The following is a 225,283-nucleotide window of genomic DNA, read 5'->3' on the forward strand; positions in this document are numbered from 1 at the left end:
TGGGCCAGCCCCAGCAAGCCGTCGCACCGGTCGATGCGGCCGCCGCCAAGCAGGCCGAATTCGAACGCCTGCTGCACGCCCAGGTGCTGCTCGACCGCGCGCGCTTCTCGCCGGGCGAGATCGACGGCGCCTACGGTTCCAACATGCGCCAGGCCCTGAACACCTTCCAGGCCGCGCGCAACCTGCCGGTGACCGGCGTCCTCGACGAGGCCACCTGGAATGCACTGAACACCGACCGTACGCCTCCCCTCGCGACCCATACCCTGACCGACGCCGACGTGGCCGGACCGTTCCGCCCGATCCCCGAAGACATGATGGAAAAGGCCAAGCTGCCGGCGCTGGGCTACGCAAGCGTGCTGGAAGGCCTGGGCGAGCGCTTCCATGCCAGCCCGGCCCTGCTCGAACGCCTCAATCCGGGCAAGAACTTCGGCCGCGCCGGCGAACAGATCGTGGTGCCGAACGTCGGCGGCCTGCCGCCCTTGCCGCGCGCCGCGAAGGTGGTGGTCAGGGACAAGGCCAAGGTGCTGCAGCTGTACGACGCCAATGGCACCCTGCTGGCCCAATACCCTGCTTCGACCGGCAGCGACAAGGACCCGCTCCCGCTGGGCACGTGGAAGATCACGGGCGTGCACGCGAACCCGGTCTACCACTACAACCCCAAGCTGTTCTGGGATTCCGAGCCGGGCGACAAGAAGGCCAAGGTCCAGCCGGGCCCGAACAACCCGGTCGGCGTGGTCTGGATCGGCCTGTCCAAGCCACATTACGGGATCCACGGCACCCCGGTGCCGGGGCACGTCGGCAAGACCGAGTCGCATGGCTGCATCCGCCTGACCAACTGGAGCGCCGCCGACGTCGCGGCAGCCGTGGCGGCGGATGTCGAGGTCGTGCTGCAGGAATAAGCGCGCCCGGCAGGCATCCCGGTGCAAGGCGCGGCGCCGGGATCAGCTCGCTTGTACGGCGCCCCTACCTTACCGGAGGATGAGATGAGATTCTTGATGACCTTCGTTCTGGGCGTGCTGGTCGGCGCCGGTGGACTGTTCGTGCTGTTGCGCCAGATACCCGGCGATCCCGCGCCGGCCGTCGCCGCCGCGCAGCCGGCGCAGGCCGGGATACCCGCCGCGCAGATCGAGGGCCAGCTGCCCGGCGCGCCGGTGGTCCCGCTCGACCTCACCGAAGCCGACCTGCCGCTGCGCCCGCCGTCGAGCCTGACGCCGGCCACCACGCCGCCCGCCCCGGCCGATGCCGCTGCGGCGGCGGCGGGCCCGGGCAAGCTCCTGGTGCCGGTCCAGGGCGTCAAGCGCGCCGATCTCACCGACACCTTCGACCAGCCGCGCGGCACCCAGCGCCACCACGAAGCGCTCGACATCAACGCCCCGAAAGGCACGCCGGTCGTCGCCGTCGCCGACGGCAGGGTGGTCAAGCTGTTCCAGAGCAAGCCCGGCGGAACCACCCTGTACCAGTTCGACCCGACCGGACGCTACGCCTACTACTACGCCCACCTGGACCGCTATGCGGACGGCATCCAGGAAGGCATGGAGCTCAAGCGCGGCGACGTGCTCGGCTACGTCGGCGTGACCGGCAACTCGGACCCGAACGCCCCGCACCTGCATTTCGCCGTGATCGAGCTGACGCCGGACCAGCAGTGGTGGAAAGGCACGCCGCTCAATCCGTATCCGCTGATGTCGGACTAGGCACCTGCACCGCGCCCGGCTCGTCGATGTCCTCGCCAACATTGATGGCGGCATAGGCGCGCTGGACGGCAACCGCCTCGCGGCTGTCCTTGCCGTACAGTTCCTGGGCTGCCTCGATCATCTTGGCGCGCGCTTCGGCGTAGCCGGTCGAGGCCGTGAACTTGGTGGTGTTCGCGTGGAACCAGATCCGGAACGCCTTGTCCATGCCGATGCCGGTCATCGCCTGCGGCTGCTTCACCAGGTACTTGCTGTGGTAGTCGCCGGCGCTGTCGAGGCGTGAGCCCTGCGACAGGAAGTAGAACATGCGGTTGTTCGGCCCGCTGCTGTAGTGCACGTCGAGGCGGCGCAGCGAGGTGCTCCAGGCATCCGGGCTGTTGCCGTCCTTGCTCGGGCGGTACATCCAGCGCAACGGCGTCGCGTTACGGCTGATCTCGGTACCCAGCTGCCAGTCGTTGCCTTCGGCGGGAAACTTGTCGCCCTTGCCGCCGGCGCGCGCATAGGCTTCGACCACTTCGCCGGCGATGTCCGACGCCGACTCGTTCAGGCCGCCCGATTCACCCGAATACACCAGGTTCGAGGTGGCCGCGGTGATACCGTGGCCCATCTCGTGGCCGATCACGTCGATCGATCCCAGGCTCGTGAAGTAGCTGCCGTCGCCGATGAACATGCACTTGCAGGTATCGCTGTAGTAGGCGTTGTCGTAGGCGCGGTTGACGTGGGCGGCGATGTAGGTCGCGGTGTCGCGTCCGTCGAGCGAGCGCCAGCCGAGCACGTTCTTGAGCGCGTCGTAGGTGTTCATCAGGCCCCACATCGCGTTCACGGCGGCGGTCTGGCCGTTCGGCCCCGTGGTGCTGCCGCCTTCGACGAACTGCTTGCCGTCGCCCCAGATGTTGGTGGCGTTCGTGTACACCTTGCCGGCGGTGCTGCCGTTGTTAGCGTTGGTGATCGCCATCGCCCCGAAGGTGCCGCCCTTGCCGCGCTCCGGGTCGAGCATCTGGTAGACGCCGTTGGACAGCGTGGTGCTGATTGGTACTTCCCCGTTGTACTGGCTCTTGCCCACGCCGACGACCGTCTGCAGCATGCTCCACTGGTCCAGCACCGTGGCGTCGCGCGCGCTGATGACGGTGTCGTGGTAGACCGGCTGGTCACCCAGGCGCATGCGGGTGCTGACCAGGTAAGCCAGTTCGTAGCGGTCGACCACGTCCTGCACCTCCAGTGCGTTGAGCTCGGACTCCTCCTTGGCGCCGGCGCCGATCACGCGCTGCATGCGCATCACCGGATAGATCATGAGCTCGGCCCGCGGCGGCACCACGTGCACGCCGCGGGCCGCCTGCGGCAGGCTCGCCATGGCGGCCGCGATCGCAGCCTTGTTCGCCACCTGGGGCTGTACGCTGAAGCTGGCGGTCAGCGCGCCGAGCCGGTTGCCATTGCCCTTGCCGAGGTGCTGGCGGCGTTCGGAGGCCGATTCCGACACCACCTTGCCAAGCCGGTCGAGCACGATCACGGATTCGGACGCGAACACGCGCACACCCTTGTAGGTGTGGGCGGCGCGCAGCACCTGGGTGCCATTCGCGCCCGGGTGCTGCGCCGTGATGCGGTAGTAATGGTCCTGGTCGAGTCCCTTGGCCTCGCGCCCTGCCGCCAGCTGGGCCAGCACCGCCGCCCTGGCCTTGGCGCTGAGCGTCGTGGGCGGACTCATCATGGGCGCCGCCGCCAGCGGCAGCTGCGCGAACAGCAGGGCGGCGCCGAGCAGCGCTGCCGGGAAGGGGGTGTGCAGGGTCATCTCGTCTCCGTCCATGAAAGCGCGCCCCGGGGATGGGACGCGCATCGGACAGTTTGGACGAGCCCGGCAGAAAGAATTTGCTTGGGCGCAATATTTAGACGGGCTGCAGGCGCGCCAACGCTCAGAAGCCGCGGGTCCAGCTCAGCGCGAAGGTCCGGCCGCGGCCGGCATAGGTGTTGGCCGCATCCACCGCCGCTGCCGACTGCGAGTAGTAGCCGACGTACTGGCGGTCGAACAGGTTCTCCACGCTCAGGCCGAAGCGGCCGTAGCGGCTGTCCCAGGTGACGGCGGCATCGACCAGCGTGTAGCCCTTGAAGTGCTCCTCCAGGTTGCTGGTGCCGACGCGGCGGCCGATGTTGATGTCGCGGTCGCGCAGGTGGGTGGCCTGCAGGCGCAGCTGGGCCTGCGGCTTGACGCGCCAGTTCGCGCCCAGCACGGCCTTGTCCGGGCCCTGCGAGCGGGCGCCGAGGTCGATGTCCATCGGCGCTCCCTGGGCGGCGGCGGTCTTGCCGTCGGTGGTGGCCCAGGTGCCGAACACGCTCAAGTCCTTGATGGGGCGCCACTCGGCATTCGCTTCCCAGCCCTTGACGGTGGTCGGCACCCGCTCCACCAGGCCGATGCCGGCCGAGTTGATGCGGATGACGCTGCCGAGCTTGGAGCGCGAATCGTAGCGCGAGATGCCGAACTGGCCGCCGGCGCCGCGCCAGTTGATGCCGATCTCGTTATTGCGGGTCACGATCGGCTGCAGGCTGATCAGGCTCGAGACCGACTGGTTCGCCAGGGTCACGCCGCGCAGCACCAGGCCGGCGTCCGGCAGCCCGAAGCCTTCCGAGCTCGATGCGAAGGCCGACCATTGCGGCGCGAACCGCCATACGGCGCCGATGTTCTTCACCGACTTCGAGAACTCGGCCGAGCCGCCCTGCACGACCCTGCCGCCATAGGCAGCCAGCGTGGTATAGGTGTCGACCTCCAGTTTCGCGTCCTCGTGGCGCACGCCGCCGCGCAGCGTTACCGGACCGAATTCGTACTCGAGCTGGGCGAACGGCGCCAGCGAGCGGAATTTCAGCTCGGGCACCCAGACCCGGTTGGTCCCGGCCAGGCGCTGCTGGGTGTGGTCGCGCAGCCAGTCCAGGCCGGTGGTCAGCTCCAGGCCCTGCACGAACAGGTCCGGGCGCGACCAGGTGATGCGCGAACCTATCTTGTCGGCCACGACCTGCGACTGGTCGTACAGGGTGCCGACCGGCGCGATGGCGCGGTCCTGGAAGGTCGAGGTGTTGGTGGCGCCGTACAGCGACTCGAAATCGTGGCTGAAGAACTGCGCAGTCAGTTGGCCGCCCGCCAGTTCCGCATGGCGGTAATCGATGCTGGCGCTGCGCACCTTGTTACGCGGCGTCATGCCGATCGGGGTGCCGGGCTCGGAGCTGGTCGGCACGCCCTCGGCCACCACGCCGGGCGCATTGCGGTAGTCGCCGTCGCCGCTCAGGTCGAAGCGGTTGACGCTCAGCTGCAGGCGCTGGGCGCCGAAGCTCCTGCCGATCTTGACGAACAGGTCGTTGCCATGCGAATCGAGGGTGTCGCCCTGCACGTTGTCGATGCCCAGGCGGCGGCCGTTGCCGTCGTAGCCCATGCCGCGCCGTTGCACGCCGGCGTAGGCCAGCATGTCGAAGGCCTCCGATTTGTGGCTGACCGTCAGGCCGGTCTTCCAGTCCAGGCTGTCCGACTCGAACTGGCTGGCGAAGCGGGTGTTGACCGTATAGGTCGTGCCCGGCGTGCGCGGGGTCTTGGTGATGTAGTTGATGATGCCGCCGGTCGCGCCCATGCCCTGCATGGCCGAGGCGCCATTGATCACCTCGATGCGCTCGATGATGGCGCTGTCGGCAAAATAGCCTTCGCGCATGCCGGCGCGCAGCGGATTCGACTGCGGGATGCCGTCGAACAGGATCAGCGGCTGGCGCCCGCGCAGCGACTCGCCGGTGGAGGTCATCTTCTGGCGGCTCGGCGCATAACCCGGCACGTAGGTCGACAGCGCCTGCGACGGGTCGTCCGCGATCAGGTACTGGGTCGACAGCTCCTGCTGGGTGATCACGGAAACCGCGCCCGGGATCTTGTCCACGGCCTTGGCGTTACGGGTGGCGGTGACCACGACCGACGCGACGTCGCCCTCTTCCCTTGCACTTTCCTCTTGCTCCCAGGCGGCGGCGTAGGGCGCGGCCATCAGCATGCAAACGCCCGCAGCGGCGGCGGCGGCGGGTTTCATCGACATCTTCTTGTGCATCATGGGCGTTTCATTCTTATTGTAGAGATGCGCGAATGATAACGATTCTCATGTAATTACACAATAGGAATCATTCTCATTTCGGTTATCATCTCGTCCATGAAACCATTCATCCGTACCGTACATCTCTGGGCCGGCCTCGTCTTCGGCATCATCCTGGTCCTGCAGGGCCTGACCGGCACCGTGATCGGCTGGCGCCACGAGCTCGACGCCTGGCTCAACCCGGGACTGCTGCGCGTGGCCCCGCCAGCAGGCACGGTTGCGGGGTCGGAGGCACGCCCCTCTCCCGCACAGGTGGCCGCGGTGGCCGCGCGACTGGCCGGCGATCCGGCCTACGGGCGCCCCGATACCCTGTTCCTGCCGGAGCTGCATGGCGACGTGTACGTGGCCTGGTATCGCCCCGACAAGCCTGCCTCCGGCTGGACACAGGGGGTGACGCGCCAGGTAATGGTCGACCCGGCCAGCCTGGCGGTGCTGGGGGAACGGAACTGGGGCGAGGCGGGCCTGTCGCGGCCGCTGTTGATGCCGACGCTGTTCCACCTGCACCGCTACCTGATGGCCGGGGATGCGGGCAAGGTCGTGATCGCCGTGCAGGGCGTGGCGCTGATGCTGCTGACTTTGACCGGCATCGTGGTCTGGTGGCCGAAGATGACGCTGTCGGCGTTCTGGCATGCGATCACGGTGCGCCGGGGCGGCAACTGGCCGAAATTCAGCTTCCAGTTGCACCGTGCCGCCGGCTTCTATACGGCGCCGCTGCTGCTGGTGCTGGCTTTCTCGGGGGTATACTTCAACATGCCGGATTGGGTCACGCCGGCGATCCGCGCGGCCGCGCCGCTCACCAAGAACGCCAAGGCGGTGAACGCCAGCCCGGCCGACGCGCCGCGCATCGACGCCGGTGCGGCGGTGGCGGCGGCGCAGGCGCGCTACCCCGACGCGCGCGTCTCGCGCGTGGGCATCCCGGCCAGGCCAGAGCAGCCCTATGAAGTGCGGGTGCGCCAGCCGGGGGAATTACGCCATGGGCCGGGCGCCACCCGCGTGAGCGTGGACGCCGGCAGCGGCGCGGTGCTGCGTACGGTCGATCCGCTGGCCGCGCGCGGCGGCGACTGGTTCGTGAGCACCCTGTACCCGCTGCACACGGGCGAAGCCTTCGGCACCGCCGGCCGTATCGTGATCAGCGTGGTCGGCTTGACCCCGCTGCTCTTCTTCGTCACCGGCCTGGTGGTCTGGATCAAGTTCCGCCGCAAGCCGGCAGGGCGCAAGGCGCCTGCCGGGCAAGCGTCGCCACGCCGGGCGCCGGCGATGGCGGCCGATACCGGACAGGCAAAGGCTTTACGCAGCTGAGCGAACAGCCGGGCTGAGCGACCGGGCGCGCGCAACGCCCCAACGTTAGTCATTTGATGAGTTCGTAGGGTGGGCGGCTCCACCCGACAGCATGAACGCCAAGCGCTGCGGATGCCGCCCACCCTACTTATCCTCGCGGTGGCGCTCGCCCGGCCGCATCTCGCTCAGCGGTAATACCGCTTGCCGTAGCGGTCGCCCTCGTAGCGGCTGCCTTCGTAGCGGCTGTCCTCGCGATCGCGCCGGTTCATCAGGTAGACCGCGGTGCCGACCACGGCCGCGGCGATCGCCACCTTCTTCGCCAGCCCGGCCGGGTTGTGCTTCATCTCGGACTTGATGCCCATCTCGCCCAGGATGTTCGGGACATGCCCGCGCGCCAGGTCGTCCACGACGCCTTCGACCACGTTGACGCGGTCGGCCAGCAGCAGGAGCATCCAGTGACGCAGGTCGTTCTCCGTGGACTTGAAGGCCAGGCGCCGAATCATGCCCGACAGCCCGGACGGCGGCTGGGCGGTGCCGAAGATCGGCGTGATGCCCGGACGCTCCGGCGAGACCAGGATCTCGACCCTTTCCTGCTGCTGCGGCGGATCGCCCGGCTTGGCGTCGATGAAGCGCGGCGGGGTGCGTTCCATCGGCACGGCCGGCCGGTTCTTGCGGTCGAGGTCGGCGCCCCAGCCCTGGATATGGCTCAGTTCCTCGCGCGACGGCCGGCGTGGCGCCAGGTGGCCCTGGCCGGGATGCTGCTGCACGTGGCCGTGCTCATGATCATGATCATGGTCGTGGCCATGGTGATGGTGGTGGTGTTGCGTGACATCGCTGCGTGATTCCATGTTCGCTCCTTAATGCTGTGCAGTGGCCGATACCGCGCGCACCTGGTTCGCGCTCGGCGGGATCAGGATGGGCTTGATGCAGTTGTCGAGCTTGCTCGAGAAGATGTGGTAGGCGTCGGCGACCTCTTCGAGCGGGATGCGGTGCGTGATGATCTGCTTCGGATCGATGTGCCCGGCGCGGATGTGCTCGATCAGGCGCGGCAGGTGGCGCTTGACGCTGGCCTGGTTCATGCGCAGGGTCAGGCCCTTGTTCAGCGCATTGCCGATCGGGACCGCATTCGTGGTCGGGCCGTAGACGCCGACGATCGACACGTTGCCGCCCTTGCGCACCGAGTTGATGCACCAGTGCAGCACCGTCGACGCGCCGCCCTGCACCTTCATCAGGCGCCCGGTGATGGTCTGGGTGATGTTGCCCGAGGCGTCGCCGCCGACCGCGTCGATGCACACGTCCGCGCCCATCCAGTCGGTCATCTTCTTGATGTGCAGCGCCATGTCGTTCACCTCGAGGAAGTTCACGACTTCGCACTGGGCGTAGCGCTTGACGAATTCCAGCCGGTAGTCGACGCAGTCGACCACGATCACGCGGCCGGCGCCCATCAGCCAGGCCGACTTGGCGGCGAAGATGCCGACCGGGCCGGCGCCGAACACGACGACCGTGTCGCCTTCCTGGATGTCGCCCATCTCGGCGGCCTGGTAGCCGGTCGGCAGCGCGTCGGTCAGCAGCACGGCGTCGTCGTCGTGGATGTCGTCGGGGATCTTGAACGGACCGACGTCGGCCATCGGCACGCGCACGTATTCGGCCTGGCCGCCGTCGTAGCCGCCCGCCGTGTGCGAGTAGCCGTAGATGGCGCCGACGGCGGTCGCCTGCGGGTTCGTGTTGTGGCAGTTGCCGAACAGTTCGCGCTGGCAGAAGAAGCAGGAACCGCAGAACAGGTTGAACGGCACCAGCACGCGGTCGCCCACCTTCAGGTTCTGCACGCCGGTGCCGACGTCCTCGACCACGCCGATGAACTCATGGCCGAAGGTGTGGCCGACGCGGGTGTCGGGCACCATGCCATGGTACAGGTGCAGGTCCGAGCCGCAGATGCACGAGCGGGTGACGCGCACGATGGCGTCGCCCGGATGCTCGATGACGGGGTCGGGCTTGTGATCGGCGCGGACGCGGTACGGGCCGCGGTAGTTCATTGCCAGCATAACTCCTCCTCGATGTTGGGTTCACGGCGCCCGGCCTGCCTGTCCGGCAGAGCGGGTCGATGTGCAAACACGTTATGTCAAAACGCAAAGGATTGCGATACGCGCACGGAAACGAATTGCTGAATTGACGGACTTTTTCGTGCGTACGGCAGCCAATTCTTCACGCTAGGAAATTGTCGGCGTGCAGTCCTACATCCTCGCGCCTGCTACAGCTGGCGCGCCTGGAAGGTATTGCATTGCTCGACCGAACCGCTCTCCAGTCCGCGCGTGAACCAGCGCACCCGCTGCGCCGAGCTGCCGTGCGTGAACGAATCCGGCACCACGGTGCCCTGCGACCGGCGCTGCAGCGCGTCGTCGCCGATCGCGGTGGCGGCGGCGATGGCGGCCTCGACGTCGCCCGGTTCGATGACGTGCCTGCGCTGGTTGGCCCAGATGCCGGCGAAGCAGTCGGCCTGCAGCTCGAGCCGCACCGACAGCCGGTTGCCCTCGGTTGCGGACATGCTACGCTGGGCCTGGCGCACCTGGTCCGAGATGCCGAGCAGGTTCTGGACGTGATGGCCGACCTCGTGCGCGATGACGTAGGCCTGGGCGAACTCCCCGGCTACCTGGAAGCGCTGCTCCATCAGGCGGAAGAAACCCAGGTCGATGTAGATCTGGCGGTCGGCCGGACAGTAGAAGGGGCCGGTGGCGCTGCGCCCGGTGCCGCAGGCGGTGCCGGTCGCGTTCTCGAACAGCACCAGGGTGGCGGGCTGGTATTGCGCGCCCTGGGAGGCGAACAGCTGGGTCCAGGCGTCCTCGGTCGAGCCCAGCGTGGCGCGCACGAAGCGGGTCTGCGGGTCGTTGGCCGGCTCCGTACGCGGCGCCTGCTGCACCGGAACCGGACCGCCGCCGCCCGACAGCAGGCTCAGGATGGTGCCCGGGTCGACGCCGAAGATCGCGCCGCCGACGAGGGCGATGACCAGGGTGCCGATGCCGACCGAGCGGCCGCCGAAGCCGCCGAATCCACCGCCACCGCCGCCGCGGCGGTCCTCCACGTTCTGGCTCTGGCGTTCGCCTTCCCACTTCATCGCCTGTCCTCCTCGCTCGTTGCCGGATCAGCGGCCGAATCAGCGGCCAGGACCCCGCCTCAGGTTGCTGGTATCGTCGCGCTCGCGCGCATCCTTGGTACGGGAATCGTCCGACAGGGAAAGGTGCGCCCGGACCTCGTCATGCAGTGCGCGCTCGTGGCGCTCGCGCGCGATCTCGCGCGCCAGCCGGCCCGGTGCTCCCGTTCCAGTCCCGTCGATACCGTCCCTGTCCGCCATGTCGTTCTCCCCGGTCGTGAATGCACTGTCGAACTGCTTGTCAAGCAGGTACTGCCGTGCGTTCGAGTATGGGTACGGAGCACCGTTCGGACTGTTCGAATGTTCACATAGCGAAGGAAATATCGATGGATAAAGCTGAGCGGCACAAGGTTAGTTGGCGCACGGTCCGGCCCCGCCGTCCGTGCGACGCTGTGTCCATGACGAATTCCCATGCCAATGCCCTGCTCGCGGTGGGCCGTTATCTGCGCGAGAACGGTTACCGCTTCATCACGGTCACCCCTTCGACACACCGGCGCATCAACCGCCGTCCTGGCAACGAACGTGCCACCGACCTGCGCGGCATCTTCGGCTGGAGCCGGCCTTTCGCCGAAGCCGACGTGGCGCCGGAACTGCTGGCCCTGATGCGCGAGGCCGGCGTGCTCGAACACGATGGTGCGCTGCTGCGCTCGACGGTGCGCGCCTCGACGCTGGGCGAGCACCTGGTCTTCCATTCCGCCTGGCCCACCGAGGACGACGACGCGGTCTTCTTCGGCCCCGACACCTACCGCTTCGTGGGCACCATGGCGCGCGCCTTCCCCTGGCTCGGCTCGGGGCCGGTACGCGCGATCGACATCGGCTGCGGCGGCGGGGCCGGCGCGCTGGCCATCGCCAGCAAGTTCCCCCATGCCGAGGTGATCGGCGCGGACATCAACACCCGCGCGCTGGCCCTGACCGTGATCAACGCCCGCCTGGCCGGGCTCGACAACCTCGCAGCCTGCTACAGCAACCTGTTCGACGGCGTGCGCGGCGACTTCGACCTGATCGTCTCGAACCCGCCCTACGTACTGGACCCGGCCGAACTGCCCTACCGCCATGGCGGCGGCATGCGCGGCGCCGAGCTGTCGGTACGGATTGTCGAGGAAAGCCTGGACCGGCTGCGTCCCGGCGGCAGCCTGATGCTGTACACCGGCGTGGCCATCACGGGCCCGCAGGACGAGTTCCTGGAAGCGGTCCGGCCACGGCTCGACAAGATGTGCGGCCACTGGAGCTACGACGAGCTCGATCCCGACGTCTTCGGCGGCCAGCTCGGCGAGCCGGGCTACGAGGATGCCGAGCGCATCGCGGCGGTCTGGCTGCACGCAATCCGGCAGTAAGGCCGCGCCACGCCGGGCGGCGGTGCTATCCGGCAGCCGATGTTATCCTGCAGCTTTTGTCCTGCACCTTTCATCGCCCGCCGACGACCCATGCGCGCCTTGCTCTCCTTCTTCGCTCCCTTCTTCTTCGCCGTCCTGTGCACCGGCGCAAGGGCACAGGTTTCCGGCGCAGCGCATGAGCGGGAATGCGCCCGCCTCGCGCCCCTGGCTTACCCGGCCGCCCACCAGCCCGGCCCCGCGCAGCAGGCCGGGCTTGCGCAATGCAGCGCGACGGACGCCTACTACGGCAACGGGAGCCCGGCGGACTACCGGCGCGCCCGGCATTGCGCTTTCCTGGCAAAGCCGGACGACCAGCCGTTCCGGATGGACCGGGGCATTTTGATGATGCTCTACGCGAACGGCCAGGGTGTCGCGCGCGACTATCCCCTGGCGCGCAAGGCGGCCTGCGAGGCCGGCGGTGCGCCGGCGGAAATCGAGGCCCGCCTGGCGCACCTGGGGCGCATGGCTTCGGGAGAAGCCGGCGCCCGGCCGAAGATCGACATCTGCGACGACATCACCAGCGGCTACATGGGCGGCCTGTGCGCCGCGATCGCGTCGGATCTGCGCGCACGGGAAACCGGCGCGATGTTCGCGCGACTGACTGCGTCGTGGACTGCGCCGGAAAAAGCGGCGCTGGCCCGGCTCGAACGCGCGGCGAAAAGCTTCATCGAAGAGCGCAGCGGCCTGGAGGTCGACATGACCGGAACGGCGCGCACGGCCTTCTACATCGAGGAGCGCGACAGCCAGTGGGAAGCCTTCCGTGCATCGCTCGCGGCATTCGAAGGCGGCGCCCTGCCCCGCCATACGGCGGCCGAGCATGCGCTGGCGGACGCCAGGCTGAACACCGTCTATCGGGCACTCATGGCCATGCCGGAGCCGGTCTTGCACGACGGCACGATCCGCAACGAAGGCATCCGCCATGTGCAGCGCCGCTGGCTGGCCTACCGCGACGCCTGGGTGGCATTCGGCCGGGTCAAGTACCCGCAGGTGCCGGCGCTGGCCTGGAACACGTACTTCACCCTGCAGCGGACCAGGATGCTCGAAGAGCTGGCCGCGTGGCGCAACTGAGTGCAACCGAGCGCAACCGAGTGCTACTAGGCCAGGCCTTGGGCCATTGCATCGAAGAAATTCAAAGAGGATTTGATACGCATCATCCGCCCGGCTGACACAGCATGCGGTCCGGGGCACAATCGGCCGTACCGGGACGGGCAATGGCCGGCATCGTCGCGCCCCGGTCAGGAAAGGACCCTCCATGCCTGTCTGCCGCCACCATGGCCGCCCGCCGTCTCCGTCTCCCGGAACTACGACCCGGGACCGTGCACGCGCGTGGGTTGGCGCGCTCCTCCCGGGGACCCTGCTGGCGAGCGTCCTGGCGAGCCTGCTGGCGGCCTTGCTGGCCGCATCGTGGCCGCTCCCCGGTTCCGCCGCTCCGGCGGCGTCAAGCACTGCCGCGGTCGGGCTGCTGACGATAGACGGCGCGATCGGGCCGGCCAGCGCGGACCACGTCGTGCGCGGCATCGCGCGCTCGGCACAGCAAGGGCACCAGCTCGTCATCCTGCAGATGGATACGCCGGGCGGGCTCGACACGTCGATGCGCACCGTGATCAAGGCCATCCTGGCCTCGCCGGTGCCGGTGGCCGCCTACGTGGCGCCCAGCGGGGCGCGCGCCGCCAGCGCCGGTACCTACCTGCTGTACGCCAGCCATATCGCGGCCATGGCGCCGGGCACCAACCTGGGCGCGGCCACGCCGGTCGAGGTGGGCCTGGCGCCGCCCCAACCCGAGTCGCGGCCCGGCCCGGGGCCGGCCCCAGGCGGACAGGCGCCGCGCCGCGAACCGGACGGCGCCGGCAAGGACAAGCCCGGCGCCGGGACGGGTGGACAAGAGCCGGGCTCGGCGATGGCGCGCAAGGGCATCAACGACGCCGCGGCCTACCTGCGCGGGCTGGCGCAGCTGCGCGGCAGGAACGCCGACTGGGCCGAACGCGCGGTGCGCGAATCCGTCAGCCTGACGGCCGAGGAAGCCTTGCAGCAGGACGTGATCGAATTCGTGGCCGCCGATGTGCCGGCCCTGCTGGCCCAGCTGGACGGCCGCACGGTCAAGGTGCTGGGGCAGGAGCGGCACCTGGCGACCAGGGGCGCACACCTGGTCGAGACCATGCCGGACTGGCGCACCAACGTCCTGGGAGCCATCACCAATCCCAGCGTGGCCCTGTTGTTGATGACCATCGGCATCTACGGCCTGGTGTTCGAGTTCATGAACCCGGGCGCGGTGGCGCCGGGGGTGATCGGCGGCATCTGCCTGCTGCTGGGCCTGTACGCGCTGCAGCTGCTGCCGGTGAGCTACGCGGGCCTGGCCCTGATCGTCCTCGGCCTGGCCTTCATGGGCATGGAAGCCTTCCTGCCCAGCTTCGGGATGCTCGGCCTGGGCGGCATCGTCGCCTTCGTCGCCGGGGCGCTCATGCTGATCGATACCGAGGTGCCCGGCTACGGCATCCCGCCCGGCCTGGTTGGCACGCTTGCCGTCGCCAGCGCGCTGCTGCTGTTCGGTACCGTGCGCCTGGCGATGAAGACGCGCAAGCGCCCGGTGACGAGCGGCGCGGCGGGACTCGTGGGCGCGACCTGCACCGTGCAGGCGGTCGCGGACAAGGATGGCCATGCGGGATGGGTCCAGGTCGAAGGCGAACTCTGGCGGGTGACCAGCCGCCTGCCCCTGCGCCCGTTGCAAACCGTGAGGGTGGTCGGCCGGAACGGCCTGACCCTGGAGGTGGTTCCGGTCGATCAACCAGAAGGAGCGTGACGATGACAGGTATCGGTATCGGCCTTGGCGGCCTTGTTTTCCTGCTGCTGGTACTGCTGGCTGCGGCAATCCGGGTGCTGCGCGAATACGAGCGCGGCGTGGTGTTCCAGCTCGGCCGCTTCTGGGGCGTGAAGGGACCGGGGCTGATCATCATCATTCCGGTGCTGCAGCAGATGGTGCGGGTCGACCTGCGCACCATCGTCCTGGACGTGCCGACCCAGGATGTGATTTCGCGCGACAACGTCTCGGTCAAGGTCAACGCCGTGCTGTACTTCCGGGTGGTCGATCCCGAGCGCGCGATCATCCAGGTGGCGAACTTCATGGAGGCGACCAGCCAGCTGGCGCAGACCACCCTGCGCGCCGTGCTCGGCAAGCACGAACTCGACGAGATGCTGGCCGAGCGCGAGCGCCTGAACCTCGACATCCAGCAGGTGCTCGACGCCCAGACCGACGCCTGGGGGATCAAGGTCGCCAATGTCGAGATCAAGCACGTCGACCTGGACGAATCGATGGTGCGGGCGATCGCGCGCCAGGCCGAGGCCGAGCGCGAACGGCGCGCCAAGGTCATCCACGCCGAAGGAGAACTGCAGGCATCCGAAAAGCTGCAGCAGGCTGCGTTCGTTCTATCGCAACAGCCCGGCGCCATGCAGCTGCGCTACATGCAGACGCTCAGTACGATTGCCGGAGACAAGTCGTCGACCATCGTCTTCCCGCTGCCGATGGACGTGCTGGCGAGCGTCATGGGGGACGGCAACCGCCGCTAGAAGTAAAAACCCGCCTGCACGTTGATCCGGCGCGCGTACCCGCGGTGCTCGCCCGGAGTGGCGGCCAGCCCGCCGAAGTCCGGCGAGATATACGGGTGATGCTTGCCCAGCATGAAATCGGCCTGGAACGCCCACTTCCCCGACGAGAAGCTGATTCCCGTGACGTTCTGGACCGAACGCCCGTAGTTGCCGACGCGCTTGTGCAGCGAGCTGTAGTCGTTGTACACCTTGAAGTCGCTGAACGGCCCGAGCCTGCCTTCGAGGTCGTAGCTCAGGTTGGCGATATAGATGTTTCCCTTGGTCGCCAACGGGAACGGGTAGCCGAAGCCGCCCACCATCACGAAGCTGTTCGGGTCGAGGCCGCCGTAGGTCTGGTCGGGACGGTGACTGGTGCGGTAATCGTAGCGCAGCGCCTGGAGCATCGTGCCGACACGGCCGAATTGCCCCCGGTAGTGGACGGCCAATGCCCTGCGCCGGGTATCCTCGCCGCTGCCGTTGCGGATCGTCCCTGCCAGCGCGGAGACGCCGAGCTCGTGCTTCGCCTCCGGGTTCGCCGCCATGACGGGATGCCAGGCCACGCGTGCCACCAGGGTATTGCGCTCGCGGTCGCTCTGTCCCGTCCCGAAACCCTGTTCGTCGTCGTCCGGGACGATGTTGTAGGTATAGCGGTTCGACGCCGGCGCCGTGTTGTCGCTGCCCCCGTAGTAGCCGCCGTCACGCGGGAAGAAGCCGAGCTGCCACTCGACCGGGCCGGGCCGGCTGGCATAGGTCACCCCCAGGTCGTACTTGTCCTCGAAGCCGCTGTAGAAGGCGATCGATTGGTAAAAATTATTCGACGCAAAAGGCAGCAAGCCGAAGGGCACCTTGTCCACGCCGATGTGGACCGTGCTCCGGTCCTCGAAGCGCAGCCCCACCCAGCCGTGATGCAGGAAGTGCTGCGAATAGCCGCCCTGCCCTTTCGGGAACTTGTTGTAGCGGTACTGGGCCGAGCCGATGTGCCGGCCGTCGTCGTAGTCGACGTCGAGGCGGATGGTGTCGAGGCCGACGAAGCCGTTCGGATATTCGTCCTGCCAGCTCTTGTACACGTAGTTGAAGCGGACCGCGCCGCCGACGGACAGCGCGGAGGCGGGCGGCTCGGCCGCGGCCGGGCAACAGGCGAGCGCGCATACGCTCGCGGCGACGAGCCGGCACAGGCGTGCCGGGTGCGTGAATGACATAGGAATTCCCCCTGGCGCATGCGCGCGCCCATGTTCAGCAATGGCGGGGGCGGCGGTAGTCGCGTTCTGGAGGACGGCATACGGCGGCCCATGGCGACCAACCGCGCCCGGACCGCCTTCAAGCCGACATTGTCGCCGATCGCGCGCAAAAGGGGCGACACGAACCGCGCACGGGCGCGCGACTAGACGCGCTCGATCGCCAGGGCGATTCCCTGTCCCACGCCGATGCACATGGTGCACAGGGCGTAGCGCCCGCCGGTGCGCTGCAGCTGGTAGGCCGCCGTCGTGACGAGGCGCGCACCGCTCATGCCCAGCGGATGGCCGAGAGCGATTGCACCGCCGTGCGGATTCACGCGCGGGTCGTCGTCGTCCAGCCCGAGCAGGCGCAGCACCGCCAGGCCCTGCGAAGCGAATGCCTCGTTCAGTTCGATCAGGTCGAACTGGTCCAGGCGCATGTCGAGCTGGCGCAGCAGCTTCTGCACGGCCGGCGCCGGGCCGATGCCCATCACGCGCGGCGCCACGCCGGCGCTCGCCATGCCGAGGATGCGTGCGCGCGGCGTCAAGCCGTACTGCCGGGCCGCCTCGCCATTTGCCAGCAGCAGCGCGCAGGCGCCGTCGTTCACGCCGGAGGCATTGCCGGCGGTGACGGTGCCGTCCGCGCGCACCACCGGTTTCAATCGGGCGAGCGCCTCCATGCTGGTGGCGCGCGGGTGCTCGTCGACCGCCACGCGCAACGGCTCGCCTTTCTTCTGTTGCACCAGCACCGGCACGATCTCCTGCTCGAAGATGCCGGCCTGCTGTGCGCGCGCGGCCTTGTCCTGGCTGGCCAGCGCGAAGGCGTCCTGGTCGGCGCGGCTGACCTGGTAGTCGTCTGCCACGTTCTCGGCCGTCTCCGGCATGGCGTCCGTCCCGTACAGCTGCTTCATCAACGGGTTGGGGAAGCGCCAGCCGATCGTGGTGTCGTAGATGTTCGCATTGCGCGAGAATGCGGAGTCGGCCTTGCCCATCACGAAGGGCGCGCGGGTCATCGACTCGACCCCGCCAGCGATCACGAGCCGTGCCTCGCCGCTGCGGATCGCGCGCGCGGCAACGCCCACGGCGTCCATGCCGGAGCCGCACAGGCGGTTGACGGTCGTCCCCGGCACCTCCTCGGGCAGGCCGGCCAGCAAGGCCGACATGCGCGCCACGTTGCGGTTGTCCTCGCCGGCCTGGTTGGCGCAGCCGTAGACGACTTCGTCGACGGCGCGCCAGTCCACGTCCGGGTTGCGGCGCATCAGTTCGCGGATCGGGACGGCGCCGAGGTCGTCGGCGCGCACGTCCTTCAAGGCGCCGCCGTAGCGGCCGATGGGGGTGCGGATGGCGTCGCAGATGTAGGCGTCAAGCATGGGAGTTCTCCTTGTCGGTGGCGGCCGGCAGCAGCGGCGCGGCGGTGGCCGCCTGCAGGTCCTTGAAAGTCAGGCCGGGCGCCATCTCGCGCACGCGCAGGCCCTCGGCCGTCACGTCCAGCACGGCCAGATCAGTGTAGATGCGGCTCACGCAAGCGATGCCGGTCAGCGGATAGGTGCAGCGCTCGACGATCTTCGGTTCCCCGGTCTTGGTCTGGTGCTCCATCATCACGAACACCTGCTTGGCGCCGATCGCCAGGTCCATCGCGCCGCCCACCGCCGGAATCGCATCCGGCGCGCCGGTGTGCCAGTTGGCCAGGTCGCCGCTGCCCGACACCTGGAAGGCGCCCAGCACGCAGATGTCGAGGTGGCCGCCGCGCATCATGGCGAACGAGTCGGCATGGTGGAAGTAGGCGCCGCCCGTGAGCAGGGTGACGGGCTGCTTGCCCGCGTTGATCAGGTCTTCGTCCTCTTCGCCGGGCGCGGGCGCGGGCCCCATGCCGAGCAGCCCGTTCTCGCTATGCAGGAAGACTTCGCGCTCGGGCGGCAGGAAATTGGCCACCTTGGTCGGCAGCCCGATGCCGAGGTTGACGTAGGCGCCTTCGGGGATATCCTGCGCCACGCGCGCGGCCATCTGGTCGCGACTGTATTTGGCCGATACCTGGCTCATGCTGCCTCCTTGACGACACGTTGAACGAAGATGCCCGGGGTGACGACGGTCTCCGGATCGATCGCGCCGAGCTCCACCACGTCCGCCACCTGGGCGATCGTGACCTTGGCCGCCATCGCCATGATCGGGCCGAAGTTGCGCGCCGTCTTGCGGTACACGAGGTTGCCCCAGCGGTCGCCGCGCAGGGCCTTGATCAGTGCGAAGTCGGCATGGATCGGCGACTCCAGCACATAGCGACGGCCGTCGATCACGCGGGTTTCCTTCCCTTCGGCCAGCAGCGTGCCATAGCCGGTGGGAGTGAAGAAGCCGCCGATACCGGCGCCGGCGGCGCGGATGCGCTCGGCCAGGTTGCCCTGCGGGGTCAGTTCCAGCTCGATGTCGCCGGCACGGTACAGGGCGTCGAAATGGTGCGAGTCGGCCTGGCGCGGAAACGAGCAGACCATCTTGCGGACCCGCTTCTCACGGATCAGGGCGGCCAGGCCGGTCTCGCCGTTGCCCGCATTGTTGTTGACGATCGTGAGCTCGCGCGCGCCCTGGGCCAGCAGCGCGTCGATCAGTGCGGAAGGCATGCCGGCATTGCCGAAGCCGCCGATCATGATGGTCGCGCCATCCGGGATGTCGGCGACCGCGCGTTCGAGCGAATCGCATGTTTTGTCGATCATGGGTGTCCCCTGGAATGTTGCCGGCTCCGGACGTGCTGCCGGACACGGACTGGGTGTCAAGTGTGCGATAATCGAACACATGAACGATCACCGCACAAACAGGATAGACCCGTTCCGGTTCCGAGGTCAAGCGGCATGACGGCAACATCGGCGCCGAGCCTGCCGCGTGCAGTAGAATTGCGCCATGGCCCAGAGCACCCGAACCAAAGACGCCGCCGACGGCGCACCCACCATCGCAGACGAGATCGATGCGCTGACCGACCCCGATTTCATGACCTCGCTGGCACGCGGACTGGCCGTGATCCGGGCCTTCTCGGATTCGCGCAAGCCACAGACCATCGCCCAGATCAGCCAGCAGACCGGCATCCCGCGCGCGGCGGTGCGGCGCTGCCTGCACACGCTCAGGCAGCTCGGTTACGTCGACGTGGAGCTGAACAACTACACGCTGCGCCCCAAGATCCTCTCCCTCGGCTACTCCTACCTGTCCTCGACGCCGCTGACCGTGTCGTCCCAGTCCTGCCTGGACGGCATCAGCCGCAGCCTGAACGAGTCGTGCTCGCTGGCGGTGCTGGAAGAAGACGAGGTGCTGTACGTGGCGCGCGCCGCCACGTCGCGGGTGATGTCGGTATCGCTCGGAGCGGGCAGCCGCCTGCCGGCGTACTGTTCCTCGCTGGGCCGGGTGCTGCTCGCGCACCTGCCGCAGGACGCGCTGGACGCCTACCTGGCGCGGGTGTCCCTGGCGCCCCGCACCGAACACACCGTCACCGACGCCGGCGCGCTGCGCGAGGTGCTGGCGCAGGTGCGCCGAGACGGCTACGCCATCAACAACGAGGAACTGGAACTGGGACTGCGCTCGATCGCGGTGCCGGTGCGCGGCGCCTCGGGCCGCGTGCTGGCGGCCCTGAACGTCGGCGCGCACGCGGCGCGCGTGACGCCGCAGCGCATGGTGGAGGAATTCCTGCCGGTGCTGCGCCGGGGGGCGCAGGAACTGGCGGTGCTGCTGCCCTGAGCGCGGTGGGCGCGCCCGCTACAGGCGCTCCTTGGTGTGCGGCAGCCCGTAGTCGTCGTAGATCCCGTAGATCACCGCCAGCATCTGCGCCAGTTCCGGCGAGCGGTCCATGTGCCGCACGCTGAAGAAGATCGGCGAGAACGCATGCTTGTCCTCGATCGGCCGGTACACCACGTTCCGATGGTGCATGCCCTGCACGCTGGCCGGCACGATCGACATGCCCTGCCCTGCCGCCACCAGCCCCATGGCGATCTGCAGCTCGCGCACCTCCACCACGTGCTCGGGGGTGAGGTTCACTTCGCTGAACAGGGCCAGCACCTGGTCGGCAAAGCTCGGGCGCGGCGAGTACGGGTAGACCAGCAGCGGCTCCTGCACCAGGTCCACCAGCCGCACCGGCGCTTCCGCCCGCGCCAGCCGGTGGCCGGGAAACAGCGCCGCCACCATGCGCTCCTCGCGCAGCAGGATCCTGCGGATGCTCGGGTCCTGGCTCTTCAGGCGCCCGAAGCCCATGTCGATCTTCCCTTCCTTCAGCGCCTTCATCTGCTCCACCGTCGTCATCTCGTGCAGCGTGAGCTCGACTTCCGGATGCCGCTCGCGGTAGCGGCGGATGATGTCGGGCAGCAGGCCATACAGGGTCGAGGCGACGAAGCCGACGTTCACGGTGCGTTCCAGCTTGCCCACGCGCTGGGTCATGGTCTTCAGGTCGTGCACCTGGTCCAGCAGGGGCTTGGCGTGCGCCAGGAAGAACTGGCCGGCTTCGGTCAGCCGTAGCGGCCGCGCCCCCTTCTCGATCAGGCCCACCCCGAGCATTTCCTCCAGCTGCTGGATCTGGCGGCTCAGCGGCGGCTGGGCGATGTGCAGCCGTTCCGCGGCGCGGGTGAAGTTCCGCTCTTCCGCCACGGCGACGAAATAGCGCAGGTGCCGAAGCTCCAACATCATACCTCCTAGGTATGGAAGCCATACCAACTTAGTCTTGGACGCCGCATTTCAGCGGGATTATCGTGTGCTTACCGGACCACATTATACGCATTGAATATGATAACCAATATCGAGACCTTCCTGGTCGACGTCCCGACCATCCGCCCGCACAAGCTGTCGGTCGCCACCATGAACACCCAGACACTGGTGCTGGTCCGGGTCCGCTGCGAGGACGGCGTCGAGGGCTGGGGCGAAGCCACGACCATCGGCGGCCTGGCTTACGGCGAGGAAAGCCCGGAGAGCATCAAGACCAACATCGACACCTATTTCACGCCGCTGCTGCTGGGCATGGACGCCTCGGCGGTGGCCAGGGCGATGGGGCGGGTACGCAAGGCCTTCCAGGGCAACCGCTTCGCCAAGTGCGCGATCGAGACCGCCCTGCTCGACGCCCAGGCGCGCCGCCTGGGCGTTCCGCTGTCGGAACTGCTCGGCGGCCGCGTGCGCGACGCGCTGCCGGTGGCCTGGACGCTGGCCAGCGGCGATACCGCTCGCGACATCGCCGAAGCCGAACAGATGCTCGAACTGCGCCGCCACCGGATCTTCAAGCTGAAGATCGGCCTGCGCCCGGTCGGGCAGGACGTGGCGCACGTGCTGGCCATCAAGCGTGCGCTGGGCGACCGCGCCAGCGTGCGCGTCGACGTCAACCAGGCCTGGAGCGAGCTCGATGCCATGCGCGGCATCGCCGCGCTGGAGGCCGGCGGCATCGACCTGATCGAACAGCCGGTCAAGGCCGGCAACGTGGCTGCGCTGGCGCGCCTGAAGACGCGCTTCGATGTCGCCATCATGGCCGACGAAGCCCTGCACGGGCCGGAAGACGCCATGCTGCTTGCGCGCCAGGACGCGGCCGACGTCTACGCAGTCAAGATCGCCCAGTCCGGCGGCCTGCTGGCGGCCAACGAGGTGGCCACCGTGGCGCGCCTGAACGGCATCGGCCTGTACGGCGGCACCATGCTGGAGGGCGGCATCGGCACCGCCGCCACTGCCCACCTGTGCGCCACCTTCGCCGAACTGGCCTGGGACACCGAACTGTTCGGCCCGCTCCTGCTCACCGAGGAGGTGCTGGCCGAACCGCTGGTCTACCGCGACTTCATGCTGCAGGTGCCGACCGGCCCCGGCCTGGGCGTCGAGATCGACCTGGACAAGCTGCGCAGCATGCAGCGCCGATAAGCAGATAACACGAGGAGAACACCATGCTGTTCCACGTTCGCATGAACGTCAGCCTGCCGGCATCGATGCCGGCCGACGACGCCGCAAAACTGAAGGCCGACGAGAAGGCGCTGGCCCAGCGCCTGCAGGAACAAGGCAAGTGGCGCCACCTGTGGCGCATCGCCGGCCAGTACGCCAACGTCAGCATCTTCGATGTCGACAGCGTCGATGAACTGCACGCCCTTTTGACCTCCCTGCCGCTGTTCCCGTACATGCAGATCGAGGTCATGCCGCTGTGCCGGCACCCATCTTCGATCCGGTCCGACGACCGCTAATTTTCACTTTCCAAAATACAAGGAGACAAGCATGAACCACGCAGACATCGATACCCTCGTCAAGAGCTGGATCGTCGACGCCGCCGACCGCCCGGCCAACCCGCGCGTACAGCAGATCGTGCAGCGCCTGGTAGGCGACCTGTGCAAGGCAATCGAAGACCTCGACATCAGCCAGAGCGAATTCTGGAGCGGCCTGTCCTACCTGACGGAAGCCGGAAAAGCGAACGAACTGGGACTGCTGGCGCCAGGCCTGGGCCTGGAGCGCTTCCTCGACATCCGCGCCGACGAAGCCGAAGCAAAAGCCGGCCTCGAAGGCGGCACGCCGCGCACCATCGAAGGCCCGCTGTACGTGGCCGGCGCCCCGGAATGCACGGGCTTCGCGCGTCTTGACGACGGCACCGAATCCGACCGCGCCGAGGTCCTGTTCATGCAGGGCACCGTGTATGGCCAGGACGGCAAGCCGGTACCGGGCGCCAAGGTCGAGGTATGGCATGCCAACCTGATGGGCAACTATTCCTTCTTCGACAAGTCGCAGTCGGACTTCAACCTGCGCCGCACCATCGTCACCGACGAGAACGGCCGCTACGCCTTCCGCAGCATCCTGCCGAAGGGCTACGGCTGCCCGCCGGACGGCACCACCCAGCAACTGCTGGACCTGCTCGGCCGCCATGGCCAGCGCCCGGCCCACATCCACTTCTTCGTCAGCGCGCCGGGTCACCGCAAGCTGACCACCCAGATCAACATCGACGGTGACGAGTACCTGTGGGACGACTTCGCCTTCGCCAGCCGCGAAGGCCTGGTGCCGCCGGTCACCCGCGTCACCGACCCGGCCGAGCTGGACGCCAAGCGCGTGAACGCGCCGTTCGCCTCGATCGATTTCGACTTCCGCCTGTACCGCGAGACCGCGGCCGCCCCGAGCCCGCTGGTGGAGCGTGCCCGCGCCGCCGCCTGAGGAGAGAACCATGATCCCGATCCGTCCCGTCAGCACCTTTGCTCCGAAGAGCATCGACGACTACCTGGTCGAAGACGAAGCGAGCGGCGACTACCGCCTGCACCGCAGCGCCTTCACCGACGAGGCCCTGTTCGAACTGGAGATGAAGCACATCTTCGAGGGCAACTGGGTCTACCTGGCCCACGAAAGCCAGGTCGCCAACGTCAACGACTACTACACGACCCACATCGGTCGCCAGCCGGTGTTCATCGCCCGCAACCGCCAGGGCGAGCTGAACGCGTTCATCAACGCCTGCAGCCACCGCGGCGCGCAATTGTGCCGCCACAAGCGGGGTAACAAGGCGACCTATACCTGCCCCTTCCACGGCTGGACCTTCAACAACAGCGGCAAGCTGCTCAAGGTGAAGGACCCGGAAGATGCAGGTTATCCGGAGTGCTTCAACAAGGAAGGTTCGCACGACCTCAAGAAGGTTGCGCGCTTCGGCAACTACAAGGGCTTCCTGTTCGCCAGCCTGAATCCCGACGTGCCTTCGCTGGAGGAGTTCCTGGGCGATGCGGCCAGGATCATCGACATGATCGTCGACCAGTCCCCCGACGGCCTGGAAGTGCTGCGCGGCTCCTCGACCTACACCTTCGAAGGAAACTGGAAGCTGCAGGCCGAGAACGGCGCCGACGGCTACCACGTCAGCGCCGTGCACTGGAACTACGCGGCGACGACCAATCGCCGCAAGGAAGAACAGGCGGCGCGCGAGGACAAGATCCGCGCCATGGACGCCGGCAAGTGGGGACGCCAGGGCGGCGGCTTCTATGCCTTCGACCACGGCCACATGCTGCTGTGGACCAAGTGGGCCAATCCGGAAGACCGGCCCAACTACCCGCGCCACGCGGAATATGCCGCGCAGTACGGCAAGGCGACGGCCGACTGGATGGTCGAGCGCTCGCGCAACCTGTGCCTGTACCCGAACGTGTACCTGATGGACCAGTTCGGCTCGCAGATCCGCCTGCTGCGCCCGCTGTCGGTGAACAAAACCGAGGTCACGATCTACTGCATCGCCCCCAAGGGCGAACCGGATGAAGCGCGCGCGCGCCGCATCCGCCAGTACGAGGATTTCTTCAACGTCAGCGGCATGGCCACGCCCGACGACCTGGAAGAGTTCCGCGCCTGCCAGGAAGGCTACGCCGGCAGCGCCATGCAATGGAACGACATGTGCCGCGGCGCCAAGCACTGGATCAAGGGCCCGGACGAGGCCGCGCAGGAAATCGGCCTGAAGCCCGTGATGAGCGGGGTGCGCACCGAGGACGAGGGCCTGTATACGGTGCAGCACCGCTATTGGCTGGACGTGATGAAACGTGCACTGGCCCTCGAGGGAGGTGCGAAATGAATGCAGGAGCGAACAGCGAAATGAACGCCGTATCGGGCAGCCCCACCATGCACGACCTGTGCGCCTTCCTCTACCGCGAGGCGCGTCTGCTCGACGACGAGCAGTGGGACGAGTGGCTCGCGTGCTACGACCCCGACGCCCGGTTCTGGATGCCGGCCTGGGACGACGACGGCAAGCTGGTCAGCGATCCGCAGCGCGAGATCTCGTTGATCTACTACCCGAACCGCCAGGGCCTGGAAGACCGCGTGTTCCGCATCAAGACCGAGCGTTCGAGCGCCACCGTGCCGGACACGCGCACCAGCCACAACATCGCCAATGTCGAGGTGGAGAAAACCGAGGGCAGCCGCGTCACCGTGCGCTTCAACTGGCACACGCTGAGCCATCGCTACAAGACCACGTACAGCCACTTCGGCATGTCGCGCTACGTGATCGAGTTCGGCGGCGCCGCGCCAAAGATCCTGGACAAGTACGTCGTGCTGAAGAACGACTACATCAGCCAGGTCATCGACATTTATCACATCTGAAGTAACAGAGCCAAGCAAGGCAACGCAGGAGACAACGATGAGCCATACCATCGCACTGCAGTTCGAAGACGGCGTCACCCGCTTCATCAGCTGTAACGACAACGAAAAACTGGCCGACGCGGCCTACCGGCAGAAGGTCAACATCCCGCTCGACTGCCGCGACGGCGCCTGCGGCACCTGCCGCGGGCTGTGCGAGTCGGGCCAGTACGAGATGCCGCCCGAGACCTATATCGAAGACGCGCTCGAACCGCAGGACGCGGCGGCCGGCTACGTGCTGGCCTGCCAGATGCGCCCCACTTCCGACTGCGTGGTGCGCATCCCGGCCTCGTCGAGCGCCTGCAAGACCGGCGTGCACAGTTTTCCCGGCACCATCGCGCAGGTGGAAGCGCTGTCGCCCTCGACCATCCGCTTCTCGGTCGCGCTCGACGCGCCGGACGCCCTGGACTTCCTGCCGGGGCAGTACGTCAACGTGACCGTGCCGGGCACCGGCGAGACCCGTTCGTACTCGTTCAGCTCGGCGCCGGGCGCGCCGCTCGCCAGCTTCGTGGTGCGCAACGTGCCGAACGGCCTGATGAGCAGCTACCTGGACGGCCAAGCCGGGCCCGGGGATGCCATCAGCTTCGCCGGCCCCTTCGGCAGCTTCTACCTGCGTCCCGTGCAGCGTCCGCTCCTGCTGCTGGCGGGCGGCACCGGCATCGCGCCCTTCCTGTCGATGCTGGACGTGCTCGACAAGAAAGGCTTCGCCCAGCCGGTGAAACTGGTGTACGCGGTGACCAACGACCACGACCTCGTGGAACTGGAACACCTCGACCGCATCGCGGCCGCGCACCCGCAGTTCGAGTACGTGACCTGCGTGTCCGCCGACGCCAGCTGCCACCTGCGCAAGGGGTATGCGACGGCCCACGTGGAGCCCGCCTGGGTGAACGGCGGCGACGTCGACGTCTACCTGTGCGGCCCGGTGCCGATGGTCGAAGCCGTGCGCGGATGGCTCGACAGCACGGGCGTCAAGCCGGCCAACTTCTACTTCGAGAAATTCTCGGCCAGCAACGCAGGTGCGGCATGAGGCACCCGGACCGCTTCAAGGACCAGGTCATGGTCGTCACCGGCGCGGCCCAGGGCATCGGGCGCGGCGTCGCGCTGGCGGCCGCCGGCGAGGGCGCGCAGCTGGTGCTGGCCGACCGCTCTCCCCTGGTGAACGAGGTGGCGCAGGAAGCCTCCGCGCTCGGAGCCCGGGTGGTCGTCGCCGAGGTGGACCTGGAAACCTATGCCGGCGCCAGCGCCATGGTGGCGCAGGCGCTCGACGGCTACGGCCGCATCGACGTCCTGGTCAACAACGTGGGCGGGACCATCTGGGCCAAGCCCTACCAGGAATACGAGGAAGACCAGATCGAGGCCGAGATCCGGCGCTCGCTGTTTCCGACCCTGTGGAGCTGCCGGGCGGTGCTGCCGTCGATGATCGCGCGCCGCGCCGGCGCGATCGTCAACGTCTCGTCGATCGCCACGCGCGGCATCTACCGCATTCCCTACTCGGCGGCGAAAGGCGGCGTCAACGCCTTGACCGCCAGCCTGGCCTTCGAGCATGCCGAGGATGGCATCCGCGTCAACGCCGTGGCCACCGGCGGCACCGAGGCGCCGCCGCGCAAGGTGCCGCGCAACCCCACGCCCCTGAGCGCCCAGGAAGAAACCTGGTATGCCGGCATCGTCGAGCAGACCCGCAGCAGCAGCCTGATGAAACGCTACGGCACCATCGACGAGCAGGTCGGCGCCATCCTGTTTCTCGCTTCGAACGAAGCTTCCTATATCACCGGTACCGTGCTGCCTGTCGGCGGCGGCGACCAGGGCTGAGGAGAGACCATGCCATCCATCCGCATCGACGACGTCGAGCTCTACTGCCGGCTCGACGGCGACCCGGCCCTTCCGGCGCTGCTGTTCTCGAACTCCCTGGGCACCGACCTGGACATGTGGGACGAACAGGCCGCGGCGCTGTCCCGTGACTTCCACGTGGTGCGCTACGACACCCGCGGCCATGGCCGCTCGTCCGCGGGCAGCGAACCGGTCACGCTCGGACGCCTGGGGCGCGACGCGCTGGCCGTGCTGGACCACATCGGCATCGCGCGCGCGCACTTCTGCGGCATCTCGATGGGCGGCATGACCGGACAATGGCTCGCCATCCATGCGTCGCACCGGCTCGACCGCATCGTGCTGGCCAACACGGCGGCGCGCATCGGCAGCGCCGAAGGCTGGCACATGCGCGCCGGGCAGGTGCGGCGCGAGGGCATGGGCGGCGTGGCGGACGGCGCCGCGGGACGCTGGTTCACGCCGGAATTCATCGCCGGCCACGGCGCCGTCGTCAACCGCATGATCGGGCGGCTGCGCGAACAGTCGCCGGAAGGCTACGCCCGCTGCTGCGACGCCCTTGCCCATGCCGACCTGCGTACGGCGGTCGGCGCCATCCGCAACCCGGTCCTCGTCATCGCCGGCAGGCACGACCCGGTGACGACCGTGGCGGACGCCGAATGGCTGGGCGGCTGCATCGGGCAGGCCCGTGTCGAGCAGCTGGACGCATCCCACCTGTCCAGCATCGAAGCCGGCGCCGCCTTTACCGCGCGCCTGCGCGAATTCCTCGTTGCAGAACGGTGACGGCACGCACGGCCGGCCGGGACACCCCGTACGGCCGCAACCGACACTTTCCTGCAGTGCCGGGGCTGCCAGCAAGATGCGGTATCATGGACCTTGCCCATGGGCAATAATGATAACGCTTACCCTCCGCCCAGATGTTCCGCCTGCCTTCGCCGAAACGACAGCGGCCCGTTGCCGCCCTGCTTCATGCCCTGGTGCTTGCCTGCTTGCTGCCGGGTATCATCGGCGTCATCATCTTCGTGCTGGTCGAATACCGGGAGGAACGCCAGCGCCTGATCGACCATAACATCGAAAGCGCGCGCGCCGCCGGCGACGCGATCGATACGCATCTCATGCATGCCCGGGCGCTCGCCCAGACCCTGGCAAGCGCCGACGACGCGCCGCGGGCCGATCCGGTGGCGTTTGTCCGGCGCGCCGCGCGCGCCATCGCCGCCACCGGCGTGGGCAGCCACGCGGTGCTGTACCGGATCGAGGGCGACCGCCTCGCCCGGATGCCCAGCCACACCCCCGCATGGACGCCGGACCAGGGGCGCAACGAAGCGGCCTGGCAGGTCTTCAGGCAGCCGGGCGCGATCATCTCCGACGTGGTCACCGATCCCACATCGGGGCGTCCCGTGGTCGGCGCCCATGCACCGGTGATCCGCCGCGGCAAGGTCGAATACGTGCTGGCGATCGTCGTCCCCACCGACCAGCTGACGAAAATACTGCTTCACAGGGACATCCCGCAAGGGTGGCTGGTGAGCCTGCTCGACCGCAAGGGCACCATCGCCGGCCGCAGCCGTGGCGCGGCGACCTACGTCGGGCGGCCCGCCGCCGCCGACCTGCGCGGCGCAGTCAGGCGCAGCGATAGCGGAACACTCGAGACCGTTACCCAGGACCGGGTGGCGAATCTCACGGCCTTCGTGCGCTCGCCGCAAACCGGCTATACGACCACCGTCGGGGTTCCCCGGGCGCAGCTCACCGGCGCCCTGCGGGACAAGCTGGCCTACCTGACCGCGACGGTCGGCGTCCTGTTCGGGCTCGGCTTGTTCCTGGCGCGCTACGTCGGTCGCCTGATCGGCCGGTCCATCCATGCCCTGATCAGGCCGGCGATCGCGCTCGGCGCAGGCAGCCCGCGGGCGGTCGCCCCGGTGCACCTCAAGGAGGCCGCCGAAGTCGGCGCCGCCATCGAACGCGCGGCCGGCCTGCTCGAGCAGCGCGACGCGGCGCTGCGCGCGCAGCAGGAAGAACTCCAGCGTTTCGAATTCTTCACCGAGCATTCCAACGAAATCCTCCTGCTGCTCGACGAACAGGGACGGATACGGTACGCCAACCGGATGGCATGCCGGCGCCTCGGCTACATCAAGCCGGAACTGCTGTCGATGTCGATCTTCCAGATCGACCCGCCCAGCACGCCGGAGGGCCTGCGCGCCGCCTTCGAACACTGCCGCCGCGAGGAGGTCCCCTCCTTCGAACGCGATTACCGGTGCAAGGACGGCTCCGAGTTCCCCGCCGAGATCAACGCGACCGTGCTAGAGCACCGGGGCGAGTGGCTGATGCACGTCGCCGTGCGCGACATCGGGGAGCGCCGCCAGGCCGAGCAGGCGGTACGCTGGGCGGCGTCGCACGATGCCCTGACCGGGCTGGCGAACCGGGCGCTGGCGCTCGACCACATCGACCGGGCGGTGGCCGGGGCGCGTGCCGGCGGCCCGGGCGGGGCCGTGCTCTACATCGACCTGGACCGCTTCAAGCCCGTCAACAACCTCTACGGACACGAAGTCGGCGACCGGGTGTTGAAGGAACTCGGCCGCAGGCTGCAGGCCTGCATGCGGCCGGGCGACCTGCTGGCGCGCTTCGGCGGCGACGAATTCCTGGCCGTCCTGCCGGATGCGGACAAGCGGGAGCAGCCGGCCGAGGAGACGGCAGCCGCCATCGTCGACGCGGTGGCGCAACCAGTCAGGATCGGCAACATCGAAGTCGTGCTCTCGGCCTGCGTCGGCATCAGCCGCTTTCCCGAGCACGGCGACAGCGCGGGCGCGCTGGTGCATGGCGCCGACATGGCCATGCTGGAGGTCAAGCACGGCCGGCGCGGGGCGTTCGCCTTCTATTCGCCCGACATGACCACGCGGGCGCAGTTCGTCCTGCATGTCGAGCGCCGCCTGCAGCGCGCGCTCGACCGCGGCGGCTTGGTGCTGCATTACCAGCCCATCGTCAACCTGGCGTCCGGGGCGGTCGAAGGCATCGAAGCACTGGTACGGCTGGCGGACGGCGCCGAGCCGGCGCTCGGCCCCGCGGCCTTCATCCCGGTTGCCGAAACCTGCGGCCTGATCGCGCCGATCGGGGCATGGGTGGCGCGCGAAGCCTGCCGCCAGCAGGTGGCCTGGCAGCGCGAGGGCATCCGCCTGACCGTCTCGGTGAACGTCTCGGCCGCCCAGTTCAGGCGCGCCGATTTCGCGGCGCAGATCCGCGACCTGGTCGTCTCGTCCGGCATCGACCCGCACTGCCTGGTCATCGAATTGACCGAAACCGCGATCATGGAGAACCTGGCGGAAGCGGTCGCCATCCTGCACGCGCTCAAGGCGCTGGGGGTGCGCATTGCGCTGGACGATTTCGGCACCGGATATTCCAGCCTCAGCAGTTTGTCCACCTTGCCCCCGGATAAACTCAAGATCGACCAGTGCTTCGTGCGCGGCATCGAGACCGACCATGCCAGCCGCGCCGTGATCGACGCGGTCATCGCCCTGGCCGGCAGCCTGGATCTCGAGCTGGTGGCGGAAGGCATCGAGAACGAGAGCGCCCTGCATTACCTGCGTGAACGCGGCTGCCACCTGGGGCAGGGATACCACTTCAGCCGGCCCTTGCCGGCGCCCCAACTGCTGGCCTGGCATGCCCGCCACCGGACGTCGGCACGCCCCGAAAACGGCAAGCGTTGCGCCGGCGCCTAAGAATTACAAACGATTACAAAAGCGCCCGCTTTGCGCTTGCATGGGTCCATGTTTGGCAGGATGATTGATTTGCCGGCGCAGGATGCAACCACCGGCAGCAATCGGAGCCCACCATGCAAAGCTTCTTGTTCGCGACCGGGATCGAAGGCAGTTATCCGGTCATCGCCGGGCGCAACGGCGAGGATTTGCGCGTCGACGAGATGGAAAAGACCGGCCATTACCGGCACTGGAAGGAAGACCTGGCCCTGGTTACCGACCTCGGCATCGAGGCGCTGCGCTACGGGCCGCCCTACTACCGGGTGCATCGCGGCCCCGGCCAGTACGACTGGGACTTCACCGACGAGGTATTCGCCGAAATCCGCCGGCGCGGCATCCGGCCGATCGTCGACCTGTGCCACTTCGGCGTGCCCGACTGGCTGGGCAACTTCCAGAACCCCGAATTCGTGCCCTTCTTCACGGAGTACGCCGACGCCTTCGCGCGGCGCTATCCGTGGGTCGACCTGTACACCCCGATCAACGAGATCTACATCACGGCCAAGTTCTCGGCCCACGAAGGCCTGTGGAACGAGCGCCTGCGCTCGGACCGGGCCTTCGTCACCGCCATCCGGCACCTGGCCAAGGCGAACATCCTGGCGACCGAAGCGATCATGATGGTCCGGCCGGACGCCAAGTTCGTGCAAAGCGAATCGTCCGAGTACTTCCATCCCAGCGGCCCCGAGGCCGCGGAGCTCGCCCGGCACATGAACGAACTGCGCTTCCTGGCCTTCGACCTGACCTACGGCCACGACGTGAGCGGCAGGATGTACGAATACCTGTTCGACCACGGCATGACGCGCAAGGACTACCACTTCTTCCTCAACCGCAGCGTCAAGCCCGTCTGCATCATGGGCAACGACTACTACGCCACCAACGAGCACGTCATCCATCCGGACGGCAGCACCAGCGACTGCGAGCTGTTCGGCTACTACGTGATCACCCAGCAGTACTACCACCGCTACCGGATCCCGGTCATGCACACCGAGACCAACAACCGCGACGCCGGCACCGGCGAGAAGGACGCGCGCGCCTGGCTCGAGAAGCAATGGTCGAACCTGTTGCGCCTGAAGACCGACGGCGTGCCGATCATCGGCTTTACCTGGTACAGCCTGGTCGACCAGGTGGACTGGGACAGCGCGCTCACCCTGGATGCCGGCAATGTCAACCAGTACGGCCTGTGCGACCTGGAGCGGCGCGTGCGCCCTGTCGGCGAAGCCTACCGCAAACTGATCCAGACCTGGCGGCACCGGGTCGGCAACGAGTTCATCTGCCTGCACTAGCGCAGGCCTCAGAACGTGTGGCGTAGGCCCGCCATCACGCCGTTCTGCGCCCTGCCCGGCGCCACGGTGCCGCCGACGTCGAGCGCCACCGCGGCCGCGCCGTGGTTGTCCATGCGGCCCAGCGCCGCGTAGGCGGCGGTGCGCGGCGAGAACGCATACGTCAGGCGCGCGACGAACATGTTGGTGTCGTCGCCGGAATCCTTGACGTCGCGGCGCGCGATCTGCGCGTCCAGCGTCACGCGCGCCGCCAAGGGCCGGCTCACGCCGAGGTAGTACAGGTCCGATTCCGTCACCCCGGCAACGGCATCGGTCTTGCGAGCGATGACACCGGCGCCGAGCCTGGCGCTGCCCAGCATGGTCCAGCCGTTGACGGTGACGCGGCGGTCGAAGCGGTCGCTGCTGCTCAAGCCGCCCGCCGCCCCGGCGTTCCCCTGCAGCTTGTCGTAGGAGGCGTTCACGCCGAACGAGCGGGTCTCGTAGCCCAGCAGGGCCGTGACCTGGCGGCAGGCCTTCGAATCGTTCGCCACTTCGCCGCCGCAATTGGTGGCCGCCGGGCCGCCCGCCGACGACGCATCGCGCCCGAGGCTATAGGTGGCGCCCAGGGTCACGCCCTGGAAACTGCCCAGGTAGCCGACCGCGTTGTCGCTGCGCGCATTCGGCAGGTACGGGTCGATGCTGCTGATCGAGAACAGGTTCGGCCCCAGCACGTCGCTCTTCGCGGCGGCCAGGAAGGTCATGTTCGGGATGCGGCCGACCTGCAGCGTTCCCCATCCGCCCTTCAGGCCGACCCAGGCCTGGCGCCCGAACAGCCTGCCCCCCTGTCCGGAGGTGCCGCTGTCCGGATTGAAGCCGCCCTCGAGGGCGAACACGGCCGCCAGCCCGCCGCCCAGGTCCTCGCTGCCGCGAAAACCGATCCGCGAGGGCACGCTGCCCGTCAGCGAGGACACCCTGGTCGCCGCGTTCCCGGCGGCATCGGCGTTGGTGGTGCGGGCCACGGCCGTATCGACGATGCCGTACAGCGTGACCTGGGACTGCGCCGCGGCCGCGGCGCTCCACAGCCCGGACGCCAGCGCCGTCGCCAGCAAGGCGCCGAGCCGCTTGCTGTTTACTGCTTTCATACTGTCTCCTGTTGTGATCTGGATGGGTGAAGCGATGCGCCGTGCGCGCAGGCGCCGCTCCCCGCGGGAAGCGGCGGCTCGGCACTTGCGGCTTGCCGGCCCCGGACCGGTTCGGCCCGGAGCGCGGGCGCTCAGGCCTTGGAGGCCTCTGCCAGCTTGGGGTTGGGCGCCGGCGGGGAGGCCGATGCGGCAGCCGAGCGGCCCGGGCGGATACAGGCGACGGCGATGGCGGCAATCACCGCCGGGATCGCGATGGCCAGGAAGTTGTGCTGCAGCGGCAGCGCCATGCCGACCAGCGTGCCGATCACGATCGGCGCCAGGATGGCGCCGCTGCGGCCCACGCCCGAGGCCCAGCCGATGCCGGTCGAGCGGATCGCCATCGGGTAGTACTGGCCGGCATAGGCATAGGTGACGATCTGGGTGCCGATGGTCGAGGCGCCGGCCAGGCCGACCAGCAGGAACAGCACCGGCGTGGGCACTTTGTAGCCCAGCAGCGTGATCGATACGGCCGCCAGTGCATACATTGCCACCAGCACGTACTTGATGTTGAAGCGGTCCGCCAGCCAGCCCCCGCCGACCGCGCCGATGACGGCGCCGAAGTTCAGCACCAGCACGAAGGTCAGGGCCGAGCCCAGGCTGTAGCCGGCGCCGGCCATCAGTTTCGCCAGCCAGGAGCTGAGCGCGTACACCATGAACAGGCACATGAAGAAGGCGATCCAGAACATGATCGTGGAAAAGCTGCGTCCATCCTGGAACAGCTTGCCGATCGGCGCGCCCTCGGCGCGGTCGGCCACGGGCAGCGTGTAGCTGTCGCCGGCTTGCGCGCGGTAGGACGGATCCATGCCGGACAGGATCTTCTGCAACTCCGCGTGGCGGTTCTGGCGGATCAGGAAAGGCATCGATTCCGGCAGGCTTTTCAGGATGAAGGGAATCAGGACGACCGGCACGCCGGCAGCCAGGAACACCGATTGCCAGCCGTGCGCTTCGATCAGCCCCTTGCCCAGCAGGGCCGCCAGCATGCCGCCGACGGCATAGCCGCTGAACATCAGGGTGACCATGGTCGAGCGGATGCGCTTGGGCGAGTATTCCGTCATCTGCGCGACGACGTTCGGCATCACCCCGCCGATGCCCAGGCCCGCCAGGAAACGCATGATACTGAAGGTGTACGGGTCGGTGGCCAGGCCTGCCGCCGCCGTGAAGACGCTGAACAGCGCCAGGCAGATGACGATGGCGAGCTTGCGGCCGATCTTGTCGGCGATGGTGCCGAGGAAGATGGCGCCGAACATCATCCCGAACAGCGCCGAGCTGACCATGAAGCCGGCATCCTGGGCGCTCACGCCCATCTCCGCCATGATCGAGGGCAGCGCAATGCCAGCCACCGCCAGGTCGTAGCCGTCGCAGATGATGATGATGGCGCACCAGGCCAGGATGCCGGCGTGGAAGCGGTTGAAGCTGGCCGCGTCGGCCATCTTGTGTACGTCGATGTGTCGCATGCTGTGAGTCTCCTTTGATTGTCAGTCTTGTGTGTTCAGGTCTTCGCCTGCTTGTCTGCCGCCCTGCCCGCCGCCGGACCGTGCAATATCCGGCACGCCGCGATCCCGATCACGACGCCCCAGAACGCCGCGCCGAGCCCGAGGAAGCTCATGCCGGACGCGGTGGCGACGAAGGTGATCAGAGAAGCTTCGCGGTGGTCCTGGGCCGCCAGCATGGCGCCGAGGTTGGCGAGGATGGGGCCGAGCAGCGCCAGGCCGGCCAGCGCCGCGACGAGTTCCTTCGGCAGCGCCGCGAACAGCATCACGATCGAGCCGCCGAACAGGCCGGCGAGCAGGTAGAAGGCGCCGTTGGCCAGGCCCGCGACATAGCGCCGGCGCGGGTCTTCGTGGGCCTCGCGTCCGGTGCACATGGCGGCCGTGATCGCCGCGATGGCGATGGTGATCCCGCCGGTGAAGGCGACGGCGAGCGAGGCCAGGCTGCTGGTGACGATCACGGGCCGCACCGGCGTATCGTAGCCGGATTGCTTGAGTACCGTCATGCCCGGCAGGTACTGGCCGGTGAGCGTGACCAGCACCAGCGGCAGCGCCAGGCTGAAGATCGCCGACCAGCTCCAGGCGGGCTCGATGAAGACCGGCACCACGAACTGCAGGTCCAGTCCGGTGAAGCGGGTCGCGCCCGACAGCCAGGCGATCAGCGTCCCGCTGGCGAGCAGCAGCGCGACGCAGTAGCGCGGCGAGCTGCGCTTGAACACGAGATAGGCGCCGATCATGCCCAGCACCAGCAGCGGCATCGTCGCGACACCCTTGAACGCGTTCATCCCGAACGGAACCAGGATGCCCGCCATCATGCCGCTGGCCACGCCGGGCGGCACCCAGCCCGAGACGCGCTCCATCCAGCCCGACATGCCGATCGCCAGCAGGATGGTCGCGGCGACCAGGTAGGCGCCTACCGCTTCGTTGACGGACAAGCCGGGAAACAGGGTGATCAGGAGCGCGGTGCCCGGGGCCGACCACGCGGTGATGACCGGCGCCTTCAGGCGCCAACTCAGGTAGATGCCGGCCACGCCGGCGCCGATCGAGATGCCCCAGACCCAGGAGGCGAACATGGTGGCCGAAACCTGCCCCGCCTCGGCGGCCTGGTAGAAGATGGCGAGCGGGCCGGAGAACGACACCAGGACCGCAAGGAAACCGGCCACGATCGCGGGCAGCAGCGATGCCGCAGCTGCCGGCTCCGTGTGTGGCGGCGCGTGGTCCGCGATGGCTGCGGCGTGCGTGCCGGGATGCGCCGTACTGCCAGCGTCCGAACGTGGTTGACCTTCAGCCTGCATGTCGTCTCCGCTACTGTTTTGTGGAATTCGCCATCGCAGGCGCTTCCTTCATTGCAGCGTAGATAACTCAGGCGGCCGCGTCCAACACTGAATTGGTATCCAGTTCATACCCGCAGGGTATGGTTGAGAAGCGCTTCCAGGTGCGGGACGGTTGCGGCGCTACAGGTACTTCAGCCAGGCGATATCGCGGCGCCTTGCCTTGAGCGCCGCAAAGGCCCGCACCGCCGGGAACAGGGCCACGGCCAGGGCCAGCGTGAGCGCCCAGACCGGCCAGACGGCGTCGAAGCGCACGCCCTCGCCATGCACGGCATTGGCAGCGAGCAGGAGCAGTTTCAGCGCATACAGGTGCAGGATGTAGAAGAACATCGGCGCCGAACCGAGCACCGCCAGCTTGTGCACGAGCGCGCCCTGGCGGCGCTCCAGGGCCACCAGAAGCAGCAGGCCCAGCCCCAGCGTCAGCGCCGCGAACAGCAGCGAGGGCGGGTACTTCGTCACGTTGAAGAAGCTCATCGCGGTCTCGGATGCCGATGCGGCGGCGACCCACGGGCGGTCGCCGTAGACGTTCGCCCAGCGCAGCAGCACGAAGCCGGCCAGCAGCGCCGCCGCCCATCCCAGCAGCTTGCGCCGGCGCGCTTGCGGCGGCGTAGCGGCGCCGAACCACGGGCCGCAGGCATAGCCGAGGCAGATGATCCCGATCCAGGGCAGGACCGGGTAGGAAGTGCGCAGGCGCAGCGTGTTCCCGACCTCCAGCCAGCCGCGCTCGTGCAGCACGGCCCACACGGCATGCAGGGGATGGCCGGCTGCGAATCCGACCGGGTCGAGCAGGTTGTGCCCGGCGACGATCGACAATCCCAGTGCGACCAGGGCCACGCGCGGCAGGCGCACCAGCGCCGCCAATGCCATCATCGACAGGCCGATGGCCCAGATCACCTGCAGGTAGATCACCTGCGGCGGAAAGGTCCCGGTCCAGGCGAAGTTGATGACGGTGAGTTCCAGCACGACCAGGAACAGGCCGCGCTTGAACAGGAAGCCGGCTGCGGCCGCCACCGGGTCCGGCTGGCGGGCGCCGTACAGGAAGGCGGACAGGCCGGTGAGGAAGACGAACACCGGCGCGCACAGGTGCGCGATCAGGCGCGAGACGAACAGCGGGCCGGACGTCGCCGCCACGTCCATCGGGTCGGACACCTGCAGGTGCAGCAGGAAGGTCTCGCGCACATGGTCGGCGAGCATGAACACCATCACCAGGCCGCGCAGCGCGTCGATGCCGAGGATCCGGCGCTGCGGCAGCGCTAGCGCGGTCTGGTTCACTGTTTGATGCATGGGTGCTTTCTTGCCGGTTTCTCTATTCGATTACAGCTTCACGTTGAGCGAGAGGTAGACGGCTCGCCCCGCCCCCGCCGAGAACATCGGTTGGGCATCGCCCGCCGGCCAGAAGAAGTTGTCGTACCAGGCGTAGTCGTATCGGCGGCCGGCCAGGTTCCTGAGCTGGACATCGACACTGGTGCGCTGCGAGAGCCGGTGGCGCAGGCTGGCGTCGAACAGGACGAATCCGCCGAACTTGCCCGCGGCATTCGGACTGTCGATGAAATAGCTGCCCTGCGCGCGTCCCTGCAGCCCGAAGCGCCAGGCGTCGGAGGCGTGATAGTCGGCGCTGACATTGGTGATGTAGCGCGGCGTGGAGAACACTTCCTTGCCCGCCAGGGATACCCCGTCGGCCGTGAAGGCGCTGACCACTTCCGCCTTTTGCAGCGAGTGCGAGAAGGACAGGTCGAGTTTTTCCGTCGCCCGCCCCGAGAGCTGGAAGTCGGCACCTTTCCTGCGCGTCTGGCCCAGGCCGACCGCCGTGCCGGTGGCTGGCATGTTGGCCACTTCCCCGGTCGCGTCCTGCTGCCAGGCGGCCAGGCGCATGCTGGCCCCGGGCACGGGCTTGAACTTGATGCCGAGCTCCTTGCCGGTGTTGATCGACGGCGCAAAGGCGGCCTGGCCGGGCACCAGGTAGGCCGGCGCGCCCGATCCGGTCAGGATCTGGAACGTGCGCCCCCAGTTGGCATACAGGCTCAGGTCCTGCCTGGGGCTGTAGACCATGCTCAGCTTGGGCTGCCTGATCCAGCCGTAGTCCTGCAGCCCCGCCGGCACGCCGTTCGCGTTCGCCACGTGCTCGCCGGAGAAGCGGTCGATGCGATAGCCCGGGATGATCTTGAGCGCATCGAACGGCTTGAAGACCGCCTGCACGTAGGCGCCGACATTGTCCAGGCTGTAGCGGTCGTCGTTCTGGGTCGCAGCCGGCGTACCGAAGTCGCTCGGGACGGCGAAGCGGTAACGATGGCGGCGGTAGCGGTTGTCCTGGCGCTCGGTGTTGGCGCCGCCTTCGATCGTCACCCGGTCGCCGGCGCGCCAGGTTAGCGTGCTCATGAAGCCGAGCTGCTCCTCGTTCCAGATGCGGCGCTGGCGCGGCGCGGTGCCTGCCGGGTTGCTGGTGAAGGTCACGCGGCGGTCGTCGTCGTAGCTGTTGAAGTAAAACCTGTTGCTGAGGTATGCGTCCGGCGTGAGCTGCCAGTCCAGGTGCACGCTGGCGTGCCGCATGTCGCGTTCGCTCACGTCATTGGCATTCTTCGCCGGCGACTGGCGGCGGTCGGCAGCCATCTCCCCTGCGGTCAGGAAGCCCGGCTCCTCGGCCTTGTGGCGGTAGGTGCGCAGCACCAGCCCGGCCTTGAGCGCCTTGTCGGCCGAGCTCACGAACCACTTGGCACCGGCCGAGTATTTGTCGGAATCGCTGTGGTCGCGGTAGCCTGCCGAATCCTGCTTGGCGAAGAAGTAGTTCTGCGCGACGCCGCCGGCCTCGCGGCCCACGGCGAGCTGGAGTTCCCGGGTGGCGAAGCTGCCGACGGTAAAGCGCCCGTCCGTGTAGTTGCCACCCTGGCGGGTGCCGAAGTTGATGTTGCCGCCAATATTGTGCAGCCCGTAGCGCGGATCGTTGGTGCCGCGCACGACTTCGATGTAATCGACGTCCAGCGGGAAGACCATGTCGATGAAGCGCTGGTTGCCGCTGTTGACGTTGCTGGGAATCCCGTCGATCAGGACCTTGATGCCATTGATATAGCCTTCGCCGTTGAAGGCGCGGAAGGTCGCCTTGCCGGATTCGGCGCCCATGCGGGTCTCGGTCAGCTGGATGCCCGGCAGCTGGCCGATGAGCTCCCAGCTGTTGGCGACGTTCTTGTCCTCGACCTTGTCGGCGCCCAGGATGTCGACCGAGCTCAGGATGCTGGTGGACGACAAGACGCCTGCATCGCGCTGGGCATTGATGCGGACCTCACCAATGACCATCACCGGGTCGGCGGCGTGGGCGCAGGTAGCGGACAAAGGTAGAACGGATGCCAGCAGCATCGACAGGGAGCTTCGTTTCATGGAGGGGGACCTTTGCACGGCGCAATGAAATCAGTCGATAATGATAATGCATTATCGTTAGAAGCTCAACCGGTGCCCTGGGGCTGCCCTGCCCTGTCGTTGCCCTCAGTTGAAGCGCCCGCCGGCGCCGCCCATGCTGTAGCGTCCGGCGCCCAGCAGCGCCACCGCCACGCTGGTGGCCAGGAACATCCCCTGCAGTTCGAGCGCCCAGCCGCCCGTCGGCGACAGCGAGAACAGTTCGCGGGTGTGCGCCAGCAGGATGGCGACCACCATGTTGATGGCGACCACCCAGGCCGCCAGCCGGGTCATCACCCCGACCAGGATCAGCAGCGGCGCCACGATTTCGCCGACATACACAAGATAGGCCAGCTCCGCCGGCAGGCCGTGCCGCCCCAGCATGCCGGCGATGCCGCTCACGCCGCCGAACAGCTTGGACACGCCGTGCAACAGGATCAGGATGCCGAGCGCCAGCCGCAGGACCAGCTTGCCGGCGTCGTCCGACGCAAATCCCCCTTTCGATGCCCTGGCCATCATGTCCTCCCTGTCGTGGCCTGGCCGGCGCGCGGCGCGCGCCGTCGGCCTATTTTATCCCTGTGCCGGTGCGGCGAGCGCCAGCCCTGCCAGCGAGGGCACCACGTCGCGCAGCCTGGCCACTTCGCAGCTGGGAATCGCCGCCGAGTCGTTGACGGCCTGGCCGGGGTTGAACCAGCAGCTGTCGATGCCGAACCTGTTGGCGCCGAGGATGTCGGCATCGAGCCGGTCGCCGACGATGACGACCTCCTCCTTCGCGCAGGCCTTGGCCATCGCGGCGCTGTAGGCGAAGAAGCGGCTGTCGGGCTTGGCGAAGCCGCAGGCTTCGGAAGTCGCGATGAAGGAGATGCAGGGGCCGAGCCCGGAACTGGCGATGCGGCGGCGCTGGATCTGGTCGACGCCGTTGGTGATGATGCCCAGTTCGCCGATGCCTGCGAGGGTCTCGCACAGGGCCGCGGCGCCCTCGACCAGCACGACCGCGTCGGCCAGGGACTCGAGGTAAAGGACGCTGGCCGCTTGCGGGTCCAGGTCCAGGCCGTTCTCATGGAAAGTCTTGCGGAAGCGTTCGACCTTGAGGAATTCCTTGGAGACGGTCCCGGCCTCGAAGCCGCGCCACAGCGCGACGTTGATCGCCTGGTATTGCAGGAACAGGGAATCGATGCCGTCGCGCAGGCCGAGTGCTCCTATCGTCCTCGCAAAAGACAGTTTCTCGGACGCCTTGAAATCGAGCAGCGTGTCGTCCAGGTCAAAGAGGAATAGGCGGTGTTTCACGGGAGAGATTGGTTGCTGCGGGGGTTGCATACTAGCATGGGCGAGCCCGGTTCCACGCGCGAGGTCCTATGCGGGGGTGCCTGTCATGGACCTTGTTTGTCTCTGTCCGAAAACAAGAAAGGCTCCCGCTGGGAGCCTTTCTTGTTACTACTGGCGGAGAGGGTGGGATTCGAACCCACGGTACGGTCACCCGTACGCCTGATTTCGAGTCAGGTACATTCGACCACTCTGCCACCTCTCCTGAATCGGTGCTGCGTGGTCGCGTAAGCGAGGCCGCATTATAGCGGGTGTTTGGCGTTTCGGGAAGATTAAATGTGTTCCGGGAGCAAAATGCGGAAGGCGGTGGGCAAGCGACGTGAAAGCGAACAGGGCTCCGTTGAGGGGCCCTGTTCGCGGTGGGATTCGCCCACGTGCCGCGGGCCGCCCTCGCGCAAGCATGCGCGAGGCTTCGAATCCCACACGCAGAGCCCGCAGGGGAGACGGTGGATGCAAACGTCAAAGCGAACAGGGCCCCGTTGAGGGGCCCTGTTCGCGGTGGGATTCGCCCACGTGCCGCGGGCCGCCCTCGCGCAAGCATGCGCGAGGCTTCGAATCCCACACGCAAGGTCCTCAGGACCTTGCTCCTCTCCGCCCGCAAATGAAAAAGGCTCCCGGTGGGAGCCTTTTTCATTTACTGGCGGAGAGGGTGGGATTCGAACCCACGGTACGGTCACCCGTACGCCTGATTTCGAGTCAGGTACATTCGACCACTCTGCCACCTCTCCTAAATCGGTGTTGCGGTCGCTGCAAGAGACACGCATTATAGCGATGCTCCTGCGAAAACGGAAGAGCAAATTCAGCCTGTGCGCAAAAATCTGCTCCCGCGAAAATCAGGCCGTCGGCGCCAGGCGCTCCAGCCCGCCCATGTACGGGCGCAGCACTTCCGGGATGATCACGCTGCCGTCGGCCTGCTGGTAGTTTTCCAGCACCGCCACCAGGGTACGGCCCACCGCCAGGCCGGAGCCGTTCAGGGTGTGCAGCAGTTCCGGCTTGCCGGCCGCGTTGCGGAAACGGGCCTGCATGCGGCGCGCCTGGAAGGCTTCGCAGTTCGACAGCGAGGAGATCTCGCGGTAGGTGTTCTGTGCCGGCAGCCACACTTCGAGGTCGTAGGTCTTGGCGCTTGAAAAGCCCATGTCGCCGGTGCACAGCTGCATCACGCGGTACGGCAGGCCCAGCGAGGTCAGGATGAACTCGGCCTGGCCGACCATCTCTTCCAGCGCCGCGTACGAAGCTTCCGGGTGCACCACCTGTACCAGCTCGACCTTGTCGAACTGGTGCTGGCGGATCATGCCGCGGGTATCGCGGCCGTAGCTGCCGGCTTCCGAGCGGAAGCACGGGGTGTGGGCGGTCATCCTGATCGGCAGCTGGTCCAGCGCCACGATCTCGTCGCGCACCACGTTGGTCAGCGAGACTTCCGAGGTCGGGATCAGGTAGAAGTTCTCGCCCTCGCCCTCCGCGCCGCCTTTCTTCACCGAGAACAGGTCGGCTTCGAACTTCGGCAACTGGCCGGTACCGCGCAGCGAATCGGCGTTGACCATGTACGGGGTGTAGCACTCGGTATAGCCGTGCTGGCCGGTGTGGGTGTCGAGCATGTACTGCGCCAGCGCGCGGTGCAGGCGAGCCATGCCGCCCTTCATCATCGAGAAGCGCGAGCCGGTCAGCTTGGTCGCGGTGTCGAAGTCCAGGCCCAGCTTTTCGCCGATGTCGACGTGGTCCTTCACTTCGAAATCGAAGCTGCGCGGGGCGCCGACCTTGCGCACCTCGACGTTGCCCGATTCATCGAGGCCTTGCGGCGTGCTTTCGTGCGGCAGGTTCGGCACCGCTTCGATGAAGCGCGCCATGTTCTCCTGCACCTTGGCGAGCGCCACTTCGTTGGCCTTCAGCTCGTCGCCCAGGCCGGCCACTTCCGCCATCACGGCCGTGGTGTCTTCGCCCTTGCCCTTCATCATGCCGATCTGCTTGGACAGCGAGTTGCGCTTGCCCTGCAGTTCCTCGGTGCGCGTCTGGATCGCCTTGCGTTCGGCTTCGAGGGCGTTGAAGGCGGCCACGTCGAGCTGGAACTTGCGGGTCGCCAGGCGCGCGGCGACGGTGTCGATGTCTTTGCGGAGAAGTTGAATGTCAATCATGTCGGGTTGGGCTTGCGTATGTCGAAAACACAATTGTACCAAGCCGGCAGCCGCGATTAACCAGATTCCTTTGCGAGATTCGGCAATGACCGCTTCTTTAGCGCGCCGGGCCGCTCGCCTGCCCTCCCCGCCATTACTTCAGGCCGGCTTTTTCGGCTGGGCTCAGCCGCGGCGCCTTGACCACGACCACGTGCACGGTCGAATCGACCAGGATTCCGGCAGGCTCCACGACCTGGACCGGACGCGCGGCGGCGGTGGCATAGCTGGCCACCAGGCCCAGTGCGGTAGCGGCCAGGAAGATGGCTTCGAAGTTCTTGCGGATGTTCATTTGGTGCTCCTTCAGGTCGGAAGAGATTCGCGGAAGCGATTCGGTATGCTGGGACTTTACCGACCGGCCCCGCGCGCCGCCACCGGCTTGCGATGAAGCGCACAAAACACGGGGCAGGATGCGCAAAGCGCGGACTGGCCGCACGAAACCGGCGCGTTGGGCGATCTTGGGCGATGTTGTGCGAAGCAGGGTCCGGCACAGCGCCCGAGGGCTTAGCGCCTGCGCAGGGACAGCAGCAGTTTGGCGGTGTACAACACGATCAGCGTGCCGGCCAGGTCGCCGCTGGCCATGACCATGAAGCCCTCGAGCAGGCCTTCGCGCTGCCCCTGCAGGAAGAACCAGAGATGGTGCAGCGCCGGACTGGACACCGAGAACGCCAGCGCGCAACCGAGCAGCTGCCACGGCCCCAGCCCCGCCAGCGAGGCCTTGACCCCGCCAGCGATCAGGGCGCGGTACACCAGGTAGGGAGCGAGCGCGGCGAGGATGCCGCCGGCGAAGGCACGGAGCGGGTCGTTGGGGAAGAAGTAGAAAAAGGAGATGAGCCAGGAGGCGGCGAGGATGCCGAGCGCGCCGGCTTCCGCGAACAGCAGCGTGCACAGCAGGCGTACGCCGGCGGGCAGGTAGATCCAGCTGATGCCGGGAGCAAACTCCATGTAGGCGAACAGCAGCTCGTTCAGGCCGATGGCCGCGAGGAACAGGACGGCCGTTCCCGCGCCCATGGCAAGCTTCATCTGCATATCGGACATGACTTGGGGCGCGAGGTAGGATAAGCTTTGCTTCTTCAACGCAAGATTATATCAGCTAATGTTATACCGCGAACAACACTCCGTCCTGCCCAGCCGCTTCCTGGCCATGTCCGGGAACGATGCCGTGCGCGCTGTCGTGTGTGTTGCCGTGGGAGGAGGACGGCCGTGAGCAAACCCACGCGCCCTGCCGACATCTACCTGCGTTTCCTGAACCTGATGGATGCGCTGCGCGCCCTTCCCACCCTGCCGCCGCTCGACCCGCTCGAAGAGCGCATCCTGGCCGTGGTGGGCCGCGCGCGCCAGAGCGAAAAGCGCCTGAGCGTGCGCGACCTGATGGCCCAGGAACAGCTGGGCGCGCCGGCGACCATCCACACCCGCATCAAGTCGATGCGCAGCAAGGGCTGGCTGGTCCTGACCGATACCGAGGACAGCCGCCGCAAGCAGGTCGACCTGACCCCGGCCGCCCTGGCCTATTTCGACGAACTGTCCGGCCTCATGCTCAAGGCCGCCAAGGGCGGCCAAGGGTAACTAAGCACCCTTCGCATCCTCGTCGAGGCTGCGCAGGAAAGCGAGCTTCTCGGCGATCTTCGACTCCACCCCGCGCGGCACCGGCTGGTACCAGCCCGGTTCGCGCATCCCTTCCGGCAAATAGGTTTCGCCGGCCGCATAGGCGTGCGGCTCGTCGTGCGCGTAGCGGTATTCGTGGCCGTAGCCGAGTTCCTTCATCAGTTTTGTCGGCGCGTTGCGCAGGTGGACCGGCACCTCGCGCGACTTGTCCTTCTTCACGTGCGCCATGGCCGCATTGAAGGCGTTGTAGCCGGCATTGCTCTTGGCCGCGATGGCCAGGTAGATCACCGCCTGCCCCAGCGCCAGCTCGCCTTCGGGCGAACCGAGGCGCTCGTAGGTGGTGGCGGCGTCGTTCGCGATCTGCAGCGCGCGCGGGTCGGCCAGGCCGATGTCTTCCCAGGCCATGCGCACGATGCGGCGCGACAGGTACTTGGCGTCGGCGCCGCCGTCGAGCATGCGGCACAGCCAGTACAGCGCCGCGTCCGGGTGCGAGCCGCGCACCGACTTGTGCAGGGCCGAGATCTGGTCGTAGAAGTTGTCGCCGCCCTTGTCGAAGCGGCGCGCGTTGAGCGTCAGCGCGTTTTCGACGAATTCCGCGGTGATGGTGGTGACGCCCGAGGTATCGGCCGAGGTCTTGGTCTGCTCCAGCAAGTTGAGGAAGCGGCGCGCGTCGCCATCCGCGTAACCGACCAGGGTGTCGACCGCGACGTCCTCGAACTTCAGGTGCTGCAGCACGCGCTCCTGGGCCCGTTTCAATAGCTGGCGCATCTCGTCATCAAGCAGCGCCTTCAGTACGTAGACCTGCGAGCGCGACAGCAGCGCGGAATTCACCTCGAACGAGGGGTTCTCGGTGGTGGCGCCGATCAGCGTCACCAGGCCCGATTCCACGAAGGGCAGCAAGGCGTCCTGCTGCGACTTGTTGAAGCGGTGGATCTCGTCGATGAACAGGATGGTGTGCTTGCCCTGCTGCAGGTAGTGCTCGGCCTGCTCGACCGCGGCACGGATGTCCTTCACGCCCGAGAGCACGGCCGACAGGGCGATGAACTCGCAGTCGAACGCATACGCCGTGAGGCGCGCCAGCGTGGTCTTGCCCACGCCCGGCGGGCCCCACAGGATCATCGAGTGCGGCTTGCCGGATTTGAACACCAGGTTGAGCGGCTTGCCGGGGCCGAGCAGGTGGCTCTGGCCGATGACTTCGTCGATGGTGCGCGGGCGCAGTGCTTCGGCCAGCGGCGGCGCGGGTTCGGTCTTGAACAGGTCATCCACGGCAATCTCCAGTGGCGCGTGGCGCGGGGAGCAAGGTAAAGAACTGATGGTTGTGCATGTGCTTAGTGTAGCCGATGCGCTGCGCCGAAGTGGGCTGCATGGAGCCTGACGGGGCCGGACGGTGCTTATAATGCCGTGTTTCCATAACGGAGTCGCAGCATGAGCAAGTCAGCGCCGGTCCTGATGATCCAGGATGTCTGGTTCCGCTGGACCAAGGCATCGCGCCGCCCCGGACGCCGGGGCGCGGCTGGCGGTGCCGCGCGTGCATGCGCTTCCCCAGCTGACCGGGGACGGGACGATCCGTCACGAAGTAATGGTGCTGGAATCCGAGGATTTCGTGCCGCTGCACCGGGTCCGGACGCTGCGTGACCCGGCCTGGGACCAGGACACGCCGCTACGGCCCGACAACCTGCGGGTGCGGCGCGTGGGCGACGGCTTCGCCGTGACCCTGCTGCGCCCCTGGGACGGCATGCTCACCACGAGGTGGCCGGCCTGGCTGCCCTCGCCCCTGTTCGAGGGCGGGCTCGGCGACGCCGTGCGGATCGACTGGAACGGGCGCTTCCGGTCCTCGCTGTTCGGCTCCAATCGCTCCTACTTCTACGAGGAGCACACGGTCTGGGTCACCCTGCAGGCCGCGCCGACGGATTCGACTTTCCTCACGCTCGCGCCCACCAAGCACATCGACCTGCGCACCACGATCTACTGAGCCCCGGGCCAGCCGCCGGACCCGGGCTTTCCGAGTATCGGGGCTTACTGGTTGACGACGTCGGCGCCCTTCGGCACCTCGAACCTGAACTGCTGGGCGCCCAGCGCCGGGTTGCGCTGGAAGTTGGAGAACTTCAGCACCGAGACCTGGCCGAACTGGTCCTTCAGCTCCATCGCCACCGGCACCCCGCCCTTTAATCCGATGCCGATCTGCTCGAAGGTCGTGTCCTTGGTCTTCGGCACCGCGGTCAGCCATTCGGCGCCGTCGCGCTCGCCCGCCTCGGAGAGCGTGAAGTTCTTCTCCAGGTCGTTGCTGCCGAACAGGATCGCGGCCGGCGAGGAGCCCAGGGCGTTGCCCAGCTTGCGGGTGGTGACCTGGTTCAGGTCCTTGTCGTAGATGTACAGCGTTTCGCCGTCGGCCTGCAGCAGTTGCTCGTACGGCTTCTGGTAGGTCCAGATGAACTTGCCGGGGCGGGCGAACACGAAGCTGCCGCTCGAGACCGGGGCGGCCTTGCCGCTCTTGGATTTCGTGATCTGCTGCTGGGTGAATTCGCCCTTGGCGGATTTGGTGGTGGCGACGAAGCTCTTGAACTGGTCGAGGGCGGCGGCGTGGACGGTGCCGGATGCCAGGACAGCTGCGGTCGCGAACAACGCGACGAATGCGGATTGTTTGGTTGCTTGCATACGTATCCTTTGTTCTGCGGGCGGTTGAACGCGTGGGCGGGGGACCCGCCCACCCTACGGATGGCACCGGCATTCAGCCAGCGCTACCCCGTTCGGCCAGGGTTATTCGGCGGCAGCAGCCGGCACCAGGATGTCGCGGTTGCCGTTCGACTGCATCGGCGAGACCACCCCGCTTTGCTCCATCTGCTCGAGCAGGCGGGCGGCGCGGTTGTAGCCGATGCGCAAGTGGCGCTGCACCAGCGAGATCGAGGCGCGGCGGTTCTTGAGCACCACGGCCACGGCCTGGTCGTACAGCGCGTCGGATTCACCGCCTCCCTCGCCCGCAGGCACACCGTCGGCATTGCCTTCTTCCAGCGTGCCGCCTTCGAGAATGCCTTCAATATAGTTCGGTTCACCGAGCGACTGCAGATGTTTTACAACTCGATGCACTTCGTCGTCCGAGACGAAGGCGCCGTGCACGCGGATCGGCAGGCCGGTACCCGGCGGCATGTACAGCATGTCGCCCATGCCCAGCAGCGTCTCGGCGCCCATCTGGTCGAGAATCGTGCGCGAGTCGATCTTGCTCGATACCTGGAAGGCGATACGGGTCGGGATGTTCGCCTTGATCAGGCCGGTGATCACGTCCACCGACGGGCGCTGGGTCGCCAGGATCAGGTGGATGCCGGCCGCACGCGCCTTCTGGGCGATACGGGCGATCAGTTCTTCCACCTTCTTGCCCACCACCATCATCAGGTCGGCCAGTTCGTCGATGATGATGACGATGGTCGGCAGCTTCTCGAGCGGTTCCGGATTGTCGGGCGAGATCGAGAACGGGTTCGGGATGTGCTCCTCGCGCTTGGCCGCTTCCAGGATCTTGGCGTTGTAGCCGGCCAGGTTGCGCACGCCGAGCTTGCTCATCAACTTGTAGCGGCGCTCCATTTCGTTCACGGCCCAGTTCAGCGCGTGGCCGGCCTGGCGCATGTCGGTCACGACCGGCGCCAGCAGGTGCGGGATGCCCTCGTACACCGACATTTCCAGCATCTTCGGGTCGATCAGGATCAGGCGCACGTCCGCCGGGTCGGATTTGTAGAGCAGCGACAGGATGGTCGCGTTGATGCCTACCGATTTACCCGAACCGGTGGTACCCGCCACCAGCAGGTGCGGCATCTTGGCCAGGTCGGCGATCACCGGCTTGCCGGCGATGTCCTTGCCCAGCGCGACGGTCAGGTTGGACGGGGCGTCGCCGTACACCTTGGAGCCGACGATCTCCGACAGGCGCACGATCTGGCGCTTCGGATTCGGCAGCTCGAGCGCCATGTAGTTCTTGCCCGGGATGGTCTCGACCACGCGGATCGAGGTGAGCGAGAGCGAACGCGCCAGGTCGCGCGCCAGGTTGACGATCTGGCTGCCCTTGACGCCGGTGGCCGGCTCGATCTCGTAGCGGGTGACGACCGGGCCCGGGTAGGCCGCCACGACCTTGGCTTCGACGCCGAAGTCGGACAGCTTCTTCTCGATCAGGCGGCTGGTGAATTCCAGGGTCTCGACGGCCACGGCTTCCTGGGCCGGCGGCGGTTCGTCCAGCAGCGCCAGCGGCGGCAGCGGCGAATCCGCGGCCAGTTCGCGGAACAGCGGCGTCTGGCGTTCCTTTTCGGCGCGCTCGGACTTGGGCACGTTGACCATCTGCGGCTCGATCTTGATGGTCGAGGCCGCGGTTGCGCCCGGCGATGCGGCCGAAGGCGCCGCCAGTGCCTCGGCAGGCGGAATCGAGGGCGGCAGGATGGCCGGCTCGGGGCGTGGCGCCGGACGTGCATCGGCGCCCATGTCGGCATGCGGTTCCAGCATCGGCTCGGCCTTGACGATCGGGGTCGGGGCCGGATGCTTCTCGGTGTATTTCTGGCGTTCCTGGACGACGACTTCGTCGCGCTTGACGGCCGCGGCTTCGCCCTGCCTGCGGTCTTCGCGGTCTTCCATGCGCAGGCGGAACCAGTCGACGCTGGCCTCGACCGCCGCGCCGATGCGCTCGGCCACGGCCAGCCACGACACCTGGAAGAACAGCGAAAAGCCCAGGCCGAACAGCAGCAGGAGCAGCAGCGTGGCGCCGGTGAAGCCGAAGGCGACGTGGGCCGAATGGCCGATCAGCTGGCCCAGCACGCCGCCGGCGGCGCGCGGCAGCTCAACGTTCCACGACCACATGCGCAGGTATTCCAGTCCCAGGCTGCCGGCCAGCATGATGGCGAAGCCGGTCCAGCGCACGTACATCTCGCCGGCGTGCGGCGGCTCCTCGGGCGGGGCCAGCTTGTCGGTCAGGCGACGCCAGCCCTTCCACACCCCGCGCAGGAAGATCACGCCCCACCACCAGGCCGAGAAACCGAAGATGAACAGCAGCAGATCGGACAGCCAGGCGCCGGCCTTGCCGCCCAGGTTGGCGATCTTCGGCACCGCGTTGGCGTGCGACCAGCCCGGGTCGCCCTTGTTATAGCTCAATAAAATAAGGACGAAATACAGGAAGGCGACGGCCATCGCGATCCAGCGCGCTTCCGACAGGAGGCGCGAAAGACGCCCCGGCAGCGGCTGGCGCGAGGCGCGCGTGCTTTGTGCGGTGCGGGTGTATCCTGACGGGCTGGCTTGGCTGTTCTTGCTCATTGCGCGGTGCTGCTGAATGGTTCCACTGAAGTGTTCGCTAACGCGATCCGTGCATTCTAAGCGATATACCGCCGAGCCGGTCCACGATTCATGCTGGTGTGCATCATCGTCTATAATCCTGTGTTGCACGCATGTTGCATGCTTGTCGCATTTCCGGCCTTGATTCTTGCGCGGGCCACCCCCAATTTCCGTCTGTTCACGCTTGTCCAGCGCTGTTCACCGCTTGATTACATTGATACGAAGCCTTCCATGACTACATCCAAACACGCCAAAGTCCTGATTCTCGGTTCCGGTCCTGCCGGCTACAGCGCCGCCGTCTATGCCGCGCGCGCCAACCTGAAGCCGATGCTGGTGACCGGCGTCGAACAGGGCGGCCAGCTGATGACCACGACCGACGTCGAGAACTGGCCGGGCGATCCGCTGGGCGTGCAGGGCCCGGAACTGATGCAGCGCCTGCTGCAGCATGCGGAACGCTTCAACACCGAGATCGTGTTCGACCACATCCACACCACCTACCTGAACGAGAAGCCGATCCGCCTGGTGGGCGACTCGCACGAGTTCACCTGCGACGCCCTGATCATCGCCACCGGCGCCTCGGCCCAGTACCTCGGCCTGCCGTCGGAACAGGAATTCATGGGCAAGGGCGTGTCGGCCTGCGCCACCTGCGACGGCTTCTTCTACCGTAACCAGGAAGTGGCCGTCATCGGCGGCGGCAATACCGCAGTCGAGGAAGCGCTGTACCTGGCGGGCATCGCCTCGAAGGTCACCGTGATCCACCGCCGCGACAAGTTCCGCGCCGAGCCGATCCTGGTCGACCGCCTGATGCACAAGGTTAGCGAAGGCAAGATCGTCCTGGAACTGAACCACACCCTGGACGAGGTCCTGGGCGACCAGAGCGGCGTGACCGGGCTACGCATCAAGTCGACCGTCAGCGGCGAAACCAAGGACCTGGGCGTGCACGGCCTGTTCGTGGCGATCGGCCACAAGCCGAACACCGGCATCTTCGAAGGCCAGCTCGAGATGCAGAACGGCTACATCCGGACCCGTTCGGGCCTTGACGGCATGGCGACCGCCACCAGCGTACCGGGCGTGTTCGCGGCCGGCGACGTGCAGGACCACGTTTACCGCCAGGCGATCACCAGCTCGGGCACCGGCTGCATGGCCGCGCTCGATGCGCAGCGCTACCTGGAGGCGCTGGAAGACTCGCCGGCATAACTGTATAGGAAGAGCGCCCGGCAATGAATTGTCGGGTGCGAAAAGGGCATGAAGGACTTTTCTGAACTCAAGGGCCTGCGCGACAAGCTCAAGGAAGACGAGCGCCTGCGCGCCATCGAGAAGGCCGAGCGCGAGAAGCGCGAGCGCATCGCGCGCGAACGCGCCGTGGAATTCCGCGGCGCGATGCAGGGCGTGAAGAAACTGCCCGAATCGGACCGCTACGTCTACCGCCCGGTGTACGTGCCCTCGGAACGCGGCTTCCAGGACCGCAAGCCGGGCATGCCCCTGACAGAGGAAGAAGAAATCCAGGCCGTCCTGCGCGAATCGCTGTCCGACCTGTTCGACGTCGAAGGCCTGCTCGACGAAGACCCTTCCCTGAGCTACGCCCAGCCCGGCGTCGGCCCGGACGTGGTGCGCAAGCTGCGCAAGCGCCACTGGCCGGTACAGGACGAGCTCGACCTGCACGGCATGAACCGCGACCAGGCGCGCGACGCCCTCACGGATTTCCTGCACCACGCCAACCGCCGGGGCGTGCGCTGCGTGCGCATCGTCCACGGCATCGGCTACGGCTCACCCAAGGGCCAGCCCGTGTTGCGTGGCATCGTGCACAGCTGGCTGGTGCAAAAAAACGAAGTCGTGGCCTTCTGCGTTGCCGGGAAGAAGGATGGCGGCCACGGCGCCCTGATCGCGCTGCTGCGTCCCGCCCTGCTCGAGTGAGGGAACGTACGGAATACAACGCGGACACGCCAGTAGAATGTGTCCTGATATGTATTCGCTGTACAATGCGCTCGACCGGTAATTGCCGGATTTGACGAGAAGGGAATGGTGGCGAATTGAAGGGTACTTCAGTGGTTCCGATGGAGCATGGCCGCCAGGTCGACCTGCTCAACTGTGCAGACGAGCCGATCCACATTCCCGGTTCCATCCAGCCGCACGGCGCCCTCCTCTTCTTCAACGCCGAAGGCGCGCTCGAAGGCTGGAGCGCGAATGCCGGCGCCCTGCTCGGCGTCGAACTGGAACCCGGCGCCCCGTACGCCTCGCTGGCGCTGCCGCCTGCGGCACTCGAACTCCTGCTCGACTACCTGGGGCCCGGCGATGCCGAACTGACGCCCTCGACCGTGCCGGTCTGCGTCAACGGCACCGATTACGACTGCGTCGTGCACGCCGCCTTCGGCCGGGTCGTTGCCGAATTCGAGCAGCGCGAAGTCGGCGCCGACGAGGTGGCCCGCTTCGCGGTGAAGGCGCATGCCTCGATCGACCGGCTGCGCCGCCAGAAGACCATCGATGGCCTGCTGTCGATCGCGGTGGACCAGATCCGCGAGATCACCGGCTTCGACCGCGTGATGGCCTACCGCTTCCGCCCGGACGACAGCGGCGACGTGGTTGCCGAGAGCCGGCGCGAGGATCTCGTGCCCTACCTCGGCCAGCGCTACCCGGCCTCGGACATCCCGGCCCAGGCGCGCCGCCTGTACATCCTGAATACCCTGCGCTCCATCGTCGACGTGCAGTACGAAGCCATGCCGCTGCTCGGCGCCCCGGACGCGATGGCGCTCGACATGAGCCATTCCGTCCTGCGCAGCGTCTCACCGGTACACATCGAATACCTGAAGAACATGGGCGTGGGCGCCTCGATGAGCGTGTCGATCGTGATCAACGGCCGCCTGTGGGGGCTGATCGCCTGCCACCACATGTCGCGCAAGCTCGTGCCCTACTCGATCCGCATGGCGGCCGACGTGCTGGCGCAGGTGATGGGTTCGACCATCCACAGCATCGAGTCGCGCCTGGAAAGCCAGATGGTCGAACGCTCCGCCTCCACGCGCACCAAGCTGGTCGAAGATTTGCTGCTCGAAGACGACCCGCTCGAGACCTTCGGCCGCTTCGCCGATGCGATCCTGGCGGCCACCCAAGCCCAGGCCCAGGTCACCAGCTACTACGGCAGGATCCGCGTGCACGGCGACGTTCCCGAAGACCTGGCCGAGGCCATCGTCGCCTCGCTGCCCGAGACGCACGACCTGGTGGTGCGCGAGAAGCTGGACGACTGGCCGGAGCCGGTCCGCGCCCGGCTGGGCAAGTGGGTCGGGCTGCTGGCGCTGCCCTTCGACCCGGCAGCCAATGGCTGGAACGTGCTGCTGCGCGTCGAGCAGATCGAACAGGTCGCCTGGGGCGGTCGGCCCGAAAAGACCACCACCTTCGGTCCGCTGGGCGAGCGTCTGACGCCGCGCGGCTCGTTCGACGCCTGGTACGAAACGGTGCGCGGCCATGCGCACCCGTGGGAATCGACCATCCTGGCCAATGGCCGCCTGACGCTGGCCGAACTGGTGCGGGTGATGACGTCGCGCCGCGCGCAGACCGAAGCCACGCGCGCCCAGTTGCTGGCCATGCTGGGCCACGACCTGCGCGACCCGCTCCACTCGATCAACATGGCCGGCATGGTGCTGGAAAAAGGCAGCGCCCAGCCGACGCTGGGCAAGCGCATCCAGTCCTCCACCAGCCGCATGCAACGCATGATCAGCCAGGTGCTGGACATGAGCCGCATCGACGGCGGCCTGGGCCTGGGCGTGACGCTCGAGCCGGTCAACCTGACGGCGCTGGTGGAAGACCTGATCGACGAAGCGCGCCTGGCCTACCCGACCATTCCCTTCCAGCTCACCTGCGACGAGCCGGCCATGGTGAATGCCGACAGCGGACGGATGGGGCAGGTGCTGTCCAACCTGCTGAGCAATGCGCGCCACCACGGCGAAGCCGGCAAGCCGGTACGGGTATGCGTGAAGGTGGAAGGCCGCGAAGCGGTCGTCGACGTCTGCAACACCGGCGCACCGATCGCGCCCGAGATCGTGACCACGCTGTTCAACCCCTTCAAGCGCGCGTCGCTGAACAACCCGCGCAACCGCACGGGCATGGGCCTGGGGCTGTACATCGCGCAGCAGATCGTGCGCGAGCACCATGGCGAGATCGCGTACCGCCATGACGGCAACGAAGTCATCTTTTCGGTACGGCTGCCGCTGCTGGATCAAACCTGAACAACCGGTGCCCTCATCGGTGCCCGGCCACCGTGGTTTGAGCTGCCCCCATTGTAGGGTGCACGGCTTCGCCGTGCGCGCGTTCAACCGTCGGATCTGCTGTGGCTTGTCACGCCGGAGCTGAACGCGCGGGCTGGGCGCCTCCCGTCGCAAGCCGACCGCCCTACGCCACATCAGGGGCCGTTCCGTAAATGCTGAACGGCATGGTAGTCTAGCAAGGACTACGGCTCTCCTTCTCCGCATGACCCTCATCAAGTTCATCGAAATCATGGCGATCCTGGTCGGCGCCTTCTCCGGCTTCATCGAAGCCCGGCGCAAGCGCATGGATTTGGTGGGCGTCTTCACGGTGGCCTTCATCACCGCCTTCGGCGGCGGCACCTTGCGCGACATCCTGCTCGACCGGCGGCCGCTGTTCTGGGTCATCCACCAGGAGTACGCGATCCTGATCTTCGTGCTGGCCCTGGTGGCTTCGCCCCTGATCCGCACGCTGCGCCAGATCGTCTCGGAACGCCTCATCGTCATCGCCGACGCCGTAGGCCTTGGATTGTTCTCGGTGGCCGGCGTCTCGGCCGCGCTGGCGGCCGACATGCCGATCTTCATCGCCTCGATGATGGGGGTGATCACCGGGATTTTCGGCGGCGTGCTGCGCGACATCGTCTGCAACGAGGTGCCGATGGTGTTCCGCGACGGGAAGCCCTACGCGATCTGCGCCTTTCTCGGCAACTGGCTGTTCCTCCTGATGGGCAAGTACGGCGTGGACCCGGATTTCGCGCTGTGGTCGAGCGCGCTGTTCATCAGCGGGTTGCGCTTGATTACCTGGAAGTTCGATTTGCGGATGGGGCGCTGAGGCCCCAGCCGCGACAGCAACTGCTTATACCGCGTCCGCCCCGGTCTCGCCGGTACGGATACGGATCACCTGTTCCACGTTCTGGACAAAAATCTTGCCGTCACCGATCTTGCCGGTGCGGGCCGCCTTGATGATGGCGTCGACCACGCTGTCGGCCATCGCATCGTCCACCACCACTTCGATCTTCACCTTCGGCAGGAAGTCGACCACGTACTCGGCGCCGCGGTAGAGCTCGGTATGGCCCTTCTGGCGGCCGAAGCCCTTCACTTCGGTGACCGTCAGGCCGGTGACGTTCACGTCGGCCAGCGCTTCGCGCACCTCGTCCAGCTTGAACGGTTTGATCACGCAGGTAATCTGTTTCATTTTCTTGTCTCTCTAAAACACAGGATTAGTCAGGGATATTCTTGAGGTCGTCCATCCACACGGTGGCTTCGGAATCCGACGGTGCGCGCCAGTCGCCGCGTGGGGACAGCGAACCGCCGTTGCCGACCTTCGGCCCGTTCGGCACGCAGGTACGCTTGAACTGGCTGGTCTTGAAGAAGCGCCACAGGAAGATGCCCAGGTTCTTCTTGATCGCGCCCAGTTCATACTGGTTGCGCACCGTTGCGGCGTTCGGCCACCTGCCCTGCTCGCGGTCGTGCCAGGCGCTCCAGGAAAGGAAGGCCACCTTGCTCGGCTTGAAGCCGTAGCGGATCGTGTAATACAGGTTGAAGTCCTGCAGCTCGTACGGGCCAATGACATCCTCGGTGACCTGCGCGGGCTTGCTGTCCTGTTCTCCGCCCGGCACCAGCTCGGGGCTGATCTCGGTGTCGAGGATCTTGAGCAGCACGTCCTTGCCGTTCTCGACCACCGCGCCGGTCTCGGCCACCCAGCGCACCAGGTAGGAGATCAGGGTCTTGGGCACGCTCGCATTCACGTTGTAGTGCGACATGTGGTCGCCCACGCCGTAGGTGCACCAGCCCAGCGCCAGCTCGGACAGGTCGCCGGTGCCGATCACGATCCCGTTGTGGAAGTTCGCCAGGCGGAACAGGTGGTTGGTGCGCTCGCCCGCCTGCACGTTTTCAAACGTGATGTCGTATTCCGCCTTGCCCTCCACGTAGGGGTGGCCGAGGTCCTTGAGCATCTGGATGCAGCTCGGGCGGATGTCGATCAGCTGGGCGCTGCAGCCCACCGCCGCCATCAGGTCGTTGGCCTGCCTGAGCGTGCGTTCGCTGGTGGCGAAGCCCGGCATGGTGTAGGCCAGGATGTTGGTGCGTGGCAGGCCGAGGCGGTCCATGGCCTTGGCGCACACCAGCAGCGCGTGGGTCGAATCCAGGCCGCCGGAGACCCCGATCACGACTTTCTTGAAGCCTGTGGCGGACAAACGCTGGATCAGGGCCTGCACCTGGATGTTGTAGACCTCGGTGCAGCGCTCGTCGCGGCGCGCCTGGTCGGCCGGCACATAGGGAAAGCGTTCGACGGTGCGGGCCAGGGGCATGTCGCGCTCCAACGGCAGGTCGAGCCCGAACGCTACCCGCCGGAACTTCGCCACCTCTTCCGCATGGCGGCGCACCGACTGCGCGAAGGTGGTGGCATGCATGCGCTCGTTGGACAGGCGGTCGAGGTCGACGTCGGCGAAGATCACGGTTGACTCGTCGCTGAAGCGTTCCGATTCGGCCAGCAGGTCGCCCTTCTCGTAGATCAGCGACTGGCCGTCCCAGGCCATGTCGTTGGTGGACTCGCCGCGGCCGGCCGAGGTGTACAGGTAGGCGGCCAGGCAGCGCGCCGACTGCTGGCTGACGAGCTGGTGGCGGTAGCCGCTCTTGCCCACCACGACGTTCGAGGCCGACAGGTTGACCAGCACCGTGGCGCCGGCCATGGCGGCGAACGACGACGGCGGGATCGGCACCCAGACGTCTTCGCAGATCTCGACGTGGAAGCGAAACAGCGGCAGGTTCTCGACTTCGAACAGCAGGTTCGGACCGAATGGAACCGTTGCACCGAACAGGTCGATTTGCTCGACCGCCGCGCAATCCGCGGCACTGAACTGCCGGGATTCGTAAAACTCGCCATAATTGGGCAGGAAGCTCTTGGGCACCACGCCCAGCACGCGGCCATTCGCCACGACCACGGCGCAATTGAAGAGCTGGTGGTTGACCTTCAAGGGCATGCCGACGACCAGCGCGAGCGGCAGCGACGTCGAGGCTTCGATGATCCTTGCCAGGCCGTCGAGGCAGCCGTCGAGCAGCGCGCGCTGGTGGAACAGGTCCTCGCAGCTGTAGGCCGACAGCCCGAGTTCCGGGAAGGCCGCCAGCACGGCGCCGCCGTCGGCGGCCTGGCGCGCCAGCGTAAGCGTCTGCTCGACGTTGAAAGCCGGGTCGGCGATGCGGCAACGCGGAATGGCGACGGCGACGCGGGCGAAGTGGTGCGTATAGAGGTTGAAGAATCGTTTGTTCATTGGTGAGTCTTTCGCTGGCGGCTAGCGCCGGGCTTGCCGAACAGGTCGGCCCGCAGGGTCGCAGCTCATCAATTCGTTGCTACGGATGTCATTTTGAATTATCGCACGCATATCGTTTCTTCTCTTTCGGAAATCGGGCAGGCCCGCTGGGATGCGCTGGTAAATGGGCAGGAGAGCCCCAATCCTTTCCTGTCCTACGCCTTCCTGCATGCGCTGCACGAGTCCGGCAGCGCGGCGCCCGAGACCGGCTGGCAGCCGCAGTACCTCGTGCTGTTCGACGGCGAGGAGCTCGCCGCCGCCCTGCCCCTGTACGTCAAGGGCCACTCCTACGGCGAGTACGTGTTCGACTGGGCCTGGGCCGATGCCTACGGGCGCAACGGGCTGGACTACTATCCGAAGCTGCTGTCGGCGATCCCGTTCACGCCGGTCGCCGGTCCACGCCTGATGGCGGTGGACGCGCAGGCGCGTGCGGCTTTGGTCGACGTGCTGGCGGCAACCCAGCGCGCCACCGAAGTGTCCTCCACCCACGTGCTGTTCCCGCCCGAGGAGCAGGCGCAGCAGCTGCGCGAGGCAGGCTTCCTGCTGCGCAGCGGCGTCCAGTTCCACTGGCTGAACCAGGGCTATCGGCACTTCGACGAATTCCTGGCCACGCTGGAACAAAAAAAACGCAAGAACATCCGCGCCGAACGGCGCAAGGTACGCGAGGCCGGCGTCACGCTGCGGCGGGTGCGCGGGCGCGAGGCCACGGGCGCGGATTGGCTGTTGTTCAACCGCTGCTATCGGCATACCTACAAGGCGCACCACTCGACGCCCTACCTGAACCTGGATTTCTTCCGGCGCATCGGCGAGAGCATGCCCGACAACATCCTGCTCGTGATCGCCTCGCGCGACGGGCGCGACATCGCGGCATCCTTGGTGATCCACAGCGAGACCACGCTGTTCGGGCGCTACTGGGGCGAACTGGAACACGTGCCCTGCCTGCATTTCGAATGCGCCTACTACCAGCCGCTGGAATTCTGCATCGAGCAGGGCATCGAGGCCTTCGAGGGCGGCGCCCAGGGCGAGCACAAGATGGCGCGCGGCTTCCTGCCCACGCGCACCTGGTCCGCGCACTGGCTGGCGCACCCGGCATTCGCGGATGCGATCGAGCGTTTCCTGGAGCGCGAAAAAGGCGGGATCGACGACTACATGGATGAGCTGAACGAGCGCAATCCGTTCCGGTCGGCAGCTAGCCTGCGCCCCGTGCCGGCTGCAGGCACTGCGCCCGCCACGTGACAATCAGTGGATTTTCGGGGGCGCTGCCGTGCTATCGTCCCGCCCGATGCAAGCCTGCTTCCCTCATCTAACCAGAATGAACCGGCATGGACCTCATACTGACTCTCCTGTTTGTCGCACTCGCCGTCTGGCACGGCTGGCGGCGCTTCAAGAGCGGGATATATTATGGCGGCGACCGCAGCATTCTCGTGCGGGTGGACGAGGAGTTCCGCCAGCTGCGCGTGTCGAGCGAGCGTCGCGACATGTGTTTCGATGGGCGGACGGCGCACATCGTCAAGCAGAACGAGGAAGGAAGGGCGGACGGCGACGGGGCCAACTACGTCGTGGTCCGCGTGTTCCGGTACGCGCGCAATCCGCAAGGCGAGTATTTTTACTTTATCTCGGAGGGCAATGGCCGGCCCTACTTCAAGCACATCTCGCAGCAGAACGCGAAGATCGCGCTCGGCAAGCGCTATATCGCCCCCTCATCCACGCCCTCGTTCGGATGAAGCCGGAGGACCCGCCCTGCCCTGTGGCCGGCGCCCTTCCCCCGATGCTCCGCTTGGTGTCGTGGTGCCGAGCCGACAAGCGCCCTGCTCATGGCGTGGGCAGGCCCGCCTCGTCCTGCACGAACAGGTCCGGATGGCTCTCCGCGCACTCGCGCAGCAGGTTCCACACCACCTTCACGCGGCGCAGGCGGTACAGGTCGGTCGGCGCCGCCAGCCAGAACGAACGCTCGGCCTGGAAGCCCGGCAGCACCCGCACCAGGCGGCCGTCGTCGGGAACCGCATACGGCGGCGCCATCATCAGGCCCATGCCGAGCGAGGCGGCTTCGAGCTGTGCGGTCATGCCCGAACAGCAGATGCGCCGGCGCGGCGTGAAGCCCAGTTCGTTCAGGTAGGAGAGTTCGCGGCTGGCCAGGCGGTCCTGCACGTAGTCGACGAAGTCGTGGCGCGCCAGGTCGGCCTGGGTCCGGATCGGCGGGTGCCTGGCCAGGTAGGTGGGCGAGGCGTACAGGTAGAAGTGGAAGGACGCCAGGCGGGTGACCATGTAGCGGCCGGTGGTGGGCGGGTCGAGCATCACGCCGAGGTCCGCCTCGCGGTTGGCCAGGTTGGCGAAGCGCGGCAGGTTCAACAGGTCGATCGACAGGTCCGGGTGCTGCTCGAGCAGCCTGGCCAGCAGCGGCGCCACCACGCGCACGCCGAACACCTCGGGCACGCCGAGCCGGACCACGCCGTGCGCCGCCACCTCGGCCCCGCCGATCTGCTCGGCCGCCGCCAGCGCCGCGCCTTCCATCGCCTCGGCGTGCGGCAGCAATGCCTGCCCCACCTCGGTCAACTCATACCCCTCGCGCGAACGGTCGAACAGCGTCGAGCCCAGTTGCGCCTCGAGCCGGTCGATACGGCGCGCGACGGTCGTGTGCTCGACCTCAAGACGGCGCGAAGCGCCCGACAGGGTGCCGGCGCGCGCCAGCTCCAGGAAGAATCGCAGGTCGGTCCACTCAGGCAGCGTATTCATCGGCGAACTTGTTTGATATCAAGATGACATATTGTGCACTAGTGCACATTGCGGCTGCAATGATTTGTCGCTCTTTCCATTGTGCTGCGCACAATCGGTACGCGACCGGATTCCCTCCCCGTCAGGACTCGCACGAAACCGGTACAGGTCGCTGTGCATTTTTGCACAACGGGGTGGGCGATTGTTGACTATCTAACCAAACCCAACCGAGGCACACTGCTGACCATGCGAAAACCTGAACGCATGCCGCTATCAAAAACTAGGAGACTTGAATGCGTCGCACCAACAATAAATTGAAGCTGCTCAATCCCGCCATCCAGACCGCCGTCGCCATCCTGGCCCTGACCAGCGGCGGCGCCGCGTATGCCCAGGAAGCCACCGGCGCGCCGCCGGTCGCCAATGCCGAAGAAGGCGTGAACAAGGTGGTCGTGACCGCCCGCCGCCGTGAAGAGACCCTGCAGGACGTGCCGGTCTCGGTGACCGCGTTCAGCGCCGACCAGCTCTCGAAGGTGGCGACGCCCGACATCACTGCGCTTGCCACCGCCCTGCCGAATACCACCCTGAAGGCCTCGCGCGCCACCAACTCGACCCTGACCGCCTTCATCCGCGGCGTCGGCCAGGCCGACCCGCTGGCCGGCTTCGAGTCCGGCGTCGGCATCTACATCGACGACATCTACCTGGCCCGTCCGCAGTCGGCCGTGGCCGACATCTACGACGTCGAGCGCATCGAAGTGCTGCGCGGCCCGCAAGGCACGCTGTACGGCCGCAACACCATCGGCGGCGCCGTCAAGTACGTCACCCGCAAGCTGGCGCCGCAGCAGGACATCCGCGTGCGCGCCGCTATCGGCGACTACGGCCAGCGCGAAGCGGTCCTCACCGCGAGCACCCCGGTCACCGAGAACGCGCGCATCGGCGGCACCTTCGCCAAGTTCAAGCGCGACGGCTTCGGCACCAACTTCGCCACCGGCAGGGGCAACTACGACAAGGACGTCACGGCGATGCGCCTGTCGGCCGAGTTCACCCCGACCCCGGACCTGTTCATCCGCCTCGCCGGCGACCTGACCCAGGACGACTCCAGCCCGAAGAACGGCCACCGCCTGATCGTCGGCCGCACCAGCGGCGCCCCGATCCTGTCGAACGAGTTCGACACCCGCGGCAACCTGCTCTACGCGATGGGCAGGCAGCAGGACGTCAAGGCGCACGGCGTCTCGGCCACCGTCGAATACACCCTCAACAACGAATGGACCCTGAAGTCGATCACCGCATCGCGCCGCGACCGTTCGTACGCCCCGATCGACTTCGACGCGCTGCCGGTGGTCGACATGGAAGTGCCGGCGCTGTACAAGAACGAGCAGTTCAGCCAGGAGTTCAACGTCACCTACACGGGCGAGCGCCTGCAGGGCGTGGCCGGCGTGTACTACATGGACGCCAACGCCTTCAACCACTTCGACACCATCCTGGCCGGCGCCTTCCCGAGCTCCACCTATACCCTGGGCGACATCGACACCAAGGCCTGGGCGGTCTACGCCGACGGCAGCTACAACGTGACCGACGCCTTCAGCGTGTCGGTGGGCGGCCGCTACACCGTCGACCAGCGCGACGCCGACGTCCTGCGCCAGATCTACCTGGGCCTGGGCGGTTCGCCGGCGATGGGCAATCCGGGCGCCATCCTGTTCCGCACCGACACCGACCTGCGTGGCGGCGTCCTGTCGCGCAAGGACAAGAAGTTCACCCCGCGCGTGGCCGTCAACTACAAGCTCAACAGCGACCACAACGTGTATGCCTCGTACTCCGAGGGCTTCAAGGGCGGCGGCTTCGACCCGCGCCTGAACGTGGTCGGCACCCGCATCCCGCTGGCGACCGCGCGCGCGGGCTATGAGCCGGAAACCATCGAAACCTATGAGCTGGGTTTGAAGTCGGCCTTCAACGGCGGCCGCATCACCACCAACGCGGCGGCCTTCTACAGCGACTACCAGGACGTGCAGATCCCGGGCTCGGTGGCGATCGACACCAACGGCGACGGCCGCGACGACAGCTTCGCCGGCGTGACCACCAATGCCGGCAAGGCCAAGATCAAGGGCATCGAACTGGAAGCCATCGCCAACCTGACCCCGAACTTCATGGTCGCCGGCATGTACAGCTACATCGATGCCGAGTACAAGGAATACATCGTGGCGGGCGTGAACGTGGCGAGCCAGCGCGTGTTCCAGAATACCCCGAAGAACTCGGCCAACCTGCGCGTCAACTACGACATCCCGATGCCGGTCTTCGGCCACGGCGGCAAGATCTCGCTGATCGGCAGCGCCTCGTACAAGGGTGCGACCGCCCAGTTCGAGACCCCGTCGCTGCTGGACCAGGAATCGTACAAGCTGTACGACGCGAGCATCGTCTGGACGCGCACCGACGGCAAGGTACGCGTCGGCCTGCACGGCAAGAACCTGGGCGACGAGCGCTACAAGACCGCCGGCTACCTGTTCCCGACCCTGGGCAACGAAGGCACCCTGACCGCGTTCTACGGCAACCCGCGCACCGTCACGGCGACGCTCGAGTACCGCTTCTAAGTTCCGCTCCCAAGCACTGCGCTGCCACGGCGGCGCCGCCTGGCTGGTCCCTCCGGGGCCGGCCGGGACGGTTGCAGCCCGCCGTTCGCGGCGCAGGCGCCTGACCATCACGACCGAACACCATACGAACGACCTGACAGGATAAGCCAGCGTGTCCACCTTCACACCAATCAGCTACACCAGCAGCGACGGGCTGGCGCTGTACGCGCGCGATTATTCGCCATGCGCCGCGGCAGAGGCGGCGGGCGGCCTGCCGGCGCGGCTGCCGGTCATCTGCATCCACGGCCTGACACGCAACTCGTCCGACTTCGACGAGCTGGCCCCGGAGCTGGCCCGCCTGGGACGCCGCGTGATCGCGGTCGACGTGCGCGGACGCGGCCACTCGGCGCGCGACCCGGATCCCGCCAACTACAACCCGGTGGTCTACGCCGGCGACATCGTCAAGCTGATGGAAGACCTGGGGCTGGCCCGTGCCGTCTTCATCGGCACCTCGATGGGCGGCCTGATCACCATGACCCTGGCGGCGCGCCGGCTCGACCTGATCGGCGCCGCCATCATCAACGACATCGGCCCCGTGATGTCGGTGCGCGGCCTCGAACGCATCGCCGGCTACGCGGGCCGCTGCGGCGCCCTCGCCTCCTGGGATGAGGCAGCCGGCTACCTGCGCGACATCAATGCCTGCGCCTTCCCCGCCAACAGCGACGAGGAATGGGGCAAATGGGCGCGCCGCGCCTTCGAACAGAAGGATGACGGACAGCTGGCTCTGCGTTACGATCCGAGTATCGCTACCGCGATCCAGACGGGCAAGCTGCGCCCGACCTCGTTGGCCGCGCGCATGGCGTTTCGCCGCCTGGCGCGACGCCGCCCCACGCTGCTGGTGCGCGGCGCGCTGTCCGACCTGGTCGAACCCGAGCAGGCCGAATGGATGCGCAAGGCGGCCCCGGAACTGCATTACGCCGAAGTACCCAACGTCGGCCACGCGCCCATGCTCACCGAGCCGGAAGCGCTGGACGCGATCCGCCGGTTTCTGGCGAAGGTACCCTGAGGAACACCGAAGGAACATAGAAGGAGACACCCATGAAGCACCTGATCAAACCCCTTTCCGTGGCCATCGTGGCCGCATTCGCCGCCACCGCCGCACCCGGCGTCCTGGCACAGGGCAAGGACATCAAGATCGCCCTCATCGCCGGCAAGACCGGCCCGCTCGAAGCCTATGCCAAGGAAACCGAGACCGGCTTCATGATGGGCCTGCAGTACCTTACCAACGGCACCATGCAGATCAACGGCCGGAAAATCCAGGTGATCGTCAAGGACGACCAGTCCAACCCCTCGCTCGGCCGCACGCTGCTGGCCGAAGCCTACGGCGACGACAAGGTCGACATCGCGGTCGGCACCACCTCCTCCGGCTCGGCCATCGCCATGCTGCCGGTGGCGAAGGAATACAAGAAGGTGCTGATCGTCGAGCCCGCAGTGGCCGACGCGATCACCCAGGACAAGTGGAACAAGTACGTCTTCCGTACCGCGCGCAGCTCGATGCAGGACGCGCTGGCCGCCGCCAGCACCCTGAAGTCCGGCAGCGTCGGCTTCCTGGCCCAGGACTACGCTTTCGGACGCGATGCGATCAAGGCCGGCAAGGAGGCGCTTGCCGCCACCGGCAGCAAGGCCAGGGTCGTCCATGAAGAGTACGCGCCGGCCACCACCACCGACTTCACCGCTTCCACGCAGCGCCTGTTCAACGCGCTGAAGGACAAGCCGCAGCCGCGCGTGCTGGGCATCGTCTGGGCCGGCCCGAACCCGATGAACAAGATCGCCGACATGAAGCCGGAGCGCTACGGCATCGCGCTGGCCCCGGGCGGCAACATCCTGCCGGTGATGAAGACCTGGAAGAGCTATGCCGGCACCGAAGGCACGATCTATTACTACTACGGCTTCCCGAAGAACAAGATGAACGACTGGCTGGTGCTTGAACACACCAAGCGCTTCAAGTCGCCGCCGGACATGTTCACCGCCGGCGGGATGGCCGCCGCAAGCGCGGTGCACGCCGCCCTGTCGAAGGCGCCGAACGCGAAGAACGGCGACCAGCTGGTGGCGGCCATGGAAGGCATGAGCTTCGAAACCCCGAAGGGCACCATGACCTTCCGCAAGGAAGACCACCAGGCGATCCAGCCGATGTACCACTTCCGCATCAAGAAGGACCAGAAGAACGAGTGGGACCTGCTGGAGCTGGTGCGCGAGATCCCGGCGTCCGAGATGCCGCTCCCGGTACGGAACAAGCGCTGACATGAGCGTCCAGGCATCCCAGCAACCGTCCCTGTCGACCCGCGACCTGACCATCCGCTTCGGCGGCCACGTCGCGGTGAACGCGGTGACGGCGGACTTTCATCCCGGTACCCTGACCGTCATTGTCGGCCCGAACGGGGCCGGCAAGACGACCTATTTCAACCTGATCTCTGGCCAGTTGCCCGCGACCTCGGGACAGGTGTTCGTGCGCGGCCAGGACATTACACGTGCAGGTGCCGCGAAACGAACGCGCCTGGGCGTCGGCCGCGCCTTCCAGCTGACCAACCTGTTCCCGAACCTGACCGTGGCCGAGAACGTGCGCCTGGCGGTGCAAAGCCGCGCCGGCATGGGGCTGAACTTCCTGTCGATCTGGTCGAGCCACAAGGAACTGATCGCGCGGGCCGACCATTACCTGGAGCGCGTGGCCCTGATCGGCCGGCGCGAGGCCTGGGTGCGCACGCTGTCGCACGGCGACCAGCGCAAGCTGGAAGTAGCGATCCTGCTGGCACTGGAGCCGGACATCATGATGTTCGACGAGCCGACCGCGGGCATGAGCGTGGACGAAGTGCCGGTGGTGCTCGACCTGATCCAGCAGGTGAAATCGGAACGCAACAAGACCGTGCTGCTGGTCGAGCACAAGATGGACGTGGTGCGCGCGCTGGCCGACCGCATCATCGTGCTGCACAACGGCACCCTCGTCGCGGACGGCAAGCCCGTGGAAGTCATGCAATCGAAGATCGTACAGGAAGCCTATCTTGGAACACCAGAAACCGAACATGCCTGACAAGGGGGCCGAGCCCCTGCTCACGCTGAAGGGCGTGCATACCCACATCGGCCAGTACCACATCCTGCAGGGCGTGGACCTGACCGTGCCGCGCGGCGGCCTGGCGGTCCTGCTGGGCCGTAACGGCGCCGGCAAGACCACCACGCTGCGCACCATCATGGGCTTGTGGAAGGCCAGCGCCGGCGCGATCACCTTCGACGGGCGCGACATCACGAAGATGTCCACGCCGGACATCGCCCGCCTGGGGATCGCCTATGTGCCGGAAAGCATGGCCGTGTTCTCGGACCTGACCGTGCGCGAAAACCTCTACCTGGCAGCCCGTAACGGTCCGCTGGACGAGGCGCGCGTGGACTGGATCTGCGGCTTCTTCCCGGCCCTGAAGAAATTCTGGAACTACCCGGCGGGAAACCTCTCCGGCGGCCAGAAGCAGATGGTCGCGATCGCGCGCGCGATCGTCGAGCCGAGGAAGCTGCTGCTGGTGGACGAGCCGACCAAGGGCCTGGCCCCGGCCATCGTCCAGAGCCTGATCGCCGCCTTCCGCGAGCTGAAGGATACGAGCACCACGATCCTGCTGGTCGAGCAGAACTTCAACTTCGTCCGCTCGCTCGGCGACACCGTCGGGGTGATGGACGACGGGCGCGTGGTCCATGCGGGCTCGATGGCCGCGCTTGCCGGCGACGAGGAGCTGCAGCAGCGCCTGCTCGGCCTCTCGCTCGATTCCCACCAATGAGCACACCAACAGGAACAAAGCCCATGAGCGCAACCCTTCCCCTTGCCGCCAAGGACACGCCGCTGCAGGACAACACGCCGTTGCCGAACGCGCCGCGCGACATCGCGCCGCTGCTGCTGGTGCCGGTGCTGATGCTGGCCATGCTGCCGCTGGTCGGCAGCTTCCCTACCTGGGTCACCCTGACCGTCGCCGGCCTGGCGATGGGCATGATGATCTTCATCATGGCGAGCGGCCTCACGCTCGTCTTCGGCCTGATGAGCGTGCTGAACTTCGGTCACGGCGCCTTCGTCTCGGTCGGCGCCTTCGCCGCGACCATGGTGCTGCTGCCGATGCAAGGCTGGCTCGAGATGGACTCGCTATTGATCAACCTCGGCGTGCTGGCGCTGGCGATCACGGTCGCCATGCTCGTCACCGCCCTGCTGGGCTGGGCCTTCGAGCGCGTCATCATCATGCCGGTCTACGGCCAGCACCTGAAACAGATCCTGATCACGATGGGCGGCATGATCGTGGCCGAACAGCTGATCCACGTGATCTGGGGAGCCGAAACGATCGCCCTGCCGCTGCCGACCGCGCTGCGCGGCGCGATTTTCCTGGGCGACGCGGCGGTCGAGAAGTACCGCCTGGTCGCGGTGGTGGTCGGCCTGGTCGTCTTCGTGGGCATGTTCCTGACCCTGAACCGCACCAAGATCGGCCTGCTGGTGCGCGCCGGCGTCGAGAACGGCGAAATGGTCGAGGCGCTCGGCTACCGCATCAAGAGCCTGTTCGTGGCCGTGTTCGCGGCCGGTTCCGCGCTGGCCGGCCTGGGCGGCGTGCTGTGGGGCCTGTACAAGGAAACGCTGAATGCCGCGATGGGCGGCGAGATCATGGTCATGATCTTCATCGTCATCATCATCGGCGGCCTCGGCTCGGTGGGCGGCTGCTTCATCGGCGCCCTGCTCATGGCCCTGGTGGCCAATTACGCCGGCTTCCTGGCGCCGAAGGTCGCGCTGGTCTCGAACATCATCCTGATGATCGCGATCCTGCTGTGGCGCCCGGCCGGCCTGTACTCGAAAATGCGGGGTTGAACGAACATGCTGCACCGACTTCTTTCCGGCGACATGCCACGCAGCCGCACGCTGTCCGCCGTGCTGCTCCTGATCCTGCTGGGACTGGCCTTCGCGCCCTTCCTGACCTCGGGCGCGCGCCCGCTCAACACCGCCGCCACGATCTGCGTCTACATCGTGCTGGTGGCGTCGTACGACCTGCTGCTGGGCTACACCGGCATCGTGTCCTTCGCCCATACCATGTTCTACGGTATCGGCGCCTACGGCATCGGCCTCGGGCTGGCGCGGGTGGACGACGCAACCTGGGGCGTGGCGCTGACGGGCCTGGGCATCGCCCTGCTGCTGGCGCTGGCGCTGGCGCTCGTGATCGGCCTGTTCGCACTGCGCGTGCGCGCCATCTTCTACGCCATGATCACGCTGGCCGTCGCGTCCTCGTTCGCCGTCCTGGCTTCGCAACTGTCCGACTTCACCGGCGGCGAGGACGGCGTCACCTTCAGCGTGCCGGAGGTGCTGACGCCTGGCTTCACGCTGATGGAGAACGAGGTATTCGGGCGCGCGATCGACGGCAAGCTGCTCACCTACTACCTGGTGTTCTTCGGCTGCCTGCTGCTGTTCCTGTTCCTGCTGCGCCTCGTGAACTCGCCGTTCGGCCGCGTGCTGCAGGCGATCCGCGAGAACGAGTTCCGCGCCGAGGCGCTGGGCTACCGCACGCTGACCTACCGCATCTGGGCCAACTGCCTGGCGGCCCTGGTGGCGGCGCTGGCCGGCGCACTGATGGCGCTGTGGCTGCGCTACGTCGGCCCCGACACCACGCTCGGGTTCAAGGTGATGACCGACATCCTCCTGATCGTCGTCATCGGCGGCATGGGAACGATGTACGGCGCGGCGGTGGGCGCGGCGCTGTTCATCATTGCCCAGAACTACCTGCAGGGACTGATGCAGGCCGGTTCGAACGCGCTCGAGGGCGTGCCCCTGCTCGCCGCGGCGCTGCATCCGGACCGCTGGATGCTCTGGCTTGGTGTGCTGTTCATCCTGTCGATCTACTTCTTCCCGATCGGGATCGTCGGCAAGCTGCGCCTGAGCAGCTATCTCGCACGGCATAAATAAGGCGCTTCCCTTCGGCGGTACCCAACGGCCTCCCCTGTGGAGGCCGTTTTCATTTAGTTCCCTTCTTGCCTTTGAGCCAGGCCCGCCAACAGTCCCCAGCTGTTGAACAAATATCAATATTGCTTATCTTCTTGCTCATATCATAAAAGCAACAATGGTCTCGTCGTCAGCCAGCGCGAGTGGTCCACCATCCTTCTGGCTCAGCATGAAAGGGCAATCATGAAACGTCTTTCCTCGCTCGCCGGCGCGGCGCTCGCCGCCGCGGCCACGTGGGCACCAGTCTCCAGCCACGCGGCCGGCGTCGTCGTGCTCAATGAAGGCTTCGACAGTGTCGCGACCTTGTCGAACTGGGCGCAAATCAACCGCAGCATGCCGCCGGGCACCGGCTGGTTCCAGGGCAATGCCGATGTCTTCGGCGCCCACTCCGGCGCAGCCAATTCCTATGCCGGCGCCAACTACCTCAGCGCCGCCAACGGGATGGGCATGGTGGACAACTGGCTGATCACCCCGACCCTCAGCCTGAACGGCTTGAGCACCCTGTCGTTCTTCACGAACCGCGCCGGCGACCCCGGCTTCTTCGACCAGCTCGAGGTGCGCTTCGGCTACGGCAGCAACACCAGCGCCGACGGCTTCGACACCCTGCTGCTCACCATCGGCGGCGATGTCACCTTTCCCACGCAATGGGCGCAATGGTCGACGAGTCTCGATGTCCAAGGAGAAGGACGCTTCGCTTTCCGCTACCTCGGCGACGCCGCCACGCTCGACTATGTCGGGCTCGACACCGTCAGGGTCGTGACCGCCGTGCCGGAACCCTCGACCTACCTGATGCTGCTGGCCGGCCTCGGTGCGGTCGGCGCCTCCGCCCGCCGGTTGCGCAAGGGGGCGCCCGTGCCTTCGTCCAATTGAGCCCCATGCCACCGTTTCTGGAGACCGCCATGTCCAGCCACAAATTGATGCGATACCTGCCAGTCGTCGCGCTGCCGCTTGCCGCGCTGGCCCTTCCCGCCTGCGCCGCGCAGGACACCCCCAAGGATGCAGCCGCCCAGCAAGGGATGGTGGTCGTGCGTGACGCCCAGACCGGCGAACTGCGCGCGCCGACCGCAACGGAGATGCGGGCCCTGCAGCCGCGCGCCTCCGCGACCGCGGCCCCGGCGGCCGCCCCGAAGATGGTCACCGGCCCCGACGGCCGCCGTTCGGTCCGCCTTGGCGAACGCCATATGGTGTACTCGGTCGTGACCCGCGGCAGCGACGGCAAGCTCACCGACCAGTGCGTCCATGGCGTCCACGCGGCCGAGCAGGCAGTCAAGCAGCCGGCCCCTACCAAGGCAGAGGAGCATCGTCATGAAAGCCATTAAGTCCCTGCGCCGCATGGCCGCCGCGCTGGCCTACTCGCTGTCCATCGCCTGCGCCGGCGTCGGCGCCGCACAAGCTGCCGCCACCATCGTCATCGTCAACCAGAACGCCCCGGGCGAAGGCTTCAATGACCCGACCCCGGCCGCGCCGGTCGGAGGCAATCCCGGCACCACGCTCGGCGAGCAGCGCCTGATCGCGTTCCAGCGCGCGGCCAATATCTGGGGGGCGACGCTCGACAGCACGGTGACGATCCGCATCGGCGCATCCTTCGTGCCGCTGTCGTGCACCGCCAACAGCGCGGTCCTCGGTTCCGCCGGCGCCTACGAGATCTGGACCGACTTCGAGAACGCCCCGCGCGCCAATACCTGGTACCCGGCGGCGCTGGCAAGCAAGCTGGCCGGCGAAGACCTGACGGCGCCGGAAGACCCGCACATCATCGCGCGCTTCAATTCGCGGCTCGGCCTGTTCCCGGATTGCCTGCCGGGCTCGCCTTTTTACCTGGGCCTGGACAACAACGCGAACGGGCAGATCGACCTGGTCACGGTGCTGCTGCACGAAATGGCGCATGGACTCGGCTTCCAGACCTTCACCGACGACGAGACCGGCGAGCAGTTCTTCGGTATCCCGTCGATCTGGGACTACTTCCTGGTGAACAATCGCACCAATATCCCGTGGGTGGCCATGACCGACGCCCAGCGCCGCACCTCCGCCGTCACCTGGCGCGGCCTGTCCTGGAACGGCCCGAACGTGACCGCCGCGGTGCCGCAGGTGCTGGCCCCGCGCTCGAACCTGAACATCAGCGGCTCGAATGCCGGCGCCGCCACGGGCGACTATTACGTCGGCGATGCCTCCTTCGGTCCGGCGCTGGGAAGGACGCCCGTCAGCGGCCAGCTGATGCCGGTGGTCGACCAGCCGAACGGTACCGGGCTTGCCTGCACCCCGCTCAGCCTGAGCAATGCGGTTGCCGTGCGCAACAACGTCGCCCTGGTGGACCGCGGCACCTGCGACTTCGTCACCAAGGCGCGCAACGTGCAGGCCGCCGGCGCCATCGCCATGGTCGTGGTGGACAACGTGCCGGGCGACGTCATCGGCCTGAGCGGGAGCGATCCCTCGATCCGCATTCCCGCCGTGCGCATCACGCTGTCGGACGGCGTGGCGATCAAGGCTGCCCTGCAGCAGCGTTCGCGGACCAGGTCCGGCGTCGTTGCCACCCTCGGCCTCGACCCGACCCGGCTGGCCGGCACCGACCGCTACCGGCGGATCCTGATGTACACCCCCAGCATCAATGCGCCGGGCTCCTCGGTATCGCACTACACCACGGAAGCCAAGCCGAACCAGCTGATGGAGCCGTCGATCAACGCCGACCTGGATCACGTGGTCAAGCCGCCGCGCGACCTCACCTACCCGCTGTTGAAGGATATTGGCTGGTGATGCGCGGCTGGTGATGCGCGGCTGGTAAGCGCCGCAAGGCAGCGCTTCCAGCCGCTGCCAAAGCACCAAAGAAAAAAGCCGGCGCCCCGATGAGGGACGCCGGCTTTTGCGATGTGCGCGGTGCGCAGGCGCGGAATCTTATTCCTGGCCCTTGCGCTTGAAGGCTTCCACGCCGTTGGTGATCTCGGCCTTGGCGGCGTCGGCATCGGCCCAGCCTTCGATCTTGACCCACTTGCCCGGCTCCAGGTCCTTGTAGTGCTCGAAGAAGTGCTGGATCTGCTGCAGGCGCAGTTCTTCCAGGTCTTCCAGCTTCTGGATCTTCTTGTACATCGGCAGGACCTTCTCGACCGGGACCGCGATGACCTTGGCGTCGCCGCCGCCGTCGTCGGTCATCTTCAGCACGCCCAGCGCGCGGCAGCGCACCACCACGCCCGGCGGCAGCGGGAACGGGGTGATCACGAGCACGTCGCACGGGTCGCCGTCGTCGGCGATGGTCTGCGGCACGTAGCCGTAGTTGCACGGATAGTGCATGGCGGTACCCATGAAGCGGTCGACGAAGATCGCGCCGCTGTCCTTGTCGACCTCGTACTTGACCGGGTCGGCGTTCATCGGGATCTCGATGATGACATTGAAGTCGTTCGGCACGTCTTTGCCGGCTGGGACGTTATTCAGGCTCATGGAATTCCTTGGTTGCTGAAGAGTCAATAAAGGTTTGTCATTATAGCGAAACGCACCACGCTTGTGCAGCGCAGCAGCGGCAACCGTGTGTCGTCGAACCGTCCACCCGCGACATCAAAGAATGCTTGCCAGCGCGCACTGCCGGTAATGGTTCGCCGCTTCCTGTTCCTGTCCCAGCGCTTCGTGCATCTGCGCCAGCTTCAGGTGCGCCTCGCGCACCATCGGGGCCTCGGTGGCATCGGACAGCGCCTGTTCCAGGTAGCGCTGGGCCTTGCCCCACAGCTTCTGCTTGAGGCAGAGCGAGCCCAGGGTCAGCGCCAGCTCGGCGTCGAGCGGACGCTCCTTGAGCCAGGTCTCGCAATGTTCGATCTGCGCCAGCAGCGTCGGCGAGCCGGCCGGGCCGGCCGCTTCACGGTAGGCGCGCACCACGCGCTCGTCCCAGTTCGCCCTGAGCGCTTCCTCGGCAATGCCGCGCGCTTCGTCGTGCAGGCCGCGCGCATTGAAGGCGCCCGCGGCGCGTGCCGCGATGTAGGGCACGGTACGGTCCGCGGCCGGCACGCCGGCCCACACGCGGCGCAGCGATTCGGCGTCGTGGCCTTCCTCGCCCAGCAGCGCCTCGTAGGCCAGCTCGCGCAGGCGCGTCGACAGCGCGGGATGCAGGGCCTTGCGCTTGTCGAGGATGCGCACCAGGCGCAGCACTTCGGGCCAGTTGCGCGCCTGCTGGTGCGCCTTCATCGACCATTGCAGCGCGTGGATGTGGCGCTGGCCGCTGGCATTGAGTTCGGCCACCGCCTCGAGCGCCGCTTCCGGCTGGTGGTCGTCCACGAGCAGTTCCGTCACCGTCATCAGGCGCGCCGTCTTGAGCGAGTTGTCGTGGGCAATACCGGCCAGCCAGGCGTCGCGCCGGGCCGGCTCGCGCATGCGGTGCGCGGCCCGGGCCCCGATCAGGGCAGCCAGGCCGGCGTTTTCCGGCAGCTCGGCGGCGCGCATCGCGGCCTTTTCCGCATGGCCGAAGCGGCCCTCGAACAGCGCCTTGAGCGCGTCGCGCAGGCCGTTGTTGCCTTCGCGCTCACGCTTGCGCTGGCGGTAGGCCGCCACGCGCTTGGGCATCTTGAGCGTCGCATTCAGGGCCCTGACCAGGCCGTACACGACCAGGAACAGCAGCACCAGCAGCACGACGAACAGGTTGAGCGACATGTCGAGCCGGTGCGGCGGATAGAACAGCACCACGTTGCCCGGGTTGAAGCGCGCCGTCACGGCGATGCCGATGGCTGCGGCCATCAGCGCGACTAGCCAGAGTAGGAGCCGCATCTTATTGCTTCGCCTTGTAGTTGCGCACGGCGTTCAGGCTCTCGGCCAAGGTCGGCATCTCGATGTTCAGGTTGTTGGCCTGCACCTGGCGCAGCGCGGACTGGGCCGCCTGCGTGGCGTGGGCGCGCGTGTCGAAATACTTGAGCAGGATCTCCTGGGCGCTGCGCAGGTCGTCGCGGAACGACGCTTCGTTACGCGACAGCAGCGCCAGGCGCGCGTTCAGCAGGCGCAGCTTGAGATTCTCGCGCACGAAGAAGGATTCCGACGGCGACAACATCAGGGCTTCCGGCGTGTCGACGCTTCGCACCCGCACCAGCTGGCGCACGTCGTCCCACATCTCCTGGCTCCAGTTGCGCCAGGTCTGGGTCATGCGCGCGCCCAGGCTCAAGGGCTGGGGCGTGGCGGTGTCCTGCGCCTGGCGGGTGCCGCGGCTGGAGGCGGCCGGCAACAGCGGCTTTTCGTCGGACAGCATCGGCAGCGCGTCCACCTGGGCGATGACGGCGTCCAGGCGCAGCGCCACGCCGGCCAGGTCGAGCGCCGGCATGGCGCGCAGGCGCTCGATGTCGGCGCCGATGGCGCGGCGGATATTCAGGAACTGGGGCTTGTCCGAACGGCCCAGCGAGCGGTCGGCGTTCTGCAGCGCGATCAGGGCGCCTTGCACGTTGCCGGCCAGTTGCAACTGCTGGCTCGCCGTGTTCAAGACCTGCTCGACCTCGGTCAGCGCCCATTCGTCGCGGTTCTTCGACAAGTCCTGGTACAGCTGCTCCAGCGCCAGCTGCTGGGTCTGGGCTTCGGTCTGGCGGCTTTCCAGCACGCCAACCTTGATCTGGAGTTCCTTGGCCGTATCGGCCACGTCGCGTGCCAGCGCCGCCGTTTCCGCGTTCACGGCATTGCCTTTCTGCAGGCTCAGCGCCATGTCGCGGCGCAAGGTGTTGATCCGGCTGTGCGAGGTGACGGTCTGCACCGCCAGCAGCACGGCAAGGGCCGCGACCGCCAGCGGCAGCGGACGCAGCAAGGCCTGCAAGCCGCCGCCATGCGAAGGATGGGACGGCGACTTCTGGAGAGCGGGGCCGGCCGCATTGGCCGGAGCGGCCTGTTCTGGATGATTGGGCAATTCGTTCATTGTTTGTGATTGTATCGCGGCAATAGCGCCGCACCATACCGCCGCCACTATAAGCTATAAGGCCGCCAGCAAGCGTGCGTCGCCGGACCCGGTCAGCGTCACCCGCGTGCATCCCAGCGCCCGCGCCGTCTCGGCGATGCGCGCATGGGGAACGATCAGGTGCTGCTCCTGCAGCCGGGACAGGCCGGCGCCCGGGTCGAGCTGGCGCACCAGCGCGGCCAGGCCACGCAATGCTTCCGAGCTCGTGATTATCCAGTCGTTTTGCCCAGCCAGCAAGGAAGACAGCTGCCGGGCCAGCCCATCGGTCAGCGCCGGCACGCTGCGCCGGTAGGCGGCCACCGTCTCGACCAGGGCACCTGCTGCGCGAAGGGTGTCGGCCATCAGTTCGCGCCCGCTCTCGCCGCGCACGATCAGCACGCGCTTGCCGGCCAGCGCCGCCAGGTCGAGCCGGGCCAGCAGGTGCTCGGAATCGCTGAGCGCGGGGTCGGGCGGGGAATGGATGGTGGCATTCGCGCCGGTGACGCCATGGCGCGCCAGGGCGGCCCGGCTGCCCTCGCCGACCACGCCGATCGGCACCCCGGCCGGCCAGGCGGCAATGTGGGCGAAGGCCGCCTCGACCGCGTTCGGCGACACGAAGGCCACCAGCGCATAGGCCGGCAGCCGGGCCAGCGCCGCCCGCAGGGGAGCGGGGTCGTCGAGCGGCGCAATGTCGAGCAGCGGCAATACCACCGCCTGGCGGCCAAGGCCTGCCACGGCCTGCGCCAGCGCATCGGCCTGGGCGCGCGGCCGGGTGATGACGACCGTGGGTTCAGGCATCCTGCGCGTTGCCGGCAGCACTGTCCAGCCCGGACTCCGGCGCGGACTCCGCCGCCGCTTCCTGCTTGCAGGCCTCGAGGATGCCGCGTGCGTCCTGGTCGTCCAGCAGGATCGACACCTGCTCGCCGAGGAACTCGGGGTGCTCCCACGAACCGGCCACTTCCGCCTGCGCGATGCGCCGGCCGTCCGGCGTGGCGACCATGGCGCGCAGGCGCATGGTGGAGCCTTCGACGGTGGCGAAAGCCGCCAGCGGAATCTGGCAGCTGCCGCCGAACACCTTCGACACCTTGCGCTCGGCCGTCACGGCGCGCGCGGTGGCGTCGTGGTTCAGCGGGGCCAGCAGGGCACGCAGGTCCACGCCGTCGCTGCGCGGGCCGCTCAGGATCTCGATCGCCATCGCGCCCTGCCCCGCGGCCGGCAGGCTGTCCTCGGGCGCGAGCAGCGCACGGATGCGCTGGGGCAGGCCGAGGCGGATCAGTCCCGCCGCCGCCAGGATGATGGCGGCATAGTCGCCGCGGTCGAGCTTGCCCAGCCGGGTATCGAGATTGCCGCGCAGCGGCTTGATCACCAGGTGCGGGTAGCGCGCCGCGATCAGCGACTGGCGCCGCAGGCTGCTGGTGCCGACCACCGCCCCCGGCGGCAGCTCGGCCAGGCTGGCGTAATCGTTCGACACGAAAGCATCGCGCGGGTCTTCGCGCTCCAGCACGGCGGCCAGTTCGAAACCTTCCGGCAGTTCCATCGGCACGTCCTTGAGCGAATGAACGGCCAGGTCGGCGCGGCCTTCGGCCATCGCCACTTCCAGCTCCTTGACGAACAGGCCCTTGCCGCCGACCTTTGACAGCGTGCGGTCCAGGATCTGGTCGCCCCGTGTTGTCATTCCGAGAATATTGACACTACACTGCGGATATAATGCGGCGAGACGTGCGCGCACGTGCTCCGCCTGCCACATGGCCAGGCGGCTCTCGCGGGATGCGATAATCAGCTTCGCGGGCGCTTGCTGCGCCGATTCATTTGCTTTCAACACCGATTCTTTCACTGTCATCTAGCCTACCAGGACGATGCCGGTAAACGGCCCATGCATAAGATCACAAATTTTAGCATGGGGCTCTTGCAGACCATGGCCAACCGCCATCGCACAATCAACTTAACTTGTGGTCGATATGGATAATCCTGCTGCATCAACAAACCCGGGCGCGCTGCGTGACTCGCCACGCGACGCCGACAAGGACGCGCCGCTGAAAGAAGACATCCGCCTGCTCGGCCGCCTGCTCGGCGACGTGCTGCGCGACCAGGAAGGCGACGAGGTGTTCGAGATCGTCGAAACCATCCGCCAGACCGCCGTGCGCTTCCACCGGGAAGACGACCCGAAGGCCGGCGAGGAACTGACCGGCCTGCTGCACAAGCTCACGCGCGACCAGACCATCTCGGTGGTGCGCGCCTTCTCCTACTTCTCGCACCTGGCCAACATCGCCGAGGACCAGCACCACATCCGCCGCCGCCGCGCCCACCTCATGCGCGGCGCCGCGCCGCGCCAGGGCAGCGTGGCCCACGCCCTGTGCAAGCTGCGCGACGCCGGCGTGCCGCAGGAGGCGGTCGAGGGCTTCTTCAAGGACGCCTTGATCTCGCCGGTGCTCACCGCGCACCCGACCGAAGTGCAGCGCAAGAGCATCCTCGACGCCGAGCACGACATCGCCCGCCTGCTGGCCGAGCGCGACCGCGGCTTGACGCCCAAGGAATTGCAGCGCAACGGGCAACTGCTGCATGCGCGCATCGCCACGCTCTGGCAGACCCGCATGCTGCGCTATTCCAAGCTCACGGTGGCCGACGAGATCGACAACGCCCTGTCCTACTACCGCATCACCTTCCTGCGCGAAGTGCCGGGCCTGTACGACGACATCGAAGCCGAGATCGCCGCCCGCTATCAGGGCGAGGGCGAGGACGAGCAGGCAGGCGGGAGTGCCGGCCTGGGCAACGCGCAGTACCTGCAGATGGGCAGCTGGATCGGCGGCGACCGCGACGGCAACCCGAACGTCAACGCCGACACCATGCGCCATGCGCTGGTACGCCAGTCGACCACCATCCTCGAGTTCTACCTCGACGAAGTGCATGCGCTGGGCGCCGAGCTGTCCGCCTCCACGCTGCTGGTGGCGGTCACGCCCGCGATGCAGGCGCTGGCCGACGCCTCGACCGACCAGTCCCCGCACCGCAGCGACGAACCCTACCGCCGCGCGCTGATCGGCATCTACGCGCGCCTGGCCGCCACCGCGCGCGAACTGGGCGTCGACCACATCCTGCGCAAGGAAGTCGGCCACGCCCCGCCCTACCTCGACGCCGGCCTGTTCGCGGCCGACCTGGAGGTCATCGCCGATTCGCTGCGCGCCAACCACGGCGAGATGCTAATCGCGCCGCGCCTGGCCGGCCTGATGCGGGCGGCGCGCATCTTCGGCTTCCACCTGGCCTCGCTCGACATGCGCCAGAGCTCGGACGTGCACGAGCGCGTCCTTTCCGAACTGTTCGCCCGCGCGCAGGCCGAAGCCGACTACGCGCAGCTTCCCGAAGAGCGCAAGGTGGCACTGCTGCTGGCCGAACTGGCCCAGCCGCGCCCCCTGTACTCCCCGTACGAGAGCTATTCGGAGGAGACCAATTCCGAGCTGGCCATCCTGCGCACGGCGCGCGACATCCGCCTGCGCTACGGCAGCCGCGCGATCCGCAACTACATCATCTCGCACACCGAGACCGTCTCCGACCTGCTCGAAGTGCTGCTGCTGCAGAAGGAGACCGGCCTGATGCGCGTCGCGCATGGCGGCGCGGGCGTCACCAGCGAGGTGATGGTGATCCCGCTGTTCGAGACCATCCCCGACCTGCAGAGGGCAGCCGGCATCATGGACGAATGGATGTCGCTGCCTCTGGTGGCGAGCGTCATCGAGAAACAGGGCCGGCTGCAGGAAGTCATGCTCGGCTACTCGGATTCGAACAAGGACGGCGGCTTCCTCACCTCGAACTGGGAACTGTACCAGGCTGAGCTGAAGCTGGTCGACGTGTTCGCCGCCAAGGGCGTCAAGCTGCGCCTGTTCCACGGCCGCGGCGGCACCGTGGGCCGCGGCGGCGGCCCGAGCTACGACGCGATCCGCGCCCAGCCGCGCGGCACCGTCAACGGCCAGATCCGCCTGACCGAACAGGGCGAGATCATCGCCTCGAAGTTCTCGAATCCCGAACTCGGCCGGCGCAACCTGGAGCTGCTGGTGGCCGCGACGCTGGAAGCAAGCCTGAGCCCGCAGGCGGACGACGCCGGCAACGGCGCGACGGGAGGCGACCTGGCGCGCTACGAAACCGTGATGGCCGAACTGTCCGCGCGCGCCTACAAGGCCTACCGCAACCTCGTGTACGAGACCCCGGGCTTCACCGACTACTTCTTTGCCGCTACGCCGATCGCCGAGATCGCGGAACTGAACATCGGCTCGCGCCCGGCTTCGCGCAAGTCGACGCGCCGCATCGAAGACCTGCGGGCGATTCCCTGGGGCTTCTCGTGGGGCCAGTGCCGCCTGCTGCTGCCGGGCTGGTTCGGCTTCGGCGCCGCGGTCAGCGGCTGGCTGGCGGACGGCGACCGCGAGGAAAGGATGGCGCTGCTGCGTGCGATGTACCGCGACTGGCCGTTCTTCGCGACCCTGCTGTCGAACATGGACATGGTGCTGGCCAAGACCGACCTCGCGATCGCCTCGCGCTACGCCGGACTGGTGGCGGACGTGGAACTGCGCGAGCGGATCTTCCGCCGCATCACGGCCGAGTACGGAGAAACGCTGCGTTGCCTGGAAGCGGTCACCGGCGTCACCGAACGCCTGGCCGGCAACCCGCTGCTGGCACGCTCGATCCAGAACCGCTTCCCCTACCTCGATCCGCTGAACCACCTGCAGGTCGAACTGATCCACCGCCGCCGCAAGCTGGGCGACAACGTGGATCCGCGCGTGCACCGGGGCATCCACCTGTCCATCAACGGGGTGGCGGCGGGCCTGCGCAATACGGGCTGAACGCGGTCCGCATAGCGGGAACGACCCACGACAAAGATGTCGTGACAACAACTCGGCCGGACGGTACAATCCGGCCGTTACGCGATTGGTGCCTTCCTGCAGGTCTGCAGGAGGGTGAAACGGGAAGCCGGTGACGCGCGGGATAGCCATCCCCGCCAGTCCGGCGCAGCCCCCGCTGCTGTAAGCCTGACGACGCTGGCCGGACGCCACTGTGCATCGCACGGGAAGGCAGGGCCAGCGAAGGAAGAAGGCGAGCCAGAAGACCGGCCAGTCACGATGCACTTTGCAATGCCCGGGGTGTGGCATTGCCGGTTGGCTGTCCCTCGTTTTCCTTCGGTCCGGGTCATGACACCGTCCAGTGCGCGCGGCTTTCGTGCGCCCTGGATGCGCACGGCTTTTCCATGGAGCACAGGGCCTGCCTGGTTTTCATGCGCGCCCTGCGTGCTTCACTGGTCGACCCGAACTGAGCGCCCGTACCTTCGTCCGCGCCTGCCTCCTCGCAGCGCTGCTGTGTCTCCTACCCACCCTGCCCGTTCGCGCCGGCACCCTGCTTGCCATCGTGACCGAACGTGCGGCGCCAACCGCCGTCGAAGCAGCCCATCGCCACCTGGCGCGGCATCCGGAAGACCGCATCCTGCTGCGCACTCCGGCCCAGCTCATGGCGGCCAGCGGCGGCGACGTCGCACGCTGGATCCGGGGTGCCGACAGCGTACTGGCGGTCTCGGTGTTCGGCGACCCGGCGCGGCGCCTGAAGGACGCCCTGGCAAGCCACGCCCGCCCGGGCACCGAGGTCCTGGCCTTCAATGGCGAAGCCACGCTCAGCCTCATGACGCGCGGCCGCCACGGCAGCCTGGCAGGCTTTCCGCCCGAAACCCTGCGCCAGCTGTCGAACGAGACGCCGCCGGAGGCGGCCCTGCGCGCCGCCGCGGCGCATCCGGCGGCAAGCCGCTGGCTGGCCGCGCGGCGCCTGTGGCAAGGAAGCGGGATGGACAATACGGCGGCCCTGTTCGCCCACCTGCTCGCACCGGCGACGCCGCTGGCGGCGCCGCGCCCGGAGCCCGCGCTGCGCCTGCGCGCCGGGCAGCGCGAACTGGCCGACGACGCGGCCTGGGGCCGCGCCGCCGAGCTCGGGTTGGCGGACAAACCCACCGTCGTGGTGCTCGACCTGGCCAACATGGACGGCATCGTGCCGGACGCACTGTGCCGCCACATCGAACGGCAGGGCCAGCCCTGCGTGCAGGTCCTGAGCCGCTGGGGCGGCGCCTCGCGCGAGGCGCTGGAACGCCTGCCCGAGCTGATCGCACCGGCGCGTCCGGCTGCGCTGGTGGTGCTGCAGGACTTCGTGGTCGGCGCGGCCGAGGGCCGCGAGGCGGTGGAGGCGGCGTTCCAGCGCCTCGACGTGCCGGTGTTCAAGGCCATCCGCATGCTCGATCGCAGCGCCATGCAGTGGCGCCTGTCGCCGGACGGCCTGGCCCCGGACTCGGTGCAGTACCGCGTCGCCCTGCCCGAACTGCAGGGCATCGGCCAACCCGTCGCCGTGGCCGCGCTGGGCCAGGCCCGGCACGATCCGAAGACCGGACTCGAGCATCGTCCGCCGGTGGTGCTCGATGCGGAAGCGGGCCGCCTCGCCGCACGCGTGCAGCGCTGGCTGGCCCTGCGCGCCAAGCCCAATCGCGACAAGCGCATCGCCCTCATCTACTACAACCACCCGCCGGGCCGACAGAACATCGGCGCCGACAACCTCGACGTGCCGGCATCGCTGTTCGACATGCTGCATGCACTCAAGGCCGCCGGCTATACGGTCGGCGACCTGCCCGCCTCGCCCGAGGCGCTGCTGGAACGGATCATGGCGCACGGCGTCAACCTGCCCGAAGACCGCGCCGCCCTGCGCGAACTCGCACCGGCGGTCAACGGCGTGGCCGCCGGGGACTACCAGCGCTGGTTCGCCACGCTCCCGCCGCGCGTGCAGGGGGAAATGACAGGCGGCCTGCTCGGCCGCCTGCACGCCGACGTGCTCGACGCCGAAGCCGGCGGCGAGCAGGTGCTGGGTCGCAAGCGCGCAGAGGTCGTCATCGCGGAGCTGCAGCACCTGGTCGAAGGCGCCGACCACCCGCGCCGCGAAGACGCGCTGCGAGACCTCGCAAGCCTGAAACAGGGCTATCTCGCCTGCCTCGGCGATCGCCCCTCGCGCCGCTGCGCTACCCTGGCTGCGCTGCAGCGGCGCCTGGTCCGTTTCGGCATCGAAGGCATGCGCGGCTGGGGCCCCGCTCCCGGCAAGGTGATGGTCGACAGCGGCAAGCTGCTGGTGCCGGGCCTGGTGTTCGGCAACGTCTTCATCGGGCCCCAACCGCCGCGCGGCTGGGAAGTGGACGAGGAGCTCCTGCACGCAAACACCAGCATCACGCCGCCGCACCAGTACCTCGCTTTCTACCATTGGGTGCGCGACCGCTTCCGGGCCGACGCCCTGGTCCATGTCGGGCGTCACTCGACCTATGAATTCTTGCCCGGCAAAGCCGTCGGGCTGGCCGCCGACGACTACCCGAGCCTGATCGCAGGCGACCTGCCGGGCATCTATCCCTACATCGTCGACGGCGTCGGCGAAGGCACGCAGGCCAAGCGGCGCGGCCTGGCCGTGATGGTCGACCACCTGACCCCGCCGCTGGCCGCGACCCCGTTGTACGACGAACTGCTGTCGCTGCGCCAGGTGGTCGAAAGCTTCGAGGCCGCCGGCTCGGAGTCGCTCAAGGCGCAGGCAGCAAGCCTGATGCGCGAACGGGTGGCGCAGCTGAACCTGCGCGCCGAGCTCGAAGCCTCGATGGCCGACGTGCTGAAGGTGCGCGGCATCGGTTTCGACGCGGCCGAGGACGACCTGCTCGCGCACGAGATCGGCCACTTCCTGACCAAGCTGCAGGAGAAATTCATGCCCCATGGCCTGCACGTGTTCGGCCGGCCGTGGGAGCGCAAGTCGCTCGACCTGATGCTGGACTCGATGCGCCAGGGCGGCACCGTCGATGCGGACATCGAGCGCAAGCTGGCCGCGTCGCCGGCGCTGGAGATGCGCGCCTTGCTGGCGGGCCTGGAAGGGCGCTACATCGAGCCGGGCAAGGGCAACGACCCGCTGCGCTCCCCGGAAGCCCTGCCGACCGGGCGCAACTTCCATGCGGTCGACGGCGACATCCTGCCGACCCGCCTCGGCTACGGGCTGGGCGAGCGCCTGGCCGCCCAGGCTGCCGATCGTCCCTCCACCGTGGACGACGGGGCGGGCAGCGAGGGCATCATCCTGTGGGCCTCGGACGCGGTGCGCGACGAAGGCGTGATGGTGGCCTTCGCACTGGCGATGATGGGCGCCGAGCCGGTATGGAATGCGCGCGGCGTCGTCACCGACGTGCGGCTCAAGCCGGATGCCGTGCGGCGCGACGCGATCGTCACCACCTCCGGCCTGTTCCGCGACCTGTACCCGAACCTGATCCGCCTGATCGACCGTGCCGGCCGGATGGCGCTGGCCGCGTCCGCCGCCACGCTGGCCGAACGGGAACCCGGGCTGCACGAAGCCCTGCAGGCGGCACTGGCGCCCTTGCCGGGCGGCGGCGCATGGGGGCGCGAGCCGCTCGAACGCAACCGCGTGGCGCGCGAATGGCTGGCGCGCACGCAAGCCCTGCAGGGCGGCGGCATGCCGCTTGCCCAGGCCGGCCACGCAGCCGTGCAGCGCGTGTTCGGCGATGCTCCCGGCGCGTATGGCACGGGCGTCAACCGCCTGACCGAGCGCTCGGGCGCATGGCGCGAGCGCGGCGAACTCGCCCGCGCCTACCGCCTGCGCATGGGCCATGCCTACGGCATGGACGCGGACGGCGAAGCGAGCCATGCGGCATTCGACGCCGCGCTCGGCGGCATCGCCCGCACCTACCACGGCCGCGCCAGCAACCTGTACGGACTGCTCGACAACAACGACGCATTCGACTACCTGGGCGGCCTGTCCCTGGCCGTCGAGACCCGCACCGGCCGTGTGCCGGAGGCCCTGATCCTGCAGCACGCCCAGCCGGGACGCGCCGACGTCGAGCCGCTGGCAGCGAGCCTGCTGGGCGAGCTGCGCGGCCGCTTCCTGAACCCTGCCTGGCTCAAGCCGCTGATGGACCACGGCTACGCCGGCGCCCGTACCATGGGACAGGAATTCATCGAGAACCTGTGGGGCTGGCAGGTAACGCGTCCGGACCTGGTGAAGAACTGGGCGTGGGACGAAGTCAAGTCGGTGTACTTCGACGACCGCTACGAACTCGGCCTGCCGCAATTCCTGGGCCGGCGCCACAACGCCCACGTCAAGGCGCACATGCTGGCTGTGTTCATGGTGGCGGCCGAAAAAGGCTTCTGGCAGACCGATCCCGCCACCATCCGGCGCCTGGGCGGCGAGCTGGCGCGCCTGGTCGCCGCCAACGGCCTGCCCGGCAGCGGGCACACCGCGCCGGCGCACCCGATGTGGCAATGGCTTGCGCCGCAACTGGACGCGGCCGATGCCCGGCTGCTGGGCGTGACCCTGGCAAAGGCGCGCGGCGAGCTGCTGCCGGCCACGGCAAACGTACCGGCGTCGCCCGCGTCGCCGCGCCTGGCACCCTCGCCGGCGCCATCCGCAGCCCCCGCTCCCGCTCCCGCCCCCGACGCCACGGCAGCCCCGCGCGCCTTCGAGCTGAGCCGCCTGGAAGAACCGGCGACGCCGGCCGGCCGGCGCGTCGCCCAGGTGCTCGGCGCCCTGGCCTGCGGCCTGATCCTGTTCTCGCTCGGCCTGTGGCGCGGCCGCCACCACCCCCAACCTTCCAGGAGATTCCATGCTTGATGTCTTGTCCTTCGCCTGGCTGCACGATGCGGTCAGCTGGTTGCTGGCGCCCGCGTTGGCCGCCCTCTTGTTCGCCTGTGCGGTGACGCTGGTGGAAGCCGGCATCGCCGTCGGCGAACGCTTCCATGGCCTGCCCAGGCTCGGTGCGGCCGGCGACGTCGGCCGCGTCCATGCAGTGGCGCGCCGGCGCCTCGAGCGCGCCGACCTGCTGGCGCGCATTCCACCGATGCTGGGTTTGATGGCCACCATCATTCCCCTCGGCCCGGGCCTGGCGGCGCTCGGCCGCGGCGATCCCGCCCAGCTCGCCAGCGCCGTCACGGTGGCCTTCGACGCCACCGTGCTCGGCCTGGTGGCAGGCATCGGCGGCCTCGTCATCGGCAAGCTGCGCCGCCGCTGGTACGAAGAGACCCTGGAAGCGATGGAGGGCGCGGCATGAGCGCAGTGAACGGCACAGTGAACGGCGGCGCGGTGCGCGGCGGCAGGCCCGCGCGCCTGCGCCTGTATTCCCGCCTCGATGCCCGCTTCGACCATGGCGACGAGGACCCGCGCGCGAGCCTGGTCAATCTGGTCGACGTGATGCTGGTGTTCGCCTGCGGCCTGATTGCCGCGATCGCGGGAACGCAGGGCGCACGTCCGGTGCCCCAGCCGGTCGAGAAAGGGCGGCAGATCGAGCGTCCGGCCGACGGCGCCGGCCAGCCCGGCAGTGGCTACGACCGGGTGGGCGAGGTCTACCGCGATCCGAAGACCGGCAAGCTGGTGCTGGTCGAACCGCCTGCCGCGAAGTAGGAAGGAGCGCATGAGCAGCCACGCCTTCTCTGCGCCCGAGGTCCAGGGCGTCTACCGCGCGATCCGGGAGCGGCGCGACATGCGCCACTTCCTGCCCACACCGATCGAGCCGGACCAATTGACACGCTTCCTGGAGGCGGCCAACAGCGCGCCGAGTGTCGGACTGATGCAACCATGGCGCTTCATCCGGATCGCGGACCGCATGCTGCGCCAACGGATCCATGCCCACGTCGAGGAGGAGCGCGTGCTGACCGCGCAGGCGCTCGGCGGGCGTGCCGACGAATTCATGCGCCTGAAGGTCGAAGGCTTACGCGACTGTGCGGAAGTACTGGTGGTGGGGTTGATGGACGAGCGCGAACCCTACGTGTTCGGCAGGCGCACGATGCCGCAGATGGACCTGGCGTCGGCTTCCTGCGCCATCCAGAATTTCTGGCTGGCCGCCCGCGCCGAAGGCATCGGTGTCGGCTGGGTGTCCCTGTTCGATCCGCAGCAGGTCCGCGCGCTATGCGGCATGCCTCCCGGCAGCCTGCCGATCGCGATCCTGTGCGTGGGCCACGTCGAGGAATTCTATCCGGCCCCGATGCTCGAGGCCGAGGGCTGGGACCGGCGGCGCGCGCTGTCCGGGATGCTGTACGAGGACAGCTGGGGAAAGGCCGCTCCTACCCCTGCGGCGCCCGCCGGAGACCGTTGAACCGCCGCGGCCGGCGGCCACTCGACGGTCTGTGGGGAAGCATCTCAGCCTGGACACATGCCGAGCGTACTCCCCTGCTTCAAATGCGCCTGCACCGCATTCGGCGCCACGCACACCTGGACCGCCGGATTGCCGGCGCTGCCCGTCCCGTGGCACACCGCCACCTTGCCGTCGCCGCAGCGCGCATCGATCACCGTCACGGTCGCCGTCGCTTGCGCGAAGCAGCTCTCCGGGCTGGCGGCCTGCGCGGTGATGCGGAAGCTGCCGGCCGCGCCTGGTGCGAAGCTGGTCACCGCACCGGTGGTCGAGGATAGCCCTGCCGCCGGGCTCCAGCTGAAGGTCGAGCTGCCGGCCGCGTCGCTCGCACGCAAGGTGACGCTCTGCGGGCCATAGCCGAGCGCGATGGTATTGGCCGGCAGGCCGGTCTCCTCGCCCGCGCCCGGCGTCACGGCGATCGCCGGCTGCGGCACATGGCCCAGCACCTGCACGGTGGCTTGCGCGCTGGCGCTGTTGCCGCCCTTGTCGACTGCGCTCAGCTCGACCTTCTGCGCGCCGATGTCCGAGCATGCGAACGTGGTGCGCGAAGCCGCCAGGGATTCTACGCCCCAGTTGTCGGTCGTGCCGCCATCCAGGTCGCCCGGCGCCAGCGTGGCCGTGCCGTTCGCCAGCCGCAGCGACACATCGCGCGTGCGCACGGTCGGCGCCTCGACGTCGTTGCTGACGGTCGCTGCGTGCGGGCTCTCGTTGCTCAAGCGGTTCAGCGCCGTCACCGTGTAGTAGTAATACTGGCCCGGACCCACGGTCCGGTCGACGAAGGCGCCGGTTGCGGTATCGGTCACGCCCAGCAGGTTGGCGGACGACTCCAGGTCCATCTCGCGCACCGGCGAGCGGTAGATCGCATACCTGCGGGTCTTCTCGAACTCGTCCGCGCTGTCCGGCGCCGTCGCCCAGGCCAGCTGCACGGCATTGTCGTCGCCGATCGTTGCAGCCAGTCCCGCCGGCGCAGGCGGCGCGGCCGTGCCCTTCCAGGCCATGACCGGCAGCAGGGCCGGCCTTGCATAGGTGCTGTTCTTCAGCGATGTGCGGTAGCCCAGCAGATCGCCCTGCAGGAAGGCGTGGCGGAAGTGGATCTGCCCCGAAATGTTCCCGTGCGCGCGGTTCATCGCGATCTGCCTGTCGATCTGGCCCGGGTCCGTCCAGCCGACCGTGTTCACCTTGTAGTCGGCCAGGCCGATGTACATGTGGCGCTCGTAGGCGTTGTCGTTCCACCACGGCACCAGGAGCTGGTAGTCCGAGCCCGCCTGGCCGATGTACCAGTAGATCTGCGGCGCCAGGTAGTCGACCCAGCCCTGCCGGATCCAGGTGCGGGTGTCGGCGAACATCGAACTGTAGTGCTGCGCCGCCCAGCTCGCGGTCGGCGAGCCCTCGGCCGCATCAAGGCTGCTGCGATAGATGCCCGACGGCGAGACGCCGAACTTCACCCACGGCTTCACGGCGCGGATGCTGTCGTTCACGCGCGCGATCAGGAGGTTGATGTTGTCGCGGCGCCAGTCGGCACGCCCGGCAGCGGTGTCGGGGAAGCCGCGCGGGTCGGCGTGGTAGGCCGCGTCGTCGAGGATGGTGCCGCTCGGGTAGAAGTAGTCGTCGAAGTGGATGCCGTCCACGTCGTAGCGGTTGACGATGTCCATGATGACGTTCACGACGTGGTCGCGCACCGCGGGCAGGCCCGGGTTCAGGATCTTGACGGTGCCGACCGTCAGCATCCACTCGGGATGGGTGCGCGAGACGTGCTCCGGCGCGTACATGGCGGCGTTCCCCTGGTTGGAGGCGGTGGCCACCGCGCGGTAGGGATTGATCCAGGCATGGAATTCCATGCCGCGCTTGCGGGTCTCCTCGATCGCGAACTGCAGCGGATCCCACATCGGCGACGGCGCCCTGCCCTGCTGGTTGGTCAGGTAGTAGGACCAGGGCTCGTAGCTGCTCGGGTACAGGGCGTCGGACTGGCTGCGCACCTGCAGGAAGGCCGCGTTCATGCCGGTGGCCTTGTTATGGTCGAGGATGGCCGCGAGCTTGGCCTGCTGCTGGGCCGGGGTGTCGGTGCGGCTGGGCCAGTCCAGGCTGATATGGGTACTGATCCACACGCCGCGCATTTCGCGCTTGGGCGCCGCGTCTTGCGCCGCGGTCTGGGCATGGGCGAGGGAAATGGAGGCGGCGAGCATCGCGGCTGCCGCTGCAAGCAAACGTTTTTTCATGTTGTGGGTGTTTTGCAGGGTTGTCGTGAACGCCCGCTGGAACCCGGGCGCTGGTGGCGGTCCCCCGCGCCTCTCCACGCGCCAGAGTGTTGCCATCCGTGAAACAGAGTACGACGGGGAAATGTTGACAACCAATGAATTTCACAGCGGCCGGCATAACCCGAATGCATGAGCAGTTATCGCGGCGAATGCCGGAACCGGGAGGCGAAACAGCTTGCTTGTGGGCGCGCGGGTGCCCGGATGACGGCGGCGGCCGGACCGGCCGGGCGGCGCCGGGTGGTCAGCGGCGGATCGACAGCCCGACCGTCAAGGCCAGGTCCGGCGTGCGGCTGTTCAGGCCGCGCGAGAGCATCGCGTCGATCTGGACGTCGCGCGACAGCAGGTAGGCGGCACCGACATCGAAGCTGGCCTGGGTGCCGCCGTGCGCGCTGCGGGCGATGTGCGGCATCGCCACCTCGACCAGGCCGCGCAGGCGCTCGCCGAAGGACTTGGCGACGATGACGCCGAGGATGCCGTAGCGGTAGCGGCCGCCGTGTCCGTCGTCGCGCTCGACCCCGATGCCCGGCATCACGCCGAGCGCGTAACCGTTGGGCAGGTCCCATTCGCCGACCACCCGCAACGAGGGGCGCACGCCCTGGCCGCGAAAGGCGCGCGAGCCGGTGTCCAGGTCGGCAGACAGCAGCACGCCCACCGAAGGCAGGCTCCCGGCAGCGTCCATGGCATGCCAGCTGACACCGAGCGCAGCGTCGCCATAGCCGGCTTGTGTCGCACGCTCGCCGTTCTCGCTGGCGTGGCGGACGACGCGGCCGGCGGTCTCGACCCGCAATTCGACCGTGTCGGCCACGCCGATGCGCAGCAGGGTCGGCGTCGACAGGATGCGCTCGCGTCCGCCCCCGCCGCGGTCGCGCTCCCACACCACGCCGGTCTCCAGCTGCAGCCGGCCCTTTCCCACGACATTGCTCGACTCGACGAAATCGGGCCGGCCGGCATTGATGCTGTCCCTGGCCCCGTCCTGCTCCTGGGCGCGGACGGGGGCCGCGCAGAAAGCGCCGGCGGCAAAGGCGGCAGCGGCGGCGGTAGTGGCAGCAAGCCTTGCGGTGTAGTTCATCGGTGCGCACCAGGATGGACGAGGAGTGTCATGACACGATAACGCAAACGCCGCGCAGCCGCCGCACGCAAAAAAATGCCGCCCAGAGAACTGGACGGCATTTTTTACCAACTGGTCAAACTTTACTGGTTGTGCAGGAAAGTCTTCAGCTTGTCCGAACGCGACGGCTGGCGCAGCTTGCTCATCGCCTTGGCTTCGATCTGGCGGATACGCTCGCGGGTCACGTCGAACTGCTTGCCGACTTCTTCCAGCGTGTGGTCGTTCGACATCTCGACGCCGTAGCGCATGCGCAGCACCTTCGCTTCGCGCGGGGTCAGCGAGTCCAGCACTTCCTTGATCACGTTGCGCATCGAGGCATGCAGCGCGGCGTCCAGCGGAGCCAGGGTGGCGTTGTCCTCGATGAAGTCGCCCAGCTGCGAATCACCGTCCTCGCCCATCGGGGTTTCCATTGAAATCGGCTCTTTCGCGATCTTCATGATCTCGCGAACCTTGTTCTCCGGCATTTCCATCTTGGCGGCCAAGGTCGGCAGGTCCGGCTCGCTGCCGGTTTCCTGCATGATCTGGCGCGAGATGCGGTTCATCTTGTTGATCGTCTCGATCATGTGCACCGGCACGCGGATGGTACGGGCCATGTCCGCGATCGAGCGCGTGATCGCCTGGCGGATCCACCAGGTCGCATAGGTCGAGAACTTGTAGCCGCGACGGTATTCGAACTTGTCCACCGCCTTCAGCAGGCCGATGTTGCCTTCCTGGATCAGGTCGAGGAACTGCAGGCCGCGGTTGATGTATTTTTTTGCGATGGAGATGACCAGGCGCAGGTTGGCCACCGTCATTTCGCGCTTGGCCTGGCGCGCGCGCTTCTCGCCCGCCGCCATCTGCTTGTTGATGCGGCGCAGGTCGGCCAGCGGCAGCGCCACGCGCGCCTGCAGGTCGATCATGCGCTGCTGGAGTTCCTTGATGGCCGGCAGGTTACGGCTCAGTACAGCGCTGTACGGGTAGGCGCAGTCCACTTCGCGGTCGCCCCATTCCAGGTCGGTCTCGTTGCCCGGGAAGACCTTGATGAAGTGGGCGCGCGGCATGCCGCAGCGGTTCACGCAGATATCCAGCACGGCGCGCTCGATCGAACGCACTTCGTCCATCTGGCCGCGCAGCGTGTCGCACAGCTTTTCCACGATCTTGGCGGTGAAGCGGATGCCGAGCAGCTCGTTCGAGATGATGGCCTGCGCCTCTTCGTACGCCGGCGAACCGTAGCCGGTGGTCTTGAAGGCGTGGCCCATGCGGTCGAACTGCTCTTCGATGATGGCGAACTTCTCCAGCGCGCCCTTGCGCAGCTGCGCCAGCTGCTCGGTCGAATAGCCGGCCGCGCCGCCGCCGACGGCGCCTTCTTCTTCCTCTTCCTCGACTTCGACCTCTTCTTCTTCCTCGTCGTCGTCACTGCGCGAAGCGGCGGCCGACGGCGCGGGCGCCGAATCGTTCAGGTCGACGAAACCGTCCACCACGTCGTCGATCTTCATCTCATCGCTGGCGATCTTGTGCGACAGCGCGATGATTTCCGAAATGGTGGTCGGGCAGGCCGAAATCGCCTGCACCATGTCCTTCAGGCCTTCCTCGATGCGCTTGGCGATCTCGATCTCGCCTTCGCGGGTCAGCAGCGACACCGCGCCCATTTCACGCATGTACATGCGGACCGGGTCGGTGGTGCGGCCGAAGTCCGAATCGACGGTCGACAGCGCGGTCGCGGCGGCCGCTTCCACTTCGTCGTCGCTGGTGGCGGTCGGCACGGCGTCCGACAGCAGCATCATTTCCGCTTCCGGGGCGCGCTCGTAGATGGCGATGCCCATGTCGTTGAAGGTCGCGATGATGCCTTCGATCGCTTCCGGGTCGACGATGTTCTCCGGCAGCTGGTCGTTGATCTGGGCGTGGGTCAGGTAGCCGCGCTCCTTGCCCATGTTGATCAGGTTCTTGATCTGCTGGCGGCGCTTTTCCAGTTCCGCTTCCGAGAAACCGCTTTCGCCGCCCAGCATGCCCGCCAGGCCCTTGGCCTTGCGCTCGCGCAGCTTCGATGCCACCTTCATCTCGGCGCGTTCGACCGCGTTCAGCGCCGCGACTTCGTCGTTCTCGGGCACGAATTCGCTCGGCTTGCGGCCGCGGCGGCCCGGGACCTTCACCTGCGGCAGCAGGTAGCCGGAAGTGTCGATCGCGGCCAGGGCGGCGGCATCGGTGGTGGCGCTGACGGCGCCCACGGCGCTGGCCGGCACGGCAGCCGCGCCCGATGCCGATGCGCCGCCGTCGGTGCGGCGGGTACGGGTACGCACGACCTTCGGCGCGGGATCGGCGGCCGGCGCTACGGCAGGCGCAGCCTCGACGGCGGCCGGCGCGCCGGCAGCCGGTGCCGCCGCCGATTCCGCGGCCGGTTCGGCGGCAGCCTTCAGGGCAGCCAGCCTCGAGCTGCGCTTGCGCACGACCACGGCCGCGGACGGCACCGCCGCGGTATAGTCCTCGAACGCTGCCGGCTCGGCCGGCACCTGCGCCGCCGCCTGGGGAACAGATTCAGGCGCCGTTGCGGCAACCGGCTCCGCAATCGCGGCGGGAGCAGGGGCGGGAGCCGCCACGGCTTCGGCCTGCGCCGGCGCAGCAGCTTCGGCTGCCGTATCGACCACGGCGTCGGCCGCCGCTGCCGCCGGCATCGCTTCATTCGCCGCATCGGCTGCCGGCTGACCTGCTTCCTGCGCGGCCTTCAGCGAAGCCAGGCGCGAACGGGTCTTCACCACCGTGACCTTGGCCGCCGCTTCCGTCTCGAGGAAGTAGGAGGTCGCGGTTTTCGGCACTGCCAGCTGTGCCGAAGCCTTGGCAGGTGCTTTCTTGGCGGTCAGTGTCAGTGTCTTGGCGGTGTTTTTCATAGTGAAACTCTCTCCAGTCGAGGCGAACGGCGCGCCTGCGAAGTCAATAATCCAGTGGGTCCCGCGTGCGGGCCGCTCGTCGGGAACAGAAGCGGGGAACAAAAGGCAGGGGCGGAAGTGCCCCTACCTAAGGGCGGACAGGCAGACTTCAAGCACCGGTTTCCCGGAGCCGCCCACGGTCGTCGGGACGCGGCGGCAATCAGGCAGGAAATGGGCAGTGTTTGAAATCACGATGTGCATGTCGGAACGAAAAAAAGCCCGTCGGCTGAAACGGGCTTGCATCTGCTGCTCAGGGAAGAACAGAAGGGAAAGGCGATATTATGCCTTATTGCAAGATTTGGTGATAATTGAAAAATCCCATATGAGGTATCACCGCCTTGAATATGACGCCTGCGTGACACCCTTCACGTGCTTCCGGCCGGTCTGCGACGGCGCAAGCCGTGCGCAAGGCAAGGGGCGGATCATACACGATTTCGCGGCCGCACGCCCATCGGTTGCAGGCCGGTTCTCAAGATTAATAGAACAAGTACAATACGGCCCGCACCGGCGTACGGGTGCCGTGCTATCCTTCGCTTTCCCGTTCTTACCATGAAGTCAATGAATACCATTACCGCCGAGACCGTCGACAACACCGCTCCTGTCACTCCCGAGACGCCCGAGACGCCCCAGGCGTCCGAATCGTCCGCCGACACCGCGCCAGAGGCAGGCGCTGCGGCACCTGCAGCCCAGGCAGCAGCTGCGCCGGCGCTGTCGGCACGCGCACTGCTCAAGCAGCTGCAGCAGGAATTCCCGGCCTTCCGCGACTGCCTGCCGCTGGCGATCGGCATCGACAAGCAGCTGCTGGCGCGCATGCCCGGCCTGGACCGCAAGACGATGCGCGCCGCGCTCGGCATCCACACCGGCTCGATGCGCTACCTGCGCGCGATGGAAAAGGCCAAGGTGCGCTACGACCTCGACGGCACCCCGGGCGCCGAAGTGACCGACACCCACCGCCAGCACGCGAAAGAACAGCTGCAGCAGCGCTTCAAGAAGGAAGCCGAGCGCAAGAAGGCCGAGCGCGAAGCCGCCGCCGCCGAGGAAGCGAACCGCCAGCGCCAGGAAAAGCTGCAGGCACTGGCCAACAAGTTCTCGCGCCAGTGACCGCTGGCAGGCCGATGGACGTCGCGCCGGAAGACCTGCTGCCGCCCTACCCCGGCATCCGCCTGGCGGACGTGCGGATCGTCCGCACCCCGCTGGACGCCGCGGCGGCCCTGGCCGCCCTGTCCAGGGCCGACGTGGTCGGGTTCGACACCGAATCCAAGCCCACCTTCGCCAAGGGCGAGGTGTCGACCGGACCGCACCTGGTGCAGCTGGCGACCGACGAGCTGGCCTACCTGTTCCAGATCGGCAGCGCGGCCAGCGCGCAGGACGCGCTCACTGTCCTGAAGCCGGTGCTCGAATCCGAGAGCATCCTGAAAGTGGGGTTCGGCCTGGGTGACGACCTGAAGCGCCTGCGCAGCAAGCTCGGCATCGAAGCGCGCAACGTGATCGACCTGGCGACGGCCCTGCGCCGGCGCGGCGAGCGCAATACGCTCGGCGCCAAGACCGCCGTGGCGCGCTTCTTCGGCCAGCGCCTGCAAAAGTCGCGCCGCATCACCACCACCAACTGGGCGCTGCCGCAGCTGAGCGAAAAGCAGGTGCTGTACGCGGCCGACGACGCCCACGTGGCGCTGCGCCTGTATCGCCACTGGCGCGCCAATCCGCCGGTCGACGACGGCGTCGTAGCGCCGCGCCGCGCTTCATGAACCACCCATCCTGAGCAAACCGCAGGGAACTCGTCCGCAAGGCAGGCGATCCGCGTTATCATTCCGGCATCGCCATTACCGATCGCCCCATGCGCACCGACCGACCGCCCTTCGCGATGCTTTCCGCCCTCCTCGCGCTGGCCGCCGGCGCCGCCCCGGCTGCTGCGCAGCAGGCCGTGCCCGATACCCTGGCCCAGCGCCTGGTGGCCTGCGCCTCGTGCCACGCCCGCGTGGATGCGCGGGGCAATCCGGTCAACGACAGCTATTTCCCGCGCATTGGCGGCAAGCCGGCCGGCTACCTGTACAACCAGCTGCTGAATTTCCGCGAAGGACGGCGCCAGTACCCGCTCATGACCTACCTGGTCGACCACCTGCCGGACGCCTACCTGCGTGAAATCGCGGAGTACTATGCGGCCCAGCCGCCTGCCGCGCATGCGGCAAGCGCGCCCGCCGCGCCGCCCCAGCTGCTCGCGCGCGGCCGCCAGCTCGTGTTCGAGGGCGACAGCGCGCGCAGGCTGCCTGCCTGCGTCGCCTGCCACGGCGAGAAGCTGACCGGTGTCGAGCCCGCGGTTCCGGGCGTGCTCGGCTTGCCGCGCGACTACCTGAACGCGCAGTTCGGCGCCTGGCGCAACGGCGCGCGCCGCGCCCATGCGCCCGACTGCATGGCGCAGATCACCGCACGCCTGTCGCCCGAGGACGTGACTGCCGTCTCGAGCTGGCTCGCGGCCCAGCCCATGCCCGCCGACCCGCGCCCGCAAGCGGCGCCGGCGCGCCCCCTTCCCCTGCCCTGCGGCAGCGCCCCGGTGCAGCCATGAAGCGCATCGCCCTGCTTGCCGCGGCGGCTGCGGCAGCCGTCGCCGCAGCGGTCGCCATCGCCTGGCCGCGCGAGGACTTCATTCCCTCCGCGTCGCCGGCCGACTGGGCGGCCACGCCCGACAACATCGCGCGCGGCGCCTACCTGGCACGGGCCGGCGACTGCGTGGCCTGCCACACCGCGCGCGGCGGCCCGGAATACGCCGGCGGACGCGCGCTCGACACGCCCTTCGGCCGCCTGTACGGCCCCAACCTGACGCCGGACCCGGAGACCGGCATCGGCAACTGGAGCGCCGACGACTTCTGGAACGCGCTGCACAACGGCAAGTCGCGCGACGGCCGCCTGCTCTACCCGGCCTTCCCGTACACGAATTACACGAAGGTAGCGCGCGCCGACTCGGACGCGCTGTTCGCCTACTTCCGGAGCCTGGCGCCGCAGCATCGGCCCAACCAGCCGCACGAACTGGCTTTCCCGTACAACCAGCAGGCGCTGCTGGCAGGCTGGCGCCTGCTCTACTTCAAGCCGGCCGTGTTCGAGCCGCAGCCGGCGCGCGGCGCGGCCTGGAACCGCGGCGCCTACCTGGTCGAGGGCCTCGGCCACTGCAGCGCCTGCCACAGCACGCGCAACCGGCTCGGCGCCACGGAAGGCGCGCTCTCCGGCGGCCTCATTCCGACCATCGGCTGGTACGCGCCCTCGCTCACCGCGCGCGGCGAAGCGGGGCTCGGCGACTGGGACAAGGAACACATCGTGGCGCTGCTGCAGACGGGCATCTCGCCGCGCGGCAGCGCCACCGGCCCGATGGCCGAAGTGGTGGCGCGCAGCCTGCAGCACCTGACCCGCGAGGACGTGGGCGCGATGGCCGACTACCTCAAATCGCTGCCGGCCACCGACAGAGCGCCGCAGGGTACGGCGCAGGGTACAAACAAACGCGCGGGCGAACGCCCGAGCGAGCAGTTGCTGGCCGAAGGCCGCCGCCTGTATGGCACCTACTGCGTGGACTGCCACGGCGCGGACGGCAAGGGCAAGGCGCCGGCCTATCCGCCGCTGGCCGGCAACCGCGCGGTGACGCTCACGCCGGCGGTGAACGCGATCCGGATCGTGCTCAACGGCGGCTTCCCGCCCGGCACCGCGGGCAATCCGCGGCCCTACGGCATGCCGCCCTACAGCCACGAGCTGAACGATGCGCAGGTGGCGGCGGTGCTCACCTACGTGCGGGCCAGCTGGGGGAATGCGGCGCCGGCGGTATCGACGCCGGAGGTCAACCGGTATCGCAGCGTGCCGCTGGACTAGCCTGTTGGCGTGGTTCGCGCTCCCCCCGAGCAAGCGCCTTACGCCACCAGGGTAGTCCGGACATCCGCCAGCCGCCCGGGCATGCACAAGAATTGCTATGACGATCCAGAAACCAGCGAGAACGGATGAGCGTGATTGGCTCGCTGGCTACTTGACGATCGGGGCGGCTGGTGCGGAACTACAATCTCAAGCCGACTTCCCGGACTTGGCCTGTTGTAAGGTTTGCGCAGCGTGCCCACCTTGTGCATCGCCCTTCAAAGCGCCCTGCTCGCGTTCGGAATGGCTATGCATGCCGTTGTTCGCACTGTCGCGAGCCATCTGCATGCTCTCTTGATACGCGCGTCCGTTGCCCCCCTGTGCATTGCGGTGCTCGAAAGGATCGCGGAAGTTCTTCAACGCTTCTTCTTGCTGGCGCAGAGTACGGTTGGTTTCTTCCGCAGCCGTGCTTGCAACCTGCTCGGCCAGCGCGCGCGCGGTACGGGAGGTTTCCTGCACATGCTGTTCGGCAACCTTGGACAACTCCACCTGCGAGTGCGCGGCGACACGCGAAAGGTGCTGCTGGTATGCGCGGAGCTTTTCGGACGCAGGCTGGGCGCGCGAGGCGGTCACCGAAAACAGGTCGGCGGGCCGATCGGTCGTCAGCAACTGGTGCCCGACGATGGTGCTTTCTTCGAGCAGGGTCTGGCCGAGCTGCATGTTGAGTTGGCACATTTCCTGGAAAGAGCGCGACATCGATTTGGACATATCGTTCAGGAACGCAGCCTGTGCATTCAGGTGTGCACGGACAGCAGGCGTATCGGAATGGGAGAAGAAGAACATGGCATACCTCGCAAAGTGATCATTCGCAAATAGGTTGGCACGTCAGGTACTGGCGAGCGGCATCTGGCGGACCTCGTGGAACGGCAAGCTAACTGCTCAGTTGTGGATCTTCGGACCCCGGCATGGGGCCGAGTCACGGACGGTATGCCTTCTTTATGACGGGCGCGTGACCGAATCGCATCCGGTCGGCTCGGGATTTCCGCAGCGTGCCGCCGTACTGGCGGCGGGGGCCATGCATGTGGCGTAATTTCGACAACGCCGCGCCACGCCCGCCATTGCCCCGTACAATCGCTCCCATTTCGATGACTGGTCAGACACATGCGTAACGCCGGATCCCGCTTCGCCCGCCGCCTCGGGTTCACCCTTCTTGCCCTGTCGCCCCTGGCGGCATCGGCCCAGCCGCTGCCTGCAGGCTGCGAACCGCGGGAGCTGTCGACGCTGCCGCTCACTTTCAGGGATGATGCGGTGCCGGTCACGGAAGTTCGCATCGACGGCAAGCCCGTTCCCGCGCTGATCGACACCGGCGCCCAGCAGGCCACGTCGCTGGACCGGAAAACGCTCGAAGAGTTCGGCATCAAGGTGAACCTATCGGACAGCAACTACGTCGGCGTGCAGGTGGCCAATGCGCGCATCGACCACATCGCCCTGGGTCCTATCGAGTACAAGAAAGCCTGGTTCGTCGTCGACGACCTGCAGAAGGACGGCGTGGGCGCCAAGATCGGCGCCAACTACCTGTTCCGTACCGACGTCGAGCTCGCACTGGCGCAGGGCTATCTGAAATTCTTCAAGCCCACCGGCTGCCTGCGCGCCTCGCTCGCCTACTGGGACCGGAGCACGCCTTCGGCGCCCTTCCAGGTCCACCCGCTGAGGAAGGACCTGCGCCCCTGGTTCAAGGTGCGCATCAACGGCCAGGACATCAATGCCGTCATCTCGACCGTCACCACGCACTCCTACATGGACCTGTTCACCGCGAAGCGCATGGGCTTGACTCCCGAATCGCCGGGCGCGACGCGCGAGGGTTCCGTGAAAAGCTGGTACGACCGCGAGCAAGCGGTCTGGAAGGTGCCGGTGCCCCGCATGTCGATCGGCGAACTCGACATCACGAACTTCGACCTGCGCCTGATGAACATGGACATCTCGGGCGAAATGCTGGTGCTCGGCACCGACTTCCTCAGGCGCCACCGCGTGTATGTCGCGATGAGCCAGAACCGGATCTATTTCTCGCCGGTGAACCCGGCGCCGGCAGCGCAAGTCGCGCCGGCGGCGGCGGGCGCGGATGCGTCGCAAGCGCGCACCCCCATGTCATCGCCCTGAGCGCAGGCGGCGCGCCGCGCCCGCGGGTCAGACGAACAGGTGCTGGTACTGCGCCTGGTAGTACCATTCGACAATATGTTCCGGGCGGACCGGTTTGCTGATGAAGTAGCCTTGTCCGAGGTCGCACCCGATGTCCGCCAGCAATTTGATGCCGGACTGCGATTCGATGCCTTCGGCGATGACCGTCATGCCCAGCTTCTTGCCGAGCGCGATGACGGTTTCGGCGATCGCCAGGGAGCGCGCGTCGGTATCGATGTTCAGGATGAACGATTTGTCGATCTTCAGTTTATTGATCGGGAACTGGGACAGGTAGCTCAGGCTGGAATACCCGGTGCCGAAGTCGTCGAGCGCGATGCTGATGCCGTCCTGCTTGAGGCGTTCGAGCATCTTCGCCGCCTCTTCGACATCGCTCATCACGGCGCTCTCGGTCACCTCGAGCTCGATACACGCGGGATTGATGCCGCTTTGCCGGATGATCCGCGCCGCCCGCTCGCTGAAGGTCTTTTCCCGAAACTGCACGGCTGAGACATTGACCGCCATGCGCAGCGGCGGCAGCCCGAGATTGCGCCACTTCTCGTGCTGCATGCACGCCTGCTGCAGCACCCAGTCGCCCAATACGTTGATCAGGCCGATACGCTCGGCGGCGGCGATGAAGCGGTCCTGCGCAACCGGCGACGCGCCGGCGCTGCGCCAGCGCAGCAGCGCTTCGACGCCGATGAACTTCCTGCTGCGCAGGTCGATGAAGGGCTGGTACACCACCTCGAAATCGCTGTCGGCGATGCTGTGGCGCAGGCGCTGCTCGAGGTCGAAGGTCTGCTTGGCATGCAGGTAGATCTCGTGGGTGAAGAACTGGCAGCGGTTGCGTCCTGCGTTCTTCGCATGGTACATGGCCGCGTCCGCATGCTGGATCAGGGCGTCGAGGTCCTCGCCGTCGTCGGGATACAGGCTGATGCCGATGCTCGGCGAGGTCTTGAGCTCGAGCGTGCCGATCCGGTAGGGCTCGCTCAGGGTCTGGAGCAGCTGGCTGGCCATGTGCAGCACCGCATCGTCCTCATGCACGTCGCACAGTATCGCCACGAACTCGTCGCCGCCGAGCCGGCCGACCAGGTCATTGGCGCGCAGGCCGGATTTCAGGCGGTTCGCCACCTGCTGCAGCATGCCGTCGCCGATCGCATGGCCATAGGTGTCGTTGATGGGCTTGAAGCGGTCGAGGTCGAAAAACAGGATGGCGATCCTGTCCCGGTGCCGCCTGGCCGCGGCCAGCAGGTGCGTGCCCAGTTCGTAGACGAGCGCCCGGTTCGGCAGGCCGGTCAACGGATCATGGCGCGCCGCATGCAGGATTTTCCGCTCCGCTTCGCGCCGCTCGCTGATATCCGCGATGTAGCTGATGACCAGGCGGCCGGTCGGGACGTCGGCCATGGCCAGGCTGGCCTCGGCGGGGAACACGCTGCCGTCCTTCCTCCTGCACTGCAGCTCCTGCAGTTCGCCGACCGGACCCGGCGCATTGGCGTGGAACAGGTTGTTCAGGCCCTCGCCCCGGAGCTGCCGCAGGCCGTTGACGACGAGTACCTCGAAGGACTGGCCGATGATTTCCTCGGGCTCGTAATGGAACAGCGTGGAAACGGACTCGCTCGCGATCCCGATCCTGCCGTCGCTGCCGATGCCGATGACCGCGTGGGACGAGGCGCCCAGCAGTGCGCGCAAGGTCTGCTCCCTGCTCTCCAGGCTCAACAGGAAAGCCTGCGCCTTGTTCTCGGCCCGTTCGAGTATCCAGGCCATGATGCAGGTGAACAGGCACACCGCGGCCATGACCATGAGGGCGCCCGCATCTTCGGCCCGCTCGATGCGCAGGCTGAACGCAGGCGCCACCAGCAGGGGCGACAGCAGCAGCCCTAGCACGGAGGCCAGCACCGACTGGCGCCAGCCGGCGAAGATGGCGCTTGCCATGACCGGGATGTACAGCAGGCCGAGCGGCGCGCGCTGGCCGATGTGGTAACGCGCCTTGTACTGGACGAAGGCGCACAGCGCGACGAGAAGCAGCGTCAGCGCATAGGAATGGCGTATCTTGACGCCGCGGCGTTGCGCCTGGCCCAGCTCGACTGCAAGCATCACGATCCTCCCGTAACAAGACAGGCCGGGCCCGCCGCACGGTAACGCGGCCCTTGCGAGGAGATCATCTTACGCTTGCCGGCAGAAGTATGCCCGCACGGCTTCGGCTCGCGCCCGGGATAGGTTCTTACACCATGTCCGCGAAGCCCACCCGGTCCGTGGTGGCATTCCTCGCATCCTCCACCCGCACCTTGTACGCCGCCAGCAACTGCTCGAGCGAGGCGTTCATGGTGTGGCAGCCCGGGTCGCGCCCCGCGTTCATATGGGCGCGGATGCCGCCGACGTCGCCGCTTTCGAGCATGCGCATCACGGTGCTGCTCGGGGTCAGGCATTCGGTGGCGAGGTGGTAGCGGTTGCCCTCCACCGAGGGCAGCAGGGCCTGGCACAGCACGCCGCGCAGGGCGTGCGCCAGGGCCTGGGCCTGGGCTTCGGAATTGCCCAGCAGGCGCAGCATCTTCTGCAGGCCGAGTTCGGTGGAACGCGCATGCAGCGAGGCCAGCACCAGCGGGCCGGATTCGGCCAGCGCCAGGGCTTCCTGCGCGGTTTCGGCGTCGCGGATCTCGCCGATCACGATCACGTCGGGGCGCTCGCGCAGCGCGTCGAGTGCGCCCAGGTAGTAGCTGGCGACGTCGGCGTCCTCGCCCACCTCGCGCTGGGTGATGATGCACTTACGCTGCGGAATCAGGGTCTCGACCGGGTCTTCGATGGTGATGATGTGGCCCGAGCGCTGCTTGTTGATCTCGTCGATCATCGAGGCGATCGTGGTCGACTTGCCCTGGCAGGTATCGCCGATGATCAGGACCAGGCCGCTGGTCAGGCGCGCGAATTCCTGCTCGTCCGGCCACAGGCCGAGTTCCGACAGCGCCAGCGGCTCCTTCGGAAAGCGGCGGATCACGCAGCCCAGGCGCTTCTTGCCCTGGAAGCTGAAGCAGTTGGCGCGGATGCGCGCCGTGTGCAGGTCGATCGAGCGGTCAAAGGCGCGCACCGCGATGCGCTCGGCCCAGTTCGGCTCGATCACGTCGAAGAATTCTTCCAGCTCTTCCTTCGTGATCGGCGAATCGGTCACCGCCACCAGGCCTTTCGGCTGGCGCAGCATCAGCGGGCTGTTCTGGTGAATGATGATGTCCGAGAACACCAGGCGCGAATTCAGCAGGTGCAGGATCTGCTCGACCAGGGTCCCGAATACCGGGTGGTCTTCGTTCTCGATGTACGACAGGGTGGGGATCTGCGAGGACTGGTGGTATTCCATCTGGCCGGCACGTGTAAAAAGGATAAACGGTGCCGGACATTATAGAACCATGCCTCGCCAAAAGATTGCAAAACTGAAAGAATAATTTCAGCTTGCCATCTCACCGTCCCATGCTCGCAACGATGCGGTCGCCGAACAGCGTGATCGCCACGCCGAGCGCCACGACGCAAGCCCCGAGCATCTTGACGCTCGAAACCTTCCTCACTGCCATGTTGATCAGGCCAAAGTGGTCGATCGCCATCGACGTGAGCAGCTGGCCGGCGATCACCAGCACGATCAGGCTCAGCAGGCCGATGCGCGGCGCCAGGAAAACCGTGCCGAACACGAAGGCTGCGCCGAGGAAGCCGCCGGCGAACTTCCATGGCGGCTGGGCCGCCAGTGCGGCGAACACGCCGCCGAGGCCGCCGCGCGAGACGGCCACGCCCAGCAGCACGATCGTGCCGCAGGCAAAGGACACCAGGGCCGCGACCACCGAATTGGCGCCGATCGACGCGGCCAGCTGGGTGTTCACCGCCGCCTGGATCGACATGGCCATGCCGACGCAAAAGGCCATCAATAAGAGAATGAGGTTCATGTTGTGTTCCCCCGTCCGGGACGGGACGCAAGCGCGGGGCAAAAAGCGCACGATTCTAGTGCAATCCGGGCGTTCCGGATACCCTGCCCGTCCCGCGAGCGTGCATTCTGCTCCGTAAAGCCTGCCGTTCGTCGCACGGCCCATGCGGCGGGCTGTGCGTTTGCCTACGATGGCACCATTGCAATCCACCATCAAGGAGACAACCATGAACAAGACCTCCCGCCGGGCAGCCGTACTGCGCGGACTCGCCCTGTCCACCGCCCTGGCCGCAGCCTTCGCCTGCGTCGCCGTCCCCGCCGTGGCCGGCAGCTGGTCCTGGGGCGGCGAACAGGTGCAGGGCAGCGGCAACATCAAGCGCGAGGTGCGCCAGGTATCGCACTTCAGCGGCCTGGCCTTCGAGGTGCCGGGCAAGCTGGAACTACGCCAGGGCGATGCCGAAGGCCTCACCATCGAGGCCGACGACAACGTGCTGGCGCTGGTGGAGACCGTGGTGGAAAACGGCACCCTGAAGATCCGCCCGTCCAAGCGCAACACGAACCTGCGCACCAGGAACCTGAAGGTCGTGGTACAGGCGCGCCAGATCGAGCGCCTGGCGCTGGGCGGCTCGGGCACGGTGGAGGCGGACCGGCTGCGCGCGCCGAAGCTGAACATCGACCTGGGCGGCTCGGGCCGGATCGACGTGCGCGACCTGGACACCGAATCGGTGGCGGTGAGCGTGGGCGGCAGCGGCGCCTTCAAGGCCGGCGGGGGCACGGCGCGCAAGCTGTCGGTGTCGATCGGCGGCTCCGGCAGCGTGGACATGGGCCGGGTCCAGTCCGACAGCGCCAGCATCAGCGTGGCCGGTTCCGGCGAGGCGACGGTGTGGGCACGCAACGAGCTGAGCATGACCATCGCCGGCTCGGGCGACGTCAATTATTACGGCGACCCGCGTGTGAGCAAGTCGATCGTCGGCTCGGGCGATGTGCGCCGGATTGCAGCCGCACCACGCTGAGCGACGGTTTGCGTAGGATCGGCGGCGCCGGTACTGCCCGCCGATCCAACTCCCGGGGGGGAGCCGCCCCGCCCTACGAGCCAGTACGCAATAGTCGAATCAGTGGCCCGTGTGCGCGCTGTAGGTCAGCGGCCGCACCGGCGCGCTCACCTTCACGTCCTGCCGCTTGCCCGCGGCATCCTGCACCGTCAGGGTCAGGTCGACGCTCTCCCCGTCCTTCACCTGGCGCTTCAGGTCGAACAGCATCACGTGGTAGCCGCCGCTGACGAGGTTGACCGGCTTCCCGGCCGGCAGCTCGATCGTTTCCACCCGGCGCATGCGCATCGTCTGGCCATCCAACGCCATCTCGTGCAGCTCGGCGCGGCCGGCGACGTCCGCCTGCACGCCGACCAGGCGCGCAGGCGCCGCCGACTGCACGCGCATGAAGGCGCCGGTGGCCTTCTGCGCCGGGACGGTGGCCCGCACCCAGGGTTCGGAAACGGTGACTTGCGCGAGGGCGGAAGCGCTGAGCAGGCCGCCGGCAAGCAGGGCGAGGAGAGGACGTTTCATGGCACGCACGGTGTAAAAGGATAACCGGGAGATTATAGCCTCATGCCGCGCCGCGCAGGTATTCGCGCTCGACCAGCACGGTATCGACGCCGTCGGTAAGCCACACCTGCCCGTCCTGGATGGTGCACTGGAGCTGCATCGAGCGCTTGGCCATCCGTTCCAGCTGGGCGCTGGTCTCGTGCGGGATGTTGACGACGCTGACGTGCTTCGCCCGGTCGATCTTGCCTGCGATGCCCTTGAACCAGATGTCGCTGGTCGCGCTGTAGCTGTAGACCACCACCTTCTCCGCGCGGCCGGCCGCCTTCAGCAGGCGCTTGTCGTCGGGTTGGCCGACTTCGATCCACAGGTCGATCGCGCCGGTGAGATCCTTCTGCCACATGGCCGGTTCGTCGACGTCGAACAGGTCCTTGGTGAAGGCGAGCGCCGGATCGGCATGCAGCGCGAACGCCAGCACCCGGATCATCACGCGCTCGTCGGTTTCGGACGGATGGCGCGCGATCGTGAGGCTGTGCTCCTGGTAGTAGTTGCGGTCCATGTCCGCGATCGACAGGTCGGCCTTGTAGATGGTTGCTTTGAGAGCCATGAATAAGTGATTGTGGAGAGGCGAAACCCGCAATTGTCGCATGCGCCGCCCCTCGGCGGGGCAAAAACGGTATAGTGCCGTTGCCAAAACATTCAGGAGACCGTGATGACCAATGCATTCCCGCCAAACCAGCAGTTCCGCCTTGCCGCCCGCCCGGTCGGCCTGCCGCGCCGCGAAGACTGGCTGTTCCACGAAGAAGCCGTGGCCGAGCCGGCGGAGGGCGGCATCGTCGTGAAAGTGCTGTACCTGTCGCTCGACCCGGCCATGCGCGGCTGGATGAACGAAGGGAAGTCGTATATCCGCCCGGTGGCGATCGGCGAAGTCATGCGCGCCGGCGGCCTGGGAATCGTGATCGCCTCGAAGTCGCCGCGCTTCAAGGTGGGCGACTACGTGGCAGGCGGCACCGGCGTGCAGCGCTACTGGGCCGGCAGCGCCGACGACAAGGCGGCCGCGTTCACGAAGATCGATCCCTCGCTGGCGCCGCCCACCGCCTGGCTGAACACGCTCGGCATGCCCGGCATGACGGCCTTCTTCGGCCTGCGCGAGGTGGGGCAGCCCAAGCCCGGCGAGACGGTGGTGGTCTCGGGCGCGGCCGGCGCGGTCGGCATGACGGTCGGCCAGGTGGCCAGGCAGATGGGCTGCCGCGTCGTGGGCATCGCCGGCGGCGAGGACAAGTGCCGCTTCGTGGTCGGGCAGCTCGGCTTCGACGCCTGCATCGACTACAAGGCAGGCCCCGTGCATGCGGCCCTGAAGGAGCACTGCCCGCAGGGCGTCGACGTCTACTTCGACAATGTCGGCGGCGAGATCCTCGACGCTGTCCTCACCCGCATCAACATGAAGGCGCGCATCGTCATCTGCGGCGCGATCTCGCAGTACAACACGACCAGCCAGGTGAAGGGACCGGCCAACTACCTGTCGCTGCTGGTGAACCGCGCGCGCATGGAAGGCATGGTCGTGTTCGACTACGCGCCGCGCTACCCGGAAGGCGTGGCGATGCTGGCCGGGTGGATGCGGGAAGGCAGCGTCAAGAGCGTCGAACACGTCACCGAAGGCTTCGAGCGCTTCCCCGAGGCGCTCCTGATGCTGTTCGAAGGCAGGAACCTGGGCAAACTGGTGCTGAAGGTGGCGGACGCCTGAACGCCTGCGCTTGATCCACGCCACAGGCACCTTCTATATAGTGAACTTGTTCCCTCGCGGCGCGTCTATGTCTCTCTGGCGCGCATGCGCCCCACGCCTGCGAGGAGAACATGGTCCCATTTCCAAACCTGCCAGCCAGCCTGGCGGACAACACTGCCCTGCGGTCCCAGCTCGAAGCCCAGGTCGGACTGCTGGGTGAACTGTCGCTGCGCACCTGCGACGCCATGCAGCGCCTGAGCGAACTGCACATGCAGCTCGCGCGCCAGCTGGTCGAAGACGCGATCGCCACCGGACGCCAGGTGCTGGCCTGCGAAGACCCGCTCCAGATGACCACGACCGCGATGCGCCAGCTGCAGCCGTCGGGCGAGCACCTGCGCCACTACCAGCAAGGCCTGTTCGGGGTGCTCGCCGGGGTGCAGACCGACCTGCAGGGGGCCCTGCCCCCCGCCATGGCCGAGGCGGAGCGCGCCGCCACCCATGCCGCCCAGTACGCACGAGGGTAGCGCCGTGCATCCGTCGCGCACACCCGAGCCGCCCGAGCCCCCGGGCGGCATCCTCGCCCAGCTGCGTGCGGACCATGCACGCATCCACGCGATGTTCCACGCGTTCGCCATGCTCGACGACGAGGACGACGCCGGCCGCGAGGCCCTGGTCGACGACCTGTGCGACGAGCTGGCCCTGCACGCCATGCTCGAGGAAGAACTGTTCTACCCGGCCCTGCGCGGGGTGGTCGAGGACAGCCTCCTCGACGACGCCGCGCTGGAGCACGACAGCGCGCACGAGCTCATTGTCCAGCTCGAGACCCTCTTCCCCGGCGACGACTTCTTCAACGCCACCGTCGCGGTGCTGGCCGAGGAAGTGGCGCACCACCTCGCACGGGAAGAGAACCTGCTGTTCCCGGCACTGGCGCGCACCGGCGCCGACCAGGTGGCGCTCGGCCTGCGCCTGCGCGAGCGGCGCGCGCAACTGGTAGCGGACCTGGCCTCGCCGCCACCGGTCATCGACGGCGCCGAGCCGCGCGGACTGCTGCGCGGGCAACCCGGCGGCCCGCGCGAACGGCGCTCGCGTCCGCGCTGAACAGCGCACGCGCCGATACGGCAGGACATCGGTGCGTCGCGGGGGAGTAGCGCACGCGGCGGAACTAACGCCATCCCCTTCCCTCTAAACGCACGAGCGCGGCATACCGCGCTCGCAGGTTCCCACTTCCCCAATACCACCAGGGCACACTAGGAGAACGACATGGCGACAAGCAAAGACAGTGGCAAAGGCGCGGGCAGCGCCCAGAAGAGCGGTGCAGGCAGCGGCACCCCGGCCAAGCGCGGCTTCGCAGCAATGGACCAGAACCAGCAGCGTGAAATCGCCAGCAAGGGCGGACAGGCTGCGCACCAGAAAGGCACTGCCCACGAGTTCGATTCCGAAGAGGCGCGCCGCGCCGGCCAGAAAGGCGGCGAGGCGGTCAGCCGCAACCGCGCCCACATGGCCGACATCGGCCGCAAGGGCGGCGAAAGCCGGCAGTCCGCACAGCGCGCCGCGGCAGCGGCCAAGAATGCGGGTAGCCGCCAGGGAGACAAGGAGGCGTGACAACCCTCGGGGCCCGCCAGGCTTCGGGCTGACGGGCAAGCCGGCCAGCCGACCGACCAACCCACGGCGCCAGCCGGCGCCGTATCCCACAGGGCCGCGATGCGATGTGCGGCGTGCAGCGCGCTGTGCTACATTGCAGCCCCTATGGCCAAACTTCCGCATCGACCTTCGCATCACCTTCCGCAGCGCCATCCCGACCAGCTCCCTTACCTCAGCGCCTATCCGGATACGCTGCGCACCCAGGTCGCCAGCTTGATCGAGGCCGGCAAGCTGGGCGAGGTGCTCGTGCAGCGCTATCCCGACGCGCACGGCATCCGCACCGACAAGGCCCTCTACGCCTACGTGCAGGACCTGAAGGCCGACTGCCTGCGCCAGGCGGACCCGGTGTCCAAGGTCGCCTACGACAGTAAGATCCACGTGGTGCGGCACGCGCTCGGGCTGCATACGGCGATCTCGCGCGTGCAGGGCAATCGCCTCAAGGCCAAGCACGAGATCCGTATCGCCAGCGTGTTTCGCGACACCCCCCTTCCCTTCCTGCGGATGATCGCGGTACATGAACTGGCGCACCTGAAGGAGAAGGAACACGACAAGGCCTTCTACAAGCTGTGCTGCTGGATGGAGCCGCATTATCATCAGCTCGAATTCGACCTGCGGCTCTACCTGACCTGGCTGGACCTGGGCGGAAAACGGCTGTGGGCAGGCCCGGAAGAGTTCGTTGCCGTCTAACAACAAACCTTGTCACATTGCTTCGTTGCCACAAGTAAATTTCTCGACTTTCATTGTGCCGTTCGGTAAAGTCAGAGCCCTCATGCACTCCGCATGCATATCCGCTCAATGCTCATTGGCCTCGCGCCGCGATTCGACACGATGACGTACCAGATCTCCCCCCTTGGCACCTGGCTGGCTGCCGTCCTGCGCAGCAGCGTTCTCGCCTGCGGCATTGCGGCGGCGTCAGGGGCATATGCCGCCACCGATCCCTTCTCCTGGAAATTCTCCGGTTTCGGCACCCTCGGGGCCGTGCATGCCAGCACCCGTAGCGCCGACTTCACCTCGACCGTCCTGCGCGCCAACGGCGCCGGCGCCACCGAGCGCTGGAGCCCGGACGTCGACAGTCGCCTGGGCGCCCAGCTCGACGTGTCGCGAGGCCCATGGTCGACCGTGCTGCAGGTGGTCAGCGAGCAGGACCTCGAAGGCAGCTACCGCCCGAACGTGGAGTGGGCCAATGTCAAATACCAGGTGACGCCGGACCTGGCCGTGCGGCTGGGACGCATTGCCCTGCCCGTGTTCCTGGCCGCCGACTATCGCAAGATCGGCTATGTCCTGCCGTGGGTGCGCACGCCGGTCGAAGTCTACGGATCGCTGCCGCTGTCGAGCAGCGACGGCGTCGACGCTACCTGGCGCTGGAGCGCGGGTTCGCTGCGCAATGCCACCCAGGTCTTCTACGGCCGCACCGACACCCGGCTGTACGAGGAGCGCCGCCTGAAGGCGCGCGGCATCGCAGGCCTGTCGCACAGCATCGAGCAGGGTGCCCTGAGCGCCCGCATGTCGGCCCTCACCGGCGTCGTGAGCATGGACATCGGCAATGAGCTCTTCACTGCCATGCGCGCCTTCGGCCCGCAGGGCGTCGCACTGGCCGAGCATTACGCCATCGAGAGCAAGCGCGTGGTCATGCTCACCGGCGGCTTCACCTACGACCCGGGCCAGTGGTTCGTGAGCGCGGAGATCGGGCGCGCGCGTACCCGTTCGTTGCTCGGCAGGACAACCTCCATGTATGCCGGTGGCGGTTACCGCTTCGGTGACCTGACGCCTTATCTCGGCTACGCCAAGGTGCGCGCCGACAGCGCCACCACCGACCAGGGCCTGAACCTGGCCGGCCTCCCGCCACGCATGGGGGCGATCGGCGCCATGCTCAACGCGGGCCTGAACGTGTACCTGTCGGCCACGCCGATCCAGTCCAGCGTCAGCACCGGCGTGCGCTGGGACGTGATGGACAACGTCGCGCTCAAGGCCCAGTACGACCGTTTGCGCCCGACCGACGGCTCGCGAGGCACCCTGATCAACCAACGAGCAGACTTCCGATCGGGCCAGACGGTCCATGTGGCGAGTTTTGCGCTCGACTTCGTCTTCTAAGGGGGGAGCATGGCATTTCGCATCCATACCCTCGTCGCGGCCGCTGCGCTGTCCTGCGCCCTGTCCGCCAGCGCATCGGCCGAGCTGGTCGTCATCGTCTCGGCGCGCAGCCCGGCGCCGGCGCTGTCGGGCGACCAGGTCGCTTCCATCTTCCTCGGCCAGGCCGGCCGCCTGCCGGATGGCGTGGAAGTCATGCCGGTCGACCAGCGCATCGGCTCGCATGAGCGCAACCAGTTCTACCAGCAGGTCACCGGCAAGACCCCGGCTCTCCTGAAGGCCCACTGGTCGAAAATGGTGTTTACGGGCCGCGGCCAGCCGCCGCGTGAAGTCCCCGACAGCGCCACCGTGCGCCGCATGGTGGCCGACAACCCGTCGATGATCGGCTATATCGACCGCTCCGCCCTGGACGAAAGCGTGCGTCCGGTGCTCGTCCTGCGTTGACCTGATGGACACGCTGGTCGAGCAAGGATCGCCACGCCCGGCGCGCAAGCAGCCACGCCGCTCGCCGCTGGCGCGCTGGCTCGGCCGCGCGCTGGACACCCACATCTCGCTGCCGTTGTTCGCGCTGCTGCTGGTAGCGGGCCTGTGGATCGCCACCTTCCACATGATCGATGCGGACGAGCGTTCCGCACGCAAATCGGCGCACGACGCCACCCGCGAGCTGCTCGACACCTACGAAGCCCAGATGGCGCGCAGCCTGAGCGGCATCGACCAAACCCTGCGCATGCTGAAGTACGCGGTCGAAGTGCACGGTCCCAACGAAGCCCTGCCGGCGCTCGCCGCAAAGGGCCTGATGCCGCCCGGCCTGGTGTTCCAGGTGGCGATCACCGACGACACGGGTCGCGTCGTCGCCAGCAATCCGGGTAGCGGCACCGGGAACGTGGTGCGCGCGGCCTGGTTCGCCTTCCACCGCGACCGCGACGGCGACACGCCGTTCGTCAGCACGACCTATGGCGGGGACGAGCCGCACGTCGTTTTCTCGCGCCGCATCAACGACGCCGACGGCCGCTTCGCCGGCGTGACCACCGTGGCCGTGGACCCGGCCTACTTCACCAGCTCCTATGAGCAGTCGCGCCAGGGCAAGCACGGCCTGCTGGGCGTAGCGGGGATGGACACACTGGTACGCGCCGCGCGCGTGGGCGAGCATGTTTCCTGGGGGCAGCGCGTCGCCATCGACCGCCACGACGTCATCACGCTCGCCACCCATCTCGACGGCGAGTTGCGCTACACCAGCGCCCGCCCGCTCAACGGTTTCCCGCTGGTAGCGCTGGTCGGGCTATCGGAGCCGGAACAGATGGCCGACTACCGCCAGCAGCGCCGCAACTGGCTGCTGGGCGCCAGCGTTGGCACCGCCCTGCTGGTCATGGTCGTCACCCTGGTGAGCGCCTGGTCGTGGCAACTGGCCAAGGCACGCCGCCGCGAACGGCTGGCGCAGGAAACCTATGCCGCCGCGTCCGAGGCCAGCCTCGACGCCTTCTTCGTCTTGCGCACCGTGCCCGGCCCGGACGGCGGCGTGAGCGACTTCGTCATCGAGACCATCAACACCCGCGCCGAGCAACTCACCGGCCTGCCCAAGGCCCGCATGGAGGGCAAGCCCATGTCGGTGATGCTGCCGACCTACCTCGGCACCGGCATCTTCGACGACCTGTCGGCGGTCGCCACCGACGGCAAGGCGCGCGAGGCCGAGTGGCTGGCCCACCTGCCACCCGGTCCGGACCGCTGGCTGCACCGCCAGGTGGTGCCGGTCGAGGGCGGCGTGGTGGCGATCGTGCGCGACATCACCGAGCGCAAGCTCACCGAACAGCGCATCCGCCACCTGGCGCACCACGACGACCTGACCGGCCTGCCGAACCGCAGCCTGTTGCGCGACCGCCTCGGCCAGGCGATACGCGATGCCGAGCGCAAGGGCGGCAGCGTGGGCCTGGCTTTCATCGACCTGGACGGCTTCAAGCTGGTCAACGACGGCCTCGGCCACAACGCCGGCGACGAGCTGTTGAAGGTCGTGGGCGAGCGCATGGGCCGCTGCCTGCGCCGCAACGACACGCTGGCACGCTTCGGCGGCGACGAATTCGTGATCCTGCTGCCCGACCTGACGGGCGATCCGATGGCGATCACCCCGCTGCTGGAGAAGGTGCGCACCGCCGTCACCGAGCCGGTCGAGGTCGAAGGACAGGAGGTGCAGGTCAGCTGCAGCATGGGCGTGGTGCTGTACCCGCGCGACGGCGAGGACGCCAACACCCTCATGATGAACGCCGACGCGGCAATGTACCGCGCCAAGGAAAACAAGAACAGTTTCCAGTTCTACGCCAGCGAGATGAACGCCAGCGTCGAGGAGAAACTGGTGCTGCTCGAAGGCCTGCGCAGCGCCCTCGACGCCTGCCTCGAACCCGGCTGCCGGGGCGGGGACTGCCAGTTCAGCCTGCTGTACCAGCCGAAGGTCGACCTGCGCACCGGCCGCCTGTTCGGCGTCGAGGCGCTGATCCGCTGGAACCATCCGGAACACGGCATGATCTCGCCGCTGCGCTTCATCGGCCTGGCCGAAGAGAGCGGCCTGATCGTGCCGATCGGCGAATGGGTGGTGCGCACCGCCTGCGCCCAGGCCCAGGCCTGGCGCGCTGCCGGCCTGCCGCCCCTGACCGTATCGGTCAACGTCTCGGCCCGCCAGTTCGAGGAAAAGCGCCTGGTCGAACGCATCGCCGATGCCCTGCGCGACACCGGCCTGCCGCCGGAAGCGCTGGAAGTCGAAGTCACCGAAAGCTCGATCATGCGCGACCTGGCGCGCTCGGTGGACAAGATGCGCGAGCTGGAAGCCATGGGCGTGTCGCTGTCGATCGACGATTTCGGCACCGGCTATTCGAGCCTGTCCGCCCTCAAGTCCTTCCCGATCAGCCGCCTGAAGATCGACAAGAGTTTTGTCAGCGACCTGGCCCACAGCGCGGACGACCAGGCCATCGCGATGGCCGTGATCTCGCTCGGCCACAAGCTGAATCTGCGCGTGATCGCCGAGGGCGTCGAGACCGAACAGCAGCGCGACTTCCTGCGCGCCAACGACTGCGACGAGATGCAGGGCTACCTGTTCAGCCGTCCGGTGCCGGCCGCGCGGATCGCGGAGATGCTGGCCACCACGCTTGCCTCGGAGCCGGCATGAGCCCCCTGCGCCGGCTCGCAGTGCTGCTCTACAGCGCCGATCCCGGCCTGGGCCGGATGCTCCAGTACTGGGCCGCCACCTGCGTGCTGTACGTCGTCTGCATCGTCCAGATGCTGGTGCAGGTCGAGCAGGGGATTAGCGACGGCCAGGCGGCGACCGCCGTGATCGCCTTCGCCGCCGTCGGCGCGCTGTCGTTCTACCTCATGATCCGCTTCGGCGCACGTATCGGCCTCAAGCCTGACCAGCTGGCGGTATCGCAGGCGGTGTTCTCGCTGGTATGCGGCGGCTGGGCCTATGCGATATCCGGGCCGCTGCGCGCCGCCGTCCTGCTCATGACCGTGGTGATCATCGTCTTCTGCATGTTCGCCGCGCGCCCGCGCCAGACGCTGATGCTGTCGGTGGGCACGATCGCTGGCATGGGCGCGACGATGTGGTGGCTGCAGGCGCACGACCCGGCAGGTTTCCCCCCAATGACCGAGCTGCTGACCTTCGGCTACCTGGCCGGCGCCCTGCTCGCCACCGCGGTGCTGAGCGGCGAGATGCACAAGCTGCGTTCGCGCCTGAAGCGCCAGCGCCGCGAGCTGACCGAGGCGTTGGAGACCATCCGCGTGCTGGCCACGGTGGACGAACTGACCTCCCTGGTCAACCGCCGCCGCATGCATGAGGTGCTCGAAGAACAGGAGCGGCGCCAGCCTTCCGGCGGCCAGCATGGAAAAGGCTGCTGCGTCGCCCTGCTCGACATCGACTTCTTCAAGCAGGTCAACGACCGTTACGGCCACGCGACCGGCGACGCCGTGCTGCGCTGCTTCTCGCAGGCCGCGCGCGCCTCGCTGCGCGCCGAGGATGTGCTGGCGCGCTGGGGCGGGGAGGAATTCCTGCTGCTGCTGCCGGACGCCAGCCCGGAAGATGCGCGCACGGTGCTCGAGCGGATGGCCGAACGCGTGCACACGATGCCGGTGCCGGGCCTGGACGACCGGTGCATCAGCTTCTCGGCCGGACTGGCCACGCGCCACGCCGGCGAACCCTTCGCCGAGGCCATCGGCCGCGCCGACAAGGCGCTGTACCGGGCCAAGGAGGCGGGGCGCGACCGGATCGTGCTGGCCTAGCGGCCGTCAGCCCTGGGCGGCCCGCAGGCGCCGGATCAGCGCGCCGGGATCGGCATCGACCTGCATCAGTCCGAGATGTTCTTGCCGCACGAAGCCTTCCTGACACTGGTGGCGAACGAAGGCGACCAGGCCGTCCCAGAAGCCGTTCGGGTTGTACAGGCCGATCGGCTTGGCGTGGATGCCGAGCTGGGCCCAGGTCACCATTTCGAACAATTCTTCCAATGTGCCCATCCCGCCGGGCATGGCGATGAAGCCTTCCGACAGCTCGGCCATCATGGCCTTGCGCTCGTGCATGTCCTTCACCACGAACAGGCGGGTCAGGCCGGCATGGCCGACTTCGCGCTCCATCAGCGCCTTGGGGATCACGCCGGTGGCCTCGCCGCCCAGGCGCAGCACCTCGTCGGCGATCACCCCCATCAGGCCGACCTTGCCCCCGCCGTAGACCAGGCCGATGTTGTGTTCGACCAGGGCGGCGGCGAGCAGGCGCGCGGCGTCGGTATAAAGAGGGTTGGCGCCGTGCGAGGCGCCGCAGTAGACGGCCAGGGTTTTCATGGAGCGTGAAAGAATCGTTACAGGAATTCGGCGCCGGGGCGGGCCTCGGCGGACAGCTTCTTGAGGTATTCCTCGGACAGCTTCTCGAACAGCAGGTGGGTGTCGCCGCGCAGGTAGGGGCCGACCATCGACAGCACCTGGTAGCAGCCGCGCGCGAGGGCATCGGCGATCGCCTGCTGCTCGCTGTACTTGCGCGGGTTGCGCACGTACTCGTACGACAGCCAGTAGGTCGCCACCACCACCATGTTGGTGGCCATCGCGCCGATCTGCTGGTCGGATGCCTCGAGCGAGCCTTCGCTGCGCAGATCTTCGCACAGCTGGCGCGCGACCTTGATCTTGTGGGCCAGGATGGCCTTGAAGTGCAGTTCGAGCTTGCGGTTGCGCGACAACAAGTCGTTCAGGTCGCGGTAGAAGAAGCGGTAGCGCCAGATCAGTTCGAACATCAGGTGCAGGTAGAGCCAGACGTCCTCCATGTTCGAGCGGCGCCCGGCCGGCACGGTGAGGATGCGCTCGATCTCCGCCTCGAACTGGTTGAAGATCGAATTGACGATGTCGTCCTTGTTCCGGAAGTGATAGTACAGGTTGCCGGGCGAGATGTTCATCTCCTCGGCAATGACCGTCGTCGTGATGTTCGGCTCGCCGAACTCGTTGAACAGCCTGAGCGAGAGCTCGAGGATGCGTTCGCGGGTCCGGCGCGGAGCTTTTTGTTGCATGAAGGGCGAAGTTGATGCGCAGTTTGTGCGCAGTTTGTGGTCCAAGCCGCGAGAATAACACCAAATGGTGTCATTGCAACAGGATCACGGCCTGCCGTTCAGCCGCCTTCGCCATCTTTCTGAACGCTCGTTCCTTTTACGCTACGGCGGGTGCGCGGTGTCGCCTGCGCCGGGGCGACTCGCGCGGCCAGTTCGGCCAGCATCCTTTCGAGCTCGTCGACGCGGCGGCGCAGCGCCTCGACTTCGCTGGCCGCGGGCACGCCGATGGTCGCCAGCGCACGCGCCACGCGCTCCTCGAACACCTGTTCCAGCTTGCCCCAGGAGCCGCCGGCGCGCCGGGTCGAACGCTCGGCGGCGCGCGCCACGGTGTCGGTGGCTTCCTCGACTTCGCGGGAGCGCTTCTGCAAGGCGCTGCCGTCGCGCACGAGGCGCGTGAACGAGCGCCCGCCCTCCTCCTGCGCCTTGGCGAAGGCGCCGAGGCCGGCCTGCCAGATCTGCTGTGCCGATGCGCGCACGGCGCGGGCGAGCGCCTCGTCGTCGTCCGGCGCGGGGAGTTTCTTGCTCATGGTTCTTCCTGCTCGATACGGGTGCAGTCCATTGTAGGCACGCACGATAGAACGGAGATTCTAAAGCAGGCCTCAAGCCGCCGCACGGCTGCGTTGCAAGGCCGTGGCCTCGCGCATGCGCTCGCGCAGGCTCGCCGCGCTCACCGGCTTGGCGTAATGCGCATCGGCCACGCCCGCGCGCAGCGCGGCCTCGATCTCGGCCAGGTCCTGCTGGCCGGTCAGCATCAGGCGTACCGTGTGCGGGTGGCGCTGTGCGGCCTGCGCCAGCACCTCGGTGCCGCTCAGGCCCGGCATCGACTGGTCGCACAGGATCACCGCGACCGGCTCGCGTTCGAGCAGCGCCAGCGCCTGCTCGCCGGAGCCGGCGCTGAGCACGCGGTAGGGTTCGCCCTCGAGCATGTCGCCCAGCACCGCGAGCATGAAGGGATCGTCGTCGACCAGCAGGATGGTCGCCTGTCCACCCGGGACGGACATGGGGGCGCCGGGAGCGGCCGGCGCCAGGAAGGCCTCCAGTTCGGCGACGAAGCTGTCGGGCTCGATCGGCTTGCTGATGTAGCCGTCGAAGCCCGCGCGCAGCACCTTCTCGCGGTCGCCCGCCATCGCCAGCGCGGTCACGGCGAGCACCGGCACCGCGGCAAGCGCCGGTTCGGCCCTCATGCGGGCCAGCACGTCGAACCCGCTCATGCCCGGCAGGTGCACGTCGCAGGCGACGAGGTCGGGCCGCTCGGCGCGGGCGGCGGCCACGCCCTGTTCGCCGTCAGGCGCGGTCAACGCCGTGTGCCCGTACGCCGTGAGCAGGAACGCCATGAGTTCGGCGTTCGCGGGATTGTCTTCGATGATCAGGATGCGGGCCACTGCGGCGCTCCGGTTGCGGCGTTGTGGTCACTTTACCATGTTGTCCGCTGTATTTACAGGACCCTGCTCGCCGCGGCGTGCGCTGTCGATCTCCCGCATCACGGCGGCCAGCACGCGCCGGTTGCGGCCCAGCGCCACATGGCCCACCCCGCCGAAGGCGATATTGCGCGCGCCCGGCAGCACGCTCGAAGTCTGCGGCGAGATGATGTTGTCGTGGTGGGTGTAGATCGAGGTGACCAGGGCCCGCGCGGCCGCATCCTCGCTGGCCGCGAGGGCGCGCAGCCAGTCGCATTCGGGCAGCTCCGCCTGGCCGCGTCCTTTCAGGCGGCGCATCTGGGCGGCGTTCAGTCCGATCCCGAAGGCCGCCAGGCAGGTGCCGTGGTGCGGCGTGCCGAGCGTGATCACGCGTGCCGCGCGCGGCGCTTTTCCCTGCTGCCTGCAGGCGCGCATCCAGGCCCGCGCCACCAGCCCGCCCATGCTGTGCGCGACGATGACCACCTTCTCGGATCCGCTCGCCGCGCACAGTTCGTCCACCGCGCGCTCGACCAGCGGGGCATAGGCGTCGATGTCGGCGGTCAGCGGTTCGAGGTCCACCGCCGCGTGGCTGATGCGCGCCGCGTCGAGCAGCGGCATCAGGTGCGACCAGTAGCCGCTGTTGCAGCCGTAGCCGTGCAGCAGCAGCACCGGCGGCACATCCGCCCCGGGATGGAGGCGGCGGCAGGCGCGCGCGCGCGGCATCGTCCACGAGGACTGCAGCATGCTTGCCGCGAACTCCTCGGCGAACAGGCGCAGGCACGCGCCCGGGCCGAGCCGGTATTCCGGCGGCGTCGGGCTGGCGAAACGCGCGCTCATGAAGAAGTTGTTGGCGTTGATGAGCATGCGCACCAGCACCACGCTGCCCAGCGCCAGCGCCGCCGCCTCCCAGCGGCCGGCGCCGAAGATCTCGATGGCCGCCACGCCGATGCCGAGCGCGGCCAACGCCTGCACGACGAGGATCAGCCGGAGCAGCTGGCGCGCGCTCATGCCGGGGTAAGGGGCGCCTCAGGGCACCCGGTCAAGGCCGCGAACAGCGAGCCGCCGTACACCGGCAAGTCCGGCAGGCCGTGGTGGTGGCCGCGGCCGTCGCCTGCTGTCAGGAAGATCCTTCGTAATGTCCCCATGTGCTGCCCTTCGTTTTTCCTAGTGTACGTCAACGGGAAACCGCCCGGGGCGGGCAACGAAAGAGGTGAGTCCCGGCGGCGTTCGGGGCGGTCCTGCAAAGGATATTTGCATTCCGGGCCCTGCAGGCAAATATTCCATGCACGCCTATTTCTTCGGCGCGTGCTGGATGATCTCGCGCGCGATGCCGCGCAGGATGTTGACCTCTTCGGTCTCGAGTTGCGTACGGGCGAACAGGCGCTTCAGGCGCGGCATCAGCTTCTTCGGATTGTTCGCGTTCAGGAAGCCGATCGCCACCAGCGCTTCTTCCAGGTGCGCATACATGCCCTCGATCTGCGCCATGCTGGCGGCGTCGCCCTGGAAGCCCACGCCGCGGCCCTCGATGGCGTCCCCCGGCTTGTTGTCCAACTCCGCGAGGCGGCATTCGTAGGCCAGCACCTGGGCCGCCTGCGACAGGTTCAGCGACGAGTAATCGGGATTGGCGGGGATGTTGATCAGCACGTTGCAGCCTTCGACAATCTCGTTCGGCAGGCCGACGCGCTCGTTGCCGAGGACCAGGGCCGGCCGCAGCTCGCCCTGCCCCGCCACGTGCGCGGAGAACGCGCGCGGCGTCCACACCGGCGGCGAGAATTCGCGCAGGCGCGCCGATACGGCGGCCGCGAAATTGCAGCCCTCCAGCGCTTCGCCGATGGTGGAAACGATGCGCGCCCCCTGCAGCACGTCGCCCGCGCCGCTGGCGAAAGCCACCGCTTCCGGGTCGTTCAGCGGATCGGTACAGCGCGGGGCCACCAGCACCAGGTCGCCGAACCCCATCGTCTTCATGGCGCGTGCCACCGAGCCGACATTGCCGGCGCGGCTGGTCTCGACCAGCACGAAACGGAGCCGTTTGAAAAGAGAAGTGTTGATTTCGGTCGGGTTCATTTAAAATAGCGCTATCGCGCGGTGCGGACGGTTGGGATTTGTGGACAGCAAGTCACGGATTTTAACGGGTTCAGCACCGCTTTGCTCTTTGTCATTCTCTACCAGCTGACCGTTCACCGGCGCCTCGATGCGTGGTGGGCGTTCGCGTTTTTCACGGAAAGCCTTCATGCACCCAATGCTCAACACGGCCGTCAAGGCCGCTCGCCGCGCCGCCACCGTCATCAACCGCGCGTCCTTCGACCTCGATCGCATCACCATCTCGGAAAAAAACCACAACGATTTCGTCACCGACGTCGACCAGGCGGCCGAGCAGGCAATCGTGGAAACGCTGCTGAAGGCCTATCCCGACCACGCCATCCTGGCGGAAGAAACCGGCGCGTCCAGCAACCTGAATGACGAGAGCGAATTCGTGTGGATCATCGACCCGATCGACGGCACCACGAACTTCCTGCACGGCTATCCCAATTACTGCGTCTCGATCGCCCTGCAACAGCGCGGCGTGATCACCAACGCCCTGGTCTATGACCCGGTGCGCAACGACCTGTTCACCGCCACCAAGGGCGCCGGCGCCTACCTCAACGACAAGCGCATCCGCGTGCGCAACCACGACCGCATCGGCAAGGCCCTGCTGTCGGCCGGCCACGGTCCTGACCCGCGCGCGCTGGCCGAATACCTGCGCATGTACGAAGTCGTCGCCTCGCGCTGCCACGGCGTGCGCAGCGGCGGCTCGGCCGCGCTGGAACTGGCGAACGTGGCCGCCGGCCGCATCGACGGCTTCTTCGAAAAGGGCCTGAAAGTGTGGGACATCGCGGCGGGCGCCCTCCTGGTGACCGAAGCGGGCGGCATCGTCGGCGAGTTCAACGGCGAGTCGGAATACCTGCACAAGGGCGACGTGATCGCCGCCGGCCCGAAGGTTTTCGGCGCCATGATCCCGCTGCTGTCGCCTTTCGCGTAAAATACCCCTGTGCTTCCGGAGTGTCCGCAGACACTCCGCGTCACCGGCTGGAAAGTCCCGGTCATAAACTTTCCGTAGAGAAACCTTTCCTCTATAATCCGGCTGTCCTGCTTGCGCCCTGCTGATGCTCTGGCGCAGGGGCAGCGTCCGGGCGGCAGCCTACCAAGCCACCCGCCTCCGCATGACTAACCCGATTTCCTGGACTGGCGCCATGTGGCGACGGGCCGCCCTTTATTGAGAGTTTATGTCTTTTTCCACACTTGGTTTGTCCGACGCGATCGTTCGCGCGGTGACTGAACAGGGTTACACCTCCCCGACGCCGATCCAGGCACAGGCGATTCCCGCCGTGCTGAACGGCGGCGACCTGCTGGCCGGCGCCCAGACCGGCACCGGCAAGACCGCCGGCTTCACGCTGCCGATCCTGCAGCGCCTGGCAAGCGACAAGATCGGCGCGTCGCTGAAAAACAAGACCGCCCCGCGCGCCATCCGCGCCCTGGTGCTGACCCCGACCCGCGAACTCGCGGCCCAGGTCGAAGAAAGCGTGCGCGTGTACGGCAAGTACACCAACCTGAATTCGGCCGTGATCTTTGGCGGCGTCGGCATCAACCCGCAGATCAAGCTGCTCAAGCAGGGCGTCGACATCCTGGTCGCCACCCCGGGCCGCCTGCTCGACCACGCCGGCCAGGGTACCGTCGACCTCTCGAAGATCGAGATCCTGATCCTGGACGAAGCCGACCGCATGCTCGACATGGGCTTTATCCACGACATCAAAAAAGTGCTGGCCCTGCTGCCGCCGAAGCGCCAGAACCTGCTGTTCTCGGCCACCTTCTCGGACGACATCAAGGCGCTGGCCGACCGCCTGCTGAACAACCCGCAGTCGATCGAAGTAGCGCGCCGCAATTCGACCGTGGAAGTGATCGCGCAAAAGATCCACCCGGTGGACCGCGACAAGAAGCACCCGATGCTGGCGCACCTGATCAAGGAAAATGACTGGCACCAGGTGCTGGTGTTCACCCGCACCAAGCACGGCGCCAACAAGCTGGTGGAACAACTGGGCAAGGACGGCATCGGCGCGATGGCGATCCACGGCAACAAGAGCCAGTCGGCGCGCACCAAGGCGCTGTCCGAGTTCAAGGACGGTAGCCTGCAGGTGCTGGTGGCGACCGACATCGCGGCGCGCGGCATCGACATCGACCAGCTGCCGCACGTGGTGAACTACGACCTGCCGAACGTGCCGGAAGACTACGTACACCGGATCGGCCGTACCGGCCGTGCCGGCGCGACCGGCGAAGCCGTGTCGCTGGTGTGCGTGGACGAGCACCAGATGCTGAAGGACATCGAAAAACTGATCAAGCAAACCCTGCCGCGTCACGTGATCCCGGGCTTCGAGCCGGACCTGAATGCCAAGCCGCAGCCGATCCAGCTGCGCAGCGGCGCACCGGGCCACCCGAACCGCGGCCGTCCGGGCGGCGGCCGTGGTGCCCAGGGCCAGCCGCGCAGCGCCGCCGCGGGCGGCGGCAACCGTCCGGCCAATGCCGGCAACGGTGCGCGTCCTGCCAACGGCAACCGCGGCGGCGCGACTGCCGGCCGCGGTCCGCGTCCTGCTTCGGCGCCACGCCAGGGCGGCCGCGACCGCTGAACCTGCGCCACGGGCAGCCCTGCTCCCCTGCCGGCACCTGATGAGGGCCAGCCTCGACTCGTTCGGAACGCTCAGGCGTTTCCTGCGATGCGAGGCTGGCCCTCATTGTTTTGCCGACAAGCTTTTGCAATGATCCGACGCAGCCATTCCTCGCATGGTCGTACCCCGCCAAGATACTTGATCACTCAAACACTTGTGAACTACCGAAAGTCGGCATATACTTGATTACTCAATCAGTCATCCATCAAGGAGCCTTCCATGACCGACTTCGACAGCCCTGCCGGCGCAGACCTCCTGGCCGACAGCCCCACCTCCGAGTTCTGCCTGCGCATGGCGCGCGCCTGGGCAACGCTGTCGCGGCGCCTGGACAGTTCCCTCGGCAGCCTGCACGGCATCAGCTTCGGCGACTTCCAGTTGCTGCTCAACCTGCAGCGCGCCCCGGGGGGACGCCTGCGGCGTGTCGACCTGGCCGACAAGCTGGGACTGACCGCGTCCGGCGTCACCCGCTCGCTGCTGCCGCTGGAAAAGATCGGCCTGGTCGGTCGCCAGAGCGACCCGCGCGACGCCCGCGTCGGCTACGCCATCATCACGCCGGCCGGCAGCGAGCTGGTGATGAATGCGAGCCTGGTCGTGCACAACGTCAGCCGCAACGTGCTGGGCGCCCCGTCGCGTGCGCAGATCGAGGCGACATCGAGCCTGCTGGCGCAACTGGCCGGCACCGCCAGCCGGTAGCCCGGCACCCGCCCGGCGTGCGCAGCAGGCGGCATGGCGCCGCAAGGAATCGGCTACGATAACCGCTTCGCCACCGGGAACAGCCACATGCCGAAATTCGCCGCCAACCTGAGCCTGATGTTCAACGAAGCCGGCTTCCTCGACCGCTTCGCCGCCGCCCACGCCGCCGGCTTCAGGGCGGTCGAGTTCATGTTCCCGTATGCATTCGATCCCCGGCAGGTCGCCGCCCGCCTCCAGCGCTACGATCTCGCGCTGGTGCTGCACAACCTGCCCGCGGGCGACTGGGCCGCGGGCGAGCGCGGCCTGGCTTGCGATCCGCGCCGCACCAGGGAATTCCGGGACAGCGTCAGCCTTGGCATCGAGTACGCCACCGAACTCGGCGCGCCCCGCCTGCACTGCCTGGCCGGCAGATTGCCGCCGAACGTCACGCACGAACGCGCCCACGCCACCTATGTCGACAACCTGCGCTTCGCCGCATCCCGCTGCCGCGAGCACGGCATCGCCCTGCTGATCGAGCCCATCAACACCCGCGACGTGCCCGGCTATTTCCTCACCGGTACGCGCCAGGCCGCGGCCATCATTGCCGAGACCGGCGCCGACAACCTGTTCCTGCAATACGACATCTACCACATGCAGCGCATGGAAGGCGAACTGGCCGGCACCCTGCGCCAGTACCTGCCCCTGATCCGCCACGTGCAGCTGGCGGACGTGCCCGGGCGCCACCAGCCGGGCACCGGCGAAATCCACTTCCCTTACCTGTTCCGCCTGCTCGACGAGCTCGGCTACGACGGCTGGCTCGGCTGCGAATACGTCCCGCAGGGCGATACGCTGGCCTCGCTCGCGTGGCTGGAGCAAGTGGGATCGCCGGGCTGCTGGACATGATGTGAGCAATCGGGCAACATCGTTGCTTTCCACCCCACCGAGGAGCGACGATGATCCAGGGATTACGCACTGTCATTTACCCCGTCACGAAACTGGCCGACGCAAGCGCGTGGTATGCGCAAGTGCTCGAGCGCCAGCCTTACTTCAGCGAAGCCTTCTACGTCGGCTTCGAGGTAGGAGGATTCGAGCTGGGACTGATCCCGGACGGCCAGCCCGGCAGCACGGGCGGCACCGCCTACTGGGGCACCCAGGATATCGAAGCCGAAGTCGCCCGCCTCGTCAAGCTGGGCGCGGAGATCGTCGAACGGGTGAGCGACGTGGGCGGCGGGATTCGGGTCGCCACGGTGCGCGATCCATATGGAAACCTGTTCGGCGTGATCCAGAACCCACATTTCGACCGCGCCAAAGTGGCATAACGGGTTAAACAATTGAGTACCAGCAAGACTGCGCTAGACGGAGTTTGAAACAATGGGGACTTTCCGGCCGCCTCCCCTCGCCAGAAAGGACTCCCATGCTGCACATTGCCTGCACCCGCCTGCTCCCGCTCTGGTCCCTCCTTTGCGCCTTGCTCCTGGGCGGCTGCGGAACGACGACAGGCGGGCCGGTCAGCCTGCAGGAGGTGCGCGAATTCGCCGATGCCTCGGCGCGCCTGGGCGGTTATGCCGAACTGGCGCGCCGCTACCGCGACACCTATGTGCGCGAACAGCCCTACCTGTCGCCCGCAGCCGACAAGCTGGCGCGCGAGAACGACGCCAAGCGCAAGGCCGTGTACGAGGACTTCATGGGCATCCAGAAGACCATGGTGCTCTACATGCAGACCCTGAGCCTGCTTGCGGGCGACACGCGCTACGACCTTTCCTCCCGGATCGACGACCTTGGGAACGGGCTGAAAGCCAATGCCGAATCGGGTCTGCAGCAGCGCCATATCGTCGCCTACACGGGCCTGACCCGCCTGTTGACCCGGGTGATCGCCTCGGGCTACCAGAACCGCAGCGTGGAAACCATGGTGCGCGACGGCGACGCCGACGTGCAGGTGCTGCTCGACGCCATGATCCAACTCACCCGGCTCTACTACAAGACCAACGAGAATGAAAAGAAGACGATCCTCGGCATCTTCGACGTCGAGATCCCGTTCGCCACGCGCAGCTCGGACCGCATGCTGGTGACGCTTGCCAAGATCCACTACATGAACAAGGCCAGCGAATACAAGCTCATCGACCGCCGCTACGAACTGGCCCTGCAGGGCCTGACCAAGGTGGCGCTCGGGCACCAGAAGATGCGAGAAAACCTCGGCAAGCTGTCGAACGATGAAGTCCGGCGCCTGCTGACCAACTACGGCCGCGACCTGCGCACCATCCGCGACGGGCTCACCGCCGAATGACAGGAGAGCACATGGCAAGCACCCCGACCCGTTCCCGCGGCTCCGAAGCGACGAAATCACCGGCCCGAGCGGCCGCCACGGCCGCGCCCGCGCCTTCCGCTTCCGGCGCCGGCGAGGAGCTTCCCGACGACGTCCTCGCCGCAGCGCCGGCCGATTCCCTGCCGGAGGCCGCGACGGCCGGAGGTGGCGCACAGGCCGCTCCGCAGGCCGCTGCACCGGCCCTTCCCCAGGGCGGGCTGGCCACGCCCGACCAGGTCGTCGAACTGGCCGACCAGCTCTCGGCCTGCGCCGACCAGATCCACGAGCGCGTCATGCGCGAACTGCGCACCTACAGCGGCAAACCCGTTCCGGACAAGGTGCAGGATGCGGCGCGCGCCCTGCTCGAGGACGAAATCCTGCTGCGCCAGCGTGCCAACGGCCTGTATGCCGATGCCGCCACCTTTATCGTCAAGGGACTCGGCAAACCGCAGGCCCACCTCGTCAAGCTCACCACCGAAGCGGCCGAGAAGATCCGCAAGATCGGCGTGATCGGCGAAACGGTGGGCCTGGTCGGGGGCTTGCTGGCACTGGCCGGCGCGGCCGCCTCCGGCCAGGCCATCCCGGTCCTGCTCGCCCTGGACAAAGTCGAGAAGCAAATCAAGGCGATCGAGGCGCTGGCGCCGAAGCCGCCGGCCGCCAAGGCGTAGCCCGGCGCCTGTTCAGCACATGTGCTGGCCGCCGTTGACCGCCAGGTTGGCGCCGGTGACGAAACCGGCGACATCCGAGACCAGCCACGCCACCATGCCTGCCACCTCTTCCGGGCGTCCAAGCCGGCCGACCGGGATGTGCGGCAGGATGCATTCGTGCAGCACATGCGGCGGCACGTCATGCAGCAGGCCGGTATCGATGTAGCCCGGCGATACCGTGTTCACCGTCACTCCCTGGCGCGCCAGTTCCAGCGCCAGCGCCCGGGTCAAGCCATGCATGCCGGCCTTGGCGGCCGCGACATTGGCCTGGCCGACGGCGCCCAGCTGGCCGCTGCTCGATGCGATGTTGACGATGCGTCCCCACTGCTGCGCGACCATCGGTTCGATCACGTGCCGGACCATGTTGAAGGCGCCGTCGAGGTTGACGCCCATGACGGCATGCCAGTCGTCCAGTCCCATCCTGCGCATGTCGCGGTCGCGGGTGATGCCGGCATTGTTGACGAGCACATCGATGCGTCCCGCCTGTTCGAGCAGGCGCCCCACGGCGCGCCCGCAGGCCTCGAAGTCGGCCACGTCGGCCTCGAGTGCGATGCATGCCATGCCGTCGCGGCGCTGCTTCGCGAGCCAGGCTTCGTGGCGGTGGTTCGATGGCGAAAACGTGGTGGCGACGGTGAAACCGTCGAGATGCAGGCGCCGGCACAGGGCCGTGCCGAGTCCGCCCATGCCCCCGGTAACGAGGGCGACGCGATTGGTCATGAAGTGTCCCCTGAACATGGTTGTCTGCTGCCGCTGCGGCTGCCCGTGCGGAAGCGAAACACCGAGTGTAGGGAACGGACCGCCGGGCCTCTTGACTATTATCAAGGGCCCGCGCGGGCTCAGGCGATGAGCTGGGGGCGGCTATCCGGGTCGAAGTCGGCCCAGTCGCCGTCCACGATATTGCCCTCGGCGCGTTCGATGTGGCGCGCGCCCAGCTGGCGCAGCACGTCGACCGCCCGGTCGACCATCCCGTCATCGTCGAAAGCGACCGCCACCAGCATGCCGGCCTCGCGCGGCGGGATGCGGTTCTCGCTGCTGCCCTCTTCGGGTTCGCCCCGGTCCTTCATCTTGGAAAAGCTGAACAGCGAGCCGACATCGCCGCCGACCAGGCCGCCGACGACCGGACCCAGCGGTCCGCTGAAGGGAATGGTTGCCGCGCCGACCGCCGCGCCGACGGCCCCGCCGGTGGCAACGCCCTGCACGACGCCCTCGGGGGTTTCCTTCGCCCCCGGGGACTGGATATGGTCGCCGCCGATGGGAGTCTGGTCGTGCTGGCCCGGCTGGCTCAGGTAAAAACCGCTGACCCGGCTGGTGTCGAAGCCCGCGTCGGCGAGCGCCTGGCGGGCACGGTCGACCTCATCCTGAAGCTGGAAACGCCCTGCAATAATGGTGGACATATCGATTCCTCCTGGATCGTGGTAGCTCGACTATGCGCCTGCCCTGCCGTCCGCTCTGTACGCAGACGCACGCAGCCTACCTCCACTGGCCATAGACCACCTGCCAGCCGGCCGGTTCGTCCACGGGCGGCGCCGGTTCCGGCATCCAGGCCCGCGGGTCGAGCCGGTAATACTTGAGGAATTCCTCGTACAGGTCCGGATGGCGCGCGGCCAGCGCATGCGGCTGCTCGAAAAAGCTTTCGGTCGCGACGGCAAAGAACTCGGCCGGGTTGCTGGCGCCATAATGATCGAGCACGCCATACTGCCCCCACATGGCGTCGCGGCGCAGCTCCGCATAATTACGCGAGAGCACTTCCGACCAGCTGCGATAACGCTCGCTACTGCCCAGGTAGGGCGCGCCATTGGTTTCGCCCGATTCGCTGTCGAGCTGGTGCGCGAATTCGTGCAGCACGACATTGTGGTGCGGCTCGTCGTGCGCATCGTGGGCCGCGGATGCGGCGCTGCCGCCGCGCCGCACGTGGTCCCACGACAGGATCACGCGGCCGTCGCCCCAGGACTCGCCCAGCAGGTCCTGGCGCTGTTCGGTGACGACGCCTGCGGCATCGATTTCCTTGCGCGGCACCAGGAAGGCGCCCGGGTACACCAGCACCGCATGCAGCCCCGGATAGACGCTTGCCGGGACGGCGTCGCCGGCCCGGCCCAGCACCAGCAGGCAGGCCTGCCCGGCGATGGTGACGCGCATCTCGTCCGTGATCTCGAGCCCGGCGCAGCCGACGAAGGCCTTTTCGTGCAGGAACTGCTGGACCAGGCCTTGCAGGCGCAGGCGCGCGGCCGCTTCCATCCCCGCATACTGGGCCACGTTGCGCTCGAGGATGGCGACCAGGTCCGGCGCCAGCGGACGCGCGATCGCGCGGCGCAGGCGCCACTTCGGCAGCAGCCAGGCCGCCAGTATCCCGGCCGCGAGCAGGCCGGCAATGATCCCTTCCATCTAGCGTCCCTGTCTCGAGTTGGCAAACGCGACGACGTCGTCGGCGCCGCCGACCAGCCTGCCGCCGACGAACACCTGCGGCCAGGTGAGCTTGCCGGTGAGGCCGCGCAGCACGTTGGTCGTGATTCTCTGGTCTTCCGAAATATCGGTGAAGGCGATGCCATTTTCGCGCAGCGCCGCCTTGGCGCGCGCACAATGCGGGCAGCCGGGACGCGAAAACATGATGACCGGCTCGGGAATCTCCGCGTCCGGGTTGATATGCCTCAGCATCGTATCGGCATCCGACACCTCGAACGGGTCCCCTTCCCGTTCGGGCTCGATGAAGATTTTGTCGATCATGCCGTCCTTGACCAGCATCGCATAACGCCAGGAACGCTTGCCGAAACCGAGGTCGCGCTTATCGACCAGCATGCCCATGCCTTCCGTGAAATCGCCATTGCCGTCCGGGATGAAGGTGATGTGGGCCGCATCCTGGCCGGCTTTCCAATGGTTCATGACGAAGGCGTCGTTGACGGAGATGCACAGGATCTCGTCGACGCCGTTTTGCCGGAGCACGGGCGCCAGCTCGTTGTAGCGCGGCAGGTGGCTCGACGAACAGGTGGGCGTGAAGGCCCCCGGAAGCGCGAACACGACCACGGTCTTCCCCTTGAACAGCTCGTCGGTATGGAGGTCCTGCCACTGGTCACCAGGTCGTGCCTTGAAGGTCACGCGCGGCACCGGTTTGCCCTCAAGGGCCTCGGCGGTGGGTAACATCGGTCTTCCTTTCCTCGTGAGCGGCAGCCCCGGCCGCGTTGGGAGGGAGGTAAGGCTTATTGACCGGATTTCAACGCGTCCGGGTCAAATAATTGTTGGAGTGAAAGATCAAGCCTGGAAGGCCGGAAAGCGCCCGACAAAGCAACGCGGCGCTGAGCGCGCCCCAAAAAACAAAGCCGCGCTCAAAGCGCGGCGTGAATGACGACAGCGATCGTCTTGCCGGCACCACCGCGGGTCTCTGCCGCGGCGGGCCGGGGGCGCTATCAAGCGCGTTCCTTGGCGGTCTGGCTCGGGGCCGGGCCGAACAGTGCAGCAACCAGCGGGTCGCGGGTGACCGGGCTGCGGTTCACGCGAATCGCATAGTGGGTGTCGTCCGCCAGGATATGGAAGTGGCGGCCGCTGCCGGCCATGTTCTGCTCGCGCAGGCCCGGGCGTTCCTTGCGTGGGGCGGCGCCTTCGCGCTTCGGCTGGCAGATTGCGGCCAGGAAAGCCTTTACGCGCTCCTGGTCAGGGCAGATCTGGTACACGGCCTTGCCCAGGTAGGTGGCGGTGCCCTCGATGTAGCGGGCCAGTTCGATGACGCCGGCTTCGCGCAGGTCGCGGATGTACTTGCGCGCGCCCGACGGCGAAAACTTCAGGAACCAGGCGATTTCGTCTGCCAGCATTTCGTGGGTCGACAGCTCGTTGATCAGTTTCTGCATGTTCTCGATCCGGCGCTGCGTGGCCGAGGTCGAACGGACACGTTCGATCGGCGCCAGCGAAATCGGCGCACGTTCGGTCGGCTGCGGCGGGACGCGTTCGATCAGCGCGGAGTTGCTGGAAGTGTGCACTGCGCCAATGTCGCCGCCTTGCACCGCGTTTTGATGGGTCGTTGCATGCATGTGGTGAGCTCCGTGTATTAGAGTGAGACTGTGTGGTCCGGGTCGCTGTGTGTCGTATGACACCCTGACAACACCTCGGGTTCCGCTTAACTGGCCACAAGATTGCCTGCGTCAGCCCCCTCGGTCTGTGCGCCATCCAACATTCGTCAACATTCCTGCAAGCATTTTTGACAAGAACGCTTGCCATTTCCCGACTACAGGCTTTCCCCGAAATAACGCACCATTCTGGTGCGCACTGTTGAGCTGTGTGTCGTTTTTACCACTGTTGTAAAATTGCACATGACAGGCCGCGTGAGTGCGCTAACGCACCGAGACCGCGGAACTTGCACTGTTATTCTTTATCCAACATCTGTGTCAAGGCATGCGATGTCAACAACCCTTCACCTTATGGGAGTTACCTGTGAATAATACGAAGAAGATCGCCCTGGCCGTTGCCGCTCTGTGCGCGGCTGGCACCACCATGGCCCAAGAAATCAATCCATCGTGGTACATTCAGCCGAATGTCATCCACGCCAAACCGGATGCCCGCTTTGGTGTCGATGACCGCGACTGGGGCGGCGGCCTGAAGTTCGGCAAGGCCGTAGCGCCGATGTGGGACATCCAGTTTGGCGGCAGCCAGGTGCGTTTCGAAGACGGCCCTGCACGTTATCGCCAGACCCTGCTGGGCGCCGACGCCCTGCTGATGTTCTCGCGTGAGCGCTTCCGTCCGTTCGTGCTGTTCGGCCTGGGCGTCCAGCGTGACAAGGTGGAGAACCCGCTGCGCAACGTCGCCTCGAATTCTCCGTTCCTGACCGCCGGCCTCGGCTTCCAGGCATCCCTGACCCCGCAGTGGTCGCTGCAGGCCGACCTGCGCGCAGTGCGCGGCTACCTGCGCCACGACCAGAGCTTCGGCTTCAAGCACAACAACAACAAGTACCTGACCGTCGGCCTGAACTACGCCTTCAACCCGCCGCCGGCACCGGTCGCGCCGGCCCCGGCCCCGGCACCGGCAGTCGAAGCGCCGCCGCCGGCACCGGCACCGGCACCGGTCGCTCCGCCGCCGCCACGCTTCGAGAAAGTGACCCTGGAAGCAACCAAGCTGTTCAACTTCGACAAGGCCGACATCATCATGCCGTCGCCGAAACTGGACGAAATCGCTGCTGCCCTGCAGGCCGACACCAGCGTCACCAACGTCGAGATCGTCGGCTACACCGACCGCCTGGGTTCGGAAAGCTACAACCTGAAGCTGTCGGAGCGCCGCGCCAACGCCGTGCGCGACTACCTGGTCAGCAAGGGCGTCGACGGCAACCGCCTGAAGGCCTACGGCAAGGGCGAAGCCAACCCGCTGGTCCAGTGCAACGAGAAGAACCGCGCAGCGCTGATCGCCTGCCTGGAACCGAACCGCCGCGTCGAAGTCGAGCAGATCACCATCGAAAAGCGCGTCGACTAAGAGCGGCTGGCAATCACCCCTTGGGGGATTGTCAGGCACTCCAAGGCGTTCCCGGCCATGCCCGGCATGCCCGCGCCACTCGGCCGGGCTGCTCCGCGGCATGACCGCCGCCATATATCGAGGGGGCTCCGGCCCCCTTTTCATTTGGAGAAAAGCTTATGGCTGTCAAAAACTGGCTTCCGTATTCACGCATGCTGGTACAGGTCATGCGCTGCGCAGTCATGGAATGGCTGGACCATCGCGCTTCCAGCAAGGGCGCCGCACTGGCCTTCTACACCCTGTTCTCGCTGGCGCCGGTGCTGGTGCTGGTGATCGCCGTCGCGGGCTTTTTCTACGGCGCCGAAGCCGCACAGGGACAATTGCTCGAACAGCTGCGCGACCTGATCGGCGCACAGGGCGCCCAAACCGTCCAGGCGATCCTGGCCGGCGCGCAAAACAAGGAAACCGGCCGCTTCGCCACGATCATCGCCTCGGTGCTGCTGGTCATCGGCGCCACCACCGTGTTCGCCGAGCTGAAGGACAGCCTGGACGAGATCTGGAACGTGCCGGCGCCGAAGGAAGCCGGGTTCTGGAATGTCGTGCGCACCCGCCTGCTCTCCTTCGGGCTGATCCTGGTACTCGGCTTCCTGCTCATGGTGTCGCTGGTCGTGAGCGCCGCGCTCGCCGTGGTCGAATCCTATATCGGCGGCATGTGGAAAGAGTCCGCCGTCGTGATGCGCTGGGTCGCCTCGGGGGTGAGTTTCCTGGTCATCGCCACGCTGTTCGGCGTCATCTACAAGCTGCTGCCGCGCATCCACCTGTCCTGGCACGACGTCACGATCGGCGCGCTGGGTACGGCTGCAATGTTTACCTTGGGGAAGTTCGGCATCGGCCTGTATATCGGCAACAGCGGCGCGACCGACAGCTTCGGCGCCGCCGGCTCCCTGATCGCACTGCTGCTCTGGGTGTATTACTCCGCACAAATCTTCTTCCTCGGCGCCGAGTTCGCGCGCCAGTACGCGCTGAAGATGGGCAGCCTGAAGCACAAGCCGAAAGAAGAAACGGGCGATAAGCGTCCGCTGAACACGAACTAGGGTCTACGGGCCGGTCCAGGCTTGGTACGGTGACCGGTGTAGCGTGCACGGCTTTGCCGTGCACGCGTTCGACTTGGGGGATGCGGTTCGATCACGCAGCAAGGGCCTGGACGCGCGGCCCTTGGCAGCCCCCGGCAGAGCCGGCCACCTGCGGGCCACGAACACCTGATGTATTGGCGGACCTGCCCCCGCTACCAGCGCATCGCACGCGTGTGTCCACAGTTCGCCGTGATGCTCCCCGGCTCCCCGGCTCGCCGGCTATTCGCCGAGCAGCTCTGCGACGACTTCCATCCCCTCGACCCGCTCGGCCACGACCTTCAGGACCATGACGACCGGGACGCCGAGCAGCAGACCCCACATTCCCCACAGCCAGCCCCAGAACAGCAGGCTGACGAACACGGCCGCCGGGTTCATCCGCGCGATCTTGCCGGTCATCCAGGTGGCGACGACCATCCCGATCAGGGTGGCGATGCCCAGCGACGCGCCGGCGACCAGGATCACCATGCGCAGCGATTCGAACTGGAAGAAGGCCACCGTGCCGGTCGCCAGGGTGATCAGGAGCGGGCCGAAATAGGGAATGACGTGGGCCACCCCGGCGAACGCCGCCCAGGCACCCGCGTTTTCGAGGCCGATGGCCCGCAGCGCCGCCCAGGTCAGCAGTGCGAGCAGGACGTTGGTCACCAGCAGCATGAACATATAGTTCTGGATCGCGTTGTTCATGTCGTCCAGGATATGCACCGTGACTTTCTTGCGCGTCAGCGAGGGGCCGGTCAGCTTGACCAGCTTGCGCTTGAAGGTGTCGCCCGCCAGCAGCAGGAAGAACACCAGGAACACCACCATCGTCGCCTGCGTCAGGAAGGTGGCCAGGCCGACCGAACCGGCCAGCACCCAGTCCATCACGCGGATGCTCGACCCGCCGGAAGTGGGCACCGCCACCGGCGGAACGTTCTGGGTGCGCTTCTGGATGGCGCGGCGCTCGTCGCCGCCGCTGGCGCTGGAGGCGGCCCGCTCGATCTCGGCCGCTGCCGCCTGCACCTGCTGGATGGTCGAACGTTCCCCGGATGCACTGGTCAGTATCTTCGTGACCCGTTGCGTCAAGCTGGGCAGTTCGTCGATGATGTTGAAGAATTCGCCCTGCAGCCGGTACAGGGTGCCGCCCATCGCTCCCAGGATCAGCACGGTGACGAGGGTCGCGCCGACGACGCGCCTGACGTGCCAGCGTTCGAGCCAGCGCACGACGGGGTTGAGGGTATAGGCGATGAAGATGCCGAGCAGGAGCGGCACGAAGAATTTCTGCGCCCACTGGAGCGCGAACACACAGGCGAGCGTGGCGAGGATGCCGAGCGCGAGCCCGCGTGCATGGACATGGATCGGCAACCGCAGGCCGCCCGCGTTCAACGCGAGCTCGTCGCCTGCAGGGCCTGGCTCGGCACGGGCTGTCGGCCCGTCCGGGGCGGCATCGTCAGGCGCTTTCACAGGTTGGGCCGGTTCTGGTGATGCAAGCTGCATGGTAGTGCCTTGACAATGGAGCCGGGCCGCCCCGGCGCGAGGAGATTACTTGACGCGGATGTCGTTCTTCACCGAGCTTACACCTTGTACGCCGCGTGCGATTTCAACTGCGCGCTGCGCATCGCGCGGATCGGCCACGAAGCCCGACAGCTGGACGTCGCCCTTGTAGGTTTCGACGTTGACTTCGGTCACCTTGACGTTCGGGTCGGCAGCGAAGGCGGCCTTCACCTTGGTGGTGATGACGGCGTCGTCGACGTATTCGCCGGCGGTTTTCGAAGTCGGGCTCGACGAGCAACCGACTGCGGTGATGGCGACGACGGCGGTGAAGGCGGCGGTGACGAGGCGTTGTGCGATTTTCATGATAGCTCCTTGATTAAAGACTGCGTAGAACTGCGGTTGGTCAGACTTGAAAAAGCATGCCCGCTACGAACATGTAGGGGCAGGTCGGGCGGTGCCGGGGGCCGGTCCGCACCTTATCTGCCGAACGCCGTCTTGGCAGCGCTGACGCACTGGTCCTTGACAGCGCCGGCGTAGGCGTCGCACTTCTGGAGCGCGACACGGTATTCGGCGGCAAGCTTGTCTTCACGCGCATCCTGGCGCGCCTCGATGGCCTTGCGGTCGGCCTTGGCATCGGCCTGGGCGGCGATCAGGGTCGCCTTGGCCTGCTCCATGCAGACGTCGCGGTCGTTGCCGGTCAGGGAGGCGCAGCGCACCTTGTCGCGGTCGTAGTTGGCCGAGGCGATGCGCATGCGCGCCTGCGTGTAGGCCGACAAGGTGTTCTTGTAGGCAGCTTCGGCTTCTTCTTCGATGCGGACACGCGCCGCGCGCGCTTCGGCCATGCACAGGTCATGCGGGTTGCCGGCGATCAGGTCGCAGCGCGCGCGGGCCGCCTTGAAGTTCGCCTCGGCCGTGGCGCGCGCCTGTTCATAGACGGCCTTGGCATCGGGCGCGGGCTGCTGCGCACGGGCCGATCCGCCCCAGGCGAGCGCGGCGCCGATGAGCAGGAATGCATGGGATGTTTTCATTTTTTATTCTCCATTTGTCAACACGCTAATGACGTTTTACACGTCGCGTGCCGCTGCTTCTGTTCGGTGCCGAACAGAGCAACATGCGTGCAACAACTCAGCCATATCTAGCGCAAAAAATGCTTACAAATACCGGGAGCAAGGACGGTTAGGCAACGCACAGACCCCAACGGGCAGGGTGACTAAGCTGGAGTCACACTTTTGTCAGGAGAACAACATGAAAGCAACCCGTACTCTTGCTGCTGCCGTGCTGGCCACCACTGCGCTCCTCACTGGCTGCGCCAGCACCACCTCGCAGCCGTACAACGGCGGCTACAACAGCGGCTACAACAACGCGTCGATGGGCTATGGCACGATCGAATCGATCCAGGTCACGCAAGGCGGCAATCGCACCAGCGGCGCGGGCGCGATCCTGGGTGGCGTGGTTGGCGCACTGGCCGGTAACCAAGTGGGCAGCGGCAGCGGCCGCACGGCGGCCACCGTTGCGGGCGGCGTGGCCGGCGCGGCGATCGGCAACAACGTCGAGCGCAACCGTGCCGATGGCGGCGGCCACGAGCTGTACCAGATCAACGTGCGCATGGATAACGGCGAATACCGCACCGTGACCCAGGACAGCGTGTACGACCTGCGCGTGGGCAACCGCGTGCGCATCGTCGACGGTCGCGTCTACCGCTATTGATCGTGCCGGCCGTACCGGGATCGGCAGGTGGGCGCTCCGGCGCCCCTGCTGCCCGGCCCCTGCTTTCGGCCATAACCCACCACCCGGTTCGTCCGGGTTACCGGCATGCCCGTGCCGGTGCCGGCCGTGCGGCCACTGACCAGCCGGTCACGGCATGGCACCGGCAAGCGTCGGCTTTGCCAAGCTCACCGTTGGAGGCAACCATGCGACACCTCGGCACCGTGTTGCGCGCGGCATGCATCTGCCTGTTTGGCGCCACCCTGCCCGCCCATGCCCAGACGAACGGCGACGCCATCGTCGACCCCGCCGTCGCACGCCAGCAAGTGCGCGAAATTGCCCAGGGCGACCCGACGCGCTGGCAGCGCGAAGACGCCACCCCCGAGGCCCGCCTGCGCACCCAGCGCAAGGAAATCGGCGCGGCGCTGCAAGAGGCCCGCAACGCGTGCAGGAAGGCCCCGGCGGCCGAACGCAGCACATGTTTGAAGGAAGCGCGCGCCATCTATCAACGCGATATGCAGCAAGCCTGGGAGCAGGCCCGGCACCCGGCCCAGGCCCAGCCCGTAGCGCAACCAGAAGCACAGGGCCGGACGCCCTCCTGAGCAGTTGTCAAGGCCGCCGGGCCGGCCGTTGCGCCCGCCGGCGATTGCCTCGATTCCCACCACTCCCTCTCCGCTAGCGGCTCCGATCCGGGTCGCACGTCACTGCAGCGTCACGTCACTGACTGAGCTGCGGACAGGAGCGCCGGTGCCGCCGGTTCCGGCCCCTGGTACGGTGAAGCACCCCAGGTGCGAGGCGGATAAAAAAAACGGCGTGCAATCAATGATTGCGACGCCGCTCAAGCCCCACCATATTCTGTCTTTGCGCGTCTGTCGTGCGCTGCTTGCGTCATTCCGCGGGGTGCGTTCCTTGCGCCACCGCGCGCCGCTTGTTCATGTAGTAGCCGATCGCGCCCAGCACCAGCGCTGCTCCGGCTGCCGGCTTGCCGAGACGGCGCTGGCGCAGGAAGTTGAACAAGGCCAGGCCATAGGGCATCAGCACCGAGACGCTGGTGCCGGTCGGCTTCAGCATGGCATCGGCCCGCGCGCGCAACGCCCAGGTGGCCTGGTCGATCACGCCGTGCAGCATCACCTCGGGGCGTGCACTGTGGCGGATCTGCGCCCGCGCATGGGCCACGCTGGTGCGGAAAAACTCGCCCTCGCGCAGCAGTTCCTGCTTGCGGACCACCGGGTCCGTGCTGTGCTTGTGGCCGGCCAATCCGGTCGTTCCATCATGATTGTGCATGTTTCCCCTCCTTCGTGTCGCCGCTCAGAGCAGCATGTCGCGGTCGTTCTTCAGTTCCTTCATCGTCGCCGGGAAGCCGAGCTTGTCCTGCTTGATGAGTGCCAGGCCCTTGGCCACCAGCACGCCCGTGATGATGAGGAAAACGACGAACAGGATCAGCAGGATCTTCCAGCCCATGTCGTCCCAGGCCAGCGCCACGATGGTCGCGGTGCCGTAGGCGATGGCGAACCAGGTCGCGAGCAAGGCTGCGCCGAAGGTGGCAACCAGCGTGATGACATGGTTGCGCACTTCGGCCAGTTCGAGCGCGGCCAGTTCGACGCGCGAGACGGCCAGGCCGAAAACGCTCTTGAACAGGCTGGAGATCCCGCCCATGAGGCCGGGGTTATGCACGACGGTATCGTTTTTTTCCATGGCAGTCCCCGGCAACGGTTATTGTTTGCGGCTCAGCAGGATGCCGAGCGCAATGCCGATGCCGGCGGCGACGACGAGGGTACGGTAGGGATTGTCCCTCACATAGACATCGGCCTCGTGTGCCAGTTCCTTGCTGCGCTCGAGCGCCTGGTCCTGGTAGCGGCCGGCCTTGCCCAGCGCACGGTCGAGCATTTCCATGCCGCGGTTGCGCAGCTCGTCGGCCTTCTCGCCCGTCAGTGCGGCGGCCGCGGTCAGCATCGACTGGGCGTCGCGCACCAGAGCCTTGACATCCGACTGGGCATCCGACGCATGGCTGTCGTATTCATAGGCGTGGTACTTGGCTTTGGCGTTGCTGCGGGTGGTGTCTAGCATGGTCTCTACTCCGGTAGTGTGGTGTAAAAAAATGGCCCTGGTGTCCAGGTCGACATTCAGGCCAGCAGGTCGCGCATGTCGTCGGCATGCTCCTCCTCGACGGACATGATGTCGACGAGCATGCTGCGCGTGGTGGGATCCTTGTCGCCAATCGCCGCGATCATCTGGCGGTAGGATTCGATGGCGACGCGTTCGGCGATCAGGTTGGCGCGGATCATTGCCTGCACGTCTTCCGAGTCGTCGTATTCGGCATGGCTGCGCGCCGTCAGCGTGGCCGGGTTGAAGTTCGGCGAACCGTTGAGCTGCACGATGCGCTCGGCGATGCGGTCGGCATGGTCCTGCTCCTGCTGGGCATGCTCGAGGAACTCGGCCTTGATGTGGCCGGTGTTGGGACCGCTCACCGTGTAGTAATGGCGCTTGTAGCGCAGCACGCACAGCAATTCGGTGGCGAGCGCGTCGTTGAGCATGGCGATGACCGCTTCGCGGTCGGCCTGGTAGCCCTCGGTGACGGCGCCGTCGTCGAGGTTGGCCGCAGCGCGGCGGATCGCCGCGATGTCGAAGCCGTGCGCCAGGTGCGTCTTTTCTTCCATGATGTTTCCTCGTATTCCTAACAATGCCGGCTCAGCGCCCCGCCGAACGTGGCGGAATCTGCGCGCCCTCGTTGGACAGCACGATCTCGACACGGCGGTTGAGCTGGCGGTTTGCCGCCGTGTCGTTTGGCGCCACCGGGAAGGCCTGGCCGTAGGCGCGCATGGCGATGCGCTCGCGCGGCACGCCCAGCCCTGCCAGCGCCGAGGCCACCGCTTCGGCGCGGCGCTGCGACAGTTCCTGGTTGTACTGCGCGCTGCCGGTGCTGTCCGTAAACCCTTCGACCAGCACGGTGCGGTTCGGGTTCTGTGCCATGACCTCGGCGAGCTTGCGCAAGCTCGACATTCCGTTCGGTGTCAGGTTTGCCTGGTTGGTGGCGAACAACACATCGCCGATCGTCACCACGTAGCCGCGCTCGGTCTTGACCGCCTGCATCTCGACCAGCAGCGCCTCCAGCGCGGCCGCGCGCTGAGCCAGCGCCGCGTTCTGCTGCTGGGCAGCCGCTGCCTGTTGCTGTGCGGCCTCGGCCTGCATGCGGGCCTGGGCGGCCTGGGCCTGGGCGGCTTCGGCCTCGCGCCGGGCGCGCTCGGCTTCCGCGGTACGGGCTTCGAGGCGGACCTGGTCGCGCTGCTGCGCCGCGTTGGCGATATCGGCTTCCGCCGCCTTGGCCTTGGCCACTTCGATGGCGGTGGCGATGCGCTGCTTGGCCACATAGGCCAGGCGGTCGATGTCGTTCAGGCTTTCGCGGCGCGCGGCGGCGGCATTGGCCTGGTCGAGGGAATCGCTGGCCTGCTTGAATTCGAGCGGCGCATACTGCGAGACCTGCGGATTGTTGTTCGCGGCAACGAAATCGGCGCGCGCCGCATCCAGCGTCGGGGTGCTGATCGGCGCGGTGGCGCAGGCTGCGGCGAGCACGGCGGCGGCCAGCAGCGAGATCGTGGAACGGGTTTTCATGGGCTTGTCCTCTTCTTGTTGAGGCCGCGCGGCGCGGCGGATCGTGGCAGGAGCGGTGTGCGTTACTGCTGGGTGGCCGGCTGCTGCGAATTGGCGCGCTCGACTTCCTCGCGCAGCACGCGCAGGTCTTCGTTCAGTGCGTTCGACGCGGCGGTTGCCTTGGCCGAATTGGCCTTGCTCTGCGCCAGCTTGGCGTCGGCCTGGGCCTGGATCGCCAGTTCGCGCGCCAGCTTGTAGTCCCTGGCGGCCAGCGCCTGGTTAGCGCGCATCATCTTGGCGCGGGCAGCGTTGATTTCTTCCGGCGCCAGTTCGGCGGCGCCTGCCGAAACCGCGTTCTCTACGGCATTGCGCGAAACCGCCACGTCGGCGGTGGCGGGCGCCTTCTGCGGGCTGGCGCAGCCAGCCAGTACCACGACGGCAGCGGCAACAAGGCCACGCGCCAGCTGGGTCATCGCTCGTTGTTGGTCCATGCTTGTTCTCCTGGGTCCGGGTTCACTTCTTATTGTTGAGGAAATGTCCTAAGCAACGTTATAAACCTGTTATGCCTTTCTTTCGGTTCGCTGGCGCACATTGCCCGTCCGACCCCGTTCTGCTCAATGGCAGAGCGTTAGGCAGCGCACATTGACGGCGGCGGGCTTTGCGCTAAGCTGGGTCGCAGGATCAAGCTTCTGCACGCACCTGCACGCACCACCAGGCAGCACCAGCACTACAGCACCACCAACACCATCGGACAACATCAGACAACGGAGGCACCGCCATGGCCGAGACCCAGACGCCGGCGGCGAAGGGCCGGTCGCCCGCCCGACGCACATCGCGCAAGAAAATAGTGCTCAGCATCCTGGGGATCGTCATCGCGATCCCCGTGCTCGCCATCATCTTCATCCTCACCTTCGACTGGAACCGCGCCCGCCCCTGGATCAATGCAAAAGTGAGCGAGGCAATCGAGCGCCCGTTCGCGATCCGCGGCAACCTCGAGGTGGAGTGGGAACGCCCGGCCAAGCGGATGGCGCCGGAGCAGCGCTCCTGGCGCGACCACATTCCCTGGCCCTACCTGATTGCCAACGACACCCACATCGGCAACCCGGCCGGACTGCCGGCCCAGGACATGGGCAGCGCGCGCCAGTTCTCGTTCTCGCTCAATCCTTTCGCGCTGCTCTCGCGCACCATCCACATCCCGCTGCTGCGCTTCGACGGCCCGCGCGTCGACCTGCTGCGCCTTGACGAGAAACGCAACAACTGGACCTTCAAGCGCAACGAGGAAAAGTCGCGCTGGACCCTCGACCTCGACCGCATCGTCCTGACCGACGGCGTGGTGCACGTCAAGGACGCGGTGACCAAGGCCGACGTCACGGCCCTGGTCCACACCCTCGAGAACGACGCGCGCTACGGGGTCGGCTGGAAGCTCGACGGCACCTACAACGGCGCCAAGGTGACCGGCGGCGGCAAGGTCGGCGCGGTGCTGTCGCTCAAGCAGCACACCACGCCCTACCCGGTGCAGGCAGAACTGCGTTCGGGCCGGACCCGGATCGCGGTCGAAGGCACCGTGACGCGGCCGTCGAAGCTGGCTGCCCTCGACCTCAAGCTCGAACTGGCGGGCAACAGCATGGGCGAGCTGTTCAACTTCACCGGCATCCTGCTGCCGACCACCGGGCCGTTTTCCACTTCGGGCCGGCTGACCGGCACCCTGGGCGAGGAGAAGGACGGCAAGCGCTCGGACCGCTGGGTCTACGACGGCTTCAAGGGCAAGGTCGGATCGAGCGACATCGGCGGCCGGCTGGAATTCGTCACCGGCGCAGCGCGACCCAGGCTGTCGGGCAACGTACGTTCGCAGCAGCTGGTGTTCACCGACCTGGCGCCGCTGATCGGCGCCGATTCGAACGAGGCCAAGCGCCAGCGCAACGCCGATGCGGTGCAGCCGGCGGGCAAGGTGCTGCCGGTCGAGGAATTCAAGACCGAGCGCTGGGACCGGCTCGACGCCGACGTGCGCTTCTCCGCCGACCGCATCGTGCGCGACACCGCTTTCCCGATCAGCAAGCTGTCGACCCACCTGAAGATGGAGAATGCCGTGCTGACGCTCGAACCGATCGAGTTCGCGATGGCGGGCGGCACCGTGCGTTCCAATATCCGCCTGGACGGCCGCGCCGGCGACGGCCCGAAGGCGATCAAGGCCCAGGCCAAGGTCACGGCGCGCAAGATCGAGATCAAGAAGCTGTTTCCGAAGATCGAGCAGCTGCAGGCAACGGTCGGCAGCATCAACGGCGACGCCAACCTCACCGCTACCGGCAATTCGGTGGCCACCCTGCTGGCCGGTTCCAACGGCGAGCTGAAGACCCTGATCAACCAGGGCGTGGTGAGCAAGATGCTGCTCGAGATGATGGGCCTGAACGTGGGCAACATCATCATCACCAAGCTGTTCGGCGACAAGCAGGTGCAGCTCAATTGCATGGCCACCGATTTCGCCGTCACCAACGGCGTTGCGCGCACGCGCAGCTTCGTGATCGACACCCGGGAAGCACTCATCACCATCAACGGGACGATCAACCTGGCCAACGAGCAGATGGACTTGCGGATCAATCCGGAGACCAAGGAGCTGCGCCTGTTCTCGCTGCGCTCGCCCTTCTACGTGCGCGGACCGTTCAGCGAACCCGACGTGTCGGTCGACAAGGGCGTGCTGGCGATGAAGGCGGGGGGGCGCCATCGCACTGGGCGCCGTGGCGCCGCTGGCGGCGCTGATTCCCCTGATCAACACCGGTCCGGGCGAAGACAGCGATTGCGCGCGCCTGCTGGCCCAGGCCCGCGAGAAGCCGAGCGCGCCGCCGCCGGGCAAGACCCAGCGTCGCTAAACAATAAGAAATTGTTGCAGCACTGTTAGTTGTCGAACACATCACTTCTCGACGAAGCAGTATGCTGTGTCCATGGAATCGACAAAGGCACCGAGGAACACCGCAACATGAGCCGATTGCGCATCACCACTGCCCTGCTGGCCGCGCTGGTCCTGGGCAACATGAGCGGATGTGCGATGTCGGGCGGCGGCGGACCCATACGGCAATTCGTCGATGACGCCACCATCACGGCGGGCGTCAAGGCGGCAATCGTGCGGGACCCGACGCTGAAGCTGTCGGAGATCGATGTCGAGACCGAGCAAGGCGTAGTACAGCTGAGTGGTTTTGTCAGCTCGGCGGACAGCGTGGCGACCGCTGCATCGGTTGCCCGCACCGTCAAAGGCGTGCGATCGGTCAGGAATGACCTGCGCCTGAAATAACCCACCATAAAGGAGATTCACCATGAAAACCATCAAACAACTGGTTGTGACCGCAACGCTGGCTACCGCTGCCCTGGGCCTGACCGGCTGCGCCGGCATGTCCCAGCAGGACAGGAACACCGCGATCGGCGCCGGCGCCGGCGCCGTGATCGGTGGCGCCCTGACCGGCGGCAGCGCCGTGGGCACCGTCGGTGGCGCAGCCGTCGGCGGCGTGGTCGGCAACCAGGTCGGCAAGACCAACTGATTTTCAACCCCAGCTTCGGCGAAGCGACGCGCCAGGGCCCGGCTCATGCCGGGCCTTTTTTCGTTGGTGCTGCAGCGTCTCCGAAAGCGGCGGAACAAGCGCTAGGCGAACGGGCGCAAGGGGATGCGCACGATGAATTCGCTGCCTTTGTCCACGCCTTCGCTGCGCGCTTCCACGGTTCCGCCGTGCAGCGCGATGATTTCCTTGACCACGGCCAGGCCGATGCCCAGGCCCGCCCCGCGTTCGGCGTGGGTACCCTCGGCCTGCGTGAACACCTCGAAGATGCGCGGCTGCAGGTCCGGCGCGATGCCGCGCCCGTTGTCCTTCAGGTAGCAGATGAAGTGCGTGCGGTCGACGGTGGCCGTCAGCCAGACGTCCCCGCCCGGATGGTTGTACTTGACCGCATTGTTGATCAGGTTGACGAACACCTGGTGGATGCGGCGGTCGTCCACCTCGATCCGGATCGATACCGCCGGGAAGGACAGGTGGAAGGCCACCCCTTTCGCCTGCGCGGCCGAACGGCAGCTGTCGACCGCCTCGTGCAGCAGCGCCTGCAGCTCGGTCTTGGTGTAGGCGATGCTCATCTTGCCCGACTTGACGCGGGTCAGGTCCACCAGGTCTTCGACCAGGCGTTCGAGGAAGCCGAGCTGGCGGTCGATCACCTTCAGCGGGTTCTGGCTGCGCTCGACGTCGCCGGCGAACAGTTGCAGCACCTGGTGCGCCGACTTCAGCGGCGACAGCGGATTGCGCATCTCGTGGGCGATGGTGCCGATGAAGGTACTCCTTTCCGCCTCGCGTGCCTGGTTTTCCTTGAGCTCGTTCTCCAGGTAGCGGGTACGGGCCCGCAGGTGGGTCGCGTCGCGGAAGACTTTCACGAACCCGGTCACCGTGCCGGCGGCGTCGCGGTGCAGGGGCAGGCTCATGCCGCTCGACCAGAACTGCGAACCGTCCTTGCGCATGTGCCAGCGCTCGTCCTCGGCCACGCCGACGATTTCGGCGGTGCGCGCCTCGTGTTCGTCGAGCCTGCGCTCGCGGTCGCCAGGCGTGAACAGGAGCGCGGTCGGCTGGCCCATGACGTCCTGTGCCGTCCAGCCGGTGATGAAGGCCGCCGCTTCGTTCCACCCGGTGACGCGCAGGGCGGCGTCATAGAAGATGACGCCGTATTGCCGGGTCTTCGCGAGCATGAGCTCGGTGAAGGCCTCGGCATCGCGTGCCTGCCAATGGGTATGGGCATGTGTCGGTTCAGCAGCCATCGGTCACCATCCTGACATTAACAAATTGATTATAGGATGGGAGTCCCGGCGGCTCGCGCACGCCTGCCGGGCTCAGACGAAGGCGCCATGCACCGGCAGCGCACCGGCCTCGCGTACGATCTCGTAGCAGGTGCAGGAGGCGGCCGCCAGGCCTTCCGGGTCGAGGATCTCGATGTTGCCGCGGCTGTAGTTGATCAGGCCCTGCTGCTGCAGCGCGCTGGCGGCCTTGGTCACGCCGACCCGGCGCACGCCGAGCGCATGGGCCAGGAATTCGTGGGTGAGGTGGAAGCGGTCCGAGCGCAGGCGGTCGCGGGTGACCAGGAGCGAGCGCGCCAGCCGCGCTTCCAGCACGTGGAAGCGGCTGCAGACGGCGATCTGGATCGCCTGCGCCAGCAGGGTGTCGGTGTAGCGGTACAGGACCCGCTGCAGCGTGGTGTTGCGCGCCACCTCGGCGCGGAAGCGCACGCTGTCCATCCGGCTGGCGCTGCCGGAACGCTGCACGATGGCGCGCACCTGGGCGGTGTCGTGCCCGAGCGCGACGGTGGCGCCGACCATGCCCTCGCGCCCGACCAGCCCGACCTCGAGCGTCATGCGCCCGCCCGCCACGCCCATCAGCGAGATCAGGCAGTCATGGGGAAAGTAGATGGTGCGCAGCGGATCCCCGGCTTCGCACAGCACATCGCCCGCCTCGACCTTGACCGGGTCGAGCAAGGGCAGGATCCGGGCAAGCTCCTGCGGGGGCAGCGCGGCCAGCAGCAGGTTACTGTTGTGCTCGGCGATCGGCGGCGGTGCGGCGTGGTTCATCGGATTCTCGCGGTTGGATTGCATGGCGCAAACCAGCTGGCTTCTGGTCAATTTATTTGCCCTGGTGGACCGGATACATTTGCAAACAATTTCGGCCAGCGTAACCGTGCCCACGCGAGCGAGTATGTACGGTGACGCACGGAACCGGGTGTTGTTCCTGTGGACAATCTGTCAATGAACAGGCCGCCCGGAACCGTAGTGCCGGGCCCGACAAGACTCCCTCCGAAAGGACGCACCATGAACACCTCCCCTACTCCCGCCACCCGGGGCCGGATGCATCCCCTGATGATCCTGGCCGCGCTCGCGGTCCTGCTGTTCTGCCTGGTAGGCACGGCGGCGATCCTCGGCTGGATCCCGAATTCCGTCGGCGGCAATGCCGAGCGCCAGCTGAGCGAAGCCGAGCGCCAGGCGCTGGCCTCGACCCTGCCTCCGGCGGCGCCGCAAGCCGTCCCGGGCGCGGTCCCCGGCACCATGGCCGCCCTGCCCGCGCAACAAATGGCGCCGGGCTATGCGCAGGCGCCGGCCGGTAGCGTACCGGCCTATCCGGTGCAGCCGGGCATGCAGGGCCAGGCTTACGCCGCCCAGCAGCCCGCCCCGGCCTACCCGGCGCAGCAAATGGCAGCCGCCCCTGCCACCGTCCATGAGGAACCGGCGCCGGCGGCCAAGCCGGCCAGGAAGAAGCCGGTGGAGGTTGCCGCTGCCGATACCGGCCGCAACTGGTGCTCGAACTGCGGCAATGTGGAATCGGTTCGCACCATCACGCAGCGCGCCGAAGGCAGCGGGCTCGGTGCGGCAGGCGGCGCCGTGATCGGCGGCCTGCTGGGCAACCAGGTCGGCGGCGGCAGCGGCCGCACCATCGCCACTGCTGCCGGCGCCATCGGCGGCGCCGTGGTCGGCAACCAGGTCGAAGGCAACATGAAGGCCACGACCAGCTACGAAATCCGGGTGCGCCTCGACGACGGCACCTTGCGCACCTTCCGCCAGAGCAGCCCGCCGGCATGGCGCAACGGCGACCGTGTCCGCATCGTCAACGGCCGCCTGCGTTCGGTCGCCTGATCGTTCGCTTCCCAAGCACAAGGCCGGGACACCGCAAGGGTCCTGGCCTTGTTTCATTTGATTAATTTTCTAATGCGCAATGTGCGGTGGCGCACGGATCAATGGATGAGCTAGCCCGACAATGGAACCACGCTACAAAGCGGCGTGCGGTGCAGACAATAAGCATTCAAGGGGAGCATCATGAACAGCATGGCGTGGATCGGCATCATCATCTGGGGTCTGGTCGTGGCGAGCTTCGGCTTGCTGTCGGCCCATCCTCCGAGCGAAGACCCGGCGGGCGGGCTGCAGCCGCACGACGTGGTGTTCCTGGTTGCGGGCGGCATCGTCACCTGCCTGATCGGGGTGACCGGCCTGATGGGTTTCATGGGATGGATCCCGGGCCTGCGCAAGGAGAAAAGCTGCGCCTGACTGGCAAGTGTTCGTCATCGTACAGAGGCCAGCAATAGACAGCAGGATACTGGAATCACGACGCCGAAGTGCGTGATTCCAGGGAGGTTTATCATGTTGTATACAATTGCTGTCATCCTGATCGTGCTGTGGCTGCTGGGCCTGGTGACTTCGTACACCATCGGCGGCTTCATCCATATCCTGCTGGTCGTCGCCGTGATCATGGTCCTGGTGCGCCTCATCAGCGGACGCGGACGGGGCATATAATACGCACTTAATGTTTGTACCACCCCGATCCGTTTCGCAGTCGCGCCCTGACGGGTGCGATTCCGAAACGGATTTTTGATTTAAGGAGAACCACCATGTACACCAAACTGACCAAATCGGCTGTTGCAGCCACCCTCGTCGCCTTGACCGCCACCGGTTGCGCCGACATGAGCCCGACCCAGCGCGGCACCGCGCAGGGCGCGGGCATCGGCGCCGGCCTGGGCGCGATCATCGGCGCCACCACCAGCGGCGGCGGCGGCAGCCGCGCTGCCAAGGGCGCGGCGATCGGCGGCGCCCTCGGCGCCGTCGCCGGCAACGTCTGGTCGCAGCGCATGGAAGCACAGAAGCAGGCCATGGAACAGGCTACCCGCGGCACCGGCGTGCAGGTCAGCCAGACTGCCGACAACCGCCTGAAGCTCGATATCCCGAGCGACGTCTCGTTCGACACCGGCCGTGCCGACATCAAGCCGAACTTCCAGCCGGTGCTGCAACGCTTCGCCAGCACGCTGCAGGAAAATCCGGCCACCACCGTGGTGATCATCGGCCACACCGACAACACCGGTACCGATGCCATCAACCAGCCGCTGTCGGTGGACCGCGCGGCGCGCACCCGCGACTACCTGGCAAGCCGCGGCGTCAACCCGAACCGCATCACCATCGAAGGCCGCGGTTCGCGCGAACCGATCGCGTCGAACAGCGATGCAACGAGCCGTGCACGCAACCGCCGCGTCGAGATCTACGTCGCCGAACGCGCTCCGGGCTGATCGTCACCCAGGCTTGCACCACCCGGCGGGTGTGAGATTCTCACACCCGTCTAGACAAGAGGCCGGCTTTGCCGGCCTTTTTCTTGCCCCATGCATAAGAATTTCTTATGCATTCGCTTCTCATCCATAACGCATGTGGGTATTGACCATGAATAATGCTCATGGGTGTTGTAATTGACAAACAATTTACCAAACAGATTTGACTTTTGTTTGCCCGAAATGCTCTGATGTTGCCCTCCGGTGAATATTCACACTTCGCTGGAGATGTGATCAACAAACAATCTAACGCCGCCTCCTACTAAGGGCGGCCGTGGTTCAGAAGTTTCGGAGATATTTTGTCTAAGCAGCAGCAACTCGTAGTAAAGCGCAGCGTCATCGCTGTCGCCGTGGCACTGGCAGGCTCCAACGCCGCTTTTGCCCAGCAAGCCGCGCAACAAGTGCCGACCGCCGCACCGGTCCAGAAGGTCTATGTGACCGGTTCGAACATCAAGCGCGCCGACAAGGAAGGTTCCTCGCCGGTCGCCACCCTGAATGCCAAGCAGATCGCCGCCACCGGCGCCAACACCGTCTCGGAACTGCTGCATTCCATCCCGGCCTTCGGCTCGGGTACCTCGAACGACATCATGGACGGCAGCTTCTCGAAAGGCGCCTCGACCGCCTCGCTGCGCGGTCTCGGCTCGTCCTCGACCCTGGTCCTGCTCAACGGCCGCCGCATCACCGCCTCGGCCTACGCCGACCCGAACCAGGGCAAGTCGGCCGTGTATGACCTGAACACCATCCCGGTGTCGGCCATCGAGCGCGTCGAGATCTTCAAGGACGGCGCATCGGCCGTGTACGGCTCCGACGCGATCGCCGGCGTGATCAACTTCATCACCAAGAGCAACTACCAGGGCAAGGAGCTGACCGCCTCGGCCAGCGCCAACGACAACCTGGAATTCGCCCGCCGCAACGTGTCGGGCGTGCTCGGTTTCGGCGACCTCGACGAAGACCGCTACAACGCGTTCTTCAGCTTCGACATCGCCTCGCGCGACCGCACCGCGATCCGCGACGCCCGCGACGTCAAGCAGCACATGTACGCCGACATCAACGCCCGCCTGAACGAATACGGCAGCTACGTCTCGGATCAGCCGTTCTTCTTCCGCGAGCGCACCCCGGGCGCGCGTAACTTCTCGACCACCCTGGCCAACAGCGCCGGCATCGTCAACCGCCTGGGCTGCGATCCGGCCAACCAGGTCACCGGCAACCGCGACAAGCACAACCTGTCGGCCACCTCGATCCTGAACGGCCGCACCTTCTGCAACTACGACGTGTGGAACAACTACGAGTCGCAGAGCAAGGGCAACGACGCCAACCTGCTGGGCAAGCTGACCTTCCAGCTGACGCCGGACATCACCGCGTTCACCGAACTCGGCTACACCCGCACCGAGCGCGAATACACCGGCAACTCGTCGACCATCCTGTCGACCTCGCCGACCACCGTGTTCCGCACCAACGGCCTGCCGAGCGACTACCAGCTGATCCTGCCGGCCGGCCATCCGGACAACCCGTGGACCGATGCGCGCGCAGCCGTGGGCTACCGCTTCAGCGGCATCAACGGCGGCTCGAAGAACGTGAACCAGTCGGGCCGCTTCCTGGCCGGCCTGAAGGGCACCACCGGCCAGTTTGACTGGGAAACCGCCGTGCTGCTGAACCGCAGCGAGCGTACCGAGACCATGAAGGGCATGCTGTACCGCCCGACCATCGACCGCATCCTGCTTGAAAACCGCACCCTGGCCCAGACCGCCGCCGACCCGACCGTGGCACGCGACGTGGTCAACAAGGGCTACGCCCAGGTTGCCCAGCTCGACGCCAAGGCATCGACCACGATCGGCCAGCTCGCCGGCGGCGACATCGGCCTGGCCTTCGGCGGCGAAATCCGCCAGGAAAAGCTGTCGATGACCCCGGACTACCAGACCCAGACCGGCAACATCCTCGGCCTGGCGAACTCGCTGGTGGACGGCAGCCGCATGGTCAAGTCGGCCTTCGTCGAGGTGCGTACCCCGTTCACGAAGAACTTCGAAATGGATTTCGCCGGCCGCTACGACAAGTACCCGACCGAAAACTCCTTCGTGCCGAAAGTGGGCGCCAAGTTCATCGTCAACGACAAGCTGACCTTCCGTTCGTCGTACGCCGAAGGCTTCCGCGCCCCGGCCCTGTCGCAGATCGCCGAAGGCGGCGTCCAGTCGTTCTCGACCGTCACCGACACCGTGCGCTGCCCTGACGGCAAGAACCCGCTGCCAGGCGGCGACACCTCGGACTGCTCGCGCCGCATCTCGTCGATGTCGAAGGCCAACCCGGACCTGAAGCCGGAAACCTCGAAGAGCTTCTCGTTCGGCGCGATCATCGCCCCGACCAAGAACCTGGACATCCTGGTCGACTACTACAAGATCCGCAAGGAAGACGAAACCGCCCTGCTGTCGGCCGGCTACGTGATCGACCACCCGGACCTGTACCCGAACCTGGCCGTGCGTGACACCAACCCGGCCAACTTCCTGGTCGACGCCAACGGCCGTCCGATCCCGGGCACCGGCCCGGTCAACGCGGTCAACCGCTACTACGTGAACCAGGGCGCAACCGAGACCTCGGGCCTGGACTTCGAAGTGGCGCACCGCCTGAACCTGGGCGACAACGGCCGCCTGACCACCAAGCTGGATTGGTCCTACGCGCTGACCTTCAAGCGCTCGGAGCGTCCGGGCGAACGTGAAGCCAACGTGGTCGGCACCTCCGGCGGCTATTCGGACTGGGCGATCACGGTGGGCGACATCCCGCGCCACCGCGCCAGCCTGTCGACCAACTGGACCCGCGCCGCGCACTCGGTCACCGGTTCGGTGGACTTCGTCTCGCCGGTCTCGCTGCTGCGCCGCACCGACAACTACGTCACCTACCCGGTGCCGTACTGCCACTACGGCAAGGGCCAGCCGGCCGGCGCCTACAGCCTGGGCGGCCTGGAAAAGTTCAGCAACTGGGTGAGCGATTGCTCGGTGCCGGAGTGGACCACGTTCAACGTCGCGTACGCGTACACCGGCTTCAAGAACTGGACCCTGTCGGCCAACATCAAGAACCTGTTCGACACCGCGGCGCCGTACGATCCGCGTTACTCGACCGAAGGTTTCAACACCCAGCTGCACAACGCAATGGGCCGTTACTTCCGCGTGAGCGCAAGCTACAAGTTCTGATTGCTTGAACCGGTAGTTTGAAGGGAAGCCGCCTGGCGAGAGCCTGGCGGCTTTTTTTGTTTCCCGGTTCCTCGTTTGCACGCGTGGTGCACGACGAACGTCGCGCCGGCGAAGGCCGGGACCTCGTGTTGCGAGACCTTCGGCGCGCGCCGCGTTCCCCGCCACCGGTATCATCCCTCCATCCCAAGGAGGCCCCATGCAAGACGACCCCATCCGTATCGTCAAGGAACAAACGCTCTCCGACGACTACGCCCCGCTGAAAAAGATCACCTTCGACCAGCGCCGCCGCGACGGCAACTGGCAGCAGGAGACCCGCGAGGTCTACAACAACGCCGGCGGCACGGCGGTCCTGTTATACAACAGCAGCCGGCGCACGGTCCTGCTGACGCGCCAGTTCCGCATCGGCGCCCACCTCGCCGGCCATGACGGCTTCACGATCGAAGTCCCCGCCGGCATGCTTGACGATGCCGATCCCGACCGGCGCGCACGCGCGGAGTTGTGCGAGGAGACCGGCTTTCGCGCCCGCGGCCTGCGCAAGGTGATCGAGTTCTTTCCGAATCCCTCGTCGCTGACGGAAACGGTGCACTGCTTCCTTGGCGAATACGAGGAGCGCGACCGCAAGGACGAAGGCGGCGGCAAGCAGGAGGAAGGCGAGGACATCGAGGTCCTGGAAATGGACGTCGACGAGGCGTTCAGGCAGGTGAAGGAAGGCAGCATCCGGGACGCCAAGACGGTGATCCTGCTGCAGTTCCTGCGCGAGGAACTCGGGCAATCGAACGGATCGCCGTCGTAGGGTGTCCGGCCATGCCGTCCACCCTACGGCCCACCCGAAGGGTCAGGTGGTTTCGGTGAAGGCCAGGTACAGCTCGCGCGCGCGGCGCGCCACCGGGCCGGCGTCGAGCGTACGGTCCTCGAAGCGGGTGCACGGGGTTACCTTGCCGTAGTTGCCGGTGCTGAAGATCTCGCTTGCCGTGTGCAGTTCTTCCGGCGCCACGCTGCGCTCTTGCACCTGCACGCCTTCCGCTGCCAGCAGTGCGATCACGCGCGCACGGGTAATGCCTGCAAGGAAGGTGCCGTTCAGCTTGGGCGTGACCACTGCGCCATCTGCGGCCACGATGAACAGGTTCGAAGACGCGAACTCGGCGACGTTGCCGTCGGCGTCGAGCATGATCGCCTGGTCGAAGCCGCGCGTCTTGGCTTCGCGCATCGCGCGGGTCGAGTTGGCGTACAGGGCCGAGGCCTTGGCGTCGGTCGGCGCCATGTCCGGCTGCGGGCGGCGCAGCGTCGACAGGCAGGCGGAAAAACCGGCGAACGGCGGCAGCGGCGCATCGAACAGCGTCAGCGCGAACTGGCTGGCCTCGGCCACCGGGATCAGGAAGCCCTCGGTGCCGAACACCAGCGGGCGGATGTAGAGCTCGGCGTCGGCCGGAAACTTCGCCACGCCTTCACGCACCAGCGCTTCCATCTCGGCCACGCTCAAGGGGCAACGCAGGCCCAGTTTCTCGCTCGACGCGATCACGCGCTCCAGGTGCGGACGCAGGTCCGGCAGCTTGCCGCGCATCGCGCGGGCGCCGTCGAACACGGACGAGCCCAGCCACAGGCTGTGGTCCATCGCGCCGTAGAGCGGCACATTGCCTTCAGTCCATTGGCCATTGTAGTAAGTCAGGTACATGCATCCTCTTTTAATTCGTATGACAGAGCATGCCAGTGTACCGCGAACCGCCGCTGCCAGTCTGCGCAGGCCATTGTTCGGTGGCTAACCATGTTTCCTCCGCGCCTCGCGTACACTACGGCTTTACAAGCTCACCATTACTTATGCTCGCCATTCTCGAACGGATCGATCCCACTAGCGACCGTATCGACCTCCTGGTCGACCTGGTCGAATGCCTGCGCCCACGCAATCGCTGGGTCTGGCAAAAACCGGACGACCCGGGCGAAGCCGTGCGTACCCTCACTCAGCTGCTCAAGGGCAACCCGGAGCAGGCATGGTCCTTGCGCGCCTACATCACGCGAATCCTCGAGACCCGCCGCCACACCAGCCTGTACAGCGACATCGGCATCCTGTCGAACGATGGCTTCGTTACCGAGCTCAAGCGCCGCATTACCTACCGCTTCCTGCCGCCGGCCCTCAACGACCTGTACCTGTCGGACGCCCTCAACCAGGTGTTGTACGCCGAGAACGATTACGAATGGATCCGCCTGGTGCCGAACGCCGACTGGATGGACCTGTTCGACGTCATCGCCAACGCCCCGCCGCCGCAGGACGCGACGCCCGACAGGGCGCGCTACGTCACCCTGATGGGCCTGCTCGATGCGATCCGCACCCTGTCCTGCCGCATCTGCGCGCTGGGCCTGGAGCCGCGCCTCGTGCACAGCTACAGCGACATCGAGAATTTCGATTCGCCCTTCCTGATGCAGAACATCGAGGCCAACCGCTACCTCGACGAATACGCCCGCTACCTCGACGGCCAGCTCGAGCAACCGGAACCGGCCCGCCACCTGCTGGTGATGCTCGACCAGTGCGCCGGCGTCGTCGCCAGGATCCGCCGCGGCTCCCTCAGCTCCGGCACCAGCGTGGCCCTCACCTACCTGCTGGTGGCGCTGCAGCAGAGCATCAACCGCCTGCACAAACTGCTCTACCTGGTCGATGTCAGCGGCGAGCTGCCGTCGGCCCCGACCGTCGACCTGGAAGCGCTGGCCAATCGCGCCGCCAGCGCCGCCAGTGCCACCAGCCCGGCGCGGCCGGTGGCAAGCGACCGCCGCCTGGCCGCGATCGCGCTGGCCGAGGAGCTGATCGAGGCGCACAACACCAAATACAAGATTCGCGGCCTGCTGCAGGACAATGCCGACCTGCTCGCACGCAATGTCACCGAAAACGCCAGCCGCACCGGCGAGCACTACATTGCCGAGACCCGGCGCGCCCTGCGCCACATGTTCGTCTCGGCCGCCGGCGCCGGCTTCATCGTCGGCTTCATGGCGATGTTCAAGATCATGCTGGGCTACCTGCACATCGCACCGCTGGTGGAAGCCTTCCTGTTCAGCCTGAACTACTCGCTGGGCTTCATCCTGATCTATGTGCTGCACTTTACGGTCGCGACCAAGCAGCCCGCCATGACGGCCCAGCACATCGCCGCCTCCTTGCAGCGGGCCGAGAACGGGCGCGGGCTCGACGTCGACAGCCTGGCCGAGCTGGTCAACAAGGTGTTCCGGACCCAGATCGTGGCCGTGCTCGGCAACGTCGTGCTGGCCTTCCCAGTCGCCTGGGCGATCGCGGTCGGCTACAAGGCCATCAATGGCAGCCACATGGTGGACCCGGCCAAGGCGCACCACTTGCTGGCCGACATCGATCCCCTGCACGGCCCCGCCTTGTTCTATGCGGCGATCGCCGGCGTCTGGCTGTTCGTGGCGGGCCTGGTCTCGGGCTACTACGACAACAAGGCGCTCTACACCCGCATGGGCCAGCGCGTGCGCCAGTTGCGCGCACTGCGCCGCCTGCTGGGAGAGGCGCGCCTCGGACGCTTCGCCAACTATGTCGAGGACAACCTCGGCGGCCTGATGGGCAACTTCTTCTTCGGCTTCATGCTCGGCATGACGGGCTTCGTCGGCTTCCTGCTGGGCCTGCCGCTCGACATTCGCCACGTGACCTTCTCGACCGCCAATTTCGCCACCGCCCTGGTGGGCCTCGAACACCGGCTGCCGCTCGAGGCCATCCTCAACGCCGCGGCCGGCGTGTTCCTCATCGGCGCGGTGAACCTGATCGTCAGCTTCAGCCTGGCGCTGTGGGTGGCGCTACGCGCCCGCAAGATCCGCTTCAAGCGCGGCATCCTCCTGATCCGGGCCATGGGCCGCCGCCTGCTGGCTTCGCCGATCAATTTCTTCCTCGGGCCAAAAGACCAGCCTTTCAGTAGTACCGAACTCATCGTGAGGGATACGAAATGAAGAACAAGCGCCTGACCACCATCCTTGCGTTCCTTGCCTTCCTGTGCGTGGTTGCCTCGTGCAAGAGCCTGCCCGACGCCGGCAAGTTGCCCGACAGCGCGCACAAGGCAACGCCGACGGTGGCCATGCCGCGTGGCATGCTGGAGCCGCAAAAAGCCGCGCAGCTGCTGCGCAAGCGCTGGGCCAGCGCCACCGCCGACCTGAAACAGCTGGCGCTGCTCGAGGAGCAGGCGACCGGCGCGCCCCTGATCCCGGGCAACCAGGTCACGCTGCTGTTCGACGGTCCGGCCACCATGCGCGAGATGATGGCGGCGGCGCGCGATGCCAGGAGCTCGATCAACCTCGAAACCTACATCTTCGACCAGGACCCGATCGGCCTGCAGTTCGCCGAACTGCTGATGGAAAAGCGGCGCCAGGGCGTGGTGGTCAACATCATCGCCGACGGCGTCGGCACGCTGACGACGCCGCCCGCCTTCTTCCAGCGCCTGCGCGAGGCGGGCGTCAACGTGCTGATCTTCAATCCGGTCAATCCGGTCGAGCGCCGCGGCTACTGGCGGCTGAACAACCGCGACCACCGCAAGATCATGGTGGTGGACGGCAAGATCGGCTTCACCGGCGGCATCAACATCAGCGAGTCGTACGCCAACAGCTCACTGTTCCGCTCGCGCAAGAAGCCCGACACCGTCAAGGAAGAGGAAGTCGGCTGGCGCGACACCCACATCCGCATCGAGGGCCCGGCCGTGGCTGCCCTGCAATATGCCTTCATCGACAACTGGGTGCGCCAGGATGCGGGCGAGCTGCCGCAGGCCGAGTATTTCCCGCGCCTGGCCCCGGTCGGCGAGAAAGTGATGCGCGTGCTGGCGACGACCCCGGACCGCGACTCGGAAATCTACAAGGCGCTGATGGTGGCGATGAACGAAGCGAAGCGTTCGATCCACATCACCTCGGCCTACTTCGTGCCGGACCAGCAGATCGTCGACGCGCTGGTGGCGGCCGCCAGGCGCGGGGTGGACGTCAAGCTGGTGCTGCCGGGGGTGTCGGACCACGATTTCATCAAGCACGCCGGCCAGGCCTTCTTCGAGCAGCTGCTGTCGGGCGGCGTGAAGATCTACCAGCTGCAGGTGGCGGTGCTGCATGCCAAGACGGCGGTGATCGACGGCGTGTGGTCGACCATCGGCTCGGCCAACATCGACCGCCGCAGCTTCATCCACAATTACGAGCTGAACGTGGTCGTGCTCGACCCGATCTTCGGCCGCGACATGGAAGCCGCGTTCAACGAAGACCTGCGCAGTTCGAAGGAGGTCACGCTCGAACAGTGGCGCAACCGGCCGTGGAAGGACCGCATCCGCGAGTTCCTCGGGCGCCTGGCCGAGTACTGGATCTAATGCGTAGGCAGGCAGGTTTTCGTGCCCGCCCTGCGATTCTCGCTGCGCTTACAGCCCGGCCGCCATCAGGCCGTCGATATGCGGCGTCCACACGGCGCCGGCACGCATGAACTTCTCGGTGGCCACGAGCTCGAAATGGCTGTGCACCACGTCCCAGCCGTAGCGGTCGATCTCGACCTTGAGCGGCTCGATCCGCACCACGTTGAACGAGTTCACCTCGCCGCGCCCGCGGGTCGAGGTGGCCGTGCCGGCCTGCACCACCAGTGCGGCATACTCGCTGATCTCGTAGCGCGCCGCCGTGCTGCCGGCATGGCTGGCGTGCATATGGCCCCCCATCAGGATGTCCACGCCCGATTCCGCGAACGCCTTCATCGCCAGCGGCGCCCGGTTGACCAGGTCGCGCTCCTCGAAATGCCCGGGCAGGTCGAAGGGATGGTGGGCCACGACGATGCGCGTGACGTCCGGCGGCAGGCCGGCCAGCTGCCGGCGGACCGCGGCGATCTGCTCGTGGCTCACGCGGCCGTCCTTGATGGTCAGCGAGCGCGCCGTGTTCACGCCGATGACGGCGATCTCGTCGTCGAGGTAGAACGGCGCGAGGTCCTCGGTGATGTAGCGCTTGTAGCGCGCCAAAGGCTTCACGAAGCGGCGGAACACGTTGTACAGCGAAATATCATGGTTGCCCGGCACGATGATCTGCGGGCCCGGCAAGGTGTCGAGCCAGGCGCGCGCCTCCTCGAACTGTTCCGCCTTCGCGCGCTGGGTCAGGTCGCCCGACACCACCAGCACGTCCGGCCCGATGCGCTCGATGAGCGTGCGCAGCGGGTCCAGCAGCGCGTGGTCGACGCGTCCGAAATGCAGGTCCGACAGGTGTACGAGCGTGCGCATCCGTTTTCCTCGATCAGCAACCCGGGGGTTGGTTCAGTCTTCAGATTTCCTGGTGCCCGGCCGGCCTGCCGGCGCGCCGCTCGCGCGCCCGCCGCCGCCGGTTCAGCGTGGCCGCCCCCGCGATGCAGATCGCCAGCCAGGCGCAGCCCTCGGCCGCACCCGCAAGCACGTCGGACAGGTAGTGAACTCCAAGATACATCCTCGAGAACGCGACCGTCGCCACCATCGCAATCGCCAGCACGAAGGCCAGCACCCTGCCCGCCCACGAGCGTGCATGGCGCGCCGCATAGCAGGCCAGGAAGCCGTACACCACCGTCGCGCCCAGCGCGTGCCCGCTCGGGAAGCTGTAGGTCGTGAGCTCCAGCAGCGGCTCGGCGAAATGCGGCCGCGCACGCGCGAAGGTGTGCTTGAGCAGCACGTTCAGAACCAGTCCCCCCGGCACCGCGCTGGCCAGCGCCATTAGCCAGTAGCGGTGCCCCTTGCGGTACAGCCAGATGCCGGCCGCGAGCGCCAGGCCCAGGATGCCCGGCGTGCTGTGGATGTGCGTGATTACCAGGAGAGATTGCCGCAATGCGTCGTTGGCACGGGCGTGCTGGTGCAGCCAGCTGGCCAGCTCCGCGTCGAGTTGGGTGAGCGGCGCCCCGGCCACGACTGCGCCGGCCAGGTGGGCGAAGACGGCGGTGGCAATGAGGAGCATCGCCACGCCGGCAGTCAGGTGCAGGCCGTATGCGCCCTCGGGCGAAAAGCGGGCCGCAGCGAAGCGGTGGAAGCGATTGTGTTGGGAAGGAATGTTGTTCTGCATGCGCCTTGATGTGCGGTCAATTAGCGAAAAAACCACACAGATAAAAAATTACTGTATATCCACACAGTACCTGTAGATTTATACAGTAGTTGTGTTATTCTTTACTCACTCCAACGATTTTAATAAAAGGAAACCACCATGACCACTCTGAACAGCTCCTTCGGCCTGGAATATGCACCCGTCCCTTTTATGCTGCGCATCGGCCGCCGCGAACTCCGGGTCACCCGTGATTTCCGCAAGCGCTTCTACGCAGTGAACCCGGTCATCGAGTGCGACACCGGTGTCGATGCCGGCCACGTCGAAATCCTGCTGCTGCGTCGCTGGCTGCTGATCCTGTCGAAGGCGCGCTGAGGCGAATGCCTGTACAAGCGCAGGTGCGGCGCAGGCGCAGGTGCAGGCTTGGCGCCGCTACGCTAAAAAGCGCATATTGTTAAGCGAATAAATTCGTTCCTTTCAGGGGAACCGGACCGTACGCTACAGGTTCCAAACTCCCCCTGAGAGAACGAAAAATGCTGCGTAAAACCTTCCTGACTTCGCTGGCTGCCATCACGCTGCTGGCAAACACCGCCCCCGCCTTCGCGGCAAACATCACCCTGCTCAACGTGTCCTATGACCCGACCCGTGAGCTCTACAAGGAAGTCGATGCCGCCTTTGCCCGCCAATGGAAAGCCAAGACCGGCGACACCGTCACGGTCAAGCAGTCGCACGGCGGCTCCGGCAAGCAGGCGCGCGCCGTCATCGACGGCTTGTCGGCCGATGTCGTCACGCTGGCACTGGCCTATGACATCGATGCTATCAGCGAAAAAGGCCTGATCGCGCACGGCTGGCAGCAGCGCCTGGCACACCGCAGCTCGCCCTACACCTCGACCATCGTCTTCCTGGTGCGCAAGGGCAATCCGAAGCAGATCCGCGACTGGGGCGACCTGGTCAAGCCGGGGGTAGCCGTGATCACTCCCAACCCGAAGACCTCGGGCGGCGCGCGCTGGAACCATCTGGCCGCCTACGGCTATGCGCTGCGCCAGCCTGGCGGCTCGCCGGCGACGGCCAAGGATTACCTGGCGAAGCTGTACAAGAACGTGCCGGTGCTCGATTCGGGCGCGCGCGGCGCCACCACCACCTTCGTCGAACGCGGCATCGGCGACGTGCTGCTTGCCTGGGAGAACGAAGCCCTGCTCGCCCTGCGCGAACTGGGCCCGGACAAGTTCGAGATCGTCGCGCCCTCGATCAGCATCCTGGCCGAACCGCCGGTCGCCGTGGTGGACAAGATCGTGGACAAGCGCGGCACCCGCAAGGTGGCGCAGGCCTACCTCGAGTTCCTGTACAGCGACGAAGGCCAGGAAATCGTCGCCAAGAACTACTACCGCCCGGTGGTCGAGCGCCACGCGAAGAAGTACGCGTCGCAGTTCCCTAACATCAAGCTGTTCCCGATCACCGAGCTGGGCGGCTGGACGCAGGCGCAGAAGGCGCACTTTGCGGATGGCGGCCTGTTCGACCAGATCTACCTCCGGAAATAAGTTGTGTACGGCGGCCCGGCACCTCGAACGCCCCTGGCGCGCGGCGCCGCCTCGCTCCACCCCAACCGAAATCCCCGATTTCCCCAGCCGGGCTAGGATAGCGATCGTTCATCATCCTGGCCTGCCGTCCCGGCTGGACGCCGCCGGCAGTCCTCTTCACCCACCTTGAAAAGGATCACACTATGGCAATCAGACTCCGGAAACTCCACGACCAGGTCATGGTCATCACCGGCGCCACGAGCGGCATCGGCCTGACCACGGCCCGCATGGCGGCTGCGCGCGGCGCGCGCCTGGTGCTGGCGGCGCGCAGCAAGGAAGCGCTCGACGAGCTGGCGGACGAGCTGCGCAGCAAGGGCGTCATGGTCGAGACCGTTGCCGCCGATGTCGGCGACATCGACGACGTCGCGAAGATCGGCGACAAGGCCATCGCGCGCTTCGGCCGCATCGATACCTGGGTCAACAATGCCGGCATCTCGATCTTCGGCCGTCTCGAGGAAGTCAAGCCGGAGGACCACCACCGCCTGTTCCAGACCAACTTCTGGGGCACGGTCAATGGCTCGCTGGAAGCCGTGCGGCGCATGAAGCACCGCGGCGGCGGCGCCATCATCAACATCGGCAGCGAAGTGTCGGAGCGCGCGGTCCCGCTGCAAGGCATGTACGCCTCGTCCAAGCATGCGGTGAAAGGCTTCACCGATGCGCTGCGCATGGAGATGGAAAAGGAAGGCGCGCCGGTCCAGGTCACGCTGGTGAAACCCGCCGCGATCGACACGATGTTCGCGGTGCACGCCAGGAACTACATGGAGATGGAACCGGCCCTGCCGCCGCCGATCTACGCGCCGGAAGTCGTGGCCGAAGCCATCCTGTACTGCGCCGAGCATCCGAAGCGCGACATCTTCGCGGGCGGCGCCTCGAAGATGATCTCGGCCGGTTCGAAAGCGATGCCGCGCCTGACCGACTACTTCATGAGGGCCGCCATGTTCAAGCAGCAGAAGTCGGATCGCCCGTCCGCGCCGAACCGCCGCGACGCACTGTACAAGCCCGATCCCTCGACCGAGCTGCGCCAGCGCGAGGGCATGCAGCGCACCGTGCACGAGCGCAGCCTGTACACCCAGGCCAGCCTGCGCACGTCGCCCTGGACCACCGCCCTGGTGGGCGGCGGCGCGCTGCTAGCGGCCTTCTCCCTGTCCCGGAGGTTTGCTCGATAAGAAGTCGGTGTCCTCCTCGGTCAGCGGAAGATCGGGGATGGACACGACCTGGTCGGTGTCGATGTCGGCACCGTCCTTGGCCACCGTGTCGCGCCCGGCAGCGGCGCGCTCGCCGGTGCCGCCCATGTCGCTGTCGCCCGAGAAATTGGCATCGCCAACGTCGGGGCCGGCCGTACCGTCGGCGTGGCTGGCTTCCAGGTCCGACGTGGTGCCTTCGTCGAAGTCGAGCGTCTGGTCGGGGTCGAGCGCTTCGGCAAAGCCGGGGCCGCCCATCACGTCGCTGCCGGTGTCGGAAATGTCGCTCGGGCCGAGGGCGTCGATGCCGTGGCCTTTGCCCAGACTGCGGTCCGGGCGTTCCGGGAAGTTGTCCGGATCAAGTGTGCTTGCGCCTGTCATATTGCCTCCAAAAACATGTTTGAGCGATGGAGACAGGCTAACGTTTTTTGCCGTTTCGCGTCGCCGCGCACGGGCTCGCGCAGCGAGGCGCCCGCGCCTCAGAACGCGCGCCGCATGCCGACGTTGACGGCGCCGCCACCGCCGCCCCCCGGCCGCACGACGCCGTTTGCCAGGCCGCCGGTATGGCGGATATGCGAGTAGGCGGCATAGAAGTCGAGCCGGCGCGACACCGCATAGGTGGCCCCCACCGCCACCTGCTGCGCGTCGCGGTTGGCCGGGTCGCGGTCGTTCTTGCGGATGTAGGAAGCCAGCAGCGTGGTGGCGTGCCCGAGCGGCACCGCCACGCCGGCCAGCACGTCGCGGCTGTCGGTCGACGGCGTGGTGGTGATGCCCGCGCCATAGGGATTGTCGGGGTTGAACAGCGGCGAACTGCCCCAGCCGCGGCTGGCGCTGTAGGCGGCGTAGGCCGTGCCCCAGCCGAGCTGCAGGTTGGCCGCGATGATGGAATTCTTGGCGGCCATGCTGATGCCGACCTGGTCGTAGCGGGTGATCTTGGCCACGTTGCGGTTCTGGTGGGCGGCGCGCAGCGTGAAGGGGCCGGCGCTGAAACCCACCGTCATGCCCCAGGCGCGTCCCGAGGGCGAGCCATCGATGTCGCCCTTGCCCCAGGACGAGCCGGCCGTGAAGCCCTTGAACTGGCCCTGGTAGGTGACGCTGTCCTCGGTGCGGCGCCCCCCGGCGGCGGGGCTTGCGCTGCCGGCCAGGCCGCCATGGAAAGGGTCGCCCACATCGGCCAGCGCCAGGAATTCCAGGCTGTACTGGCGGCCGACCGTCAGGCCTTGCGCCTGCGCTTCGGCCGCGCGGCGCGCCTGCGCTTCCTGCGCCGTCTCGAGCGTGAAGATCGCCGGGGCATCGTCCGGCTTGCCGGCCCCGGCACGCTCTTCCTGCACCTCCCTGGCAACCCCGGCTTGTGCCCAGCTGGCAGGCACAACAATGTCCTTGGCCGAGGCGCAAGCCGCGCCCGCTCCGAGCACGGCACATGCGACGATTGACATTCTCATGGCGTCTTTCCCTCTTTGAAGCTACGTTATCCGCTTCATGGCGACCTGATCTGTCTAGTACCGCACATAAGATCACGTCGGATGCCAATAATTGAGGCAGCTCTGTCGGCTGAGCCAAACTTTCCGGCTTGGGTTAAGTTCTACACCGGAGAATGAGTGGGCACAAAAGGGTTTGACAGAATATGGGGATCGACAGGGATAGTGCAGCCAAGCATGGGCCGGGCTTCAAGCTGGGTTGCGGCCTGCGCATCGACCGTACCGGATACCGCTCCGCCTACCGCCGCAACCCGGCAAACGCCGCCGGCTCCCACTCGCGCAGCGCCAGCAGCAAGCCGGTGCCGCGCCGCTGCGGCAGCGGGGCGGCCAGGCTTTCCTCGTGCAGTTGCGCGAACCGTTCGCGCAGTTGCCGCAACTCGGCCTGCAGCTTGGCGCGGGCGCTCTCGGTCAGCATCCCGTGCACGAAGTCGAGCACGTCGCCCGGCGCGCTGAAACCGGAGTCGACGAATTCGGGCATGCCCTGCTCGCGGAAATAACGGCGGATCGGCCCGTCCGGCAGCCAGTCGAAGTCGCGCGCCACGTTCAGGCGGATGCGGTTGCCCGGCAGGAGCGTGATGAGGGCCAGCCGGTCCAGGCGCAGCAGCAACTGCACGCATTCGGCCTCGGTGAGGCGGTAGGCGCCCAGCATCTCGGCCATCGTCCAGTGGTTCAGCGCGCAGACCGCCACCAGCAGCAGCCGGGCATCCGACACCAGCTCGCCTTCCTGCGCCGCGGTGAGCGTGCGGATGCGCTGGCTGCCCTGCCCGGCTTCATGGGCCAGCTCCGCCAGGGTCAGGCCCAGCAGGCCGCATACCTCGACCAGGCGCTCGAGCGTGAACTGCCCGCTGGCGAACAGGCGCTTGACGCTCGGTTCGGACAAGCCGAGCGCGACGCCGACGTCGCGGTAGGTCTTGCCCTGCCGTTTGAGCTCGCGCTTGAGCGTGGTGACGAGCCGGGTGACCTCGGACATGCGGCCCTCAGAGCGCGGCCGCGAGGGCGACGCTGTTCTTGCCGGTGCGCTTGACCGCGTACATCGCGTGGTCGGCCCGCGCCAGCCAGCCATCGACATCCGGCACGTCGCCCGGCCGGTGCAGCGCGATACCGATGCTGGCGCCGATCCTGACCGTGGTGGTGCGCAGCACGTACGGCGCCGTCACCCGTTCGAGCAGCTTGTGCGCGAACTCCTCGGCGTCCGCGCCGTCGGCCAGCATTTCCAGCACCACGACGAACTCGTCGCCGGCCAGGCGCGCCACCATGTCGGTCTTGCGCACGCCCTGGGCCAGGCGCTGGCCGAACTGGCGCAGCAGCTCGTCGCCCTCTTCGTGGCCATGGCCGTCGTTGACGGCCTTGAACCCGTCCATGTCGAGGAACAGCAGCGCGCACGGCCGCTCGACGCGGCGCGCGCGGCTCATCGCCTCGGGCAGCGACTCGAGCAGCGCGCGCCGGTTCGGCAGGCCGGTCAGCACGTCGCGCAGGAGCAGCGCCTGCAGCTCCGCCGTGCGCTCCGCGACCGCCGCCTCGAGGCGCCCGTTGAGCGCCAGCAGCGCGCGGCGGTGCGTCTCCTCGCTCTGCACCAGGTCGCGCATCCTGCTCGACAGGATTCTTGCTTCGAGGAAGCCGCTGATCCGGGGAATCGGCGGCGCTTCCTTGCCGGCATTGGTGGCCTCGGTTGCGCGCTCGATGGCCTCGCGCAGGGTCGCCATCGGGCGCGTCAGCCGCCGTGCCAGCAACACGGCCGCGCCAGCCAGCGCCAGGGCCAGCAAGGCGCTCCAGCCGAGCATGCGCAGCTTCAGCTCGACGGCGCCGGCCAGGGCTCTCTCCTCGGTCTGGCGCACCAGCACGCTCCAGCGCAGCGAGCCGGCATCGAGCATGTCGCCGGTCTGGCTGTAGCCGGTGAGGTAGGCGCGCCCGTCCGGCCATACCTCGCGCAGCGCCCCGGTCATGCCCTGTTGCGCCAGGCGCAGGCTGGTGCTGTCGACCTTGCGCTCGACCATCGACTGCGGCCCCAGCATGACGGTGCCGTCGTCGCGGATCACGAGGATCTCGGCGCCGTACTCGCGCAGGGCCGGCGTGAGCAGCTTGCGCGCATGGCGGCGTGCCCATTCCCAGCTCAGGTGCAGTCCCAGCACCCCGGTGGGCCTGCCTTGCGCGTCCAGCACCGGGCCCGATACGTCCACGAAGCGCCAGGGGTCCTGCTGGCGCGGCAGCATCTTTTCCAGCAACACCGCCGGGTGATAATCGGAAGCATGAACGCCGCGCAAGCCCGTCGTGAACCAGGGCCGCTTGCTGACGTTGGCGCCCTCCAGCATCCGGCCGGTGGACGCCGAGACCTTGCCGTCGAGGTCGGTAATGCCGATCCATGCGTAATCGGGAAAGGTGCGCTGCAGGCTTTCCAGTACCCGGCGCGATTCGTCCGCGTCCCTGGCGTACCTGACCTGGGGCAGCTCGGTGAGCAACTTGGCGTCGCCCACTGCCTTCTCGATGACCCGGTTGAGCGAATCGCGCATCTGCCACGACAGCTGCTGCAGGCGCAGCTGTGCTTCGTTGCTGGCCTGGCGGCCCGCGAAATGGTTCACCAGGATGAGTTGCAAGGCGACAGTCAGGGCAACAGTTGCGCAGACGGCGAGCGTCATCAGACTGGACAGGCGCAATCTGCCGAAGAAGCTGTTCATGAACTAAAGGAAATAAGGAAATACCGATCGTCGCACATTGTAACGAGATTCCTATGCAGAAATAAATACAAGCAGCCAGCAATTGTTGCTAATAATTTATTTCCGCACAGGATTACAACGCATTCCATGCGTGTCCGGCCATTCATTTGCCCGAAGCAAATGAATAAATGACACCGACCGCCCGCGCCACCAGCACAGGCGGCCGCGCGTGCGGCAGCTGCGGTTCAGGCCAAAGAAAGGTATTTGCGCAGTCTGGGGCGCCGCAGGCGGCGCAAGCCGGTGACGACCGTTGGCGGTCAGTTGCCGCTCAGTTGCCGAAATACCGGCCAGGACGATGCCAGGCCATGACCATGCTGCTTATGGCGATCGCACTCAGCGAGGACCAGCCCACCAGTTCCGGCGCAACCACCGACAGGGCCGCCAGCAGGATGACACCGTCGATGAGCACCTGGGTGCGGCCGGCGTTGATGGCGTACTTCTTCTGCAGCCACAAGGTGACGATACCGGTGCCGCCGACACCGGCGCCATGGCGTGCCAGCGCCAGGATGCCCATGCCGCAGAAAGTGCCGCCGCCCAGCGCGGCGACCATCGGGTGCACGTGGCCGATTACCAATCCGCTCGGCATGAGCTTGAGCATGGCCATGATCAGCATGCTGCCGATGAGGGACTTGATGGTGAAGCGCGCGCCCATGAACAGGTAGCCGAACAGGAAGAAAGGCAGGTTGATCAGCATGAACAGCATGCCGACCGATTGCCCCGTCAGGTAGGACGCCAAGAGCGAGATTCCGGCCACGCCGCCGGTGATCAGGCCGGCCGCCTGCAACAGCAGCACGCCCATGGCGACGAACAGCACGCCCACGGTGATGCCGTAGACGTCGTCGAACAGCGAGTGCGGCTTCACCACCACAGGACGGCTCGCTTGCGGCGCCGCTTGTGCCGCATGCTGTGCAGGCTGCGGATGCAGGGCACCCTGCATCATCGCACCACCACCATGCGGACGGCACCAGACGAATGCCCGGCGCACACAGTGCGCCGGAGAGAAATCGAGCCGAGCAGGAGACGGTGCTTCATTTTCCTCACAATTATGATGACCAAGCTGAATGGCGAACGCGCCGCCAGCCCTGTTCGCAATGGTATTGCGACAACAAAATACGGGAACGCGAATGATACTGCTGTGTACAGCCCTCCATTATTACCTATGCTGCACCGCAATGTAAGGCCGTTTCCCGTATTTCAGTCATTCGATATGTGAATAATGGTATGCAAAGCCCCGGCCCTTGCCTCACTTGTACAGCACTTCCGGCAGCCACAAGCCGATCGCCGGGAAGGTGTACAGCAGGACGATCCCCAGGACCTGGATGCCCATGAACGGCAGCATCCCCATGAAGATCTGGTTCAGGGTGACGTGCGGCGGCGAGACTCCCTTCAGGTAGAAGGCCGACATCGCGACCGGCGGCGACAGGAAGGCGGTCTGCAGGTTCATCGCCACCAGCAGGCCGAAGAACAGCGGGTCGATGTTGAAGTGGTCCAGCAGCGGCACGAAGATCGGCATGAAGATGACGATGATCTCGGTCCACTCGAGCGGCCAGCCGAGCAGGAAGATCACCACCTGCGCCAGGATCATGAACTCCACCGGCGTCAGGTTCATCCCCAGCACCCAGGCATTGATGATCTCCTGCCCGCCCAGCAGCGCGAACGCCGCCGAGAAGATGCTGGAACCTACGAACAGCCAGCACACCATCGCCGTGGTCTTGGTGGTGAGGTGGGCCGACTCGCGCAGCAGCTTGAAGTTGAACCTGCGGTAGGCAATGGCCAGGACCAGCCCCCCGATGGCGCCCATCGCCGCAGCTTCCGTCGGCGTGGCCAGCCCGAATACGATGCTGCCCAGGACGGCCAGGATCAGGAGCGCCAGCGGGAACAGGGAGCCGAGCAGCATCTTGAAGATCTCGAGCCGCGCAAAGCTGAAGAAAACATAGAAGACGAGCAGCGCGGCGGCGCCCAGCGCCAGCGTGATCCAGAAGGCCTTGGGCACTGGCCTGGCGCCGTCCGTTGCCGCGGCCCCGGGATCGGCTTTCAACTCGGCGGGAGCCGGCGTGGCGGCGGCCGGCGCCATCGGTTCGGCGACGTCGCCCTCCACCGGCGGCTCGGCCAGCTCCCCTTCCGCCGGCGGCACGTCCACCACCCCTTCCAGCGGCGGCTCCTCCAGCCCGCCGGCATCCGCGAAAACGGTGTCGAAGTCCTGGGCGGCGCCCATCTCGACCAGCTCCGTGGGCGCCGCTTCCGGCGCCGTCACGATCCGGTAGCCCACCCCCATGACGGCCGCGAAGGCGAGCGCCGGCAGCAAGGCGACGAACAGCTGCGACACCAGGGTGCGGCCCGGCACGCGCGCGGCGGCCTTGCCCTCGGGCGCTCGCAGTAGGCCGGAAAGCAGGCCGGACAGCAGGCCGGATACCGCCGGCTTGTGGTACGCCCCCGGAATCGACGCCGTAAAGGCCGGCAGCGCGACGACACGCTCGGCAGCGGGCAGCGGCGGCGCCCAGGCCGGCTTGAGCTTGGCGACCAGCAGCACGTAGCCCACGTACAGGCAGGCCAGCATGATCCCCGGGAAGAAGGCGCCCGCGTACAGCTTGACCACCGAGACCCCGGCCGTCGCGCCATACACGATGAGCAGCACCGAGGGCGGAATCAGGATGCCCAGGCAGCCGCCCGCCGTGATCGACCCGGCGGAAAGCTGCGTGCTGTAGCCGGCCTTGAGCATCGCCGGCAGCGCGAGCAGCCCCATGAGCGTGACGACCGCCCCGACGATGCCGGTGGCGGTGGCGAAGATGGCGCAGGTGACGATCGTCGCCACCGCCAGCGAACCGGGCACGCGCGCCATGGCCAGGTGCAGGCTCTTGAACAGGCGCTCGATCAGGTTGGCGCGCTCGACCAGATAGCCCATGAAGATGAACAGCGGGATCGAGATCAGGACGTCGTTGGCCATGACCGAATACGCGCGCTGCACCATCAGGTCGAGCGTGAGCTGCACCGCCTGGCCCGGATCCTGGCTGCGGAAGGCGAACCACGAGAACATCACGCCCATGCCCATCAGGGTGAAGGCGGTCGGGAAGCCCAGCATGATGGCGACCACCACCAGCGCCAGCATCAACAGGCCGACGTGGCCGTTGGTCATGTCGGCGGGCGCGGGCATCAGGGCAAACAGGGCGACGACGATCGCCACCAGGATCGACAGGCCGAACCAGATTTCCTTCCTCATGCCGCCCCTCCCCTGTCCGTTCCGACGCTCGCCTTGAGCTTGTCGACGTCGACTTCCTCGACGTCGGGTTCGCGCGGCGGCCACGCGCCCCGGCGCAGGCAGGCCACGCAGCGCACGATCTCCACGCAGCCCTGCAGCAGGAGCAGCACGCCGGCAAGGGGGATCACCATCTTGAACGGGTACAGCGGCGGACCGTTGGCGGTGAGGGTCGAGTGCTCGCGGATGGCGAAGGATTCGGCGGCATAGGTATAACCGGCCCACACCAGGGCCACCACGCCGGGGATGAAGAAGACGATGTACAGCACCAGGTCCAGGCCGGCCTGCAGGCGCGGCGGAAAGAAGGTGTAGAGCACATCGCCGCGCACGTGGCCGTTCTTGGCCAGCGTATAGGCGCCGGCCATCATGAAGGCGGCGCCGTACATCATGATCATCAGGTCGAAGGCCCAGGGATTGGGCGCGTTGAAGGCGTAGCGGGCGAACACTTCCCAGGCGATGAGGAAGGTGAGCGCCACGATCAGCCAGGAAAAGGCCTGCCCGACCAGGCTGCTGACCCGGTCGACGAAAAACAAGACGTTCTGCATGGAGCTGCTCCGGTCGCAACGAACGGCCATCACGGAATCGGGATGGCGGAACTGCAGGGTGGTCGGCTTTCGCCGACCGCGCGTTCAAAACGGGCGTGCATGGTCGATGCGCGACGGTTCACCGTGTGCTTGAACGCGCGGCCGGCGAGCCGGCCACCCTACGCCTTCTTGGGCGGCGCCTTGCGACCGAAGTAGTGGTTGTAGGCCATGCGGCGCGGGTTGTTGGTGTCCATGTCCCACTTCACCGCGCGCTCGGCAAAGGCGCGCATCGATGCTTCCACCTTCTTGAACAGCGGGTTGTCGGCGCCCTTCTTCGCGACCACCTCGTCCCACACCGCCAGCTGCGCCTGCAGCAGCGCGTCCGGCGTCTTGTAGAACTTGACGCCGTTCTTGGCCTGCAGGTCGCGGTAGTCCGCCGAGTAGCGGTCGACCGCCTTCCAGGACATGTCGGCGGATGCCGCCTCCACCGCGTTCTCGATGATGGCCTTCATCCTGGCCGGCAGTGCGTTGTACTTGGTCCTGTTGAAGGTGATCTCGAACTGCTCGGAGCTCTGGTGGAAGCTCTGCAGCATGCACACCTTGGACACGTCCGGGAAGCCGAGCACCCGGTCGGAGCTGGCGTTGTTGAATTCCGCGCCGTCCAGCAGGCCGCGGTCCATGGCCGGTACGATCTCGCCGGCCGGCAGCGCATTCACCGCCGCCCCCATGGCCGTGAACATGTCGATCGCCAGCCCGTTGGTACGGAACTTCAGTCCCTTGAGGTCTTCGCGCCTGGTGATGGGCTTCTTGAACCAGCCCAGCGGCTGGGTCGGCATCGGGCCGGTCAGGAAGGACACGACATTGGCCCCGATCCCCTTGTACAGCTCGGCCAGCAACTCCTTGCCGCCGCCGTACTTGTGCCAGGCCAGCACCATGTTGGCGTCCATGCCGAAGGCCGGGCCGGAAGTCCACAGCGCGATGGCGCTCTGCTTGCCGTAGTTATAGCCCATCACCCCGTGGCCGCCGTCGAGGGTGCCCTTGGAGACGGCGTCGAGCAGGCCGAAGGCCGGGACCACGGCGCCGGCGGGCAGCACCTCGATCTTCAGTTCGCCGCCGGTCATGTCGTTGACCTTCCTGGCGAAGTCCAGCGCGTATTCGTGGAAGATGTCCTTGCTCGGCCAGGTGCTCTGGAAGCGCATCTGCTTCGGCGTTTGTGCGCTTGCGATACCGGGAAAGGCGACGGCGCCGGCAGTGCCGGCGGCTGCGGTTCCCAGGAATTTCCTGCGGGTGGAAACGGATTGCTGCGACTCCTTGCCATCCTTTTTCATCGTATGTCTCCTGTCTCTTTTCTGTTTGGACTACATGGACTGAAATACGTGGACTGAAATACGCGGACCGAATGCGAATCGACAAACGCACAAATGGCTAAATAGCTTTGTGAACACCTCCTGGATGAATGATGACCGGCACCGTCTGTACAGGATTCGCTTGTTTCCTTACAGATTGCTTACTTGCGGGCTTCGTAAATACTACCGCGTTGTTGTATTGATGGCCAGTCACCCCGGCGCGCTTTTTCGGATGGCGGCGCCGGGCGCGGAACGAAAAAGAGGACGCCGAAGCGCCCTCTCTCACGAAGCGGCGGCGCTATCAGCGGCCGCAACCCAGCGAGCGGATGCGATCGTGGGCAGCCTTGGCCTGTACCAGGCCAAAGCCGTAACTCGTATCGCGGCCGGCAGCACCCAGGTCCTGGGCGCTGTTATTGAGCGAGGTACGGATCTGCGCACCGGTACAGGTCGGGAAGTAGCTCCACACCAGGGCGGCAACGGCAGCCACGTGCGGGGCCGCCATCGAGGTGCCGCTCTTGTAGCCGTACTTGCCCCGGCTGGTCGGAATGGTCGAGTAAACCGACACGCCCGGCCCGGAAATCTCGACCTGGCTGTTGTACTGCGAGAAGCTTGCCCGCGCCTTGAACTCGTCGACCGCGGCAACCGACATCACGCTGCTGTAGCTGGCCGGATAGGACAGCGAGGAATTGCCGGCATTGCCGGCGGCGGCGATGCTCAGGATGCCGGCGTTGGCCAGCGTCGCAAAGGCATTCGATTCGGTCGTGCTCGAGCCCGCGCCGCCCAGCGACATGTTGATGATGTTGGCACCGGCTGATCGGCACTTGTTGGCGGCGCTGGCCAGGTCCGACGAATAGGCCCAGCCGCTGGCGCCGAACACCTTGATGATGTGCAGCTTCAGGCGGCGATTGGCATTCACGCCGACCACGCCCACGTTGCTGTTGTTGATGGCGGCGATGGTGCCGGCCACGTGGGTGCCGTGGCTGTTCTCGTCGGTGTACCAGTTGCCGGTGCCCGGGTCGTTGGTGCCGGTGACGACATTGCCCGACAGGTCTTCATGGGCGCGGTCATAGCCGGAGTCGATGATGCAGACCATGCGGTTGCCGGTGTTGGCGTCGCTCAGCAGGTCAGCCTGCACCTGCTTGATGCCATAAGGCACAGTCTGGCCCAGTGCGTACGGCGTGCCGGTCGACGGGCTCGTCAGCGCGATCGGGTAGCGTTTCAGGTCTTCCTCGACGTACTCGACGTTCGGATTGTTCTCCAGGCCTTTCAGTGCGGTCATCGGCACTTCCATCGCGACTGCATCCATGCCGAAGATTTCCTTCTGCATCGTTGCGTTGCTGTTGGCAGCGAGCGATTTCATCGCTGCCTTGGCGCCCGGTTTGAATTTCACGATGACACGGGTAGTGTCCGCAGGCGCGGCGCTGGCCGTGCTGCACAGGATGCCGGCAGCTGCGGCGACGACACACATGCTGAACTTCTTTGCAACTTGCTTTGCCATCTGATTCTCCGTAGAAACTTCGTTTATGAAACGCCGCGAACTCTCCGGTCGCGTGCGCGTTTTTGTAAAACGCTTGCTCGCCGCTGTAACGGCTGAGCCAGTGTAAATATGGAAATTGAAAATGGCAAATGGAGTTTCTGATAGGGTGCTTTTGTGATGCAAATGACGCGTTTCATGTTTTTTTACTCATGAAATATCGGTCGATGCATGCTGCATTGACAATGTCAACGGCTTTGCGCAGACGTCGGATATAACGCTCGGCAGGCGTGTCGAACTGGAGAGCGCAGCGAAGCCGGCAATAGGGAGGACAAGCGGCTGCGCTGAGGAGCCGGGATGATCATGGGCCGGCCAGCCGGCTAGCGGGATTAGCTACCGAAGTGGAAGAAGATGCCCACGGCCAGTTCGGCCCACACATACACGAAGGCCAGCGCGATGAGGGCGCATGCCGTCACGCGCGGCCGCGTGCCGCGCACCAGGCGCGATGCAAGGATGAGCGCCATCCCCGTGGCGAACAGCAGCACGCCGGCCACCATGAAATCGAAGCCGTCCCAGTTCACCTCGGCCGTGAACTGCATGGCCAGCAGCGGAATCGTGAGGACGGCCAGCGTCACGGCTGCGGCGAGCAGGATGTTCTTTCCGAGCGGCGGTTTGGGGAAACTGTTGCCGGTCATGTTTTTTATCGCTGCTCTCCAGTAGAAAGGTTCGGAACCCGCGCGTAGTGCGGCGGAAGGAAAATGTAACACGACGACCGTTCTACCCGTGAAGCGCCGGGCCGGCCTTACGCACTCGCAAGCGACGAGTCGTTCGAAGCCGTACGTGCGCCAACACTGCCCGGGGAGCCGGAAGCCGGCCGGTGCGATGCAAGCAATTCCAGCAGCGTGTGGACGCTCACGGGTTTCAACAGGTAGGAATCGAAACCCGCTTGCAGGACCTTCTCCCGGATGCCGGACTCCGAATACCCGGTCAACGCGACCACCAGGCCAGGCGACGACGGCGCTTGCGAGCGCAGGCGCCGGCACAGCTCGAAGCCGTCCATGTCGCTGAAAACGAGTGAGCTGAACACGGCATGCGGCGGACGGAGGGCGGCCTGTTCCAGCGCTTCCTCCCCTCCTCCCGCAGTGCTGACGCTGTAGCCGTGCGTCGTCAGAAGGGTGGAGAACAGGTCACGGATTGAACCATCCTGTTCAACGAGAAGGACATGCGATCGTGCGCCTGCAGTCAAATTCATACCGTGTTGCTGGAGTCGAGTTACTGGAGTAGCCGGATTATACTCATCAGGCTGGTGGCGCACTGTTGGGATGTTGGTATCAGAACACAACACTCGACGACGCAACCCGGATCATCGGTCCCTCACGCGAGTGTAGGCGCCCCCTTCGATGGACGGCAGTCTTTCGGCACATCGATGGCGAACGTGGTGCCGCGCTCGGCAGTACTGTCGAGCGCGATGCTTCCACCGTGGCTCTCGGCCACTGCACGCACGTAGGGAAGACCGATTCCCCATCCTTGCTTGCGCTTGAGCTTGCTTGCTTGCGCGCGGCGGTACATCTCGAAGACGGTTTCCTGCTCTTCGGGCGCAATCGGTTCACCCTCGTTATGGACGGCAAGAAGCAGGCGTTCGCTCACTTCCTTGCTCGAGACGGTGACCGATGTCCCTTCCCTTCCGTACTGGATCGCGTTGCCGACGATGTTCTCCAGCGCCCGCTTCATGGCGTGGCGATCCCACCAGCCGAAGACCGACTGCCCGGCGATGCGTACGCGCGGCCCATGCAGCGCGATCGCATCGCGCCGCACTTCCTGGACGAGCTCAAGGATGTCGAAATGCGACAACTCCAGGCTGAGCTGTTCTCCACTGTGGAAGGCCATCGTCGCCAGCAGCTCGTGGATCATCGCGTTCATCCGATGGACGTTGTCGAGCGCCGTTGCGGCGAAGGCTTTCATCTTTTCGGGGTCATTGCTCATCATGATGAGCTCGAGGGCAGTCGAGGTGGCGCCGAGCGGCCCGCGCAGGTCGTGGGTCAAGGCGGCAGCAAAACGTTCGCGCAGCGCGCCATGCACGAGCACGAAGGCCGCGACCGCTTCCTTGATGCCGGCGTCGATAGACGCGTTGATCGCGAGTATTTCTTGCGCGCAGAGCGCTACGCCTTCACGCTGCAGCACCTCGAAGATCGCCCAGCGGAACACTTGATACTCGCCGATGAGGGCTTCGTGGTCGTAGGCCGTGATGCGGGCACGCTCGCCGCCGTGCTCGGCGGCCAGTGTCGTGCCGTCCACCGCCGAAGCACGCGGGTAGTCGGCAGACAGCGATTGCGCGATGTTGTCGTAGAACGCGGGAAGGGTATCGACCAGAATGGGCCGGGAAAGTGCCTGCGCCGGCTGGAGGGACGCCCGGACGCGGGCTTCCCATTCTTGGAACACGGCCTCCCGAAGCGCGAGCATCCGGCGCGAAGTCGGAGACAGGCCGCTTGTGCTCGACGGTTGATCGCTTGCAAATGTCATGTTTCTCCTGATAAAACCAAGGGAGGACTGATGGTAGCGCATCTGCGGAATACGGTTAAACAGTCGAGTTTGAAAAGCGGCATTTCTTACAGCTGCCGAGTATCCAGGGAAATAGTGGCGAATCAGACCCTTTAACTGAAGAAGTCGCCGAAGCTCGGGAAAGCGCCGAGAAGGCGCTACTCTCTCTGTTGCATTGCAAGTCCATCAGAGGGTAACCGTAAGTGCGCTGGCAAGGTCTACTATGTCATCGTGCTCTCGCTGTCCAAGCCTCGACGGCGCGCAACTGGCCTTGATCTTCCGCCGATAGGCCGTTGACCGCCGCCAACTTGCCGTAAACCCAACTCTGCGACGATGCCTCGACACGACAAGGAGGCATCATGGCAATCGACGTTTACCTGCAGATCGACGGGATCAAGGGCGAATCCCAGGACTCCACCCACCAGGGTTGGATCGAAGTCAGCCAGGCTCAGTGGGGCGTGACGCAGCCGGTCATTTCGACCGGATCGGCCAACGGCGGTCGGACGACCGGCCGCAGCGAATACCGCACGCTGTCGCTGGCCAAGCTCGCTGATCTGGCATCACCAGTGCTGATGCAGCACTGCTCCAACGGAAAGACCATCCCGAAGGCGAAGCTGGAATTCATGCGCGCCGATGGCGACGGCAAGCGCGTGAAGTACTACGAGGTAGAGCTGGAAAACGTGCTGATCTCCAATATGGAGCAGATGGTGGCCGAGGGTTCCATCCTGCGTGACCACATCAACCTCCACTTCACCAAGGTCAAGTGGAAGTACTCGCAGCAGAAGATCGGCGGCGGCACGGGTGGCCAAACCGCCGGGGGCTGGGACCTTGGCTGCAACAAGTCGTGCGCGTAATGGAGGCGGACGATGGCCGCTCAAAGAAACGATCCCCTCCGGCCTACGCAGGATGCACGCGGTTTCTTCATGCTGCCGCAAACGCCGATGGAATCCGGCTATTACACCTACGGCCTGATGGATAACAGGCCGGATAGGGGCGGGTATCAGTACCCGCACCCCGTCATGATGCAGGCGATCCTCCGCGTAGCCATCGAGTGGCAAGCGATCGACCGGCGCCGCATCGGCATCGGCAATATCAGCCGCGCCGACGGGTTCGATGATGAGGATCACAGTTCTCATCTCGACGGGCTCCAGGTGGATGTTCGCCCGATCCGCAAAGACGGACTGGAGGTGCCTGTGACGTGGAAGGATTACCAATACGACAGGGATGCAACGGCTAAGGTGATCGAGTTGTTCCGCACGTTCGCCCCCGTCAAGTTCGTACTTTTCAATGACACCAGTATTCCCTTCGTCAGGATGGCCAAGCGTCACGACGATCACTTCCACGTAGCTCTGATCGGGTAAATATGCGCAAATCGACGTTGTTAGTTCTCGTTGTCTCCTGTCAGCTGGCGATCGCCGGTGAGGGCGACAAGAAGCCGCACGAATTAAATCAATGGAACCCGCTGCAGGCGAATTACAAAATTCATTCGGGGGGCACTGCTTATTCGGAGCCTCCGACGAAGGATGACAGCGCCTTCTCGGTCGCCTTCAGGGACGAGGCGGCGAGACAGGTGTTTGAACAGATCGGCCCGGATGTGACGCCCGCGTGTAGCGATGAAAAGGGTTACCGAGCGCGAGAAAAAAAGGGGGTTTATTGCTCGTACACCCCCCGCTTGGAGAATCCCAAAAACTCGCACTATCGATGCTGGATAGGGATCAATCTACGGACCGGAGAGGGCGACGTGCGAGTGTCGTGTTAGAGCGCATGGCCCCGCTCAGCCGTGCAGATCACGTTGCCGGCACTGCGGCTGGAATGGCGGAGCGGTGGGAGTCCAACAAGCCCGTACAGCCAGCATGGATACTACACTCCCAATACTCGCCCTGGGAAACGTGCCCCAAAACATGCCCCCAAAAAAGCTTTCTTAGCACTTCGTCCTCCGGTCAAATCGTATTGTTGCCGTCCCCAGCTGACAGCCTCCGGCACTTCGCACAAAGATGAGTACGAAGTCATCGAAAAACGGGGCCCCCAGAGCCCCCGCGCTCTGATGGCGACCGTGGGCCTCTCACGCCTGAGCAATACTTTAACACCCACCTTTTTCCTAAGCCTCGGCGGTCGACGCGCGTTAGCCAACCCCACTGGCTGAAGCGACCCGGACAGCCATGGTACCTCTGCGTCCATCAGCCTTTCTGCCCAGAAAATTTCCAGCATTCCTTAGTTGCTGTATGCTATTGCAACACATGCAACTTTGGAGCAACCGTGCCCTTAGATATCAAACCAACGACGGTACCTAACCTCTGCACACTGTCGAGCTGGAGCATCCAAGACCATGACGCATTTATCCATGCTCTTGCATGGATATATTTGCAAAAGCCCCTTCATGCAGCACGAATAGCCGAAGCGCTTCCACTACCAAAAAAGGCTGCATTGCCCGGCAACCCCTTCATTGGTGCAATGTCGAAACTTCAAGTTCGACGTGACGACTTGAAGACCGGGCTCCTAAGCAAGGACCCTAAGGAATTAAAGAAAGCACAAGACCAACTCGACGCAAGAATCTCGCATCGAGATGGCCTTCTTTTCCAGCATATCTCATGGCTCGCCGCTGCCATTCAATACCCAGCCGCTCTTAAAGCCCCTCCGCATTCTCGGGTAGCAGACAAAGGTTTTGACGGAATTATTTTGGACGTCAACGCTATCGCCTTCGAAATTTCAAGATTAATCATGTGTGAGGATAAAGCATCAACAGATCCTCGCCAGCTTGTACGGAGAGACGTGTGGAACGAATTCAAGACGATTCACGCGGGCATACGGGACGATGAAGTTAACTCTTCCGTTACCGCTCTATTATCGACATTGAATGGCATCAGCCCAGACGACCTGGAAGGAATTCTCGACAGCGTTTGCTGGAAAAAAGTCAGACAATTCAGAGTTGCTTTAGCCGTAGGGCCCGATCGAGAAAAGGACGGAGGATATAAGCATCTCTTCCGGGGCTTCGATAAAGCCCATCCGGACGGATGTGAGAAAACACGTTATGCAGAAGTAATGCCAATGAAGGACGTTCGCCTAGTTTTGGATGAGATAGCCATGAAGGTGTACGCAAAGCTTGAGGAAATGAACCCGCATGTTTGATCCTGTTACAGAAGCGATAATTAAAGGTTCCAGGGCACTGACCGGACTTGATCCATCTACCCTCGCGGAAGAACTTACGAATGTTCATATCGAAATTGCGGCTGCTCGACTAGCTTTATCCGCGCCTAATGACGAATCTTCCGGCTATTTAAAGGAGGCGCTTAAGCGTCTTTCTCGTCTAGCAGATGCTTACGAAGCCGAGATTATCCTTGGGCTCAATCCAGGATTCACCAAGTCGATGGCGTTCGTTGCAGCGTCAGCACGTCAAGCAATCGCTCAGGCCACCCGTCCGCTAGGCAACACTCCTATGCGCGCGCCTCTCGATGAGTATTCAGTCGGCCCAGATGTTTCTTCAGCATTACTCTACTTAATTGCCGAGCGTTCTTCCGACGCTTTTGAGGCCGCGCGCTTCATTGAGACTCCAGAATATTCAACAAAATATTCTGATGGAGTTGCGGTGGCTATACGAAATTACGCACAAGGAGATCTAAAACGACTGGTCTCAACCAGCGCTAACGTTTTAGCCCTTGATGTCGAAGATTTCGACCCCGCCGAGATTTTGTTCCGGGAAATTCTGAAAGGATTGGCACTACTGGGCAACATTGGATTGGGCCAGCTTGCCTCCTCGGAAATAGATGCCGCAAAAGATTTTTTCCGTACGGTCCTTAAACTCTCTGTCGAATCAACGCTTCTAGACGAATTTCCTGATTCAAACATCATATTCAATTCCATTTTCAGCGGCCCCCGTCATGTCGCTGCGTTACTTATACGTGTGGCGGACGGTTTAAAGGAAAGCGCCGTGGTTTTTCTCCCGGCTCCGAGCGGTGCGGACTCGAAGGTTTGGGAAAATTGGCTAAAATCAGAAGCCGCAACTTGGCCGTTTTTATGGGAAAGTCACCGGGAGGCGATTTCGTTGGGTTACCTAGATGTAGGCAACTCGCTAGTAATGACAACGCCGACGGGTTCAGGCAAGACCACTTTGTCATCATTAAAGATTGCCGCCACTCTCGCCGCTAAAAAGTGCGTTTTATACCTTGCGCCTACACATGCACTAGTAAGTCAGATTGAACGCGACCTCAATCAACGACTTGGAAACATTGAAAAAGCAACAAGCATAGAAGACATATCGCTTGATGACGATGTGAAAACGCTTCCTGCCATCTCTGTCGTTACCCCAGAGAGGTGTTTCGCACTGCTCACGTTTGCGCCCGAGATTTTCGAGAATGTCGGTTTGTTAGTTTTTGACGAGTGCCATTTACTCGGCGCGGCCAATAAGGGCGCAACTGTTCACAAAGCAGATCGACGTAGCATTGACGCTATGCTGTGTCTTTTAACTTTTGTAAACGTCAACTATCAATCTGATCTTTTGTTGCTTTCTGCAATGATCAACAATGGCCGTGCTGTCGCCGAGTGGCTACAGAATCTACTAGGCCGCCCCGTATTTACTTACGAAAATAAATGGAAACCAACACGACAGCTGCGTAGCTGCGTCGTTTATAGCTATACAGATCTAACCTTACTTGAGCACGGTTTGAGGGGTAAGCCAGTGCGCGGAGCCCCTCCTCCTGCCGCTATTCCTTACGGAATTTTCTCCCTAGTTTCAGGGTGGAATCCGGATGCTACGGATAAGTTGGTCATTAAATCGCTTAGCCCGACGCCTGTTCCACTGGATATTGGTAAGTCAAAATGGGGAACGCGATACTTGACAGCTAATAGGAACGGTGTCGCGGCGGCGATCGCGCTTCGATTGGCATTACAGGGCATGAAGGTAATCGTATTCTGCGGCAGCATAGATAGCTGCTCAAGCATTGCGTCGGAAATTAACGAGTCATTTGCGAAGCTTATTCCGAGTCTGAATCCGGACCAGGCTCGATGGAAGGCTGAGACGCTTACCGAGGTCGGAGGGACAGCTGCAATTTATGATTCCGGAGAACGTTGCGCTGCTGTTCACCATGGTGAACTTTTGCCGGCAGAGAGAAGGTTAGTCGAGTCGCTGTTTAAGGATAAGGCAAGCGGCGTAAACGTCCTTGCCGCCACGTCTACCTTGGCGCAAGGTCTTAATCTACCTTGCGAAGCTGTTGTGATCGCGGGTACTGATCGCTTGGACGACTCTGATCCAGATGAAAAAAAACGCACCCCACTGTTAGCACACGAGATTCTAAATGCGATTGGACGCGCGGGAAGGGCTGGGCAAGCCGCGATCGGCTTATCAATAATCGTTCCGGGAAAACCAACTACATGTGAGCTTGAGTCGAAGATATTTAATGATGAGCGTGATCTAGCCATTACTTTCGCCGCTGGAGATCAGTGCTTGCCCCTAACCGATCCTCTAACAACGTTGTTTGATCAAATCGAAACAGCAGCGGCTTCAGGCCCGGAGGCACAGTACCTTCTGCGTCGGCTGGCAGTCTCGCTTCGAACTGCACACGACGCGGCGGACAGTTTTGAGTCACTCGCTCGTAAGACTTTCGGGTTTTACGAAAAAAATCGATCAAGCAGCACCGCGAGTGAAAAGTGGCTATCCGAAAGGAAGGTCGCGTTGGAAGGAGCTCTAGCATCGGTAGTGAATGTATCAGACGTAGACTGGATCGAAGAGCTCGCCGCAAAAACTGGAATAAGTTCCGGTTTAGTAAGGACTTTAGTAGAGAATTATGATTCTGCCCCAACGATGACCTCAGACGCGGAAGTATGGCTTTCGTGGTTGTTCGATCTACTGAATCACGAAGATGAAAGCTGCGACATTTTCTTGAGGCCAGAAACTATAATCCGAGTTTTTGGACGTGCAATCACCGTCATTCCAGACACACCTACACAGCGTTCTCTGGGCAAAGAATCTGTTCGATTCGTTATGAAACTTTGGTTTTCTGGGAAAACACTTTTGGAAATGGAAAAAGAGATTGCAACCTGGATTGTCACATTCGAAGGAACCGTGAAGCGCTCGACTAAGCCTCATAAAAAGGTTAAGCGCGCACGTCGCTTCGTTTTAAGGATTGTCCCGGATGTTGCGTTTCTTTGTGGAGTTTTGGTACAGGTCGGCCAGAAGATTGCAGAGGCGGATGGAAAAGATTTGCCGCGAATACTTAAATTTCTCCCTCAACTGGTGCGTCACGGTTTTCCGACGCCTTATCACTATGCGTTCAACGCAAAAGCAGAAATCAGCAGCCGGGTTACGTCGACAATAAAATTCGAAAACATACGGAAACATGTCTTGATGAATCCGTTTGACGATTGGTCCACTATTGCACATAAAGTAGACACAGCGATTGCTTTAGCTGCATTCGGTGATCATTCGACTTAAGACCGTTAAAGAAATGTCAGCTGTGCCGTGAAAGGTATTTGCCGACCGCCGAATTTAAATAAATACCGAGGCCCGATTTTTCGTCACCTATTCTGGGTGCGGCCCACACCGGGATGACACCGTAACTAATATGTATCAGAAAATTCAATACGAGAAATTGAACTCAAGACAGCAGGAAAACTATAATTTTCAAAAGGTGGCCGCGCACCTTGCAGATTATGGATTTAATTGCCTGCGCCTTACTGACGATTGGAATGGCGCTGACTTCATTGCATGTCACGTTGACGGGAGTACGTTTCTAAAAGTGCAGCTCAAAGGACGTTTAACCATCAATCAGAAGTATTCTGGCAGGAGCATCTACGTTACCTTCTACGAGAAAGGGACCTGGTATATATATCCCCATGATGAAGTACGCGATGAACTTATCGCGAGCGGCTTTATGGTTGGCTCCGTTTCCTGGGAAAAGAAGGGGGGCTATGGCTGGCCGTACCTGACACCTGCGCTAAAAAGTCTGATGAAGAAGTACGCTATATAGTCAAGGCAACGAGAGCCACCGTTTGTTACTGCGATCTGATTTTCGGTCTGCGTTAAAAAAATAAAAAAACTCCGAGTAATGAGGAATCACCAAATCTCCTCGCCTGCCTTCATGCGAAGATCCGTGTGCGGCGTGGCTGATGGCGTCCAACAGATTGAAAATTGGTCGGAAGAGTTCGAGAATTCTCCAAATTATCAAAGGCGCAGATTTTTCGATGACAAGCTGGCGGTTGTAAACGTCAAACACGGTCATTAATTGGCCGTCGAAGTCCATCTCGCGGGTGAAACTGTTATAGATGCCCCGGTTATCCATCGCATGCAATAGGGCTCTTTGCCGCTTCTCGCGAATGTGATACGGGGTGTACACCTCGTAGACCGAACTTGCGATTTCCCACCATTCTTGCAAGGGGCTCGGGAGGTCAGTGCTCTTCCCCAGTTCGTTGAGGTTGTAGTACCGGGACTTTGCTGCGAACTTGCTTAAGAACTCGATTAGCTTGTAGTCGTCGGACTCCTCGTCAGGGAGTTGCACTTCTCCGTTCGTGTGCTCAGCCGACAATTTAACCATGTGCTGGTACATTGTGTTGATGAAGTGTCCGAAGCTTACTTTCAGGTTCTTGTCTGTTGGCGCGCGGTAGTTGTTCTTCAACATATAGTCGCTTACCACGGCAAGCTTCATCATTCGTTCAAGGCCAATCGTCAGGTTGAAAAAGCCTGAATAGAAATAGCCATCTTTCTCTTGGTAAAAGTTTGCTTTGGAGAGGAAATCAAAGGACGACAAGATAGAGTTTTTGGCAAGGTATGCCTCTTGGGTCAGTAGCGTGAACTCTGTGGGTAAGCCAAGGTGTCGCATAGCGGGCCGCTGGATAAGGTGGACTGACTAGTATAACAACGGCTACTGCCTGGCACGGCCCCCCTAAACTCAGCGTTTGCTTGTCTTACCATTTTTTAACGAAAAAACAGTCGAAACCTACGATCCTACTTGTGAGTACTATGTAGGACCACAATTCTCAAGGCAGGCTGAACTATGGCAAAAGCAGTGGTGAACGAAGATTACATCATGAAGGAGCTGGACACGATCATTGCATGGATGGTGGCGTTGGGGCTTCCTGCCAGGAATTCGCGTTACGCCCGATATCAGGAACACATCAACAAATTCTATCGTAGCGGAGCAGCCCTCTTGTCGGAGGAAGGTAACCAGTCCTTTAAAGAATTAAGCCAAGCCTACCGCGAATGCATCGACATTTACATCGTTTATAAGTGCTTTGAGCACGTCAAGCACCCAAACTTCATTGCCTCCCTGTCGAAGGTGGTCGCAGGTAGAGATGTACCGGACCTTGAGAGTGCAGGGGAATCGCGCAACTTCTTGTTTGAGTTGCTAGTGGCTGCACGTTTCCACTTGGCGGGCTACGCCATTGACTTTGATGAAACGAGCGATGTTGTTGCGAAGCGCGATGGCCTAGTGGTTCGCGCTGAGTGCAAGCGCCTCGTTTCTGAGAAGCAGCTAGAAAAGCGCGTCAATTATGCCGCCAACCAGTTAGCGCTGGCGGCGGAAACGGCTGACGAGGAAGCAATTGGCATCGTCTACATTGATGTTTCGAGCTGTATCTTGTCCGATGTGCGGCAAGTGGTCGGGACAAGGGATGAAGCCGAGCAAGAGATCAACACGGGGATGCGGCGCTTTGTCATCCGCAACGCAAATCTGCTAGAGACTCTGAACCGGAAGCACATCGACGTTTCTTACGCAACTTGCTTGGTGGGGACATTGCCTATCTGGAGCAGAGACTTCGTGTTGCATACGAGCGCTTCGACTGCCGTTCGGGCGGCGGAAACTTTGAACGACGAAAAGTATGGACAACTGAAACAAGTGCTCACAGGCTTCGACGAAACTTTCACGAGGCTCTTCTAATTTCGCCAGACTTTCCTTGAAAAAATGGACATGACGCGGAGCAGCATGCTGCCCAGCCTGCGTTATCGGTATTTCCTCCCTCGCGCGCGCGCAGGCGCACAGGTGTAAGAAAATTCCTCTGAAACGATACTAGCGAAACTTTGGACGTGGTCTAGCCGTCCCTAGCAACATGCGCTCCAAGACTCGCCCGCCGCACTCTCCGGGTCGTCTTGCAGAAGTCAGCAATGCCGCCAACTCAGGGCAAATCCACACGGACAGCCGCTTGAACCCTTCGGCTCGCATTTTTCGCTTATGCGTTTCTAGTCGCTCAGAATTCGTTGAAGCCATAGACCCTCCAATGTTGTTGAATATGCGAGCAAATATACGCGACCAAACGCCACCAAGGAGCCTTAGATTTCCGAAGTGCCTCACGTACTCTTTGGCATTGGAACTCATAGGGAGATTAAAAAAGCGGTGGAACCAGTGGAACGGTGGAACCAGATACTCAACCCGCTGATTTCGCTGGAGTTTTCGGTTCCACCTTGGACGCACTAACCCGTAATGTTTGGTGGAACTCCAACTCCATACTAGCTGTGGTTCCACCGCACCGTGAAATGGTGGGACCAAGGTGGAACCAGATAGGTCTCTGATTTTTAGGGATTAAACCCATCGGTTCCACCGTTCCACCAGTTCCACCGAATTTTTATACCCGAGAGAGCTATTCGCCCGGATCTTTGCGCTCAGTCTTGACGAATTTGTAGAAGCGTCGCGACTCCTTTGGTTGATCGGGAGTCTTGTGCTTACTTGTCGCCTTTCCATCATTGCCCTTTTGGAGAATCCCGGCCTTCGCCAGCACGTCGCTGGCGGCTGTCTTGTCAAATCCGGCCGCAATCTCCTCGGCAAAGGTTCCGGGAAAGACCAGCCAGAACGGAACGCCAGCACTATCCACTTTCCGGTACCCGGCGCAGTTGTGCACGACCGGAAATGCGCCTGAATGTGCTGCATTGAAACAATCAATGAATCTGGAGAATGCATGCGCACCAAACCATGCCTCCGCTTGGGCGATGATCTGTTCGTCCTCACGGTTGCCGATCCCATAGCGCGATAACCAGCCCGCAAAGCAAGTCATCACGGCCGCCAGGCCGTCACCTTGGTTCCAGCCTGTCATGCCTTCGTCTGTGGCGATTTCGAGGGCTTCAGCCGCCACAGCGAAGCGCGCAGCAACCCGGCGCACTTGCCCGGATGCCCCCTCTGGCAAGCGTGCATGAGTCTTCTTGATAGCGCTACGCAATCTATTCGCAATCTCGTCACTGCACCCCGCGACGTGTTCGACAAATGCACGCCCAACCACGCCATGCGCTTGGCGAGCAGCGGTTTCCATCGCCTCGGCAAGTTGCCCGCTGTTAGCTAAACCGTTGAGCTGGTCAAACGCACCATACCCTTTCCCTGCGTCCGCAGGCAGGCTGGCGAGGCGCACCTCCTGACCGGCCCGTGTCCGCTTACCGCCACCGCTCATAAACGCGGCCAGATCGATTTCGCCGGTGGACAGCACCATTACACGCCAGCGGGCCTGTTCGCGATTGCCACCGTCCTTTGCACCCTGCATCTTGCCAGTGCCGTTGAAGAGGCGATAGGCAGCCATGCTGACGGCCTCTGGGTTGCCTTGGCCCATTTCGTCAAGCAGCATTAGGCCGTCGTTCCGGGCAGAGGCAGCGTTCGCGAGTGCAAGCGCGGTCGCGTCCCAGCTCAGCACTTGCTCACGCGGGTCTCCCCAAACCGAAGCCCCGATCTTGGCTGAGGTAGTCTTGCCCGCGCCGGAAGGACCATACAGGTGAAAGCCGCCGGATTCCAGCCCAACCAAGTGCAGCAACGGCGCTGCGAATGCCACGGCCAGGCTCAGCATCGGGCGCGTGTTGCCATGAGCAAGGCGGGCGACGGTATTGCGCCATTCTGCCAGCGTCCCTTTGGTTGTGTAGGCACTGGCACCGCTTGTGTCCCCGCGATAGTACAGCGGCGCACTTGGCTTCCCTAACACTTCGCCGCTGGGCAAGATGTACGCGCCATGCGTCCAACCACCGCACTCCGTCACGAAGTGCAGCTCGTCACTTCCCTCCGTTTGCAAGTATCCGGAGAGCTTTTCGAGCGCCGCCCGCGAGGTGGCAATTGCCATCCCCCGCTCGCGCAGCAATGCCCAGCCCTCGCGCTCGCCGATCATCGCCAACGGGAATGCGGTAATACGCACAGTCCCGCTACCTCGGCTGTTCCAGCGCAAAATGCGATAGCCGCGCCCTGCATCGTCTTCGCCACGGCCAATGATTTCGAGTCGATCACACAGCCAGGCCGGCGGCAGTTCGATATCGGACTTTGTGTTGCTGTCATGCTTGATGCCGATGTAGAAAACACCCGACTGCGACACCTCGAAGCGCGCACGCAGGCGCCCGGAGTCATCACCTATTGATGCCGGCACCGCAGCGACTTCTGCCATTTCCGCAACGCGGGGGACAGCGGCGTTCTTGACGGAAATCTGCACCGTCGCGAGCCCGCGCATCATGTGCAGGTCGTTGAAATCGGTCGCGCCTGCTGGGCAGTCAGGGCCGAATTCTGGCACCGCCAGTAGCGCAGCCACAGCAATGGCGGCCTCGCGAGCCTTGGTCAGCCCCGGATTGCCGTCTGTTGCGGTGTCGTCGTCGGCGCAGATGGTCATGGGCACCTCGGGCAGTTGGGCGCGCAACAACTGTGCTACGCTCAGCAGGTTCCCCGCGTTCATCGCTGCTGCTACCGAGTAGCCGGTCGCCTCGTGCAGGCTGCACGCGGTCGCCCAACCCTCGCAGATCAGCAGCGGCGCATTGCGGCTGGGCTCGGCGCCGATGATGCAGTAGCAGCCTCCCACCGTGCCGCCCGACTTGAACCACTTTGCGCCGTCCGGCTCGATGAATTGCAGGCTGCGCAGCACCCCTGCCGTGTCGTACAGTGGGATCAGCAGCACCTTGCCAATCTGCTTGGCTCCTTTGGGTGTGATTGCCTTCGCAGCTACGTAGGGATGGCTTGGCAGCACGGGCACCGCCTTATCCCACAACGTGACGCACTTCTTATGCGCCAGCTCAGCCAATTCCGCGCGCGCGGTCGCAGCAGCGGCTTTGCTCTGTTCGATACGCTGCCGGTACGCCTGCCGCTCGGCGGAGGTCATTGCGTGTTGACCTTGGGCGCTCCAGGTTTCCGTCAGGCCCGTCCGCCAGTCTCCAAAGGCACCGGCCGCAATACCATCGGTGTGCAGGACATACCAACCAGACTTCTTGCCGCGCTTTTCGCCTGGGCCGTCAAAGCGATGGAGCTGGCCATCGGCCACGATTTCGGATGGCACCAGTCCGTGCTCGGCCGTGGCCGCAGCGAACTGTTGCTCGACATTGAGTGCCGCGTTCATACTTCAACTCCCAGCACGCGAGCGGACGCAATGCGGTGCAGTTCCGCGAAGCGGTCCACATACCAGTGCGGCTGGGTCTCGCGCGGCGACGCCGGATTAGTCAGGTTCTTACCGTACTTGCTTCCGAGTTTAGTAATGCACCAGTAGCTTTTCTTGCCGTTCTTCGCGTCTTTGGCCGTGCTGCGGCGCTCGCACTCCTCCAGCATCCCCGCTTTGCGCAACAGCACGTTGTAGGCGCTGGCTTTGATGCTGATGCCGTTGGCCTTCAACAATTCAGTCAGCGATGCCGTGGGCAGCGATGAGCCGGGCGAGGCATCATCCGGTGCGTCCACGACGTAGCTTGGCAAGAAGGTAGCATCCAGCCCGTTCTGATTGGCGATCTTCGCCAGCATGGCGACTTGCGAAGATGGGGACACGCGCTGCAACTTGGTGTAGCACTCCATGATCGCAAGTTCCCCGATGAGCTTGTTACCCACAGGGCGGCGCTCCATCTGCATTTGCGTTTCGAGCGCCGTCATGCGGTCGAAGATGCGGGTTTGCAGTTCGTAAGAGTAGCTCATCGCCATCAGGCAGGCTTCGCGCTTCGGCAGCGCGTAGCACTTGAGGGTGCGGCCCGTGCTGTCTTTGTACTGGGCTAAAAATTTAGCCGAGTGAATTCCCGGATGGCCTTCGACCTTCGCCATGAAGTTTTTATGCAATAGCTCGGGTTCATCCGGTCCACGTTGGCTGTTGATGAACTCGACCAACTCCAGGCTGGTCATGGTGACTTCGCCCGAGGGCGTAGCGGTGGACTGCGGTACAGTCATCTTCATCTTGGCGCTCATACTGCCGCCTGCGCGCGGTAGCCTGCCGGGTTAGCCAGCCAAGCGTCAATATCGCCGCGACGCCAGCCAACGGCGCGCGGGCCGAGTGGGATCGAGTTCGGAAAGGTGCCTGCCTGGATGCCCCGGTAGATCGATGAGCGCGAGAGCCCGGTTTCTATTCCCACCTGCTTGAGGCGCAGAATCGTGAGGGCTGGCAGATGTTGCTGTTGCATATGAAACTCCATGAAATTCCCCGGAACGCTCCGGGACTTCAAGGACTTTATGCGGAGGTCAATAGCCACCCTGAATGCGTTTTCCTATTGCACAACTTGGTACTTAAGTTCCAATTTGCTGTTATTTCTCAATAGGTTAGCGATAATTGTATTTGAGCTCATTGACCACAGCGCGAATTATCAAACCGAGCTCTCTGGCCTTTTTATTGTTCATTTCATTACATATCTGATTGACCCGCGACTGGATGTCAGCGAGTGCCTGCTCGTAGCCAGAGTTAAAGGCAGCGGAGTTTTTGCGGGCCGTTGCTGGGGTGTCACTAACGTACGGCGGCGAGCTGCACAACGACCAGTAGGATTCACGAACTCCATCCGGCCCTATTTGAGGCTTCTTGCAAACGAGTCCTCGGGATAACTGCGACAGCGTATGGAAGCTGATACCTCGCTTGAGAGCTGCCGCCTGCACCTCGCTCACCGGGACGGGGCCACTCGCGAGGATTTCGTACAAAAGTTTCGTCCCAGCAATGGATTTCGGCGACGGCCGCTTTTTTCTTAACCCCATGGTGCTAGGTTCACGCTGCTCGTTTGAAATTCACCGGGATGACGTTATCGCCCCGTTCAACCGCGTCGATATAGTCTGCGTATGCCTGCATCATCACCTTACGCTCTTCCTGAAATTGTTCGCGGTCGTAAGCTTCGCCGTACTCGTCGTTCGATCCATGCGCTAATTGCCGGTTGATCACCTCGTGTCGATAGCCCAGACGCGCCTTGATGACGCCCATGGCAAGCGAGCGGAAGCCGTGCCCCGTATGCCTGCCTTGGTAGCCCATACGCCGCAAAGCCATCAGGATCGCGCCGTTCGATGCTGGTTTGGTGTGGTCCGTGCGATTCGGGAACAGGTAGACACCGTGCCCGGTCAGCGTGTGCAGTTCGCGCAGCAGCGCCCAGCCTTGGCGCGGCAGGTGCACGTGATGATCTAACTTTCTCGGATTGACCTTCTTGCGACCCATCTTCATGCGGTCCCAAGGAATCACCCAAGTCTCCTTGTCGAGGTCGATCTCTGACCAAGGCGTTTCAATGAGCTCGCTTGTGCGGACGAATACCAGCAGCATCAAGCGCATCATGATTCGGGTTGGCAGGAACATGCCGGCCTCGGCCTTGCGTAACGCCTTCAAGAAATCTGGCAGCTCGTCGGTACCAATAGCCGCGTGGTGCCCCTTGATTCGCGGCTTGAGCGCGCCGCGCAGGTCGGGAATCGGGTTGTACTTAACCACGCCCTTGGCGATAGCAAAGCGGAACACGGCGCTGCAATGGGCCGCCACACGGGCTGCCATATCGACCGCACCCCGCCGCTCGATCTGGTTCAGAACGTCGAGCATCAATGGCGCGTCCAGCTCCGCCATCGGGCGATTGCCGATGCGCGGGAACACGTCGTTTTCCAACCGCGCCAGCGCTTCCTTGGCCGTGTTCTCCTTCCAGGTCTCGGCCTTGTTGGCATGCCACTCGCGCGCCAGCACCTCGAAGGTATTGACGGCCGCCACCTTCTTTTGCAGCTTCTCGATACGCTTGCTTTGGGCCGGGTCCAGCCCCGCCGCCTGCTGCTGCTTGACCTTGCTGCGCTCCGCCCTGGCTTGGGCGAGCGTCACGTCGGGATAGCTGCCGAAGGTCAGGCGGGATTCCTTGCCGTTGGCCTGGCGCACCTTCATGCGCCAGAACTTCGAGCCATTCGGCATGATCTCAACGTACAGGCCGCCACCGTCGGAGAGCTTGTAGGGTTTGTCGGCAGGCTTGGCGTTACGGAGTTGAATGTCGGAGAGGGGGGAAATCAGTTTGGGCATTTTGGGGCATCACTTTTGAGGCACAGAAACTATGCCCCGAACCATGCCCCTAAAAAGCTGGGCTGTCAATGCACGCTTTGGCACCCCCTGAAACAAAAAACCCGCGCACTCACCAGGAGCTACGCGGGTTTTGGACCATCTTGATACTTCTTGAAATCAATTCTTGGCGGAAGCGGTGAGATTCGAACTCACGAACGGGTTCCCCCGTCGGCAGTTTTCAAGACTGCTGCCTTCAACCACTCGGCCACGCTTCCCATGAGGAACCGGCATTATACATAAATCATCAGGCCGGGTCAGCCGAATCCGCTGCCAACCGGGCAGCCCATCACACCAGCAGCAGCCAGTTCTCCCGCATCCCCTGCTCGAACTCGAACGCCGGCAGCGGCTTGGCGTACAGGTAACCCTGCACCTCGTCGCAGCCCGCCTCGCGCAGGAAGGCCAGCTGGTCCACCGTCTCCACGCCTTCCGCGATCACGCGCAGGCCGAGCTGGCGCGCCATGCTGATGATGGTGCCGGCGATCGCGCAATCGCTCTGGTCGGCCGGGATGCCGGTGGTGAACGAGCGGTCGATCTTGAGGGTGTGGATCGGGAAGCGTTTTAGATAGGACAGGCTCGAATAGCCGGTGCCGAAATCGTCCAGCGACAGCGCCACGCCCAGTTCCGTGATGCGGTCCATGATCGCGGTGACGCGCTCGAAGTCGTGCATCAGGGTGCTCTCGGTGATCTCCAGCTCCAGCCAGGACGGGTCGAGGTGGTAGCGCGCCAGTGTGTCGGCCACGCGGATCGGGAGCGACTGCGTGAATTCGCGCGCCGACACGTTCACGGCCAGGCGGAACGGCGGCACGCCGGCGCGCTGCCAGATCGCGGCCTGGGCGCAGGCCTGCTCCAGCACCCATTCGCCCACCTGCACGATCAGGCCGGTGCTCTCGGCCAGCGGGATGAATTCGCCCGGGGGCACCAGGCCGCGCGTCGGGTGCACCCAGCGCACCAGCGCTTCGGCGCCCACCAGGCGGTCGCTGCCGATCTCGAACTTCGGCTGGTAGTACAGCGTCAGTTCGCCGTTGCCGAGCGCCTGGCGCAGGCCGGATTCGATGCGCATGCGCTCCTGCATGCCCTGGTTCATGTCCTGGCTGTAGAAGGCGACGCTGCGGTCCGGGTTGGCGTCGAGCTGCTTGGCGCGCTCCATCGCGATGTCGGCCAGGCCGAGCAGGGTCTCGGCTTCGCTGCCGTCCTGCGGGAAGACGCTGATGCCGATGCTGGCGCCCACGCGCAGGTCGTGGCCGCCGATCAGGAACGGCGCATCGAGCGCGGCCTGCAGCTTCTGCGCCACGGTGGTGGCCTCGAAGTGCTGGCGGATGTCGAACAGGCCCACCGCGAACTCGTCGCCCGACAGGCGCGCCACCACGTCCTCGTCGCGCAGCGTGCCGCGCAAGCGCTGGGCCACCTGGCGCAGCAGCTCGTCGCCGATGCGGCGGCCCAGGGTGTCGTTGATGCGCTTGAAGCGGTTGAGGTCGATGAAGAGGACGCAGCCGGCGGCTTCGTTGCGCTGGGCGACCATCAGGGCCTGGTCGACCAGGCGCGCGAACAGCGTGCGGTTCGGCAGGCCGGTCAGTTCGTCGTAGTAGGCCAGGTGGTGCAGCTGTTCCTCGGCCTGCTTGCGTTCGGTGATGTCGGTGAGGTAGGCGATCAGGCCGATCGGGCGCTCGGCCAGGTCACGCAGCGGCGACAGCGACAGGCTGGCCCAGAACACCTCGCCGGACTTCTTGCGGCGCCGCACTTCCATCATGCGCCCGCCCTGCTCCGCGAACACGTCGTGGAAGGCTTCGTCCTCGTCGGCATACAGGAACAGGATGTTCTGGCCGATCGCTTCCAGCGCCGTGTAGCCGAACAGCGCTTCGGCGCCGCGGTTCCAGCTGGTGATGTAGCCCATCCGGTCCATCGTCAGCACCGATTCGTGGATCTGGTCGAGGATCTGCGACTGGTGCGCGAGCTGCGCTTCCATCTGGGCGTAGGCGTGGGTGGAGCGCTGCGCCAGCGAGTGCACCTGCATCAGCGAGGCGGTCAGGTGGGCCAGGCCGGCCAGCCGGCGCGCGTCCTCCGGCGTGTAGGCCTCGCGCCCGGCCACCTCGTAGATGCCGAACTGCTCCGAGGCGCCGGCCACCACCTGGCGCAGCGATGGAGCGGTACCGGTACCGGGACCGGCGCCGGACGGCTCGCCGGCGCCGGGCAGGAAGCGGCCGCGCGGGCTGTCCAGCAGGTCGGCGGCAAGGCGTCCCAGCGTCTCGTGCAGGACCTCGCCACGCAGGCGCAGCACGGCATCACAGGCGGCGGCCGTGCCGGCGACGAAGTCCAGCGGCGCGTCAACCGGCGGGGCCACCGAGGGATCGACCGAAATCAGCTGATGCATCTCATACATTCCGTCCCACCTGGATCGCCCAATGATAGGCATGTAGCTGGCTGTGCCACCAGCCGGCGGGTGCGATGCCCGCCTTGTCGAGGTCCGCGCCTGAGGGGTGGGTTTCTGTCAGGCGCAGCCATGTTCCCAAGGTTCCGCTGCGGGTGAGCAGCGCATCCGACACGTGCCGCGGCAGGTGCAGGTCGGCGACGATGTCTTCCATCGGCATGTGCAGCAGGCGGTCGAGCAGCGAGAACACGCCGGTCATGAAGGCCAGGTCGCCGGCGTCGCGATCCTCCCCTGCCTGCTTGCACAGCGCCTCGATCTGGGCCCCCCGGCGCGCGGCCAGCGGCAGCAGCAGGTTCGGCAGGCCGTCGGCCTGCTGGCGCGCATACAGCAGCAGCTGCAACCAGCGCTGCAGCTGGCGCCGGCCGAGCAGGTTGATGGCCTGGTTGAAACTGGTGATCTGGGTGCTGACCGCGAAGGCGGCCGAGTTCACGAGCTTGAGCAGGTGGAAGGACAGGGCCGGGTCCTGCTTGAGCTGTTGTTCGAGTTCGCGCGAATCGGCGTCGCGTGCGAGCAGGCCGAGCAGCGTCAGGATGCGCCGCCTGGAGCTGCCGTCAGGGGATTCGCCCGCGGCCAGGAGCGGGTCATGGGGATAGTCGCCGCTGAACCAGTCGAAGCCCGCCATTTCGCATGCGGCGAAGCGCCGGGCGGAATCGACCCCGCGCGCCAGGTGCGGGCCGAACAGCGCGGCCAGGCTTCCGGGCGGGGGCGCATCCTGGCGGCAGTCGCATGCCACGGTGCGCAGCGCGGGCGGCGCCTTCACACCAGGCGGCGCGGCGCCGTCGAGCCAGATACGGTAGCCCTGTTCGTGCAGCCCGGCCAGGCGGTGCGCGGCGCCCTCCCCGCCCAGGGCGGCGGCCGCGACCACGAAACCGATCCGGTTGGCCGGCATCAGCGCCAGCACCGGCGGCGTCAGGACGGCAGGATCGTCCAGCATCAGGAGGCCGTCGAGCGGCGCAATGGCCGCCAGCAGATCCGGCGTGCCGAACACGGCCTGCAGGCGCCGGGTATGTGCCTGCGCATCGCCCTCTCCCTCCAGCCGCAGGCACAGCGCCACCCACTCGTTCTGCGCATTGGCGACCGGGTCGATTGCTACCAGCGGGGATGAATCAAGGTCCAGCGCAGCCATATGATGTTTCTCAATGATATTCGATCAATCTTATTGCACCGATTATCAGAAAGCAACACCTTTTGTTTCCGGGCGGACACATTTTGTACATACTTCAGGCGGAGCCGCCCAATCCTGCCCGCTGGACGGCAAAACGGATCAGTTCCGCCTGTCCTTCGATGCCCAGTTTGCGCTTGATGTTCAGGCGGTGGGTCTCGACCGTGCGCACCGACAGATCGAGGTCGCGCGCGATCTGCTTGTTCGACTGGCCGCTGGCGATATGGGCCAGCACTTCCTGTTCGCGCAGCGTGAGCGGGCCGCCCTGCCCCGGCGCGGCTGCGAGCGGGCCAGCAAGCTGGCGCGCCAATGCGGCGCTGTAGTAGATGCCGCCGCCCATCACGGTGTCGATCGCCAAGACGATGTCCTTGCCCGGCGCATCCTTGAGCACGTAGCCGCGCGCCCCCGCCGCCATTGCCTGGGTTACGTATTCAGGCTTGTCGTGCATCGACAACATCAGCACCGCGATGCCGGGGTGGCGCGCGGTGAGCCGGGCGGTGGCGTCGATGCCGCTGCCGCCTTTCAGGTTCACGTCCATCAGCACCAGGTCCGGCCGGCAGGCGCCGGCCTGGTCCAGGGCTTCGGCTGCCGACCCGGCTTCGCCCACCACACGCAGCCGCGGCGCGGCCTCGAGCCGGGCGCGCAATCCGTCGCGCACCAGGGGATGGTCGTCCACCAGCAGGATGTTGACTTCGCGGTCCGTCATTGTTGCTCCTTCAGGTCGATACTGGCCACCACGCGGGTGCCCTGCGGCGACGAGTCGATGGCGAGCGTGCCGCCGATCGCCTCCATCCGTTCCATCATGTTGCGCAGGCCGATGCCGCGCTGCGGGTGCACGGCCACGCTGTCGGCGTCGAAGCCCACGCCGTCGTCGGCAATGCCGAGCTCCAGGCAGCGCCCGCGCCGTACCAGCGACATGTCGATCCGCTGCGCACCCGCGTGGCGCTCGGCGTTGGTCAGCGCCTCCTGGGCGATGCGAAACAGGACCGTGCCGGCCATCTCGGGCAGGCCGTCCAGCACGCCCTCGCGGCGGAAGTGCACCGGCGTGCCGCTGTGGCGGCCGAATTCGCCGGCCAGGTGCTCGAGCGCGGGAGCCAGGCCCAGGTCGTCCAGCAGCGCCGGGCGCAGGTCGTGCGAGATGCGGCGCACTTCGCCCAGCACCGACTTCACCTGTTCCACCGTGCGCTCCAGGCCGTCGCGGGCGGCGGCCTGCTGCGCGGCGTCGCCGCCCAGGCGGATGATGCCGGCCTCCAGTTGCAGCTTGACCGAGACCAGCGCCTGGCTGATGCCGTCGTGCAGGTCGCGCGACAGGCGCGCCCGCTCCTGTTCCTGCGATTCGACCACGCGCTGCGCCAGCACCTTCAGTTTGGCGTCGGCCACGCGCAGTTCGCGCAGGTTGAGCACCAGCCCGCCGCCGGCCACCGCCACCGAGGCCAGGATGGCCAGGCCGGCGATCCACAGCAGCGTTTCCTCGATGTTGCGCGACTGCTGGGCGTCCACCTGGGCCAGCGCGCTTTCCACGTCGTCGAGGTAGATGCCGGTGCCCATCATCCAGCCCCAGTCCGCCACCGGCACCACGTAGCCGAGCTTGGGGGCCGGCCGGTCGGTCGACGGCTTGACCCAGGTATAGCGGTGGAAGCCCCCGCCGGCGCGGGCGCGTTCGATCAGGCGCTGGATGGTCGGCACGCCGGCCGCGTCGACCCAGTCCCACATGTCGGTGCCGACCAGTTCCGGCTGGCGCGGGTGCATCAGGCTGCGGCCATGCATGTCGTAGACGAAAAAATAACCGTCGTCGCCGAAGCTCAGGGCGCCCAGGATGCGCTTGGCCTCTTCCAGCGCGGCGGGGTCGCTGCGCCCGGAGCGCACCAGGTGGCCGATCGACTGGGTGGCCAGCGCCACGTAATGCCGCAGCTCGGCCTCCTTGCTGGCGAGGTAGGCGCGCTGGATGGTCGCGCGCTGCAGCGCGGCCAGCCCGGTCGCCTGCTGGCGCACGAACAGGGCGATCGCGCACAAGGCAACGATCAGCGGCGCGATCGCCAGCACGATGACTTTTTGCCTCAAGCGCATTGCCGTTCCCCTAATAATTGCAGTGCAGCATTTTAAAGCGGAACGCGCCCGGCAGCCTACGTAACACTACGCAGACACTGCGTAATCTTGCGCTTGTCGTGCTGATATCCTTGCAACATACTCCTTGATAGCCTGTCCAAAAATGTGCCGGCCCAGACCGGTCGAGAAAGCAACCCATCCATCTCGGAGGAGCACCATGAAACGAATGTCGAGCGCGCTCGGCTGGATCGCGCTGTCGATCCTCGGCGCCATTTCGCTCGGGTATATCGCCGTCAAGCGCGGCGAGACCATCAATGCGATCTGGATCGTCGCCGCCGCGGTCTGCGTCTACCTGATCGCATACCGCTTCTACAGTAAATTCATCGCCACCAAGGCGCTGCGGCTGGATCCCACGCGCCAGACCCCCGCCTACAAGTACAACGATGGCCTGGACTACGTCCCGACCAACAAGTACGTCCTGTACGGCCACCACTTCGCCGCGATCGCCGGCGCCGGCCCGCTGGTCGGCCCCGTGCTGGCGGCCCAGATGGGCTATTTGCCGGGCATGATGTGGATCCTGGCCGGCGTCGTCTTTGCCGGCGCCGTCCAGGACTTCATCGTGCTGTTCATGTCGACCCGCCGCGACGGCCGTTCGCTGGGCGACCTGATCAAGTCGGAAATGGGCGAAATCCCGGGCCTGATCGCGCTGCTGGGCACCTTCATGATCATGGTGATCATCCTCGCCGTGCTGGCGCTGATCGTCGTGAAGGCGCTGACGCACTCGCCGTGGGGCAGCTTCACGGTGCTGGCGACGGTCCCGATCGCGCTGTTCATGGGCCTGTATTCGCGCTACGTGCGCGTCGGCCGCATCGGCGAAGTCTCGATCATCGGCTTCGTGCTGCTGATGCTGGCCATCATCGGCGGCCAGTTCGTCCACGAGTCGCCGACCTGGGGCCCGATGTTCGACTTCACCGGCACGCAACTGACCTGGATGCTGATCGGCTACGGCTTCGTCGCCTCGGTCATTCCGGTGTGGCTGTTGCTGGCGCCGCGCGACTACCTGTCCACCTTCCTGAAGATCGGCACCATCGTGGCGCTGGCGATCGGCATCATCATCGTCGCCCCCGACCTGCGCATGCCGGCCGTGACCAGGTTCATCGACGGCACCGGACCGGTATGGTCGGGCAACCTGTTCCCCTTCCTGTTCATCACCATCGCCTGCGGCGCCGTGTCGGGCTTCCATGCGCTGATCTCGTCGGGCACCACGCCCAAGATGATCGAGAACGAAACCCATGCCCGCTTCATCGGCTACGGCGGCATGCTGATGGAAAGTTTCGTGGCCATCATGGCGCTGGTGGCTGCCTCGACCATCGACCCGGGCATCTACTTCGCGATGAACAGCCCGGCCGCGGTGCTGGGCACCACCGCACAATCGGCTGCGGCCGCCGTGTCGCAGATGGGCTTCGTGATCACGCCCGAGTCCCTGGAGCAGATGGCCAAGGACGTCGGCGAGAACACCATCATCTCGCGCGCCGGCGGCGCGCCGACGCTGGCGGTGGGCATGGCCCACATCCTGTCGAACGTGATCGGCGGCCAGGCCATGATGGCCTTCTGGTACCACTTCGCGATCCTGTTCGAGGCGCTGTTCATCCTTACCGCAGTGGACGCGGGCACCCGCGCCGGCCGCTTCATGCTGCAGGACCTGCTGGGCGCCTTTGCCCCGTCGCTCAAGCGCACCGAGTCGCTGCCGGCCAACCTGCTGGCCACCGGCCTGTGCGTGGCGGCCTGGGGCTACTTCCTGTACCAGGGCGTGGTCGACCCGCTGGGCGGCATCAACACCCTGTGGCCGCTGTTCGGCATCGCCAACCAGATGCTGGCCGGTATCGCACTGATGCTCGGCACCTGCGTGCTGTTCAAGATGAAGCGCGCGCAGTACGCCTGGATCACGATCGTGCCGACCCTGTGGCTGCTGGCCTGCACGCTCACCGCCGGCTGGCAGAAGATCTTCCACGACGATCCGCGGGTGGGCTTCATTGCCCACGCCAACAAGTTCCAGGCCGCGCACGACGCCGGCACGGTGCTGGCGCCGGCCAAGACGATCGAGCAGATGGAGCGCATCATCTTCAACGACTACGTCAATGCGACGCTGGCCGGCTTCTTCATGTTCGTGGTGCTGGCGGTGCTGTCGTACGGTATCCGCACGGTGCTGGCGGCACGCGCCAGCAGCACGCCGACGGTCAAGGAGACGCCGTACGTCGCCATGGCCGCAGGGTCCGGCGCGCAGGTGCCATGATGTTCGGCGCCCTCGTCGAAGCCGGTGTGGAGGCAACCAGGCAGGCCGGCAAGTACCTCGGGCAGAGCATGCGCCTGATGGTCGGCCTGCCCGAGTACGACACCTACCTGGCGCACATGGAGCGCACCCATCCGGACCAGACTCCGATGACGTACGAGGAGTTCTTCCGCGAGCGCCAGGAGGCGCGCTACGGCGGCAAGCGCGCGACCTGCTGCTGAGGTTCTGGCGCATGCATGACGAAGGGACGCCGCGGCGTCCCTTCTTTTATTTGGGCGCCCCCCGGCGCGTTGCGGCGATCACGCGTTCGGCGGAAGGCAGACCAGGTTGATGGGGGCGTCGATGTCGTCGAAGCGATGGGCGTCGGCCGATGTCACCTTCTCGCCGGCTGTCCCGTCGGTGGTGAAGACCGTCATGGCATAGCCCAGTTTCTCCAGCATGGCGACGTAGCCCGGACCGGAAATGCCGCCGATCTCGCGCAGGGAGCGCGGGAAGAATTCGGTGAGGATGACCGGCGCATGCTCGGCAAGCGTCCTTGCCGCGCCGCGGATGATGTGCGGCTCGAAGCCCTCGACATCCATCTTGAGGAAGCGGATGCGGCGTTCGTAGTCGACCGAGTCGAGCGGCCGGATGTGGATGCGTTCGCCTTTTTCCCCGGTCGAGATGTAGGAACTTCCCGGATTGGTCGCGTGCGCGTTCAGGTGGAACGATCCCTCGCCCTCGCTCGCGCCCAGGCCCTCGTTGTAGAGGACGCAGCGCCCGTCGAACCCATTGGCCCGCACGCTGCGCGCCAGCATGTCGTAGGTGTTACGCATCGGCTCGAAAGCATACACCCGCCCGGTTTCGCCCACGGCCCTGGCGGCCTGGATGGTGAACACGCCGATGTTGGCGCCCGCGTCGATGACGCCGTCACCTTCGCGCAGCCAGGACAGCATGAAGTCGACTTCGGCATTTTCCCAGTTGCCGTGCAGGACACCGAAGGAGACAAAGCCATCGAAGAGGTTCACCCAGATCTGCAGGCCGCGGTAATCGGCCATGACCCATTTTTCGTGGGGCCACAGGCCGATCTTCTCGCGGATATCCCAACGAAAACGGGGCGAATCGAGCATCTTGAGCGCAACCTGGCGGATATTTTCGCAGGCCAGGTACTCATCGAGCGGCGTCAGGTGGTCGCACGGCCAACCGAACAGGGCGGTATGGACAAGGTTGACCTGGTCGATGAACGGCAGGGGTGCGGATTGCCCCGGCTGCGGCGCCGGCGCGGAAAGGGCGCTGTCTCCGGCTTGCCTTTTCCTGGGAAGCTGGAGGTTCTCGAGGATGCGCGTTGTCAGATTCATGCTGGTCTCCTGGTGGTCCAAACGATCCGAGTCTATGCCCGAAGGTGGCCATGGCCTTACTGAAGATCAGAGGTGCACGACGAATTGCATGCACGAACGCTGGCGCCGCACAGCTGTTTGCCTCTCCCACATTGACTTTCGTCAACGCTACACCTCCCCCTTGAACGTATATTTTTTTCTTGCGGGAATTTGCATTCCGCAAAGGAGGCCCTGCATCGTCCGTTGCGCGGCCGCTCCGCCGTGCCTGCGGGATCAGAATGCCGAACTTCGAGCGCTCCAGCCTGAACCAGAAGCTGACCACCATCTCGCTGCTCTCGACCGCGACCGCCCTGCTCTTGGTATTCGCCGTGTTCGCGGCGACCTCGGTAGGCAACCACCGCAAGGACGAGGCCATGCAGCTCGCCACGTACGCACAGGTGATCGGCGCCACCAGTGTCGACCACCTGGTGCTGCGCGACCGCAAGCGCGCCACGGCCACCCTTGCCGCGCTGGGTGCCCAGCCCGACATCGCCTCCGCCGTCGTCTACGACCGCCACGGCCAGCCGTTCGCGCACTACCCGATGGATGGCGAGTGGGAGGCCGAGGCCCTCGACGCCGTCGACGCCACTGCGCTCGCGCAGGCCAACGCCGAGGGCCAGCGCCTGCTCTCGTCCCGCATGCGCCTGTATGTGCCGATCCGCGACGGCGACGTGCAACTGGGCGTGGTCATGATCGAGACCGACCTCGTCGCCACCTGGCTCGACATCCTGGCCGGCCTCGCGGTCATGGGACTGGCTATGCTGGCGTCGCTCGGCGTCTCGGTGGCGATGGCCGGCCGCTTCAAGCGCAGCATTGCAGAACCGGTGACGAAGCTGATCCAGGCCGCACAGAAGGTCTCCGCCAGCCAGAACTACAGCCTGCGCATCGCCCACCAGCGCACCGACGAGCTGGGACAGCTGATCGACAGCTTCAATACGATGATGGCCCAGATCGAGGACCGCGGCGCCGCGCTGCTGCATCACCGCGACGAGCTGGAACGCCAGGTGGGCGTGCGTACCGAGCAGCTGGAAAAGGCCAAGAACGCGGCCGAAGCGGCCAGCCGCGCCAAGAGCGCCTTCCTGGCCACCATGAGCCACGAGATCCGTACCCCGATGAACGGCGTGCTGGGCATGACCGAAATGCTGCTGGCGACCCCGCTCACCGAAGCCCAGCGCAACTACACCACGCTGGTGAAGCGCTCGGGCGAGCACCTCCTGGTGATCATCAATGACATCCTCGATTTCTCGAAGATCGAAGCCGGCAAGCTGACCATCGAGTACATCAACTTCAACCTGTGGGACCTGCTCGACGACATCCACAACGTCTATACGCCGCAGGCCGCGGCCAAGGGAATCGGCTTCGACTTCGACATCGCCAACGACATCCCGGTCGCCATCTGCGGCGACCCGAACCGGCTGCGCCAGATCATGGCCAACCTGCTGGGCAATGCCATCAAGTTCACCGAACAGGGCCGCATCCTGGCGCGCGTGCGCGTCGCCGGCGAAGACACCCAGTCGGTGATGCTGCGCTTCGAAGTGCACGACACCGGCATCGGCATCTCGCGCGAAGCCAGGGCCCGCCTGTTCGAAGCCTTCTCGCAAGCCGACGATTCGACCACGCGGCGCTATGGCGGCACCGGCCTGGGGCTGGCGATCTCGAAGCAGCTGGTGGAACTGATGGGCGGCGCGATCGGCGTCGACAACGCGCCAAAGCAGGGTTCGATCTTCTGGTTCACCGTCGGCTTCGACAAGCGCCGCGTGGACCCCGACGCGCCCGGCCACCGCCAGCACACGCTGGAGGGCCTGCGCGTGCTGGTGGTGGACGAGCAGGAAACCAGCCGCGAGGACGTGACGCAGCAACTGCAGGCCTGGCGCGCGTCGGCCGACGGCGCGGCCAGCGCTGCCGCCGCCTACGAGCGGCTCCTGAGCGCGGCCAGGGCCGGCCGGCCCTATGACGCTGCAGTGCTCGACATGGAGCTGACCCACACCAGCGGCCTCGCGCTGGCCGCCTCGATCAAGGCCGACCCGGGGGCGCGCGCCACCCACCTGGTGCTGGTCAGCCCCGAACGGCTGGCTGCCGACCCGGTCCAGCGGCGCACTGCCGGCGTGGCCTATCAGTTGATCAAGCCCGCCCGTGCGGCCGACCTGTATGCCTGCCTGGCGGCGTGCGCGGCGCGCCTGCACGCGCCTGCCTCCCCTGCTGCCGCCACGGCTCCCGTCACGTCCAGCCCGGCGGCGCCCGGCGCCGTTGCTGCCCCGGTTCCGGCCACCCCGGCAAGGGATCGGCAGCGCGCTCCCGTTCCCCCGGCCGCCGCCACGCGCCCGGCGGCACGGGCACGCACCCGCCGCGTGCTGCTGGCCGAGGACAATCCGGTCAACGTGGAGGTCGCGAAAGCCATGCTGGAAAGCCTGGGAATGGAAGCGCATTGCGCGCGCAACGGCAAGGAAGCGCTGCAGGCCGTGCGCGACGGCAGCTGGGATGCGGTGCTGATGGACTGCCAGATGCCGGTCATGGACGGCTTCGCCGCGACCGCCGAGATCCGGCGCCACGAGCGCGAAGCCGGGCGCCCGCGCACCTTGCCGGTCATCGCGATCACCGCCAACGCGCTGCAGGGAGACCGCGAGGCCTGCCTTGCCGCCGGCATGGACGATTACCTGTCCAAGCCCTTCACCCAGCAGCAGCTGGGTACGGTCATCAGCCGCTGGATCGCGGTGCCGCTGGCGGCCACCGCCCACCACGACGACGTCCCGCCGCGCCTTCCGCCCGAGACGGCGGAGATGGTCCGGCGCGACGCCGTCAACCGGGCAGCGCTGGAGAACATCCGCGCCCTCAGCCGCGACGGCGGCGACGCCCTGGTGCAGAAGGTCATTGCCGCCTACGTCGGCGACACGCCGCGCCACCTGGCGACCCTGCGCCAGGCGATCTCCGGCGAGGACTCCGGCAGCGTGCGCCGCGTCGCCCATAGCCTGAAATCGGCCAGCGCCAACATCGGCGCGACCCGGCTGGCGACGCTGTGCAAGGAGCTTGAACAGCTCGGACGGGCCGACAGCGTCATCGGTGCCGACCGCATTCTCACCGACATGGAGGACGAGTTCCAGTCGGTGCGCCATTCGCTTCACGCCATGTTTGAAAAGGAAACCTGAGATGCCAGCCTCCTCTCCACCCAAGCGCGGAACGGTCCTGGTCGCCGACGACGACCCGGTGATGCGCCTGCTGATGCTCGAGATGCTGGCCCAGGTCGGGCTGGACGCGATCGAGGCAGCAGACGGCGCCGCAGCGGTCGAACTGGCGCAAAGCCGCTCGCCCGACCTGATTCTGATGGACGTCGAGATGCCGCGCATGGACGGCTTCGCGGCCTGCGCCGCGATCCGCCGCGCCGAAGCCGCCAGCATGGCCGGCAGCGCCGCCGACGCCCCCTGCGTGCCGATCGTGATGGTCACCGGCGGCGACGACCTGGAGGCGGTGACGCGCGCCTACGAGGTCGGCGCCACCGACTTCGTGTCCAAGCCGATCAACTGGCCGATCCTGGGCCACCGCGTGCTGTACGTGCTGCGCGCCAGCGATGCCATCGCGCGCCTGCGCATCGCCGACGCCCAGAACCGGGCGGTGCTGGCCGCCATCCCCGACACCTTCTTCCGGCTCGACCGCGACGGGTTCTACCTGGATTACGAGCCGGGCCACGAGCGGCCCGGCAGGGAGCGGCGCGACCGCGGCACCCCCAGGCCGCAGCCCTGCATCGGCAAGCACATCACCGATGTGCTCCCGGCCGAGATCGCCGGCCGCATGCTGGAACAGATGCGCAACGTGCTCACCACCCAGCAGGTGCGTTCGGTCGAGTACGAACTGGAACACTGCGGCGAAGTCCAGCATTTCGAGGCGCGGCTGGTGGCCACCGGCGCGTCGCAGGTGCTCGGGCTGGTGCGCGACATCAGCGAGCGCAAGCGCGCCGAAGAACAGATCCGGCGCCTGGCCTACTGCGACAGCCTGACCGGCATCCCGAACCGCCAGGCCTTCCTCGAAACGCTTGAGCGCGAGCTGCAGCGCTCGAAGATCGGCAACAAGAAGTTCGCGGTGCTGTTCATGGACCTCGACGCCTTCAAGCGCATCAACGACACGCTCGGCCACAACGCCGGCGACCAGCTCCTGAAAATGGTGTCGGAGCGCCTGCGCGAGACCACCCGGCCGAGCGACGTGGTATCGCGCGGCGACAGCACGGCGGGCAGCGCCTCCAACCTGGCGCGCCTGGGCGGGGACGAATTCACCATCCTGATTCCCGACCTCGAGCGCGTCGAGCATGCGCTGAACGTGGCCACCCGTGTCAAGGAAGCGATGCGCCGGCCCTTCCTCATCGAAGGCAACGAGATTTTTGTTACCGCCAGCATCGGCATCTCCTTGTTCCCCGAAGACGGCGACGATTGCGGCTCGCTGCTCAAGTTCGCCGACACCGCGATGTACCACGCCAAGAACTGCGGCAAGAACAACGCCAAGCTGTACAGCTCGTCCCTGACGATGCAGATCATGAGCCACGTGAAGCTGGAAGTCGGACTGCGCAAGGCGTTGCAGAACGACGAGCTGTACCTGGTGTACCAGCCGCAGCGCGACGTGCGCACGTCCGAGATCGTCGGCGTCGAAGCCCTGGTGCGCTGGCGCCACCCGGAACGCGGCCTGGTCCCGCCGACCGAGTTCATCCCGCTGGCCGAGGAAACCGGCCTGATCGTTCCGATCGGCGAATGGGTGCTGCGCACCGCCTGCCGCCAGGCCAGGTCCTGGCAGCGCCATGCCAAGCGCACCCTGCGCATGGCCGTGAACCTGTCAGCCAAGCAGTTCAAGGACGAGAACCTGTCGCAGATGGTGCATTCGGCCCTGCTCGACGCCGGCCTGGAGCCGCGCCTGCTGGAGCTGGAGCTGACCGAGGGCACGCTGATGGACGACGCGCGCGCCACGCTGGTCACGCTGGAGCGGCTGCGCGGCATCGGGGTCTACCTGTCGATCGACGACTTCGGCACCGGCTACTCGTCGATGAACTACCTGAAGCGCTTCGACGTGCGCGCGCTGAAGATCGACCGCAGCTTCATCAACGGCCTGCCGCAGGATTCGGAGAATGCGGCCATCACCCGGGCGATCATCGCGATGGCGCACGGACTGAAGATGGTGGTGGTGGCCGAAGGCGTCGAGACCGGCGAGCAGCTCCTGCTGCTCGAGCAGTATGGCTGCGACATGGTGCAGGGCTACTTCCTGGGCCACCCGTCGAGTGCCGACGCGATCACCGGCATGCTGCAGGCCCCGCCGCTGCTGCTGCCGGCAAAATAGCTGTTTGCAAGGTGGGCGGGAAGCCGGTCAGGGAACGAAGCGCAGCGTGTGCCGCACCGGCCCCGGCAGCAGCGGAACGGGCTTCGCTTGCGCCCACTCCTCGTGCCCGGCGAGGAAGAACGGCGACAGCGGATGCCCGCTCTGCCCGCCCGGCATGTTGTACAGCCCCTGTTCCTCGCGCCCCGGCGACACCGTCATGCGCTCCGACTGGCCGAACTTCGGTCCGGCCACGCGCGGCATGTGGGCGTCGCCCGCCAGCTGGTCGCGCGGCGCGCCCAGCACGGACTTGAGGGCCGGCACCGCGATGCTGATCGGGTGGGCGATGTCGGCCGTGTTGCGCTTGCCCCAGGTGGCTTTCGCCAGCGGCTGGCCACCCTTGGTCAAGTCGGCAATCACGCGGTCGATTGCCGCCAGCTCGACCGCCTGCCAGTCGGCATACCCCGGTGGCAGCCAACCGGCTGGCCGGGCGTCGAGCAGGCGCGCCACCACATCGGGCCAGCGGCTGGTGCCGGCGGCGGGCCCGGCCTTCGGCTCGATCGCCTCCAGCGAGCGGGCCGCACCGCCGTAGAACAGGTCGTGCAGCGCCCACATGTAAGCGCGCGCCAGCCGGTACGCCACCGAGTCGACGCTGGCGCGGCCGTTCCAGCCGGCATCCAGCAGGCGCCGGAACTCCGCACGTTGCGGTTGCTCCGCCAGCGCCCCGGCATCGAGCGCGCGCAGGGCGCGATCGCGCCAGCGGGCCACGAACAGCGCCCGGTCGTCGAGCGCCACGTTCCAGGCGTGGCGCACGTCCGTCGTCGGGCCCAGCGCCCGCAGACCCTCGGCCAGCTGGCGGGTGCGCGCCCCGAGGTCGAAGCCGCCGTCGCCGATCAGGTCCGCGCCCTCGCCCATCAGCTGGCGGCTGTTGGCGGTCGTGATCTGGCCGTCGGCGGGATTGACCACGCGCGGGTAGCGTGCCGGCGGCAGCAGGCCGCTCCAGGTCGGCGTGCCGCCCTCGGACTCCAGCGGGAAGGTGGCCGCGCGCGCAGCCGTCGTGCGCTGCGGGAGCGCGCCGGCGATGGTCCAGCCGATGTTGCCGGCTGCATCGCCGGCCACGAAATTCTGTGCGGGGATACCGTCGATGGCCGCGATCGCAAGCGCCTCGTCGACGCTGGCCGCTGTTTCCAGCTTCAGGTGGTTCAGGTTCAGCGCGGCGGGATCGTGCGCGATCCAGTGCACCGCGTACTGGTGCGCGCCGAACGTGCGAATGGGGCCAAGCGAGGTTTCGCGCACGACGAAGCGCTCCGGCTGCGCGCCCTTCACGGCGATCAGTTCCACGTGGCTGGCCGGCGTTTCCCAGCCGGCGGGCGTACGCACCTGGCCGGGACGCGCCGGATCGGTGCCGAGCGCCACCAGGTCCACCAGGTCCGCGTTGCTGTTGGTGAAGGCCCAGGCCACCTGCCCGTTGCTGCCGACGATGACCGAGGGCGGCGCCCCCGGCAGGCTCACGCCCACCAGGCGCCGCTGGCCGCCCTCGGGGTCGGGAAAGCGCAGCGCGATACGGTACCAGATGTTGGGCAGCTGCAGCCCGAGGTGCATGTCGTCGGCGACGATGGCCGCGCCGGTCGTGCTGCGGCTGCCGGCCAGCGCGTAATTGTTGCTGCCGACCGAATCGGTGAAGTCGGCGCCCGCGAGGCGCACCGGGGCATCGGCGCCTCCGCCGCCCCACCACGCCGGGGCCCGGGGAGGAATCGGCGCAGGCGGCGGCGGGGCACCGCCGTCGAGGGTCGTGTCCCAGCTGCTCGCTTCCGGCAACAGGAACGCAAGCTGCGCCGCATCGGAGTGCGCACGCAGCCACCCGCGCGCCAGTTCGCGCGACTCCTGGCTGCCCTGCAGGTCGATGTACATGGCCCAGATCACGAGCAGCGAATCGGCGGCGCTCCAGGGGCGGGCCTGCGTGCCGGTGAGGGCGTATTCGAAGGGCTGGGCGCGCAGCGCCTCGATGCCGTCATTGACGCCGGCGACGTAACGGTCGAGCAAGGCACGCTCGGCCGCGGGCAGGCGCGCCAGCGCAAGCTGCGCGCGGGCGCGGAAACGGTGCAGTCGGCGCGAGCGGTCCAGCGGCACGGCACGCGGGCCGAACAGCTCGGCCAGCTCGCCGGCGGCGGTCCGGCGCAGCAGGTCCATCTGGAAGAAGCGTTCCTGGGCGTGGACGAAGCCGGTGGCGTACGCGACGTCGGCGCGGCTGGCGCCGCTGATCAGGGGCACGCCGGCGGCATCGCGCGCGACGGTCACCTCGGCGGCCAGGCCCGCGACGCGGCGCTCGCCGTCGAGCTGCGCCAGGCTGGCGCGCAGGTACAACCAGGATGCCAGGGCCGCCAGCAGGAGAAGCAGAAGCAATCCGGCTGCCCCGCGCAGGGTCCAGGTCTTCCAGCGGCGCTGTCGCATGCATGTTCTCCTTGTTCTTGGGCAGCGTATCTTGCCAGAAATTTGGCTTCGCGCGCGTACAGGCAGGCCGCTTCCCGCGCGATTGATTCAGCTCAGTCGGGCAGGGAGCTGCAGCACTACGCTAGGATGTGCCTGGGGTCCTGCGGCCGGGCAGCCCATGTAGGCAAAATCCGGCAGGCGGACGTGAGCGTGCGCTGTTGAACGCGCGCTGCCAGAGGTATACAGTCGAAAGCGTGCGGCAACGATGCGCAGCCTGGAGCCGGTTGCCATTGCCCGCACGGGCGGCCGAACCGGCCGTTTTGCTGGACATGGATCGCCAGGACGGCGAACAAAGGAGGCAATGATGCGAATGTCGAAGGTGGTGATGTGTATCCTGGCGCTCGGCCTGGCGGCATGCAGCACGCCGCAGGAGCGTGCCGCCCGCATGCAGGCCGAAATGGCGCAGCTGATGACTGTGTACGGCCCTGCCTGCTCCCAGCTCGGTTACCCGCAGAACAGCGACCAATGGCGCAACTGCGTACTGCAGCTCAGTACCCGCGAAGAGTTGCGCCAGATCGGCAATGCACCCGCGGTGTATGGCGGCTGGGGGTCGCGCCGCTGGCACGGCGGCTATTGGGGGCCTTACTGGTAAAGCGCGGCGCCGGCAGCAGCCGGCCCCTTCTCCGCGCTGGCGAGTAGCCGCCGCGCAAAGTCGGCTTTCGTCAAGGCGGAACGCGTGGAGACGAGGCGCTCGACCGTGGCCTGCGCATGGTGCAGCAGCCGCGGATGGCGCACGTCCGGCGGATGCAGGCTCAGGCGGATCAGGGGCCGGGGCGCCAGCGCCAGCGCCAGCGCGCCGGCCAGCCACGGCGACAGCAGGCGCCCGCTGCGGTTGCGTGCGGCATAGACGAGCGATGGCGACACCACGGCGGCGCCGCTGTGCAGCAGGTGAAAACGCTCGAAGGTCGTGGTGTAGTCGAAATCGAAGGCGCGCAAGGCCTTCCAGCTGCCCTCGCCCAGCAGCCAGGCCGGGGGAACGAAGCCGCGCACCGGCCAGCCACGCTCGGCGAACCAGTCGAGCCCGAGCTGGATGCGGCGGGCTGCCTCATCTGCCGGCAAGGCGGCGAACTCCCCTTCATGGCTGTAGGTTCCGCGCAGGAAGCGTTCGCTCAGCCCGCCCCCCCGCGGCGCCGTGTCGAGATGGGTGAACCCATGGAGCGCGAGCTCGTCGCCGCGGCCGAGCGCACGTTCGAGGCCGGCTTCCATCCGCCCCTGCTCGCCGCCCGCACGATGGTAATGCGGGACGACCAGCCAGGTCAGCGGGATATCGGCGACCTCGCGGATGGCCTGCGCGAGCCGGGCGCACTCGTCCCACGTGGCTGGCGCCACGTCGTGGATCGAGACGCACAACGCCCCGCCGCCATGCATGATGCGCGCGTCATCACGCCGGGTGCCGGACGGCTGCTCAGTCCGTGACACAGATGTGCTCCATCATGTGGTGCTTGTCCGGCCGCGAAGCCAGCAGGCTGCCGTAGCGGTGCATCAGTTGGGGGAAGATCTGGCTCCAGTCATATTGTTCATGGGCCTTGCGGCGCGCATTGGCGCCAAGCTGCGCCATGTCGCGTCCGTAGATCGCCTCGATGGCGCCGGCCAGGCTGTCGACGTCGTCGGGACGCGCGAGCAGGCCGGTCTGCTCGTCGACCAGTTCGGCCACCCCGCCGCCGTTCGTCCCGACCACCGGCAGGCCGCAAGCCATGGCCTCGAGCACGATCAGGCCGAAGGTCTCGCAGTCGCCCGGATGCACCAGCACGTCGCAGCTTGCCAGCACGGCGGCCAGCTCGCGCTGGCTGCGCTTGAACGGCATGAAGCTCAGTTGCGGGTGATGCGGCAGTGGATTGCCCCCCCCGACCAGCAGCAGGTGGTAGGGGTGGCCGAGCTTGCGCACGGCCTCGATCAGCACGGGCAGCTTCTTGTCGGCGGTGAAGCGTCCCGCGTACACCAGCAGGCGCGTGTGCGCGGGCAGGCCGAGCTCGGCGCGCAAGGTGTCGCAGCGCCGGCTCGGGTGGAAGGTGTCGCTGTCGATGCCCAGCGGTTGGTGCAGCGCGTGGGCCACGCCCATGTCGGCCAGTTGGTGCACCATGAGCCGGCTCGGCGCCAGCACGGTGTCGAACTCCCGGTACAGGTGCGCCAGGTACTTGCAGCTGCCGTGCGAGACGGCGTTGCCGAAGCGGTTCCGCAGCAGCCGCGGCAGGTCGGAATGGTAGAACGCGATGGCGGGAATGCCGAGCCGCTGGCGCAGGCGCAGCGCCGCCCAGGCGCAGTGGCCGGCATCGCCTGCCTCGACCAGGTCGGGCCGGGCCGCGCGCAGCAGGCGCACCGCCGCGGCGACGGAAACCGGCATGCGGTAGCCGTTGATGCCGGGCAGCGATACCGCCGGCACCTGCACAAGTGAGGCCGGGCCGGAACGGTCGGCAGGATCGGCGCTGACGTTGGGGCTGAAGATGGTATGCCGCGCCCACCCGTAGCGCGACAGCCAGCGCGCCTTCGCGTTCAGGTAGGTACTGACGCCACCTCCCTCGGCAGCGTAGAACATCGTGATGTCGACGAGATGCATGTAGGGGGTCCGCTGAAAATCCCAAGATAGCAGCGGTCCGCCAGCCAGGCTTGCGCGCACGCACAGGCATCCGCGGAACCTGCTTCCGGTTGTCGTGACAGGGATTATGCGCTGCGGCGATCGAGCATGGCGCGCGCTATCGTGCCGGCATCGACATACTCGAGCTCGCCGCCAACGGGCACGCCGCGCGCCAGCCGGCTGACTTTCAGGCCGCGCGCTTTCAGCATCTCGCTGATGTAGTGGGCGGTGGCTTCGCCCTCGTTGGTGAAATTGGTCGCCAGCACGACTTCGTCGACGACGCCATCCGTGGCGCGTCCGACGAGCTTGTCGAGGTGGAGGTCGCGGGGACCGATGCCGTCGAGCGGCGACAGCCGCCCCATCAGCACGAAGTACAAACCCTTGAAGGTCATCGTCTGCTCGATCATCATCTGGTCGGCAGGCGTTTCGACGACGCACAGCAAGGCCCGGTCGCGGGTGTCGTCGGCGCACAGCTCGCACACTTCGGTATCGGCGAAGGTATTGCACATGGCGCAGTGGTGCACGGTGTCCACGGCCTGGTAGAGCGCGCGCGACAGCATGGCCGCGCCCTCGCGGTCATGCTGCAGCAGGTGGAAGGCCATGCGTTGCGCCGACTTCGGACCGATGCCCGGCAAGCGCCGCAAGGCCTCGGTCAGGAAGTCGAGCGACCTGGACATGTGGGCTCCCGTCAGAACGGCATCTTGAAGCCCGGCGGCAGCGGCATGCCGGCGGTCAGGCCGCTCATCTTCTCGGCGGCGGTGGCTTCGGCCTTGCGCACGGCGTCGTTGAACGCGGCGGCGACCAGGTCTTCCAGCATGTCGCGGTCATCGCCCAGCAGCGACGGATCGATGGTGACGCGCTTGACGTCGTTCTTGCAGGTCATCACCACCTTGACCATGCCAGCGCCCGACTGGCCTTCGACTTCGATCTGAGCCAGCTGCTCCTGCGCCTTCTTCATGTTGTCCTGCATGGCTTGCGCCTGTTTCATCAAGCCTGCGAGCTGGTTTTTCATCATGGTCGGTTTCTCCAAAAAGTTCCGGATGGGTTATCAAATGGCGCGATCATCGGCCTGTTCAAGCCGCGGCCGGCTTCACCGAGCCGGGTACGACGAAGGCGCCGAAGGTGCTTTCCATGGCCTGCACGAACGGGTCGGCGGCGACCAGGGCTTCGGCCTGGCGCTGGCGCTCCTCGCGCGCGGCCTTGGCCTCGGCGGCGGCCGTGTACCAGACCGGGCCGATTTCGGTGTCGAGCGTGATGCGCACCGAAGGGAAATGTTCCTGCAGTGCGGCGCTCAGCTTCTCGCTGTTGCCGCTGACGCGCAAGGTGTCGACCGGCACGCGCAGGCGGAAAGTCGCGGCCTGCTCGTGGGCCACGCAGTCGATCAGTTCGGTCTGCAAGGCGAGCTGCTGGGCCACGCCGCGCAGCGGCAGGCCGGCGGCCAGCGCCGGCCAGTTGCCGTCCCAGCCGATGGCCGGCACCGGGGTGACAACGTAGGCGTGCGGCGGCGCGGCCGGGGCGCGCATCGCCGCCGGCGCGGGCGCGGTCACCGCGGCCGGGGCATCGGCGGCGACGGCCGTGTCGTCGGAAAATTCGGTGACCCAGGACGGCGGCTCGTCGTCCGCAGGCGCCTGCTGCATGCGCGCCTGCGGCTGCTGCTGGGCGGCTGCGCGCGGCGCGGATTGCTCCCATGGCGGTGCGGCGCCAGGCGCAGCTTGCGCCGCAGGTGCCGCACCCATGCTGGCCGACGGGCCCGGCGCCGCAGGCGGCAGCGCTGCCGGCGCGGACGCCGGTGCGGGCGCTGGTGCGGGTGCAGGTGCAGCTACTTCCGGACGCGGCTTGGCGCCGCCGCCGCCGTTGCGCCCCGAAGCGGCGCGCGCCGCTTCCAGCGCGGCGTTGATCGCGGCGCGGGCCGAGGTCATTGCCGGCGCAGGTCCGGAGGAAGCGGCAGCCGCCGGCCCGCGCACCGGTGCGGCTGCCGGGGCCGGGGCAGCGGCTGCCGGACGGCCCGGTGCGACCGCCGCATGGCTGGCGGCGGCGACCGCGGCCGAGCGTGCGGCCGGTGCCGCGGTGCCTGCCGACGCCGCGTTCGGTGCGGCCACGGCCGGCGCCTCGGCGCCACCCTGTCCCGGACGGAAGGCCAGCATGCGCAGCAGGGTCATGGTAAAGCCGGCGTACTCGTCCGGCGCCAAGCCGAGCTCGTTACGGCCGTGGACCGCGATCTGGTAGTAAAGCTGCACTTCCTGGGGATCGAAGGCCTGCGCCAGGCGCAGGATGTCGGCCAGTTCGGGAAGGTCTTGCGGCACCGCCGACGGCACCGACTGCGCCAGCGCGATCCGGTGCAGCAGGGTGCCGAGATCCTGCAGCGCGCCGTTGTACGACAGGCTGCGGCTGGCCATCTCGTCGGCCACCGCCATCAGGTCGGCGCCGTCCTGGGCCAGCAGCGCGTCGAGCAGGCGCACCAGGTAGGACTGGTCGAGCGCGCCCAGCATGCCCTGCACCGCGTCGAGCGTGACCTGGCCGGCGGCATAGGCGATCGCCTGGTCGGTCAGCGACAGCGCGTCGCGCATCGAGCCGTGGGCGCCTTGCGCCAGCAGGCGCAGGGCCGGCTGCTCGAAGCTCACGCCTTCCTGGCCGAGGATGTTCTCGAGGTGGCCGACGATGTGGCCCGGGGGCATCTGCTTGAGGTTGAACTGCAGGCAGCGCGACAGCACCGTGACCGGGATCTTCTGCGGGTCGGTGGTCGCGAGGATGAACTTGACGTGCGGCGGCGGTTCCTCGAGCGTCTTGAGCATCGCATTGAACGCGTGGTTGGTGAGCATGTGCACCTCGTCGATCATGTAGACCTTGAAGCGCGCATTGCTCGGCGCATAGACCGCCTGTTCCAGCAGCTGGGCCATCTCGTCGACGCCGCGGTTGGACGCCGCGTCCATCTCGATGTAGTCCACGAACCGCCCGGCATCGATCGCGCGGCAGGCTTCGCATGCGCCGCACGGCTCGGCCGTGATGCCGCCCTGCCCGTCCGGCCCGACGCAGTTGAGCGACTTGGCCAGGATGCGCGACAGCGTCGTCTTGCCGACCCCGCGCGTGCCCGTGAACAGGTAGGCGTGGTGCAGGCGGCCGGTCCGCAACGCATGGGTCAGGGCACGGACGACGTGCTCCTGGCCAACCAGCGTGTCGAAGTTCTTGGGACGGTATTTGCGGGCGAGGACTTGATAGGACATGCCGGGATTTTACCGCAGTTGGCGGTCGCCGCGAACAATCCTCGGCGTGCCTGGAAATAACATTGCCTTGCCGCCGGCGCGGCACCGTGCCGGTTTCGGGATGACATCCTGGGACGACAATGCCGCAGCGCCGCTGTTGCGCGCCGGGAAATCGGGTAAAAACGGAAGGAAAGGATGGGAATAAGGAGGCGAGCCTGATCTGCGGCACTTGCGGTGAACGGCTTTGGCTGCTTCGTTCCCGACCTGACCAGGTAAACCATGCCGCAATGCGCAGGGGCCCGCCAGCAATCATTATACCCGACCCCACGGTTTTTGGGGCCGGATCTTGCCGCGGCCTTTATTGCCCTTGCCTGCGCCCTTGCCTGCGCCCTTACCCGCAGCCTTAACCGCGGCCCTTCAGCAGCGCGAGCAGGGCCTGCGCGCCGGGTTCGGACGATGCCGGATTCTGCCCCGTGACGAGCAGGCCGTCGGTGAGGACGTAGGGCTGCCAGTCCGCCGCCTTGCTGTACTGGCCACCGTTTTGCACCAGCATGTCCTCGACCAGGAAGGGCACCACGTCGGTCAGGCCGACGGCCGCTTCCTCGGTGTTGGCAAAGCCGGTCACGCGCTTGCCCTTGACGAGCGGCGCGCCATCCGCGCCCTTGGCGCGCCCGAGCACACCCGGTGCGTGGCACACCGCCGCCACCGGCTTGCCGGCGGCAAGCATGGCTTCGATCAGGCGGATCGAAGCCGCGTCTTCGGCCAGGTCCCACAGCGGACCGTGGCCACCGGGATAGAACACGGCGTCGAATGCGTCGGCGGCGACACCGGACAGCTTGACGGTCCGCGCCAGCGCCTCCTGTGCCTGCGGGTCGGCGCGAAAGCGGCGGGTCGCCTCGGTCTGGGCGTCGGGCTCGTCGCTCTTCGGGTCCAGCGGCGGCTGCCCGCCCAGCGGCGAAGCCAGGGTGACGCTCGCGCCGGCATCCCTGAACACATAATAGGGAGCGGCAAACTCTTCCAGCCAGAAGCCGGTCTTCTTGCCGGTATCGCCAAGGCGGTCGTGCGAAGTCAGCACCATCAGGATGTTCATCGGGCCTCCAATGCGTCGTGATCGAAGGCGCAGTCTACCCGCCCGGCGCCCCGGACGACGCACGCCAACGCCGCCCGCACGACCGACCCGACGACAAGCCGGACTACAGGCCCAGCTGCTGCCAGATGCCGTCGACGCGCGCCTTTACTTCCGGCGTCATCGCGATCGGCGTACCCCACTCGCGGTTGGTCTCGCCCGGCCACTTGTTGGTGGCGTCGATGCCCATCTTGCTGCCCAGGCCGCTGATCGGCGAGGCGAAGTCGAGGTAGTCGATCGGCGTGTTGTCGACCATGACCGTGTCGCGGGTCGGGTCGACGCGCGTCGTGATCGCCCAGATCACTTCCTTCCAGTCGCGCACGTTCACGTCCTCGTCCACCACCACGATGAACTTCGTGTACATGAACTGGCGGAGAAAACTCCACACCCCGAACATGACGCGCTTGGCATGGCCCGCGTACTGCTTCTTCATCTGCACCACCGCCATGCGGTAGCTGCAGCCTTCCGGCGGCAGGTAGAAGTCGGTGATCTCGCTGAACTGCTTCTGCAGCAGCGGGATGAACACCTCGTTGAGCGCCACGCCCAGCACCGCCGGTTCGTCGGGCGGTTTGCCGGTGTAGGTCGAGTGGTAGATCGGGTCGCGGCGCATCGTGATGCGGTCGATGGTGAAGACCGGGAAGCTGTCCTGCTCGTTGTAGTAGCCGGTATGGTCGCCGTACGGCCCCTCGAGCGCATGCTCGAAGCCGGACGGGTGGTTCGCATCGGGGTAGATATGCCCTTCCAGCACGATCTCGGCGGACGCCGGCACGCGCAGCTCGCTGCCGATGGCTTTCGTGAGCGCCGTGCGCTGGCCGCGCAGCAGGCCGGCGAACTGGTATTCGGACAAAGCGTCCGGCACCGGCGTCACGGCGCCCAGGATGGTGGCCGGATCGGCGCCAAGCGCCACCGCGACCGGATACGGCTTGCCCGGGTTGGCCAGCGCATGCTCGCGGAAGTCGAGCGCGCCGCCGCGGTGCGCGAGCCAGCGCATGATGACCTTGTTCCGGCCCAGCACCTGCTGGCGGTAGATGCCCAGGTTCTGGCGTTTCTTGTGCGGCCCCTTGGTGATCACCAGGCCCCAGGTGATCAGGGGCGCCACGTCGCCCGGCCAGCAGTGCTGGATCGGCAGGCGCGCCAGGTCGACGTCCTGCCCTTCCCAGACGATCTCCTGGCAGGGCGCGCCGCGCACTTCTTTCGGCGCCATGTCCCAGACCGCCTTGACCAGCGAACCCAGGCCCATGATGTCCTTGAAGCCCTTGGGCGGCTCCGGCTCCTTCAGGCGCGCGAGCACGTGACCGATTTTCCGCAGTTCGCCCACGTCTTCCGCCCCCATCCCGAGCGCGACGCGGCGCGGCGTGCCGAACAGGTTGCCCAGCACCGGGATCGTGTGCGGAACGCCGCCCGGGCCGACGGGCTTCTGGAACAGCAGCGCCGGACCTTCGGCACGCAGGGTCCGGTCGCAGATCTCCGTCATCTCGAGGTTGGGCGACACCGGTACGCCAACATGCTTGAGCTCGCCCATTCGCTCGAGCTGAGCCATAAAGTCCCGCAAATCTGAATATTTCATCAAGTTTTGATCGTTATCTCGACCGTAGAAGGTTGTTCAAGGCACCATGCCAAGTAGCTGATTTTGCAAGACATTTGAAAATTTCATCTTGGAAATCAGAACTAAAAGTAATAAGAGCGGATTGTGCTAGGGTTGACTTGGTATAAAGCTGCCACTAGAATCCGTCCTACTTGATGAGGCAGGCAAGTCTTTCTGACATGATTTTAGCTGTTCTCATGCATTCACGGGGTCGGGGCCCCACATGACATTTTGAGGAGTGTTTTCACTGGGCGTCTGCCCATCCCCCCGAGACAGTTGTTGAGCCACTGGTTCTGCCCGCCTGGGTGTTAAGCAGCCAGCTGTAGCAAGGCAATGACGGCGTTAGTCGGCCGCAACGCGGCGACCTACGATATTTCTGATGCACGGCACATAGCCCGAACACAGCGCGAACTTCATGTTGACGCGCCGTGACAGGAGCCTTTTTGCCGCGACAAGGGGAATTCGATGATCAATCGTTTCATCACGAGCGCAAGGCTCGTGCAATCCATGGCCAACCAGCCGGTCACGTGGTCGGGCATGGGCAAAGCAGCTCGCGGTCTGCTGAACACCGCACGCAACACCCTGACCATCTTCGGTCTCTCGGCAGTCGCAACGCTCGCGCTGCTGTATACCAACGAAGACGCTGCCAAACGCGTCTCCGAACTGCTGGATCCACAGCCGGAAATCGCCGCCGTTGCCATGACCGCCCCGGTCGTCGCGGTCGCGCCGGCGCCAGTCGCCATGACGGTTACCGAAGCCGTCGAAACGGAGCACGCCGCCGCCCACCCCGCGCTCGGCAACACCAAGCAACAGCAACGGGTCACCTCCTGGCTGAGCAAGCGCTACCGCGTCGCCAGCGATGCCGCCAACATGCTGGTCTCGACCGCTTACATCACGGCGCACGAGGTCAAGCTCGACCCGCTGCTGATCCTGGCCGTGATGGCGATCGAATCGGGCCTGAACCCGTTCGCCGAAAGCCCGATGGGCGCCAAGGGCCTGATGCAGGTCATGGCCAAGGTCCATCACGACAAGTTCGAGCAAGTGGGCGGCCAGGAAGCCGCCCTGAATCCGGTCGCCAACATCAAGGTGGGCGCCCTGATCCTGAAGGATTACGTGCAGCGCACCGGCTCCATCGAAGGCGGCCTGAAGACCTACGTCGGCGCCGCCGACCTGGAAACCGACTCCGGCTACGGCAACAAGGTGCTGGCCGAGTACCACCGCCTGAGGCAGGTCGCCCAGGGCCAAAAGGTGCCGACCTTCACGCCGCGCCAACCGGCGCCGATCGTGGTCAAGCGCGACCCGGCCCCCGCCCCGGCCGAGGGACCGCAGGCCGCGCCCGCCGCCCCGGCCGAAGGCCACACCGCGGAAAAGCTGGCCACGCTCTGAGGCGCGTACCGCACTCCTCATCGGCCACCGCTTGCGGTGGCTTTTTTTGCCGCCCGGTTTTGCGGCTCCGGACTGCGGCCCGTGTTGCGTGAACGGTACGGCCGACCCATCCGATTTTTCGGTGCCGAATAAAACAAAAGCCACCGGGCAATGCCACGGTGGCTTCCTCTCTCTATATATAGAGGGATGCGATCAGCGCCGTGCGTCGGCCGCTACTTCGTCCGGGCGCAGGTTCGAGGCCAGCTTGTCCAGCACGCCGTTGACGTACTTGTGCCCATCGATACCGCCGAAGGACTTGGTCAGCTCGACCGCTTCGTTGATGACGACGCGGTACGGGATTTCCGGGTGGTTCTTCAGTTCGTAGGCGCCCAGCAGCAGCACGCCGTGTTCGATCGGCGACAGCTCGGCCACGTTGCGGTCGATCAGCGGGGCGATGCTTTCGCGCAGCTCGACCGAGGTGCTGATGGCGCCGTTGAGCAGGTCGGCGAAGTACTCACCGTCCGCCTTGTCGAAGCCGTGTGCGCCACGGATGTTGGCGACCACCGTACGGGCTGGTTCATTGTTCAGCAGCCATTGGTACAGGCCCTGCAGCGCGAACTCTCGCGCGCGGTGGCGCGGGGTGCGGTTCTTGCTCGGGTTGGCGTGCGTGGTTTTATCGGTCATGTGATTCCTTCCTTGTTCTTGTTCTTGTTTTTACTCTTCCTCGGCCTGCAGCTCTTCCAGCGCGAACAGCAGGTTCGACATCTCGACGGCCACGCGGGCTGCGTCGGCGCCCTTCTCGGCCATGCGGGCCTCGGCCTGCTCGTCGTTCTCGGTGGTCAGGATGGCGTTGGCGATCGGCATGCCGTAGTCCAGGCCGATGCGCGTGATGCCGGCGCCCGACTCGTTCGCCACCAGTTCGAAGTGATAGGTTTCGCCGCGGATCACCGCACCCAGTGCGATCAGCGCGTCGAACTGCTGGGTCTCGGCCATCTTCTGCAGCGCCAGCGGCACTTCCAGGGCGCCCGGAACGGTGATGTGCAGGATGTCCTCGTCCGCGACGCCGAGGCGCTTGAGCTCCGCCAGGCACGACGACAGCAGGCCGTGGCCGATATCCGCGTTGAAGCGGGCCTGCACGATCCCGATGCGCAGGCCTTCGCCTGCCAGATTGCTTTCAAAAGTTCCTACCGTCATGGCTGACCTCTTCTTTCTGTATGTGTTCTCTATATTAGTGTGGTTGCGGATCCGGGCGCGCCACGCCGGGCGCGCCGTGCCGGCGCATCGTACTGTATGTCAGGCCGCAGGCTGCGGCAGGTAGCCGGTCACTTCCAGGTCGAAGCCAGTCATCGACGGCATCTTGCGCGGATTGGCCAGCAGCTGCATCTTGCCCACGCCGAGGTTGCGCAGGATCTGCGCGCCGATGCCGTAGGTACGCAGGTCCATCGACGCCGCGCGGCTGCTCCTCGGGCTGGTGTCGCGCGGGGCGAACTGGGCGAACAGCTGGTCGGCGGTTTCGCCCGCGTTCAGCAGCACGATCGCGCCGCGCTCGCTGGCCTGGATCGCCTTCATGGCCGAGGCCAGGTCCCAGGAGTGGGTGCTGGCGCAGTTGCCCAGCACATCAAGGATCGACACCGGCTGGTGCACGCGCACCAGCGCTTCTTTTTCCGGCGCAAGCTCGCCGTGCACCAGCGCCAGGTGCGCCGAGCCGCTCGGCTTGTCGCGGAAGGCCACCAGCTTGAACTCGCCATGCACGGTGCTGAGCGGGCGTTCGGCCACGCGCTCGACCAGGCTTTCGTTCTGGCTGCGGTAATGGATCAGGTCGGCAATGGTGCCGATCTTCAGGTTGTGCTCCCTGGCGAATTCGATCAGGTCCGGCAGGCGCGCCATGGTGCCGTCTTCCTTGATGATCTCGCAGATCACCGAGGCCGGGGTCAGGCCGGCCATCTCGGTCAGGTCGCAGCCGGCTTCGGTATGGCCGGCGCGCATCAGGACGCCGCCCTTCTGGGCGCGCAGCGGGAAGATGTGGCCCGGCTGCACCAGGTCGTCCGGGGTGGTGCCCTTGTTCACGGCCACCTGGATGGTGCGCGCGCGGTCGGCTGCCGAGATCCCGGTGGTCACGCCCTCGGCCGCTTCGATCGAGACCGTGAAGTTGGTGCCGAACGAGGTGCCGTTCTTCGAGGTCATCATCGGCAGCGCCAGCTCGTCGCAGCGTTCCTCGGTCAGCGTCAGGCAGACCAGGCCGCGCGCGTGGCGGATCATGAAGTTGATCGCTTCCGGGGTGACGAAATCGGCGGCAAGCACCAGATCGCCCTCGTTTTCGCGGTCTTCTTCGTCGACAAGAATGACCATGCGCCCTGCGCGCAATTCGGCAACGATTTCCTCGGTGCTGGAGATAGACATACGGATTCCTCGGGTTTTGCGTAATCCGCTATTTTAATGGATTTACCGCCATTCAACCGGGTCCATGCCTGTCCGGCCGGAGCACGAGACTGCGCATTCGTCAACGGCTGTTGCTATGTTGCAACATGCAACAATTCGCGTATATTTGCCGCGAAGCAATTGTTAAGCTCCGTGGCCATTGCACGCAACATGAACAGCGTGCCCACGCATGACTCGATTATGATTAACACATCGCGGTTGGTGGTGTCGCCAGGGCTATTTCCAAGCGGTACCCGACCATCCTTCGGAGTTGCCATGCCGGTAGTTTCACATCATTGCGCATTTGGCGGCTTTCCTTACGTCGCCGAGGGAAGGCCCTGTTGATGGCGAAGATCCTGATTGTCGACGATCGGCCGAGCAACCGCGCATTCCTGATCGCCCTGCTCGGCTACACCGGTCACCGCCTGGTCGAGGCGGAGGACGGCGCGCAGGCATTGGCGCTGGCGCGCGCGCAGCGTCCCGACCTGATCATTACCGACATCCTGATGCCGACCATGGACGGCTATGAGCTGGTGCAGCAGATCCGCCACGATCCTGACCTGCGCACCGTCCGCGTGATCTTCTTCTCGGCCGTGTACGCCGAGCGCGATACCCGGGCCATGGCCGCCCGCTGCGGCGTGGCGACCGTGTTGCCGAAGCCGGCCGACGCGAACCAGATCCTCGAAGCCGTCAGTGCCGAACTCGGCATAGCCGCAGGATCCGCCCCGCTATCGGCCGAGCACTGCCGGCAGGAACGCGAGCGGGATCTGCCGTTCGACCTGTCCGCGCGCCTGGCCGAACTAGAACGCATGTGCCTGGCCCTGATCGGCGAGCGCCGCGTCGAGACGCTGGCCGCCTCGTTCCTGGACGCCGCGCGGCGCGTCCTGCATGCCGACTGCGCCGCCCTGTGCCTGCTCGACAGCAGCGAGCGCCAGGTGCGCCACCTCGACGCCTGGTCGCTCGACCCTGCCCTCCTCGGCCCGCACGTGTGCGACGAATCCAGCCTGCCCGGCGTGCTGCTGCGCGCCAGGGCGCCGCTGCGCCTGGGCGAAGGCGACAACCTGCTCGCCACCCTGCCCTCCGGTCACCCGGGACTCGGCAGCTTCCTCGGCTTGCAGGTGCATGACCTGCAGCATCCGCACGGCTGGCTGTATTGCGCGCGCCGGCCCGGCGCCCCGGCCTTCTCGGACGAAGAAGAACGCTGGGCCACGGCGCTGGCCGCCCAGCTGGCGGTAGCCTACGAGAACCTGAACCTGTACGAGACGGTACAGCGCCACGCGGCCCAGTTGCAGCTGGAAGCGCTGGCGCGCGCCGATGCCGATGCCGCGCTGCGCGACAGCGAGCACCGGCTGGAACTGGCGCGCCAGGTGTTCGACAGCACCCGGGAAGGCATCATGATGACCGATGCCGAGGCCAACATCGTCGCCGTCAACCCGGCCTTCGAGCAAATCACGGGTTTCCGCGAATCCGAAGTGATCGGCAAGAACCCGCGCATCCTGCGCTCCGGGCGGCACGACGCCGCCTTCTATCGCGGCATGTGGAATTGCCTGGAACAGGACGGCCAGTGGCGCGGCGAAATCTGGAACCGCCGCAAGAACGGCGAAGTCTATCCCGAGCGCACCAGCATCAGCGCGGTGCGCGACGAGTCCGGCCAGCTGACGGCCTATGTGTCGGTGTCGACCGACCTCTCCGCCCTGAAGGCCGCCCACCACCAGCTGGACTTCCTGTCGAACCACGACGCGCTGACCCAGCTGCCGAACCGCTCGCTGTTCAACGACCGCCTGCAGCAGGCGATCGCCGCCGCACGCCAGGGCGACGGCCAGCTCGCGCTGCTGCTGTTCAATGTCGACCGCCTGTCGCGCATCAACGACAGCCTTGGCCATGCCGCCGGCGACGCCGTGCTGCGCGAAGTGGCGCGCCGCGTGGGCGCCATCGCCGGCCCGACCGATACGCTGGCACGCCTGTCCGGCGACGAATTCGTGCTGCTGCTCACCGGTTGCCACGACAGCGAGGACATCATCCTGGCCGCGCGCCGCCTGATCGATGCCATCGCCCAGCCCCATTCGGTGAGCGGGCACGACGTGGTCGTTACCGGCAGCGTCGGCATCAGCATCTTCCCGCGCGACGGCAATGCCCCGGGCGACCTGCTCAAGGCGGCCGACGCCGCCCTGTCGGAGATGAAGGAAGCCGGGCGCAACGGCTTCCGCTTCTTCAAGGGCGAGATGAACGCGCAGGCACTGCGCTGGCTGGCGCTGGAAACGCGCCTGCGCCGTGCGATCGGGCGCAACGAACTGGCCCTGCATTACCAGCCGCAGATTTCGCGCACGGACGGCAGCGTGGTGGGCATGGAAGCGCTGCTGCGCTGGCGCAGCGAGGAAATCGGCGTGGTCCCGCCCTGCGACTTCATCCCGTTGGCCGAGGATACCGGCCTGATCCACCCAATCGGGGAATGGGTGATCCGCCAGGCTTGTTTCCAGAACAAGGCCTGGCAGGACGCCGGCCTGCCGCCGGTGCGGGTGGCCGTCAACGTCTCGGCCAGCCAGTTCAAGGCCGGCTCCGTGAGCGGCGTGGTGCGCCAGGCACTGGCCGACAGCGGGCTGGCTCCACGCTATCTCGAAGTGGAACTGACCGAAAGCGTGGTGCTGGGCGACAGCGCCGCGGCCGAAGCGCAGATGGCCGAGCTGCGCGCGATGGGCGTGTCGCTGTCGCTAGACGACTTCGGCACCGGCTACTCCTCGCTCGGCTACCTGTCGCGCTTCCCGCTCGACAAGCTCAAGATCGACCAGACCTTCGTCCGCAACATCACCACCGAACAGCGCAGCGCCGCCATCGCCCAGGCCACCATCGCACTGGCGCGGGGCCTGTCGCTGTCGGTGGTGGCCGAAGGGGTGGAAACGATCGGGCAGCGCGACGCCCTCGGACTGATCGGCTGCGACGTGATGCAGGGTTACCTGTACAGCCGGCCGGTACCGGCGCACGAGATGGCGCAGTTGCTGGCCAAGGCCCGGGTCGCGCCGTGACCGCACTGCCGCGCCGGCCGTTCCCGCCCGGTCGCAAGCGTACGCGGCTCCCGTGCGCGGTAGAATGCCTGCTCGTCCACTGAGGAATCATCAATGAGTCACCATCTCGTGCGCGGCCTGGCCCTGGCAGCGGCGTTGTCTGCATGTGCGCTGGCCGGCGCCGCAAGTGCTGCCGCGCCGGCTGCCGCGCCAGCAGCCGTCCCTGCCGCCGCGCTGCGCCTGGACGCCCCGATTCCGGTCGGTCCTCAGGTCAAGGTCGGCAAGCTCGCCAACGGGCTCACCTATTACATCCAGCGCAATGCCAGGCCGGAACGCAAGCTGGAATTGCGCCTGGTGGTCAAGGCCGGCTCCATCCTCGAAGACGAGGACCAGCGCGGCCTGGCGCATTTCGTGGAGCACATGGCCTTCAACGGCTCGACCAACTTCCGCAAGCACGAACTGGTCTCCTACCTGCAGTCGATCGGCGTGGGCTACGGCGCCGACCTGAACGCCTATACCTCGTTCGACGAAACCGTCTATATCCTGCCGATCCCGACCGACAGGCAGGAACACGTGGACAAGGCCTTCCAGGTGCTCGAGGACTGGGCCCACGGCCTGCGTTTCGACCCCGAGGCCATCGAGAAGGAACGCGGCATCGTGCTCGAAGAGCTGCGCCTGGGCAAAGGCGCGTCGGACCGGATGAGCAAGCAGATCATGCCGAAGATCTTCAACGGCTCGAAATATGCCGAACGCCTGCCGATCGGCACCGAGGAGGTGCTGCGCAGCTTCACGCCCGAGGCCGTCAAGCGCTTCTATCGCGACTGGTACCGCCCCGACCTGATGGCGGTGGTGGTGGTCGGCGACATCGACCCGGCGCGCGCCGAACGGCTGGTGAAGGCGCACTTCGCGAAACTGAAGAACCCGCAGCCCGCGCGCCCGCGCCCCTATGCCGACATCCCGGCGCGCCAGGAAACCGAGGCGCTGGTGGTCACCGACAAGGAAGCGACCGGCAACGCGGTCCTGATCCGCTACCCGGTCCAGCCGGTACGCGAAGCCGGCACCATCCGCGCCTACCGCGAAGACCTGGTGCAGGCGCTGTTCTCGGGCATGCTCAACCAGCGCCTGCAGGAACTAGCCCAGCAGCCCGAACCGCCCTTCATGGGCGCCAGCAGCACGCTCGGCAAGCTGACGCCGCGCTACCGCTCCTACAACGCCTCGGCCGCGCTCGGCCCGCGCGGCGCCGAAGCGGCCCTCACCGCCCTGGTCGAGGAGAACGAGCGCGCGCGCCGCCACGGCTTCAGCGAGGGGGAACTCGAACGGGTCAAGAAGAACCTGATGCGCACCTACGAGCAGGCCTGGAACGAGCGCGCCAAGAGCGATTCGAGCACCTACGCGGCCGAATACATCCGCAACTTCCTGCAGCAGGAAGCGATTCCCGGCATCGACACCGAATACCGCTACGTCAGGGAGCTGGTACCCGGCATCACCCTGGAAGAGATGAACGCCTACGCACGCCGCACCATTCCAGCCGACTCCGGCAAGCTGGTGCTGTACACGGGCGTCACCCGGCCCGAGACGCCGGACGGCCGGCAGCTGCTGGCCACGGTCGCCGCCGCCCAGCGCGCCGAACTCCGGCCGCGCGACGAAAAGGCCGTGGCGGCGCGCCTGATGGAGCGCCTTCCGCAGCCCGGCACGATCGTCGCCCAGTCACAGGACAAGGCCCTCGGGCTGACCCGCCTGACCCTGTCCAACGGCGTCAAGGTCATCCTCAAGCCGACCGACTTCCGCAACGACCAGGTATTGATGAGCGCGGCCCGCTTCGGCGGCCAGAGCCTGTTCGGCGACCAGGACCTCCTCAATGCCCGCTTTGCCAACGCCATCGTCGCCAGCATGGGCGTCAAGGAGTTCACCCCGCTCGACATGCGCAAGATCCTGGCCGGCAAGGCGGCGCAGGTGAATGTCGGCCTGGCGAACTATACCGACGTGGTGGTGGGCGCCTCCGGCGCGACCGACATCGAAACCATGCTGCAGCTGACCTGGCTGAAGTTCCACGGCGTGCGCCGCGACGAGGACTTGTTCCGCTCCTACGTCGGCAGGCAGGCCGAGCAGGCGCGCAACCAGACCGCACAGCCGGGCGCGCGCTTCGGCGACGCCGTCATGTCCGCGCTCTACAACAACCACCCGCGCGCCCCGCGCACGCTCAAGGCGGAAGAGTACGAGCAGATCGACCTCGACCGCAGCATCGAGATCTTCCGCCAGCGTTTCTCCTCTGCGCGCGACCTGACCTTCATCCTGGTCGGCAGTTTCGATGCGGCCGCGATCAAGCCGCTGCTGGCGACCTACCTCGGCAGCCTGCCGACGCCCGACATCCCGGTGGCCTACCGCGATGTCGGCCTGCGCCCGGCGACGGGCGTGGTCAAGCGGGAGGTGCGCAGCGGTTCCGAGCCGAAGAGCACGATCTCGCTGACCTTCACCGGCCCGGCCGAGTTCTCCGAAGCCGAGCAGCTGCGCCTGTCGGCGCTGCTGGAAGTGACCAATATCCGCATCATCGAGGTCCTGCGCGAGCAGATGGCATTGATCTACGGCGGCGGCGCCAGCGGGGTGCTGAGCAAGATCCCGTACGGGAACTACTCGATCGGCGTGACCCTGCCGACCGGTCCGGAGAACGTGGACAAGGTGATCGCGGCGACCTTCGCCGAGATCGGGAAGTTGCAGGCGCAGGGGCCGCTGGCGGCCGACCTGGAGAAAGTGAAGCGCAACTGGATCCAGAACCACCGCCGCTCGCTGCGCGAGAACGGCTACTGGCTGGGCCACCTGCAGACGGCGCTGAGCGAAGGCACCGATCCGGCCTCGATCCTGGAAATCGAGAAGCAGGTGCAGGCCTTGACGGCCGAGCAGATCCGCACGGCGGCGCGGCGCTACTTCAACGACCGGAACTACGTGCAGGTGGTACTCAATCCCGAGAAGCCGGCGGCGACGGTGGCGGCGACGCAGGCCGAAGCAACGGCGCCCGGCGGTTGATCCGCAGGGTGGGCCGGCAAGTCATGCACTGCCGAACGCGTGGGCGGCGGCCACAGTGCGGATCAGCCGGAACCTCAGGTGGCGCCGCCCACCCTGCGAAAAGCAGCCTGCTCAGCCTTTTGCGGACATCATGCGCTCGACGTAGCGCGCGATCAGGTCGATCTCCAGGTTCACCAGCGAGCCCGCCTTCAGGTGCTTGAGCGTGGTGACCTCGATCGTGTGCGGGATCAGGTTGATCGAGAAGCGGCAGACTTTGCTGCCTTCGGCCTCGATGTCCTCGACCCGGTTCACGGTCAGCGACACGCCGTTGACCACGATCGAGCCCTTGTAGGCGAGGAACTTGGCCAGTTCGTGCGGCGCGTCGATCACGAGCTCGCGCGACTCCCCCACCGGCTCGAAGCTATGCACCGTGCCCAGGCCATCGACGTGGCCGGACACCAGGTGGCCGCCCAGGCGCTCGGCCAGGGTGAGCGCCTTTTCCAGGTTGACTTCCCCTGCCGCTTCCAGCCCGACGGTCTTGCTCAGGCTTTCGCGCGAGACGTCCACGGCGAAGGTCTTGTCGGTCTTGGCCACCACGGTCATGCAGGCGCCGTTGATGGCGATCGAGTCGCCCAGCGCGACGTCCGCCAGCGGCAAGGGGCCGGCATCGATTTCCAGGCGCACGCCCGCGAACGAGCCGCCCTCCAGCGGGGTGACGGAAGTGATGTTGCCGACGGCGGCGACGATTCCAGTAAACATGCAGCTTATTCCTCAGTGTTGATATCGGTGTTGGCCTCAGGGCCGGTGAATCTTGCCAGGATGCGGATGTCGTCGCCGACCCGCGCCACGTCATGGAAGCGCAGCCGGCGCTTGTCCGCGAGGCGCGCCAGCGGCGGCAGGTCGAACATGCCCTGCCCCGGCCCGACCAGGCTCGGGGCCAGGTAGACCAGCAGCTCGTCGACGCAGCCTTCGCGCAGCATCGAGGCATTCAGTTTCGAACCGGCTTCGACGTGGACTTCGTTGATCTCGCGACGGCCGAGTTCGCGCATCAGCGCCGGCAGGTCGACCTTGCCCTTCGGGTTCGGCAGATGGATGAGCTCGTGGCCGGCCGCGCGCAGCGCCGCCGCCTTCTCGGGCATCTCGACGGCGGCCACGATCCAGCACGGCTCGCCCTGCAGGATGCGGGCGCCGGGGGCGATCTCGAGCCGGCTGTCGACGATCACGCGGCGCGGCTGCATCGGCGTGTCGATGCCGCGCACGTTCAGCTGCGGGTCGTCGGCCTTGACGGTCCCGATGCCGGTCAGGATCGCTTGCGCGCGTGCGCGCCAGGCGTGGCCGTCCGCGCGGGCATCCGGACCGGTGATCCACTGGCTTTCGCCGTTGTCGAGCGCGGTGGCGCCGTCGAGGCTGGCCGCGACCTTCAGGCGCACCCAGGGCAGTGCGCGCCGCATGCGCGAAAAGAAGCCGATGTTCAGCTCGTGGGCCTGGTCGGCCAGCACGCCCGAGCTGACCGCGATGCCGGCCGCCTCCAGCTGGGCCAGCCCGCGCCCGGCAACCAGCGGGTTCGGATCGGTCATCGCCGCCACCACGCGCCCCAGGCCGGCCTGCACCAGCGCGTTCGAGCACGGCGGCGTGCGCCCGTAGTGGCTGCACGGCTCGAGCGTGACGTAGGCCGTGGCCCCGCGCACCTCATTGCCGCGCGCCTGCGCATCGCGCAGCGCCTGGATCTCGGCATGGGCCTGCCCCGCCGGCTGGGTGTGGCCGGCGCCGATCACGACGCCGTCGCGCACGATCACGCAGCCGATCCGCGGATTCGGCGCCGTACTATACATGCCTTTTGCGGCCCACTGCAGGGCCAGCGCCATGCCTTCGGTATCGTTGTGGATTGCTGCCCTGTCGTTTGCCAAGTCTGTCCCGCGGTTGGATTGCGCCATGCCTACGGCGCTTCGGCGCCGTCGCAGCCCTCGTCGCGCGCCGGATTGCACAGCCGCGCCCGCCCGAGCATGTTGATTTTAATACGCCGGATACCCTCGCCGTGGAACAGCGAGAGGGTGCCGAGCCGGGAGGTGCTGCTGCTGGTGTCGCTGCAGCTGCGCCCGGCGCCATTGTAGGCGATGTATTGAGGCGGTGCAGACTGGGTGAAGGAAAAGGCGATGCGCACGCCCGGCGGCAGCGGGCCGTGCACGGCCAGCACCTCGTCCGCCGGCCCGGGACGGCGGTCGCCGTCGCGGTCGACGAAGACCGTCCAGCCTTGGGTCCAGTCGGCGCCGGCGGCATCGCGCGGCATCAGCTTGACGCGCTCGTTGCGGGCGATGGCCTGCGCGCGGGTGAGGAGGATCGCGCCGAACAGGTCGCCGGACGCGGTGCGCAGTTGCTGCGCAGCGACGAGGGCATGCAGGTCCGGGGCAGCAACGGCCGACATGATGGCGGCAATGCCGAGCACGACGACCAGCTCGGTCAGCGTGGCGCCCCCCGACCGCGCCGTCGGCGCGAACGTCCCCGGGCAAGGCCCTTCACGGCCAGCAGCGTGGTCCATCGCCGCTCGCGCCCTGTGCGCCGGTGCTGTCGAAGCTCAGTTCGCCGCACTCGGGGTCGCTGAAACCCGCGTCCACGAGCGCGGTGCCAGGCCGGGCACGCAGCTCGATGCACTGGTCGATGTCCTGGCCTTCGCAGGCATGGCCGTCGAGCTCGTACGCACTGGTCTCGGGACGGGACCCGAGCCACCAGCGGAACTGCCGGCTGTCCGGATCGGACGATGCCGACG

Annotated in this window: 201 protein-coding genes, 3 tRNA genes, 1 other RNA gene and 1 riboswitch (2 of these 206 cut by a window edge); of the genes, 96 read left to right on the plus strand and 109 right to left on the minus strand. The window is 66.2% G+C overall.

Translation table 11 applies throughout. From position 1 onward, the window contains the following. Both ACFFJK_RS11585 and ACFFJK_RS11590 read left to right on the plus strand, forming a co-directional pair. Positions 1–899, plus strand: the 3' portion of a protein-coding gene (locus ACFFJK_RS11585; RefSeq protein WP_379679293.1) for a L,D-transpeptidase family protein. 124 nt of this gene lie to the left of the window's left edge; only the last 899 of its 1,023 coding nucleotides appear in the window; the start codon falls outside the window, past its left edge; its stop codon occupies positions 897–899. Positions 900–995: 96 nt separating this feature from the next. Next, the gene (locus ACFFJK_RS11590; protein WP_379679294.1) at positions 996–1,691 is read left to right on the plus strand and encodes a M23 family metallopeptidase; all 696 of its coding nucleotides are present in this window, start codon (positions 996–998) and stop codon (positions 1,689–1,691) included. Here ACFFJK_RS11590 and ACFFJK_RS11595 read toward each other — a convergent pair. Further along, positions 1,663–3,474, minus strand: a complete 1,812-nt coding sequence (locus ACFFJK_RS11595; protein WP_379679296.1) for a M4 family metallopeptidase — start codon at positions 3,472–3,474, stop codon at positions 1,663–1,665. The genes ACFFJK_RS11590 and ACFFJK_RS11595 overlap by 29 nt on opposite strands. A gap of 121 nt (positions 3,475–3,595) precedes the next feature. Next, positions 3,596–5,752: a TonB-dependent receptor gene (locus ACFFJK_RS11600; RefSeq protein ID WP_379679297.1), complete on the minus strand. Its 2,157-nt coding sequence runs from the start codon at positions 5,750–5,752 to the stop codon at positions 3,596–3,598. Between the two features lie 96 nt (positions 5,753–5,848). Here ACFFJK_RS11600 and ACFFJK_RS11605 point away from each other — a divergent pair, with 96 nt between their 5' ends. Continuing rightward, a complete protein-coding gene (locus ACFFJK_RS11605) occupies positions 5,849–7,090 on the plus strand; it encodes a PepSY-associated TM helix domain-containing protein (protein WP_379679298.1) in 1,242 nt (413 codons plus the stop codon). Positions 7,091–7,254: 164 nt separating this feature from the next. Here the strand turns inward: ACFFJK_RS11605 and ACFFJK_RS11610 are convergent, their stop codons facing one another. The 4 genes from ACFFJK_RS11610 to ACFFJK_RS11625 form a co-directional block, all read right to left on the minus strand. Continuing rightward, positions 7,255–7,917 carry a hypothetical protein gene (locus tag ACFFJK_RS11610; RefSeq protein ID WP_379679300.1) on the minus strand — a complete coding sequence of 221 codons (663 nt, stop codon included), beginning with the start codon at positions 7,915–7,917 and terminating at the stop codon, positions 7,255–7,257. 9 nt (positions 7,918–7,926) lie between these two features. After that, positions 7,927–9,111, minus strand: a complete 1,185-nt coding sequence (locus ACFFJK_RS11615; protein WP_379679301.1) for a zinc-dependent alcohol dehydrogenase — start codon at positions 9,109–9,111, stop codon at positions 7,927–7,929. Positions 9,112–9,317: 206 nt separating this feature from the next. Beyond that, the gene (gene ypfJ / locus ACFFJK_RS11620; RefSeq protein WP_379679303.1) at positions 9,318–10,178 is read right to left on the minus strand and encodes a KPN_02809 family neutral zinc metallopeptidase; all 861 of its coding nucleotides are present in this window, start codon (positions 10,176–10,178) and stop codon (positions 9,318–9,320) included. A gap of 39 nt (positions 10,179–10,217) precedes the next feature. Next, entirely contained in the window at positions 10,218–10,415 is a 198-nt protein-coding gene (locus ACFFJK_RS11625; RefSeq protein ID WP_379679304.1) for a hypothetical protein, read from the minus strand. A gap of 197 nt (positions 10,416–10,612) precedes the next feature. On the opposite strand from ACFFJK_RS11625, the gene ACFFJK_RS11630 reads away from it, so the two are divergent. The 4 genes from ACFFJK_RS11630 to ACFFJK_RS11645 all read left to right on the plus strand — a co-directional run bounded on the left by ACFFJK_RS11630 (position 10,613) and on the right by ACFFJK_RS11645 (position 15,148). Continuing rightward, entirely contained in the window at positions 10,613–11,548 is a 936-nt protein-coding gene (locus ACFFJK_RS11630; protein ID WP_379679305.1) for a methyltransferase, read from the plus strand. Positions 11,549–11,638: 90 nt separating this feature from the next. Then, the gene (locus ACFFJK_RS11635) at positions 11,639–12,655 is read left to right on the plus strand and encodes a lysozyme inhibitor LprI family protein (RefSeq protein ID WP_379679306.1); all 1,017 of its coding nucleotides are present in this window, start codon (positions 11,639–11,641) and stop codon (positions 12,653–12,655) included. A gap of 184 nt (positions 12,656–12,839) precedes the next feature. Next, on the plus strand, positions 12,840–14,384 hold the full coding sequence (locus ACFFJK_RS11640) for an NfeD family protein (RefSeq protein WP_379679307.1): 1,545 nt from the start codon (positions 12,840–12,842) through the stop codon (positions 14,382–14,384). Between the two features lie 2 nt (positions 14,385–14,386). Continuing rightward, positions 14,387–15,148, plus strand: a complete 762-nt coding sequence (locus ACFFJK_RS11645) for a slipin family protein (protein ID WP_379679309.1) — start codon at positions 14,387–14,389, stop codon at positions 15,146–15,148. Here ACFFJK_RS11645 and ACFFJK_RS11650 read toward each other — a convergent pair. The 4 genes from ACFFJK_RS11650 to ACFFJK_RS11665 all read right to left on the minus strand — a co-directional run bounded on the left by ACFFJK_RS11650 (position 15,145) and on the right by ACFFJK_RS11665 (position 19,082). Continuing rightward, complete coding sequence (locus ACFFJK_RS11650; RefSeq protein WP_379679310.1) at positions 15,145–16,365, minus strand: putative porin; 1,221 nt, start codon at positions 16,363–16,365, stop codon at positions 15,145–15,147. The two genes, ACFFJK_RS11645 and ACFFJK_RS11650, sit on opposite strands and share 4 nt — an antisense overlap. A gap of 182 nt (positions 16,366–16,547) precedes the next feature. Then, the gene (gene pcaF / locus ACFFJK_RS11655) at positions 16,548–17,750 is read right to left on the minus strand and encodes a 3-oxoadipyl-CoA thiolase (protein WP_379679312.1); all 1,203 of its coding nucleotides are present in this window, start codon (positions 17,748–17,750) and stop codon (positions 16,548–16,550) included. After that, positions 17,743–18,420, minus strand: a complete 678-nt coding sequence (locus tag ACFFJK_RS11660; RefSeq protein ID WP_379679314.1) for a CoA transferase subunit B — start codon at positions 18,418–18,420, stop codon at positions 17,743–17,745. The genes pcaF and ACFFJK_RS11660 overlap by 8 nt, the downstream gene beginning before the upstream one ends. Next, positions 18,417–19,082 (minus strand): 3-oxoacid CoA-transferase subunit A, encoded by a 666-nt coding sequence (locus ACFFJK_RS11665; RefSeq protein ID WP_379679316.1) that lies wholly within the window; start codon positions 19,080–19,082, stop codon positions 18,417–18,419. The genes ACFFJK_RS11660 and ACFFJK_RS11665 overlap by 4 nt, the downstream gene beginning before the upstream one ends. A gap of 184 nt (positions 19,083–19,266) precedes the next feature. Here ACFFJK_RS11665 and ACFFJK_RS11670 point away from each other — a divergent pair, with 184 nt between their 5' ends. Next, complete coding sequence (locus ACFFJK_RS11670) at positions 19,267–20,091, plus strand: IclR family transcriptional regulator domain-containing protein (RefSeq protein WP_379679318.1); 825 nt, start codon at positions 19,267–19,269, stop codon at positions 20,089–20,091. An 18-nt stretch (positions 20,092–20,109) separates the two neighbouring features. Here ACFFJK_RS11670 and ACFFJK_RS11675 read toward each other — a convergent pair whose 3' ends face one another. Then, a complete protein-coding gene (locus ACFFJK_RS11675) occupies positions 20,110–21,024 on the minus strand; it encodes a LysR family transcriptional regulator (protein ID WP_379679663.1) in 915 nt (304 codons plus the stop codon). Between the two features lie 102 nt (positions 21,025–21,126). On the opposite strand from ACFFJK_RS11675, the gene ACFFJK_RS11680 reads away from it, so the two are divergent. The 10 genes from ACFFJK_RS11680 (at position 21,127) to ACFFJK_RS11725 (ending at position 32,287) form a co-directional block, all read left to right on the plus strand. Continuing rightward, on the plus strand, positions 21,127–22,236 hold the full coding sequence (locus tag ACFFJK_RS11680) for a muconate/chloromuconate family cycloisomerase (RefSeq protein WP_379679319.1): 1,110 nt from the start codon (positions 21,127–21,129) through the stop codon (positions 22,234–22,236). A gap of 23 nt (positions 22,237–22,259) precedes the next feature. Beyond that, the gene (gene catC, locus ACFFJK_RS11685) at positions 22,260–22,550 is read left to right on the plus strand and encodes a muconolactone Delta-isomerase (RefSeq protein ID WP_379679320.1); all 291 of its coding nucleotides are present in this window, start codon (positions 22,260–22,262) and stop codon (positions 22,548–22,550) included. A gap of 31 nt (positions 22,551–22,581) precedes the next feature. Continuing rightward, positions 22,582–23,502, plus strand: coding sequence for a catechol 1,2-dioxygenase (catA, locus tag ACFFJK_RS11690; RefSeq protein ID WP_379679321.1), 921 nt, complete (start codon positions 22,582–22,584; stop codon positions 23,500–23,502). Between the two features lie 10 nt (positions 23,503–23,512). Next, on the plus strand, positions 23,513–24,883 hold the full coding sequence (benA, locus tag ACFFJK_RS11695) for a benzoate 1,2-dioxygenase large subunit (RefSeq protein ID WP_379679322.1): 1,371 nt from the start codon (positions 23,513–23,515) through the stop codon (positions 24,881–24,883). A 20-nt stretch (positions 24,884–24,903) separates the two neighbouring features. Beyond that, on the plus strand, positions 24,904–25,407 hold the full coding sequence (gene benB, locus ACFFJK_RS11700; protein ID WP_379679323.1) for a benzoate 1,2-dioxygenase small subunit: 504 nt from the start codon (positions 24,904–24,906) through the stop codon (positions 25,405–25,407). A gap of 37 nt (positions 25,408–25,444) precedes the next feature. Then, positions 25,445–26,470: a benzoate 1,2-dioxygenase electron transfer component BenC gene (gene benC, locus ACFFJK_RS11705; protein ID WP_379679324.1), complete on the plus strand. Its 1,026-nt coding sequence runs from the start codon at positions 25,445–25,447 to the stop codon at positions 26,468–26,470. Then, positions 26,467–27,252 (plus strand): 1,6-dihydroxycyclohexa-2,4-diene-1-carboxylate dehydrogenase, encoded by a 786-nt coding sequence (locus ACFFJK_RS11710; protein ID WP_379679326.1) that lies wholly within the window; start codon positions 26,467–26,469, stop codon positions 27,250–27,252. Before benC ends, ACFFJK_RS11710 begins: the two co-directional genes overlap by 4 nt. A 9-nt stretch (positions 27,253–27,261) precedes the next feature. Beyond that, positions 27,262–28,047, plus strand: a complete 786-nt coding sequence (pcaD, locus tag ACFFJK_RS11715; RefSeq protein WP_379679328.1) for a 3-oxoadipate enol-lactonase — start codon at positions 27,262–27,264, stop codon at positions 28,045–28,047. Between the two features lie 206 nt (positions 28,048–28,253). Next, positions 28,254–30,971 carry a bifunctional diguanylate cyclase/phosphodiesterase gene (locus ACFFJK_RS11720; RefSeq protein ID WP_379679329.1) on the plus strand — a complete coding sequence of 906 codons (2,718 nt, stop codon included), beginning with the start codon at positions 28,254–28,256 and terminating at the stop codon, positions 30,969–30,971. A gap of 113 nt (positions 30,972–31,084) precedes the next feature. Beyond that, positions 31,085–32,287 carry a family 1 glycosylhydrolase gene (locus tag ACFFJK_RS11725; RefSeq protein ID WP_379679330.1) on the plus strand — a complete coding sequence of 401 codons (1,203 nt, stop codon included), beginning with the start codon at positions 31,085–31,087 and terminating at the stop codon, positions 32,285–32,287. A gap of 8 nt (positions 32,288–32,295) precedes the next feature. On the opposite strand, the gene ACFFJK_RS11730 is transcribed toward ACFFJK_RS11725, so the two are convergent. The 12 genes from ACFFJK_RS11730 to ACFFJK_RS11785 form a co-directional block, all read right to left on the minus strand. After that, on the minus strand, positions 32,296–33,405 hold the full coding sequence (locus ACFFJK_RS11730; RefSeq protein WP_379679331.1) for a porin: 1,110 nt from the start codon (positions 33,403–33,405) through the stop codon (positions 32,296–32,298). Positions 33,406–33,536: 131 nt separating this feature from the next. Continuing rightward, on the minus strand, positions 33,537–34,898 hold the full coding sequence (locus tag ACFFJK_RS11735; protein ID WP_379679333.1) for an MFS transporter: 1,362 nt from the start codon (positions 34,896–34,898) through the stop codon (positions 33,537–33,539). Positions 34,899–34,933: 35 nt separating this feature from the next. After that, positions 34,934–36,226, minus strand: a complete 1,293-nt coding sequence (locus tag ACFFJK_RS11740) for a benzoate/H(+) symporter BenE family transporter (protein ID WP_379679334.1) — start codon at positions 36,224–36,226, stop codon at positions 34,934–34,936. A 159-nt stretch (positions 36,227–36,385) separates the two neighbouring features. Further along, positions 36,386–37,546, minus strand: a complete 1,161-nt coding sequence (locus ACFFJK_RS11745) for an acetyltransferase domain-containing protein (RefSeq protein ID WP_379679336.1) — start codon at positions 37,544–37,546, stop codon at positions 36,386–36,388. Between the two features lie 30 nt (positions 37,547–37,576). Next, positions 37,577–39,631 (minus strand): TonB-dependent receptor, encoded by a 2,055-nt coding sequence (locus ACFFJK_RS11750; protein WP_379679337.1) that lies wholly within the window; start codon positions 39,629–39,631, stop codon positions 37,577–37,579. Between the two features lie 105 nt (positions 39,632–39,736). Then, entirely contained in the window at positions 39,737–40,162 is a 426-nt protein-coding gene (locus ACFFJK_RS11755) for a DoxX family protein (protein WP_379679665.1), read from the minus strand. 54 nt (positions 40,163–40,216) lie between these two features. Beyond that, positions 40,217–40,933: a YjjG family noncanonical pyrimidine nucleotidase gene (locus ACFFJK_RS11760; RefSeq protein WP_379679338.1), complete on the minus strand. Its 717-nt coding sequence runs from the start codon at positions 40,931–40,933 to the stop codon at positions 40,217–40,219. Between the two features lie 151 nt (positions 40,934–41,084). Then, a tRNA-Ser gene (locus ACFFJK_RS11765) sits at positions 41,085–41,174 on the minus strand. Positions 41,175–41,607: 433 nt separating this feature from the next. Beyond that, positions 41,608–41,697, minus strand: a tRNA-Ser gene (locus ACFFJK_RS11770). A 105-nt stretch (positions 41,698–41,802) separates the two neighbouring features. Beyond that, on the minus strand, positions 41,803–43,098 hold the full coding sequence (serS, locus tag ACFFJK_RS11775; protein WP_379679340.1) for a serine--tRNA ligase: 1,296 nt from the start codon (positions 43,096–43,098) through the stop codon (positions 41,803–41,805). A gap of 133 nt (positions 43,099–43,231) precedes the next feature. Continuing rightward, complete coding sequence (locus ACFFJK_RS11780) at positions 43,232–43,426, minus strand: hypothetical protein (RefSeq protein ID WP_379679341.1); 195 nt, start codon at positions 43,424–43,426, stop codon at positions 43,232–43,234. 212 nt (positions 43,427–43,638) lie between these two features. After that, entirely contained in the window at positions 43,639–44,172 is a 534-nt protein-coding gene (locus tag ACFFJK_RS11785) for a hypothetical protein (protein ID WP_379679342.1), read from the minus strand. Between the two features lie 216 nt (positions 44,173–44,388). Between ACFFJK_RS11785 and ACFFJK_RS11790 the strand changes: the two genes are divergently transcribed. Further along, on the plus strand, positions 44,389–44,700 hold the full coding sequence (locus ACFFJK_RS11790; RefSeq protein ID WP_379679666.1) for a winged helix-turn-helix domain-containing protein: 312 nt from the start codon (positions 44,389–44,391) through the stop codon (positions 44,698–44,700). Here the strand turns inward: ACFFJK_RS11790 and ACFFJK_RS11795 are convergent, their stop codons facing one another. Continuing rightward, a complete protein-coding gene (locus tag ACFFJK_RS11795) occupies positions 44,701–46,005 on the minus strand; it encodes a replication-associated recombination protein A (protein WP_379679344.1) in 1,305 nt (434 codons plus the stop codon). A 193-nt stretch (positions 46,006–46,198) separates the two neighbouring features. Between ACFFJK_RS11795 and ACFFJK_RS11800 the strand changes: the two genes are divergently transcribed. Then, positions 46,199–46,711: a hypothetical protein gene (locus ACFFJK_RS11800; RefSeq protein WP_379679345.1), complete on the plus strand. Its 513-nt coding sequence runs from the start codon at positions 46,199–46,201 to the stop codon at positions 46,709–46,711. A 44-nt stretch (positions 46,712–46,755) separates the two neighbouring features. Here ACFFJK_RS11800 and lolA read toward each other — a convergent pair whose 3' ends face one another. Together lolA and ACFFJK_RS11810 are read right to left on the minus strand one after the other, a co-directional pair. After that, positions 46,756–47,394, minus strand: coding sequence for an outer membrane lipoprotein chaperone LolA (lolA, locus tag ACFFJK_RS11805; RefSeq protein WP_379679346.1), 639 nt, complete (start codon positions 47,392–47,394; stop codon positions 46,756–46,758). A 102-nt stretch (positions 47,395–47,496) separates the two neighbouring features. Then, complete coding sequence (locus ACFFJK_RS11810) at positions 47,497–50,016, minus strand: DNA translocase FtsK (protein WP_379679348.1); 2,520 nt, start codon at positions 50,014–50,016, stop codon at positions 47,497–47,499. 249 nt (positions 50,017–50,265) lie between these two features. Here ACFFJK_RS11810 and trxB point away from each other — a divergent pair, with 249 nt between their 5' ends. From trxB to ACFFJK_RS11830, 4 genes are all read left to right on the plus strand, one after another. Further along, positions 50,266–51,231 (plus strand): thioredoxin-disulfide reductase, encoded by a 966-nt coding sequence (gene trxB / locus ACFFJK_RS11815; protein ID WP_379679349.1) that lies wholly within the window; start codon positions 50,266–50,268, stop codon positions 51,229–51,231. Positions 51,232–51,279: 48 nt separating this feature from the next. Further along, the gene (locus ACFFJK_RS11820; protein WP_379679351.1) at positions 51,280–51,948 is read left to right on the plus strand and encodes a Smr/MutS family protein; all 669 of its coding nucleotides are present in this window, start codon (positions 51,280–51,282) and stop codon (positions 51,946–51,948) included. A 116-nt stretch (positions 51,949–52,064) separates the two neighbouring features. Next, a complete protein-coding gene (locus ACFFJK_RS11825; RefSeq protein WP_379679352.1) occupies positions 52,065–54,251 on the plus strand; it encodes an ATP-binding protein in 2,187 nt (728 codons plus the stop codon). Between the two features lie 241 nt (positions 54,252–54,492). Beyond that, the gene (locus ACFFJK_RS11830) at positions 54,493–55,098 is read left to right on the plus strand and encodes a trimeric intracellular cation channel family protein (protein ID WP_036250491.1); all 606 of its coding nucleotides are present in this window, start codon (positions 54,493–54,495) and stop codon (positions 55,096–55,098) included. 24 nt (positions 55,099–55,122) lie between these two features. Here the strand turns inward: ACFFJK_RS11830 and ACFFJK_RS11835 are convergent, their stop codons facing one another. Both ACFFJK_RS11835 and ACFFJK_RS11840 read right to left on the minus strand, forming a co-directional pair. Next, positions 55,123–55,461: a P-II family nitrogen regulator gene (locus ACFFJK_RS11835; RefSeq protein ID WP_379679353.1), complete on the minus strand. Its 339-nt coding sequence runs from the start codon at positions 55,459–55,461 to the stop codon at positions 55,123–55,125. Between the two features lie 25 nt (positions 55,462–55,486). Further along, positions 55,487–57,535, minus strand: coding sequence for an NAD(+) synthase (locus ACFFJK_RS11840; RefSeq protein ID WP_379679354.1), 2,049 nt, complete (start codon positions 57,533–57,535; stop codon positions 55,487–55,489). 93 nt (positions 57,536–57,628) lie between these two features. Here ACFFJK_RS11840 and ACFFJK_RS11845 point away from each other — a divergent pair, with 93 nt between their 5' ends. Both ACFFJK_RS11845 and ACFFJK_RS11850 read left to right on the plus strand, forming a co-directional pair. Beyond that, positions 57,629–58,810, plus strand: a complete 1,182-nt coding sequence (locus ACFFJK_RS11845) for a GNAT family N-acetyltransferase (protein ID WP_379679356.1) — start codon at positions 57,629–57,631, stop codon at positions 58,808–58,810. Between the two features lie 86 nt (positions 58,811–58,896). Beyond that, complete coding sequence (locus ACFFJK_RS11850; RefSeq protein ID WP_379679358.1) at positions 58,897–59,298, plus strand: hypothetical protein; 402 nt, start codon at positions 58,897–58,899, stop codon at positions 59,296–59,298. A gap of 88 nt (positions 59,299–59,386) precedes the next feature. On the opposite strand, the gene ACFFJK_RS11855 is transcribed toward ACFFJK_RS11850, so the two are convergent. After that, entirely contained in the window at positions 59,387–60,307 is a 921-nt protein-coding gene (locus ACFFJK_RS11855; RefSeq protein WP_379679359.1) for a LysR family transcriptional regulator, read from the minus strand. Between the two features lie 272 nt (positions 60,308–60,579). Between ACFFJK_RS11855 and ACFFJK_RS11860 the strand changes: the two genes are divergently transcribed. From ACFFJK_RS11860 to ACFFJK_RS11905, 10 genes are all read left to right on the plus strand, one after another. Further along, on the plus strand, positions 60,580–62,868 hold the full coding sequence (locus ACFFJK_RS11860; RefSeq protein ID WP_379679360.1) for a TonB-dependent receptor: 2,289 nt from the start codon (positions 60,580–60,582) through the stop codon (positions 62,866–62,868). A 151-nt stretch (positions 62,869–63,019) separates the two neighbouring features. After that, positions 63,020–63,913: an alpha/beta fold hydrolase gene (locus tag ACFFJK_RS11865; protein ID WP_379679361.1), complete on the plus strand. Its 894-nt coding sequence runs from the start codon at positions 63,020–63,022 to the stop codon at positions 63,911–63,913. 32 nt (positions 63,914–63,945) lie between these two features. Next, complete coding sequence (locus tag ACFFJK_RS11870; protein ID WP_379679362.1) at positions 63,946–65,148, plus strand: substrate-binding domain-containing protein; 1,203 nt, start codon at positions 63,946–63,948, stop codon at positions 65,146–65,148. A 1-nt stretch (position 65,149) separates the two neighbouring features. After that, a complete protein-coding gene (locus tag ACFFJK_RS11875) occupies positions 65,150–65,932 on the plus strand; it encodes an ABC transporter ATP-binding protein (RefSeq protein ID WP_379679363.1) in 783 nt (260 codons plus the stop codon). Next, positions 65,925–66,662 (plus strand): ABC transporter ATP-binding protein, encoded by a 738-nt coding sequence (locus ACFFJK_RS11880; RefSeq protein WP_379679668.1) that lies wholly within the window; start codon positions 65,925–65,927, stop codon positions 66,660–66,662. The genes ACFFJK_RS11875 and ACFFJK_RS11880 overlap by 8 nt, the downstream gene beginning before the upstream one ends. 23 nt (positions 66,663–66,685) lie before the next feature. Then, positions 66,686–67,726: a branched-chain amino acid ABC transporter permease gene (locus ACFFJK_RS11885; protein ID WP_379679364.1), complete on the plus strand. Its 1,041-nt coding sequence runs from the start codon at positions 66,686–66,688 to the stop codon at positions 67,724–67,726. A gap of 6 nt (positions 67,727–67,732) precedes the next feature. Then, on the plus strand, positions 67,733–68,812 hold the full coding sequence (locus tag ACFFJK_RS11890) for a branched-chain amino acid ABC transporter permease (protein WP_379679366.1): 1,080 nt from the start codon (positions 67,733–67,735) through the stop codon (positions 68,810–68,812). A gap of 219 nt (positions 68,813–69,031) precedes the next feature. Further along, positions 69,032–69,718, plus strand: a complete 687-nt coding sequence (locus tag ACFFJK_RS11895) for a choice-of-anchor J domain-containing protein (RefSeq protein ID WP_379679367.1) — start codon at positions 69,032–69,034, stop codon at positions 69,716–69,718. Positions 69,719–69,747: 29 nt separating this feature from the next. Beyond that, positions 69,748–70,167, plus strand: a complete 420-nt coding sequence (locus ACFFJK_RS11900; protein ID WP_379679368.1) for a post-PEP-CTERM-1 domain-containing protein — start codon at positions 69,748–69,750, stop codon at positions 70,165–70,167. After that, complete coding sequence (locus ACFFJK_RS11905) at positions 70,154–71,596, plus strand: PA domain-containing protein (protein ID WP_379679369.1); 1,443 nt, start codon at positions 70,154–70,156, stop codon at positions 71,594–71,596. Before ACFFJK_RS11900 ends, ACFFJK_RS11905 begins: the two co-directional genes overlap by 14 nt. A 138-nt stretch (positions 71,597–71,734) precedes the next feature. On the opposite strand, the gene ppa is transcribed toward ACFFJK_RS11905, so the two are convergent. The 5 genes from ppa to hemC all read right to left on the minus strand — a co-directional run bounded on the left by ppa (position 71,735) and on the right by hemC (position 76,566). Beyond that, positions 71,735–72,274 (minus strand): inorganic diphosphatase, encoded by a 540-nt coding sequence (ppa, locus tag ACFFJK_RS11910; RefSeq protein ID WP_379679370.1) that lies wholly within the window; start codon positions 72,272–72,274, stop codon positions 71,735–71,737. A gap of 114 nt (positions 72,275–72,388) precedes the next feature. Then, the gene (locus tag ACFFJK_RS11915; RefSeq protein ID WP_379679372.1) at positions 72,389–73,585 is read right to left on the minus strand and encodes a heme biosynthesis HemY N-terminal domain-containing protein; all 1,197 of its coding nucleotides are present in this window, start codon (positions 73,583–73,585) and stop codon (positions 72,389–72,391) included. Between the two features lies 1 nt (position 73,586). Continuing rightward, positions 73,587–74,708: a uroporphyrinogen-III C-methyltransferase gene (locus tag ACFFJK_RS11920; protein WP_379679374.1), complete on the minus strand. Its 1,122-nt coding sequence runs from the start codon at positions 74,706–74,708 to the stop codon at positions 73,587–73,589. Positions 74,709–74,762: 54 nt separating this feature from the next. Continuing rightward, a complete protein-coding gene (locus tag ACFFJK_RS11925; RefSeq protein ID WP_379679375.1) occupies positions 74,763–75,524 on the minus strand; it encodes a uroporphyrinogen-III synthase in 762 nt (253 codons plus the stop codon). After that, positions 75,517–76,566, minus strand: a complete 1,050-nt coding sequence (gene hemC, locus ACFFJK_RS11930) for a hydroxymethylbilane synthase (RefSeq protein ID WP_379679377.1) — start codon at positions 76,564–76,566, stop codon at positions 75,517–75,519. Before hemC ends, ACFFJK_RS11925 begins: the two co-directional genes overlap by 8 nt. Before the next feature lie 118 nt (positions 76,567–76,684). On the opposite strand from hemC, the gene ppc reads away from it, so the two are divergent. The 5 genes from ppc to bluB all read left to right on the plus strand — a co-directional run bounded on the left by ppc (position 76,685) and on the right by bluB (position 85,851). After that, positions 76,685–79,549, plus strand: a complete 2,865-nt coding sequence (ppc, locus tag ACFFJK_RS11935) for a phosphoenolpyruvate carboxylase (RefSeq protein WP_379679378.1) — start codon at positions 76,685–76,687, stop codon at positions 79,547–79,549. Between the two features lie 69 nt (positions 79,550–79,618). Continuing rightward, positions 79,619–79,835, plus strand: a riboswitch (cobalamin riboswitch). 273 nt (positions 79,836–80,108) lie between these two features. Beyond that, positions 80,109–84,374 (plus strand): cobaltochelatase subunit CobN, encoded by a 4,266-nt coding sequence (locus ACFFJK_RS11940; RefSeq protein WP_379679379.1) that lies wholly within the window; start codon positions 80,109–80,111, stop codon positions 84,372–84,374. Next, positions 84,367–84,810: a MotA/TolQ/ExbB proton channel family protein gene (locus tag ACFFJK_RS11945; RefSeq protein WP_379679380.1), complete on the plus strand. Its 444-nt coding sequence runs from the start codon at positions 84,367–84,369 to the stop codon at positions 84,808–84,810. The genes ACFFJK_RS11940 and ACFFJK_RS11945 overlap by 8 nt, the downstream gene beginning before the upstream one ends. Next, positions 84,807–85,160, plus strand: a complete 354-nt coding sequence (locus tag ACFFJK_RS11950) for a hypothetical protein (protein ID WP_379679381.1) — start codon at positions 84,807–84,809, stop codon at positions 85,158–85,160. Before ACFFJK_RS11945 ends, ACFFJK_RS11950 begins: the two co-directional genes overlap by 4 nt. A 10-nt stretch (positions 85,161–85,170) precedes the next feature. Next, positions 85,171–85,851: a 5,6-dimethylbenzimidazole synthase gene (bluB, locus tag ACFFJK_RS11955; protein ID WP_379679382.1), complete on the plus strand. Its 681-nt coding sequence runs from the start codon at positions 85,171–85,173 to the stop codon at positions 85,849–85,851. A gap of 44 nt (positions 85,852–85,895) precedes the next feature. Here the strand turns inward: bluB and ACFFJK_RS11960 are convergent, their stop codons facing one another. From ACFFJK_RS11960 to rpoD, 3 genes are all read right to left on the minus strand, one after another. Further along, positions 85,896–88,103 carry a family 10 glycosylhydrolase gene (locus ACFFJK_RS11960; RefSeq protein WP_379679383.1) on the minus strand — a complete coding sequence of 736 codons (2,208 nt, stop codon included), beginning with the start codon at positions 88,101–88,103 and terminating at the stop codon, positions 85,896–85,898. A 280-nt stretch (positions 88,104–88,383) separates the two neighbouring features. Further along, positions 88,384–89,211 (minus strand): transporter, encoded by an 828-nt coding sequence (locus tag ACFFJK_RS11965; RefSeq protein ID WP_379679384.1) that lies wholly within the window; start codon positions 89,209–89,211, stop codon positions 88,384–88,386. 122 nt (positions 89,212–89,333) lie between these two features. Next, a complete protein-coding gene (gene rpoD / locus ACFFJK_RS11970; RefSeq protein WP_379679385.1) occupies positions 89,334–92,111 on the minus strand; it encodes an RNA polymerase sigma factor RpoD in 2,778 nt (925 codons plus the stop codon). Between the two features lie 597 nt (positions 92,112–92,708). Here rpoD and ACFFJK_RS11975 point away from each other — a divergent pair. The 4 genes from ACFFJK_RS11975 (at position 92,709) to ACFFJK_RS11990 (ending at position 95,999) form a co-directional block, all read left to right on the plus strand. Beyond that, complete coding sequence (locus tag ACFFJK_RS11975) at positions 92,709–93,251, plus strand: ProQ/FINO family protein (protein WP_379679386.1); 543 nt, start codon at positions 92,709–92,711, stop codon at positions 93,249–93,251. A 14-nt stretch (positions 93,252–93,265) separates the two neighbouring features. Continuing rightward, positions 93,266–93,895 (plus strand): 3'-5' exonuclease, encoded by a 630-nt coding sequence (locus ACFFJK_RS11980; protein ID WP_379679388.1) that lies wholly within the window; start codon positions 93,266–93,268, stop codon positions 93,893–93,895. An 89-nt stretch (positions 93,896–93,984) separates the two neighbouring features. Continuing rightward, positions 93,985–94,710: a c-type cytochrome gene (locus ACFFJK_RS11985; RefSeq protein WP_379679389.1), complete on the plus strand. Its 726-nt coding sequence runs from the start codon at positions 93,985–93,987 to the stop codon at positions 94,708–94,710. Continuing rightward, positions 94,707–95,999 carry a c-type cytochrome gene (locus tag ACFFJK_RS11990; protein ID WP_379679391.1) on the plus strand — a complete coding sequence of 431 codons (1,293 nt, stop codon included), beginning with the start codon at positions 94,707–94,709 and terminating at the stop codon, positions 95,997–95,999. Before ACFFJK_RS11985 ends, ACFFJK_RS11990 begins: the two co-directional genes overlap by 4 nt. A 186-nt stretch (positions 96,000–96,185) precedes the next feature. Here ACFFJK_RS11990 and ACFFJK_RS11995 read toward each other — a convergent pair whose 3' ends face one another. After that, positions 96,186–96,818: a phasin family protein gene (locus ACFFJK_RS11995; RefSeq protein WP_379679392.1), complete on the minus strand. Its 633-nt coding sequence runs from the start codon at positions 96,816–96,818 to the stop codon at positions 96,186–96,188. Between the two features lie 318 nt (positions 96,819–97,136). On the opposite strand from ACFFJK_RS11995, the gene ACFFJK_RS12000 reads away from it, so the two are divergent. Next, positions 97,137–98,132 (plus strand): retroviral-like aspartic protease family protein, encoded by a 996-nt coding sequence (locus ACFFJK_RS12000; protein WP_379679393.1) that lies wholly within the window; start codon positions 97,137–97,139, stop codon positions 98,130–98,132. Between the two features lie 27 nt (positions 98,133–98,159). On the opposite strand, the gene ACFFJK_RS12005 is transcribed toward ACFFJK_RS12000, so the two are convergent. The 3 genes from ACFFJK_RS12005 to ACFFJK_RS12015 form a co-directional block, all read right to left on the minus strand. Next, complete coding sequence (locus tag ACFFJK_RS12005) at positions 98,160–100,241, minus strand: putative bifunctional diguanylate cyclase/phosphodiesterase (RefSeq protein ID WP_379679395.1); 2,082 nt, start codon at positions 100,239–100,241, stop codon at positions 98,160–98,162. Between the two features lie 127 nt (positions 100,242–100,368). Further along, on the minus strand, positions 100,369–101,490 hold the full coding sequence (locus ACFFJK_RS12010; protein ID WP_379679396.1) for a type IV pilus twitching motility protein PilT: 1,122 nt from the start codon (positions 101,488–101,490) through the stop codon (positions 100,369–100,371). A gap of 100 nt (positions 101,491–101,590) precedes the next feature. Next, the gene (locus ACFFJK_RS12015) at positions 101,591–102,064 is read right to left on the minus strand and encodes a DMT family transporter (protein ID WP_379679398.1); all 474 of its coding nucleotides are present in this window, start codon (positions 102,062–102,064) and stop codon (positions 101,591–101,593) included. 205 nt (positions 102,065–102,269) lie between these two features. Between ACFFJK_RS12015 and ACFFJK_RS12020 the strand changes: the two genes are divergently transcribed. Further along, positions 102,270–103,055 (plus strand): head GIN domain-containing protein, encoded by a 786-nt coding sequence (locus ACFFJK_RS12020; RefSeq protein WP_379679399.1) that lies wholly within the window; start codon positions 102,270–102,272, stop codon positions 103,053–103,055. A 99-nt stretch (positions 103,056–103,154) separates the two neighbouring features. Here the strand turns inward: ACFFJK_RS12020 and ACFFJK_RS12025 are convergent, their stop codons facing one another. Together ACFFJK_RS12025 and ACFFJK_RS12030 are read right to left on the minus strand one after the other, a co-directional pair. After that, positions 103,155–103,604: a copper chaperone PCu(A)C gene (locus ACFFJK_RS12025; RefSeq protein WP_379679400.1), complete on the minus strand. Its 450-nt coding sequence runs from the start codon at positions 103,602–103,604 to the stop codon at positions 103,155–103,157. Between the two features lie 40 nt (positions 103,605–103,644). Further along, positions 103,645–104,187 carry a YaeQ family protein gene (locus ACFFJK_RS12030; protein ID WP_379679401.1) on the minus strand — a complete coding sequence of 181 codons (543 nt, stop codon included), beginning with the start codon at positions 104,185–104,187 and terminating at the stop codon, positions 103,645–103,647. A gap of 105 nt (positions 104,188–104,292) precedes the next feature. Here ACFFJK_RS12030 and ACFFJK_RS12035 point away from each other — a divergent pair, with 105 nt between their 5' ends. The 9 genes from ACFFJK_RS12035 to ACFFJK_RS12075 all read left to right on the plus strand — a co-directional run bounded on the left by ACFFJK_RS12035 (position 104,293) and on the right by ACFFJK_RS12075 (position 113,289). Next, a complete protein-coding gene (locus ACFFJK_RS12035; RefSeq protein WP_379679402.1) occupies positions 104,293–105,324 on the plus strand; it encodes an NADP-dependent oxidoreductase in 1,032 nt (343 codons plus the stop codon). A 110-nt stretch (positions 105,325–105,434) separates the two neighbouring features. Continuing rightward, positions 105,435–105,827 (plus strand): phasin family protein, encoded by a 393-nt coding sequence (locus ACFFJK_RS12040; protein WP_379679403.1) that lies wholly within the window; start codon positions 105,435–105,437, stop codon positions 105,825–105,827. Then, positions 105,802–106,401: a hemerythrin domain-containing protein gene (locus ACFFJK_RS12045; protein ID WP_379679405.1), complete on the plus strand. Its 600-nt coding sequence runs from the start codon at positions 105,802–105,804 to the stop codon at positions 106,399–106,401. Before ACFFJK_RS12040 ends, ACFFJK_RS12045 begins: the two co-directional genes overlap by 26 nt. Positions 106,402–106,563: 162 nt before the next feature. Further along, a complete protein-coding gene (locus ACFFJK_RS12050) occupies positions 106,564–106,905 on the plus strand; it encodes a KGG domain-containing protein (RefSeq protein ID WP_379679406.1) in 342 nt (113 codons plus the stop codon). 144 nt (positions 106,906–107,049) lie between these two features. Then, the gene (locus tag ACFFJK_RS12055; RefSeq protein WP_379679407.1) at positions 107,050–107,631 is read left to right on the plus strand and encodes a YgjP-like metallopeptidase domain-containing protein; all 582 of its coding nucleotides are present in this window, start codon (positions 107,050–107,052) and stop codon (positions 107,629–107,631) included. 108 nt (positions 107,632–107,739) lie between these two features. Then, on the plus strand, positions 107,740–109,035 hold the full coding sequence (locus ACFFJK_RS12060; protein ID WP_379679408.1) for a hypothetical protein: 1,296 nt from the start codon (positions 107,740–107,742) through the stop codon (positions 109,033–109,035). 9 nt (positions 109,036–109,044) lie between these two features. Beyond that, positions 109,045–109,476, plus strand: coding sequence for a phosphate ABC transporter substrate-binding protein (locus ACFFJK_RS12065; protein WP_379679409.1), 432 nt, complete (start codon positions 109,045–109,047; stop codon positions 109,474–109,476). Positions 109,477–109,480: 4 nt separating this feature from the next. Further along, positions 109,481–112,183 carry a bifunctional diguanylate cyclase/phosphodiesterase gene (locus tag ACFFJK_RS12070; protein ID WP_379679410.1) on the plus strand — a complete coding sequence of 901 codons (2,703 nt, stop codon included), beginning with the start codon at positions 109,481–109,483 and terminating at the stop codon, positions 112,181–112,183. After that, positions 112,180–113,289, plus strand: a complete 1,110-nt coding sequence (locus ACFFJK_RS12075; RefSeq protein WP_379679412.1) for a GGDEF domain-containing protein — start codon at positions 112,180–112,182, stop codon at positions 113,287–113,289. The genes ACFFJK_RS12070 and ACFFJK_RS12075 overlap by 4 nt, the downstream gene beginning before the upstream one ends. Before the next feature lie 6 nt (positions 113,290–113,295). On the opposite strand, the gene ACFFJK_RS12080 is transcribed toward ACFFJK_RS12075, so the two are convergent. The 8 genes from ACFFJK_RS12080 to ACFFJK_RS12115 form a co-directional block, all read right to left on the minus strand. Continuing rightward, the gene (locus ACFFJK_RS12080) at positions 113,296–113,841 is read right to left on the minus strand and encodes an LOG family protein (RefSeq protein ID WP_379679413.1); all 546 of its coding nucleotides are present in this window, start codon (positions 113,839–113,841) and stop codon (positions 113,296–113,298) included. A 17-nt stretch (positions 113,842–113,858) separates the two neighbouring features. Continuing rightward, positions 113,859–114,554, minus strand: a complete 696-nt coding sequence (locus tag ACFFJK_RS12085; RefSeq protein ID WP_379679414.1) for a TetR/AcrR family transcriptional regulator — start codon at positions 114,552–114,554, stop codon at positions 113,859–113,861. 98 nt (positions 114,555–114,652) lie between these two features. Continuing rightward, entirely contained in the window at positions 114,653–115,120 is a 468-nt protein-coding gene (locus ACFFJK_RS12090) for a phasin family protein (RefSeq protein ID WP_379679415.1), read from the minus strand. Positions 115,121–115,192: 72 nt separating this feature from the next. After that, a complete protein-coding gene (locus ACFFJK_RS12095) occupies positions 115,193–115,975 on the minus strand; it encodes a response regulator (RefSeq protein ID WP_379679416.1) in 783 nt (260 codons plus the stop codon). Between the two features lie 27 nt (positions 115,976–116,002). Continuing rightward, positions 116,003–116,998, minus strand: a complete 996-nt coding sequence (locus ACFFJK_RS12100; protein ID WP_379679418.1) for an esterase/lipase family protein — start codon at positions 116,996–116,998, stop codon at positions 116,003–116,005. Then, positions 116,995–117,135: a hypothetical protein gene (locus ACFFJK_RS12105; protein WP_379679419.1), complete on the minus strand. Its 141-nt coding sequence runs from the start codon at positions 117,133–117,135 to the stop codon at positions 116,995–116,997. The genes ACFFJK_RS12100 and ACFFJK_RS12105 overlap by 4 nt, the downstream gene beginning before the upstream one ends. Before the next feature lie 145 nt (positions 117,136–117,280). Then, positions 117,281–118,054, minus strand: coding sequence for an RNA methyltransferase (locus tag ACFFJK_RS12110; RefSeq protein WP_379679420.1), 774 nt, complete (start codon positions 118,052–118,054; stop codon positions 117,281–117,283). Beyond that, on the minus strand, positions 118,055–118,222 hold the full coding sequence (locus ACFFJK_RS12115; protein WP_379679421.1) for a hypothetical protein: 168 nt from the start codon (positions 118,220–118,222) through the stop codon (positions 118,055–118,057). 7 nt (positions 118,223–118,229) lie between these two features. Between ACFFJK_RS12115 and ACFFJK_RS12120 the strand changes: the two genes are divergently transcribed. The 7 genes from ACFFJK_RS12120 to ACFFJK_RS12150 all read left to right on the plus strand — a co-directional run bounded on the left by ACFFJK_RS12120 (position 118,230) and on the right by ACFFJK_RS12150 (position 124,329). After that, positions 118,230–119,009 carry an inositol monophosphatase family protein gene (locus ACFFJK_RS12120; RefSeq protein ID WP_379679670.1) on the plus strand — a complete coding sequence of 260 codons (780 nt, stop codon included), beginning with the start codon at positions 118,230–118,232 and terminating at the stop codon, positions 119,007–119,009. 244 nt (positions 119,010–119,253) lie between these two features. After that, a complete protein-coding gene (locus ACFFJK_RS12125; protein ID WP_379679422.1) occupies positions 119,254–120,648 on the plus strand; it encodes a DEAD/DEAH box helicase in 1,395 nt (464 codons plus the stop codon). Positions 120,649–120,906: 258 nt separating this feature from the next. After that, positions 120,907–121,380 (plus strand): MarR family winged helix-turn-helix transcriptional regulator, encoded by a 474-nt coding sequence (locus tag ACFFJK_RS12130; RefSeq protein WP_379679423.1) that lies wholly within the window; start codon positions 120,907–120,909, stop codon positions 121,378–121,380. Positions 121,381–121,467: 87 nt separating this feature from the next. Then, positions 121,468–122,262, plus strand: coding sequence for a hydroxypyruvate isomerase (gene hyi / locus ACFFJK_RS12135; protein ID WP_379679672.1), 795 nt, complete (start codon positions 121,468–121,470; stop codon positions 122,260–122,262). Between the two features lie 50 nt (positions 122,263–122,312). Next, the gene (locus ACFFJK_RS12140) at positions 122,313–122,678 is read left to right on the plus strand and encodes a VOC family protein (RefSeq protein WP_379679425.1); all 366 of its coding nucleotides are present in this window, start codon (positions 122,313–122,315) and stop codon (positions 122,676–122,678) included. Between the two features lie 95 nt (positions 122,679–122,773). Beyond that, the gene (locus ACFFJK_RS12145) at positions 122,774–123,643 is read left to right on the plus strand and encodes a hypothetical protein (RefSeq protein ID WP_379679426.1); all 870 of its coding nucleotides are present in this window, start codon (positions 122,774–122,776) and stop codon (positions 123,641–123,643) included. An 11-nt stretch (positions 123,644–123,654) separates the two neighbouring features. After that, a complete protein-coding gene (locus tag ACFFJK_RS12150; protein WP_379679428.1) occupies positions 123,655–124,329 on the plus strand; it encodes a hypothetical protein in 675 nt (224 codons plus the stop codon). A 12-nt stretch (positions 124,330–124,341) separates the two neighbouring features. Here ACFFJK_RS12150 and phbB read toward each other — a convergent pair whose 3' ends face one another. From phbB to ACFFJK_RS12175, 5 genes are all read right to left on the minus strand, one after another. Beyond that, the gene (gene phbB / locus ACFFJK_RS12155) at positions 124,342–125,085 is read right to left on the minus strand and encodes an acetoacetyl-CoA reductase (RefSeq protein WP_379679429.1); all 744 of its coding nucleotides are present in this window, start codon (positions 125,083–125,085) and stop codon (positions 124,342–124,344) included. Positions 125,086–125,204: 119 nt separating this feature from the next. Further along, positions 125,205–125,762: a hypothetical protein gene (locus tag ACFFJK_RS12160; RefSeq protein WP_379679430.1), complete on the minus strand. Its 558-nt coding sequence runs from the start codon at positions 125,760–125,762 to the stop codon at positions 125,205–125,207. A 76-nt stretch (positions 125,763–125,838) separates the two neighbouring features. After that, positions 125,839–126,750, minus strand: a complete 912-nt coding sequence (locus ACFFJK_RS12165; protein WP_379679431.1) for a M90 family metallopeptidase — start codon at positions 126,748–126,750, stop codon at positions 125,839–125,841. Beyond that, positions 126,751–127,503, minus strand: coding sequence for a glutathione peroxidase (locus ACFFJK_RS12170; RefSeq protein ID WP_379679432.1), 753 nt, complete (start codon positions 127,501–127,503; stop codon positions 126,751–126,753). A gap of 263 nt (positions 127,504–127,766) precedes the next feature. Then, entirely contained in the window at positions 127,767–128,384 is a 618-nt protein-coding gene (locus ACFFJK_RS12175) for a winged helix-turn-helix domain-containing protein (RefSeq protein WP_379679434.1), read from the minus strand. Positions 128,385–128,784: 400 nt separating this feature from the next. Between ACFFJK_RS12175 and ACFFJK_RS12180 the strand changes: the two genes are divergently transcribed. Further along, on the plus strand, positions 128,785–129,813 hold the full coding sequence (locus tag ACFFJK_RS12180) for an OmpA family protein (RefSeq protein WP_379679435.1): 1,029 nt from the start codon (positions 128,785–128,787) through the stop codon (positions 129,811–129,813). 158 nt (positions 129,814–129,971) lie between these two features. Next, positions 129,972–130,886 carry a YihY/virulence factor BrkB family protein gene (locus tag ACFFJK_RS12185; protein ID WP_379679436.1) on the plus strand — a complete coding sequence of 305 codons (915 nt, stop codon included), beginning with the start codon at positions 129,972–129,974 and terminating at the stop codon, positions 130,884–130,886. A 258-nt stretch (positions 130,887–131,144) separates the two neighbouring features. Here the strand turns inward: ACFFJK_RS12185 and ACFFJK_RS12190 are convergent, their stop codons facing one another. The 3 genes from ACFFJK_RS12190 to ACFFJK_RS12200 form a co-directional block, all read right to left on the minus strand. Continuing rightward, complete coding sequence (locus ACFFJK_RS12190; RefSeq protein WP_379679438.1) at positions 131,145–132,395, minus strand: AI-2E family transporter; 1,251 nt, start codon at positions 132,393–132,395, stop codon at positions 131,145–131,147. A gap of 45 nt (positions 132,396–132,440) precedes the next feature. After that, entirely contained in the window at positions 132,441–132,755 is a 315-nt protein-coding gene (locus ACFFJK_RS12195) for a BON domain-containing protein (RefSeq protein WP_379679439.1), read from the minus strand. A 113-nt stretch (positions 132,756–132,868) separates the two neighbouring features. Beyond that, positions 132,869–133,420, minus strand: coding sequence for a hypothetical protein (locus tag ACFFJK_RS12200; RefSeq protein WP_379679440.1), 552 nt, complete (start codon positions 133,418–133,420; stop codon positions 132,869–132,871). Positions 133,421–133,637: 217 nt separating this feature from the next. On the opposite strand from ACFFJK_RS12200, the gene ACFFJK_RS12205 reads away from it, so the two are divergent. Next, positions 133,638–134,099 (plus strand): outer membrane lipoprotein, encoded by a 462-nt coding sequence (locus ACFFJK_RS12205; protein WP_379679441.1) that lies wholly within the window; start codon positions 133,638–133,640, stop codon positions 134,097–134,099. A 203-nt stretch (positions 134,100–134,302) separates the two neighbouring features. Beyond that, complete coding sequence (locus tag ACFFJK_RS12210) at positions 134,303–134,698, plus strand: hypothetical protein (protein ID WP_379679442.1); 396 nt, start codon at positions 134,303–134,305, stop codon at positions 134,696–134,698. Between the two features lie 286 nt (positions 134,699–134,984). Here ACFFJK_RS12210 and ACFFJK_RS12215 read toward each other — a convergent pair whose 3' ends face one another. The 6 genes from ACFFJK_RS12215 to ACFFJK_RS12240 all read right to left on the minus strand — a co-directional run bounded on the left by ACFFJK_RS12215 (position 134,985) and on the right by ACFFJK_RS12240 (position 138,157). Next, positions 134,985–135,380, minus strand: coding sequence for a hypothetical protein (locus tag ACFFJK_RS12215; RefSeq protein WP_379679443.1), 396 nt, complete (start codon positions 135,378–135,380; stop codon positions 134,985–134,987). A gap of 24 nt (positions 135,381–135,404) precedes the next feature. Beyond that, the gene (locus ACFFJK_RS12220) at positions 135,405–135,791 is read right to left on the minus strand and encodes a phage holin family protein (protein ID WP_379679444.1); all 387 of its coding nucleotides are present in this window, start codon (positions 135,789–135,791) and stop codon (positions 135,405–135,407) included. An 18-nt stretch (positions 135,792–135,809) separates the two neighbouring features. Beyond that, a complete protein-coding gene (locus ACFFJK_RS12225) occupies positions 135,810–136,163 on the minus strand; it encodes an ElaB/YgaM/YqjD family protein (protein ID WP_379679445.1) in 354 nt (117 codons plus the stop codon). A gap of 56 nt (positions 136,164–136,219) precedes the next feature. Next, positions 136,220–136,753: a ferritin-like domain-containing protein gene (locus ACFFJK_RS12230; protein WP_379679446.1), complete on the minus strand. Its 534-nt coding sequence runs from the start codon at positions 136,751–136,753 to the stop codon at positions 136,220–136,222. Positions 136,754–136,784: 31 nt separating this feature from the next. Beyond that, complete coding sequence (locus ACFFJK_RS12235) at positions 136,785–137,705, minus strand: OmpA family protein (RefSeq protein WP_379679447.1); 921 nt, start codon at positions 137,703–137,705, stop codon at positions 136,785–136,787. A gap of 62 nt (positions 137,706–137,767) precedes the next feature. Further along, positions 137,768–138,157, minus strand: coding sequence for a DUF4398 domain-containing protein (locus ACFFJK_RS12240; protein WP_379679673.1), 390 nt, complete (start codon positions 138,155–138,157; stop codon positions 137,768–137,770). A 305-nt stretch (positions 138,158–138,462) separates the two neighbouring features. Here ACFFJK_RS12240 and ACFFJK_RS12245 point away from each other — a divergent pair, with 305 nt between their 5' ends. From ACFFJK_RS12245 to ACFFJK_RS12255, 3 genes are all read left to right on the plus strand, one after another. Beyond that, on the plus strand, positions 138,463–140,577 hold the full coding sequence (locus tag ACFFJK_RS12245) for an AsmA family protein (RefSeq protein WP_379679448.1): 2,115 nt from the start codon (positions 138,463–138,465) through the stop codon (positions 140,575–140,577). 78 nt (positions 140,578–140,655) lie between these two features. Further along, the gene (locus ACFFJK_RS12250) at positions 140,656–140,967 is read left to right on the plus strand and encodes a BON domain-containing protein (protein ID WP_379679449.1); all 312 of its coding nucleotides are present in this window, start codon (positions 140,656–140,658) and stop codon (positions 140,965–140,967) included. 22 nt (positions 140,968–140,989) lie between these two features. Continuing rightward, a complete protein-coding gene (locus ACFFJK_RS12255; RefSeq protein WP_379679451.1) occupies positions 140,990–141,211 on the plus strand; it encodes a YMGG-like glycine zipper-containing protein in 222 nt (73 codons plus the stop codon). 101 nt (positions 141,212–141,312) lie between these two features. On the opposite strand, the gene ACFFJK_RS12260 is transcribed toward ACFFJK_RS12255, so the two are convergent. Together ACFFJK_RS12260 and ACFFJK_RS12265 are read right to left on the minus strand one after the other, a co-directional pair. Further along, entirely contained in the window at positions 141,313–142,464 is a 1,152-nt protein-coding gene (locus ACFFJK_RS12260; RefSeq protein WP_379679453.1) for a PAS domain-containing sensor histidine kinase, read from the minus strand. A 72-nt stretch (positions 142,465–142,536) separates the two neighbouring features. Further along, positions 142,537–143,268 carry a Crp/Fnr family transcriptional regulator gene (locus ACFFJK_RS12265; RefSeq protein WP_379679674.1) on the minus strand — a complete coding sequence of 244 codons (732 nt, stop codon included), beginning with the start codon at positions 143,266–143,268 and terminating at the stop codon, positions 142,537–142,539. Between the two features lie 237 nt (positions 143,269–143,505). Between ACFFJK_RS12265 and ACFFJK_RS12270 the strand changes: the two genes are divergently transcribed. The 6 genes from ACFFJK_RS12270 to ACFFJK_RS12295 all read left to right on the plus strand — a co-directional run bounded on the left by ACFFJK_RS12270 (position 143,506) and on the right by ACFFJK_RS12295 (position 149,750). Next, positions 143,506–144,324 (plus strand): glycine zipper 2TM domain-containing protein, encoded by an 819-nt coding sequence (locus ACFFJK_RS12270; protein ID WP_379679454.1) that lies wholly within the window; start codon positions 143,506–143,508, stop codon positions 144,322–144,324. A 180-nt stretch (positions 144,325–144,504) separates the two neighbouring features. Then, entirely contained in the window at positions 144,505–144,732 is a 228-nt protein-coding gene (locus ACFFJK_RS12275) for a hypothetical protein (protein ID WP_379679455.1), read from the plus strand. A 93-nt stretch (positions 144,733–144,825) separates the two neighbouring features. After that, entirely contained in the window at positions 144,826–144,978 is a 153-nt protein-coding gene (locus ACFFJK_RS12280) for a lmo0937 family membrane protein (protein ID WP_379679457.1), read from the plus strand. Positions 144,979–145,073: 95 nt separating this feature from the next. After that, positions 145,074–145,742 (plus strand): YiaD family glycine zipper/OmpA-like lipoprotein, encoded by a 669-nt coding sequence (locus ACFFJK_RS12285; RefSeq protein WP_379679458.1) that lies wholly within the window; start codon positions 145,074–145,076, stop codon positions 145,740–145,742. 335 nt (positions 145,743–146,077) lie between these two features. Continuing rightward, the gene (locus ACFFJK_RS12290) at positions 146,078–148,957 is read left to right on the plus strand and encodes a TonB-dependent receptor domain-containing protein (RefSeq protein WP_379679459.1); all 2,880 of its coding nucleotides are present in this window, start codon (positions 146,078–146,080) and stop codon (positions 148,955–148,957) included. Positions 148,958–149,153: 196 nt separating this feature from the next. Then, the gene (locus ACFFJK_RS12295) at positions 149,154–149,750 is read left to right on the plus strand and encodes an NUDIX domain-containing protein (protein WP_379679460.1); all 597 of its coding nucleotides are present in this window, start codon (positions 149,154–149,156) and stop codon (positions 149,748–149,750) included. A 42-nt stretch (positions 149,751–149,792) separates the two neighbouring features. Here the strand turns inward: ACFFJK_RS12295 and ACFFJK_RS12300 are convergent, their stop codons facing one another. Continuing rightward, positions 149,793–150,629 (minus strand): branched-chain amino acid aminotransferase, encoded by an 837-nt coding sequence (locus ACFFJK_RS12300; protein WP_379679461.1) that lies wholly within the window; start codon positions 150,627–150,629, stop codon positions 149,793–149,795. A gap of 143 nt (positions 150,630–150,772) precedes the next feature. On the opposite strand from ACFFJK_RS12300, the gene ACFFJK_RS12305 reads away from it, so the two are divergent. Further along, complete coding sequence (locus ACFFJK_RS12305; RefSeq protein ID WP_379679462.1) at positions 150,773–152,896, plus strand: site-specific recombinase; 2,124 nt, start codon at positions 150,773–150,775, stop codon at positions 152,894–152,896. Next, entirely contained in the window at positions 152,893–154,281 is a 1,389-nt protein-coding gene (gene cls, locus ACFFJK_RS12310; RefSeq protein ID WP_379679463.1) for a cardiolipin synthase, read from the plus strand. Before ACFFJK_RS12305 ends, cls begins: the two co-directional genes overlap by 4 nt. A gap of 48 nt (positions 154,282–154,329) precedes the next feature. Here the strand turns inward: cls and ACFFJK_RS12315 are convergent, their stop codons facing one another. After that, complete coding sequence (locus ACFFJK_RS12315) at positions 154,330–155,166, minus strand: metallophosphoesterase family protein (protein ID WP_379679464.1); 837 nt, start codon at positions 155,164–155,166, stop codon at positions 154,330–154,332. Positions 155,167–155,206: 40 nt separating this feature from the next. Continuing rightward, a complete protein-coding gene (locus ACFFJK_RS12320; RefSeq protein ID WP_379679465.1) occupies positions 155,207–155,968 on the minus strand; it encodes a phosphatase PAP2 family protein in 762 nt (253 codons plus the stop codon). A 138-nt stretch (positions 155,969–156,106) separates the two neighbouring features. On the opposite strand from ACFFJK_RS12320, the gene ACFFJK_RS12325 reads away from it, so the two are divergent. The 3 genes from ACFFJK_RS12325 to ACFFJK_RS12335 all read left to right on the plus strand — a co-directional run bounded on the left by ACFFJK_RS12325 (position 156,107) and on the right by ACFFJK_RS12335 (position 158,687). Further along, complete coding sequence (locus tag ACFFJK_RS12325) at positions 156,107–156,319, plus strand: hypothetical protein (RefSeq protein ID WP_379679466.1); 213 nt, start codon at positions 156,107–156,109, stop codon at positions 156,317–156,319. Positions 156,320–156,477: 158 nt separating this feature from the next. Then, positions 156,478–157,482 carry a sulfate ABC transporter substrate-binding protein gene (locus ACFFJK_RS12330; RefSeq protein ID WP_379679467.1) on the plus strand — a complete coding sequence of 335 codons (1,005 nt, stop codon included), beginning with the start codon at positions 156,478–156,480 and terminating at the stop codon, positions 157,480–157,482. A gap of 182 nt (positions 157,483–157,664) precedes the next feature. Beyond that, complete coding sequence (locus tag ACFFJK_RS12335) at positions 157,665–158,687, plus strand: SDR family oxidoreductase (RefSeq protein ID WP_379679468.1); 1,023 nt, start codon at positions 157,665–157,667, stop codon at positions 158,685–158,687. Here ACFFJK_RS12335 and ACFFJK_RS12340 read toward each other — a convergent pair. The 5 genes from ACFFJK_RS12340 to ACFFJK_RS12360 all read right to left on the minus strand — a co-directional run bounded on the left by ACFFJK_RS12340 (position 158,649) and on the right by ACFFJK_RS12360 (position 163,831). After that, the gene (locus ACFFJK_RS12340) at positions 158,649–159,083 is read right to left on the minus strand and encodes a hypothetical protein (protein ID WP_379679469.1); all 435 of its coding nucleotides are present in this window, start codon (positions 159,081–159,083) and stop codon (positions 158,649–158,651) included. The two genes, ACFFJK_RS12335 and ACFFJK_RS12340, sit on opposite strands and share 39 nt — an antisense overlap. A gap of 98 nt (positions 159,084–159,181) precedes the next feature. Beyond that, positions 159,182–160,144 (minus strand): porin, encoded by a 963-nt coding sequence (locus ACFFJK_RS12345; protein WP_379679470.1) that lies wholly within the window; start codon positions 160,142–160,144, stop codon positions 159,182–159,184. 274 nt (positions 160,145–160,418) lie between these two features. Beyond that, positions 160,419–161,150, minus strand: coding sequence for a helix-turn-helix domain-containing protein (locus ACFFJK_RS12350; RefSeq protein ID WP_379679471.1), 732 nt, complete (start codon positions 161,148–161,150; stop codon positions 160,419–160,421). A 7-nt stretch (positions 161,151–161,157) separates the two neighbouring features. Next, positions 161,158–162,852, minus strand: a complete 1,695-nt coding sequence (locus tag ACFFJK_RS12355) for a diguanylate cyclase domain-containing protein (protein ID WP_379679472.1) — start codon at positions 162,850–162,852, stop codon at positions 161,158–161,160. Positions 162,853–163,159: 307 nt separating this feature from the next. Continuing rightward, a complete protein-coding gene (locus ACFFJK_RS12360) occupies positions 163,160–163,831 on the minus strand; it encodes a YitT family protein (protein ID WP_379679473.1) in 672 nt (223 codons plus the stop codon). Positions 163,832–163,936: 105 nt separating this feature from the next. Between ACFFJK_RS12360 and ACFFJK_RS12365 the strand changes: the two genes are divergently transcribed. Continuing rightward, on the plus strand, positions 163,937–164,104 hold the full coding sequence (locus ACFFJK_RS12365) for a hypothetical protein (protein WP_379679474.1): 168 nt from the start codon (positions 163,937–163,939) through the stop codon (positions 164,102–164,104). A gap of 30 nt (positions 164,105–164,134) precedes the next feature. Here the strand turns inward: ACFFJK_RS12365 and ACFFJK_RS12370 are convergent, their stop codons facing one another. The 7 genes from ACFFJK_RS12370 to ACFFJK_RS12400 form a co-directional block, all read right to left on the minus strand. Next, complete coding sequence (locus ACFFJK_RS12370) at positions 164,135–166,108, minus strand: TRAP transporter large permease (RefSeq protein WP_379679475.1); 1,974 nt, start codon at positions 166,106–166,108, stop codon at positions 164,135–164,137. Continuing rightward, entirely contained in the window at positions 166,105–166,689 is a 585-nt protein-coding gene (locus ACFFJK_RS12375; protein ID WP_379679477.1) for a TRAP transporter small permease subunit, read from the minus strand. Before ACFFJK_RS12375 ends, ACFFJK_RS12370 begins: the two co-directional genes overlap by 4 nt. A gap of 158 nt (positions 166,690–166,847) precedes the next feature. Beyond that, positions 166,848–167,996 (minus strand): TRAP transporter substrate-binding protein, encoded by a 1,149-nt coding sequence (locus ACFFJK_RS12380; RefSeq protein WP_379679478.1) that lies wholly within the window; start codon positions 167,994–167,996, stop codon positions 166,848–166,850. A 319-nt stretch (positions 167,997–168,315) separates the two neighbouring features. Then, positions 168,316–169,512 (minus strand): S8 family peptidase, encoded by a 1,197-nt coding sequence (locus tag ACFFJK_RS12385; protein WP_379679479.1) that lies wholly within the window; start codon positions 169,510–169,512, stop codon positions 168,316–168,318. 365 nt (positions 169,513–169,877) lie between these two features. Beyond that, complete coding sequence (locus ACFFJK_RS12390) at positions 169,878–170,183, minus strand: hypothetical protein (protein ID WP_379679480.1); 306 nt, start codon at positions 170,181–170,183, stop codon at positions 169,878–169,880. Between the two features lie 107 nt (positions 170,184–170,290). Beyond that, positions 170,291–170,740, minus strand: a complete 450-nt coding sequence (locus ACFFJK_RS12395; protein WP_379679481.1) for a response regulator — start codon at positions 170,738–170,740, stop codon at positions 170,291–170,293. 122 nt (positions 170,741–170,862) lie between these two features. Continuing rightward, positions 170,863–172,008 carry a sensor histidine kinase gene (locus tag ACFFJK_RS12400; protein ID WP_379679482.1) on the minus strand — a complete coding sequence of 382 codons (1,146 nt, stop codon included), beginning with the start codon at positions 172,006–172,008 and terminating at the stop codon, positions 170,863–170,865. Positions 172,009–172,385: 377 nt separating this feature from the next. On the opposite strand from ACFFJK_RS12400, the gene ACFFJK_RS12405 reads away from it, so the two are divergent. The 5 genes from ACFFJK_RS12405 (at position 172,386) to ACFFJK_RS12425 (ending at position 178,985) form a co-directional block, all read left to right on the plus strand. Then, entirely contained in the window at positions 172,386–172,880 is a 495-nt protein-coding gene (locus ACFFJK_RS12405; protein ID WP_379679483.1) for an Hcp family type VI secretion system effector, read from the plus strand. Between the two features lie 12 nt (positions 172,881–172,892). Beyond that, positions 172,893–173,387: a hypothetical protein gene (locus ACFFJK_RS12410; RefSeq protein WP_379679484.1), complete on the plus strand. Its 495-nt coding sequence runs from the start codon at positions 172,893–172,895 to the stop codon at positions 173,385–173,387. A gap of 895 nt (positions 173,388–174,282) precedes the next feature. Further along, complete coding sequence (locus tag ACFFJK_RS12415; RefSeq protein ID WP_379679485.1) at positions 174,283–175,152, plus strand: hypothetical protein; 870 nt, start codon at positions 174,283–174,285, stop codon at positions 175,150–175,152. Then, positions 175,145–178,450 carry a DEAD/DEAH box helicase gene (locus ACFFJK_RS12420; RefSeq protein WP_379679487.1) on the plus strand — a complete coding sequence of 1,102 codons (3,306 nt, stop codon included), beginning with the start codon at positions 175,145–175,147 and terminating at the stop codon, positions 178,448–178,450. The genes ACFFJK_RS12415 and ACFFJK_RS12420 overlap by 8 nt, the downstream gene beginning before the upstream one ends. Positions 178,451–178,580: 130 nt before the next feature. Further along, a complete protein-coding gene (locus ACFFJK_RS12425) occupies positions 178,581–178,985 on the plus strand; it encodes a hypothetical protein (protein WP_379679488.1) in 405 nt (134 codons plus the stop codon). Here the strand turns inward: ACFFJK_RS12425 and ACFFJK_RS12430 are convergent, their stop codons facing one another. Continuing rightward, on the minus strand, positions 178,986–179,834 hold the full coding sequence (locus ACFFJK_RS12430; protein ID WP_379679489.1) for a hypothetical protein: 849 nt from the start codon (positions 179,832–179,834) through the stop codon (positions 178,986–178,988). 174 nt (positions 179,835–180,008) lie between these two features. On the opposite strand from ACFFJK_RS12430, the gene ACFFJK_RS12435 reads away from it, so the two are divergent. After that, positions 180,009–180,890 (plus strand): hypothetical protein, encoded by an 882-nt coding sequence (locus ACFFJK_RS12435; protein ID WP_379679491.1) that lies wholly within the window; start codon positions 180,009–180,011, stop codon positions 180,888–180,890. Between the two features lie 697 nt (positions 180,891–181,587). On the opposite strand, the gene ACFFJK_RS12440 is transcribed toward ACFFJK_RS12435, so the two are convergent. The 9 genes from ACFFJK_RS12440 to ACFFJK_RS12480 form a co-directional block, all read right to left on the minus strand. Next, on the minus strand, positions 181,588–184,290 hold the full coding sequence (locus ACFFJK_RS12440; protein ID WP_379679492.1) for a DUF927 domain-containing protein: 2,703 nt from the start codon (positions 184,288–184,290) through the stop codon (positions 181,588–181,590). After that, positions 184,287–185,114: a Rha family transcriptional regulator gene (locus ACFFJK_RS12445; protein ID WP_379679493.1), complete on the minus strand. Its 828-nt coding sequence runs from the start codon at positions 185,112–185,114 to the stop codon at positions 184,287–184,289. Before ACFFJK_RS12445 ends, ACFFJK_RS12440 begins: the two co-directional genes overlap by 4 nt. Beyond that, positions 185,111–185,338, minus strand: a complete 228-nt coding sequence (locus ACFFJK_RS12450; protein ID WP_379679494.1) for a helix-turn-helix transcriptional regulator — start codon at positions 185,336–185,338, stop codon at positions 185,111–185,113. Before ACFFJK_RS12450 ends, ACFFJK_RS12445 begins: the two co-directional genes overlap by 4 nt. A 557-nt stretch (positions 185,339–185,895) precedes the next feature. Next, positions 185,896–187,161 carry a tyrosine-type recombinase/integrase gene (locus ACFFJK_RS12455; RefSeq protein WP_379679495.1) on the minus strand — a complete coding sequence of 422 codons (1,266 nt, stop codon included), beginning with the start codon at positions 187,159–187,161 and terminating at the stop codon, positions 185,896–185,898. A gap of 164 nt (positions 187,162–187,325) precedes the next feature. Then, positions 187,326–187,415 (minus strand) — tRNA-Ser (locus ACFFJK_RS12460). A 71-nt stretch (positions 187,416–187,486) separates the two neighbouring features. Beyond that, complete coding sequence (locus ACFFJK_RS12465; protein WP_379679496.1) at positions 187,487–189,568, minus strand: putative bifunctional diguanylate cyclase/phosphodiesterase; 2,082 nt, start codon at positions 189,566–189,568, stop codon at positions 187,487–187,489. Between the two features lies 1 nt (position 189,569). Then, a complete protein-coding gene (locus ACFFJK_RS12470; protein WP_379679498.1) occupies positions 189,570–190,751 on the minus strand; it encodes an HDOD domain-containing protein in 1,182 nt (393 codons plus the stop codon). A gap of 94 nt (positions 190,752–190,845) precedes the next feature. Next, positions 190,846–191,493 (minus strand): response regulator, encoded by a 648-nt coding sequence (locus tag ACFFJK_RS12475; protein WP_379679499.1) that lies wholly within the window; start codon positions 191,491–191,493, stop codon positions 190,846–190,848. After that, complete coding sequence (locus tag ACFFJK_RS12480; protein WP_379679500.1) at positions 191,490–192,854, minus strand: cache domain-containing protein; 1,365 nt, start codon at positions 192,852–192,854, stop codon at positions 191,490–191,492. Before ACFFJK_RS12480 ends, ACFFJK_RS12475 begins: the two co-directional genes overlap by 4 nt. 196 nt (positions 192,855–193,050) lie before the next feature. Here ACFFJK_RS12480 and ACFFJK_RS12485 point away from each other — a divergent pair, with 196 nt between their 5' ends. Both ACFFJK_RS12485 and ACFFJK_RS12490 read left to right on the plus strand, forming a co-directional pair. Next, positions 193,051–195,126 (plus strand): carbon starvation CstA family protein, encoded by a 2,076-nt coding sequence (locus tag ACFFJK_RS12485; protein ID WP_379679501.1) that lies wholly within the window; start codon positions 193,051–193,053, stop codon positions 195,124–195,126. Next, a complete protein-coding gene (locus tag ACFFJK_RS12490) occupies positions 195,126–195,344 on the plus strand; it encodes a YbdD/YjiX family protein (protein WP_379679502.1) in 219 nt (72 codons plus the stop codon). The genes ACFFJK_RS12485 and ACFFJK_RS12490 overlap by 1 nt, the downstream gene beginning before the upstream one ends. Positions 195,345–195,422: 78 nt before the next feature. On the opposite strand, the gene ACFFJK_RS12495 is transcribed toward ACFFJK_RS12490, so the two are convergent. Then, positions 195,423–196,460 (minus strand): FkbM family methyltransferase, encoded by a 1,038-nt coding sequence (locus ACFFJK_RS12495; protein WP_379679504.1) that lies wholly within the window; start codon positions 196,458–196,460, stop codon positions 195,423–195,425. A 257-nt stretch (positions 196,461–196,717) separates the two neighbouring features. On the opposite strand from ACFFJK_RS12495, the gene ACFFJK_RS12500 reads away from it, so the two are divergent. Next, on the plus strand, positions 196,718–199,621 hold the full coding sequence (locus tag ACFFJK_RS12500) for a hybrid sensor histidine kinase/response regulator (protein ID WP_379679505.1): 2,904 nt from the start codon (positions 196,718–196,720) through the stop codon (positions 199,619–199,621). A 1-nt stretch (position 199,622) separates the two neighbouring features. Next, entirely contained in the window at positions 199,623–201,788 is a 2,166-nt protein-coding gene (locus tag ACFFJK_RS12505) for a putative bifunctional diguanylate cyclase/phosphodiesterase (protein ID WP_379679506.1), read from the plus strand. Between the two features lie 27 nt (positions 201,789–201,815). Here the strand turns inward: ACFFJK_RS12505 and ACFFJK_RS12510 are convergent, their stop codons facing one another. Then, entirely contained in the window at positions 201,816–204,215 is a 2,400-nt protein-coding gene (locus ACFFJK_RS12510; protein ID WP_379679507.1) for a penicillin acylase family protein, read from the minus strand. Positions 204,216–204,558: 343 nt separating this feature from the next. On the opposite strand from ACFFJK_RS12510, the gene ACFFJK_RS12515 reads away from it, so the two are divergent. Beyond that, positions 204,559–204,846 carry a hypothetical protein gene (locus ACFFJK_RS12515; protein ID WP_379679508.1) on the plus strand — a complete coding sequence of 96 codons (288 nt, stop codon included), beginning with the start codon at positions 204,559–204,561 and terminating at the stop codon, positions 204,844–204,846. Here the strand turns inward: ACFFJK_RS12515 and ACFFJK_RS12520 are convergent. From ACFFJK_RS12520 to ubiD, 8 genes are all read right to left on the minus strand, one after another. Beyond that, entirely contained in the window at positions 204,837–205,673 is an 837-nt protein-coding gene (locus ACFFJK_RS12520) for a DUF2334 domain-containing protein (RefSeq protein WP_379679509.1), read from the minus strand. The two genes, ACFFJK_RS12515 and ACFFJK_RS12520, sit on opposite strands and share 10 nt — an antisense overlap. Further along, complete coding sequence (locus tag ACFFJK_RS12525) at positions 205,660–206,808, minus strand: glycosyltransferase family 4 protein (RefSeq protein ID WP_379679510.1); 1,149 nt, start codon at positions 206,806–206,808, stop codon at positions 205,660–205,662. The genes ACFFJK_RS12520 and ACFFJK_RS12525 overlap by 14 nt, the downstream gene beginning before the upstream one ends. 104 nt (positions 206,809–206,912) lie before the next feature. Then, a complete protein-coding gene (recR, locus tag ACFFJK_RS12530) occupies positions 206,913–207,503 on the minus strand; it encodes a recombination mediator RecR (protein ID WP_379679511.1) in 591 nt (196 codons plus the stop codon). A gap of 11 nt (positions 207,504–207,514) precedes the next feature. Continuing rightward, the gene (locus ACFFJK_RS12535; protein WP_379679513.1) at positions 207,515–207,841 is read right to left on the minus strand and encodes a YbaB/EbfC family nucleoid-associated protein; all 327 of its coding nucleotides are present in this window, start codon (positions 207,839–207,841) and stop codon (positions 207,515–207,517) included. Positions 207,842–207,899: 58 nt separating this feature from the next. Beyond that, positions 207,900–210,047, minus strand: a complete 2,148-nt coding sequence (locus tag ACFFJK_RS12540; protein WP_379679514.1) for a DNA polymerase III subunit gamma/tau — start codon at positions 210,045–210,047, stop codon at positions 207,900–207,902. Between the two features lie 184 nt (positions 210,048–210,231). Continuing rightward, positions 210,232–210,330, minus strand: an RNA gene (ffs, locus tag ACFFJK_RS12545) — signal recognition particle sRNA small type. A gap of 99 nt (positions 210,331–210,429) precedes the next feature. Next, on the minus strand, positions 210,430–211,116 hold the full coding sequence (locus tag ACFFJK_RS12550; protein ID WP_379679516.1) for a type 1 glutamine amidotransferase domain-containing protein: 687 nt from the start codon (positions 211,114–211,116) through the stop codon (positions 210,430–210,432). 103 nt (positions 211,117–211,219) lie between these two features. Next, positions 211,220–212,719 carry a 4-hydroxy-3-polyprenylbenzoate decarboxylase gene (gene ubiD / locus ACFFJK_RS12555; RefSeq protein WP_379679517.1) on the minus strand — a complete coding sequence of 500 codons (1,500 nt, stop codon included), beginning with the start codon at positions 212,717–212,719 and terminating at the stop codon, positions 211,220–211,222. Positions 212,720–213,202: 483 nt separating this feature from the next. Here ubiD and ACFFJK_RS12560 point away from each other — a divergent pair, with 483 nt between their 5' ends. Beyond that, positions 213,203–214,123: a transglycosylase SLT domain-containing protein gene (locus tag ACFFJK_RS12560; protein ID WP_379679518.1), complete on the plus strand. Its 921-nt coding sequence runs from the start codon at positions 213,203–213,205 to the stop codon at positions 214,121–214,123. A 192-nt stretch (positions 214,124–214,315) separates the two neighbouring features. Here the strand turns inward: ACFFJK_RS12560 and nusB are convergent, their stop codons facing one another. The 3 genes from nusB to ribBA all read right to left on the minus strand — a co-directional run bounded on the left by nusB (position 214,316) and on the right by ribBA (position 216,502). Further along, entirely contained in the window at positions 214,316–214,786 is a 471-nt protein-coding gene (gene nusB, locus ACFFJK_RS12565; RefSeq protein ID WP_379679519.1) for a transcription antitermination factor NusB, read from the minus strand. Between the two features lie 30 nt (positions 214,787–214,816). Next, on the minus strand, positions 214,817–215,296 hold the full coding sequence (ribH, locus tag ACFFJK_RS12570; RefSeq protein WP_379679520.1) for a 6,7-dimethyl-8-ribityllumazine synthase: 480 nt from the start codon (positions 215,294–215,296) through the stop codon (positions 214,817–214,819). Positions 215,297–215,395: 99 nt separating this feature from the next. Further along, a complete protein-coding gene (ribBA, locus tag ACFFJK_RS12575; protein WP_379679521.1) occupies positions 215,396–216,502 on the minus strand; it encodes a bifunctional 3,4-dihydroxy-2-butanone-4-phosphate synthase/GTP cyclohydrolase II in 1,107 nt (368 codons plus the stop codon). A gap of 362 nt (positions 216,503–216,864) precedes the next feature. Here ribBA and ACFFJK_RS12580 point away from each other — a divergent pair, with 362 nt between their 5' ends. Together ACFFJK_RS12580 and ACFFJK_RS12585 are read left to right on the plus strand one after the other, a co-directional pair. Then, positions 216,865–219,540: a two-component system response regulator gene (locus ACFFJK_RS12580; protein WP_379679523.1), complete on the plus strand. Its 2,676-nt coding sequence runs from the start codon at positions 216,865–216,867 to the stop codon at positions 219,538–219,540. A 93-nt stretch (positions 219,541–219,633) separates the two neighbouring features. Continuing rightward, positions 219,634–222,540 carry a M16 family metallopeptidase gene (locus ACFFJK_RS12585; RefSeq protein ID WP_379679524.1) on the plus strand — a complete coding sequence of 969 codons (2,907 nt, stop codon included), beginning with the start codon at positions 219,634–219,636 and terminating at the stop codon, positions 222,538–222,540. Positions 222,541–222,651: 111 nt separating this feature from the next. On the opposite strand, the gene ACFFJK_RS12590 is transcribed toward ACFFJK_RS12585, so the two are convergent. The 4 genes in view from ACFFJK_RS12590 to ACFFJK_RS12605 are tightly spaced (at most 5 nt apart) and all read right to left on the minus strand, a layout consistent with a single transcriptional unit that may run on beyond the window. Continuing rightward, the gene (locus ACFFJK_RS12590) at positions 222,652–223,278 is read right to left on the minus strand and encodes a riboflavin synthase (RefSeq protein ID WP_379679525.1); all 627 of its coding nucleotides are present in this window, start codon (positions 223,276–223,278) and stop codon (positions 222,652–222,654) included. A gap of 5 nt (positions 223,279–223,283) precedes the next feature. Next, positions 223,284–224,453 (minus strand): bifunctional diaminohydroxyphosphoribosylaminopyrimidine deaminase/5-amino-6-(5-phosphoribosylamino)uracil reductase RibD, encoded by a 1,170-nt coding sequence (gene ribD / locus ACFFJK_RS12595; RefSeq protein WP_379679527.1) that lies wholly within the window; start codon positions 224,451–224,453, stop codon positions 223,284–223,286. A 2-nt stretch (positions 224,454–224,455) separates the two neighbouring features. Next, on the minus strand, positions 224,456–225,055 hold the full coding sequence (locus ACFFJK_RS12600; protein ID WP_379679528.1) for a GspH/FimT family pseudopilin: 600 nt from the start codon (positions 225,053–225,055) through the stop codon (positions 224,456–224,458). Next, positions 225,033–225,283, minus strand: partial view of a type IV pilin protein gene (locus ACFFJK_RS12605; protein WP_379679529.1) — the 3' portion only. Its footprint extends 199 nt past the window's final position; 251 of the gene's 450 nt are visible here — the last part of the coding sequence; the start codon falls outside the window, past its right edge; its stop codon occupies positions 225,033–225,035. The genes ACFFJK_RS12600 and ACFFJK_RS12605 overlap by 23 nt, the downstream gene beginning before the upstream one ends.

Source organism: Massilia consociata (assembly GCF_042432755.1).
GTDB classification, from domain to species: Bacteria; Pseudomonadota; Gammaproteobacteria; order Burkholderiales; family Burkholderiaceae_D; genus Telluria; species Telluria consociata.

Excerpts from the sequence above, each read along its gene's own strand:
- ACFFJK_RS11590 (WP_379679294.1), top strand. The coding sequence starts at position 996 with ATGACCTTCGTTCTGGGCGTGCTGGTCGGCGCCGGTGGACTGTTCGTG.
- ACFFJK_RS11595 (WP_379679296.1), bottom strand. The coding sequence starts at position 3,474 with ATGACCCTGCACACCCCCTTCCCGGCAGCGCTGCTCGGCGCCGCCCTG.
- ACFFJK_RS11600 (WP_379679297.1), bottom strand. The coding sequence starts at position 5,752 with ATGATGCACAAGAAGATGTCGATGAAACCCGCCGCCGCCGCCGCTGCG.
- ACFFJK_RS11605 (WP_379679298.1), top strand. The coding sequence starts at position 5,849 with ATGAAACCATTCATCCGTACCGTACATCTCTGGGCCGGCCTCGTCTTC.
- ACFFJK_RS11610 (WP_379679300.1), bottom strand. The coding sequence starts at position 7,917 with ATGGAATCACGCAGCGATGTCACGCAACACCACCACCATCACCATGGC.
- ACFFJK_RS11615 (WP_379679301.1), bottom strand. The coding sequence starts at position 9,111 with ATGCTGGCAATGAACTACCGCGGCCCGTACCGCGTCCGCGCCGATCAC.
- ypfJ (WP_379679303.1), bottom strand. The coding sequence starts at position 10,178 with ATGAAGTGGGAAGGCGAACGCCAGAGCCAGAACGTGGAGGACCGCCGC.
- ACFFJK_RS11625 (WP_379679304.1), bottom strand. The coding sequence starts at position 10,415 with ATGGCGGACAGGGACGGTATCGACGGGACTGGAACGGGAGCACCGGGC.
- ACFFJK_RS11630 (WP_379679305.1), top strand. The coding sequence starts at position 10,613 with ATGACGAATTCCCATGCCAATGCCCTGCTCGCGGTGGGCCGTTATCTG.
- ACFFJK_RS11635 (WP_379679306.1), top strand. The coding sequence starts at position 11,639 with ATGCGCGCCTTGCTCTCCTTCTTCGCTCCCTTCTTCTTCGCCGTCCTG.
- ACFFJK_RS11640 (WP_379679307.1), top strand. The coding sequence starts at position 12,840 with ATGCCTGTCTGCCGCCACCATGGCCGCCCGCCGTCTCCGTCTCCCGGA.
- ACFFJK_RS11645 (WP_379679309.1), top strand. The coding sequence starts at position 14,387 with ATGACAGGTATCGGTATCGGCCTTGGCGGCCTTGTTTTCCTGCTGCTG.
- ACFFJK_RS11650 (WP_379679310.1), bottom strand. The coding sequence starts at position 16,365 with ATGTCATTCACGCACCCGGCACGCCTGTGCCGGCTCGTCGCCGCGAGC.
- pcaF (WP_379679312.1), bottom strand. The coding sequence starts at position 17,750 with ATGCTTGACGCCTACATCTGCGACGCCATCCGCACCCCCATCGGCCGC.
- ACFFJK_RS11660 (WP_379679314.1), bottom strand. The coding sequence starts at position 18,420 with ATGAGCCAGGTATCGGCCAAATACAGTCGCGACCAGATGGCCGCGCGC.
- ACFFJK_RS11665 (WP_379679316.1), bottom strand. The coding sequence starts at position 19,082 with ATGATCGACAAAACATGCGATTCGCTCGAACGCGCGGTCGCCGACATC.
- ACFFJK_RS11670 (WP_379679318.1), top strand. The coding sequence starts at position 19,267 with ATGGCCCAGAGCACCCGAACCAAAGACGCCGCCGACGGCGCACCCACC.
- ACFFJK_RS11680 (WP_379679319.1), top strand. The coding sequence starts at position 21,127 with ATGATAACCAATATCGAGACCTTCCTGGTCGACGTCCCGACCATCCGC.
- catC (WP_379679320.1), top strand. The coding sequence starts at position 22,260 with ATGCTGTTCCACGTTCGCATGAACGTCAGCCTGCCGGCATCGATGCCG.
- catA (WP_379679321.1), top strand. The coding sequence starts at position 22,582 with ATGAACCACGCAGACATCGATACCCTCGTCAAGAGCTGGATCGTCGAC.
- benA (WP_379679322.1), top strand. The coding sequence starts at position 23,513 with ATGATCCCGATCCGTCCCGTCAGCACCTTTGCTCCGAAGAGCATCGAC.
- benB (WP_379679323.1), top strand. The coding sequence starts at position 24,904 with ATGAACGCCGTATCGGGCAGCCCCACCATGCACGACCTGTGCGCCTTC.
- benC (WP_379679324.1), top strand. The coding sequence starts at position 25,445 with ATGAGCCATACCATCGCACTGCAGTTCGAAGACGGCGTCACCCGCTTC.
- ACFFJK_RS11710 (WP_379679326.1), top strand. The coding sequence starts at position 26,467 with ATGAGGCACCCGGACCGCTTCAAGGACCAGGTCATGGTCGTCACCGGC.
- pcaD (WP_379679328.1), top strand. The coding sequence starts at position 27,262 with ATGCCATCCATCCGCATCGACGACGTCGAGCTCTACTGCCGGCTCGAC.
- ACFFJK_RS11725 (WP_379679330.1), top strand. The coding sequence starts at position 31,085 with ATGCAAAGCTTCTTGTTCGCGACCGGGATCGAAGGCAGTTATCCGGTC.
- ACFFJK_RS11730 (WP_379679331.1), bottom strand. The coding sequence starts at position 33,405 with ATGAAAGCAGTAAACAGCAAGCGGCTCGGCGCCTTGCTGGCGACGGCG.
- ACFFJK_RS11735 (WP_379679333.1), bottom strand. The coding sequence starts at position 34,898 with ATGCGACACATCGACGTACACAAGATGGCCGACGCGGCCAGCTTCAAC.
- ACFFJK_RS11740 (WP_379679334.1), bottom strand. The coding sequence starts at position 36,226 with ATGCAGGCTGAAGGTCAACCACGTTCGGACGCTGGCAGTACGGCGCAT.
- ACFFJK_RS11745 (WP_379679336.1), bottom strand. The coding sequence starts at position 37,546 with ATGCATCAAACAGTGAACCAGACCGCGCTAGCGCTGCCGCAGCGCCGG.
- ACFFJK_RS11750 (WP_379679337.1), bottom strand. The coding sequence starts at position 39,631 with ATGAAACGAAGCTCCCTGTCGATGCTGCTGGCATCCGTTCTACCTTTG.
- ACFFJK_RS11755 (WP_379679665.1), bottom strand. The coding sequence starts at position 40,162 with ATGGCCAGGGCATCGAAAGGGGGATTTGCGTCGGACGACGCCGGCAAG.
- serS (WP_379679340.1), bottom strand. The coding sequence starts at position 43,098 with ATGATTGACATTCAACTTCTCCGCAAAGACATCGACACCGTCGCCGCG.
- ACFFJK_RS11780 (WP_379679341.1), bottom strand. The coding sequence starts at position 43,426 with ATGAACATCCGCAAGAACTTCGAAGCCATCTTCCTGGCCGCTACCGCA.
- ACFFJK_RS11785 (WP_379679342.1), bottom strand. The coding sequence starts at position 44,172 with ATGTCCGATATGCAGATGAAGCTTGCCATGGGCGCGGGAACGGCCGTC.
- ACFFJK_RS11790 (WP_379679666.1), top strand. The coding sequence starts at position 44,389 with ATGGATGCGCTGCGCGCCCTTCCCACCCTGCCGCCGCTCGACCCGCTC.
- ACFFJK_RS11800 (WP_379679345.1), top strand. The coding sequence starts at position 46,199 with ATGTCTGGTTCCGCTGGACCAAGGCATCGCGCCGCCCCGGACGCCGGG.
- lolA (WP_379679346.1), bottom strand. The coding sequence starts at position 47,394 with ATGCAAGCAACCAAACAATCCGCATTCGTCGCGTTGTTCGCGACCGCA.
- ACFFJK_RS11810 (WP_379679348.1), bottom strand. The coding sequence starts at position 50,016 with ATGAGCAAGAACAGCCAAGCCAGCCCGTCAGGATACACCCGCACCGCA.
- trxB (WP_379679349.1), top strand. The coding sequence starts at position 50,266 with ATGACTACATCCAAACACGCCAAAGTCCTGATTCTCGGTTCCGGTCCT.
- ACFFJK_RS11820 (WP_379679351.1), top strand. The coding sequence starts at position 51,280 with ATGAAGGACTTTTCTGAACTCAAGGGCCTGCGCGACAAGCTCAAGGAA.
- ACFFJK_RS11830 (WP_036250491.1), top strand. The coding sequence starts at position 54,493 with ATGACCCTCATCAAGTTCATCGAAATCATGGCGATCCTGGTCGGCGCC.
- ACFFJK_RS11835 (WP_379679353.1), bottom strand. The coding sequence starts at position 55,461 with ATGAAACAGATTACCTGCGTGATCAAACCGTTCAAGCTGGACGAGGTG.
- ACFFJK_RS11840 (WP_379679354.1), bottom strand. The coding sequence starts at position 57,535 with ATGAACAAACGATTCTTCAACCTCTATACGCACCACTTCGCCCGCGTC.
- ACFFJK_RS11850 (WP_379679358.1), top strand. The coding sequence starts at position 58,897 with ATGGACCTCATACTGACTCTCCTGTTTGTCGCACTCGCCGTCTGGCAC.
- ACFFJK_RS11855 (WP_379679359.1), bottom strand. The coding sequence starts at position 60,307 with ATGAATACGCTGCCTGAGTGGACCGACCTGCGATTCTTCCTGGAGCTG.
- ACFFJK_RS11860 (WP_379679360.1), top strand. The coding sequence starts at position 60,580 with ATGCGTCGCACCAACAATAAATTGAAGCTGCTCAATCCCGCCATCCAG.
- ACFFJK_RS11870 (WP_379679362.1), top strand. The coding sequence starts at position 63,946 with ATGAAGCACCTGATCAAACCCCTTTCCGTGGCCATCGTGGCCGCATTC.
- ACFFJK_RS11875 (WP_379679363.1), top strand. The coding sequence starts at position 65,150 with ATGAGCGTCCAGGCATCCCAGCAACCGTCCCTGTCGACCCGCGACCTG.
- ACFFJK_RS11880 (WP_379679668.1), top strand. The coding sequence starts at position 65,925 with ATGCCTGACAAGGGGGCCGAGCCCCTGCTCACGCTGAAGGGCGTGCAT.
- ACFFJK_RS11885 (WP_379679364.1), top strand. The coding sequence starts at position 66,686 with ATGAGCGCAACCCTTCCCCTTGCCGCCAAGGACACGCCGCTGCAGGAC.
- ACFFJK_RS11890 (WP_379679366.1), top strand. The coding sequence starts at position 67,733 with ATGCTGCACCGACTTCTTTCCGGCGACATGCCACGCAGCCGCACGCTG.
- ACFFJK_RS11895 (WP_379679367.1), top strand. The coding sequence starts at position 69,032 with ATGAAACGTCTTTCCTCGCTCGCCGGCGCGGCGCTCGCCGCCGCGGCC.
- ACFFJK_RS11900 (WP_379679368.1), top strand. The coding sequence starts at position 69,748 with ATGTCCAGCCACAAATTGATGCGATACCTGCCAGTCGTCGCGCTGCCG.
- ACFFJK_RS11905 (WP_379679369.1), top strand. The coding sequence starts at position 70,154 with ATGAAAGCCATTAAGTCCCTGCGCCGCATGGCCGCCGCGCTGGCCTAC.
- ppa (WP_379679370.1), bottom strand. The coding sequence starts at position 72,274 with ATGAGCCTGAATAACGTCCCAGCCGGCAAAGACGTGCCGAACGACTTC.
- ACFFJK_RS11915 (WP_379679372.1), bottom strand. The coding sequence starts at position 73,585 with ATGCGGCTCCTACTCTGGCTAGTCGCGCTGATGGCCGCAGCCATCGGC.
- ACFFJK_RS11920 (WP_379679374.1), bottom strand. The coding sequence starts at position 74,708 with ATGAACGAATTGCCCAATCATCCAGAACAGGCCGCTCCGGCCAATGCG.
- ACFFJK_RS11925 (WP_379679375.1), bottom strand. The coding sequence starts at position 75,524 with ATGCCTGAACCCACGGTCGTCATCACCCGGCCGCGCGCCCAGGCCGAT.
- hemC (WP_379679377.1), bottom strand. The coding sequence starts at position 76,566 with ATGACAGTGAAAGAATCGGTGTTGAAAGCAAATGAATCGGCGCAGCAA.
- ppc (WP_379679378.1), top strand. The coding sequence starts at position 76,685 with ATGGATAATCCTGCTGCATCAACAAACCCGGGCGCGCTGCGTGACTCG.
- ACFFJK_RS11945 (WP_379679380.1), top strand. The coding sequence starts at position 84,367 with ATGCTTGATGTCTTGTCCTTCGCCTGGCTGCACGATGCGGTCAGCTGG.
- ACFFJK_RS11950 (WP_379679381.1), top strand. The coding sequence starts at position 84,807 with ATGAGCGCAGTGAACGGCACAGTGAACGGCGGCGCGGTGCGCGGCGGC.
- bluB (WP_379679382.1), top strand. The coding sequence starts at position 85,171 with ATGAGCAGCCACGCCTTCTCTGCGCCCGAGGTCCAGGGCGTCTACCGC.
- ACFFJK_RS11960 (WP_379679383.1), bottom strand. The coding sequence starts at position 88,103 with ATGAAAAAACGTTTGCTTGCAGCGGCAGCCGCGATGCTCGCCGCCTCC.
- ACFFJK_RS11965 (WP_379679384.1), bottom strand. The coding sequence starts at position 89,211 with ATGAACTACACCGCAAGGCTTGCTGCCACTACCGCCGCCGCTGCCGCC.
- rpoD (WP_379679385.1), bottom strand. The coding sequence starts at position 92,111 with ATGAAAAACACCGCCAAGACACTGACACTGACCGCCAAGAAAGCACCT.
- ACFFJK_RS11975 (WP_379679386.1), top strand. The coding sequence starts at position 92,709 with ATGAATACCATTACCGCCGAGACCGTCGACAACACCGCTCCTGTCACT.
- ACFFJK_RS11980 (WP_379679388.1), top strand. The coding sequence starts at position 93,266 with ATGGACGTCGCGCCGGAAGACCTGCTGCCGCCCTACCCCGGCATCCGC.
- ACFFJK_RS11985 (WP_379679389.1), top strand. The coding sequence starts at position 93,985 with ATGCGCACCGACCGACCGCCCTTCGCGATGCTTTCCGCCCTCCTCGCG.
- ACFFJK_RS11990 (WP_379679391.1), top strand. The coding sequence starts at position 94,707 with ATGAAGCGCATCGCCCTGCTTGCCGCGGCGGCTGCGGCAGCCGTCGCC.
- ACFFJK_RS11995 (WP_379679392.1), bottom strand. The coding sequence starts at position 96,818 with ATGTTCTTCTTCTCCCATTCCGATACGCCTGCTGTCCGTGCACACCTG.
- ACFFJK_RS12000 (WP_379679393.1), top strand. The coding sequence starts at position 97,137 with ATGCGTAACGCCGGATCCCGCTTCGCCCGCCGCCTCGGGTTCACCCTT.
- ACFFJK_RS12005 (WP_379679395.1), bottom strand. The coding sequence starts at position 100,241 with ATGCTTGCAGTCGAGCTGGGCCAGGCGCAACGCCGCGGCGTCAAGATA.
- ACFFJK_RS12010 (WP_379679396.1), bottom strand. The coding sequence starts at position 101,490 with ATGGAATACCACCAGTCCTCGCAGATCCCCACCCTGTCGTACATCGAG.
- ACFFJK_RS12015 (WP_379679398.1), bottom strand. The coding sequence starts at position 102,064 with ATGAACCTCATTCTCTTATTGATGGCCTTTTGCGTCGGCATGGCCATG.
- ACFFJK_RS12020 (WP_379679399.1), top strand. The coding sequence starts at position 102,270 with ATGAACAAGACCTCCCGCCGGGCAGCCGTACTGCGCGGACTCGCCCTG.
- ACFFJK_RS12025 (WP_379679400.1), bottom strand. The coding sequence starts at position 103,604 with ATGAAACGTCCTCTCCTCGCCCTGCTTGCCGGCGGCCTGCTCAGCGCT.
- ACFFJK_RS12030 (WP_379679401.1), bottom strand. The coding sequence starts at position 104,187 with ATGGCTCTCAAAGCAACCATCTACAAGGCCGACCTGTCGATCGCGGAC.
- ACFFJK_RS12035 (WP_379679402.1), top strand. The coding sequence starts at position 104,293 with ATGACCAATGCATTCCCGCCAAACCAGCAGTTCCGCCTTGCCGCCCGC.
- ACFFJK_RS12040 (WP_379679403.1), top strand. The coding sequence starts at position 105,435 with ATGGTCCCATTTCCAAACCTGCCAGCCAGCCTGGCGGACAACACTGCC.
- ACFFJK_RS12045 (WP_379679405.1), top strand. The coding sequence starts at position 105,802 with ATGCCGCCCAGTACGCACGAGGGTAGCGCCGTGCATCCGTCGCGCACA.
- ACFFJK_RS12050 (WP_379679406.1), top strand. The coding sequence starts at position 106,564 with ATGGCGACAAGCAAAGACAGTGGCAAAGGCGCGGGCAGCGCCCAGAAG.
- ACFFJK_RS12055 (WP_379679407.1), top strand. The coding sequence starts at position 107,050 with ATGGCCAAACTTCCGCATCGACCTTCGCATCACCTTCCGCAGCGCCAT.
- ACFFJK_RS12060 (WP_379679408.1), top strand. The coding sequence starts at position 107,740 with ATGCTCATTGGCCTCGCGCCGCGATTCGACACGATGACGTACCAGATC.
- ACFFJK_RS12065 (WP_379679409.1), top strand. The coding sequence starts at position 109,045 with ATGGCATTTCGCATCCATACCCTCGTCGCGGCCGCTGCGCTGTCCTGC.
- ACFFJK_RS12070 (WP_379679410.1), top strand. The coding sequence starts at position 109,481 with ATGGACACGCTGGTCGAGCAAGGATCGCCACGCCCGGCGCGCAAGCAG.
- ACFFJK_RS12075 (WP_379679412.1), top strand. The coding sequence starts at position 112,180 with ATGAGCCCCCTGCGCCGGCTCGCAGTGCTGCTCTACAGCGCCGATCCC.
- ACFFJK_RS12080 (WP_379679413.1), bottom strand. The coding sequence starts at position 113,841 with ATGAAAACCCTGGCCGTCTACTGCGGCGCCTCGCACGGCGCCAACCCT.
- ACFFJK_RS12085 (WP_379679414.1), bottom strand. The coding sequence starts at position 114,554 with ATGCAACAAAAAGCTCCGCGCCGGACCCGCGAACGCATCCTCGAGCTC.
- ACFFJK_RS12090 (WP_379679415.1), bottom strand. The coding sequence starts at position 115,120 with ATGAGCAAGAAACTCCCCGCGCCGGACGACGACGAGGCGCTCGCCCGC.
- ACFFJK_RS12100 (WP_379679418.1), bottom strand. The coding sequence starts at position 116,998 with ATGAGCGCGCGCCAGCTGCTCCGGCTGATCCTCGTCGTGCAGGCGTTG.
- ACFFJK_RS12105 (WP_379679419.1), bottom strand. The coding sequence starts at position 117,135 with ATGGGGACATTACGAAGGATCTTCCTGACAGCAGGCGACGGCCGCGGC.
- ACFFJK_RS12110 (WP_379679420.1), bottom strand. The coding sequence starts at position 118,054 with ATGAACCCGACCGAAATCAACACTTCTCTTTTCAAACGGCTCCGTTTC.
- ACFFJK_RS12115 (WP_379679421.1), bottom strand. The coding sequence starts at position 118,222 with ATGAAGGCTTTCCGTGAAAAACGCGAACGCCCACCACGCATCGAGGCG.
- ACFFJK_RS12120 (WP_379679670.1), top strand. The coding sequence starts at position 118,230 with ATGCTCAACACGGCCGTCAAGGCCGCTCGCCGCGCCGCCACCGTCATC.
- ACFFJK_RS12125 (WP_379679422.1), top strand. The coding sequence starts at position 119,254 with ATGTCTTTTTCCACACTTGGTTTGTCCGACGCGATCGTTCGCGCGGTG.
- ACFFJK_RS12130 (WP_379679423.1), top strand. The coding sequence starts at position 120,907 with ATGACCGACTTCGACAGCCCTGCCGGCGCAGACCTCCTGGCCGACAGC.
- hyi (WP_379679672.1), top strand. The coding sequence starts at position 121,468 with ATGCCGAAATTCGCCGCCAACCTGAGCCTGATGTTCAACGAAGCCGGC.
- ACFFJK_RS12140 (WP_379679425.1), top strand. The coding sequence starts at position 122,313 with ATGATCCAGGGATTACGCACTGTCATTTACCCCGTCACGAAACTGGCC.
- ACFFJK_RS12145 (WP_379679426.1), top strand. The coding sequence starts at position 122,774 with ATGCTGCACATTGCCTGCACCCGCCTGCTCCCGCTCTGGTCCCTCCTT.
- ACFFJK_RS12150 (WP_379679428.1), top strand. The coding sequence starts at position 123,655 with ATGGCAAGCACCCCGACCCGTTCCCGCGGCTCCGAAGCGACGAAATCA.
- phbB (WP_379679429.1), bottom strand. The coding sequence starts at position 125,085 with ATGACCAATCGCGTCGCCCTCGTTACCGGGGGCATGGGCGGACTCGGC.
- ACFFJK_RS12160 (WP_379679430.1), bottom strand. The coding sequence starts at position 125,762 with ATGTCCACCATTATTGCAGGGCGTTTCCAGCTTCAGGATGAGGTCGAC.
- ACFFJK_RS12165 (WP_379679431.1), bottom strand. The coding sequence starts at position 126,750 with ATGGAAGGGATCATTGCCGGCCTGCTCGCGGCCGGGATACTGGCGGCC.
- ACFFJK_RS12170 (WP_379679432.1), bottom strand. The coding sequence starts at position 127,503 with ATGTTACCCACCGCCGAGGCCCTTGAGGGCAAACCGGTGCCGCGCGTG.
- ACFFJK_RS12175 (WP_379679434.1), bottom strand. The coding sequence starts at position 128,384 with ATGCATGCAACGACCCATCAAAACGCGGTGCAAGGCGGCGACATTGGC.
- ACFFJK_RS12185 (WP_379679436.1), top strand. The coding sequence starts at position 129,972 with ATGGCTGTCAAAAACTGGCTTCCGTATTCACGCATGCTGGTACAGGTC.
- ACFFJK_RS12190 (WP_379679438.1), bottom strand. The coding sequence starts at position 132,395 with ATGCAGCTTGCATCACCAGAACCGGCCCAACCTGTGAAAGCGCCTGAC.
- ACFFJK_RS12195 (WP_379679439.1), bottom strand. The coding sequence starts at position 132,755 with ATGAAAATCGCACAACGCCTCGTCACCGCCGCCTTCACCGCCGTCGTC.
- ACFFJK_RS12200 (WP_379679440.1), bottom strand. The coding sequence starts at position 133,420 with ATGAAAACATCCCATGCATTCCTGCTCATCGGCGCCGCGCTCGCCTGG.
- ACFFJK_RS12205 (WP_379679441.1), top strand. The coding sequence starts at position 133,638 with ATGAAAGCAACCCGTACTCTTGCTGCTGCCGTGCTGGCCACCACTGCG.
- ACFFJK_RS12210 (WP_379679442.1), top strand. The coding sequence starts at position 134,303 with ATGCGACACCTCGGCACCGTGTTGCGCGCGGCATGCATCTGCCTGTTT.
- ACFFJK_RS12215 (WP_379679443.1), bottom strand. The coding sequence starts at position 135,380 with ATGCACAATCATGATGGAACGACCGGATTGGCCGGCCACAAGCACAGC.
- ACFFJK_RS12220 (WP_379679444.1), bottom strand. The coding sequence starts at position 135,791 with ATGGAAAAAAACGATACCGTCGTGCATAACCCCGGCCTCATGGGCGGG.
- ACFFJK_RS12225 (WP_379679445.1), bottom strand. The coding sequence starts at position 136,163 with ATGCTAGACACCACCCGCAGCAACGCCAAAGCCAAGTACCACGCCTAT.
- ACFFJK_RS12230 (WP_379679446.1), bottom strand. The coding sequence starts at position 136,753 with ATGGAAGAAAAGACGCACCTGGCGCACGGCTTCGACATCGCGGCGATC.
- ACFFJK_RS12235 (WP_379679447.1), bottom strand. The coding sequence starts at position 137,705 with ATGAAAACCCGTTCCACGATCTCGCTGCTGGCCGCCGCCGTGCTCGCC.
- ACFFJK_RS12240 (WP_379679673.1), bottom strand. The coding sequence starts at position 138,157 with ATGACCCAGCTGGCGCGTGGCCTTGTTGCCGCTGCCGTCGTGGTACTG.
- ACFFJK_RS12245 (WP_379679448.1), top strand. The coding sequence starts at position 138,463 with ATGGCCGAGACCCAGACGCCGGCGGCGAAGGGCCGGTCGCCCGCCCGA.
- ACFFJK_RS12250 (WP_379679449.1), top strand. The coding sequence starts at position 140,656 with ATGAGCCGATTGCGCATCACCACTGCCCTGCTGGCCGCGCTGGTCCTG.
- ACFFJK_RS12255 (WP_379679451.1), top strand. The coding sequence starts at position 140,990 with ATGAAAACCATCAAACAACTGGTTGTGACCGCAACGCTGGCTACCGCT.
- ACFFJK_RS12260 (WP_379679453.1), bottom strand. The coding sequence starts at position 142,464 with ATGGCTGCTGAACCGACACATGCCCATACCCATTGGCAGGCACGCGAT.
- ACFFJK_RS12265 (WP_379679674.1), bottom strand. The coding sequence starts at position 143,268 with ATGAACCACGCCGCACCGCCGCCGATCGCCGAGCACAACAGTAACCTG.
- ACFFJK_RS12270 (WP_379679454.1), top strand. The coding sequence starts at position 143,506 with ATGAACACCTCCCCTACTCCCGCCACCCGGGGCCGGATGCATCCCCTG.
- ACFFJK_RS12275 (WP_379679455.1), top strand. The coding sequence starts at position 144,505 with ATGAACAGCATGGCGTGGATCGGCATCATCATCTGGGGTCTGGTCGTG.
- ACFFJK_RS12280 (WP_379679457.1), top strand. The coding sequence starts at position 144,826 with ATGTTGTATACAATTGCTGTCATCCTGATCGTGCTGTGGCTGCTGGGC.
- ACFFJK_RS12285 (WP_379679458.1), top strand. The coding sequence starts at position 145,074 with ATGTACACCAAACTGACCAAATCGGCTGTTGCAGCCACCCTCGTCGCC.
- ACFFJK_RS12295 (WP_379679460.1), top strand. The coding sequence starts at position 149,154 with ATGCAAGACGACCCCATCCGTATCGTCAAGGAACAAACGCTCTCCGAC.
- ACFFJK_RS12300 (WP_379679461.1), bottom strand. The coding sequence starts at position 150,629 with ATGTACCTGACTTACTACAATGGCCAATGGACTGAAGGCAATGTGCCG.
- ACFFJK_RS12305 (WP_379679462.1), top strand. The coding sequence starts at position 150,773 with ATGCTCGCCATTCTCGAACGGATCGATCCCACTAGCGACCGTATCGAC.
- cls (WP_379679463.1), top strand. The coding sequence starts at position 152,893 with ATGAAGAACAAGCGCCTGACCACCATCCTTGCGTTCCTTGCCTTCCTG.
- ACFFJK_RS12315 (WP_379679464.1), bottom strand. The coding sequence starts at position 155,166 with ATGCGCACGCTCGTACACCTGTCGGACCTGCATTTCGGACGCGTCGAC.
- ACFFJK_RS12320 (WP_379679465.1), bottom strand. The coding sequence starts at position 155,968 with ATGCAGAACAACATTCCTTCCCAACACAATCGCTTCCACCGCTTCGCT.
- ACFFJK_RS12325 (WP_379679466.1), top strand. The coding sequence starts at position 156,107 with ATGACCACTCTGAACAGCTCCTTCGGCCTGGAATATGCACCCGTCCCT.
- ACFFJK_RS12330 (WP_379679467.1), top strand. The coding sequence starts at position 156,478 with ATGCTGCGTAAAACCTTCCTGACTTCGCTGGCTGCCATCACGCTGCTG.
- ACFFJK_RS12335 (WP_379679468.1), top strand. The coding sequence starts at position 157,665 with ATGGCAATCAGACTCCGGAAACTCCACGACCAGGTCATGGTCATCACC.
- ACFFJK_RS12340 (WP_379679469.1), bottom strand. The coding sequence starts at position 159,083 with ATGACAGGCGCAAGCACACTTGATCCGGACAACTTCCCGGAACGCCCG.
- ACFFJK_RS12345 (WP_379679470.1), bottom strand. The coding sequence starts at position 160,144 with ATGAGAATGTCAATCGTCGCATGTGCCGTGCTCGGAGCGGGCGCGGCT.
- ACFFJK_RS12350 (WP_379679471.1), bottom strand. The coding sequence starts at position 161,150 with ATGTCCGAGGTCACCCGGCTCGTCACCACGCTCAAGCGCGAGCTCAAA.
- ACFFJK_RS12355 (WP_379679472.1), bottom strand. The coding sequence starts at position 162,852 with ATGAACAGCTTCTTCGGCAGATTGCGCCTGTCCAGTCTGATGACGCTC.
- ACFFJK_RS12360 (WP_379679473.1), bottom strand. The coding sequence starts at position 163,831 with ATGATGCAGGGTGCCCTGCATCCGCAGCCTGCACAGCATGCGGCACAA.
- ACFFJK_RS12365 (WP_379679474.1), top strand. The coding sequence starts at position 163,937 with ATGATGACCAAGCTGAATGGCGAACGCGCCGCCAGCCCTGTTCGCAAT.
- ACFFJK_RS12370 (WP_379679475.1), bottom strand. The coding sequence starts at position 166,108 with ATGAGGAAGGAAATCTGGTTCGGCCTGTCGATCCTGGTGGCGATCGTC.
- ACFFJK_RS12375 (WP_379679477.1), bottom strand. The coding sequence starts at position 166,689 with ATGCAGAACGTCTTGTTTTTCGTCGACCGGGTCAGCAGCCTGGTCGGG.
- ACFFJK_RS12380 (WP_379679478.1), bottom strand. The coding sequence starts at position 167,996 with ATGAAAAAGGATGGCAAGGAGTCGCAGCAATCCGTTTCCACCCGCAGG.
- ACFFJK_RS12385 (WP_379679479.1), bottom strand. The coding sequence starts at position 169,512 with ATGGCAAAGCAAGTTGCAAAGAAGTTCAGCATGTGTGTCGTCGCCGCA.
- ACFFJK_RS12390 (WP_379679480.1), bottom strand. The coding sequence starts at position 170,183 with ATGACCGGCAACAGTTTCCCCAAACCGCCGCTCGGAAAGAACATCCTG.
- ACFFJK_RS12395 (WP_379679481.1), bottom strand. The coding sequence starts at position 170,740 with ATGAATTTGACTGCAGGCGCACGATCGCATGTCCTTCTCGTTGAACAG.
- ACFFJK_RS12400 (WP_379679482.1), bottom strand. The coding sequence starts at position 172,008 with ATGACATTTGCAAGCGATCAACCGTCGAGCACAAGCGGCCTGTCTCCG.
- ACFFJK_RS12405 (WP_379679483.1), top strand. The coding sequence starts at position 172,386 with ATGGCAATCGACGTTTACCTGCAGATCGACGGGATCAAGGGCGAATCC.
- ACFFJK_RS12410 (WP_379679484.1), top strand. The coding sequence starts at position 172,893 with ATGGCCGCTCAAAGAAACGATCCCCTCCGGCCTACGCAGGATGCACGC.
- ACFFJK_RS12420 (WP_379679487.1), top strand. The coding sequence starts at position 175,145 with ATGTTTGATCCTGTTACAGAAGCGATAATTAAAGGTTCCAGGGCACTG.
- ACFFJK_RS12425 (WP_379679488.1), top strand. The coding sequence starts at position 178,581 with ATGTATCAGAAAATTCAATACGAGAAATTGAACTCAAGACAGCAGGAA.
- ACFFJK_RS12430 (WP_379679489.1), bottom strand. The coding sequence starts at position 179,834 with ATGCGACACCTTGGCTTACCCACAGAGTTCACGCTACTGACCCAAGAG.
- ACFFJK_RS12435 (WP_379679491.1), top strand. The coding sequence starts at position 180,009 with ATGGCAAAAGCAGTGGTGAACGAAGATTACATCATGAAGGAGCTGGAC.
- ACFFJK_RS12440 (WP_379679492.1), bottom strand. The coding sequence starts at position 184,290 with ATGAACGCGGCACTCAATGTCGAGCAACAGTTCGCTGCGGCCACGGCC.
- ACFFJK_RS12445 (WP_379679493.1), bottom strand. The coding sequence starts at position 185,114 with ATGAGCGCCAAGATGAAGATGACTGTACCGCAGTCCACCGCTACGCCC.
- ACFFJK_RS12450 (WP_379679494.1), bottom strand. The coding sequence starts at position 185,338 with ATGGAGTTTCATATGCAACAGCAACATCTGCCAGCCCTCACGATTCTG.
- ACFFJK_RS12455 (WP_379679495.1), bottom strand. The coding sequence starts at position 187,161 with ATGCCCAAACTGATTTCCCCCCTCTCCGACATTCAACTCCGTAACGCC.
- ACFFJK_RS12465 (WP_379679496.1), bottom strand. The coding sequence starts at position 189,568 with ATGCATCAGCTGATTTCGGTCGATCCCTCGGTGGCCCCGCCGGTTGAC.
- ACFFJK_RS12470 (WP_379679498.1), bottom strand. The coding sequence starts at position 190,751 with ATGGCTGCGCTGGACCTTGATTCATCCCCGCTGGTAGCAATCGACCCG.
- ACFFJK_RS12475 (WP_379679499.1), bottom strand. The coding sequence starts at position 191,493 with ATGACGGACCGCGAAGTCAACATCCTGCTGGTGGACGACCATCCCCTG.
- ACFFJK_RS12480 (WP_379679500.1), bottom strand. The coding sequence starts at position 192,854 with ATGCGCTTGAGGCAAAAAGTCATCGTGCTGGCGATCGCGCCGCTGATC.
- ACFFJK_RS12485 (WP_379679501.1), top strand. The coding sequence starts at position 193,051 with ATGAAACGAATGTCGAGCGCGCTCGGCTGGATCGCGCTGTCGATCCTC.
- ACFFJK_RS12490 (WP_379679502.1), top strand. The coding sequence starts at position 195,126 with ATGTTCGGCGCCCTCGTCGAAGCCGGTGTGGAGGCAACCAGGCAGGCC.
- ACFFJK_RS12495 (WP_379679504.1), bottom strand. The coding sequence starts at position 196,460 with ATGAATCTGACAACGCGCATCCTCGAGAACCTCCAGCTTCCCAGGAAA.
- ACFFJK_RS12500 (WP_379679505.1), top strand. The coding sequence starts at position 196,718 with ATGCCGAACTTCGAGCGCTCCAGCCTGAACCAGAAGCTGACCACCATC.
- ACFFJK_RS12505 (WP_379679506.1), top strand. The coding sequence starts at position 199,623 with ATGCCAGCCTCCTCTCCACCCAAGCGCGGAACGGTCCTGGTCGCCGAC.
- ACFFJK_RS12510 (WP_379679507.1), bottom strand. The coding sequence starts at position 204,215 with ATGCGACAGCGCCGCTGGAAGACCTGGACCCTGCGCGGGGCAGCCGGA.
- ACFFJK_RS12515 (WP_379679508.1), top strand. The coding sequence starts at position 204,559 with ATGCGAATGTCGAAGGTGGTGATGTGTATCCTGGCGCTCGGCCTGGCG.
- ACFFJK_RS12525 (WP_379679510.1), bottom strand. The coding sequence starts at position 206,808 with ATGCATCTCGTCGACATCACGATGTTCTACGCTGCCGAGGGAGGTGGC.
- recR (WP_379679511.1), bottom strand. The coding sequence starts at position 207,503 with ATGTCCAGGTCGCTCGACTTCCTGACCGAGGCCTTGCGGCGCTTGCCG.
- ACFFJK_RS12535 (WP_379679513.1), bottom strand. The coding sequence starts at position 207,841 with ATGATGAAAAACCAGCTCGCAGGCTTGATGAAACAGGCGCAAGCCATG.
- ACFFJK_RS12540 (WP_379679514.1), bottom strand. The coding sequence starts at position 210,047 with ATGTCCTATCAAGTCCTCGCCCGCAAATACCGTCCCAAGAACTTCGAC.
- ACFFJK_RS12550 (WP_379679516.1), bottom strand. The coding sequence starts at position 211,116 with ATGAACATCCTGATGGTGCTGACTTCGCACGACCGCCTTGGCGATACC.
- ubiD (WP_379679517.1), bottom strand. The coding sequence starts at position 212,719 with ATGAAATATTCAGATTTGCGGGACTTTATGGCTCAGCTCGAGCGAATG.
- ACFFJK_RS12560 (WP_379679518.1), top strand. The coding sequence starts at position 213,203 with ATGATCAATCGTTTCATCACGAGCGCAAGGCTCGTGCAATCCATGGCC.
- nusB (WP_379679519.1), bottom strand. The coding sequence starts at position 214,786 with ATGACCGATAAAACCACGCACGCCAACCCGAGCAAGAACCGCACCCCG.
- ribH (WP_379679520.1), bottom strand. The coding sequence starts at position 215,296 with ATGACGGTAGGAACTTTTGAAAGCAATCTGGCAGGCGAAGGCCTGCGC.
- ribBA (WP_379679521.1), bottom strand. The coding sequence starts at position 216,502 with ATGTCTATCTCCAGCACCGAGGAAATCGTTGCCGAATTGCGCGCAGGG.
- ACFFJK_RS12580 (WP_379679523.1), top strand. The coding sequence starts at position 216,865 with ATGGCGAAGATCCTGATTGTCGACGATCGGCCGAGCAACCGCGCATTC.
- ACFFJK_RS12585 (WP_379679524.1), top strand. The coding sequence starts at position 219,634 with ATGAGTCACCATCTCGTGCGCGGCCTGGCCCTGGCAGCGGCGTTGTCT.
- ACFFJK_RS12590 (WP_379679525.1), bottom strand. The coding sequence starts at position 223,278 with ATGTTTACTGGAATCGTCGCCGCCGTCGGCAACATCACTTCCGTCACC.
- ribD (WP_379679527.1), bottom strand. The coding sequence starts at position 224,453 with ATGGCGCAATCCAACCGCGGGACAGACTTGGCAAACGACAGGGCAGCA.
- ACFFJK_RS12600 (WP_379679528.1), bottom strand. The coding sequence starts at position 225,055 with ATGGACCACGCTGCTGGCCGTGAAGGGCCTTGCCCGGGGACGTTCGCG.